The organism is Streptomyces sp. NPDC030222, from assembly GCF_055573115.1.
Map to the genome: position 1 here is coordinate 87,668 of NZ_JBVICA010000006.1, position 221,742 is coordinate 309,409.

Genomic DNA, 221,742 nt, shown 5'->3' on the forward strand with positions numbered 1-221,742 from the left:
CGTCGCGGACACCCCCTACACCGTCCTCTACTGCTTCCCGAGCGCCTTCGCGCGCCGTGACGCCTACCCGCCCGGCTGGGCCGGCATCCCCGGCGCCCAGGGCTGCACCCTGGAGTCCTGCACCTACCGCGACCAGCTGGCGGAGTTCACCGCCGCCGGGGCCACCGTGCACGGCGTGTCCACCCAGCGCCCCGACGAACAGCGGGCGTTCGCCGACAAGGAGCGGCTGCGCTTCCCCCTGCTGTCCGACGCGGACCTGGAGCTGGCCGCGGCCCTGCGGCTGCCGACGTTCCGCGCCGCGGGCGTGAGCCGGCTGAAGCGGCTGACCCTGGTCGTCGACCGCGACCGGACGGTCCGCGAGGTCCTCTACCCGGTCACCGACATCGCGGCGAGCGTCGAGGCCGCGCTGGCCGTGGTCAGTGGGCGGCCCCGCCGAGGTTGAGGAGCACCACGCCGCCGATGACGAGGGCGATGCCGGCGAGCTTCACCGCGCTCGCGGTCTCCCCCAGGAACACCATGCCGATCGCGGCCACGACCGCCGTGCCCACACCGGACCAGATGGCGTACGCGGTGCCGACGGACATGGACTTCAGGGTCAGGGAGAGGAAGTAGAAGGCCACGGCGTACCCGGAGACCGTGATCAGCGAGGGCAAGAGCCTGGTGAAGCCCTCGCTGTACTTCATCGCCGTCGTCGCGGCTATCTCGGAGCCGATCGCGCAGGCGAGGAGGAGGTATGGCATGTGTACGAGCGTACACATCGCCCTGTCATCCCTTCACACCGGATGCCCGCGGCGTCCACAGGGAGCCGACGGCGTGAGCGCACGGAACGCCCGCCGCCTGCCCGCGGGATCCTCCGCCGTCACGGGACCAGCCGGGCCAGCATCTCCCGTGCGTACTCCTCGTCGTACGTCCCGCCGGTCAGCAGCGCCTGGAGGCAGATGCCGTCCATCAGCGCGACGAGGGCCCGCGCGGTCACCGGATCGGTGCGCCGGGCCAGGTGCTCCGCCACCCCGTCGGTCCACTCGGCGGCGACCGGCCGTAGTGCCGGGCGCCGGAGCGCGGCGAGATACAGCTCGTACTCCAGCTCCACGCCGACGCGGTCCGCGGTCAGCCACTCCCCCATCAGCCGGGCGAGTTCCGTCGGCAGATCGGCGTCCGGACCGGCAAGGGCGCCGCTCTCCCGGATCATCGCCGCGAAGCCCTCGTTGGCCTGGCGCAGCGCGGCGACCATCAGGTCGTCCAGCGTCCTGAAGTGGTAGGTGGTCGAGCCCAGCGGCACGTCCGCCTCGGCGGCGACGCTGCGGTGGCTCAGCCCCGCGATGCCGCTGCGCCCCACCACCCGGAGAGCGGCGTCGATGATGCGCTGACGGCGGTCGGGATCGTAGCGGCGGACCATGCCGACGAACGTACACGCCGCACCCGCTACCGTGTGCGCACCGGAAAGGGGCCCGGGAGGGTCGGGCAAGAGATACACGGGGAGCACAGGTGTCACAGGACATGGGGTGGGGCGGGGGGCCGCAGGGCGGCCAGGATCCGCTGGGCCAGGGCCCGTACGGCGGGGGCCCCTACGGCGGCACGCCCTACGGACCGCCGCCCGGAGCGGTCGGCTGGATGCCGCCGCCGGTACCCAAGCCGGGTGTGATACCCCTGAAGCCGCTGGGTCTCGGCGATCTCCTCGGCGGCGCCTTCGCCACCCTGGGCCGTTACCGGGCGGCGCTGTTCGGCATCACGGCCCTGGCCTACGGCGCGGTGGCCGTGATCGTGACGGCCTTCGGCGTCGGCGGCTTCCTCGCGGTCCAGGAGGACTTCGACGCCCTTTTCAGACACGACGAGGACCACGGGCCGGCCCCGTCTCCCGTTGCAATGCTGCTCGTGCTGATCACGCTGCTCGTGGTGAGCCTGCTCGCCGTCCTGGTGGCGACCGCGCTCATCCAGTCGGCCACGGCCGTGGTGATACAGGAGGCCGTGACCGGCCAGCCCGCGCCCTTCGGCGTCGTATGGCGGCGCGCCTGGTCACGGGTCCCCACACTGATGGGAACCCTGGTGCTGTCCACCCTGGTCACAGCCGTCCCCGTGGTCCTGGTCCTCGGGTTGGTCGTCTGGATCATCGCCACCGCCGCGTCGTCCGGCTCGTCCGACGCCAGACTGAGCCTGTGGCTCCTGCTGGTCCTGGCCGCCTGGCCGGTGTCGCTCTGGCTGTACGTGCGCTTCTCCCTGGCCGCCCCCGCCGCCGTCCTCGAAGGCATCGGCACGATCGCGGCGCTGCGCCGCTCGGCCCAGCTGGTGCGAGGGGCCTGGTGGCGCACCTTCGGCATCCTGGCGCTGGTCCTGATCATGGCCGGGGTGATCGGCTACTTCATCCAGATGCCCTTCACCATGGTCGGCATGTTCGTCAGCCTGCCCGGCATGACCGCGGCCGGCGCCGACCCCACGCCCTCCGAGATCTTCGGGAGCATAGCCCCGTACCTCGTGATGTACGTGGTGGGCGCGCTGATCAGCCAGATCGTGACCGCACTGCTCCCCCAGGCGGCCACGACGCTGCTCTACGTCGACCGCCGCATCCGGACGGAGGACCTGGCGACCGGCCTGGCCCGGGCGGCGGGCATCCCGGCGGGGGCTCCCTACGGGCCCTGAGAGCGCCCCTCCGCGCGGCGCGTCCGGAAGGAATCCCGCGGAGGCCTCCTCCGGAAACGGACAAGCCGATGCCCGCCGGTCGTGGACCGGCGGGCATCGGCCGTACGGCGTGTGCGCGGAGGATCAGACGTTGAAGCCGAGCGCGCGCAACTGCTCACGCCCGTCGTCGGTGATCTTGTCCGGGCCCCACGGCGGCATCCAGACCCAGTTGATCTTCAGCTCGCTGACGATGCCGTCGGTCGCGGACTTGGCCTGGTCCTCGATGACGTCGGTCAGCGGGCAGGCCGCGGACGTCAGCGTCATGTCGAGGGTCGCGACGTTGGAGTCGTCGATGTGGATGCCGTAGATCAGACCGAGGTTGACCACGTCGATGCCCAGCTCGGGGTCGACGACGTCGTACAGCGCCTCGCGGATCTCCTCCTCGGTCGCCGGCGTGGTGGTCGCCGGCGCCGTGGCCTCGGACGAGAAGGTGCTCTCGTCCGGCCACTCCTGCTCCGCCGTGGTCTCGGTGTTCTCGCTCATGCCGTCTCCTTCTCCGCGCTCTCGCCCAGTGCCTGGGCCGTCGCGTCCTTCCACGCCATCCAGCTCAGCAGCGCGCACTTCACACGGGCCGGGTACTTGGAGACGCCGGCGAACGCCACCGCGTCCTCCAGCACCTCCTCCATGGCGTCGTCGGGCTCGATCCTGCCCTTGGACTGCATCAGTTCCAGGAACACGCCCTGGATCTTCTGTGCCTCGGCGAGCTCCTTGCCGACCAGCAGCTCGTTCAGCACGGAGGCCGACGCCTGGCTGATGGAACAGCCCTGGCCCTCGTACGACACATCGGCGATGCGCAGTCCGTCGTACTTCACGCGGAGCGTGATCTCGTCACCGCAGGTGGGGTTGACGTGGTGTACCTCGGCGTCGCCGTCCCGCAAGCCCCGCCCGTGCGGGTGCTTGTAGTGGTCCAGGATGACGTCCTGGTACATCGAATCCAGCTTCACGCTTCGTCAGCCCCTCATCCGAAGAAGTTACGGACGTGCTCCAGGCCGTCGATCAGTGCGTCGACCTCGGCCGGTGTGGAGTACAGATAGAACGACGCTCGCGTGGTGGCAGGAATTCCGTACCGCAGGCAGACCGGCCGAGCGCAGTGGTGACCCACCCGGACCGCTATGCCCTGCTCGTCGAGGACCTGGCCGACGTCGTGCGGGTGGATGTCGCCGAGGGTGAAGGAGATCGCGGCGCCGCGGTCCTCCGCCGTGCTCGGGCCGATGATCCGCAGGTCGGGGACCTCCTGCAGCCGGCGCACGGCGTACTCGGTGAGCGCGTGCTCGTGCTGCGCGATCCGGTCCATGCCGATCGACGTCAGGTAGTCCACCGCCGCACCGAGGCCGACGGCCTGGGCGATCGGGGGCGTACCGGCCTCGAACTTGTGGGGCGCCGGGGCGTACGTCGAGGAGTGCATCGAGACGGTCTCGATCATCTCGCCGCCGCCCAGGAACGGCGGAAGGTCCTCCAGCAGCTCCTGACGGCCCCAGAGCACGCCGATGCCCGTCGGACCGCACATCTTGTGGCCGGTGAAGGCCACGAAGTCGGCGCCCAGCGCCTGCACGTCCAGCGGCATGTGCGGGGCGGCCTGCGAGGCATCGATCAGCACCAGCGCACCGACCTCCTGGGCCCGGCGGACGATCGCGTCGACCGGGTTGAGGGTGCCCAGGATGTTGGACACGAGCACAAAGGAGACGACCTTCGTCTTCTCGGTGATGATCTCGTCGATGTTGGAGAGGTCGAGCCGGCCGTCGTCGGTCAGCCCGAACCACTTCAGCTTCGCTCCGGTGCGCTGCGCGAGCAGCTGCCACGGCACGATGTTGGAGTGGTGCTCCATCTCCGTGATGACGATCTCGGTCTCGTGGTCCACCCGGTAGGGCTCGTCGGCCCAGCCCAGCATGTTCGCGACGAGGTTGAGCGACTCCGAGGCGTTCTTGGTGAAGATCACCTCGTCGCGGCTCGGGGCGTTGATGAAGGCGGCGACCTTGTCACGAGCGCCTTCGTACAGCGCCGTGGCCTCCTCGGCGAGGACGTGCACGCCACGGTGGACGTTGGCGTTGTGCTGCTCGTAGTACTCGTTCAGCACGTCGATGACCTGGCGCGGGGTCTGCGAGGTCGCCGCGTTGTCCAGGTAGACGAGCTTCTTCCCGTCGTGCAGGACGCGGTCCAGGATCGGGAAGTCCTTGCGGAGCGCCTCTGTGTCCAGGAGGCCCGGCAGAATCGTCACGCTGTTGCGCCACCCTTCACGTACGCCTCGTAGCCCTCGGCCTCCAGCTTGTCCGCGAGCTCGGGGCCGCCGGACTCGGCGATCCGGCCGTTCGCGAACACGTGCACGCGGTCGGGCTTGATGTAGCGCAGAATGCGCGTGTAGTGCGTGATCAGCAGGGTGCCGACCTCGCCGGTCTCGCGGACGCGGTTGACGCCCTCGGAGACGATGCGGAGCGCGTCGACGTCGAGGCCCGAGTCGGTCTCGTCGAGGATCGCGACCTTCGGCTTGAGCAGCTCCAGCTGCAGGATCTCGTGCCGCTTCTTCTCACCGCCGGAGAAGCCCTCGTTCACATTGCGCTCGGCGAAGGCGGGGTCCATCTGGAGACGCTCCATGGCCTCCTTGACCTCCTTCACCCAGGTGCGCAGCTTCGGGGCCTCGCCGCGGATGGCGGTGGCGGAGGTGCGCAGGAAGTTGGAGACCGAGACACCCGGGACCTCGACCGGGTACTGCATGGCCAGGAAGACACCGGCGCGGGCGCGCTCGTCGACGGACATCTCCAGGACGTCCTCTCCGTCGAGGAGGACGGTGCCGCCGGTGACCGTGTACTTGGGGTGACCCGCGAGCGAGTACGCGAGCGTCGACTTGCCGGAGCCGTTGGGGCCCATGATGGCGTGGGTCTCGCCCTGCTTCACGGTCAGGTCGACGCCCTTGAGGATCTCCCGGGGGCCGTTCTCGGCCTCGACGGAGACGTGCAGGTCGCGGATTTCAAGCGTTGCCATGGGTGACTCAGGACTCCTGGGTGACGGAGACGAGCACATCGTCCCCTTCGATCTTTACGGGGTACACGGGGACGGGGCGCGTCGCGGGAAGACCGGACGGCTTGCCGGTGCGGAGGTCGAAGCTGGAGCCGTGCAGCCAGCACTCGATGGCGCAGTCCTCCACCTCGCCCTCGGACAGCGAGACGTTCGCGTGCGAGCAGATGTCGTTGATCGCGAACACCTCGCCCTCGGTGCGGACGATCGAGATCGGCGTGCCGTCGAGTTCCACCCGCTTCGGGGTGTCCTCCTCCAGCTCGCTCAACCCGCAGACACGGACAAAGGTCATGCGACCGACGCCTCCAGCTCTTCCTCGATCTTGGCGATGAGGCGTTCCTCGACGTCCTTCAGCCCGATCTGCTGGACCAGCTCGGCGAAGAAGCCGCGGACCACGAGGCGGCGGGCCTCGTACTCGGGGATGCCACGGGCCATCAGGTAGAAGAGCTGCTCGTCGTCGAACCGGCCGGTCGCGGAGGCGTGGCCGGCGCCGACGATCTCACCCGTCTCGATCTCCAGGTTCGGCACCGAGTCGACCCGGGCGCCGTCCGTGAGGACGAGGTTCCGGTTGAGCTCGTAGGTGTCGGTGCCCTCGGCGGCCGCCTCGATCAGGACGTCGCCGATCCACACGGCGTGCGCGTCCTGGCCCTGGAGTGCGCCCTTGTAGGCAACGTTGGAGCGGCAGTGCGGGGTGTTGTGGTCGACCAGCAGGCGGTGCTCCTGGTGCTGGCCCTCGTCGGTGAAGTAGAGGCCGAACAGCTCGGCCTCGCCGCCGGTGCCCGCGTAGCTCACCCGCGGGTGCAGCCGGACCAGGTCGCCGCCGAAGGTGACCACGATCGACTTGAAAGAGGCGTCCCGGCCGACCAGCGCGTTGTGCTGGGCGACGTGGACGGCCTTCTCGTCCCAGTCCTGGACCGAGACGACGGTCAGCTTGGCGCCGTCACCGAGGAGGTAGTCGACGTTGGCGGCGAGGACCGCGTCACCGGTGTGGTCGATGACCACGACGGCCTCGGCGAACGCGCCGAGCTCGATCACCTGGTGGCCGAAGGCGGTGCCGCCCTCGCCGTGGACCGAGATCCGGATCGGCTCGGTGAGCACGGTCTCCTTGGCGACGGTGACGACCGAGGCCTTCTCGAAGGAGGAGTACGCCTGGGCGGCGACCCGGTCGACGGGGGTGCCGGCCCTGCCGAGCCGCGCGTCGTCGCGGCCGACGGCCTCGACGGTGACGCCGTCGGGCGCGGTCACCTCGACGCGCACGCCCTCCCCGGACGCAACGGCGGTGCCGTCGTGCAGCCCGCGGAGGCGCTCCAGCGGCGTGAACCGCCACTCCTCCTCACGGCCGTGGGGGACGGGGAAGTCCGCCACGTCGAAGGACGGGGGAGCGCTCATACGGGTGGCGACGGTGGACTCGGCGGCCACCGCGATCGCGCCGGCGGTGGTGGAACCCGCCGGAATCTTCTGAGCCTCGGCCATGGCTGTCGTCTTGCTCTCTTCCTACGTCGGAAATCAGTGGCTGCGTACGGGGGCGGGCGTCAGCCGACCGCGCCTTCCATCTGCAGCTCGATCAGCCGGTTGAGCTCCAGGGCGTACTCCATCGGGAGCTCCTTGGCGATCGGCTCGACGAAACCGCGCACGATCATCGCCATCGCCTCGTCCTCGGACAGACCACGGCTCATCAGGTAGAAGAGCTGGTCCTCGGAGACCTTGGAGACGGTCGCCTCGTGCCCCATGGAGACGTCGTCCTCGCGGACGTCGACGTACGGGTACGTGTCGGAGCGCGAGATGGTGTCGACCAGCAGCGCGTCGCAGAGCACGTTGGACTTCGAACCGGCGGCGCCCTCGCCGATCTCGATCAGGCCGCGGTACGAGGTGCGGCCGCCGCCTCGCGCCACCGACTTGGAGACGATGTTCGAGGAGGTGTTGGGGGCCATGTGGACCATCTTGGCGCCGGCGTCCTGGTGCTGGCCCTCGCCCGCGAAGGCGATGGACAGCGTCTCGCCCTTGGCGTGCTCGCCCATCAGGTAGACGGCCGGGTACTTCATGGTCACCTTGGAGCCGATGTTGCCGTCGACCCACTCCATGGTCGCGCCCTCGTAGGCAACGGCACGCTTGGTGACCAGGTTGTAGACGTTGTTCGACCAGTTCTGGATGGTCGTGTAGCGGCAGCGGGCGCCCTTCTTGACGATGATCTCGACGACGGCGCTGTGCAGCGAGTCCGACTTGTAGATCGGGGCGGTGCAGCCCTCGACGTAGTGGACGTAGGCGTCCTCGTCGACGATGATCAGCGTCCGCTCGAACTGGCCCATGTTCTCCGTGTTGATACGGAAGTAGGCCTGGAGCGGGATCTCGACGTGCACGCCCTTCGGCACGTAGATGAACGATCCGCCGGACCACACGGCGGTGTTCAGCGCGGCGAACTTGTTGTCACCGGCCGGGATCACCGTGCCGAAGTACTCCTGGAAGAGCTCCGGGTGCTCCTTCAGCGCGGTGTCGGTGTCCAGGAAGATGACGCCCTGCTGCTCCAGGTCCTCGCGGATCTGGTGGTAGACGACCTCGGACTCGTACTGGGCGGCGACACCGGCGACGAGGCGCTGCTTCTCCGCCTCGGGGATGCCGAGCTTGTCGTACGTGTTCTTGATGTCCTCCGGCAGGTCCTCCCAGCTCTCGGCCTGCTTCTCGGTGGACCGCACGAAGTACTTGATGTTGTCGAAGTCGATGCCGGAGAGGTCGGAGCCCCAGTTCGGCATGGGCTTCTTGTCGAACAGCTTCAGGCCCTTGAGGCGGAGCTTCAGCATCCAGTCCGGCTCGGACTTCTTCCCGGAGATGTCCCGCACGACCTCATCGGAGAGGCCGCGCCGGGCCGCGGCGCCGGCCGCGTCGGAGTCGGCCCAGCCGTACTCGTACCGACCCAGGCCCTCGAGCTCAGGGTGGGTGATCTCGGTGGTCATGCGGGGTTCCTCCCGGCCGTACTTGCAGATGCTGTGTGGGTGGTCTTTGCTGCGCCAGACGGGTGGTCTGCGCTGCGCGGGATGAACGTCGTGCACACCCCGTCGCCGTGGGCGATGGTGGCCAGACGTTGCACATGCGTGCCGAGCAGGCGGGAGAAGACCTCGGTCTCCGCCTCGCACAGCTGCGGGAACTGCTCGGCGACATGGGCGACCGGGCAGTGGTGCTGGCAGAGCTGCTCGCCCTGCTGCGGATTGGGCGCACTACGGGCCGTAGCAGCGTACCCGTCGACGCTCAGGGCCTTCGCAAGGGCCTCGGTCCGCCGTTCGGGTGACGCGGCGTCCACCGCCTCGCGGTAGGCCGCGGCCTGCGCCTCCAGCCGCTCGCGGGCGAACCGTGCGACGGCCGCCTCTCCCCCGGCGTGCCGCGCGATCCAGCGCAGCGCGTCGGCGGCGAGCATGTCGTACGACTGGTCGAAGGCGTCCCGGCCGCAGTCGGTGAGGGCGAACGCCTTGGCCGGGCGTCCGCGCCCGCGCGAACCGTAGACGCGCTGCTCACGGGGCTCGACGACGTTCTCCTGGACCAGTGCGTCGAGGTGCCGGCGGACCGCGGCCTGGGTCAGGCCGAGTCGCTTGGCGAGATCCGCGACGGTCGACGGCCCGTGATCCAGGATGGACCGCGCGACCCGGTTGCGGGTGGACCGCTCCCCGGTCGCGAGCTCCTCCTGGGGGGCGTCCCCGACAGCCTCGCGGTTTTTCACAACGTCATTGTTGCGTAATTCGTTCGGACGTGACAACCCACGTCCGGACCGGCCACGGTGCCCTTCATCACTTAGGTAAACCTAAGCTGACCTGCGGAAACGATCACGGTGGAGGCCCGGTCCATGGGCCTGCCCACCACCCGGCCGGCGCACCTTCGTAGACTTCCGGCATGCGAGAAGAGCCCGCGGTCGAAGTGCTCGGCCTGGTCAAGCGGTACGGGGACAAAACCGCGGTCAACGGCCTCGACCTCACCGTGCGCGCCGGCACGGTCACCGCCGTCCTCGGCCCCAACGGCGCCGGCAAGACCACCACGGTCGAGACCTGCGAGGGGTACCGCAGCCCGGACGCAGGCACCGTCCGCGTCCTCGGGCTCGACCCCGTCGCCGACGCGGCGCGGCTGCGGCCCCGTATCGGCGTGATGCTCCAGTCGGGCGGTGTGTACGCGGGCGCCCGGGCCGTCGAGATGCTGCGCCACATGGCGAAACTGCACGCCCACCCGCTGGACGTCGACGCCCTGGTCGAACGCCTCGGCCTCGGCGGCTGCGGCCGCACCGCCTACCGCCGGCTCTCCGGGGGCCAGCAACAGCGTCTCGCGCTCGCCATGGCCGTGGTCGGCCGCCCCGAGCTGGTCTTCCTCGACGAGCCGACCGCCGGACTCGACCCGCAGGCCCGCCGCTCCACCTGGGACCTGGTGCGCGAGCTGCGCGGCGACGGGGTGGGCGTGGTGCTCACCACCCACTTCATGGACGAGGCCGAGCAGCTCGCCGACGACGTCGCGATCATCGACGCGGGCCGGGTCGTCGCCCAGGGCAGCCCCGAGGAGCTGTGCCGCGGCGGCGCCGAGAACACCCTGCGCTTCACCGGGCGCCCCGGCCTCGACCTGGCCTCCCTGCTCAAGGCGCTCCCGGACGGCTGCGCCGCCGCGGAGCCGGTCCCCGGCGGCTACCGGATCGCCGCGAGCGTCGTCGACCCCCAGCTGCTGGCCACCGTCACCTCCTGGTGCGCCCAGCACGGCGTGATGCCGAGCAGCATCTCCGTCGAGCGGCACACCCTGGAGGACGTGTTCCTGGAACTGACGGGCAAGGAGCTGCGGTCGTGACCACCACAAGCACGGGCACCGGGACGTACGCGCCGAAGCCGGGCGCCGCGCCGGTCGGGCGGATGATCGCCGCCCAGGCCGCGCTGGAGACCCGGATGCTGCTCCGCAACGGCGAGCAGCTGTTGCTGACGGTCGTCATCCCGACGCTTCTGCTGGTGCTGTTCTCCACCGTCGACATCGTCGACACCGGCGAGGGCAGGGCGGTCGACTTCCTCGCCCCGGGTGTCCTGGCACTGGCCGTGATGTCCACGGCGTTCACCGGACAGGCCATCGCGACCGGCTTCGAGCGGCGGTACGGCGTACTGAAGCGGCTCGGGGCCTCACCGCTCCCCCGCTGGGCGCTGATGACCGCGAAGACCCTGTCGGTGCTGGTCACCGAAGGGTTGCAGATCGTGCTGCTGACGGTCATCGCGTTCGCCCTGGGCTGGTCGCCGCACGGGAACCCGCTCACGGTGCTGCTCCTGCTGGTGCTGGGCACCGCCGCGTTCTCCGGGCTGGGACTGCTGATGGCCGGCACGCTCCGCGCGGAGGCGACGCTGGCCGCCGCCAACCTCGTCTTCCTGCTGCTGCTCGTGGGCGGCGGGGTGATCGTCCCGCTGGACAGGTTCCCCGGGGCCGTGCAGTCGCTGCTGGGCCTGCTGCCGATCTCGGCGCTGTCGGAGGGCCTGCGGGAGGTGCTCCAGCAGGGCGCGTCCGTGCCGTGGACCGAGCTGGGCGTCCTCGCGGTGTGGGCGGTGCTGGGGCTGGGCGCGGCGGCCCGGCTGTTCCGCTGGGAGTAGCGGCGCGGGAAGGCGCGGGGTTCTCAGCACCTCCGGAGGCTCCGGAACCTTGAAGGCCCCGGCAGCTCGTGGGACCGGCAGCTCTTCGGCTCCAGCTGCTCGTCGGCCCTGGCAGCTCGCCGGCCCCGGCAGCTCGTCGGACCCGACATCCGTCCGGACACCCATATCCAGACATAGGACCCGCGTGAATCCTTGCACAAGCGGCCGCCTACCATAGGGCGCGTGTTGACCCCCCTCGCGTATATCGCCCAGCGCTGGACGCCGTCCCCCCGTACGGTCCGGCGGGCCGCGCTCGCCGCGCTCGTGATGAGCGTGGTCATCGTCGTCACCGGCGGCGCGGTGCGGCTGACCGGTTCCGGGCTCGGCTGCGACACCTGGCCCAAGTGCACCGACGACAGTCTGTTCGCAACGCCCGAGCAGGGCGTCCACGGCGCGATCGAGTTCGGCAACCGCATGCTGACGTACGTCCTGTGCGCGGCGGTCGGCTGGGCGATCACCGCGGCGCGGGCGACGAAGCCCTGGCGGCGCGGGCTGACCCGGCTGGGCTGGCTGCAGTTCTGGATCGTGATGGGCAACGCCGTGCTCGGCGGCATCACCGTGTGGGCGGGCCTCAACCCGTGGACGGTGGCCGGTCACTTCCTGCTCGCCACCTCCCTGATCACGGTCACCACGATCACCTGGCACCGCGCGGGCGAGGGCGACGCGGCAGCCCGGCCGAGGGTCCCCCGCCCGGTGCGGAAGCTGTCCTGGGCGCTGATCGCGACCACGCTGGCGGTGATCGTGCTGGGCACGGGCGTCACGGGCTCGGGCCCGCACGCCGGTGACAGCAGCGAGGTGCCCCGGATGGGCTTCGACTGGGAGACCGCGGCGCATGTGCACGCGATCGGCGCGTGGGTCGTCTGCGCGCTCGGGGTGGCGATGTTCCTGGCGCTGCGGATCGTGGACGCGCCGGACGACACCCGGGCGCGGGCCAGGGACCTGCTGCTCGTGCTCCTGGCCCAGGGGGTCGTGGGCTACGTCCAGTACTTCACCAAGCTGCCCGAGATGCTGGTCGCCGCGCACATGCTGGGCTCCTGCCTGCTGTGGATCGCGGTGCTGCGCGTGGCGCTGAGCCTGCGGGAGCGTGCGGACGACACCGCCGCACCCGTGACGGCACGGCCGGACACGGCGCTGACGGCCGCGCAGGCCGCGTAGAAACGGTGCCCACCGGGCACGGGACGCGGCCTGCCCGGCCCGTGCCGGCCCGTAGGTCCATGTCACTCCAGCCCGTAGACCCTGCGGGCGTTCCCCGCGGCGATCATGCCCGCGACCCGTTCCGCGTCAGCCCGGGCCCAGGCGCCCTCCTCGACCCAGCCGCCCAGGACCCGGCCGAGCGCTTCGCCGAACAGCCGGGCGCCGACCACATGGAGCTCCGGTAGTGCGGCGGCACCGCTGGAGAACAGCAGCTTGCCGAACGGCGCCAGTTCCAGGAGCTCGGCGAGGACGGCCGATGCCCGCGCGCCGGTCCGGGCGAGGGCAGGGCCGAGGTCCGTGTACACATGGGGGAAGGCGCCGGCCAGGTGCGCGGCCTGCCGGTGGTACGGATAGCCGTGCAGCAGGACGAGGGTGCCGAGCCCGGCCGTGGCGGCGGCGAAGTCGGTGAGCAGCGCCGGATCGGTGCGGTCGAGGCGCGGATACGCTCCGGTGGCTCCGGCGTGGAGCTGCAGCGGCCGTCCGGTGGCGAGCGCACTCCACAGCAAATGGCGCAGCAGCACCGGGTCGGTCAGCCGGTCCCCGGCGCGGCGGCCCGCCAGCCAGCGCCCGGCGGCGCCGCGCACCTCCCCCGGTCCGGGTGGTTCGGGAGCGAGGGCGAGGCCGTGGCGGGCCGCGGCGACGGAGGTGAAGGCGACCGCGGAGGCCGTTGCGGCGTGCACCGCCCCGGCAAGGTGGGCGAGGAAGGCCTCGACGGTGCCGGAGGTGTCCGCGATCTCCTCGGCGAGCGGTTCGAGACGGACGATCTCATGGGCCTGCGCCCCTCCGGCCACGGCGAGTTCGCCAGGGCCGGTGAGATCGCCGCGCAGCCCGGTGTCGACCAGATAGGTGGCGACGCCGGTGCCCCGCAGCAGTCGCCGGGCGGCTTCGGCGGCCCCGAGCTCCCGCCGGCGGGCGAGGTAGCGGGCGGGAGGGCAGTGGGGTTCCAGACCGAGCAGCGGAGGGCACCAGCGGCGCACGGCGAAGCCGGCCTGGGTGTCGAAGAAGGTGGTCCCGGGGGCGGGCGGTCCCCCGGTCCTGCCCAGCTGCGTCTCGAAGGTGCCCAGGCCCAGTTCGGTGCGGAGCACCCCGTGGCAGTACTGGTCCACCAGGGGCGGGGTCTCGATCATCCGGGGCTCCCAGGAGTGGACGTGCGTCCACCCCTCCTGACGGGGATGGACGTGCTTCCACCCCTCCTAACGGGTGTGCCCCGCGTCAGGTGTTGCTCGGGATGCGCCGGGTGCGGCGGCGTCAGCCGTTGGAGGGCCCGCCGATCTGGATTCCCGCCATGCGGGTCCACTCGTAGCGGCCGGTGCGCACCTTCGCGGCGAACTCGCCGTCGAAGGACTCGTGCACGGTGATACCGGCCTTCTCCACGGCGCTCTGTGCGACGGCGAAGGAGGGGGCCACCAGGTCGCCCCAGCCGCCGTCCTCGCCGACGAGCACGATCCGGGCGCCCAGCTGGCCGATATACGCGACCTGGCCCTCGGCACCGCCGTGCTTCTTGGCGAAGGCGTCGATCCGACGGGCGAGCTTCTCCGCCCGGCGCTCCGCCTTGGCCGCCTGCTTCTGGTCCTGCTCGTCAACCTGCGTGTCTGCCATGAAAAAGATGCTACTCGCGGGTAGCGAGGGTGACCAGCGTGAGCTTCAGCGCAGGAAGGGGTCGACCGCGACGGCCACGAACAGCAGCGAGACATAGGTGATGGACCAGTGGAACAGCCGCATCTCCTTGAGCTTGCCGCCGGTCACCCCGGCCTTCGCGCGGGCCTGAAGGGCGTGCGCCTCCCACAGCCACCATCCGCCGGTCACCAGCGCGACCGCGGTGTAGAACCAGCCGGTGTAGCCGAGCGGCGTCAGCAGCAGCGAGACCGCGACCATGATCCAGCTGTAGACGACGATCTGACGGGCCACGACCCTGTTGGAGGCGATCACCGGGAGCATCGGAACGCCGACCCGCGCGTAGTCCTCCTTGACCTTCATCGACAGCGGCCAGTAGTGCGGCGGCGTCCAGAAGAAGATGACGAGGAAGAGGACGACGGCCGCCCAGGACACCGAGTCGGTGACGGCCGACCAGCCGATCAGCACGGGCATGCAGCCCGCGATGCCGCCCCAGACGATGTTCTGCGCGGTACGGCGCTTGAGGATCATCGTGTAGACGACGACGTAGAAGAGGAGCGCACCTAGCGACAGGGCCGCGGACAGCCAGTTGACGAGGAGCCCGAACCAGAGGGTGGAGACCACGGCCAGGGTGAGGCCGAAGACCAGGCCCTCGCGCGGCGAGACCATACCGGTGACCAGCGGGCGCTGTGCGGTGCGGTCCATCAGGGCGTCGATGTCCCTGTCGATGTACATGTTCAGCGCGTTCGCGCCGCCCGCGGAGAGGTACCCGCCGATACAGGTGGCGAGCACCAGCCAGAGGTCGGGAACACCCTGCTCGGCGAGGAACATGACCGGGATCGTGGTGATCAGCAGCAGTTCGATGATCCGCGGCTTGGTCAGTGCCACGAAAGCCTTGACCCTGGCCCCGAACGGCCGATGGCCCCCCGGGCTCGGAGTCAAGGCGACCCCCGCGGGTCGGGACTCGACGGCCGTCACGCACACCCCTGACAGAGAAATCCCAGCAAGCGCCGGCGGTGGGACCCGGCGAACCTTGCGCGTACCACGCCACTCTAGACGTTGGCCGCACACCGATCTTCGCGGGGGTGGGTCGTGTTGAGCGCTCCGGCCGCGGCATGCGTATTGAGCGACGCGCGGCTCGGATGACGCACGGCGACGGGAGGCGAAGTCGGACGTCTCCCGGCACGCTGGCTGTGTCGGATAGAGAGACGTGCACTCGAAAGGATGCCCGTAGCTGCGAGGGTAGGCTCGACAGCGCCCGGTACACCCTCAGTCACCGGGACCCGAACATGTGGAGAGGAGCCCTGAACAAGGGTGAGCACCAAGCCGACCACCACAGACCTCGAGTGGACCGCATTGGACCAGCGGGCCGTGGACACCGTCCGCGTTCTGGCCGCTGACGCCGTACAGAAGGTCGGCAACGGCCATCCGGGTACGGCGATGAGCCTGGCCCCCGCCGCGTACGTGCTGTTCCAGAAGCTGATGCGGCACGACCCCTCCGACGCGCAGTGGACCGGCCGTGACCGGTTCGTCCTGTCGGCGGGCCACTCCAGCCTGACCCTGTACATCCAGCTGTACCTCGCCGGGTACGGCCTGGAGCTCGACGACCTGAAGTCCTTCCGTACGTGGGGCTCGAAGACGCCGGGTCACCCGGAGTACGGCCACACGGTCGGCGTCGAGACGACGACCGGTCCGCTGGGCCAGGGTGTCGCCAACGCGGTGGGCATGGCGATGGCCGCCCGCTACGAGCGCGGTCTGTACGACCCGGAGGCCGCCCTCGGCACGTCCCCGTTCGACCACACGATCTTCGCGATCGCCGGTGACGGCTGCCTGCAGGAGGGTGTCTCCGCGGAGGCGTCCTCGCTGGCCGGCCACCAGAAGCTCGGCAACCTGGTCCTGCTGTGGGACGACAACCACATCTCGATCGAGGGCGACACCGAGACCGCCATCTCCGAGGACACCATCAAGCGCTACGAGGCGTACGGCTGGCACGTCCAGCGCGTCGAGCAGCTGCCCAACGGCGACCTCGACCCGGCGGGCCTCTACCGCGCCCTGAAGGCGGCCAAGGAGGAGACCGAGCGTCCGTCCTTCATCGCGGCCCGTTCGATCATCGCCTGGCCGGCGCCGCACGCGCAGAACACCGAGGCCGCGCACGGCTCGGCGCTCGGCGACGACGAGGTCGCCGCGACCAAGCGCGTCCTCGGCTTCGACCCGGAGCAGAGCTTCGAGGTCTCCGACGAGGTCATCACGCACACCCGGTCCGCCCTGGAGCGGGGCCGCGAGGCCCGTACCGAGTGGGAGAAGGCGTTCGCCGACTGGCGCACCGCCAACCCGGAGCGCGCCGCACTGTTCGACCGGGTCCGCGCGGGCGAACTGCCCGAGGGCTGGGAGGAGAAGCTCCCCGTCTTCGAGACCGGCAAGGGTGTCGCCACCCGTGCCGCGTCCGGCAAGGTGCTGCAGGCACTGGGCCCGGTCATCCCCGAGCTGTGGGGCGGCTCCGCCGACCTCGCCGGCTCGAACAACACCACCATCGACCCGTCCTCGTCGTTCCTCCCGGCGGACAACCCGCTGCCGGAGGCCCAGCCGTACGGCCGCACGGTGCACTTCGGCATCCGTGAGCACGCGATGGGCTCGACGATGAACGGCATCGCGCTGCACGGCAACACCCGTGTCTACGGCGGCACCTTCCTGGTGTTCTCCGACTACATGCGTCCGGCCGTGCGACTGGCCGCGCTGATGCAGGTGCCGGTGACGTACGTGTGGACGCACGACTCCATCGGTCTGGGCGAGGACGGCCCGACGCACCAGCCGGTCGAACACCTGGCCTCGCTGCGCGCCATCCCCGGACTGAACATCGTCCGGCCGGCCGACGCCAACGAGACCTCCATCGCCTGGCGTGAGATCCTCAAGCGCCACGACAAGAAGGCCCCGCACGGTCTGGCCCTCACCCGCCAGGGCGTTCCCACCTACGAGTGGAACGAGGACGCCGCGCGCGGCGGTTACGTGCTGCGCGAGGCCGAGGGCGGCGAGCCCCAGGTGATCATCATCGGCACCGGCTCCGAGGTGCACCTCGCCGTGGCCGCGCGCGAGGAGCTCCAGGCGGCGGGCGTTCCGACGCGGGTCGTGTCGATGCCGTCGGTCGAGTGGTTCGAGGAGCAGGACCAGGAGTACCGCGACTCGGTGCTGCCGCCGGCCGTGAAGGCGCGGGTGGCGGTCGAGGCCGGCATCGGGCTGACCTGGTACCGGTACGTCGGCGAGGCCGGACGCATCGTGTCGCTGGAGCACTTCGGCGCCTCCGCCGACGGCAAGGTCCTCTTCCGCGAGTTCGGCTTCACCCCCGAAGCGGTGGCCGCCGCCGCCCGGGAATCGATCGCCGCCGCCGCGCGCTGACGCCGGTAACGACTAGTAGGAGATGCAATTCTCATGACAGACGCACTCAAGCGCCTCTCCGACGAAGGCGTCGCGATCTGGCTGGACGACCTCTCGCGCAAGCGGATCACGTCCGGCAACCTGGCCGAGCTGATCGACCAGCAGCACGTGGTCGGTGTCACCACCAACCCGTCGATCTTCCAGAAGGCGATCTCGCACGGTGACGGGTACGAGCCCCAGCTCGCCGACCTCGCCGCCCGCAAGGTGACCGTCGACGAGGCCATTCGCATGATCACGACGGCGGACGTGAGGGACGCCGCCGACATCCTGCGTCCGGTCTTCGACGCCACCGGCGGACAGGACGGCCGGGTCTCGATCGAGGTCGACCCGCGCCTCGCCCACGAGACCCGGGCGACGATCGCCGAGGCCAAGCAGCTCGCCTGGCTGGTCGACCGGCCCAACACGCTGATCAAGATCCCGGCCACCAAGGCGGGTCTTCCGGCGATCACCGAGGTCATCGGCCTCGGCATCAGCGTCAACGTCACGCTGATCTTCTCGCTGGAGCGCTACCGCGAGGTCATGGACGCCTACCTGGCCGGTCTGGAGAAGGCCCAGGAGCGCGGACTGGACCTGTCGAAGATCCATTCGGTGGCGTCGTTCTTCGTGTCCCGCGTGGACACCGAGATCGACAAGCGTCTCGACGCGCTGGGCACGCCCGAGGCCAAGGAGCTGCGCGGCAAGGCCGCACTGGCCAACGCCCGTCTCGCCTACCAGGCGTACGAGGAGGTGTTCGGCAGCGAGCGCTGGGCGGCCCTGGACAAGGACCGGGCCAACAAGCAGCGTCCGCTGTGGGCCTCGACCGGTGTCAAGGACCCGGCGTACAAGGACACCCTGTACGTGGACGACCTGGTGGCCCCGGGCACGGTGAACACCATGCCCGAGGCGACGCTCGAGGCCGTCGCCGACCACGGCGGGATCATCGGCAACACGATCGCGGGCACGTACGAGCAGGCCCGTGCCGAGCTCGACGCGGTCGAGAAGCTGGGCATCTCCTACGACGACGTCGTGCAGCTGCTGGAGGACGAGGGCGTCGAGAAGTTCGAGGCGTCGTGGAACGAGCTGCTGAAGTCGACGGAGGCGGAGCTCGAGCGCCTCGCTCCCTCGGAGGGCTGAACTCTTGTCAAGCAGCAACCCGCTGCGTGACCCCGCAGACCGACGGCTCCCGCGTATCGCGGGGCCGTCGGGCCTGGTCATCTTCGGCGTCACCGGCGACCTGTCGCGCAAGAAGCTGATGCCGGCCGTGTACGACCTGGCCAACCGCGGGCTGCTCCCCCCGGGCTTCTCCCTGGTCGGTTTCGCCCGCCGTGAGTGGCAGGACGAGGACTTCGCCGCGGAGGTGCACCAGGCCGTCAAGCAGCACGCCAGGACGCCGTTCCGCGAGGAGGTCTGGCAGCAGCTCATCCAGGGCATGCGCTTCGTCCAGGGCGACTTCGACGACGACGACGCCTTCGAGATCCTGAAGAAGACGATCTCGGATCTCGACCAGGCACAGGGCACGGGCGGCAACTTCGCCTTCTACCTGTCGGTGCCGCCGAAGTTCTTCCCCGTCGTCGTCCAGCAGCTGAAGAAGCACGGGCTGGCCGAGCAGAAGGGCGGCTCCTGGCGCCGCGCGGTCATCGAGAAGCCCTTCGGCCACGACCTGGCCTCCGCCGAGGAGCTCAACGAGATCGTCCACGAGGTCTTCGCCCCGGACCAGGTCTTCCGGATCGACCACTACCTCGGCAAGGAGACCGTCCAGAACATCCTGGCGCTCCGCTTCGCCAACCAGATGTACGAGCCGCTGTGGAACCGCTCGTACGTCGACCACGTCCAGATCACCATGGCCGAGGACATCGGCATCGGGGGACGGGCCGGGTACTACGACGGCATCGGCGCGGCCCGTGACGTCATCCAGAACCATCTGCTCCAGCTGCTGGCCCTGACCGCGATGGAGGAGCCCGCCTCCTTCAGCGCGGACGCGCTGGCCGCGGAGAAGACCAAGGTGCTCGGCGCGGTACGACTGCCGAAGGACCTCGCCAAGAGCACCGTGCGCGCCCAGTACACGGGCGGCTGGCAGGGCGGCGAGAAGGCCGTCGGGTACCTCCAGGAGGAGGGCATCGACCCCAAGTCGAAGACCGACACCTACGCCGCGATCAAGCTGGAGATCGACAACCGCCGCTGGGCGGGCGTGCCGTTCTACCTGCGGACGGGCAAGCGGCTGGGCCGCCGGGTCACCGAGATCGCGGTGGTCTTCCAGCGCGCCCCGCACTCCCCCTTCGACCAGACCGCGACCCAGGAGCTGGGACAGAACGCCCTGGTCATCCGGGTGCAGCCGGACGAGGGCGTCACGGTCCGGTTCGGCTCGAAGGTGCCCGGCACCTCCATGGAGGTGCGGGACGTCTCGATGGACTTCGCGTACGGCGAGTCCTTCACCGAGTCCAGCCCCGAGGCCTACGAACGGCTGATCCTCGACGTGCTGCTGGGGGACGCCAATCTCTTCCCGCGCGTGGAGGAGGTCGAGCTGTCCTGGAAGATCCTCGACCCGATCGAGGTGTTCTGGGACCGGCACGGCAAGCCCGCGCAGTACCCGGCCGGCACCTGGGGACCGGTCGAGGCGGACGAAATGCTCGCACGAGACGGACGGAGCTGGCGCCGGCCATGAAGATCGACCTGACGGACACCACGGCCAGCAAGATCAACAAGGCGCTGGTGCAGGGCCGCCGGTCCATCGGCACCCCGGCCGTCGGCATGGTGCTGACCCTCGTCGTCGTCACCGACGAGGAGAACGCCTACGACGCCCTGAAGGCCGCCAACGACGCCTCCCGCGAGCACCCCTCGCGGACCCTCGTGGTCATCCGGCGCATCACCCGTTCGGCGCGCTCCCGCACCCGGTCCCGGCTGGACGCCGAGGTGCGGGTGGGCGCCGACGCGGGCACCGGCGAGACCGTGGTGCTGCGGCTCTACGGCGAGGTCGTCGACCACGCCCAGTCCGTGGTGCTGCCGCTGCTGCTGCCGGACGCGCCCGTCGTGGTGTGGTGGCCGATGGCGGGCCCGCTCGACCCGGCCAAGGACCCCCTGGGCGCCCTGGCCCAGCGCAGGGTGACGGACTCGTACGCGGCCGAGCAGCCCGTGGAGGAGCTCACCGCCCGGGCCGCCGCCTACACTCCGGGCGACACCGATCTGGCCTGGACCCGGGTCACCCCGTGGCGTTCGATGCTCGCGGCGGCGCTGGACCAGATGGAGTGCAAGGTCACCGCCGTCGAGGTGGAGGGCGAGGAGTTCAACCCGAGCTGCGAGCTGCTCGCCATGTGGCTCGCCGACCGGCTGGACGTCCCGGTGCGCCGGGCCGTCTCCGGGGGACCCGGCCTCACCGCCGTACGCATGGAGACCGACGGCGGGCCGATCGTGCTGGACCGTGCGGACGGTGCGCTCGCCACGCTCTCCATGCGCGGCCAGCCCGACCGGGCCGTGGCGCTGAAGCGCCGCGACACCGCGGAGCTGATCGCCGAGGAGCTGCGCAGGCTCGACCCGGACGACACCTACGCCTCCGCCCTGCGGTTCGGGGTGGACCGGCTGGGCGACGGCGCCGCTGCCCCCGAGGGCGGGACGGCCGCCGAAGGCGCGGCGGACCGGGCTCCGGCCCGCAAGGCCGGCGGGAAGAAGGCGGCGACGCCATGACGACTCACCAGCTCGTCGTCCACCGCGACAAGGACCTGATGGCGCAAGCCGCCGCGGCACGTCTGATCACCAGGATCGTGGATGCCCAGGCGGCGCGGGGCTCGGCATCGGTGGTGCTGACCGGCGGGCGCAACGGCAACGGTCTGCTGGCCGCGCTGGCCGCGGCCCCGGCCCGTGACGCCATCGACTGGGGCCGGCTCGACCTGTGGTGGGGCGACGAGCGGTTCCTGCCGGACGGTGACCCGGAGCGCAATGTCACCCAGGCCCGTGAGGCCCTGCTGGACGCCGTGCCGCTCGATCCGAAGCGGGTGCACGCGATGCCCGCGTCGGACGGCGCGTACGGCGGTGACGCGGACGCCGCGGCAGCCGGGTACGCGGAGGAACTGGCCGCGGCGGCGGGCCCGGAGGACCGGACCGGCGTTCCGGCGTTCGACGTGCTGATGCTGGGCGTCGGCCCGGACACCCACGTGGCGTCCCTGTTCCCGGAGCTGCCCGCGGTGCGGGAGACCGAGCGCACCGTCGTCGGGGTGCACGGAGCTCCGAAGCCTCCGCCCACCCGGGTCTCGCTCACGCTCCCGGCGATCAGGGCGGCCCGCGAGGTGTGGCTGCTGGCGGCCGGCGAGGACAAGGCCGGGGCGGTTGCGATCGCCCTCTCGGGGGCCGCAGGGGAGGTCCAGGCACCGGTGACCGGTGCCTACGGACGTTCCCGCACCCTCTGGCTGCTGGACTCCGCGGCGGCCGCACGGCTGCCGCGCGGCCTGTACCCACCGGCGTCGCCCTGAGCGGGTCCCGGAGTGTGACGGCCCGGTCCGCCCTGGAGGCGGCCCGGGCCGTTCCGTTCCCGCGGGGCGCCCCGCGGGGACCGGCGTCAGAGGACGACTTGTTCCGGCTTGGCCTCCAGCTTCGCGATGGCCCCGCGTGCGGCGCCGACGAAGCGGTCGAAGGCCTCGGTGGTGTGGCCCGCCCGCCGGGACACGGTGAAGCAGTCCTCTTCGAAGAAGCTCTTGCGCAGCTCGGTGGTCATCTCCAGCTGGGCGCCCTCGCCGAGCAGGGTCCGGTTGCAGATGTTGTTCTCGTCGACGCCGGCGAGCTTGGGAGCCTCCGACCCGTGGATGGGCTGGAAGCCCGCGTCCCGGAGCTCCGCGTACAGAAGATCCCGGAAGTCCTTGTTGCGGCCACCGACGACGACCGCTTCGGGCCGGTCCGCGGGAGCGCCCGCCTCACTCGCCTTGCAGCCGTGCAGACTCAGGACGTTGAGGCTGCCCGCCGCCATGGCGAGGGCCACGCGGTCGTCGTTGTGCGTGGAGGTGACGTGCAGTCTCCCGTTGTCCCCGTCCCCGATGCCCTCGAACATCCAGTAGTCGTGGAGGGCCCCGCCCGGGGTGGAGGGCTGCAGCGTGGCGGGGCGGTATCCGGCTATGGCGAGGCACAGTTCGGAGGTCCCGCCCTCGATGGCGCCGCCGTGCACGGCCATGATGGTGGTGCGGTGGAACGGGTGGCGCTGCCCGTAGCTCGTGTCCGCCCTCTCGTGGCGCTTGTACCGGCGGGCGTAGGTGGTGCCCTCCTGGCCGGCGAGCCGGGTGTAGAGGTCGGTGTTCGAGGAGTACTCGTCGGCGGCGTAGGCGGGGGTGGCGGCGAGGGCGTTCGCGAGGGAGGCGCTCAGCGCGGCACCGGCGAGCCCGGCCAGCATGGTACGGCGGTTGGTGGTCATGGAGTGCATGATCACCCGAACCGGTGCCGAAAGCCACGGAGTTGGAGCCCGAGGCCGTCCGGACCGTGGCCACCGGCCCGCCGGACCGCGACGCCGTCCGCTGCGCCCGTGCCGTACAACGGGGCGCAGCGGACCGGCATCTGTCACTGTGTCAGCGCCCCCGCAGGGAACGGTAGGTGGCGACCAGCGCGGCGGTGGAGCCGTCCAGGTTCTCGCCGCCGGTGCCCTCGGTGAGGACGGGCTCGATCCGCTTGGCGAGGACCTTGCCCAGTTCCACACCCCACTGGTCGAACGAATCGATGTTCCAGACGGCGCCCTGGACGAACACCTTGTGCTCGTAGAGCGCGACGAGCTGGCCGAGCACCGACGGGGTGAGCCCGGCGGCGAGGATCGTGGTGGTCGGGCGGTTGCCGGGGAACGTCTTGTGCGGGACGAGCTCCTCGGGAACGCCCTCGGCCCTCACTTCCTCGGGGGTCTTGCCGAAGGCCAGGGCCTGGGTCTGGGCGAAGAAGTTGGCCATCAGCAGGTCGTGCTGGGCGACGAGGCCGGGAAGCAGGTCGCCGACCGGGCGGGCGAAGCCGACGAAGTCGGCCGGGATGACCTTGGTGCCCTGGTGGATCAGCTGGTAGTAGGCGTGCTGTCCATTGGTGCCGGGCGTACCCCAGACCACCGGTCCGGTCTGCCAGGCGACGCGCCGCCCGTCGCGTTCCACCGCCTTGCCGTTGGACTCCATGTCCAGCTGCTGGAGGTAGGCGGTGAACTTGGACAGGTAGTGGCTGTACGGGAGGACGGCGTGCGACTGGGCGCCGAAGAACTCGCCGTACCAGATGCCCAGCAGGCCGAGCAGCAGCGGCGCGTTGACCTCGGCGGGGGCCGTGCGGAAGTGCTCGTCGACGAGATGGAAGCCGTCGAGCATCTCGCGGAAGTGGTCCGGGCCGATGGCGATCATCAGCGACAGGCCGATGGCGGAGTCGTAGGAGTAGCGGCCGCCGACCCAGTCCCAGAACTCGAACATGTTGGCCGGGTCGATGCCGAACTCCTGGACCTTCTCGGCGTTGGTCGACAGGGCCACGAAGTGCTTGGCGACGGCTTCCTGGCCGGCCTGGAGGCCGGTGAGCAGCCAGCTGCGGGCCGAGGTGGCGTTGGTGATGGTCTCGATGGTGGTGAAGGTCTTGGACGCGACGATGAACAGCGTCTCGGCCGGGTCGAGATCCCGGACGGCCTCGTGCAGGTCGGCGCCGTCGACGTTGGAGACGAAACGGAACGTCAGGTCGCGCGCGGTGTAGGAGCGCAGCGCCTCGTAGGCCATGGCCGGGCCGAGGTCGGAGCCGCCGATGCCGATGTTGACGACGTTCCTGATGGGCCTGCCGGTGTGGCCGGTCCACTGCCCGGAACGGACGCGGTCGGAGAACGCGGACATCTTGTCGAGGACCGCGTGCACGGCCGGCACCACGTTCTCCCCGTCGACCTCGACGACGGCGTCACGGGGCGCGCGCAGCGCGGTGTGCAGCACGGCGCGGTTCTCGGTCGTGTTGATCTTCTCGCCGCGGAACATGGCGTCGCGCAGCTCCGCCACCCCCGCGGCCGCCGCCAGCTCCCGGAGCAGCGTCAGCGTCTCGTCGGTCACGAGCTGCTTGGAGTAGTCGAGGTGGAGGTCGCCCACCTGGAGCGTGTAGCGGGTGCCGCGGTCGGGGTCCCCGGCGAACAGCTCCCGCAGATGCGTGTCACCGAACTGCTCCCGGTGCTTGCCCAGCGCTGTCCACTCGGGCATCTGGTTGAGCCTGGTACGGCCTTCTGCGTTCATCTCGGACATCAGCCCACTTCTTCTTGTACCTGGGTACCTGCCCCGCTGCCCCTCCAACCTAGTTGATCAGGCCTTGGAGGTAGGCATCAACGCCGCTACGGCGGTGACGAACAGTCCGGCGGCCAGGAAGGCGGGCGTGTTGAGCCCCCAGGCGGTGGCGGCGGCTCCGCCCGCGACGGCGCCGAGCGGGGCCCCGGCGACCGCCAGGGTGCGGAAGGCGGCGCTGACCCGGCCGAGGAGCGGCGTGGGGGTGCGCTCCTGCATCAGCGTCACCTGCTGGACGTTCCAGACCATGCCCATCACCCCGAACAGGGTGAGCGTGGCCACGGCGGCCCACAGGTCGCGGAACGTGCCCAGGGCCAGCAGGCAGCCGGTCTGCACGCACCCGGCGAGCAGCACGGAACGCGTCCGTCCGATGCGCTCGCCGATCCGGCGGGCGAGCAGTCCGCCGAGGACGCTGCCGCCGGCGTATCCGGTCAGGGCCATGCCGTAGCCGGTGTGACCGGCGCCGAGCCAGCCGGTGACATGGACGACGAGGGTGGCCATCAGGGCACCCACGCCGACGTTGCACAGGGTGGTGGCCACGCACAGTCCGCGCAGCGCGTGGTCCCGCCGGAGGAGGCGCAGCCCCTCCATGATCTCGGCGCGCAGCGTGCGGCCCGGCTCCCGCGGTGCCCGCTCCGGCGGCGATATGCGCAGCGAGGCGATGAGCAGGGCCGCCACGGCGTAGCTGACGGCGTCGACCGCGTACGGCACGGCGGCGCCGAGGGCCAGCAGGACCGGCACGAGCGGTCCCGCCACGAATCCGCCGGCCACCTGCTGACCGGTCATGAGCCGGGCGTTGGCACTGCCCAGTGCCTGCCCGGGGACGATCGAGGGGAGCAGCGCGGTCGCCGCATTGTCGAAGAGCGTCTGGAGGGCGGTCAGCGTGAACGCCAGCGCGATGAGCAGGGCGATCGAGGTGTGCCCGAGGGCGACGGCGACGGCGAAGCCCCCGACCACGGCGGCGCGGGCCAGGTCGACGGCCCACATGGCGCGACGCCGGTCGACCCGGTCGGCGATCGCGCCGCCTACGAGTCCGAACAGCAGCCAGGGCAGTAAGCCGCTTGCCGTGACGAGGGAGACCAGCAGGGGATCGGCGGTGAGGGACGCGGCGAGGAGCGGCAGCGCGGCGTTTCGCAGGGCGTCGCCCAGGCGGGAGACGACCGCGGCGGTCCACAGCCGTCCGAAGCCGCCGCGCCATGCGGGTGCTCGTGCCTCCGCGCGCCCGGTCGACTCCGCCGTCCCGGTCGAGTCCGCCTCTTCGGTGGTCTCTGCGGCCTTTGTCACGGCCTCCCCCTCGCCGCTCCGGTGATGTTCCGTACCGACGTTAGGGGGTGCCACTGACAACGGGCCGGCGGACGCCGGGGACGAAGCATCGGGGCCGGAGCATGCTGCGGCACCGGGCGCTCCGCGGGCCGAAGCACTCAGGCCGGACACCCTGGGGCGTCCGGCCTGACCGCAATTCTCAGATCTCGCCGCGCAGTTTGGCGAGCGCCTCGGCGAGGATCGCCTCGCCGTCCTCGTCGCTGCGCCGCTCCCTGACGTACGCGAGGTGCGTCTTGTAGGGCTCGGTGCGCGGCGGGGCGGGGGGATTGTCCCGGTCCTGCCCGGCCGGGAACCCGCACCGCGGGCAGTCCCACGTTTCCGGAACCTGCGCGTCGCTCGCGAAGCTGGGCTGCGTCTCGTGCCCGTTCGAGCACCAGAAGGAGATGCGGAGGCGCGGGGCGGACTCGCCACGCTCCGCCTCACCCATCGGCCCCGCTCCGACCCGACTCCCTCGGATCGCGTTGCCACTTGCCACGGTCGTAACTCCCTGAGTGATGCTGCTCGAAGAGGGCCCAGTCTACGTAAGGCCCAACGCGCGTCCAGTGATTGGAGTTACACCCCGCCCCCGGGACGCCGGCGAGGTGTGCTCAGCTGTCCAGCTTGATGAGCAGACCAAGCACGACAATGCTGACGAACCACAGCAGACCGACCACCACGGTGATCCGGTCGAGGTTGCGCTCGGCGACCGAGGAACCACCGACGGAGGACTGCATGCCACCGCCGAACATGTCGGAGAGGCCGCCGCCCTTCCCCTTGTGCATCAGCACCAGAAGCATCAGCAGCACGCTGAAGACGATCAGGGCGATCGAGAACCCCATAACCACGGCTGGACCAACTTCCTCGGACTCAATGGGACTGAGATGAACGACGCGGGGGCCGGTGGCCCGCCACGCGGCGCAGCCGCCTCGTGGCACAGCGAACCTGTCCGGCCCCCGCAAGGGTACGACGGATCGTCCCTACCGCATACTCACTGGTCGCGGAACCGGACGATCCTCACGAACTCCTCGTGGTCCAGCGAGGCACCGCCCACCAGGGCGCCGTCCACGTCGGGCTGCGCCATGATCGCGGCGACGTTGCCCGCCTTCACCGAGCCGCCGTACTGGATACGGACCTTGTCGGCCAGGTCCTGGGAGTACAGCTCGGCGAGACGTCCGCGGATGGCACCGCAGACCTCCTGGGCGTCCTCGGGGGTGGCGACCTCGCCGGTGCCGATGGCCCACACCGGCTCGTAGGCGATCACGACGGTCTCGGCCTGCTCGGCCGGGACGTCCTTCAGGCCGCCGTCGAGCTGCGCGAGGGTGTGCGCGACGTGGTTGCCGGCCTTGCGGACGTCCAGGCCCTCGCCGATGCACAGGATCGGGGTGAGGCCGTGCCGGAAGGCGGCCTTGACCTTGGCGTTGCAGAGCTCGTCGGTCTCGCCGTGGTACTGGCGGCGCTCGCTGTGGCCGACGGCCACGTACGCGCACTTCAGCTTGGCGAGCATGGCGCCGGAGATCTCACCGGTGTACGCGCCGGAGTCGTGGGCCGAGAGGTCCTGGGCGCCGTACTTGATCTTCAGCTTGTCGGCCTCGATCAGGGTCTGCACACCGCGCAGATCGGTGAAGGGCGGCAGGACCGCGACCTCGACGGCGTCGTAGTCCTTGTCGTTCAGGGCGAAGGCGAGCTTCTGGACGTGGGCGATGGCCTCGAGGTGGTTGAGGTTCATCTTCCAGTTGCCCGCCATCAGCGGGGTACGCGAAGTCACTTTGGTTCAGTCCTCCAGTGCGGCGAGGCCGGGCAGCGTCTTGCCCTCGAGGTATTCGAGGCTGGCGCCACCACCGGTCGAGATGTGGCCGAATGCGGTCTCGTCGAAGCCCAGGATGCGGACCGCCGCAGCGGAGTCGCCGCCGCCGACGACCGTGAAGGCCGGGGAGTCGATGAGGCCCTGGGCGACCGCCTTGGTGCCCTCGGCGAAGTCGGGGTGCTCGAACACGCCCATCGGGCCGTTCCAGAACACGGTGGCCGCGTCGACGAGCTTCGCGGCGTACAGCTCGCGGGTCTTCGGGCCGATGTCCATGGCCTCCTGGTCGGCCGGGATGGCGTCCGCGGAGACCGTGGCCGGGTTGGCCGGGGCCTTGGTCTTCAGGTCCGGGAACTCCGGGGCGACCAGGACGTCGACGGGGAGCACGAACTCCACACCGCGCTTCTCGGCACGGGCCAGGTACTCCAGGCACGCCGGGACCTGGTCCTCCTGCAGCAGCGACCTGCCGACCTCGTGGCCCTTGGCCTTGAGGAAGGTGTACGCCATACCCCCGCCGATGAGGATGCGGTCGGCCTTCTCCAGCAGCTGGTCGATCACGGCGAGCTTGTCGGAGACCTTGGCGCCGCCGAGCGCGACGACGTAGGGGCGCGCGACGTCCTCGGTGAGCTTCTTCAGGACGGAGACCTCGGCGGCGATCAGGTAGCCGGCCGCGTGCGGCAGCCGGGCCGGCAGGTCGAAGACCGAGGCGTGCTTGCGGTGCACGGCACCGAAGCCGTCGCCGACGTAGAGGTCGGCGAGCTCGGCGAGCTGATCGGCGAAGGCTCCGCGCTCGGCGTCGTCCTTGCTGGTCTCACCGGGGTTGAAGCGAAGGTTCTCCAGGACCACGACCTGGCCGTCGCCGAGGCCCGCCACGAGGGACTTCGCGGACTCGCCGACGGTGTCGGTGGCGCAGGAGACGTCCTGCTTCAGCAGCTCGCCGAGCCGCACGGAGACCGGGCCGAGCGAGTAGGCCGGGTCCGGCGCACCCTTGGGGCGGCCGAGGTGCGAGGCCACGACGACCCGGGCACCGGCATCGGCGAGGGCCTCCACCGTGGGGAGCACCGCACGGATACGGCCGTCGTCGGTGATCGTGGTGCCGTCGAGCGGCACGTTGAGGTCGGCGCGGACGAATACCCGCTTGCCGGCCACGCCCTCGGCGAGAAGTTCGTCGATCGTCTTCATGTGTTGCTGACTCCTAGGGAGGGTCGCGGACAAGCCACAGGGCCCGGCTAGCGCGGCGTTGCGCTGCCCGAGCCCTGTGCTCACATCGGGATGCCTACGGCCGGGATCAGAGCTGGCTGCCGACGAAGACCGTCAGGTCGACGAGGCGGTTGGAGTAGCCCCACTCGTTGTCGTACCAGCCGACGACCTTGATCTGCTTGCCCTGGACCATCGTCAGGGAGGAGTCGAAGGTGCAGGAGGCCGGCCAGTTCACGATGTCGGAGGAGACGATCGGGTCCTCGGTGTACTCCAGGATGCCCTTCAGCTGGCCCTCGGCGGCCTTCTGGAAGGCAGTGTTGATCTCGTCCCTGGTGACCTCGCGGTCGAGCTCGATGACGAGGTCGGTGACCGAACCGGTCGGGACCGGGACGCGCATGGCGATGCCGTCCAGCTTGCCCTTCAGCTGCGGGAGGACCAGGGCGGTCGCCTTGGCGGCACCCGTCGAGGTCGGGATGATGTTCTCCGCGGCGGCACGGGCCCGGCGCAGGTCCTTGTGCGGGAAGTCCAGGATGCGCTGGTCGTTGGTGTACGCGTGGACCGTGGTCATCAGACCCTTGACGATGCCGAAGTTCTCGTCGAGGACCTTGGCCATCGGCGCCACGCAGTTGGTGGTGCAGGAGGCGTTGGAGATGACGTGGTGGTTGGCCGCGTCGTACTTCTCCTGGTTCACGCCCATCACGATGGTGATGTCCTCGTCGCTGGCCGGAGCCGAGATGAGGACCTTCTTGGCGCCGCCGGCGATGTGCTTCTCGGCGTCCGCCTTCTTCGTGAAGATGCCGGTCGACTCGATGACGATGTCGACGCCCAGCTCGCCCCAGGGGATGTCGGCCGGGTTGCGCTCGGACAGGACCTTGATGGTGTGGCCGTCGACGGTGATGGTGTCTTCGGTGTGGCTCACCTCGGCCTTGAGGCGGCCCAGGATCGTGTCGTACTTCAGGAGGTGCGCGGTGGTCGCGGTGTCACCCAGGTCGTTGACAGCCACGATCTCGATGTCCGCCCCCTGCTCCAGCAGCGCGCGGAAGTAATTACGACCGATGCGGCCAAAGCCGTTGATGCCTACGCGGATCGTCACGAACCGATCTCCTCGTATGTATGCCGGGTTCGACGCCGGCGGGCTATATGAGATGTCCCCGACCGCCTACGACCCTACCTCCCCCGGGGCCCTGCGGGGACATCGAGCGGGCCCGAAACGCAAGGGCGGCCCGTACCCGCGAGTAGGGTGCGGACCGCCCTCGCTTTTGGGTCGGGCGCGGTGGCGCCGGGCCGTCATCCGACGAGACCGTCGGCCATCTCCTCGGTCAGATTCGACTCGGTGCCCGGAATGCCCAGATCGGCGGCCCGCTTGTCGGCCATGGCAAGCAGCCGGCGGATCCGGCCCGCGACGGCGTCCTTGGTCAGCGGCGGCTCGGCGAGCGCGCCCAGCTCCTCCAGGGAGGCCTGCTTGTGCTCCATCCGCAGCCGGCCCGCGGCGGCGAGGTGCTCGGGGACCTCGTCGCCGAGGATCTCCAGGGCCCGCGCCACCCGGGCACCGGCCGCGACCGCGGCCCGCGCCGAACGCCGCAGGTTGGCGTCGTCGAAGTTGGCGAGCCGGTTGGCGGTGGCCCGCACCTCGCGGCGCATCCGCCGCTCCTCCCAGGCGAGCACCGACTCGTGGGCGCCGAGCCGCGTCAGCAGCGCGCCGATCGCATCACCGTCACGGACGACCACGCGGTCGACGCCGCGCACCTCACGGGCCTTGGCGGCGATGGACAGCCGACGTGCCGCTCCGACGAGCGCCAGCGCGGCCTCGGGGCCGGGGCAGGTGACCTCCAGCGAGGAGGAACGGCCCGGTTCGGTGAGCGAGCCGTGCGCGAGGAACGCGCCGCGCCAGGCGGCCTCGGCGTCGCAGGTGGCCCCCGAGACCACCTGCGGCGGCAGCCCTCGGATGGGACGGCCGCGGCCGTCGACCAGTCCGGTCTGGCGGGCCAGTTGGTCGCCGCCGGCGACCACGCGCACGAGGTAGCGGGAACCGCGGCGCAGCCCGCCCGGGGCCATCACCACCAGTTCGGAGGAGTGTCCGAAGATCTCCAGGATGTCCTTCTTGAGCCGGCGCGCCGCGAAGCTGGTGTCCAGCTCCGCCTCGATCACGATGCGCCCGCTCACCAGATGCAGCCCGCCCGCGAACCGCAGGATCGCCGAGACCTCCGCCTTCCTGCAGCAGGTCCGGGTGACGGGAAGCCGGGAGATCTCGTCCTTCACCGCTGCCGTCATCGCCATGGGCCGATCCTTCCATGCATCCGAAAAATACGGTCGTACGCGGCGGCCAGCAGCTCCGGGTCGTGCTTCTGCGAGCTGTGGGGACTCGCCACCGGCGCCAGCTCGACCGCGGCGCCGAAACGCCTGGCGGCGTCGGCGAGGGAGTCCCGGTCGGGCACGGCGGCCGAGTCGGCCAGCACCACGTCGAGGGCGAGTTTAGGGGCGTGTCGGGCCAAAACCTCCAAATGACGCTGCGGGGAGAAGCCGTCGGTTTCTCCCGGCTGCGGGGCGAGGTTGAGGGACAGCACCCGGCGCGCCTTGGTCTCCACGAGCGCGTCCAGCAGCTCGGGCACGAGGAGGTGCGGTATCACCGAGGAGAACCACGAACCGGGGCCGAGCACCACCCAGTCGGCGTCCAGGACCGCGGCGACGGCCTCGGGCACCGCCGGCGGGTCGTTGGGCACCAGGTGGACCGACTGCACCTCCCCGGGGGTGAGGGCGACGGTCGCCTGCCCGCGGACGGTCCCCACCTCGTCCGGCCGCGCCGGGTCGTGGCCGCGGACGAGCGCCTGAAGTTCGAGCGGGACGGCCGACATCGGCAGGACCCGGCCCTGCGCTCCGAGGAGCCTGCCGACCAGGTCCAGTGCCTGGACGGGGTCGCCCAGCTGCTCCCACAGGGCCACGATGAGGAGGTTCCCGACGGCGTGGCCGTGCATCTCGCCCTGGGACTGGAAGCGGTGCTGGATGACCCTGGCCCAGGTCTGCCCCCAGTCGTCGTCGCCGCACAGCGCGGCGAGCGCCTTGCGCAGGTCCCCGGGCGGGAGCACGCCGAGTTCCTGGCGCAGGCGTCCGCTGGAGCCGCCGTCGTCGGCGACGGTGACCACGGCGGTGAGGTCGCCGGTGATCCGGCGGAGGGCGGCCAGCGAGGCGGACAGGCCCATGCCGCCGCCGAGCGCGACGACCTTCGGCTGGGCACCGCGCTTGCGGACCGGTCGTGCGCCGGCTGCGCTGCGCTCCGGCGCGGTGCGCCGGAGCCTGCGGAGCCGGAGGTTGCGTCCGGTCACTCGCGCCCCATGTCACGGTGCACGACGACGGTTTCGATGCCTTCGGAGGCCAGGCGGGCGGCGAGCTTCTCGGACATGGCGACACTGCGGTGCTTGCCGCCGGTGCAGCCGACGGCGATGGTCACGTAGCGCTTGCCCTCACGGCGGTAGCCGGTGGCGATGAGCTGGAGCAGCTCGGTGTACCGGTCGAGGAACTCCTTCGCGCCGGGCTGGTTGAAGACGTAGCCCGAGACCTCCTCGTTCAGACCGGTGAAGGGCCGCAGCTCGGGCACCCAGTGCGGGTTCGGGAGGAAGCGGCAGTCGACGACGAGGTCGGCGTCGACCGGCAGGCCGTACTTGTAGCCGAAGGACATCACGGTCGCCCGCAGCTCGGGCTCCTCGTCGCCGGCGAACTGGGCGTCCATCTTGGCGCGCAGTTCGTGGACGTTGAGGCTGGAGGTGTCGATCACCAGGTCGGCGTCGCCGCGCAGTTCGCGCAGCAGATCGCGCTCCGCCGCGATGCCGTCGACGATCCGGCCGTCGCCCTGGAGCGGGTGCGGCCTGCGGACCGACTCGAAGCGGCGGACCAGTGCCTCGTCGGAGGACTCCAGGAACACGATCCTCCGGGTGACCTGCTGGGAGTCCAGGTCGGCGAGGGATTCGCGGAGGGCGTCGAAGAACTGGCGGCCGCGGACGTCGACGACCACGGCGATCCGGGCGACGTTGCCTTGGGAGCGGGCGCCGAGCTCCACCATGGTGGGGATCAGTGCGGGCGGCAGGTTGTCGACGACGAACCAGCCGAGGTCCTCGAGACACTTGGCGGCCGTGCTGCGGCCCGCCCCCGACATTCCGGAGATGATGACCAGCTCGGGGATGGCCGCCTCGGCGGCCTCTCCGGGCTCCGTGGTCGTGCCGGTACTCACGTGTGCTCCGTCTCGGTCGTACTCGTTCTCAGTCATGCGTGCCCCCGTCGTCTTCAATGATCTCTCCTGTCGCCGTGTTCACGGCGGGTGCGGCCGGAGCCGCGGCCGCGAGGGCCGCTGCCACGGTCTCGGCCGTCCTGCGGCCTATCCCGGGCACCTCGCAGATCTGCTCGATTGTCGCCGACCGGAGTTTCTTCACCGAGCCGAAATGCTTGATCAGGGCCTGCCTGCGGGACTCCCCGAGGCCGGGGACGGTGTCGAGCGGACCGGCTTTGAGACGTTTGGTGCGCTTGCTGCGCTGATAGGTGATCGCGAAGCGGTGAGCCTCGTCACGTACCCGCTGGAGCAGATAGAGGCCCTCGCTGGTGCGGGGCAGCACCACGGGGTCGTCCTCGTCGGGCAGCCAGACCTCCTCCAGGCGCTTGGCGAGCCCGCAGACCGCGACGTCGTCCACGCCCAGCTCGTCGAGGGCCCGCTTCGCCGCCATGACCTGGGGCCTGCCGCCGTCGACCACGACGAGCTGCGGCGGGTACGCGAACCGCTTCGGCTTGCCGTCGTCCTCGGGGGGCGGCTCCTCCTCGGTCCACTCCCCCGTCTTCAGCTTCTCCTGGAGGTATCGCCGGAAGCGCCGGCCGATCACCTCGTGCATCGACCGGACGTCGTCCTGGCCCTCGCCGTGCCAGACCTGGGTGTCCCCGACCCGGCCCTTGATCTGGAAGCGGCGGTACTCGCTCTTACGGGGCAGTCCGTCCTCGAACACGACCATGGAGGCCACGACGTCCTCGCCCTGGAGGTGCGAGACGTCGAAGCACTCGATGCGCAGCGGGGCACTGTCGAGGTCCAGCGCCCGGGCGATCTCCTCGAGGGCCCGGGAGCGGGTGCTCAGGTCGCTGGCCCGCTTGGTCTTGTGCAGGGCGAGGGCCTGCTGCGCATTGCGCTGGACCGTGGCCATCAGGTCCCGCTTGTCGCCGCGCTGCGGTATGCGCAGGGACACCTGGGAGCCGCGCCGGCCGCCGAGCCACCGGGTGACCGCGTCGGCGTCCTCCGGGAGCGCCGGGACCAGGACCTCCTTGGGCACGGCCTCGCCCGACTCATCGCCGTACAGCTGCTGGAGGGCGTGCTCGACGAGACCGGCCGTGTCGACGGCCTCGACCTTGTCGGTGACCCAGCCGCGCTGTCCCCGGACCCGTCCGCCGCGGACGTGGAAGATCTGCACGGCCGCTTCCAGCTCGTCCTCGGCGAGGGCGATCAGGTCGGCGTCGGTGGCGTCGGCGAGCACCACGGCGTTCTTCTCCATCGCGCGCCGCAGCGCCTCGATGTCGTCGCGGAGCCGGGCCGCCCTCTCGTACTCCATCTCCTCGGCCGCGGCCATCATGTCCTGCTCCAGGCGGCGCAGGTACGTGCCGGTGCGGCCGGCCACGAAGTCGCAGAAGTCCTCGGCCAGTTCTCGGTGCTCCTGCTCGGTCACCCGCCCGACGCAGGGTGCGGAGCACTTCCCGATGTAGCCGAGGAGACAGGGGCGGCCGATCTGGGCGGAACGTTTGAAGACACCGGCGGAGCAGGTGCGCACCGGGAAGACCCGGAGCATCAGGTCGACGGTCTCGCGGATCGCCCACGCGTGCGCGTACGGGCCGAAGTAGCGCACGCCCTTGCGCTTGGCGCCGCGCATCACCTGCACGCGGGGGTACGTCTCGTTCATCGTCACCGCGAGGTAGGGGTAGCTCTTGTCGTCGCGGTACTTGACGTTGAAGCGCGGGTCGAACTCCTTGATCCAGGAGTACTCCAGCTGGAGCGCCTCCACCTCCGTGGAGACCACCGTCCACTCCACGGACGCCGCCGTGGTGACCATGGTCCGGGTGCGCGGATGCAGGTTCGCCACGTCCTGGAAGTAGTTGGCGAGGCGCTGGCGCAGGCTCTTGGCCTTCCCGACGTAGATCACGCGGCGGTGCCCGTCGCGGAACCGGTAGACCCCCGGCGAGTCGGGGATCTCTCCCGGCTTGGGGCGGTAGCTGGAGGGGTCTGCCATGAGTCACACCCTACTGTCGCGGTGTGACAGCGGGAGGTCTCATCCGCCATGATCACCGGCGCGGCGCCCGGTCCCCCGGCCCGTGCCTATGATCGGGCCGTGACCGCTGCCCATGACGTCGAACGCCTGGTGACGGCCGCCCGGGACGCCTGCCGGGAGGCGGCCGCCCTGCTGCGCCGACGCGCGGCCGAGCCGCTGGATGTGCGGTCCAAGAGCGCGCACGAACAGGTCACGGACGCCGATGTGACCGCGGAGCGGGCGCTGCGCTCCCTGCTGGCGGAGGCGGTGCCCGGTTCGGCCGTCGTCGGCGAGGAGCTGGCGCCGCGTCCGGGCTCCGGGGTCACCTGGTACGTCGACCCGCTCGACGGCACCCACAACTACCTGCGCGGGCTGCCGCTGGCGTGCGTGGCCGTCGCCGCCGCCGTGGACGGCCGGCTGGTCGCGGGCTGTGTGCACGACGTCTTCCGCGACGAGTCGTTCAGCGGTGGCGAAGGGGTGCCGCTGCGCGTCGACGGCGCCGCGCCGCCGCCCCCCACGGAGTCCCCCGGACGTCCGCTGGCCGTTACGGACGTACCGCTGCGCCCGGACGACCTGACGGGCGCGCGGTTCCTGACGGACCTGATGGCGAGGGCGGACGTCCGGAGGATCTATTCGACGGCGCTGTCGCTGGCGTGGACGGCAGCGGGGCGGACGGACCTCGCCTGCAACTCGGGCATCCGCCCGTGGGACGTCGCCGCGGGCGCGGTACTGGTACGGACGGCGGGCGGCCGCTACACCCCGGTGGGCGGCCCGGACCCGGTGACGGCCCGCGGCTTCGTCGCCGTACGCCCGGGCTGGGAGGGAGCAGGTCCCTTGGAGCGGTGGGCCGTCGAACGGCTCTCGCCTGTGGTGGCGGCGGTACGGGAGTGAGGGTGGCCGGGGCGTGTGACGGGTGCACGCATCGGGACCGGTGCGGGCGACGGGACGCCCCGGCCGCGGGCCACGGTGATGACCGTGGTGCGCGTGGCGGCGACGACCGCGGCGCGCATGACGGCGACGGTCCAGGTGCGGGCGATGGGCCGCGCCACACCCTTCGGCGACACACCTGGTCGAGCACTCCGGCCTGTGTGGTCGGGCGGCGGGCCCGGTCCGGGGTCCTCACGGCCGTCCGTGACCGGGGCCCTCGGGAACGAGGCCCTCGGGGACGGGGCCTTCACGACCGCGCGGGGTCCTCACGGCCGTCCGCGGCCGGGGCCCTGGGGACCAGGGCCCTCGGGAACGGGGCCTTCACGACCGCCCGGGCCCGGCATGCTCAGGACCGGCTCGGACCGGCGTCCTCAGGGTCGGGATCCCGGGGCGGACCGGACCCCGCTGAGCCGGCCCGAAGTGCGACCGGCCGGTGGGCGCGGCTTCAGGCGTCCGGGCCCGCGACGAGGTTGCCGCCCTTGGCCACGACCGGCACCTCCGGCAGCGGCACGGTCGCCGGGCCCTGGAGCACCTTGCCGGTGTTCACGTCGAAACGGCTGCCGTGGCAGGGGCAGTTGCCCTCCATGTTCTCGATCTTGTCGAGAACACAGCCCGCGTGGGTGCACTGCGCACTGAACGCCTTGTACTCGTTCTCGGCGGGACGGACCACGAGCAGGCGCTGCTCGCGGTAGAGCTTCGCGCCGCCGACCGGTACGGCGGCCGTCGGGCCGAGCGGCACCGGTGCCGTGGGCGTGGGGGTCCGGGCGTGCCCGAGCTTGGACTCCGTCGAGCAGGCGGCTGCGCACACCCCGGCCGCGCCGGCGAGGGCGGCGCCTTTGAGCACGGTTCGGCGGGCGGCGGACGGGCCGGGCATACGGACTCCCTGGTCAAGGCGTGCATCATGGGCGTTGTCGGGGTGTTTTCGACGAGTTCGACGATACCTGTGGCCTTCTCGGCCCCCGGACGATGGGCTACGTTCAGGAGCCGTGATCGTCGTCGCAGGTGAGTCCTTGATCGACCTGGTGCCGGCCGGGACCGCCGCCACGGGCGTCGGATCCCTGCCGGCGCTGCACCCGAGGCCGGGCGGCGGTCCGTACAACACGGCCGTCGCACTGGGTCGGCTCGGTGCCCGTACGGCCTTCTGCTCGCGGATCTCCACGGACGGCTTCGGCGAGGCGCTGCTCGCCGGTCTCCGCTCGGCCGGGGTGGACGTGTCCCTGGTGCAGCGGGGCCCGGAACCGACGACCCTCGCGGTGGCGACGGTCCGTACGGACGGATCCGCGGGGTACGGCTTCTACGCGGAGGGCACTGCGGACCGGCTCTTCGAGCTGCCGCCCGCGCTGCCCGAGGAGGTGCGGGCGCTGGCGGTGGGCACGTGCTCGCTGGCACTGGAGCCGGGCGCGAGCGCGTACGAGGCGCTGCTGCGGCGCGAGGCGCGACGCGGGTCGTTCACCCTCCTCGATCCGAACGTCCGGCCCGCTCTGATCCCGGACGCGGACGCCTACCGGGCTCGGTTCAGGGGCTGGCTGCCCCACGTGACCCTGCTGAAGCTCTCCGAGGACGACGCCGCCTGGCTCGGCGGCACACCGCGGGACTGGACGGCCCTGGGCCCGGCCGCCGTGGTGCTCACCCGGGGCGGGGACGGGCTCATGGTCCGGACCAGGAGCGGGCTGGAGGTCTCGGTCGCCGCGGCGCCGGTGGAGGTCGTGGACACCATCGGCGCGGGCGACACGGTGAACGCGGCGCTGCTCCACCTGCTGGCCGGCCGGCGGCTGGACGGCCTCGGTCCGCGCGACTGGACGGAGGTACTGGGCTTCGCGGCCCGCGCGGCAGCCCTGACCTGCTCCCGCGCGGGAGCACACCCTCCGACGGCCACGGAACTGGCGTAGCCGAGGCGGGCGGCGGCGGACGCCCTTCCCGGAACGAACGGGAAGGACGGCCCGGAAGTCGTCGGCCGCGGCAGGTGAGCGGACCGGCGGTACGGGACCAGACCGACAGCCGGCCCCGTACCGCCGGATGCCCGGCCGAGGCGCTGCGCGACGCCATGACGATGCGACGCCATGACGATGCGACGATGCGACGCCCAACCCGGCCCGCCTGGCCGGTGGCCCCGAGAGCCACCGCCCGGCAACCACAGCGCCCCCCGGACCACGCGGAGAAGCCCCCCGGTCTTGCGGCCCTCACGGACCCGAGCCGCGGTCCACGGCCGGTTCCGGAGTCCGCCCCTGGGCCCGGGCGCGGCAGGTCGGCCGGACCGAGCCGCCCCCTGGCCCCGAACCGTCACGCCATCACGGGCGCCGAGCCGTGGAGTCCGGGCGCCGGCTTGTCAGCCCTTGTCGGCAACACGGGCCCTGGCGGTCGCCGTCTTCCTGGCGGGGGCCGCCTTCGCGGCCACCGAGTTCGCCGCGGTCGTCTTCTTCGCCGAGGTGCGCTTCCGCGCGGCCGGCACCGTCGCGTCACTGATCCTCTCGGCGCCGAGGATCTCCCTCAGGAACTTGCCGGTGTGGCTGGCGGGGACGGCCGCGACGTCCTCGGGTGTGCCCTCGGCGATGACCAGTCCACCGCCGCTGCCGCCCTCCGGGCCCATGTCGATGACCCAGTCCGCGGTCTTGATGACGTCCAGGTTGTGCTCGATGACGATCACCGTGTTGCCCTTGTCGACGAGTCCGGACAACACCTTGATCAGCTTGCTGATGTCCTCGAAGTGCAGACCGGTGGTCGGCTCGTCCAGGACGTAGACCGTGCGGCCGGTGGAGCGCTTCTGGAGCTCCGAGGCCAGCTTGACGCGCTGGGCCTCGCCGCCGGAGAGCGTCGGCGCGGACTGTCCGAGCCGGACGTAGCCGAGTCCGACCTCGTTGAGGGTCCTGAGGTGCCGGGAGATCGTCGGGACGGCCTCGAAGAAGTGCAGGGCCTCCTCGATCGGCATGTCCAGGACCTCGGCGATGGACTTGCCCTTGTAGTGGACCTCCAGGGTCTCCCGGTTGTAGCGGGCGCCGTGGCAGACCTCGCACGGCACGTACACGTCCGGGAGGAAGTTCATCTCGATCTTGATGGTGCCGTCGCCCGCGCAGTTCTCGCAGCGTCCGCCCTTGACGTTGAAGGAGAAGCGGCCGGGCAGGTAGCCCCGCACCTTCGCCTCCATGGTCTCCGCGAACAGCTTGCGGACGTGGTCGAAGACGCCGGTGTACGTCGCCGGGTTCGACCGGGGCGTACGGCCGATGGGCGACTGGTCGACGTGCACGACCTTGTCGACGAGGTCGTCGCCCTCGACCCGGGTGTGCCGGCCGGGCACCGTGCGCGCGTTGTTCAGCTCGCGGGCCAGGTGCGTGTACAGGATGTCGTTGACCAGGGTCGACTTCCCGGATCCGGAGACGCCGGTGACCGCGGTCAGCACCCCGAGCGGGAACGGCACGTCGATGTCGCGGAGGTTGTTCTCCCGGGCGCCGTGCACGACGAGCCGGCGCGCCGGGTCCACCGGACGCCGGACGTCGGGCATCGAGATGGCCTTCTTGCCGGCGAGGTAACGGCCGGTCATGGACTCCTCGTTGACGAGGAGCTCCTTCAGCGGTCCGCTGTGCACGACCTTGCCGCCGTGCTCACCGGCGCCCGGGCCGATGTCGACGACCCAGTCCGCGACCTTGATGGTGTCCTCGTCGTGCTCGACGACGATCAGGGTGTTGCCCATGTCGCGCAGACGGACCAGCGTCTCGATGAGCCGGTGGTTGTCGCGCTGGTGCAGGCCGATGGACGGCTCGTCCAGGACGTAGAGCACTCCGACGAGGCCGGAGCCGATCTGCGTGGCGAGACGGATGCGCTGGGCCTCGCCGCCGGAGAGCGTGCCGGCCGCGCGGTTCAGCGAGAGGTAGTCCAGGCCCACGTCGACGAGGAAGCGCAGTCGCTCGTTGACCTCCTTGAGGACGCGCTCGGCGATCTTCTTGTCGCGGGCGCTGAGCTTCAGCTGTCCCAGGAACTCGGCGCACTCGCTGATCGACATCGCCGAGACCTGGGCGATGGACTTGTCCATGACCGTGACCGCGAGGACGATCGGCTTGAGGCGGCTGCCCTCACAGGTCGGGCAGGGCACCTCGCGCATGTAGCCCTCGAAGCGCTCCCGGCTGGAGTCGCTCTCGGCCTCGGAGTGGCGGCGCTTCACGAACGGCACCGCGCCCTCGAAGCCGGTGGTGTACGCCCGCTCGCGGCCGTAGCGGTTGCGGTAGCGCACCTCGATCTGCGTCTTGTGCCCGTACAGCAGGGCCTTCCTGGCCCGCTGCGGCAGCCCGGCCCACGGGATGTCGGTGCGGAAGCCCAGCGCGTCGGCGAGCGCGCCCACGAGCCGCCCGAAGTACTCCTTGGTGTGGCCGCCGGACCAGGGGTGGATCGCGCCCTCGTCGAGACTGCGCTCCTCGTCGGGGACGATCAGCTCGGGATCGACCTCCATGCGGGTCCCGATGCCCGTGCACTCGGGGCAGGCACCGAACGGCGAGTTGAAGGAGAAGGAACGCGGCTCCAGCTCCTCGAACGACAGATCGTCGTAGGGGCAGTACAGGTGCTCGGAGTACATCCGCTCGCGCTCGGGGTCGTCCTCGGGGAGATCGACGAAGTCGAGCACGACCATGCCGCCCGACAGGCCGAGGGCGGTCTCCACCGAGTCGGTGAGCCGCCGCTTGGCGCTCTCCTTGACGGTGAGGCGGTCCACGACCACCTCGATGGTGTGCTTCTCCTGCTTCTTCAGCTTGGGCGGGTCGGTCAGCTGGATGGTCTGCCCGTCCACCCGGGCCCGGCTGTACCCCTTGGTCTGGAGGTCGGAGAAGAGGTCGACGAACTCTCCCTTGCGCTCCCGGACCAGCGGCGAGAGGACCTGGAATCGGCTGCCCTCGGGGAGCTCCAGGACCTTGTCGACGATGGCCTGCGGCGACTGCCGGGAGATGGGCCGGCCGCACTCGGGACAGTGCGGCTTGCCGATCCTGGCGAAGAGCAGCCGGAGGTAGTCGTAGACCTCGGTGATCGTGCCGACCGTCGAGCGCGGGTTGCGGGAGGTCGACTTCTGGTCGATGGAGACCGCCGGGGACAGCCCCTCGATGAAGTCGACGTCCGGCTTGTCCATCTGCCCGAGGAACTGCCGGGCATAGGAGGACAATGACTCGACGTACCGGCGCTGACCCTCGGCGAAGATCGTGTCGAAGGCGAGCGAGGACTTGCCCGACCCCGAGAGGCCCGTGAACACGATGAGGGAGTCACGGGGGAGGTCGAGCGAGACGTTCTTGAGATTGTGCTCGCGAGCGCCACGGACGATGAGACGGTCGGCCACGCCGGTCCGCACCTTTCTTGAGAGAAGCGGGGGCTCGGCCCCGGTCCCAGACTAGGGGGCCTCCACAGCGATGGGTTCTGACTTCCAAGGTTGCCTCACCCGAGCGTATAGCACGCGCATTCGATTTTTGGACTCACCGGAGGAGCTTCACCCGATCGAGTGCCGGGACTATCGTCAGCCTCATGATCGATCACGCGCATGACCTGGTATCCCTACGCGAAGCGACCGACCGGCTCCTCGCCGCCGTCGGCAAACTGGACAACGCGGCCGTGGGAGAGCCGTCACGGCTGCCCGGCTGGACGCGGGGCCACCTGCTGGCACACCTCGCCCGCAACGCCGACGCCCTGGTCAACGTCTTCGAGGGCCGTCCCATGTACGAGAGCGCCGAGGCCCGCGAGGCCGACATCGAGCGCGACGCACCCCGGCCGGTCGACGTCCAGCTCGCCGACGTCCGGGACGGCGCGGCCCGCTTCCAGGACGTGGCCGCCGCGCCCGCCGACTGGTCGCGCACGGTGGAGCTGCGCAACGGCGTCACCGACGTCGCCGCCCGGGTGCCGTTCCGGCGCCTGGTGGAGGTCGAGCTGCACCACGTCGACCTGGGCGTGGGGTACGAGCTGGAGGACCTTCCCGAGGAGTTCACGGCACGGGAGATCGAGTTCCTCACCGAGCGGTTCGCCGGACATGCGGCCGTCCCCCCGGTCACGGTCGTCGACGACGCCGGCCGCACCTGGAGCACCGGCGGCGGCGCCGAGGGCGGCCCCGTCTCCGTACAGGGATCCGCCCCCGAACTGCTCGGATGGCTTTCCGGCCGGCGCGACGGCTCGGCCCTGCGGGTCACGGGCGGCGCGCTTCCCGCGCTGCCGCCCCTGTGAGCGGCTGAGTACGCTGATCCCATGACCTACAGCGGAGCGGTGAAGGTCGGCGGCCCCGCCGATGTGCACGAGCTGACGGACCTGATGATCTCCAAGGTCGCCGTCGGACCGATGGACAACAACGCGTACCTCCTGCGCTGCCGGACCACCGGCGAGCAGCTGCTGATCGATGCGGCCGCCGAGCCCGCGACCCTGCTCCGGCTCATCGGTGACGACGGCATCACCGCCGTCGTCACCACCCACCGGCACGGCGACCACTGGCAGGCGCTGGCCGACGTCGTCGCCGCGACCGGCGCCCGCACCCACGCCGGCCGGTACGACGCCGAGGGCATCCCGGTGCCCACGGACGTCCTGCTGGACGACGGGGACACGGTCCGGGTCGGGCGGGTCGAGCTGACCGCCCGGCACCTGGTGGGCCACACACCGGGGTCGATCGCCCTGGTCTACGACGACCCGCACGGACACCCCCATGTGTTCACCGGCGACTGTCTGTTCCCCGGCGGTGTGGGCAATACCTGGAAGGACCCCGAGGCCTTCGCGAGCCTGATCCACGACGTGGAGACCAAGCTCTTCGACGAACTGGCCGACGAGACCTGGGTGTACCCGGGCCACGGCAACGACACCACCCTGGGCGCCGAGCGTCCGAAGCTGCCCGAGTGGCACGCCCGCGGGTGGTGACCCCGCACGCCGCCGGCACCTCAGGGCGGTCGCGGACCGGGCGGCGGGGAAATGCGCTGCCCGGGCCGGCGGTGGCCGACTGGCGTTCCCGAATGATCCCGTTCATCCAGCCCCGCAAGCCGGTCCCGGAGACCGCATCGCCGTCATATCGCCGTCATCTCCCCCTCGTCGGGGACCGCCCGGCCTGCGCCCCCTGCCGTACGAACTGGGCCTCTCCGGACTGGAGAAGGACTTCGGACTGACGCCCGTATCCGGCGACCCGGAAGATGGGGTCCACGCCCCGGGAGCGTGCCGGCGACGTCCACGCCGCGTTCGCCGACGACTCGGTCCGGGCCGTGCTGACGAGCATCGGCGGGGACGACCGGATCACCGTACCTCCCCCTGCTGGACAGCGAATTGATCCGCGCCGACCCGAAGCCCTGAGATCCTGTCGTGGATGCTCGCGGCGGACCGCGAGATCCGGTCGGATCCGTCCGCGTACGACGGCTGTGTGCTGTTCCTGGAGACCTCCGAAGAACTGCCGGGCGCCGTCGAGGTCTTCCGGATGCTCCGGAACATGGGTGAGCGCGGACTGCTGCGGCGCTTCCCCGCCCTGCTGATGGGCCGCCCCAAGACCTGGTCGCTCAGCTGCCGCAACACCCCCGCGCGGGCCGCCGGGTACGCGCGGGAGCAGCGGGAGGCGGTCCTGCGTGCCCTCGGCACCTACGCGCCGGACGCCGTCGATCTGGGGCACACCGACCCGCAACTGGTCATTCCCTACGGTGGCCGGATCCGGGTGGACGCGTCCGCCAGGCGCATTACCGTGACGTACTGAACGTCCGTCGCGTGCCGGTAGTGCGCCGAGAGCGCCCCGGTACGCCTGCGTAACCACAGGCTGTCACGGGAAGTTGGCGCGGCATGGACAACAGTCACGCTCCGTCGATGCCGCGGCTGGCCGCGGCGTCCCTCGCCGGTACCGCCGTCGAGTTCTACGACTTCTTCGTCTACGGGACGGCTGCCGCGCTCGTCCTGGGCCCGTTGTTCTTCCCTACGTTCTCGCCCGTCGCGGGGACGCTGGCGGCCTTCGGGACGTTCGCGGTCGGATTCGTCGCGCGGCCGCTGGGGTCGGCGCTCTTCGGGCACATCGGCGACCGGTACGGCCGTCGTCCGGTGATGTTCGCCTCGCTGTTGCTCACCGGACTCGCCACGGTCGCGGTCGGGTTCGTGCCGTCGTACGCCTCGATCGGGGTGACCGCGCCGGTGCTGCTGCTGGTGCTGCGCTTCCTCCAGGGGCTGGGGCTCGGCGGCGAGTGGGGCGGGGCGGTGCTGCTCACGGCCGAGCACGCGCCGGCTGCGAAGCGCGGACTGTGGGCGAGTTTCCCGCAGGTCGGACCGGCCGTCGGGTTCCTCCTGGCGAACGGGGTGATGCTGGCGCTCGCGGCAGGGCTGACGGACGCCCAGTTCCAGGAGTGGGGCTGGCGGGTGCCGTTCTGGGGCGCGGGGCTGCTGGCACTGGGCGGACTGCTGCTGCGGTCGAGCCTGGAGGAGACCCCGCAGTTCCGGGAGATGGCGGAGTCCGGGCGGCGGGCGGAGGCGCCGCTCACCGAGGTGCTGCGCGGTCACTGGCGTCTGGTGCTGCTGACGGCGGGCGCGCTCGCGGTCGGGTACGCGATCTTCTACACGGTGTCGACCTGGGCGCTGGCGTACGGCACGGAACGCCTGGGCGTGAGCCGCACGGTGATGCTGACCTGCATCATGGCGGCCGTGGCGGTCAAGGGCGCGGTGACGCCACTGGCGGCGATGCTCGGCGACCGGTACGGCCGGCGACCGCTGTGCCTGGTCGGGTGTGCGGCCTCCGCGGTGTGGATGTTCCCGATGGTGATGCTGTTGCAGACGGCGAAGCCGCTGCTGATGTTCCTCGGGTTCCTGGGGGCACTGCTGTCGTTCATCACGATGTTCGCGGTGATCGCCGCCTATCTGCCGGAGCTGTACGAACCGCGGGTCCGGTGCACGGGTGCGGCGGTCGGCTACAACCTGGCCGGGGTGCTCGGCGGGGCCCTCACGCCCATCGTGGCGACGGCGGTGTCGGGTGGTGACGGGCCGCCGTGGGGTGTCGCCGCGTATCTGACCGGGGTGGCGCTGGTGAGCCTGGGCTGTTTCGCGCTGCTTCCGGAGACCCGGCCCCTGCCGGAGCCGGCCGAGCCCGCCGGGGAGGCGACGGCCCGGGAAGTGGCCACGTAGCCCCACCACTCGCCGCCCATCGGACGTCGGTCCCCGGGGCGGGGCGAGTACCCGGGTCCCTGCGCCGGGGCATCGATGGCCCGTTCGGCCGGTTCGTCACGATATGCACGTGGGCCGGGTCGCCTCGGCGACCCGGCCCACATACGTCTCCTCGGTGTCACGCCTCCACGGACGCGCGGTCCTTGTCGCCGGACTCCAGGTCCTTCGCCTCCGCCTGCGCCTGCTTCTTCGAGGCGATCAGGCTGGTGACGGTGGTGACGATCAGCACGCCGCAGATGACGGTCAGCGAGAACGGGATGGAGATCTCGGGGACGTGCACCCCGGACTCGTGCAGGGCGTGCAGCACCAGCTTGACGCCGATGAAGCCCAGGATGACGGAGAGGCCGTAGCTGAGGTGGACGAGCTTCTTGAGCAGTCCGCCGATGAGGAAGTACAGCTGGCGCAGACCCATCAGGGCGAAGGCGTTGGCGGTGAAGACGATGTACGGGTCCTGGGTCAGACCGAAGATCGCGGGGATCGAGTCCAGGGCGAACAGCACGTCCGTGGTGCCGATGGCGAGCATGACGACCATCAGCGGGGTGAGGACGCGCTTGCCGTTCTTCTGGATGAACAGCCTGGTGCCGTGGTACTTGTCCGCGACACCGAAGCGGTTCTCGATCGACATGAGGAGCCGGTTCTCCTCGAACTCCTCTTCCTCCTCGCCCGAGCGGGCCTCCTTGATCAGCTTCCAGGCGGTCCAGATCAGGAACGCGCCGAAGAGGTAGAAGACCCAGGAGAAGCTCGCGATGATCGCTGCGCCGGCGGCGATGAATATCGCGCGCAGCACGAGGGCGATCAGCACGCCCACGAGCAGCACCCGCTGCTGGAGGTGGGAGGGCACCGAGAACTTCGCCATGATCAGGACGAAGACGAAGAGGTTGTCGACGCTGAGCGACTTCTCGGTGATGAAGCCGGCGAAGAACTCGCCGGAGGCCTGGCTGCTGCCGAACACCAGCAGGCCGAGGCCGAAGAGCGCGGCCAGGACGATCCAGACGACGGTCCAGATCCCGGCTTCCTTGACCGACACGTCATGGGGCTTGCGCCCGATGAAGAAGTCGACAGCGATCAGGGCGGAGAGACCGAGGATGGTCACCGCCCACAGGGTCCACGAAACGTCCATTGCGCCTCCGGCGTCGTACGGCAACTGATCAGCGTCGTCGCTGCCGGAGGTCTCTTCCGTCCGGGCACGGTGGCCGTGCCGCGGACCGGTGCCCCGGGACACCGGATAGGCCGGGTCCGTACTGACGGGAACACCGCAGGGCGGGAGTACTCCCCTCCGCGTCAAGAAGAGTACAGGGAATCCCAAAGAAAGGTAAAGGCCGAGGTAAAGAGATGATCAAAGGGCCAGGTCAGCGACCCCAGGACCGACGGGCGTCCGCCACCTGTCCGAGGACCTGCCGCAGGATCCCACTGCCCTGCGGAGGCAGCGGAGGCTCGTACGTCCAGGCGTGCCCCACCCAGGGGTCCGCGAGATGGTCGTCCGGGACCGGGGTGAGCCTGAGCAGCGAACGCCACAGCGGGTCGAGCACCGGGCCGTAGGCGGCGGCCTCGGCACGGTCGGCCACCATGAGCAGATGCACGCCGACCGAGGCGCCCTCGTCGGCGAGGTAGCGGAGCCGGGTGACCGCCCGGTCGTCGAAACCGTGCGGGAAGTCGTTGACGATCAGCAGCTGCTGCGCCGTGTCCAGGCCGGGCGGGAGCGCGTCGGAGGCACCGGCGCGGACCGCCATCTGCACCAGGTCCACGCGTTCGGTGAGCTGCGCGAGCGCGGCCGTCACGCCCTGGGCCCCGCTCGCGGGAGGTCCGGCGAGCACCCCGCTTTCGACGAGCGGCGCAAACGCCGCGGCGCCCGCACCGGCCGGGTCGACGACGTGCACGGACAGGTCGCCCGGCGGGTGGACCGCGAGCATCCTGGCGGCCAGCGCGGCGGCCGTGTCGAGGGCGAGCCGCTGGACCTGCGCGGGGTCCAGGATCTCCGCGGCGTCCGACCCGGAACGGCCCGAGTCGATCCACAGGCCCCGCTCCAGTGGCAGCCGGACGAGCATCGGAATGCGCAGCTGGGGACTCTCGGGCAGGTGCAGATCGCCGATGCGGAGCGCCATGGGGCTCTCCATCGGCACCCGGTAGCCGTGCCAGACCGGGTTGTCCCAGCGGGCGTACGCGGGAGGCAGGGCCGGTTCGACGACCTCGGACTCGGCGGTGAGCTGGGCGAGATCCCGGTCGAGGGCCTCGCGTGCCTGACCGACGAGCCGGTCGTGCTTGCCGCGTGCCTCCTCGCGGGCGAGGTCGCCGCTCGATCCGATCCGGCTGCGGGGGTCGGAGAGCACCCGGTCGAGCTCCTGCTCCATCCGGGAGTCGGCGAAGTCGACGGCGCTGCGATAGGCCGCGGTGGTACGGGCCAGGTCCTCGAACATGCCCCAGACCTGGTTGTAGAGCCGCTCGTCCATCGACCAGCCGGTGGCGTCGCCGGCGACGGGCTGGGCGGGCCGCCCCGGTTCGGCGGCGGGAGCGGCGGGCGGCGGGGGCGGCGGCGCGGAGCGGGCCCGGCGGGGGTGGGAGTAGTCGATGCGGCCGTCGCCGGTATCCGTGGCGCCGGTTCCGGGAGCGTGACCGTCGACAGCCGGGGCGCCCGTGCTGTTCGAGGAGCCCGCGACGCTCGGAGAGGGTCCAGTGACGCCCGAAGGGCCCGGGGTGCCGCTGTGCGGGGTGTCGTGGGCGGAGGGACCGGGTGCGGTCTGCCGACCCGGGCCCGCCGAGGTCTCCGTGGTGTCGGGCCGCGCCGCGGCGTGGACACGGGAGTCGCCGCCGCGCGCGGGCGGCTGGGCCACCGACCTGGCCAGTCCGTCCGCGACGGCCTCGTGCACCGTGGAGGCGATCTCCTGGGCCCCGGTGAGCCCCTGGTCGGCGAACATCGCGGCGAGGCCGCCCGCGTAGCCCTGGCCGATCGCGCGGACCTTCCAGGCGTCCTGGCGGCGGTACAGCTCCACGGCGAAGACGGCGGACTCGGTGTCCAGGCCCGTGACGGTGTAGGTGGCGATCTCCGAGCCGTCGAGCCCGGTGACGGCGACGAACGGCGCGGCCAAGGCCCCGAACCGGACGGGTCCGCCGCCGAGGGGCAGGGCGAGCAGTATGCCGACGCGGTGGACATGGGCGGGCAGCGCCTCCAGGTCCACGGCGAGCCGGTGGTCGGCGGCGGCCTGCCGGGAGACCTCGACACCGGGCAGCTGGGGCGCACCGGGGTGCACGACCCATTCGGGGCCGCTCACGGTGCCGTTGTCGTCGGCGAGCGTCGCCGCGGCGACGACCGGCTTGCCGGCCGACACCCGGATCTCCAGTCGGGTCCGGGGCAGCAGGTGGTTCTGCCCCCGGACCAGTTCGGCCGTCATTGCCAGTTGTCCCCTTTGTCGCGTCGATGCGGTGCAGCTCCCGGCGGACGTCCCTCCGGGAGCTGCGGGCAGGTCGTGGTCGCGCGGAATGGTGCCGCCCGGCGGACGGACCGCTCGGCGGACGCGGCCTACAGGTGCGGCAGGATGGCGGGCATCAGTTCCGGGAACGTACGGCCGTTGGCCGGGTTGCCCAGGGCGGTCATCTTCCAGCCGTCGCCCACGCGGTGGACCTTGGCCATGATCTGGGCGGTGTACTGGCCGCCGCCGTCCAGGGTGTAGCGGGCCAGTTCCTGGCCGGTGGTCTCGTCGACGATCCGGCAGAAGGCGTTCTGCACCTCCTGGAACGTCTGGCCGGTGAAGGAGTTCACCGTGAAGACGATCTGGTCGATGTGGACCGGTACACGTGCCAGGTCCACGAGGATCGCCTCGTCGTCCCCGCCCTGGCCGGCACCGCCGACGAGGTTGTCGCCGGTGTGCCGGACCGAGCCGTCGTCGCTGACGAGGTGGCGGAAGAAGACCGCGTCGACCGGCTGCTTGTCGGCGAACAGCACCGCCGAGGCGTCGAGGTCGATCTCGCGGGTGCGGGAACCGAACAGGCCGCGTCGGGGCGCTGCCTTCCAGCCGAGGCCCATGCGCACCGCGGTCAGAGTCCCGCCGTCCTTCTTCTCGAGGCTGATGGCCTGTCCCTTGGTCATGTTGACCGTCACGCGCTGTCCCCTCTCAATCCCCACAGCAAGGTGTGTGTGCGGTTGGCCAAACCCTACGCAGTGCCACCGACAGCGCGGCGGGCCCGGTTCTTTTTGTGTCGGTCTTGCAACACACCTGGCCGCGGACCGCCGTCAGGCCAGCCCCGCCTCCCTCATCTGGCGCAGTTCCTTCTTGAGTTCACCGACCTCGTCGCGCAGCCGTGCGGCCATCTCGAACTGGAGCTCCGCCGCGGCGGCCCGCATCCGCTCGGTCATCTCCTCGATGGTCTCGGCGAGTTGGGCGGCAGGACGGTCCGTGAGCACCGCTCCCCCGTCGGTGGCCCTCCTGCCCTTGGCACTCCCCTTCGCGGCCTTGCCGGCGAGCGCGGGGACGGGGGCCTTCGCCGTCTTCCCGCCCTTCTCCGCCTTCGTCTGCCGGTATCCGGTGCCGAGCAGCTCCTCGGTGTCCACCTCCTCGCGGGCGATGGTGGCGACGATGTCGTTGATCTTCTTCCGGAGGGGCTGCGGGTCGATGCCGTGCTCGGTGTTGTAGGCGACCTGCTTCTCCCGGCGCCGGTTGGTCTCCTCGATGGCCTTCTCCATCGCCGGGGTGATCTTGTCGGCGTACATATGGACCTGCCCGGAGACGTTCCGGGCGGCCCGGCCGATGGTCTGGATCAGCGAGGTGCCGGAGCGCAGGAAGCCCTCCTTGTCGGCGTCGAGGATCGCGACGAGGGACACCTCGGGCAGGTCGAGGCCCTCGCGCAGCAGGTTGATGCCGACGAGGACGTCGAACTCGCCGGCGCGCAGTTCGCGCAGCAGCTCGACGCGGCGCAGGGTGTCGACGTCGCTGTGCAGGTAGCGCACCTGGATGCCCAGTTCCAGGAAGTAGTCGGTGAGGTCCTCGGCCATCTTCTTGGTGAGGGTGGTGACCAGGACGCGTTCGTCCCGCTCCGTGCGGAGGCGGATCTCGTGCACCAGGTCGTCGATCTGGCCCTCGGTGGGTTTGACCACCACTTCGGGGTCGACGAGGCCGGTGGGACGGATGATCTGCTCCACCTGGCCGTTGCCGCGGGAGAGTTCGTAGGGACCGGGAGTGGCGGAGAGGTAGACGGTCTGGCCGACGCGCTCCAGGAACTCCTCCCACTTCAGGGGGCGGTTGTCGAGTGCGGAGGGCAGCCGGAAGCCGTGCTCGACGAGGGTGCGCTTCCGGGAGGCGTCGCCCTCGTACATGGCGCCGATCTGCGGCACGGTGACGTGCGACTCGTCGATGACGAGGAGGAAGTCCTCGGGGAAGTAGTCCAGCAGGGTGTTGGGCGCGGTGCCGGGGCTGCGGTCGTCCAGGTGCATCGAGTAGTTCTCGATGCCGGAGCAGGTGCCGATCTGCCGCATCATCTCGATGTCGTAGGTGGTGCGCATGCGCAGCCGCTGGGCCTCCAGCAGCTTGCCCTGCTTCTCCAGCTCGGCGAGGCGTTCCTCCAGCTCCCGCTCGATGCCGTTGACCGCCTTCTCCAGCCGCTCGGGGCCGGCGATGTAGTGACTGGCGGGGAAGACGTACAGCGATTCGTCCTCGCTGATCACCTCGCCGGTGAGCGGGTGGAGCGTCGACAGCGCCTCGATCTCGTCGCCGAACATCTCGATGCGGACGGCCAGCTCCTCGTAGACCGGGAAGATCTCGATGGTGTCGCCGCGCACCCGGAAGGTGCCCCGGGTGAACGCGAGGTCGTTGCGCGTGTACTGGATGTCGACGAAGCGGCGCAGCAACTGGTCGCGGTCGATCTCCTGGCCGACCTCCAGCGGCACCATCCGGTCGACGTACTCCTGGGGCGTACCGAGGCCGTAGATGCAGGAGACCGAGGCGACCACGATGACGTCACGCCGGGTGAGGAGGGAGTTGGTCGCGGAATGGCGCAGCCGCTCGACCTCCTCGTTGATCGAGGAGTCCTTCTCGATGTACGTGTCCGACTGCGGGACGTACGCCTCGGGCTGGTAGTAGTCGTAGTACGAGACGAAGTACTCGACGGCGTTGTTCGGGAGCAGCTCCCGGAACTCGTTCGCCAGCTGGGCGGCGAGGGTCTTGTTGGGCGCCATCACAAGGGTCGGGCGCTGGAGCTTCTCGATCATCCAGGCCGTGGTCGCCGACTTGCCGGTGCCTGTCGCACCGAGCAGCACGACATCCTTCTCACCTGCGCGGATGCGCCTTTCCAGGTCGGCGATGGCCGAGGGCTGGTCGCCGCTGGGACGGTACTGGCTGACGACCTCGAAGGGCGCCACCGTGCGTTCGATCTGGGATACGGGCCGCATGTCACCACCGTACGACCCGCCACTGACAGTCCGGGGTGGTCCGCCGATCCCGTGGTCTCAGGAGTCCCGTTGTCTGCCGCACGCGCCGGTGCCGTGGTCTCAGCGGTCCCGTGGTCTCACCAGTCCCGTGGTCTCACCAGTCCCAGGGGGAGACGGTGCTCTGCGGCCGGACCGGAGCGGCGGCGGGTGCGGGCTCCCCGGTATCCGGAGCGGCGCCCTGTCCTGAGGCGGCGTCGAGGGTCTCCCCGGGTTCGGGGGACGTCACGCGCTGCCGGGGCACGGTACGGAGCCGGAGCCGTTCCCGCTCGGTGCCGCCCATGACGGCGAGCGGGTCGAACAGCACAACCACGCCGGCCAGCAGCAGGAAGACGACCGGGCCGGTCAGCATCGGCGCCAGGACGGCGACGGAAGCGGTATCGCCGGCCGTCGGCGCGACGGGATCGTGCAGGTGCACGCGGACCGCGGCCATCCCGGTGTAGTGCATACCGCTGACGGCGAGCCCCATCACCAGTGCGGCTCCCAGACTCGGCAGGAAGCCGCGGACGAACACCGCCGCCCACAGGGCGAGGGTGGCGGCGACCACGGCGATGGTCACGGAGGCGGCGACGGTGAGGGTGTCGTACTCCAGCCGTCCGGACAACCGCATCCCGGCCATGCCGAGGTAGTGCATCGAGGCGATGCCCAGACCGGTGATGGTCCCACCGGTCACCAGTGACATGGGGGTGCACCGCCGGTGGCCGACGATGAGGATGCCGATGCCGACCATGACGACGGCGACGCCGAGACTGGCGAACGTGGTCAGGGGGTCGTAGGCCACCGGCAGTTCGTGGACGGAGAAGCCCATCATCGCGATGAAGTGCATGGACCAGATCCCGGACCCTATGGACATCGCGCCGAGCGCGAGCCATCCGCGCTTGCGGACCCGTCCACCGGTCCCGGCGGTCAGGGAGCGGGCCGTGCAGCGCAGCCCGAGAGCACCGCCGAGGCAGGCCATGACGTACGCGGCCACGGGCGTGATCAGGCCATAGGTGAATCCGTCGACCGTGCCGTGCATACGCGTACCCTTCGACCGTTCCAGCGGGACACATCTTGCAGGCAAATACGCGGTGTGAAAACCGGCCATCCGACACCCGGCGGCCTCGGCAGCCCCGCGCCGCCCGCACGACCGGGGACCCGGCCTGCCCCATGGGTCCGTGAGGGATCCCGGCACTCGTTGTCGGTGCCCGGCCGTACCGTGGTCCGTGTGAACTCCGACCAGCGATCCGACCGGCACCACGGGCAGCTGTCCGGTGGCCCTGCCACCGGCCCCGACGGCACCCCGCGTCACGACGGCGCGGCCGGTCACTGCGAGTGGGCGGTCGTCCCCAGCGACATCGGACCCCTGTTCCTGGCCGCGACCGACGAGGGCCTGGTGAACGTGGTGTTCCACGCGGACGACCGGGTGCGGGACCGCGCTCGGGCCGCCCTGGCGTCCCGGCTCGGCACGGAGCCGGTTCCCGCGGCCGGGCGGCTCTCCGAGCCGATACGCCAACTGGAGGCGTACTTCGCGGGACGGCTGCGCGAGTTCACCCTCCCGCTGGACTGGACCCTGATATCCGGGTTCAACCGGACGGTGCTGCGGGAGCTGGCGGCGGGCGTGCCGTACGGCACGGTCGTGGGCTACGGGGACCTGGCGGACCGGGTGGGCCGGCCCGGCGCGGCCCAGGCCGTCGGCGCGGCGATGGGCGCCAATCCGCTGCCGATCGTGGTGCCCTGCCACCGGGTGGTGGAGAGCGGCGGCGGCCTGGGCGGCTTCGGCGGGGGTCTGGAGACCAAGCGGCAACTGCTGGCCCTGGAGGGTGTGCTGCCTGCGCCGCTGTTCTGAGGGGCTGCGGGACGGAGGGCAGTGCGTCGCGGTGCCGGCGTGTCGGGTGCCGACCATGACGACGCCGACGCCAAGTGGTGACGGCGACGAACGGCGGCACGAGTCGCCCCGGCAGGTCGGCGGCGGCCAGGGCGAGGCGCTGTCGACGCTCTACGCTGTGCGGGCGCCGCAGCGTTCGCGCCGCTCGACGCGGTGTCGGCCACGGACACGGTCGGGCCACGCGTGGGCGACGGCTGGGGGTGCCGACGGACCGGTGGCCGTTGGCCGGGTGCCGTCGTGCCGATGGACGGAGGTGGCAGACGGGCGGGGTGCCGTCGAGCCGGGCACCGAGGCCGGGGGCCGGAGCCCCGGGCGGGTGAAGCAGTGGACCACAAGCCTGTGACCCGGAGCGAACGGCGGCCCCTGTTCTGCTGCCGAAAGCCCAGTGGCCCGGTGACCGAGATGCCGGTGGACTGAGGGACGGCGTACTGGTGGACTGTGACCGAGACGACGGTGAGCAGGCGCCCGATGAGCCGATATACGGGTTTCACCTCGTTGTAAGGGGTGTCACACTGCCCCGGTGACTACAAGTGTGAGTGGTTCCGCTTCATGCCGGCTCCTGGCGGCGCTCCTCGGTGCCCACCTCTCGAACGACACGGCCGACGGCATATCCGACAAGGCGTTCTCCCGGTGACGGCCGTCGACAAGGCCGCCGACGCCGGCCCTCTCGATGCCGCCGGGCTGAAGGCACTGCGTCGGCGCACCCAGTTCGTGCTCATCATCAGCCAGATCCTGGGCGGCCTCGGCGTGCCCATCGCCATCACGCTCGCCCCGGTGCTCGCCACCGTCGTCAGCGGCACGGAGGCGCTGTCCGGTCTCGGCCCGACCGCGTCCGTGGCCGGCACCGCTTTGCTGTCGATGCCCCTGGCCGCACTGATGACCTCACGGGGGCGACGACCCGGACTGGTCCTGGCGTACCTGATCGGAGCGGCCGGCGGCGGTGTGGTGGTCCTCGCCGCCGCCATCGGCAGCTTCCCACTGCTGCTTCTGGGCATGGCCGCCTTCGGCGCCGCCTCCTCCGCCAACCTCCAGGCGCGGTTCGCCGCGGCCGACCTCGCCGAGCCCGACCACCGCGCCCGCGCGATCTCCACCGTCGTGTGGGCCACCACGATCGGTGCCGTACTCGGCCCGAACCTCGCGGCGCCCGCAAGCCGCTCCTTCCACGGAACATCGATCCCCGAGACGGCCGGGCCCTTCCTCTGGGCTGCCGGGATCTTCCTGCTCGCCGCCGCGGTCGTCGCGCTGCTGCTGCGTCCCGATCCACTGCTCACGGCGCGGGCGCTCACACCACGGGACGGCCACTCCCCCGAGGGCCGCTCGTTGCGTGCCGGGGTGGCGGCGGTCGCGGCGTCCCCACGCGCTCGGCTCGCCCTCCTCACGGTGGCCGTCACCCACACCGTCATGGTCTCGATCATGGTGATGACCCCGGTCGACCTCGGCCACCACGGCGCCGGTCTCGAACTGATCGGTCTGGTCATCAGCGGCCATATCGCCGGCATGTACGCGTTCTCGCCGGTCATGGGCTGGCTGTCCGACCGGGTCGGACGGCTCGCCGTGATCGGTCTGGCCGCCGGACTGCTGGCGACCGCCGCTCTCCTCGCCGGAACCGCGGGCGACAACCACGGCCAGACCGCAGCCGGCCTGTTCCTGCTCGGCCTCGGCTGGTCGGCCGGACTGGTGTCGGGTTCGGCGCTGCTGACCGATTCGGTGCCGCAACCCGTCCGTGCCGCCGTGCAGGGGCTCTCGGACCTGACCATGAACGCCTCGGCCGGCATCGGCGGCGCGGTGGCCGGACTGATCGTGGCGCAGGCGAGCTACGGTTGGCTGACCCTCGTGGGCGCGAGCCTGCTGCTGCCCATGGCCGGACTGACCCTGTTCACAGGACTCGCCCGGGCCGAGGGCCGGCCCGAGCTGGAGTCCGAGCGGTCCGGACGGCCTGAACCGTCCGACGGGCGGCAGAGCGCGGAGCCGTCGGAATCCGGCGCGTAGGACGGAGGGATCGTCAGAGGCTGATGTGGTACGCCTTGCGCAGCGTCTCGTGCACGGTCCACGTCGTACGGTCCCCCTGACGGAGGACGCAGGCGTCCCCTGGCCCGACCTCGAACGTTGCGCCGCCCGCCACCTCGACGGTGGCCCGGCCGCTCACGACCACGAACAGCTCGTCGGCCTCGGTGTCGGTCACGACGCCGGGCGTGATCTGCCAGATGCCCCGTACCTGTCGGCCGTCCGGCGACTCCCAGAGCACCTTCCCGGTGACCACGGGGGTTCCCGAGACGATCTGGTCCGGGTCGAGCGGCTCCGGCTCCAGCTCGGCGTCGGGGACGTGCACGGCGAAGGATGCGGGCGGGTGATCGTTCGAAGTCATACCCCGACCGTAACGACCGGATCCGGCTCCCGCCCCCGACGGGAAGCCGAGCCCGCGCCGCGGATCCTCGACAGGGTGCCGCGCACGGCACCGGCGGACTCGCGGAAGACGTCTGGGCGCGGGGCGCCGGGGGCCGGTGGCCGAGCCCGGGAGCCGTGGTCGGCCAGGGCCGAGCCGAGCCGAGGATTCACGAGCCGAGGGCTCGAGCTGATGACCAGGACTCGCGGGCCGGTGCCTGACGAGCCGCCCCGGACCACGTACCGAGGACCTGACAGAACCGGCCAGGACCCACGAACCGCCACGACCCGGGACTGACGAGCCGCCGGACATGGGACTCACGGGCCCGGGGGCACACAAGACCGCCCAGGACTCACGAGCCGGGGCGTCACGCCACACACTCCCCGGCTCACGGGCCGCCATGCCTTCAGAGTCCACTGGGACTCACGAGCCGCCGGGGACTCAGGAGCTGCCGGGGACTCAGCAGCCGACCGAGGACGATGCGCCACCAGGGACCCGAGGAAACGCCCGGGTCCCACGAGCCGACGGGCTGCGGGACGTTTGCGCGGATGCGGCGCGTGCCAGGGATGTGGACATGCCCGACGACACCACTTTGCACCTGTCCGAGGAAGTCCGGGACGCGCTGGCCGGCCACCGGCCCGTCGTCGCCCTGGAATCGACGATCATCGCGCACGGTCTGCCGCGCCCTCGCAACCTGCACGTCGCCGAGGAGCTGGAGGGCATGGTCCGGACCGCGGGCGCCGTGCCCGCCACCATCGCCGTCCTCGACGGCCGGCCCCACGTGGGGCTGGACAAGGAGCAGTTGGAGCGGATCGCCGGGGACGACTCCGTGCGCAAGCTGGGGCACCGCGACCTCGCGCCCGCCATGGCCTCCGGGACGACGGGCGCGACCACGGTGTCCGCGACCGCGTTCCTGGCGGCCCGGGCCGGCATCCGGGTCTTCGCCACGGGCGGACTCGGCGGCGTGCACCGCGAGTGGTCCCAGAGCCAGGACGAGTCCGCGGACCTGCGGCTGCTCGCCCGCACCAGGATCGCCGTCGTGTGCGCCGGCGTGAAGTCGATCCTCGACGTCCCGGCGACCCTCCAGCGGCTGGAGACGCTCGGAGTGGGCGTCGTCGGCTACGGCACCGACCGGTTCCCCGGCTTCTACCTGTCGAGCTCGGGCCAGCCGGTCGACTGGACGCTCCGTACGCCCGGGGAAGTGGCCGCCGTGCTGCGCGCGCAGGACGTGCTCGGCGGCCCCGACGCGGCGCTGGTCGTCGCGAACCCCGTACCGGAGGCGGAACAGCTCGATCCGGAGACGCACGACCGGGTGCTCGCCGCGGCACTCGACGAGTGCCATGAGCGGGGCATCGTCGGGCAGGCCGTGACACCGTTCCTGCTGGACTACCTGGTCCGCTTCACCGACGGCGCGTCCCTGGAGGCCAATGTGGCGGCCGTACGCGGAAACGTCCGGCTGGCCGCGGAGATCGCGGTGGCGTGGGCGACGACCGCGTGACGACGACGGGGCGCACGGACGGCGGCGGCTCCCCTGCTCTGCTCGTCGTCGGTGACGTGGTCACCGACGTGGTGGCTCGGCACCGGACGCCCCTCGCCGTGGGCACGGACACCGCGGCCCGGATCAGGACCCTCCCCGGGGGCGCGGGCGCCAACGTGGCGTGCTGGGCGGCCGCTTCGGGCTGTGCCGACGTACGGCTGCTGGCCAGGGTCGGCGACGAGTGGTCGGGGTGGCACGAGCGGCACCTGCGGCACGCCGGCGTACGCCCGTACCTCGTCGTCGACGAGGAGGCGCCGACCGCGACCGTGGTCGCGCTGGTCGACGCGACCAGCGCGGAGCGGACGTTCCTGACCGACAGCGGCGCCGCGCTGCGGCTGTCCCCCGACGACTGGATGCCCGAACTCCTCGACGGGGCCGGGCAGGTGCACCTCTCCGGTTATCTCTTCTTCGCCGCCCCGAGCCGGGCACTGGTCCTCCGGGTGATGCAGTCCGCCCGCGCGGCCGGGTTGCCGGTGAGCATCGATCCGGCCTCGGCCGGATTCGTCCGCGATCTCGGTGTGGCGGCCTTCCTCGCAGCCGCCGACGGCGCGGCCGTGCTCCTGCCCAACGCCGAGGAGGCCTGCCTGCTCACGGGCCTTGCGGAACCCGTTGCGGCGGCGGGCGTGCTGAGCCGCCGTTTCCCCCTGGTCGCCGTGACGCTGGGCGCCTCCGGGGCGGTGGTCGCCGAGGGCGGTGCCGTGACGGCGAGGGTGCCCGGACAGGCGGCGCACGCCCTGGACTCCACGGGGGCCGGAGACGCGTTCACCGGGGCCTTCCTCGCCGCCCGGCTCGCGGGCGCCGATCCCGCCACTGCGGCGGAGGCGGGGTGCCGGGCCGGCGCGCGGGCGGTGGCCGTTCCGGGTGCACGCCCTCCGGACGCCGACGGACCGAGCCCTCCGGGTGACGACGGGCCGAACTTCCCGGGTGACGACGGAGCGAACCCTCAGGACGGTGACGGCCACCGGGTGGTCCGCGACGGCCGCCGCCCGGGAGCCCGTCAGGGCGTGCCGCCGCCGGGCCGGGGCTGACGGCCCGGCCCGGCGGCGGCAGCGGCGACGGCGCCCGGCCAGGACGGGCGGCGCGCCTGGACCCCGTGTCCCGGGGTGCCTCCCCCTAGCGCTTAGGCCAGTACCAGAGCGGTTCGTCGAGGGTGCCCTGACCCTCCACTACGGTGGCTCCGAAATCCTTGACCAGTTCGATGGTGCGCAGGTCGGTGCGGGTGCGGTCGGCGCCCTTCGCGAGGGCGCCCGCCAGGGGCCGGGCGTGGGTGACGACCACGATCTGGGTCTCGGCGCTCGCGGTGAGGATCAGTTCGGCGAGAGGATCCAGCAGGTCGGGGTGCAGGCTGGTCTCCGGCTCGTTGAGGACGAGAAGCCCGGGAGGGCGGGGCGTGAGCAGCGCCGCCGTCCACAGCAGGTAGCGGAGGGTGCCGTCGGACAGTTCGGCTGCCCCGAGCGGCCGCAGCAGTCCGTGCTGCCGGAGCGTGAGCTCGAACCGGCCGCCACGGTCGGCGATCTCCACCCGGCTGCCGGGGAAGGCGGCATCCACCGCGTGGTCGAGGGCCTCGTGGTCGCCGGTCTCCCGGATCGTCTGGAGGGCCGCGGCGAGATCCGCGCCGTCGGAGGCGAGGACCGGGGTGCGGGTGCCGATCTGCGCCGAACGTGCCGGGGCCTGTGCGTCGGTGCGCACATGGTCGTAGAACCGCCAGGACCTGATGTGCTCGCGGACGGCCAGGAGGTCGGGTGCGTGCCGGGGGTCGGCCATCTCTCCGAGCATGCTGTCGTACGGGCGGATGGCGCCGTGGGTCCGGTGCCAGGTGCCGGAGGCGTCGCGGACGCGGACGGCGGGGCCGGAACGTTCCGACAGCACGGCGGCGGGGCGCAGGACAGGCCCGCTCCAGACGCTCTCGCGTTTGATCTCCGGGTCGAGGTTGAACTTCGAGCCGGTGGGCGTGGGATGCCCGAAGTCCACGGCGTAGCCGAACTCGTCCCCCGCGAAACCGAGTCGGAGTCCGACCGGAGCCGAGCGAACGGTCCCCTGCACGGGGTGGATGCCCTCACGGACGGCGCGGCCGGTGATCTCGGGGCCGGCCCAGAGGGTGGAGGGCAGACCGCCCTCGCGGGCGAGCGCGGCGACGGCGCCGCCGCGCGCGGCGTCCGCGAGCAGGCGCAGCGCGCGGTAGAGGCTGGACTTCCCGGTGCCGTTGGCGCCGGTCACGACGTTCAGCCGGCCGAGGGGGACCACGAGCCGCCGCAGGGACCGGTAGTTCTCGACGGCCAGGGTGGTGATCATGTCCCCAGGCTACGTGGCGCTGCCCGCGCGCCGCCGGACGGGCCACGGACGGGGACGGGCCCGTCTGCGCCCCCAGGGGGAGTCCGGTGGATCACGGCCGGGCCCGGCCCGCCCGGTACCGCGGCTTGCGGCACGTTGTCGCCGGCCGCCAGTCGCCGGCCGCCGATGCTCCGCATGGACCTCGCCCCCCTGCCTTCGGCGGGGACCCCCGTCCTCCGCCGTGCCATCCACGGCACCGGACGGCCGGGGCTTGTCCGACCCCGGTCCACCGGACCCCTTCTAGCGGATTCCGCTCCATGCCGGGCGGTGCGGGTCGTCGGCGTGCACCAGGGCGTCGGCGGTGCCACCGGGATCCACTTCGTACTCGTACCGTTCGAAGGCGGGCAGCGTCCACTGGTCCCGGTGCGGGGTGCGGCGCCGCAGGGCCGCGGGCGAGAGACGCAGGTGCACCGCGAGGTCGAACGGGAACCAGTGGCCTAGGAGCAGCGGGCCGTGGAGGACCAGGACGCCGCCCTCGGCCAGGGCGACGGGGGCGCTACGGGTGGCCCGGTCGGTGACGGGGTCCCAGAGGTCGGGCAGGACGCGCCCGGTGCCGCCCTCGGCGAGGGGTTCGAAGACCTCCCGCCACAGCGCGCCGGTGTCGAACCAGCCGCTGAAGTACGTCTCGGGGTCCTCCCGCCCGTATTCGAAGCGCAGCGATGCGGGCCGGAGGAATCCGGCCGTGCCGACCACGAGGACCGCGCGTCCGCGCACCCGCAGGGCCTCCGCGAGCGCTTCGGCGTGCATCCCGGTACGGGCGGCGGGCGCGCCGTCGATGCCGACGCGCAGCCAGGGTCCGCCGCCCTGCGGGGTGAGGGCGGCGGTGTGCTCGGCCAGGGCGCCGGTCAGCCGCTCCCAGGTGATCGGTTCGAGGCGGGTGCCGTCCGTCATCGCCGTCCGTCCCGTCGACGTGGCATGTCCTGGCGGCGTACGGGGGGCTCGGGGGCGGGCCTGGCAGCGCTCGTACGGGTCACCGCGCTCCCGACGGAAGCCCTTCCGGCGGCTGCGGTCCCGGCGGACGTCTGCACGGAGAAGGCCGTCCCCACAGGCATCGGCCCACGGCCCCTTTCGGGAGCGATCGGCGGCAGGGGTGCAGGTCCCCGATCCGCGAGGGCGATCGTGCGTACGCCGAGAGGCCCTGGACAGTCTCCGCGCCACGCCCGGGGTTCCGGGCCCGCCGCCAGGGGTACGCGGACCGCGCCGAGCAGCCCGCGGCGCTCGACCGCGGTGTCGAAGCGGTGCAGGTGCCTCACGGGCTCGGGCCGGGCGTCCGACAGGTCCATGGGTCGACCTTGCCATCGACGACCGGTACCGGGCATCCCGATTCGTGTGGCGCGCAGCGGCGGGGGCACCCGTACCGTCGGCACGACGCCTTCTTCACCACTCCGCCCCGCGCGAACACGCTACGGCCCCGGACCGGAGCACACGCAGGTACGGCGGACCCGATCCGGCGCGTGGCACGATGGGTGCGGAGGTGGGGTGTGCGTCGCATCGGGAAACACCCGGGGAAGCCGGCTCCGGCAACACCGGGGAAGGAGCGTGGTGTTGCCCATGAGCCGGAGGACGCCGGGTTCATGGCGGCACCCGTACCGGCCGGACGACTGCCGACGGCACGGGATGCGGACGGCAGGACTGGTACGGCGCAGCGCACAACCCCTCACCGCGCGACCGGCGTCGGCGGACGAACCGGCCGCGCCCTGCTCCGCACGGCGTTGGTCGTCGTGTGTGCGGGCTTCGCCGCGGCGGCGTTGCTCTTCGCGCTGTTCGCCGGCTGGATGCTCCCGGCCGAGACGGACCCGGTCCAGCGTTTCGCCGGTCTCCACCACGCCCAACACCCCGGCACGGCCCGGTTCTACGTACCCTCCCGGGTGCACGTCGACCGTTCCCCGGAGGGGGAGATCGTGGGCGCCCGGCTGAGCTACACGGTCACCGGCAGCCGGGACAGCAGTGTCGAGGACTTCCTGCGGACCTACGACATCAAGGCTCCGGCGCGGACGGACGTGCCGCTCCCGGTCGGCCCGGGCGAGCTGCTCCCGGAGGGCATACGGCCCGCCCGCGCCGACGAGGCGTTCACCGAGCCCATCGGGGACGGACGCACCCGCACCGTGTACGTCGTCCGTCCGTCGGACGGCGCGGACCGGTCCGGGAGCCCTGCGATCGTCCTGGTGTCGGTGGAGGGCTGACCGAGGCGCGCTCCTACTCGTCCCCGCAGTCGGGGGCCTCGACGTCCACGGAGAGCGGGCTGCCCGCGGGCAGCAGATACGTCGCGTAGAGGACCAGGGGCTCGGTGCCCAGGTTGCGTCCGATGTGGCTGTGCCGCCGCCCCGCGGACTCGGTGAACGACGTGCCCGCGGGCGTCACTTCGACGGAGCAGTCGCCGAGGGTGCGGGTCAGCGTGCCCTGCTGCACGACGGCGATGACCTGCCCGGGGTGGTGGTGCCAGCCGGTGGAACCGCCGGGCTGGATGGTGATGGTGCGGACGACGACGTCGGTGCGGCCTTTCGCCTTCACGGCGAGCGTTCCGTCGGAGGTCCCCGTGGCGAGGACCGTTCCCGAGACACCGCTGCCGGGCGTGGCGAGGGCCGCGGAGGGCACCAGGCCCAGTGCCGCGACACAGCCCGCCACGACCATGCCCTTGCGTATCCACTCCGGTCCCGACCGCCCGGCCGGTCCGTGGAACCCCATGCGAAACCCCTTCCTGAGTTGTGAACGTCCGGGCTGTTCCAGCCCGTTGGGACGAACACGCCCACGCTAACCGCGCGCCTGGGTGCCTCCCGCAGGGAGGCCGACTGTCCTACTGTGACGGTGGGAAGGGAGGGACGGATGCCGACGAATCCTCCGCATGCCGAAGCCGTACGGGAATCCGGCGCCGGAGCCCTCCTGGTGATCGAGCCGCGCAGACGGCACCGCTGCGCCGCATGCCACCGCGGGCCGCTGCGGCGTCTGGTGATCACCGACGACGCCCCGCACTGTCTTGACTGCGCCGACCTCGGTCATCTGGTGTTCCTGCCGCGCGGCGACCACGCCCTCACCCGCCGGGCGCGCGAGGGAAGTTCGCTCGCGGCCGTCGTCATCCGGTTCAACCGTCGTCACGGGCGCTACGAACGGCAGGGCATCTACGTCGAGGCGCCCGCGCTCGCCCACGCCGAGCGGCTGTGCCTGGCCGACGCCGAGGCCCGGGCACTGCGCCGGACCCGGGACGCCGCCCGGCGCCGCGCCCAGGACACCCGGTTCACCGCGGCACTCACGGCGGAGATCCTGCGGCTGTTCCCCGACTGTCCCGAGGAACGGGCACGGGAGGTCGCCGCGCACGCGTCGCTGCGCGGCAGCGGCCGCGTGGGCCGCACCGCGGCGGGCCGCGCCCTCGACGAGACCGCGGTGACGGCCGCGGTCATCGCGTCCGTACGCCATGTGGACACCCCCTACGACACACTGCTGATGGCGGGCGTCTCCCGGCGTCAGGCCCGTACCCAGGTGAGGCCCGCGATCGAGGCCGTAGTGGCACGGTGGCGCGGCCCCGGATGGTCGGACGGGGCACCGAACGGGTAGTGACCGTCCATGACGGACCTTCCGCTGCTGCTGCTCGACGTCGACGGACCGCTCAATCCCTTCTCCCTGCGGTTCGCACGTCTGCGCGGCTACCGGGCGCACCGCCTGCACCCCTCCTATTGGTCGTCCCGTCAGACGCCGGGCTCCCGACGGCAGCGGCGGGGGCTGCGCGTGGTGCTGAATCCGGCTCACGGGCCACGGCTGACCGGGCTGCCGTTCCGGCTCGCGTGGGCCACCACCTGGATGCACGAGGCGAACGAGATGATCGGTCCGGCCATCGGTCTGCCGTCCGGCCTGCCGGTGGTCGAGTGGCCGGAGCTCTTCGCGAAGGACCCGGACGGCCTGTACTGGAAGACGCGGACGGTGGTGCGGTGGGCGGCCGGACGTCCCTTCGCCTGGGTCGACGACATGATCACCGATCTGGACAGCGGGCATGTGGCCGTCCATCACGACGGCCCGGCGCTGCTGATGCGGATCAGTCCACGACACGGCCTCCGGGAGGAGGACTTCGACACGCTCATCCGGTGGGCGGAGGGGCTCTGAGCAGCCGCCCACGGTGACCCGCCGCCGCCCGGACACACCCCTCGGTGACACGCGCCCGTGCACGCGGACGCACGCCGTCGGTCCCCCCGCGGCCCGCTCGTCGCCCTTCCGGCCGTACCGGAGGTGCCGAACCCCTGCCGGCGGTGCAGATTGATCACTGACGGCCGGACGTGCGCAGCACACGGCCGTTGTCAGCCGCTGCCCACAGACGGGGACCGCCATGACCGTGCCTGCCAACCGGCGCCTCGGCATCGCCGCCGGAGCCGTCCTCCTGACCCTCGGCGCCTCGGGGTGTTCCTCCCTCGGCCGGACCGCGGTGGGGACGGTGACCTATCACACCAGAGGCGACCGTACCGTCACGGTGAGCAATCCGCTGGTGACCGGTTGCCACCGCCTCTCCCCGACGGGCGCCAACGTCGTCGTGAACAACACGCTGGTGGACATGTGGCTGTACCGGACCCGTAATTGCCAGGGCGAGAACCCGATCTACATCGCCACCACGCTGCAGAACAACGCCGCACCGGGGGCGGGCCCCTGGCGGAGCTACAGCTTCGTGCACTGAGGCCGCCTTCGCATACTGCGCGCTCCCGCCCGGCTGCAGCGGCAGCGCGGTCGGCCCCCGGCCGCAGCCGACCCCGGGCATGCCTCACCCGGGGTGTTCGCCGCCCCATGTGCGCGTCTCCCGGAACACGTCGCTCACGCGGAGTCTCCATCCCGACGGCCGAGTCGTCGGGGTCGCACACGGGTACAAGCCGGGTGGGACGTGAGAGGCGATGGCAATGCGCAGCGGCAATGAGCCCGTCACCGCGCGCAGCCCCCTGCGCATGCGGCTGGGGCTGAGCATCTGGGGTCTGGTCTGGACAGTGGGCGGGACCGTCGTCTTCACCCTGGCAGGGCGGCCCGGGTGGGCCGCGGCGTGCGGTGTCCTGGCGGTGATCGTCGCCGTCGACCTCATCATGATCGTCCGGCACATCCGACAGGGTCCGCACTACCAACCGGGCCGGGACATCCCTCCGTACGAGCCGGACCGGGGAGGCAGCGGGCGGCGGTAGGGCTTGTGGCCGTCAGGAGCCGTCGAGCAGCCGTCGGCCCCGGTCGGTCTGCCGTGCCCGTTCTGCGGCGGGGAGCCGCCGCCACGCCTCGGCCGCGTCCCGTACCCGCTCTCCCAGCGCCTCCACGTAGCGCGGTTCGCGGAGCGCGTCACGCAGACCCAGCCGCCCGGCGAGCACCTCGCGGGCCATTTCCTGCAGGGCGCCGCCCGCTCCGCCGCCGGCGAGGACGCGCAGCGACTCGTGCATCAGCCGGGCCCGGACGGGGTCGCGGTGCGGGGTCTCGAACTCTTCGGGTCCGACTTCGGGCACGGTGCGCCTCCGGTTCTCAGACGACGGGGTTGTCATAGCCCTCGCGGGGCAGCGGGAAGGAGTCGAGGTGTGCGGCGACCATGGCGGCGGCGCGGCTGAGCTCGCCGTAGGCGAGGTTGACGACGGTCTGCAGGCCCGCGATGAGCTGGGTCGCGTCACGCCACAGGTCGACGATCCGGAGGACCTCGATGGCCGCGATCCCGTATCCGACGACGGCGACCGGAGCCCCGGAGGCCGAGAGGGCCCACGAGGCCACCATGGCGATCCCCGCGAACACGGCGGCGTCACCGATGGCCGTCAGCAGCTGGCCCACGCCCTCGGCTGTGGTCCAGGCGCCGTGGGCGGCGATCCGGTACTCCCTGTCCATGGTCTCCAGGGATTCACGGATGCCGTCGAGCCTGCCGCGGAGCGTCTCGAAGTACAGGCGGGCGGCGTCGGCGGCGTTCCCGTCCCATGTGCCGTCGACGGTGCGGTTGCCGGCGGCCACGTTCTCGGCGATCCCGTCGCACAGCCGCGCGAGATTGCCCCACACCTGTGCGCAGGCGGCGACGCCCTTCCAGTCCCCGGCGAAGTCCTGGACGGCCCGCTCGAGGGGATTGAAGCCGAGAGCGCTGTCGAGGGCGACGACCGTCCAGGCACTCGGGCTGATCAGGTCCCCGGCCTCGTTCAGGATGTCCAGGGGCGAGGTGAACTCTTCGGGAGGGGCGGGGGTCTTGAGGTGTTCCGTGGTGCGGGCGACGTCGGCGAACCGCGCGTGGGCGGTCACCGGCCGACCGGCGGGCAGACCGCGTCGACGCGGGCGGCCACCTCGTGATCGGTCTGCCGGTAGTAGTTCGCCGAGAGACCCATTTCCCTCTGCGACTCGGCGAGGATCTCGTTGAGCCTGCGCAGGGTGCCGCCGACTCCTTCGAGCAGCTGCGGATGGACGTCGAGGAGCCCGGCGATCAAGCCCTGGCCCCCGGCCCCGACGACGGCGTGCGCGGCCACGTAACCCCGCGCCGTCTGCGCGTCCTCCGCGGCTCTGGCCAGCAGCCGCGCGTAGCCGTCGAGATCGGCCCAGGTGACACGGAGACTCATACCGGCACGCTCCCTTGCGGTGCGACGATGACGAGGACGCGCGCATGCTAGCAACGCAGGGTCATGGACCTGGAACGCTGGGTGATGCACCGACTCGTGACCCCTTTGCGGGGATCATCCGATCCGGTGACTCGCCGATGATCAGAAGACCACCGTCATACACAGCGAGAGCACCGTCGCCGGCACACCGGCGAGGACGAGCATCCCGCCCAGGAGAACCACCCGCACGGTGGCGGGAGCAGGCTCTCCGACCCGTCGGAAGGGCGGCCGCGGGCCGGCGACCAGCATGATCGTTCCGATGCCCGCGGGAATCCAGCCCAGGGAGAACAGCGTGTGCCAGCGCCAGACCTCGCCGAAGCCCGTGGCGAGAAACCGGTGACCGCTGCGCCGCGCCGGGACGCTCGCGCCCTTGTCCGCCCAGGTCCTCAGGGACGCCCCGGCGTCCCGTGATCCGTCGGCGCCGCGGAACACCCCGGTGCAGAGGGGCCGGCCGCGGCCGAGCAGACCCCGTTCGCCCGTCGGCCGGCAGTGACGCACGACGAACGAACCCCCCGTCCCCGCGTAGCCGGCCGCGTGGGCGGCCTGATGGACCGACACGACGGAGCAGGCCAGCGCGAGGAGCAGCATGACGATGCCGATGGCGCGGCAGAGCCAGGCGGGGGTGGGCGACGGTTGCGGTGGCAGCGGGTGGAGCAGGGTCGACGCGAGGAGGGTCCCCGGTTCCGGTCGTGGCATGGCCGGAAGGTAAGGGCATCGTCGGGGCGGCCCACACCGGTGTCACCCGGGCGGGGGCGGTCGTCGACGGATCACCCGTTGGGGGCGAAACCTGCGGGGATCACTCGCAGGAGTGAGGTTCCGGGCCGGGTCGGATGAGGTCTGGCCTCGGTGCGGGTGCCCGGGCGAGGTCCGGCACCAGGGGGCATGAGGTGCGGCCCCGCGTCGGGCGAGGTCCGGCACCGAGTCGCCTGCCCCTTAACCCCGAGTCGGATGAGGACAGGCCCCGCGTCGGGCGAAGTCCGGCCCCTCTGTATCCGCCCCTCCGTGTCCACCCCTCCGTAGGGATGAGGCCCAGTCCCGGCGTAGTCAGCCCTCCGCGTCGAACTGCGCGGCGCGGATGTACTCCGGCTGCGGGTCGAGGGCCGCCGCGAGCCGGAAATGGCGCTTCGCCTGGGCGGGCCGGTTGGCCCGCTCGTAAGTGCGGGCCAGTGCGAAGTGTGCGAAGGCATTGTCCGGCTCGCGTTCCAGGACGAGCTGGAACTCCAGTTCCGCCGAGCGGAGCTGGGCGGCTGCGAAGAAGGCGCGGGCCCGGAGCAGCCGGGCGGCGGTGTTCTCGGGGTGCGCGGCGATGACCGAGTCGAGCAGCTTGACCGCACCGCGCGGGTCACGGGCCGCCAGCAGGTGCTCGGCCGCGCGGTAGTCGATGACGTGGTTCTCGGGGGTGCTCTCGGCCACGGTCTTCGTTCCCCTCTCCGCTTCGCTCCCCATCCGGCAGTCCGCGATCGCGTACGGCTCGCACCGGGCGCACACCACGCCTACAACTCTGCCCGGATCAGCGCTATTCCTGGTCCGCTCCGGGGTGGTGGGCCCGGCCGGCTTCCGCCCGCTCCTTGAGGTCTGCCCAGACTTCGCGGACTTGAGCCTCGAGTGTCCCGAGGGGTCCGTCGTTGTGGATGACGACGTCGGCGACGGCGAGCCGCTGTTCCCTTGTCGCCTGGGCGGCCATCCGGGAGCGGGCCTCCTCCTCGTTCATCCCACGGAGCCGGACGAGCCGGTCGAGCTGGGTGGCGGGTGCGGCGTCGACGACGACGACCAGGTCGTAGAGGGGCGCGAGGCCATTCTCGGTGAGCAGCGGAACGTCGTGGACGACGACCGCGTCGGGTGCCGCGGCCCGCTGCAGTTCGGCGGAGCGGGCGCCGACGAGCGGGTGGACGATCGCGTTGAGCGTGGCCAGCCGCTCCGGGTCGGCGAAGACGATGGATCCCAGCCGGGGCCGGTCCAGTGTGCCCTCGGCGGTGAGGATGTCGGGACCGAAGGCCTCCACGACGGCGGCGAGGCCGGGCGTTCCGGGTTCCACGACTTCCCGGGCGATCCGGTCGGCGTCCACGATCACCGCGCCGTACGAGGCGAGGAGCCGGGAGACTTCGCTCTTGCCGGCTCCGATTCCACCGGTCAGGCCCACAGACAGCATGCGCCGCAGCCTACGCCTGCGGCGCCCCGGACTATCCGTCGCCCTCCCGTTCGGCGAGGAACCGCTCGAACTGGCGGCCGATCTCCTCGGCCGAGGGCAGGTCGATCGGTTCGGCGACCAGGTTCCCGCGGGTCTCGGCGCCGGCGATCGCGTCGTACTGGTGCTCAAGGCCCTGGACGAGCGCGACGAGCTCCTCGTCGCCCTGACGGACCTGGCGCTCGATCTCGGTCTGGGTGCGCTGCGCGTCGGTGCGCAGCGCGTGGGCGATTCCGGGGAGGACGAGACCGGTGGCAGCCGTGATCGCCTCCACCACGGTGAGCGCCGCGTCGGGGTAGGCGGAGCGGGCTACATAGTGCGGGACGTGCGCCGCGACTCCGAGGACGTCATGGCCCCACTCCTGGAGCCGGTACTCGAGGAGCGACTCGGCGCTCCCGGGAACCTGTGCCTCGTCGAACGGACTGCGGTGGCCCGGCATCAGGTCGGTGCGGTTGCCGTGCGGTGTGAGACCGACGGGCCGGGTGTGCGGTACGCCCATGGGGATGCCGTGGAAGTTGACCGAGAGCCTCACCCCGAGCCGCTCGACGATCCGGCGGACGGCGGCGGCGAAGCGTTCCCACTCGACGTCCGGCTCGGGGCCGGAGAGCAGCAGGAACGGGGCGCCTGTGGCGTCCTGCACCAGGTGGAGCTCGATGGCCGGCGTCTCGTAGCCCGACCAGCGGTCGCGGCGGAACGTGAGCAGCGGGCGGCGGGCCCGGTAGTCGACCAGCCGGTCGTGGTCGAAGCCGGCCACGACCTGGTGGGGAAGGGTGTCGAGCAGTTTGTCGACGATCTGCTCGCCCGTCTCGCCCGCGTCGATGTATCCGTCGAAGTGGTAGAGCATGACCAGCCCGGCCGATTCCTGCGCGAGCGCCATGTCGACGACGGCGAGACCCTTCGGGTCCCATTCGTACAAATCCTGCGGATCAACCACGGCTTCTGCCCCTCCTCTGTCCCCCATGGCAACGCGGCACGGAGCGTGGTCATTCCCTGCGGCGGGACATTGCTGCGAGCCTTGTACACGCGCCGCGTCGGCTCCGCATGGCCGGGGAGGGCCGCCCCTGCCTGCACGGGGCGTCCGTACGGCGGGGATACGGGCCCGGAACATGCGGGAGGCCCGCTCCCCCGAAGGGGAGCGGGCCTCACTCGGCTGCAGTCAGCCGTGCGGGGAGTCGGAGCCTCAGCTCTGGCCGCCCGCCAGCTTCTCGCGCAGGGCAGCCAGGGCCTCGTCCGACGCCAGGGCGCCGGAGTTGTCCGCGGACTCCGAGGAGTACGAACCGCCGGTCGCGGCCGGAGCGGCGGCCTCGCCACCCTCGGCAGCGGCCTGGGCGTCCGCCTCGCGGGACTTGATGACCTGCGCCTGGTGCTGCTCGAAGCGCTGCTGCGCCTCGGCGTACTGGCGCTCCCACTCCTCGCGCTGCTTCTCGAAGCCCGGCAGCCAGTCGTTGGTCTCCGGGTCGAAGCCCTCGGGGTAGATGTAGTTGCCCTGGTCGTCGTAGGACGCGGCCATGCCGTACAGGGTCGGGTCGAACTCGACGGAGGCCGGGTCGGCACCGAAGGACTCGTTGGCCTGCTTCAGCGAGAGGCTGATGCGACGACGCTCGAGGTCGATGTCGATGACCTTGACGAAGATCTCGTCGTTGACCTGGACGACCTGCTCCGGGATCTCGACGTGGCGCTCGGCCAGCTCGGAGATGTGGACCAGACCCTCGATGCCCTCGTCCACGCGGACGAACGCACCGAACGGAACCAGCTTGGTGACCTTGCCGGGGACGACCTGGCCGATCTGGTGCGTCCGGGCGAACTGCTGCCACGGGTCCTCCTGCGTCGCCTTCAGCGACAGGGAGACACGCTCGCGGTCCATGTCGACGTCGAGAACCTCGACGGTGACCTCCTGGCCGACCTCGACGACCTCGGACGGGTGGTCGATGTGCTTCCAGGACAGCTCGGAGACGTGGACCAGACCGTCGACGCCACCCAGGTCCACGAAGGCACCGAAGTTGACGATCGAGGACACGACGCCGGAGCGGACCTGACCCTTCTGCAGGGTGGTGAGGAACGTCTGGCGGACCTCGGACTGGGTCTGCTCGAGCCAGGCGCGGCGGGACAGGACCACGTTGTTGCGGTTCTTGTCCAGCTCGATGATCTTCGCCTCGAGCTCCTTGCCCACGTAGGGCTGGAGGTCGCGGACACGGCGCATCTCGACCAGGGAGGCCGGGAGGAAGCCGCGGAGGCCGATGTCGAGGATGAGACCACCCTTGACGACCTCGATGACGGTACCGGTGACGATGCCGTCCTCTTCCTTGATCTTCTCGATGGTGCCCCACGCACGCTCGTACTGGGCGCGCTTCTTCGAGAGGATCAGGCGGCCTTCCTTGTCCTCCTTCTGGAGGACAAGGGCCTCGATCTCGTCGCCGACGGCCACGACCTCGTTCGGGTCGACGTCGTGCTTGATCGAGAGCTCGCGGCTCGGGATGACACCTTCGGTCTTGTAACCGATGTCGAGCAGGACCTCGTCCCGGTCGACCTTCACGATGACGCCGTCGACGATGTCGCCGTCGTTGAAGTACTTGATCGTCTCGTCGATCGCGGCGAGGAAGGCTTCCTCGTTACCGATGTCGTTGACCGCAACCTGCGGGGTGGTGGCGGTGGTCTCGGTGCTGCTCGTCATGTGGGAAAGGGCTCCGGTACGGACATTGAAGTCGTAAGCACTGCTACGCCGAGAGCCCGTATCGCAGCTGCAGAAGCCGGACAGCCAAGGAAGCACCCGACCCGGAAGGGAAAGGCGCCTCGAGAACCGAGGGGACATACAACAGATGCGAGCGCAGCCTGCTCCGTCTGAGGCGCGCAGGCCCGCAGCGCAACTTGTAGCATACGGGGGCAGCCGGACAGGGTCAATGCGCGAAGGCGCACACCTTGGGCACAAGCCATCAATCCGGCCCAACACGGCGCCGTGCAGCGCCACTCGGAAGCGACGAGTATTGACACGCGCAGACTACGACGACGGGCACGATGAACCAAGAGCTTGAACCGGAAGCCACACGCCGTGACGCGGACGACGCGGAGAGCAGCCGGGCGAGTCGCGGCTGGTGGGACCGCAACGCCGACGAGTACCAGCAGGACCACGGGGGGTTCCTGGGCGACGACCGCTTCGTCTGGGGGCCCGAGGGGCTGGACGAGGCGGAGGCCAGGCTCCTCGGGCCCGCCGGGTCCCTGAAGGGACTGGACGTCCTGGAGATCGGCGCGGGAGCAGCGCAGTGCAGCCGCTGGCTGGCCTCCGAGGGAGCCCGCCCCGTCGCCCTGGACCTGTCGCACCGGCAGCTGCAGCACGCCCTGCGGATCGGCGGTGAGGGGCTGGCGCTGATCGAGGCGGACGCCGGGGCGCTGCCGTTCCGCGACGGCTCCTTCGACCTGGCCTGCTCGGCGTACGGCGCGATCCCCTTCGTCGCCGACCCCGTGAAGGTGTACCGCGAGGTGTGGCGGGTGCTGCGGCCCGGCGGCCGCTGGGTCTTCTCCGTCACCCACCCGATCCGCTGGGCCTTCCCCGACGAGCCCGGCCCCGAGGGCCTCTCGGTCTCGGCCTCCTACTTCGACCGGACCCCGTACGTCGAGCAGGACGAGCGGGGGCGCGCGGTGTACGTGGAGCACCACCGGACCGTCGGTGACCGGGTCCGCGAGGTGGTGGCCGGCGGGTTCCGGCTGATCGATCTGGTCGAGCCGGAGTGGCCCGCCTGGAACGGCTCGGAGTGGGGCGGATGGTCGCCGCTGCGGGGCAGCCTGATCCCGGGAACGGCGATCTTCGTGTGCGAGCGGGACCGGGCGGTACCGGACGGGTCACGCGGGCCGTCCGCCGTCTGACCCTCCGGCGAGCCCGGCTCGAAGCCGTCGAGCGGCTCTCGGCCGCGATGTCCTGCACACCGGCCGGGTGCCGGTGGAGGCCCGCGCCGCTCCACGCGCCGCCTCCACTGGCACCCGCCCCGGTGACGGACTGCCGACGGCCTGCCGATGGCGACGCTCCCTGACCGCCGGGGCGAGCCTCGCACGACGCCCCGGCTGTCCGGCGGCGCCGCCCCTCCCGGTCACGACAGCGCGCCGCCCGTACCCGCCGCCACGGCACCGCCCGTACCCGTTGCCCGCAGCACCCGGCACCCGGCACCCGGCACCCTGATCATCCGATGAGCACACCCTCCCTGTGGACAACACGACGCGTCCCCGCGCACGGACGTACGACACTGTGAGCGTGATCCGCACCGACGCTCTCCAGCGACTTCCCGTACGCCATGCCGTTCCCGAGCTGCTCGCCGCGCTCGAGGACCGCGGCGCGGCGGTGCTCTGCGCTCCGCCGGGCACGGGCAAGACCACCCTCGTACCGCTCGTCCTCGCCGAGCGGGGTGCCCGGGTGCTCGTCGCCGAGCCGCGGCGGATGGCGGCACGTGCCGCGGCCCGGCGGATGGCATGGCTGCTCGGCGAGAAGCCCGGCGGAAGAGTCGGCTTCACGGTGCGCGGGGAGCGGACCGTCGGCCCGGGTACCACGGTGGAGGTCGTCACCACCGGTGTGCTGCTGCAACGTCTCCAGCGCGATCCGGAGCTGCCGCGCGTCGACGTGGTCGTGCTCGACGAGTGCCACGAACGGCATCTGGACGCGGACACGGCTGCCGCGTTCCTCGTCGACGTACGCGCCGCGCTCCGCCCCGAGCTGCGGCTCGTCGCCGCGTCGGCCACCACGGACGCGGCCGGCTGGGTGCGGCTCCTCGGCGGGGCGCCGGTCGTCGAGGCGGAGGCGGTGACGCATCCGGTGTCGGTGGTGTGGGCGCCTCCCGGGCGGCAGGTGCGGCCGCCGCACGGGATACGGGTGGATCCGGTGCTGCTCGCCCATGTCGCGGCGACCGTGCGGCGGGCCCTGGCGGAGCACGAGGGCGACGTGCTGTGCTTCCTGCCCGGCGTCGGCGAGATCTCCCGGGTCGCGGGCCTGCTCGCGAACGTGGACGCCGAGGTGCTCCAGGTGCACGGACGGGCTCCGGCCGCCGTTCAGGACGCGGTTCTGGCCGGTTCGTCCGGGGGCCGTCGCGTGGTGCTGGCCACCTCCGTGGCCGAGTCCAGCCTGACCGTGCCGGGTGTGCGGATCGTCGTCGACTGCGGCCTCGCCCGGGAGCCGCGTACCGACCACGCCCGGGGGCTGGGCTCCCTCACCACGGTCCGCGCCTCGCGGGCCGCGGCCCGGCAGCGTGCGGGCCGCGCGGGCCGTGAGGCACCAGGGGTGGTGTACCGCTGCTGGGACGAGGCCGAGGACGGGCGGCTGCCCCGCTTCCCCTCCCCCGAGATCAAGGTCGCCGACCTCACGGCCTTCGCCCTCCAGGCGGCCTGCTGGGGCGACCCGACGGCTTCCGGTCTGGCGCTGCTGGACTCGCCGCCGGCCGGCGCGATGGCAGCGGCGCGCGGTGTGCTCACGTCCATCGGCGCAGTGGAGCCGTCCGGCCGCGTCACCGGGCGCGGCAGCCGGATGGCCCGGCTCGGGCTCCACCCCCGCCTGTCCCGTGCCCTCCTCGACGGCACCGAACTGGTCGGTGCCCGCCGCGCCGCCGAGGTCGTCGCGCTGCTGTCCGAGGAGCCGCCGCGGGAGTACGGCGACGACCTGGCCGTGGCGTGGCGTGCGGCGCGCCGCGGCGGTGACGGGTACGCGGCCCGCTGGCGCCAGGAGGTCCGGCGCCTGCTCACGGCTGCGGACCGCCCGCCGGCCGAGGGGGCCGCGGACGGGGACGCCCCGGACCGGGCCGCAGCGCGTCCGGCCGGCCCCGCGGATGACGGGAGTCCCGGGGGCGACGTACGGGCCCGGGTCGAGGGCAGGGCGGGCAAGCGAGCCGACCGGCTGACGGACGACCTTGCCGCCGGGCTGGTCGTCGCCCTCGCGTTCCCCGAGCGGGTGGCACGGAGCCGGGGCGAGGGGGTGTTCCTGCTGGCGTCGGGGACGCGCGGCGAGACCAGGGAAGGATCGGCGCTGCGGGCGGCGTCGTGGCTGGCGGTGGCGGTCGCCGACCGTCCTGCGAACGCGGCCTCGGCCCGGGTGCGGCTCGCGGCGGTCGTCGACGAGGGCGTGGCGCGTCTTGCGGCCGGACATCTGCTGTCGGCCGGCGAGGAGGTGCACTGGGAGGACGGCGACGTCGTTGCCCGGAGCGTGGAGCGGCTGGGCGCGGTGGAGCTCACGATTCGCCCGCTCAAGGATCCGGACGCCGGCCCGGTCCTCGACGCGCTGCTGGAGGGGCTGCGCCGGGAGGGGCTGGGGCTGCTGCGTTGGACGCCGGACGCGGAGTCGCTGCGGCAGCGGCTCGGCTTCCTCCACCGCGCCGTGGGAGCACCCTGGCCGGAGGTGTCCGATGCTGCTCTGCTGGAGCGTGCGGGCGAGTGGCTGGAGCCGGAGCTGTCCCGGGCCCGTCGGCGGGCTGACCTGGCACGGATCGACGCGGGGCAGGCGCTGGAGCGGCTGCTGCCGTGGGCGACGGGCGAGGCTGCCCGGCTGGCGGAGCTGGCTCCGGAGCGGGTCGAGGTGCCGAGCGGCTCACGGATACGGGTCGACTACAGCGGTGAGCAGCCGGTACTGGCGGTGAAGCTGCAGGAGATGTTCGGCCTGGCCGAGACCCCGCGGCTGGCGGGTGTGCCCGTACTGGTGCATCTGCTGTCGCCCGCCGGCCGGCCCGCCGCGGTGACGGCGGACCTGGCGTCCTTCTGGAAGGACGGCTACCGGTCCGTACGGGCGGAGTTGCGCGGCCGCTATCCGAAGCACCCGTGGCCCGAGGACCCTGCGGTGGCGGAGCCGACCCGGCACACGAACGCGCGGCTCAGGCAGGGGTAGCGGCGGGGCCGGGGCGGCGGCCCCGGGCCTCCAGGGCGAGGGAGAGGGCCAGGAGCGCCGCGCCCGCGGTGAGGAGTGCCAGGGGTGCGTAGGTGTGCAGGATCAGGACCTTCGTACGGTTCGCGGAGACCAGGCCGACGGTGAAGTCGACGTAGTCGGCGCGCATCCTGACGTGGCCGGAGAAGACGGTGACCCGGTCGCTGCCGTCGAACTGACCGGGTGCGCCGCGCAGTTCCTCGCGATGGATCTCCTCGCCGTTGACCGGCGCCCCGGTGACCGGTTCGACCCAGAACATCCGCTTGGTGGTGTACCAGCGGGCCATGCCCATCTTCTCGATCTGTTCGGGCGTGATGCCGTCGACGGGCATCTTCTTGGGCATTCTCACCTTGGTCCAGGGGATGGTCTGCTCGAAGTAGTAGACCTCCAGGCCCCGGAAGGTGCGGGTGCCCTTGTAGTGGATGGGCGCGGACGTGCGGGTCTGGGCGTCGAAGTACGTGTAGTCGCGCTTCTCGGTGAAGAAGGGCCACTTGAACTCGATACCCTCGCGCCGGACCGGGTCGCCGTCGACCATTTCGCCGGTGGCGTGCACGGGGGCCTGGGTGTGGGCGTCGAAGATGTAGCGCTCCGGGATCTCGGAGACCATCTTGCCGTCGGGGCCGACGACATGGGAGAGGGAGTCCCAGACGACGACGTCCCGGCCGGCGTCGCGTTCGATGCGGCGGGATTCCTCGACGTTGCCCTTGAGGGTCTGGACGATGGTGATCCGGGGGACCTCGCGGGACTTCATGGTGCCGTAGTCGAGAAAGGTGGCCGGCTTGGCCTCCATGACCATCTCCTGGTACTGGCCGGCCGGGATCTTGGCGAGGCGGGGGAAGGCGTACCAGTGCAGCAGCGGCCCGAGCGCGGCGAGGAAGGCCGCGAAGGCGAGGAGTAAGAGGCTCGTGGTGCGACGCATGGACCGTTTCCTCCTCCTGTGCGTTCCCTCCTCCTGTCCGTCTCCGCCTCCCCGTCCGCGCCCTACTGTCCGGGGGCGGGCGGCACGGTGGTGAGCAACGGTCTGGGCGAGGTGCTGCCTTCAGGTGCGCCGATCGCGGTGACGGTGAGGACGAGCACCAGAGCCAGGGTCAGTCCGACGACGGCGGCGAAGAGTGCGCGCATACGGACCTCCCGGCGTGTCTGATGGTTCGTCAGGCGGGTGGGCACCGTAGCAACGCCGTCGTGAGATGGGAACACGTGGCACCGCCCCCCGGCCGGTGTACGGCGAGGGGGCGGTGACCGGAAGGACGGGCCGTCAGGCGACCTTCAGCTCGAGGGTGAGGGTCACGCCGTCGGCGGTGGTGAGGCGGAGCAGGAAGGTGCCGGTCACCCCGTCGGTGAAGACCTTGGGGAGCCGCAGGACACCGTCGGCGTCGGTCTTCAGCCCGGTGAGGGTGCGGACCGAATTGCCCTCGGCATCCTTGAAGTAGGGGCCCTTGTCGTTCACGGCCGGGTTCTCGGCGGCGGTGACCATCGTGGCGGTCACGGGGACACCGCCGACGGCCGTACCCTTGTACGTCGCCTTGGCCTCGATGGACTCCGCGAACTCGGACTCCGGCGCGGCGACGAGTTCCTTGTCGCCGACGCGGACCAGCTCGTCGGCCTGACGGGCCGTGACGGTGGCGGTGTAGTCGAGGGCGGGCAGCTTGTGGCCGACGACGGTGGCGCGCACCGTGAACGTGCCGGGCTTGTCGCCCGCCTGGAGGACGGGTGCGGTCGCCTTGCCGTCCGCGCCGGTGGCCACGATGAAGCTGGAGTATCCGCCGGTGAACCGGGCGCCGGTGTCGCCCACGATCTCGAACTTCACGGAGACCTCGGCGACCGGCTTGCCCGTGGTGCTCTCCGCGCGCACGGACACTCGCTGGGCGAACGCGTCGCCGGCCGCGGCCGTCAGCGTTCCGGTGCCAGCGTTCGTGATCCGGCTGACGCCCGCGGCCGGGGTGGGCTTGGGGGCCGGATTCGTCGGCTTCGGAGGCGTCGGGGTGCCCGGCTTCGGCGTCGTGGGCTTCGGAACCGGGGTCGGCTTGGGGTTCGGGGTGGGCGTGCCCGGCACGACCGGGGTGGGCGTGGGGGTGCTCGGCGTGGGCGTGGCGGGGGTCGTCGGCGTGGTGGTCCCCGGGCCGGGGTTGACCGGGAGCGAGCCGGTGCCGTCCGGCACCTGGTGGGTGCCCTGCTTGTAGAAGGTGAACCAGGAGAGCACCGTCTGCAGGTACTCGCGGGACTGGTTGTAGCTCAGGATCGCCTTGTCCAGGTCTCCCTGCACGGCCAGGTCGCGGCTGCCCGCGCACAGGTAGCGGCCGGCGGCGAGCGCGGCGTCGTAGATGTTGTTGGGGTCCCTGCGGCCGTCGTAGTTGCCGTCCTGGCCCCATGTCGCCCAGGTGGACGGGATGAACTGCATCGGGCCGACCGCGCGGTCGTGAGTGGTGTCGCCGTCGAACGCGCCCTTGTCGGTGTCGGAAATGTTCGCGAAGCCGACGCCGTTGAGGACGGGGCCGAGGATCGGGGAGATCGTGGTGCCGTTGGCGTCGACCTTGCCGCCGCGGGCCTGGCCGGACTCGACCTTGCCGATACCGGCCAGCAGTTGCCAGGGAAGGTGGCAGGCGGGATCGCTGCCGGCCACGGTGCTCTCGGCACGCTGGTACGCGGCGAGCACGGTGGCGGGGATGCCCGCCTGAGCGCCTCCCGCGCCGACGGGGAGCCCGACGGAGCTCCCGGGCTTGCCCGAAGTGACGAGCGGCGGAAGGTCCGTGTGGTAGGGCGAGTTGCCCGTGGCGGCGGTTCCGGGCGTCGGTGCGGCGTCCGAGCCCTGCGGGTCGCCGGCGGCCGCGGTCGTGCCCGGCCCCTGCGACGCGGCGAGCGCCGCGACAGCCGCGGCCGCCACAGCCGTGTTCGTTGCCCCCTTACGCAGCCGACGCCCGAATTGCGCGGTCATACGTGTGGTCCCTCCCCCTGTTTCCGACTGCTCGCGCTCCCCGCGCGGTCCCCTTCGCGAACCCTACGGCACCTCGATGGGCCACGACACCGGACCCTGTCCCCTCTTCACCTCTTCCGCACCTCGATTACGTCACAGGGGCGGCCCCGGGGTGGACTCAGCCGCTCACGCATACTGATCATCATCGGTCGCCGACGGCCCGAGGGGGATCATGCCGTTCACACTCAGTCATGCCGCAGCCGTGCTTCCGGGCATCCGCAGGGACGGGACGGCCCGCGGGCCGCTGATCGCCTCGGCGCTCGTTGCCGGTTCCTTCGCACCCGACATGACCTATTTCGTCGCGTCGCTGGTGCCGGCTGCGATGCCCTTCGGCGATGTCACGCACTCTCCCGTAGGGATCGTGACGGTCGATGTGCTCGTCACGGCGGCGCTGGCCGCGCTGTGGCTGCTGCTGCGCGAACCGCTGGTGGCGCTGCTGCCGCGGCGTCACCAGGGTCGCGTGCATGCTCTGCTGCGCGGGCGGCCGTGGCACGGCATCGGGGTGGCGTCGCTGGCCTGGCGGTTCGTCGTATCGGCCGTCATCGGTTCCACGACGCATGTGGTGTGGGACGCCTTCACGCACTTCGACCGATGGGGCATGCGCATGTTCCCCGTACTGGGGGAGATGGTCGCGGGCTTCCCCCTCTATCTGTACGCGCAGTACATCGGTTCGGCGGTCGCACTCGCGGTGATCGTCTGGTTCGCCGTCTCCGCGCTGCGGCGGACTCCGCCGGGGACGGCCGCCCCGGTGTCCGTACCCGAACTGGAGGCCCGGGGCCGGCTGTGGGCGGGCGCGCTGCTGACGGTGTGCGTGACGGTGGGCGCGGTGCACCGATGCCTCCGCTATTACGCGCTCTTCGGGGACGACACCGTGCTCGGCCTGATCCCGTCGGCCTGCTTCGGCGGCGGCGCGGGACTCGCGCTCGGACTGGTGATCCACTCGACGGTCATCCGGCTGCGCCGACCGCGGCGCCCGGGCACCCCGGATACGACCCCACGGCGTCCCGGCGCCGCCGTGCACTGACGCCCGCTCCCCGGCCTCCATGCCGGGGTGTGAAAGGGCTCCCGTCCGTAGGGACGGGAGCCCTCACCGTCGGTGCGCGGCCGCCGCCGCATCACGGGTCAGTGCGCGGCGGACTCCCAGTCGGGGCCGACGCCCACCGAGACGTCGAGCGGGGCACGGAGTTCGACCGCGGCACCCATCTCCCGGCGGACGAGCGCCTCGACCTGCTCCCGCTCGCCCGGGGCGATCTCCAGCACGATCTCGTCGTGGACCTGGAGCAGCATCCGGGAGGCGAGCCCCGCCTCGGCCAGCGCACGGTCGACCTTGAGCATGGCCACCTTGACGATGTCCGCCGCGGTGCCCTGGATCGGGGCGTTGAGCGCCATCCGCTCGGCCATCTCGCGCCGTTGCCGGTTGTCGCTGCTGAGGTCGGGCAGATAACGGCGCCGGCCGAACATCGTCTCGGTGTATCCGGTGGCACGCGCCTCGTCGACCACCCGGCGCAGATAGTCGCGTACGCCGCCGAACCGCTCGAAGTACGTGTCCATCAGCCCGCGCGCCTCGGCCGGTTCGATGTTCAGCTGCTGGGACAGACCGAAAGCCGACAGGCCGTACGCCAGTCCGTACGACATCGCCTTGATCTTGCGCCGCATCTCCGCGTCGACATGGGCCTTGTCCACGGCGAACACCTGTGAGGCGACCGTGGTGTGCAGGTCCTCTCCGGACGCGAACGCCTCGATGAGCCCTTCGTCCTCGGACAGATGGGCCATGACGCGCAGCTCGATCTGGCTGTAGTCGGCCGTCATCAGCGATTCGAAGCCCTCACCGACGACGAACCCGCGGCGGATCGCACGACCTTCGTCGGTGCGGACGGGGATGTTCTGGAGGTTCGGGTCGGTGGACGACAGCCGACCGGTGGCCGCCACGGTCTGGTTGAAGGTGGTGTGGATCCGGTCGTCGGCCGCGACCGTCTTGATCAGGCCCTCCACGGTGACCCGCAGCTTGGCCTGCTCGCGGTGGCGCAGCATGATGACCGGCAGCTCGTGCTCGGTCTGGGCCGCCAGCCAGGCCAGGGCGTCCGCGTCCGTGGTGTAGCCGGTCTTGGTCTTCTTCGTCTTCGGCAGGGCCAGCTCACCGAAGAGCACCTCCTGGAGCTGCTTGGGCGACCCGAGGTTGAACTCGTGGCCGACGGAGGCGTGCGCCTCCTTCACGGCCTGCTGCACGGCACCCGCGAACTGCTGCTCCATGGCCTCCAGGTGGGCCCGGTCGGCGGCGATGCCGCTGCGCTCCATCCGGGCGAGCAGGACGGAGGTGGGCAGTTCCATGTCGAGGAGCAGTTCCACGGCGCCGACCTCGGCCAGCTTCCCCGTGAAGGCGTCGCCGAGGTCGAGGACCGCGCGGGCCTGTGCCATCAGGGCGTCGGCCTCGGCCTGCTCGTCCGCACCGAAGGCGAGCTGTCCGTCGGCGGCGGCCGGGGCGAGCTCCCTCCCGAGGTACTCGAGGGACAGGGCGTCGAGCGCGAAGGACCGGCGGCCGGGCTTGACCAGATACGCGGCGAGCGCGGTGTCCATGGTGACGCCGTCGATGGTCCAGCCGTGCTCGGGGAGGACCCGCATGATCCCCTTGGCGTTGTGGACGACCTTCGGCCGGGCGGGGTCGGCGAGCCAGCGGGCGAAGGCCTCCTCGTCCGCCTCGTCCAGCTCGGACGGGTCGAACCAGGCGGCGGCACCCCCCGCCGCGGCGAGCGCGATCTCGGTGACACTGCCGGCGCCCAGCGCCCAGGCGTCGACGGTCGCGAGGCCGAGCGGCTGGTCGCCGTGCTCGGCCAGCCAGCCGGCGACCTCTCCGGTCCCGAGGACCGTGCCGTCCAGCTCGACGCCCGCGGCGGGGGCCGGTGCCTCCTCCTCGGCCGTGCCGGGGTCGACGGCGATCAGCCGCTCGCGCAGGCTGGGGTTCCTGATCTCCAGGGTGTCCAGGAAGAACATGAGCGCCTTGCGGTCGTACGGGGCGCGCTCCAGGTCCTGCACGGTCCTGGGCAGCTCGACGTTCCGCTCCAGCTCGGTGAGACGGCGGTTGGTCTTCACCGACTCCAGGTGGTCGCGGAGGTTCTGCCCGGCCTTGCCCTTGATCTCGTCGACCCGCTCCACCAGTTCCGCGAACGACCCGAACTGGTTGATCCACTTCGCCGCGGTCTTCTCACCGACTCCGGGAATGCCCGGCAGGTTGTCGGACGGGTCGCCGCGCAGGGCCGCGAAGTCGGGGTACTGCGACGGGGACAGTCCGTACTTCTCCTGGACCTTCTCGGGGGTGAAGCGGGTCAGCTCCGAGACGCCCTTGGTCGGGTAGAGCACCGTGACGTGGTCGCTGATCAGCTGGAAGGAGTCCCGGTCGCCGGTGACGATCAGCACCTCGAAGCCGGCCGCCTCGGCCTGCGTCGCGAGCGTCGCGATCACGTCGTCGGCCTCGAAGCCGTCGATCGCGAACCGCTCGGCGTTCATCGTGTCGAGCATCTCGCCGATGAGCTCGACCTGGCCCTTGAACTCGTCCGGGGTCTTGGAGCGGTTCGCCTTGTACTCCGGGAACTCCTCCGAGCGCCACGTCTTGCGGGACACGTCGAACGCCACGGCGAAATGCGTGGGCGCCTCGTCGCGCAGCGTGTTCGCCAGCATCGACGCGAAGCCGTAGACGGCGTTGGTCGGCTGGCCGCCGGAGGTCGTGAAGTTCTCCGCGGGCAGCGCGAAGAACGCCCGGTACGCCAGGGAGTGCCCGTCCATGAGGAGCAGGCGCGGACGGTTCTCGTCGGTCTTCTTCGATGCTGTCTCAGCCACGTCCCCGATCCTGCCACGCCGCACCGACATTCCTGTCCCGGTCCGCCACCCCCACGGCCCGTTCCGGCCGCCCGCCGCCGGGCCCGGGGAACGGCCCAGGCCCCCCGCGGGCGGTCGGATGGCGCGAGGCAGGACCGGACCGCCCGGCGGGCGGCCCGGTCCAGTCGTCTCGTCCACGAAGCGTCGTCCACAAGCCGTCGTCAGCCGTCGGCAGCCGGCGCCGGCCGTCGTCCACAGCCCGTCGTCCACAGGCCGGGCACCTTTCCGGCATGCCGTGAAAGGATCCGCTCCGTACGCCACGCCAGGTTCATCCCGCTCGAAGGAGAGCGCCATGGTCAGCAAGCCACCCACGGGCGACCCGGTGCAGGACGCGCCGCAGGTCTCGGCGCCCCAGCACGCTGCCGCCGGCCTGCCCGCCATCGCGCACACCCTGCGGATCTCCCGGGAGCAGATGGGACTGCGGCGCACCGCGCAGACCCTCCTCAAGGTCAACCAGAAGGACGGCTTCGACTGCCCCGGCTGCGCCTGGCCCGAGGGCGACAGACGGCACACGGCGGAGTTCTGCGAGAACGGCGCGAAGGCGGTCGCCGAGGAGGCGACGCTACGCCGGGTCACCCCCGGCTTCTTCGCCGCGAACTCGGTGGCGGACCTGGCCACCCGCAGCGGCTACTGGCTGGGGCAGCAGGGCCGTATCACGGAACCGATGTACCTGCCCGCGGGCGCCGAGCACTACGAGGCGGTGAGCTGGGAGCGGGCGTTCGCGATCATCGCGGAGGAACTGAGGGCGCTCGCCTCCCCCGACGAGGCCCTCTTCTACACCTCCGGGCGGACCAGCAACGAGGCCGCTTTCCTGCTCCAGCTCTTCGCCCGCGAGTTCGGCACGAACAATCTGCCGGACTGCTCCAACATGTGCCACGAGTCCTCCGGCTCGGCCCTGACCGAGACGATCGGCATCGGCAAGGGCAGTGTGTCCCTGGAGGACCTCCACCGGGCCGACCTGATCATCGTCGCGGGGCAGAACCCGGGCACCAACCATCCGCGGATGCTGGCCGCGCTGGAGCGGGCCAAGGCCTCCGGAGCAAAGATCATCTCGGTGAATCCGCTGCCCGAGGCGGGACTGGAGCGCTTCAAGAACCCGCAGACACCCCGGGGCATGATCAAGGGCGCCTCCCTCACCGATCTGTTCCTCCAGATCCGCATCGGCGGCGACCAGGCCCTGTTCCGGCTCCTCAACAAGCTGGTCCTGGAGACGGACGGTGCGACGGACACCGCGTTCATCGAGGAACACACCCACGGCTTCGAGGAGTTCGCGAAGGCCGCCCGTGAAGCGGACTGGGCCGAGACCCTCACCGCGACCGGCCTCCAGCGGTCCGAGATCGAACGGGCACTGCGCATGGTGCTCGACTCGAAGCGGACCATCGTGTGCTGGGCGATGGGCCTGACCCAGCACAAGCACTCCGTGGCCACCATCCGCGAGGTCGTGAACCTCCTGCTGCTGCGCGGCGACATCGGCCGGCCCGGTGCGGGGGTCTGCCCGGTGCGCGGTCACTCCAACGTGCAGGGCGACCGGACCATGGGCATCTTCGAACGGCCCGCCCCCGCGTTCCTGGACGCCCTGGAGAAGGAATTCGGCTTCGCGCCGCCGCGCCACCACGGCTACGACGTCGTCCGTTCCATCGAGGCACTGCGCGACGGCAGGGCGAAGGTGTTCTTCGCGATGGGCGGCAACTTCGTCGGAGCGACCCCCGACACCGAGGTCACCGAGGCGGCGGTACGCCGCGCCGAACTGACCGTGCACGTCTCGACCAAGCTCAACCGGTCGCACGCGGTGACCGGCAGGCGGGCGCTGATCCTGCCGACGCTCGGACGCACCGACCGGGACGAGCAGGCGAGCGGCCGGCAGTTCGTCACCGTCGAGGACTCGATGGGCATGGTGCACGCCTCCCGCGGCAACCTCCCGCCGGCGAGCCCCCATCTGCTGTCCGAGCCCGCCATCGTGGCGAGGCTGGCCCGGGCGGTGCTGGGCGCCGGATCGGCCACGCCGTGGGAGGAGTTCGAGAAGGACTACGCAACGATCCGCGACCGGATCGCGCGCGTGGTCCCCGGCTTCGAGGACTTCAACACGCGCGTGGCCCGGCCCGGCGGCTTCACGCTGCCGCACGCCCCGCGCGACGAACGCCGCTTCCCGACCGCCACGGGCAAGGCCAACTTCACGGCGGCCCCGGTGGAGTACCCGAAGGTCCCGGAGGGCCGGCTGCTGCTCCAGACCATGCGGTCCCACGACCAGTACAACACCACGATCTACGGTCTCGACGACCGCTACCGCGGGATCAGGGGCGGCCGCCGCGTGGTGCTGGTCCATCCCGACGACGCCCGCGAGCTCGGCCTGGCCGACGGCTCGTACGCGGACCTGGTCGGCGAGTGGCACGACGGGGTGGAGCGCAGGGCGCCCCGGTTCCGGGTGGTCCACTACCCCACCGCACGGGGCTGTGCGGCCGCCTACTACCCGGAGACGAACGTCCTGGTGCCGCTCGACTCGACCGCCGACACCAGCAACACCCCCGCCAGCAAGTCCGTCATCGTGCGTCTGGAACAATCGCGACCCGCCTAAGCGTTTGCTCAGGCAGGTGCAAGCACACACGAAGTCCGTACGACGACGAACGGAGCCGGGCCCGATGGGCGAGCAGACCACTACGAAGTTCCCGCAAGAGGTCATCGACGAGTACGCCGCCCTCGGCGTGGACCTGCCCGCGCTGTTCTCCGCGGGAAACCTCGGCAAGCGCATGGGCGTGCAGATCCTGGAGGCCTCCGCCGAGCGGGTCGTCGGCACCATGCCGGTCGAGGGCAACACCCAGCCCTACGGCCTGCTCCACGGCGGCGCGTCGGCCGTGCTCGCGGAGACGCTCGGCTCGGTCGGCTCGATGCTGCACGGCGGCTCGTCGAAGATCGCCGTGGGCGTCGACCTGAACTGCACCCACCACCGGGGCGTCCGGTCGGGTCTGGTCACCGGTGTGGCCACACCGGTGCACCGCGGCCGCTCCACCGCGACGTACGAGATCGTCGTCACCGACGAGCAGGACAAGCGGCTCTGCACGGCCCGGCTGACCTGCATGCTCCGTGAGGTGAACCCCGGCGACGGCGGCCCGGCCGCCTGACACCGCGCGGCCCGGGCGGAGCCCTTCGCGGGCGCGGACGGGGCGCGGAGGGGGCGCCCGCCCGGGGCGGATCGCGTCTGGGCCGCCCGCCCGGGACGGAGCATCTCCGGCCCGCCCACCCGGGGCGGATCGCGTCCGGGCCCGCCCGCCTCCATTCCGCCCGGTCCGGGCCCGCGCCACGTCCTGGAATTCGCCGTCCGGCCGGGGCTCCTTCACCCTGTACGGACGGCAACAGTTGAACTGGTCGACGAATCAAGGGCGTTCACCCTAAGCTCTGGGCCGGTTACGGATCCGTGCACATCTCCGAGTTGCGAACACGAGGAGCGAACATGCGCAGGATGACCCGATTCGCCGCCGCAACCCTCATGGTCGTGGGAGGAATGCTCGCCACCGCCGAGCCGGCCGGTGCGGCGACCATCAGTACCAAGTGCACGACGACGGTCAAGGTCCGGCTCTCGCCCAGCACCACGTCCACGGTCAAGGGCTACTGCTACACGTACAGCACCGTCACCGGCTACTGCTACCGGACCGGGGCGAGCGTCTTCGGCAACCACTACTGGGACGCGGTGCACGTCTCCACGCCCAAGCAGTGCCGGGACTGCCTGCCCAGTTCGGCCGACGGCTACATCTCCGAGCACTACCTGACGGCCCGCTCCGGCACCCGCTGCTGACATGACCGCGGCATCACGCGCCGCGGCGGGTGCGGCCGCGGGCCTCTGCCTCCTCCTCTCCGGCTGCGTAGGCGGCGCGGCCGGAGAGGGCGGGCGGGAGCCACGTCCCCCCGCGGCCGCCGGGCCCTCCGTACTGTCCGACCCCGAGCGGCTCACCCGGGGGCTGACCCGGCTCCCCGGCGATCTGCGGATCGCCTATGACGCGTACTGGGACGCCTGGGCGCGCGCCGGCGCCGCCTCGGACCCCGAGCACCCCGGACTCGACCGGGTCGCCGAGGGGCCGCTGCGCGAGATGCTGCGGTCGAACCTGCGCACCGCCCGCGAGAAGGGCGAGATCACCAAGGGAACGGTCCGGCACAGGGTCCTCGGCGCACGTCCCCGCGACGGAGGCACCGCCGTCGTCGACTGCGTCGATCTGGACGGTCTGCTCATCCATGACGCCGGCACCGGCGAACGGGTCGACCAGCTCGTCGACAGACCCCGGGAACTGGCCGTCGTCACCTTCCGGCGGAACGGCTCCGGCTGGATCGCCGTCCGCGGCGAACTCGCCGGCCCCTGCTGATACCCGCCCAACGGGACGTCATCACCAACTCTCCGTAAGGAAAACGGAGTTGATCTGACATGCATCATCTCTTGCGGCATGCCGCGGCCGGGCATAGCGTGCCGTCGTGGGCGCTCACCGCAGGCGGGGACCCGGGGCCCGGGTGCTGGGCGCGGCCGTTCTCGTGGCCGCGACGCTCGTGTGCGGCTGCGGCGCAGCACGGCCGTCCGGCGGCCACACCGACGCCAACTCGCCCTCCCCACGACCCTCGTCACCCGCGCAGGTGTGCACCACCCTGGTCTCCTATTGGGCCGAAGAAGCCCTGAAGGGCGGCAAGTTCGCAGGTCTTGACTGGGAACAGAAGGGCCTGTCCAACGAGCAACTCGCCATCCACGACGAGGTGGTGGCGGCAGCTCGCGCCGAGGAGAAGCGGCACGGACGGGAGGCCGCCCTACGGCTGGTCCGGGCCCGATCCGAGGCCCGCTGTGCCGCCGCGAACGGCGCGACGGGGAGCTCCGAGAATTGGCGGCCGCCAGACTGACCTCCCCCGGATTTCACTCAGAGTGACCCCTCAAGGGAAGGGCGAAACCGGGATATGTCCCAGTCCCGCCCAAAGAGTTGATCTTGCATTCCCCTTTACATCGTAAGGGGCCGGTCAGGACCAAATGAAGCCCAAGCTCCTTAGCGCAACTGCAGGTTCTCACAATGTGGTCATCGGGCAGGTGGACACAAACGCCCTATGTGCCCACAGTGCGCCCACCGGACTCCTGGCCACGGCATAACAAGAAAGTCACATCCTGACTCCCGTTCTCCCGCACTCCGGCACCGACGCCTAGAGTCACCGCCAGTTACCGCGCTGCAAGGCGCAATACGGCACGGCCCCCGGTAACCAACCCAGTGGCCCGGCGAAAGAAAACGGCTACCTCTACAGAGGAGGCCGCGCCAGGGAAAGGATTCAGCGTGCGACACCGTTCTTTGCTCATTCTCACCACCGTGATCACCACGGGAGCACTCACCCTCACCGCTTGCGGGTCGCGCGACAGCGGCAAGGGCGGTGACAGCAGTGGCGGTGGCAAGACCACCGTCGTGATCGGCGTCGACGCGCCGCTCACCGGTTCGCTGTCCGCGCTCGGCCAGGGCATCAAGAACTCCGTGGACCTCGCGGCCAAGACCGCCAACAAGAACAACGAGGTCCCGGGCGTCGAGTTCAAGATCGAGGCCCTCGACGACCAGGCCGTCCCGGCCTCCGGCCAGGCCAACGCCACCAAGCTCGTCGGCAACAAGGACGTCCTCGGCGTCGTCGGCCCGCTGAACTCCGGCGTCGCCCAGTCGATGCAGGGCGTCTTCAACAGCGCCGGCCTCACCCAGGTCTCCCCCGCCAACACCAACCCGTCGCTCAGCCAGGGCGACAACTGGGGCAAGGGCGAGTTCAAGCGTCCGTTCAAGACCTACTTCCGCACCGCCGCGACGGACGTCGTCCAGGGCAAGTTCGCCGCCCAGTACCTCTTCAACGACGCCAAGAAGACCAAGGTCTTCGTCGTCGACGACAAGCAGACCTACGGCGCCGGCCTCGCGGCGATCTTCTCCGCGGAGTTCACCCGCCTCGGCGGCAAGGTCGTCGGCACCGACCACGTCACGGTGAAGGAGACCGACTTCTCCAGCACCGCCGACAAGGTCAAGGCCTCCGGCGCCGACTCCGTCTACTTCGGCGGCCAGTACCCCGAGGGCGGCCTGCTCTCCGACCAGATCAAGAAGACCGGCGCCAAGATCCCGACCATGGGTGGCGACGGCATCTACGACCCCGCCTTCATCAAGGCCTCCGGTGAGGCCAACGACGGCGACCTCGCGACCTCCATCGGCTACCCCGTCGAGAAGCTCCCGACCGCCAAGCAGTTCATCGCGGACTACAAGGCGGCCGGCTACGCCGACCCGTACGCGGCCTACGGCGGCTACTCCTACGACGCCGCCTGGGCGATCATCCAGGCCGTCAAGGCCGTCGTCGCCGAGAACGGCGGCAAGGTCCCGACCGACGCCCGCGCCAAGGTCACCGAGGCCATGGCCAAGGTCTCCTTCGACGGTGTGACCGGCAAGGTCGCCTTCGACGAGTACGGCGACACCACGAACAAGCAGCTCACCGTCTACGCCGTCAAGGGCGGCAACTGGGCGGACGTCAAGAGCGCCACGTTCGAGGACTGATCACCGCACCGCCCCACCCCAAAAAGAACCACGCCGCGCGAGGGCGCAAACAGCGCCCTCGCGCGGAGTCTTATCCGACACGCTCATCGGAGGCTCTGCGGTGTACGAACTGCCGCAACAGCTGGCCAACGGCCTTGCCCTCGGTGCCCTTTATGGTCTGATCGCCATCGGGTACACCATGGTCTACGGCATTGTCCAGCTCATCAACTTCGCTCACGGCGAGATCTTCATGATCGGGGGCTTCGGCGCCCTCACCACCTACATCTGGCTCCCCAGCGGAACCTCACTCCTGGTGGCAATACCCCTCATGATCATCGGCGGCGCAATCGCCTCCGTTGCCGTCGCCACCGCCGCGGAACGCTTCGCCTACCGGCCGCTGCGCTCCGCCCCACGGCTCGCCCCCCTCATCACCGCGATCGGTCTGTCCATCGCGCTCCAGCAGCTCGTCTGGGGCTTCTACCCGGACGCCAAGAAGGCCCGCAGCTTCCCGGAGATCACCGGCGAGTCCATCAAGATCTTCGACAACCTCGCCATCCAGCGCGCCGACATGTTCGTGCTGATCCTCGCCCCCCTGTGCATGCTCGCCCTCGGCCTCTTCGTCTCCAAGAGCCGCAGCGGCCGCGCCATGCAGGCCACCGCGCAGGACCCCGACACCGCCAAGCTGATGGGCATCAACACCGACCGCATCATCGTGATGGCCTTCGCCATCGGCGCCGCCTTCGCCGCGGTCGCAGCGGTCGCGTACGGCCTCGACAAGGGCCAGATCAACTTCGAGATGGGCTTCATCCTCGGCCTCAAGGCCTTCACCGCCGCGGTCCTCGGCGGCATCGGCAACATCTACGGAGCCATGGTCGGCGGCGTCGTCCTCGGTCTCGCCGAGTCCCTCTCGATCGCCTACATCGAAGAGATCCCCGGCATGCAGCAGCTCGGCGGTGGCGCCTGGTCCAACGTCTGGGCATTCGTACTTCTCATCGTCGTGCTCCTCGTCCGGCCCCAGGGCCTGCTCGGCGAGCGCGTCGCGGATCGGGCGTGAGAACGATGACCGAGACCACCAACACGACCGAGCTCGCAGCCACGGAGAACGCCTCCCGCGTCACCACCATGCGCTGGGCCACCGCCGGCGGCGGCCTTGCCACCGTCGCCAGCACCTTCATGGCCTGGACGTGGACCGCCGACTTCCCCGGCGACCTCACCGTCACCGGCTACCCCGGCGGCCTCCAGGTCCTCACCCTCGTCAGCGGGCTGCTCGTCACCCTCTACGCCCTCGCCTCCCTCGGCATCAAGGGCCTCGGCTGGCTCGCCCCCACCGGCACCACCAAGGCCCTCAAGCTCCTCGCCCTCGGCGGCCTCGGCACCACCTGGTTCACCATCGCCGCCATCTCCATCGAGCTCGGCGGCATCGTCAACCTCGAACCGGGCGGCGTCATCGCCCTCGTGGCCTCCGCCCTCCCCGTCGCCACGGCCTTCTCCCTGCCGGACGACACCCGCAAGGCCGCCAAGCCCAAGGAACTCCCCTCCTGGGCCGAGGTCCTGGTCATCGTCGCCACCTTCGGCGTCGGTCTCTACGTCATCACCTACGGCATCGACACCGAGTACGCCGAGCTGTTCACCGGCTACCTCATCACCGTCGGCCTCTCCGCCGCCGCCCTGATGAAGGCCGGCCTCATCGCCCGCGTCTCAGCGATCACCGCCAAGCACCGCCAGCTCACGGTCATCGCGGCCTTCGTCGCCGCCGCGGCCTTCCCCTTCACCCAGAGCACCGACCAGTACACCCTGGTCGCGGTCAACATCCTCATCTTCGCGACCGTCGCCCTGGGCCTGAACGTCGTCGTCGGCCTCGCCGGCCTCCTCGACCTCGGATACGTCGCCTTCCTCGGCGTCGGCGCCTACACCGCCGCCCTGGTCTCCGGCACCACGGCCTCCGCCTTCGACGTGCACTTCCCCTTCTGGGCCGCCGTCCTCACCGGCGCCGTCGTCTCGCTGATCTTCGGTGTCGTCATCGGCGCCCCGACCCTGCGACTGCGCGGCGACTACCTCGCCATCGTCACCCTCGGCTTCGGAGAGATCTTCCGCATCGCCATGGGCAACCTCGACGGTGTCTCCGGCCCCCAGATCACCAACGGCCCCAATGGCATCCCGAACATCCCGGACCTCGAGTTCTTCGGATTCAACTTCGGCCAGTCCCACACCGTCCTCGGCTTCGAACTCGGCGCCTACGCCAACTACTACCTGCTGATGCTCCTCGCGACGATCCTCGTCGTCCTGGTCTTCAGCCGCGCGGGCAGCTCCCGCATCGGCCGCGCCTGGGTCGCCATCCGCGAGGACGAGACCGCCGCCACCGCCATGGGCATCAACGGCTTCCGCGTGAAGCTCATCGCCTTCGCACTCGGCGCCACCCTCGCCGGACTCGCCGGCACCGTGCAGGCACACGTCCAGCACACCGTCGTCCCGGAGATGTACCAGTTCGCCGGTCCCGTCCCGCCCAACTCGGCCTTCCTCCTGGCGGCCGTCATCCTCGGCGGCATGGGCACCATCAGCGGCCCGCTCCTCGGCGCCACCCTCCTCTACATGATCCCGGCCAAGCTGCAGTTCCTCCAGGACTACCAGCTCCTCGGCTTCGGCATCGCCCTCATCGTGCTCATGCGCTTCCGCCCCGAAGGCCTCATCGCCAACCGCCGCGCACAGCTCGAGTTCCACGAGACCGACCAGAACGACGAACCGGAAAAGGGCCTGGACTCCGGCGTCGGCATCGCCAAGGCGGGGGCGTGAAAGACATGACGACCACCACCACGAACACCACCACCCAGACCGTCCTCGAAGCCAGCGGCGTCACCATGCGCTTCGGCGGCCTCACCGCCGTCCGCAACGTCGACCTCACCGTCAACAGCGGAGAGATCGTCGGCCTCATCGGCCCCAACGGCGCCGGCAAGACGACGTTCTTCAACTGCCTCACCGGCCTCTACGTGCCGACCGAGGGCACCGTGTCCTACAAGGGCACCGTCCTGCCCCCCAAGCCGCACCTGGTCACCAAGGCAGGCATCGCCCGCACCTTCCAGAACATCCGGCTCTTCGCCAACATGACCGTCCTGGAGAACGTCCTCGTCGGACGCCACACCAGGACCAAGGAAGGCCTCTGGTCCGCCCTGCTGCGCGGCCCCGGCTTCAAGAAGGCCGAAGCCGCCTCGCACGCACGGGCCATGGAACTCCTGGAGTTCATCGGCCTCGAGCACAAGGCCGACCACCTCGCCCGCAACCTCCCCTACGGCGAACAGCGCAAGCTCGAGATCGCCCGGGCCATGGCGAGCGAACCCGGCCTGCTGCTCCTCGACGAGCCCACCGCCGGTATGAACCCGCAGGAGACCCGCGCGGCCGAAGAACTCATCTTCGCCATCCGGGACAAGGGCATCGCCGTCCTCGTCATCGAGCACGACATGCGCTTCATCTTCAACCTCTGCGACCGCGTCGCCTGCCTCGTCCAGGGCGAGAAGCTCATCGAGGGCAGCGCCGGCGAGGTCCAGAGCGACGAGCGCGTCGTCGCCGCCTACCTGGGCACGCCCTTCGAGGGCGAGCCGGGCGAGGCGGAGGCCGCCGCGGTCGAGGTGGCGGAGGCCAAGGCGGACAACGCCACGGCCGCCGCTGAGGCGCCGGCGGACGCCGAGCCGGAGGCCGGCGCGGCCTCCGAGGAGACCGCCGCGGAGGAGACCACCTCCGACGACGCCCCGTCCGACGAGGCAGCCTCTGACGACGCCGCTTCGGACGAGGCGCAGAGCACCACCAGCACCGAAGGAGAGACCAAGTGACCGCGCTCCTCGAGGTCGAAGACCTCCGGGTCTCCTACGGCAAGATCGAAGCCGTCAAGGGCATCTCCTTCAGCGTCGAAGCCGGCCAGGTGGTCACCCTCATCGGCACCAACGGTGCCGGCAAGACCACCACCCTGCGCACGCTCTCCGGGCTCCTCAAGCCCACGAGCGGACGCGTCCTCTTCGACGGCAAGCCCCTCAACGGCACCCCCGCCCACAAGATCGTCTCCCTGGGCCTCGCCCACTCCCCCGAGGGACGCCACATCTTCCCCCGGCTGACGATCGCCGAGAACCTCCAGCTCGGTGCGTTCCTGCGCAGCGACAAGGAAGGCATCGAGAAGGACATCCAGCGCGCCTACGAGCTCTTCCCCATCCTGGGCGAGCGCCGCAAGCAGGCCGCGGGAACCCTCTCCGGCGGTGAGCAGCAGATGCTCGCCATGGGCCGCGCCCTCATGTCGCAGCCCAAGCTGCTCATGCTGGACGAGCCCTCCATGGGTCTCTCGCCCCTCATGATGCAGAAGATCATGGCGACCATCGCCGAGCTCAAGGCCACCGGCACCACCATTCTGCTCGTCGAGCAGAACGCCCAGGCCGCGCTCTCCCTGGCGGACCAGGCCCACGTCATGGAGGTCGGCAACATCGTCCTCTCCGGCACCGGCCAGGACCTGCTCCACGACGAGTCGGTCCGCAAGGCCTACCTCGGCGAGGACTGATCCACCGCAGCACACAGAAGGAGGAGGCCCGCACCCCGGTTCCGGGGGCGGGCCTCCTCCTTCTTCTGCTGCTGCTTCTGCTGCTGCTTCTCGGACTTCGTGCCCACCGGTCGTCCGCCCCGGACAGGTCACCGGCGGCCCGGGCAGGTCACTGGCCCTTCGCGGCCTTCTTCTCCTCGGCGTCCTCGATGACCGCCTCCGCGACCTGCTGCATCGACAAGCGACGGTCCATCGACGTCTTCTGGATCCACCGGAACGCCGCCGGCTCCGTCAGCCCGTACTGGGTCTGCAGGATCGACTTCGCCCTGTCCACCAGCTTCCGCGTCTCCAGTCGCGCCGAGAGGTCCGCGACCTCCTTCTCCAGCGCCCGCAGCTCCGCGAACCGCGACACCGCCATCTCGATGGCCGGCACCACGTCGCTCTTGCTGAACGGCTTCACCAGATACGCCATCGCACCGGCGTCCCGGGCCCGCTCCACCAGATCACGCTGCGAGAACGCGGTCAGCATCAGCACCGGCGCGATCGACTCCTGGGCGATCCGCTCCGCCGCGGAAATCCCGTCGAGCTTGGGCATCTTCACGTCGAGGATCACCAGATCGGGCCGGTGCTCGCGCGCCAGCTCGACCGCCCGCTCACCGTCGCCGGCCTCACCGACGACCGTGTAGCCCTCCTCTTCCAGCATCTCTTTCAGGTCGAGGCGGATGAGGGCCTCGTCCTCGGCGATGACGACACGGGTCGTCAGCGGCGGAACGTGCGACTTGTCGTCGTCTGCGACGGGCTGTGGCGACTCGGGGGCGGTCACGGTACTCCTCATTCCGGGCAGGTACTGCTCCCCATGAGCCTACCTAGCTGCGGTATGGTGGACGCGCAGCGGGTCGAGGAAAACCTTCGAATCTGCGAGCCCCGGTAGCCCAATTGGCAGCAGGCAATGGATTCAAAACCCATACAGTGTCGGTTCGAGTCCGACCCGGGGCACTTTTCCTTCATTTCCAAGGTCGCAAGGTAAATGGCGGAACTCACCCGACCTTGTGAAATTCAGCGCCGCTTCATGCAGATCCTCACACATTGAGCCAATCTCGCTCATATGTACGACATGGGCACCCGCAGACGAGTACTCGCACTCCTCACCGATGGCCGCAGCCTCAACTCCGTGAGCAGAGAGACCGGAATATCACGTGCCGCCATCCGAGCATGGCGGACGCGCATCGAGCCACTGCCACGGCTCCTCGGTCAGGCGACGCCCTGCGTCAGGTGTCGCGAAGCGCCGGGCCTCCCGCAGAACGAGGCGGCTTACTCGTACCTGCTCGGGCTCTACCTCGGCGACGGATGCATCAGCCCGCAGCCGCGGGGTGGCTTCCAGTTGCGCATCGCCTGCGGCAACGCCTGGCCAGGGCTCATCGACGCCTGCCGGTCGGCCATCGCCGCCGTGCGTCCCGAGGGTCGCGTCCATTCGGTCGCCCAACCTGGCTACACCATAGTGACCAGTTACGGACGGCACTGGCCCTGCCTCTTCCCCCAGCACGGTCCCGGCAAGAAGCACGAGCGGAGGATCGCACTGCAGCCGTGGCAACAGGACCTCGTCGACGAGCACCCATGGGAGTTCGTCCGGGGGCTCGTCCACTCGGACGGCTGCAGGATCACCAACTGGGCAACGCGGACGGTCGACGGCGAGCGGAAGCGCTATGAGTACCCCCGGTATTTCTTCACCAATCTGTCCACCGACATCCGGCGGCTGTTCACCGACACCCTTGACGCCCTCGGCGTCGAGTGGGCGCAGGCCAACAAGCAGAACATCTCCGTCGCCCGCCGGGCGTCCGTCGCGCTCATGGACGCCCATGTAGGCCCGAAGTACTGAGCCGGACCGGACTGGGCCGTCCCGGATCCGCCGGGCTCAGACCTCGCCGATGTGGTGGACGTGCACGAGGTTGGTGGTGCCGGGGACGCCGGGCGGGGAGCCGGCCGTGATGACCACGGTGTCGCCCTGGCGGCAACGGCCGATACGGAGGAGTTCCTCCTCGACCTGGGCGACCATCGCGTCCGTGGAGTCGACGCACGGACCGAGGAAGGTCTCGACGCCCCAGGTCAGGCTGAGCTGGGAGCGGGTGGCCGGGTCGGGGGTGAAGGCGAGGAGGGGGATGGGCGAGCGGTAGCGGGAGAGGCGCCGGACGGTGTCGCCGCTCCGGGTGAAGGCCACGAGGAACGACGCTTCGAGGAAGTCGCCGATCTCGGCGGCGGCCCGGGCGACGGCGCCACCCTGGGTGCGGGGTTTGTTCCGTTCGGTGAGTGGCGGCAGGCCCTTGGCGAGGAGGTCCTCTTCCGCGGCTTCGACGATGCGGCTCATGGTGCGGACGGTTTCCACGGGGTACTTCCCGACGCTGGTCTCGCCGGAGAGCATGACGGCGTCGGTGCCGTCGATGACGGCGTTGGCCACGTCCGAGGCCTCGGCGCGGGTGGGGCGGGGGCTGTCGATCATCGAGTCGAGCATCTGTGTGGCGACGATGACCGGTTTGGCGTTGCGCTTGGCGAGTTTGATGGCGCGCTTCTGGACGACCGGGACCTGTTCGAGGGGCATTTCGACGCCGAGGTCGCCGCGGGCCACCATGATCCCGTCGAAGGCGGCGACGATGTCGTCGATGTGTTCGACGGCCTGGGGCTTCTCGATCTTGGCGATGACGGGGATGCGGCGGCCTTCCTCGTCCATGACGCGGTGGACGTCCTCGATGTCGCGGCCGGTGCGGACGAAGGAGAGGGCGATCACGTCGAAGCCGGTGCGGAGGGCCCAGCGGAGGTCTTCGACGTCCTTGCCGGAGAGGGCGGGGACGGAGACGGGGACGCCGGGGAGGTTCAGTCCCTTGTGGTCGGAGATCAGCCCGCCTTCGATGACGCGGGTGTGGACGCGGGGGCCTTCGACGGAGGTGACGTCGAGGGCGACACGGCCGTCGTCGATGAGGATGCGTTCGCCGGGGGCGACGTCGGTGGCGAGGCCGGGGTGGGTGGTGCCGCAGATGCCGCGGTCGCCTTCGATGTGCTCGACGGTGATGGTGAAATGATCTCCGCGTTCAAGGAGTACGGGACCTTCACGGAAGCGGCCGAGGCGGATCTTCGGTCCTTGAAGGTCGGCGAGGACGCCGACGCTGCGGCCGGTCTCGTCGGCGGCCTTGCGTACATGCCGGTAGCGCTCTTCGTGGTCGGCGTGGGTGCCGTGGCTGAGGTTGAAGCGGGCCACGTCCATTCCCGCTTCGACCAGGCCTTTGATCCGGTCGTATGTATGGGTGGCAGGGCCCAGTGTGCAGACGATCTTCGCTCGGCGCATGACTCGAGCCTAGGCCTTACCGACGGGTAGAGATTTGGTGCGGCGTGACCACTCAACAACCATTGCGTGAAGGGTTGTTGACAAGGCTTGAAGTGTGCGGGCAGCCGCTCTTCCGAGCGCCTGAGCGGCCGGCCGCAAGAGTCCCCGCCGGCCGCGGAAGAGACACCGCCGACTGCTTCAGAGCCGGGGCGCGGTCATGGTGAAGCGCGCATTGATGTGGGCATGGACGGTCTGGCGCTGGGGTTCGAGGTTGAGGGCGGGGGCGGGTTCGGGGGCGGCACCGGTCGGCCATGTGGCCGAGCGCATGGCGGCGAACGGGGGCGGCTGGTAGGGGCTGGGGGGTTCCGCGCCGATGTCGGCGAGTTCGACGAGTGCAGCGAGCCGGGCGCCGAGGGCGTCCGCGTATTCGCGGGCCCGCTGGACGGCTTCCTTGACCGCTTGGCGGCGGGCTTCGCCGTGGGCGGGTGAGTCGGGGCGCAGGGACCACCAGGGTCCGTCGACGCGGGTCATGTCGAGGTCGGCGAGACGGGTGGTGAGTTCACCGAGTGCGGTGAAGTCGGAGAGGACCGCCCCGATGTGGACGCGGCCGTGGTAGGAGCGGATTTTCTCGCCCCTGCCGAACTTGGTGAGTTCGGGGGAGATGGAGAAGGCGCCGGTCTCGATGGTGTCGACGGCTTCGCCGTAGCCCCTGATGAGTTCGAGGACCTGGGTGTTGCGGCGGGTGAGGTCTTCGAGGGCAGTGCGTCGGTCGCTGCCGCGGGCGCTGATGGTAATGCCGATGCGAGCGATCTCCGGGTCGACCTCGAGCGTGGCCTCGCCGCGGACGGAGACACGGGGGGCTTCCGCGGTGCCGAAGGGGACGTACGGCTGCGGCGGGAGGCTGCCTGGGCGATCGGCAGATGTGGATGATTCGGGTGATTCGGGTGTGGTCACGGCGTCCACTCTCGCACTGTGCGGGGCAACGAGGCCGGGAGGACGAGCGGTTCATCAGGTGGCCACCCCGGGAGGGTGTCGCTCGGCGTGAGGTCTGGGCCAGAATCTACGCGCGTTGTGCCCACGTTGTGCGATCCGAGGAGGAAGAAGTATGCCGTTGAACCGCAGGAAGTTCCTGGGTACGTCCGCTGCAGCAGGGGCCGGTGCGGCCGTGGCGGGCGCCGCGGCGGGACCGGCTTCGGCTGCTTCCGTGACGGGGACCACGGGCCGGGGACGTCCGCCGAAGCGGTACTCCTTCACCGTGATGGGCACCACCGACCTGCACGGCAATGTGTTCAACTGGGACTACTTCACGGACAAGGAGTTCGACGACAAGGCGCACAACGACGTCGGCCTGGCGAAGATCTCGACGCTCGTGGAGCAGGTCCGTGCACAGAAGGGCCGTCGCAACACGCTGCTGATCGACGCCGGTGACACGATCCAGGGCACCCAGCTGTCGTACTACTACGCCAAGGTCGACCCGATCACGGCGAAGCACGGTCCGGTGCATCCCATGGCCCAGGCGATGAACGCCATCGGCTATGACGCGGCGGCGCTCGGCAACCACGAGTTCAACTACGGCATCCCGGTGCTCCGGAAGTTCGAGGACCAGTGCGACTTCCCGCTGCTGGGCGCGAACGCGCTGGACGCGCGGACGCAGCGGCCCGCCTTCCCGCCGTACGCGATCAAGCGGCTGCGGACGCCGTGCGGGCGGGACGTCCGGGTGGCGGTGCTGGGTCTGACGAACCCGGGCATCGCGATCTGGGACAAGGCCCACGTCCAGGGCAGGATGACGTTCCCGGGCCTGGAGGAGCAGGCGGCGAAGTGGGTTCCGAGGCTGCGCTCGATGGGTGCGGACGTGGTGATCGTCTCCGCGCACTCCGGATCGAGCGGTACGTCCTCGTACGGTGACCAGCTGCCGTACATCGAGAACGCGGCGGCGCTGGTGGCCGAGCAGGTGCCGGGGATCGACGCGATCCTCGTCGGTCATGCACACACCGAGATCCCGGAGTACAAGGTCCGGAACAAGGAGACCGGCAAGGAGGTCGTGCTCTCCGAGCCCCTGAAGTGGGGGCAGCGGCTCACCCTGTTCGACTTCGACCTGGTGTGGTCGCAGGGCCGCTGGACGGTGGAGAAGGTGGCCGCGCAGGTGCTGAACTCCAACACGGTGGCGGAGGACCCGAAGATCACGAGGTTGCTGGCGGACGAGCACACCAAGGTGGTGGCGTACGTTAACCAGGTGATCGGCACGTCGGCCGTGGCGATGTCCTCCGCCGAGGCGCCGTGGAAGGACGAGCCGGTCATCGACCTGATCAACGCGGTGCAGGCGGAGACCGTGAAGGCGGCGCTGGCCGACGGCGCGCACGCGGGGCTCCCGGTGCTGTCGCAGGCGTCGTGCTTCTCGCGCACGGCGCGGATCCCGTCGGGCGAGGTGACGCTGAAGGACGCCGCCGGGCTGTACCCGTTCGAGAACACCCTGGAGGCGCGGGTGCTGACGGGGGCGCAGCTCAAGGACTATCTGGAGTACTCGGCGCGGTACTTCGTGCGCACCACGGCGGGTGCGCCGGTGGACACGTCGAAGCTGACGAACGCGGACGGCATCCCCGACTACAACTACGACGCGGTGTACGGCCTGACGTACGACATCGACATCGCGGCGCCGGTCGGCTCGCGGATCGTCGGGCTGTCGTTCGAGGGCAGGGCGGTGGCCCCGGCGGCGCAGTTCGTGCTCGCGGTCAACAACTACCGGGCGAGCGGTGGCGGGGCGTTCCCGCATGTCGCCAAAGCGCAGCAGGTGTGGGCGAACTCGGATGAGATCCGGAACACGATCATCAGCTGGGTGAAGGCGAAGGGGACGATCGATCCGGCGCAGTTCGCCTCGGCCGGCTGGCGGCTGACCCGGGACGGCGTTCCCGTGTTCTGACCGTGTCCGTCGGCGTGACCCCGTTCTGACCGTGTCCGTCTGCGCGGCCGCGCGGGATCCGTGCGGCCGCGCGACGTCCGTGCGGTGGTGTGGGTGCGTCCGTGCGGTGGTGTGTGCGGCGGACGGCGGTTCGGCTGTTCAGTTGCGTTCGGCCAGTGGGGCCGGTCCTGTGGTGCGGGGCCGGTCCCCTGCCCGTTCCAGACCGAAGCTGGTGAAGGCTGTGCGCGGTGGCAGGGGGTAGGCCTCCTTGCCGGTGAGGGTGTTGAGGATGGTGGCGCTGCGCCAGGCGGCGAGTCCGAGGTCGGGGGCGCCGACGCCGTGGGTGTGGCCTTCGGAATTCTGGACGAAGACGGATCCGGTGACGCAGGGGTCGAGGAGCAGCCGGTAGGTCTCGTCGATGCGCGGGCGGTTGGCGGCGTCGCGGCGCATGTAGGGGTCGAGGCCGGCGAGCAGCAGGTCGAGGGAGCGTTCGCGGTAGCCGGTGGCGAGGACGACGGCGTCGGTGGTGAGGCGGGTGCGGGTGCTCTGCTGGTGGTGTTCCAGGTGGAGTTCGACCTTGGTGGTGGCGAGCCGGCCCGCGGTGCGCACGGTCACGCCGGGGATGAGGACGGCGTCGGGCCATGCGCCGTGGATGGCGCGGCGGTAGAGCTCGTCGTGGATGGCGGCGATGGTTCCGGCGTCGATGCCCTTGTGGAGCTGCCACTGGGCGGGGACGAGCCGGTCGCGTACCTGTTCCGGGAGGGCGTGGAAGTAGCGGGTGTAGTCGGGGGTGAAGTGTTCCAGGCCGAGCTTGGAGTACTCCATGGGGGCGAAGGCCTCGGTGCGGGCGATCCAGTGGAGGCGTTCGGCGCCGACCGGGCGGTGGCGGAGGAGGTCGAGGAAGACCTCGGCACCGGACTGGCCGGAGCCGATGACCGTGATGTGCTCGGCGGCGAGGATGCGTTCGCGGTGGTCGAGGTAGTCGGCGGAGTGGAACACGGGGACCGTGGGGGCGTCGACGAGTGGTCTGAGCGTGTCCGGGACGTGGGGTTCGGTGCCGATGCCGAGGACGAGGTTGTGGGCGTGGGTGCGGCCGAGGGCGACGGCTTCGCCGTGGGTGTCGAGCTGGGTGTAGTCGACTTCGAAGAGTTCGCGTTCGGGGTTCCAGCGGACGGCGTCGACCTGGTGGCCGAAGTGCAGTCCGGGGAGGTTTTCGCTGACCCAGCGGCAGTAGGCGTCGTATTCGGTGCGCCGGAGGTGGAAGTGCTCGGAGAAGTAGAAGGGGAAGAGGCGTTCGCGGGTCCTGAGGTGGTTGAGGAAGGTCCAGCGGCTGGTGGGGTCGGCCAGGGTGACGAGGTCGGCGAGGAAGGGCACTTGGAGGGTGGCGTCGTCGAGGAGGAGTCCTCGGTGCCAGTGGAAACCGTGGCGCTGTTCGTAGAAGGCGGTGGCGAGGCGTCCGGGGAGCCCGTCGGCGAGTGCGGCGAGGGAGAGGTTGCACGGGCCGATGCCGATGCCGATGAGGTCCGAGGGCTGGTCCGGGGTGCTGCTCTGGTGGGGCGCGGTCATCGGGTGGGGCTGCCTTCCAGGAGTGCGAGGAGCGCGGTGAGGTCGCCGGGGGTGGTGTGCGGGTTGAGGAGGGTGGCCTTCAGCCAGAGCCGCCCGTCGGCGCGGGCGCGGCCGAGTACGGCCGTGCCGTGGGTGAGGTGGGTGCGGCGGAGTGCGGCGACCGTGTCGTCGTCGGTGCCGGTCGGGCGGAAGAGGACGGTGGTGATGGTGGGCCGTTGGTGGAGCTCGAAGCGCGGGTGCTGTTCGACGAGGTCGGCGAACTGTTCGGCGGTGCGGCAGGTGGTGTCGACGAGCGACGCGAGGCCGGTGCGGCCGAGGGCGCGCAGGGTGACCGCGATCTTGAGGATGTCGGGGCGCCGGGTGGTGCGCAGGGAGCGGCCGAGGAGGTCGGGGATTCCGGCCGCGGTGTCGTCGTCGGGGTTGAGGTAGTCGGCGCGGTGTCCGAGCGGGCGCAGGAGGCCGGCGCGGGGTACGGCGAGGAGCCCTGCGGCGACCGGCTGCCAGCCGAGTTTGTGCAGGTCGAGGGTGACGCTCTGGGCGCGGTGGAGTCCCTCGGCGCGGTGGCGGTGGGTGTCGCTGAAGAGGAGGCCGCCGCCGTAGGCCGCGTCGATGTGGAGCTCCGCTCCGTGGGTCTCGCAAAGGTCGGCGATGGCGGGGAGCGGGTCGATGAGCCCGGCGTCGGTCGTCCCGGCGGTTGCGGTGACGAGCAGCGGGCCGTGGGCGGCGTGGGTGGTGAGTGCCTTGTCGAGGTACGCGGGGTCGATGATGCCGCGGGGGGTGGGGAGGGTGAGCGGCTGGGGCATGCCGAGGAGCCAGGCGGCGCGGTGGACGGAGTGGTGGGCGTTGGCCCCGCAGATCACCGTGACGTTGCGTCCGGTGTGGCGTTCCCTGGCGAGGAGGAGGGCGAGCTGGTTGGCCTCGGTGCCGCCGGTGGTGACGAGGGCGTCCGGGTTGGCGGCACCGGGGTAGACCTGGCCGGCGAGGGCGCGGGTGACGAGCGTTTCGAGGGCGGATGCGGCGGGGGCCTGGTCCCAGGAGTCCATGGAGGGGTTGAGGGCCCCGGCGGCCAGGTCGGCGGCGACGGCGACGGCCAGTGGTGGGCAGTGGAGGTGTGCGGCGCAGTGGGGGTGTGCCGGATCGGCGGCGCCTTCGGCGATTGAATGGACGAGGGTGCGCAGGGCTTCGTGGGGGCCGGTGCCGTGCGTGGGGAGGACGGGTTCGGCGGCGTGCCGGACGTGTGCGGTGACGCTCTGGGGTCCCCCGGCCGGCAGGGGGCCGCCGCGGGCGGCGGCCCCGTCGTGCAGCGCGTCGAGGACGGTGTCGAGGAGGGGCCGGAGCGCTTCCGGTCCCGCTGTGCCTCCGGCGAGCGCGGGCGGTTCGGGCGGGGTGTGCATGCGGGCGTGTCCCTCGGGTGAAGTGCGCCGGTGTGCGCGTGTGGTGTGGACACATCACACTGGTCGGGGGCCGGGCGACATGCCCGGTGAGCACAACGATGAAGACCCGAAAGGGGTATTGCCCCAGGGAGAAGCGAAGTCGGGCGCAGAAAGGCGCTATGGGGTGGCACAGGCCCCTGCCGGGCCGTGCGGGTGCGCCGGTCCCTGCTTCCGTGCGCCGGGCCTGGGCCGGTGGCGCCCGGGGCTCGGACAGGCGGACTGGGCCCGGGGGCGCCGGCCGACCGGCCCGGCCCGGCAGACTCCGGCCGACCGGCCCGGCCCAGCAAACCCCGGCCGACCGGCCATGCCCGCCTCGGTGCCCTGAGTCGCACGGCACTCGGCCCGTGCGTGCCTCGGGCCCGGACACCGGCCCGGCTCACGCCTTGGCCTTGGCTCACGGCCCCGGCGGAACCCGGAACCCTGCGAACCCGGGTGCTCAGCGGCCCCGAGGCGCCCCCGACACCCCGGCCGGACCGGAGACCGGTCCGGCCGGGGTGGGGCGTCCTCGGGGCCGCCGGGGTGTCAGTCGCCGCGGACGCGAAGGGCGCGCCGGAGGTCGTCGAGCTGGTCGACGAGCTTGCGGCGCAGGGCGGGAATGGGGTCGGCGTCCTGGAGGCAGGCCTTGCCGAGCCGGAGGGTGGCCGGGTCGACAGCCGTGGTGGGGAAGGCGTGGCGGCCGGCCGCTTCGCCGATCGCGGAACCGCGGCGGGCGGCGAGGGCGACGGCGTCCTGGAAGTACCGCTCGACGTAGGGGGCGACGAGTTCGGCCTGTTCGGGCTGCCAGAAGCCGCGGGCGGTGGCGGTGAACAGGTAGTTGGACAGGTCGTCCGAGTGGAACATGCGCTCCCATGCGGTCTGCTTGGCCGCCCCGTCGGGCAGTGCCGCGCGGCAGGCGGCTGCGCCTTCCTGGCCGGTGGCGCTGGGATCGTTCTCCAGTTCCGCGGCGATGACGGCCTCGTCGGCGGCGCCGAGCACCGCGAGCCGGCCGAGGATGCGCCAGCGGAGCTCCGGGTCGAGTTCGGGGCCTCCGGGGGCGCTGCCGTTGTCGAGCCAGTCCTGGATGGTCTGCGGCTGGGTGGCGCAGTCGATGAAGTGGCGTACGGCGATGAGGCGGAGACCGGGGTCGTTGCCGTCCTCGGTGCGGCGGATCACGTCGCGGCAGAGATCGGTGAGGAGCGCCAGGGCGACGGGGCGCTCGGCGTCGGGGAGGTAGTGGTCGGTGATCTGGGCGCGGGCGAAGGAGAGGACGCCCTGGACGACGGCGAGGTCCTTCTCGTGCGGGATGTGGGTGCGGGCCGCCTGCAGGTAGGCGGCGGGGGGCAGCTCTCCGTCGCGGACCTTGTCGCGGGCGGCGTTCCAGACGACCGCGCGGGTCAGCGGGTCGGGCAGGCCCGAGAGGGCGCGGAGCGCGGTGTCCCAGGAGTCCGCGTCGAGGCGGATCTTGGCGTAGGTGAGGTCGCCGTCGTTGAGCAGGACCAGGTCGGGGCGGCGGCCGGGCAGGGTGGTGGGGCCGCTCTGCGGGATGTCGATCTCGAAGCGCCGACGGGACACGAGCCGCCCCGGTTCGACGGGATCGAGGTCGTAGGCACCGACGGTGATGCGGTGGGGCCGGGTGCCCTCGTGCTCGACGGCGAGCTGCCAGTGGCCGTCCTGGGCGGTCGTGACGGGCCGGAGGGTGTCGACGCCGGTGGTGCGGAGCCACTTATCGGCCCAGGTGTGGACGTCGCGGTCGGTCACCGAGGCCAGGTTGTCGATGAAGTCGGCGAGGGTGGCGTTGCCGAACTTGTGGCGTGCGAAGTGGTTGTTTATACCGGCGAGGAAGTCCTTCTCGCCGAGCCAGGCGACGAGTTGGCGGAGGGCCGAGGCACCCTTGGCGTAGGAGATCCCGTCGAAGTTGAGCAGGGCCGAGGCGGTGTCGGGCACGGCGTCGGGGTCGGGTGCGACGGGGTGCGTGGAGGGCCGCTGGTCGGCGTCGTACCCCCAGCCCTTGCGGACGATGCCGAAGTCGGTCCAGGTGTTGGTGTAGCGGGTGGCCTCGGTGAGCGTTTGGTAGCCCATGTACTCGGCGAAGGACTCGTTCAGCCAGATGTCGTCCCACCAGGTGAGGGTGACGAGGTCGCCGAACCACATGTGGGCCATCTCGTGGGCGATGACCATGGCGCGGGTCTGGCGCTCGGTGTCGGTGACGGCGGAGCGGTAGACGAACTCGTCGCGGAAGGTGACGAGGCCGGGGTTCTCCATGGCGCCGGCGTTGAATTCGGGGACGAACGCCTGGTCGTAGGAGTCGAAGGGGTACGGCTCCTCGAACTTCTCGTGGTAGCGGTCGTAGCAGGCGCGGGTGATGTCGAGGATCTCGTCGGCGTCCGCGTCGAGGTGCGGGGCGAGGGAGCGGCGGCAGTGGATGCCGAAGGGCAGGCCGCGGTGCTCGGTCCGTACGGAGTGCCAGGGGCCCGCGGCGACGGCGACGAGGTAGGTGGAGATGCGCTGGGTCGGGGCGATGGTCCACCGGCCGTCTCCGGTGTGTTCCGCGACGCCGTTGCCGAGCACCGTCCAGCCGTCGGGTGCGGTGACGGTGAGGGCGAAGACGGCCTTCAGGTCCGGCTGGTCGAAGGCGGCGAAGACCCGCTGGACGTCTTCCATGAACATCTGGGTGTAGACGTACGTCTCGCCGTCCGTCGGATCGGTGAACCGGTGCATGCCCTCACCGGTGCGCGAGTACCGCATGCCGGCGTGGACGTGCAGTTCGTGTTCACCGGTGGTGAGGCCGGTGAGCGGCAGTCGGTTGCCGTCGAGCAGCTCGGGGTCGAGCGGACGGCCGTCCAGGGTCGCGGTGTGCAGCGCGGCGGGCTTGAGCTCGACGAAGGTGTCCCCGGCGGTACGGGCGGTGAACCGGATGGTGGTGCGGGATTCGAAGGTGTCCTCGCCGCCGGTGGTCAGGTCGAGTTCGACGCTGTAGTGGTGGACGTCGAGGAGCCGGGCTCGGGTCTGCGCTTCGTCGCGCGTCAGTACGGACATGCGGCCCATGCTGCCGGATGCGCCGAACACGGCACAGTGGCCCGCGTTGCGCTGTCAGCGCACATCTCCCGCGTACGGCGCCGCGCGCGCCCGTCCCCGCCCGTGCCCGCGCCGCACGCACCGGCGCCCGCGGGGCGTACGGCGGCCGGGGCTGTGGCCGACGTCACCGCCCCGGCCCGGCGGGGCGCTGCCGACGGCTCACGCGCACGAGTGACCGCGGGTGTGGCGGCCGTCCCCTCGCGGGCGTGCGTCCGGCGCCGGATCCGCGGCGGGGCACAGCCGGCGCTGTGGGCGGTGCGGGGAACACAGCGTCGTGCGTGAGGACGGCTATGTGTGCGTCCTCTGCGACAGCGAGCTTCCCCGCTGCTGGAGCGTCTCGCTGGTGACCGGGGAGGAGTCCTCGTGGTCCGGGGGGGTGGAGGCCGTGGTCTCGGTCTGCCGGGAGGCGAGCCACGCGGCGTGGGCGCGGTCGATGCGGTCCCAGAGGGCGGACCGGTCTGCGGGACGGAGGTCGTCGCAGGTGCGGTGGAAGAGGTCGGTGACCGTCCGGAACCACTCCGTGGCGGTGGTCAGCTCCCGGTCGGTGCGTCCCGCGGCGTCGATGCGGGTCAGCACGCGGCCGCGCAGGACGTCCGCGCCCTCGGCGTCGCGGCGCTGCAGGGTGACGGTCTTGACGAAGCCCGAGTCCGGGTCCGTGGAGAGCTCCCGGTGGCGGTCCGCGAAGTCCGCGGTCGTGGCGGGCTCCGTCCGGAAATCCATGTGGTGGAACGCCCCGTCCGGATCGTGGATGAACGTCCAGAAGCCCGGTTCGGCGGCGGACCGTTCCATGCGGTAGGTGAAGGGGCCCTGCCGGTAGGTGCCGGGGCGCAGCGGCAGCGGCTCGTGGGGGCCGTCGCCGAGGCCGGCGTCGACGAGCCAGACCTCGTCTCCGTGGCGGACGGTCAGCGCGAGGTGGTCGCCGTTGGTGCCGTGGAGGCCCTCCTCGTCGTGCACCTGGCCGATGTGACGGGTCACGTCGTGGCCCAGCGCTTCGAGGAGCGCGGCGAAGGCACCGTTGAGGTGGAAGCAGTAGCCGCCGCGCCCTGCGGCGAGGCGGTCCACGTTGACTCGGGGGTCGATGGCGGGCGGGCGGCCGAGCTGGATCTCGATGTTCTCGTACGGCACGCGTTCGACGTGGGCGCGTTGCAGGGCGAAGAGCTGCTCCGTCGAGGGCGGTCCCGGGCGGGTGAGGCCGAGGCGGTCGAGGTATCCGGTCAGCCCGTTCGGTGTCATGTACACCGAGCGTACTCAGGTCCCGGAGGTGCGTGGCGGGCAGGGCCGGTCAGTTCCGGCAGTTGCCGCCGGCGATGGTCTCGTGGTGGCGGATGACTTCCGCGATGATGAAGTTGAGGAGCTTCTCGGCGAACGCGGGGTCGAGTTTCGCGTTCTCGGCGAGGTTGCGCAGGCGGGCGATCTGCTCGGCCTCGCGGGACGGGTCGGCGGGCGGCAGGTGGTGCCGGGCCTTGAGGTGGCCGACCTGCTGGGTGCACTTGAAGCGTTCGGCGAGCATGTGGACGACGGCGGCGTCGATGTTGTCGATGCTGTCGCGGAGGCGGTGCAGCTCGGCCTGGACGGCGGGGTCGATCTCGGTCATGGGCAGGGAGCTTACGTGTCCGTGGGGAACTCGGCGGCCGGTGTTCGGGGTGTGGGACGCTCTGGCCCGGAGGCCGCGACGCGGTGCCGGCCGGCCGACCCCCTGCCGCCCCCACCGGGGGACCCACCGGCAGCTCCACCGGCAGTCACACCGGCAGTCACACCGGCAGACGCACCGGCAGGCGCACCGGCACTTCCCTCGCCGTTGACGCATCCAGGGGAGAACTGTGTCTGTCCCCTTCCGGTCCGTCCCTTCTGCGTCGATCTTTGTCCATGGACCGGGGCGCCGCCGGGGCCCACGGTGGGAACGGACGACAGGATTGGGGTCGGACATCATGAGCCGGTTCACCGCGGGGGTCGAGGGATTCGCGCTGGACGGGCGGCCGGTGCGGCTGCTGTCGGGAGCGCTCCACTACTTCCGGGTGCACGAGGGGCATTGGCGCCACAGGCTGGCGATGCTGCGGGCCATGGGGCTGAACTGCATCGACACGTACGTCCCGTGGAACCTCCACGAACCGGGCCCGGGCCGCTACCGGGACGTGGAGGCACTGGGCCGGTTCCTGGACGCGGCGCGCGAGGAGGGACTGTGGGCGATCGTGCGCCCCGGCCCGTACATCTGCGCGGACTGGGACAACGGCGGTCTGCCGCACTGGGTGACGGGCCCGCTCGGGATCCGGGTACGGACCAGCGATCCGGGGTTCACCCGGCCGGTGGGCCGCTGGTTCCGGAGGCTGCTGCGCGAGGTGACGCCGCGCCAGATCGATCACGGCGGCCCGGTGGTGATGGTGCAGGTCGAGAACGAGTACGGCTCCTACGGCACGGACCGGCGGTACCTGATGCAGCTGACGGAGCTGTTGCGCGAGTGCGGTGTGACGGTGCCGCTGTGCACCGCGGACGGGCCCGAGGAGCACCTGCTGACGGGCGGCTCGCTGCCCGGGGTGCTCGCGGCGGTCACCTTCGGCGCGGAACCCCGCGCCGCCTTCGACGTACTGCGCCGCTACCGGCCGGACGGGCCGCTGCTGTGCATGGAGTTCCGGTGCGGCCGGTACGACGAGTGGGGGGCGGAGCACTCCGTGCGGGACGCGGAGGACGTGGCGGGGACGCTGCGGGAGATCCTCGCCGAGGGCGCCTCCGTGAACCTCTCCATGGCACACGGCGGAACGAACTTCGGAGGCTGGTCGGGCGCGCACCGGACCGGCGCGCTGCACGACGGGGAGCTGCGGCCCGTCGCGACGTCCTACGACTACGACGCGCCCGTCGACGAGGCTGGGCGGCCGACCCCCGAGTTCGGGCTGCTGCGGGACGTGTTGTCGGAGCATGCAGACGGGCCGCTGCCGGAGCCGCCCGCCGTGCCCGCCCGGCTGGCGGCCCCGGTGGACGCGGACCTGACGGGCTGGGCGCCGCTCGGGCACGTCCTGGGCGTCCTCGGCGGCGAGGAGACGGCCGGGCCGGTGCCGCCGACGCTCGAGGAGCTGGACGTCGACCGCGGTGTGGTGCGCCATGTGCTGCACGTGCCGGGGCCGCGCGGTCCGTTGCCGCTGAGGCTTCCGGGGCTGCGGGACCGCGCGGTGGTGTACGTCGACGGAGTGCGGGCCGGCGTGCTCGACGGTGACGACCCGACGCTGCCCGTGCCGGTGGCGGGTCCGGCGGAAGTCGAGGTGTGGGTGGAGTCGCTGGGCCGGGTCTGCCGCGGGCCGCGCCTCGGCGAACCCAAGGGCCTCACCGGCGGGGTCCTGCACGAGCAGCAGTATCTGCACGGGGTGCGGTCCCAGGGGCTGCGGCTCGACGCGTTCGACGAGGCCGACGCCGTGCGCAAGGTGACGTTCGGCGTTCCGGTCGAACCTGGGGCGCCGGGGCTGTACGTGGGCGAGTTCACCGTCCGGGGCGCGGGCGACGGCGACCTCGGACTCCCCGGCTGGGTACGGGGGTTCGTATGGCTGAACGGTTTCTGTCTGGGCCGCTACTGGGCGGCCGGCCCCCGGACCGCGCTGTTCGTACCTGGCCCCGTGCTCCGGGAGGGCACGAATGTGATCTGGGTGCTCGAACTGGAGGGTGCGGGGGCGCTGCGGGCGCATCTGTCCTGATCCGGCCGGTGCGGACCGGCGGCGGAGGTACATCGTGCGGCGGCGGGCACCGTACAGCGGTGAACGCCGTGAACGGGGCACGCCCGTGGACGGAAGACGCCGGTGAACGGGAGTACGCGCCCCCTGGACGGGAGCGGCGCTGTGCACTTGCACGACAGGGCGGCGCGTAGCGGTGCGGCCGGGCGCCCCGGGGGAAGCGAGGGCGCCCGGCCGGTGAGTCGGGTCAGGTCGTGCCGCTGTGATGCAGGGGTGTCAGAGCGTCGCGGCGGCTGCTGCTATTTGCGAGGCGAAGGTGGAGACCTCGGTGTAGACGCCGGGGTAGTTGGGGCGGGCGCAGCCGATGCCCCAGCTCACGATGCCGACCTGGATCCAGGCTCCGGCGTTGTCGCGGCGGAACATCGGGCCGCCGGAGTCACCCTGGCAGGTGTCCACGCCGCCCTGCGGGAGGCCGGCGCAGATCTCCTCGCCCGGGACCAGGTCGGGGTAGGACGACTGGCAGGAGGCGTCGGAGACGAACGGCACCTGGGCCTTGAGCAGGTAGCGCTGCTGGCTGCCGCCCTCGCGGGCTGCGCCCCAGCCGGCCACGGTGAAGGTGCCGCTGTTGTACTCCGAGGTGGTGGCGATCTTCAGGGTCGGCAGGTTGACCGGCTTGGCGAGCTTGATCAGCGCCCAGTCCTTGCCGGTGCCGTTGTAGCCCGGGGCACGGAGGACCTTGGTCGACTTGACCTTGATGGCGCGGGTGCTCTGGAGGTCCACGACTCCGGCGGTGGCGGTGATGCCGGTGTTGTTGCCGGAGGCACCCACGCAGTGGGCGGCGGTCAGAACGATCTGCTGGGTGTAGAGGGCGCCGCCGCAGCCCATGGAGAGGCGGACCATGAACGGGAACTCGCCCTGGGCGGCGCGGGTTCCGCCGACGACGGGCTGGGGCGCGGCGGACGCGCTGGCGGGCTGGAGGCTGACGGCTGCGAGGACGACCGCACCGGCCGCGGCGCATCTTTTCAGGGCGCTCAGAATCTTCCTCAACGTTCAACCTTTCGTGGGGGGTTGACGGTTCACGCGTTGACGGTCCCTCGTTGGGGTGACATGGGCCCGTCAATACGTGCCACGGATTATCCGGACGCCCCGACCACCCCGGCAAGGCTCACTTTCCGGCCAGACGTGTTCGCTGAGCGGTACCACGGCGAGGCCGACCTACAGTGGAAGGACCGGTTGAAGACCGGTTCGGGCTCGGTCGCAGGGGGTGCGGGTGTGGCACACGGAAACGACGGCGGCACCGGTGCCGTGCACGGCTTCCCACACCTGGACACCGTGCGGCGGTCGGTCACCGCGCTGTACCGGAAGCTCTCCTACGAGGGCGTCCACGCCTACCCGGTGAGCGTGCTCCCCGCCGACGTGGCCTTCTCCGACCTCGACGACCTCCACCTCGGCGCGCAGCGCGTCGCCCGCGCGCTGGTCCGCCACCTCCGGCTCCCGGACGCCCGGGTGGTCGTCGCGTTCCGCGGGATGGAGCAGGCGGCTGCCGTCGAACTCGGCCCCGGGCCGGAGTACTTCATCGAACTCAACGACCGGTTCCGGACCCATCGCAGGGACATCGGAGCGGCCCTGGCCCACGAGATCACCCATGTGCTGCTGCACCGGATCGGGCTGGGCTTCGGCGACGTCCACGACAACGAGATCCTCACCGACACCGTGACGGCCTACCTCGGCGCCGGCTGGCTGCTCCTCGACGCGTACCGCGAGGACGCGCTCACCAGCCAGCGGCTCGGCTACCTCACGCCCGAGGAGTTCGGGTACGTGCTCGGCAAGCGTGCCCTGGCGTTCGGGGAGGATCCTTCCCCCTGGTTCACCAGCCCGCAGGCCTATCCGGCGTACGTACGCGGCCTGGCGCGGGCCCGGCAGGACGGCGAGGTGCAGCCGCTGACGGCGGCAGGCCGCACGGGGCGGCGCCGCTACGTCAGGGACCGCCGACAGGCCGGTGAGCACATGGCAGGACGCCCGGAGCCGGGGGCTGCCCACCGGTTCGAGCCCGGGGCCGCCTACGGGTTCGAGCCGGGACCGGACGGGCACCTGCGGGTCCATTTCCCCTGCCCCGTCTGCCACCAGCGGCTCCGTATGCCCGTCCGGGGGCGGCTGCGGGCGCGGTGCGGGCTCTGCCGCACGGTCCTGGACTGCGACACCTGAGGCCGATGCGCGGCCGGTGATGACGGAGACGGGGGCGACACGGGCGCAAACCGGTTGGCGGAGCCCCGCCCGACGCGACAGGGTCGGACCATGGAAGAACTGTTCGCGTCCCTCTACGAGGGCGACACCGATGCCGTGGTCCGACTGTTGCGCGCCGGTGTGTCCGCGGAGAGTGCGGACGAGGAGGGCGCGACCGCCCTCTACACGGCCTCCGTCCAAGGCCATGCGGACATCGTCCGGCTGCTGCTCGCTGCGGGCGCCGACCCCGATCGGGCCAGTGGCGCCGATGTGGTGGACCTCCCGCTGTGCGGCGCCGCGGCCGGCGGTCACGCCGAGGTCGTGCACGCGCTGCTCGCCGCCGGCGCGCGGCCCGATCTGCGGGAGGAGTTCGGCTTCACCGCCCTGGCCTGGGCCGTGCGGCAGGGACACGCACCGGTCGTGGACACCCTGCTGGAGTACGACGCCGACCCGGACCTCCCTGGCCCGGGCGACGAACCCCCACTGGTCCTGGCCGCCCGGCGCGGCTCCCCGTCGTGCGTACGGGTGCTGTTGGAGCTCGGGGCGAGAGCCGGCCGGGAGGAGGCGTTGGCCGAGGCGCTGCGCTGGACGGCGGTCGACGTGGAGCAGGAACTGCGGCGCGGTCTGGAGCTGGGCCTCGCGGACCGCGGGCACGAGATGGTTACCAGGCACGTGGAGGAGGACGGCGGGGTGACCGTCGTCGTGGAGGCGTTCGCGGACGACCGTACGGTCTCGGGGAACGAGCAGCAGACCGGCCACGCCGCCATCGCCACCCTGTTGGAGGCGGAGCTGGACATCGTCACCCCGTTCGAGGAACTCACCGAGCGGGCGCTGGCCTGCGGCGACCCGACGTACGACGACTGGATCGAGGCGGTGGGCGTCCTCACGCGACGCGGCGACGAGGAAACGTTCCGGAAGGCGGCGGCGCTGTGCGGCAGCGGCGACCCGCTGCGGCAGGCGTTCGCCGCGGACGTACTGGCCCAGCTGGGCTTCCACGGCGACGAACGCCCCTTTGCGGCGAAGGCGTTGCCACTGCTGCGGGAACTGGCGCGGGAGGCGGAGGACCCGGAGCTGATCCAGTCCGCCGTTCTGGGGCTCGGGCACCAGGGGGACCCCGCGGTGCTCCCGGAGATCCTGCGGCACGCCGGCCACCCCGACCCGGAGGTGCGCTACCGGATCGCACTCTCCCTGGCCGGTCTGGTGCCGGGCGACCACCCGGAGGGCGTCGCCGCGCTCGTCGCGCTCAGCAGGGACCCGGACGAACGCACCAGGGACTGGGCGACGACGGGGCTCGCGGGCGTCGACGCGGACACCCCGGAGATCCGCGAGGCCCTCGCGGCCCGCCTCGGCGACACCGACGCGGACACAGCGGCGGAGGCCGCGCGCGGACTGGCGATGCGCCGGGACCCGCGCGCCGTGGAGGCACTGGCGGAGCTCCTGTCCGCGACGGATCCGGAGGGCTACGCATACAGCACGGCCGTCGAGGCGGTGGAGCACGTCGAGGACGAACGCGTCCGGCGCCGCCTGCGGTCCACCCTGCCGCGGCGGCGGCGCGGCTGAGGCCGCCGGGGCGGCACCGCCCCGACGACACCGGAGGCGCCCGGGGCGGCACGCCGTGGGAGCCCGGGGCGGCGTGCCGACCTCGGCTCCCCCGAACCGCCCAGCCGCCCAGCCGCCCGGCCACCCAGCCACGCGGTCGCGCGGTCGCGCGGTCGCGCGGTCGCGCCAGGGCAGGCCGAACGCGCATCCACCACGCGCCCAGCCCGCCCCACCCGGGCTCGACACGCCCCAACACACCCACAGCCGGCGGAAGTCGACGACCACCCGGACCATGAAGCGGCAGCACTCCCCACCAGTCCCCGCCGCACGCCACGCCATGTGTCTGAAAATCGCCCTCCATTCGCTCCATAGGGGTCGGCCGACGTTCACCCGCGGGACACCAGTGCGGTTCGTAATGCAGGAGTTGTACAGACAACCCGGCCTCGACCGCATTCCCACGCTGGAGCTCTCGTGACCATCCCCCGCCCCCGCACGGCCACCGCAATCGCCGCCGCTCTCGCCCTCGGCGCCCTCGCGCTCACGGCCTGCGGCGCCGCCCCCGACAAGGCGGCGACCGGCGTCGACGGCAAGAACCTCGCCACCGCCGGCTCCGCCCAGGAGGCAGGCGGCATGGACGCCCTCGTCGCCGCGGCGAAGAAGGAAGGCGTGCTGAACGCCATCGCCATCCCCCGCGACTGGGCCAACTACGGCGCCATCATCGACGGTTTCACCAAGAAGTACGGCATCCAGGTCAAGGTCGAGAACCCGGACGGTTCCAGCCAGGACGAGATCAACGCCGTGAAGACCCGCAAGGGCCAGGACCGGGCCCCCGACGTCCTGGACCTCGGCGCGGCGTTCGCGCAGGCCGCCGCGGCCGAGGGCCTCACCGCCCCGTACAAGGTCGCCGCGTTCGACAGGATCCCGGCCACCCAGCGGGACGCGCAGGCGCGCTGGTTCAACGACTACGGCGGCTACGTCTCCATCGGCTGCGACGCCAAGCGCGTCAAGGTGTGCCCGCAGACCTTCGCCGACCTGCTCAAGCCCGAGTACAAGGGCATGGTCGCCCTCAACGGCAACCCCACCAAGTCCGGCTCCGCGTTCGCCGGCGTCTACGCGGCGGCCCTCGCCAACGGCGGCTCGTTCGACGACATCAAGCCGGGCATCGACTTCTTCGGCAAGCTGAAGAAGAGCGGCAACTTCAACCCGGTCGAGTCCACCCCGGCGACCGTCGAGAAGGGCGAGACCCCGATCAGCCTCGACTGGGACTACCTCAACGCCGGCTACGGCGAGCAGTTCAAGGCCAAGGGCCTGGACTGGAAGGTCGCGGTGCCCGGCGACGGCGTCTACGCCCAGTACTACTCGCAGGCCATCAACAAGGACGCCCCGCACCCGGCCGCCGCGCGGCTGTGGCAGGAGTACCTGTACAGCGCCGAGGGCCAGAACCTGTGGCTGAAGGGCCACGCCCGCCCGGTGCTGATGTCCGCGATGGAGGCCGACGGCACCCTCGACAAGGCGGCGGCCGCCGCGCTGCCCGCCGTCTCCGGCACCCCGAAGTTCCCGGACGAGCAGCAGACCGCGAAGGCCAAGGAGACCCTGGCGCAGGGCTGGTCCGCAGCCGTCGCCGGGTGACCGGCCGATGACCCTGCTCTCCTCCCCCGCCCCGGCGGCGGACACCGCACCGAGGGCCGCTCCCGGCGCCGGTGCGGCCCGCCGCCGCGGCCGGCCGCGCGGCGGTGCCGCGTGGCTCGCGGCGCTCCCGCTGCTGCTGGTCGTGGCGCTCGCCTTCGGGCTTCCGGCGCTCGCCATGACCGACGGTGCGCTCACCGTCAAGGACCCGGCGACGGGCGCCGCCGCCGGCTACGGCCTGGACAACCTCCGGCAGTCCGTCGACGGCGCCTACCGCACCGCACTGCTCGGCAGTGTCGAACTGTCCGCGCTCACCGCCGCCGCCGGCTCCCTGCTCGGGCTGCTGCTCGCGCACGCCGTCGTCACCTCCCGCAGCCGCGCGCTGCGGGAGGCGGTGCTCACCGCGTCCGGTGTGCTCGCCAACTTCGGCGGAGTGCCGCTCGCGTTCGCGTTCGTCGCGACGCTCGGCAACGCGGGCGTGCTCACCACCCGGCTCGGGCTCGACGAGCACGGCTGGACGCTGTACGGCTTCTGGGGCCTGGCCCTGACCTATCTGTACTTCCTGGTGCCGCTGATGGTGCTGACCGTCGCCCCCGCGCTGGAGGGCCTGCGGCCCCAGTGGCGGGAGGCCGCCCTGGACTGCGGCGCGACCGGACGGCAGTACTGGCGGCATGTGGGCATCCCCGTCCTGCTGCCCACCCTGCTCGGCGGGTTCGTGCTGCTGTTCGGCAGTGCGTTCGCGGCGTACGCCACGGCGGCGGCCATGGTCGGCAGCTCGGTCCCGCTGGTCACCCTCCAGATCGCCGACGCCCTGTCGGGCAACGTCCTGATCGGCCAGGAGAACGTGGCGCTCGCCCTCAGCCTCGACATGGTGCTGGTCGCGGCACTGGTGATGGCCGTCCACCTGCCGCTGCAGCGAAGGAGCACCCGATGGCTCGCATAAGTGCCCTGCGGCCCGGACGCGCCGCGGTCATCCTGGTCGCCGGGATCTACTTCCTGGTGCCGCTGCTGGCGTCCGCCGTGTTCACCCTGGACATCCCCGGGGAAGGCCTGACCCTCTCCGCGTACACCCGCATCCTGGGTGCACCGGGCTTCACGTCCTCGCTGCTGCTGTCCCTCGCCCTGGGCGCCGCGACGGTCGCGCTGGTGCTGCTGCTGACCGTTCCGGCGGCCGTGGCGGTACGGCTGTCCGCGCGACGGCTGCGGCCGGTTCTGGAAGTGGTGTGCACGCTGCCGCTGGTGGTGCCGCCGGTCGCCCTCACCGCGGGTATCGGCACCGTCCTGCGGTGGGGCCCCGAGAAGCTGTCGACGACACCGCTGTACCAGACGTTCGTGGCCGTGCAGAACCCGGACTTCCCGTTCGTGCTGGTCCTCGCGTACACCGTGATGGCGCTGCCGTTCGTGTATCGGGCGCTGGACGCCGGGCTGCGTTCCGTCGACGTGCGGACGCTGGTGGAGGCCGCCCGCGACCTGGGCGCGTCATGGCCGCGCGCACTGGTGTCGGCGGTGCTGCCCGATCTGCGGGGCGCGCTGATGAGCGCGTCCTTCCTCACCCTCGCCCTGGTCCTGGGCGAGTTCACCGTCGCCTCGCTGCTGGGCTTCCAGCCGTTCCCGGTGTGGATCGTGCAGGCGTCGGGGTCGGACGCCCGGCTCTCGGTGGCCGTGTCGCTGCTGAGCCTGCTGCTGACCTGGCTGCTGCTCCTGGCCCTGACCACGCTGGGCGGACGCCGGCGGTCCACACGTACGTACGGAGGAACGACTCGATGAACACCACGAAGGAGGCGCCGGCCCGCGCCGGCGCGGCGCTCCGGATCCGCGGCCTGCGCCGGGAGTTCGGCTCCACGGTCGCCCTGGACGGGCTGGACCTGGAGGTCGCACCGGGCGAACTCCTCGCGCTGCTCGGCCCGTCCGGCTGCGGCAAGACGACCGCGCTGAGGGTCCTCGCGGGCTTCGAACAGCCCGACGAGGGGCAGGTGCTGCTGGACGACGAGGACATCGTTCCGGTGCCCGCCAACCGCCGTGACACCGCGATGGTGTTCCAGTCGTACAGCCTGTTCCCGCACCTCACGGCCGCCGACAACGTGGCGTTCGGGCTGCGGATGCGCAAGGTGGGCGCGGCCGAGCGGCGGGCCCGGGCGGCGGAGCTGCTGGAGCTCGTCGGACTGCCCGAGCACGGCGGCCGGTTCCCTCACCAGCTGTCCGGCGGACAGCAGCAGCGCGTCGCGCTGGCCCGGGCGCTCGCCCTGCGGCCCCGGCTGCTGCTGCTCGACGAGCCGCTGTCGGCGCTCGACGCCCAGGTGCGGGTGACGCTGCGGGAGGAGATCCGGCGGCTCCAGCTGGAGCTGGGCATCACGACGGTGTTCGTGACGCACGACCAGGAGGAGGCGCTGTCCATGGCCGACCGGGTCGCCGTGATGAACGGCGGCCGGCTCGAACAGTGCGCCTCCCCCACCGAGCTGTACGCCCGGCCCGCGACGCCGTTCGTCGCGTCGTTCATCGGCACCATGAACCGGCTGCCCGGCCGGGCCGTCGGCGGCGGCACGGTCGAGGTGCTCGGCCGGCGGCTGACGGCCGACGGGGACGCCCCGGAGTCCGGGGACGTCGAGGTGCTGGTCCGGCCCGAGGCTCTGGAGGTCGTCGCCGACCCGGACGGACCGGCCGTGATCACCGGGAGCGCCTTCCACGGGCCGGTCACCCGGCTGCGGGTGCGGCTCCGGGACGGCACCGCCGTCAAGGCCGACGTGCCCACGCACGCGGGCGTTCCGCTCTCCCCCGGCGACCGGGTGTCCGTGCGGCCCGCCGAGCGGCCGGTCCTGGTGGCCGGAGGCCCGGCCGCATGAGGGACAGGACACTGCAGGCCGTGCTGTTCGACATGGACGGCACTCTGGTCGACACCGAGGACGTGTGGCTGGAGGTCGTGGGGGAGGAGGCGGCCCGGCACGGCCGGGTGCTGGACGCCGAGCGGCGTGCGGCGGTCACCGGCCGGTCCGTGGAGGACACCGCCGCGCTGCTGTGCGGGTTCCTGGGCGTTCCGGAGGCCGGGCTCGCCGCGGCGCTGGGCGGGGACTTCGCCGCCCGGCTCTCGGCGGGCGCCGCGCCCCGGCCCGGCGCCCTGGAGCTGCTCGCCGTGCTGCGCGGGCGCGGAGTGCCCACGGCGCTGGTCTCGGCGTCGCCCCGGGCCGTCGTGGACCGGGTCGCCCGGACCCTGGACGGGCACCGCTTCGACGCCGTGTTCGGTGCGGAGGACACGGTCCGCACCAAACCGGCACCCGATCCGTACCGGGCCGCGGCGGCCGCGCTGGGCGTCGATCCGGCCCGCTGCGTGGCCGTGGAGGACAGTCCGACCGGCGTGTCGTCGGCGGTCGCGGCGGGCTGCCGGGTGCTGGCGGTCCCGTCGACGCAGCCCCTGGAGGCGACGGACGGGGTGACCGTGCTGGACTCCCTGGCCGAGGCCGACCTCACGCTGCTCCGCTCCCTGGTCGCATGACAGTCTGGGTCACGTGAACGAGGCAGGAAGCAAGGCGCCGTTGTACGCCGGGGTCGCGGCGGATCTCCGCACGGCCATCACGGCGGGCGAGTACGGCTCGGGGGCACGGCTGCCCACGGAGGGCGAACTGGCACGCCGTTACGGAGTGTCGAGAGGCACGGTGCGCCAGGCGCTCGCCGTGCTCCGCGCGGACGGCCTGATCACCTCGCGGCGCGGCACCCGGCGTGTCGTCCTGGAGTCGTCCCCGCGGCTGCACAGCATCGGCGAACTGCGCAGCTTCACGCGGTGGGCGCGGTCGCTGGGCGAGGAGCCGGGCGGCCGGGTCGTGGACCTGGAGACCGTGCGGGCGACCTCCGAGGAGGCGGACCAGCTCCGTCTCGCGGAGGGGGCGCCGGTGGTGCGGGTGCTGCGGCTGCGCACGCTGTCGGGGGCTCCTGTGATGGTGGAGCGGACGACGTATCCGGAGCGGATCGGCGCGCTGGTGGCGGAGCTGCCCCCGGACACGGTGTCGCACTCGGAGCATCTGGAGCGGCACGGCGTGCTGTTCGTCGACGCCCGGCACACCATCGACCTGGTCCGGGCCGACCGGGCGGACGCACAGCTGCTGGACTGCCGCGCGGGGGACGCGCTGCTGCGGGAGCGACGGCGGTCCACGGATCCGTCGGGGTGCCCGGTGGAGTGGTCGCAGGACCGCTATCTGCCGGGGACGGTGGCGTTCACGATGCACAACTCGACGGCGACGAGCGCGCTGGGACGCCGGCTCAAGTCGTGACGCGGGGGCCGGCGCGAGTCGTGACGCGGACGTCGGCTCACGTGTGACGCGCGGGCCGGCGCGACGGGTCCTCGGGCGGCGGCGCCGCGCTCACCGCTGCCCGTACACCGGTTGCGGCTTCTCCGCCGCGGCGAGCAGGTCCCGGGCCGTCCGGCCCGCCTCGGCCGGGGTCCGGCGCGCCCCGCTGTCGGCAGTGGGGCCGGGGCGCCACCCCTCCATGACGGTGATCCTGCCGCCCTCGGCCTCGAAGACCCTCCCGGTCACGCCCTCCGAACCGGCCGAACCGAGCCAGACGACGAGCGGTGAGACGTTCTCCGGGGCCATCGCGTCGAACCCGCCGTCCTCCGGCGCCGCCATCGCCGCGGCGAAGGTCTGCTCGGTCATCCGGGTCCGGGCGGCGGGGGCGATGGCGTTGACCAGGATCCCGTAACGGGCGAGTTCCGCGGCGGCGACGAGCGTCAGCCCCACGATCCCGGCCTTGGCGGCACTGTAGTTGCCCTGCCCCACCGACCCGAGCAGCCCGGCTCCCGAGCTGGTGTTGACGATGCGTGCCCGCGGCGTCCGGCCCGCCCGGGCCTCGGCCCGCCAGTGCGCCGCGGCGTACTTGAGCGGCAGGAAGTGGCCTTTCAGGTGGACGCGCATGACGACGTCCCAGTCGTCGTCGTCGAGATTGACGAGCATCCGGTCGCGAAGGAACCCCGCGTTGTTGACCAGGGTGTCGAGACGGCCGAAGGCGTCGAGAGCGGTGCCGATCAGCGAGGCGGCTCCCTCGGTGGTCGCGATGTCGCCCCCGTGGGCGACCGCCCGGCCGCCCACCGCCCTGATCTCGTCGACGACGCCCCGGGCGGGCCCCGTCGACGGGTCCGAGCCGTCGGCGCCCACGCCGAGATCGTTCACGACGACGCTCGCCCCCTCCGCGGCGAAGGCCAGGGCATGGGCGCGCCCCAGCCCCCGCCCGGCGCCGGTGACGACGACCACCCGGCCCTCGCAGATTCCCCGTGCCGCCCCGGCGCGGGGCGCCGACGCCCCGGCCTCCGGCCGGCGGGACGCGGGTGCGTCGACCGCGTGCGCCCCCGGCGCGGACGTGCTCGGCGCGGACGTGTTCCGCAGTGGTGCGTCAGGTATCGGCATGTCGGGTCTCCCTGCTGTCCTGGTCGACGGCCGTGTCCCGGTTCGCGTCCCGGTTCGCGTCCCGGTCGACGGTCGTACCCCGGTTCGCGTCCCGGTCGCCGTTCGCGTTCCCGTTCGTGCCCCGGTCGACGTTCGCGGCGTCGAGGAAGGCGGGGCGTTCCCCGCCTCCGTGTACGAGCAGCGAGGCGCCGGTGATGTACGCCGCTGCCGGTGAGGCGAGGAACACGGCGGCCGACCCGATGTCGTCCGGGTCGGCGAGCCGGCCCAGCGGTACGGTGCGGCCGACCGCCTCGACGCCGGCCTCGTCGCCGTAGTGCAGATGCGCGCTCTCGGTGCGGACCATGCCGGGGACGAGGGTGTTGACCCGGATGTGCGGGGCCCATTCCACGGCCATGGTGCGGGCGAGGTTGTCCAGGCCGGCCTTGGCCGCGCCGTAGGCGGCGGTGCCCGGGGAGGGCCGGGTGCCGCTCACGCTGCCGATCATCACGACGCAGCCGCGGGACGCCCTGAGGTGTTCGTGTGCGGCGAGACTCGCGGTGAGCGGGGCCAGCAGATTGAGCTCCACGACCCGGGCGTGGCGTTCGGCGCCGGCGTCGCCGAGCAGCCGGTAGGGGGTGCCGCCCGCGTTGTTGACGAGGACGTCGAGCCGCCCGTACGCCGCAGTCACCTCCGCGAAGAGGGTGTGGACGGCGGTGGCGTCACACAGGTCGACTGCCGCGAACTCCGCGGTGCGGCCCGCCGCCCGGACCGGTTCGCCGGGCGGCTTGCGGGCACAGACGACGACGTCGGCGCCGGCCCGCAGGAACGCCCGGGCGATGCCCGCGCCGACCCCGCGCGTGCCGCCGGTGACGACCACGGCTCTCCCGTCGAGTTCCATTCGCTGCTACCTTCCTGGCAACGCACCTAACAAACGTTTGGTGGAAAGGTAGCTGATCCGCTGATGGGTGTCTCCACCGCGAACCCGGCCGAGGGCGTACATCTCGTCACCGTCGACTACCCGCCGGTCAACGCGCTGCCCGTGCACGGCTGGTACGAACTCGCCGACGCGGTCCGCGCGGCGGGCCGTGACCCGGACGTCCGCTGCGTGGTGCTGGCCGCCGAGGGCCGCGGGTTCAACGCCGGGGTCGACATCAAGGAGATCCGGCGCGACCCGGGCCACGACGCCCTGCTCGGCGCCAACCGGGGCTGCTACGAGGCGTTCGGGGCGGTGTACGAATGCCAGGTCCCGGTCGTCGCCGCCGTGCACGGGTTCTGCCTGGGCGGCGGCATCGGTCTCGTCGGCAACGCGGACGCGATCGTGGCGAGCGAGGACGCCGCCTTCGGCCTGCCCGAGCTGGACCGGGGCGCGCTCGGGGCGGCCACCCATCTGGCCAGGCTGGTGCCCGCGCATCTGATGCGGGCGCTGTACTACACCTCGCGCACGGCGAGTGCGCGGGAGCTGCATGCGCACGGCTCGGTCTGGCGGGTCGTCCCCCGCTCCGGGCTCCGCGCCGCCGCCCTGGAACTGGCCGGGGAGATCGCCGCGAAGGACGGCGGTCTGCTGCGGCTGGCCAAGGCCGCCATCAACGGGATCGACCCGGTGGACGTCCACCGCAGCTACCGCTTCGAGCAGGGATTCACCTTCGAGGCGAACCTCAGCGGGGTCGCCGACCGCGTCCGCGGAACCTTCGGGAAGGAGTGACGTCCGTGGCCGACAAGTCCATGACGGCCGACGAGGTCGTGGCCCGGCTGCACAGCGGGATGACGCTGGGCATCGGCGGCTGGGGCTCCCGGCGAAAACCGATGGCCCTGGTCAGAGCACTGCTCCGGTCGGAGATCACCGATCTCACCGTGGTTTCCTGCGGCGGCCCCGACGTCGGGATGCTCGCCGCGGCCGGCCGTGTCCGCAGGCTCGTCGCCCCCTTCGTCACCCTCGACTCGGTCCCGCTCGAACCGCACTACCGGGCCGCCCGGGAGTCCGGCACCCTCGAACTCACCGAACTCGACGAGGCGATGTTCCTGTGGGGCCTGACCGCCGCGGCCCACCGCCTGCCGTTCCTCCCGCTCAGAGCCGGACTCGGCTCGGACGTCCTGCGGGACCCCGGGCTGCGCACGGTCACCTCCCCCTACGAGGACGGCGAGGAACTGGTCGCCGTGCCCGCCCTGCGGATGGACGCCGCCTTGGTGCACATGAACCGCGCCGACCGGCTCGGCAACGGCCAGTACCTGGGGCCCGACCCGTACTTCGACGACCTGTTCTGCGCGGCCGCCGACACCGCGTACCTGTCGTGCGAACGGATCGTGGACACCGCCGACCTCACCAAGGACACCGCACCGCAGACCCTGCTGATCGGACGGCACCTGGTCGGCGGGGTCGTCGAGGCCCCGAACGGGGCGCACTTCACCTCCTGCGCCCCCGACGACGACCGTGACGAGGCCTTCCAGCGCCATTACGCGACCACGCCCTGGCCTGAGTTCGCCGCACGCTTCCTGACGGGCGACGAGCACGCCTACCGCTCCGCGGTCCGCGCCTGGCACCAGGAGCAGCGGTGACCGGCGGCGGCGGGCCGGTGACCCGCGCCGAGTACTGCGTGATCGCCTGCGCCGAGGCATGGCGGGGTGACGGCGAGATCCTGGCGAGCCCCATGGGGATCGTGCCGGGCATCGGCGCCCGGCTGGCCCGCCGTACCTTCGCCCCCGATCTGCTGCTCACCGACGGCGAGGCGCTGCTGGTGGGCGCCGACGGCACGGTCGAGGGCTGGCTGCCGTACCGGCAGCACCTGTCCCTGGTCTCCGGCGGCAGACGGCACGTGATGATGGGGGCGAGCCAGCTCGACCGGTACGGCAATCAGAACATCTCCCGTATCGGCGGCTCCGGCCGGCCGTCGCGGCAGCTTCTCGGGGTGCGCGGCGCCCCCGTCAACACCCTGAATAATCCGACGAGTTACTGGGTGCCCCGGCACTCTCCCCGGGTGTTCGTGGAGAAGGTGGACGCGGTGTGCGGGGTCGGCTACGACAACGCGGCGGCCGCCGGGCCGAGCGCCACCCGTTTCCACCGGATCCGGCGGGTCGTCAGTGATCTCGGGGTGTTCGACTTCGACACCCCCGACCGCACGATGCGGATGGTGTCGCTGCACCCGGGGGTCACGGCCGACCGGGTCCGGGAGGCCACCGGGTTCCCGCTCGGCGGCGAAGCGGAGGACGTGCCCCGCACCCGGGAGCCCGCCGCCGCGGAACTGCAGCTGATCCGGGAGGTACTGGATCCCGGGGGGCTGCGCGACCGGGAGGTGGCTCGCCGGTGAGGACGGCGCTCACCGAACTCGTCGGGGTGCGCCATCCGGTCGTGCAGACCGGCATGGGGTGGGTGGCCGGGCCGCGGCTGGTGGCCGCCACCGCCGAGGCGGGCGGTCTCGGCGTCCTGGGGTCCGCGACCATGACCGCCGGCGAACTGCGGTCCGCCGTCCGCGAGGTGCGGTCCCGGACGGACGCGCCGTTCGGCGTCAATCTGCGCGCCGACGCGGGGGACGCCCGCGAGCGGGTGCGGATCATCGTGGAGGAGGGGGTGCGGGTGGCGTCGTTCGCCCTCGCCCCGTCACGGGGGCTGATCGCCGAACTGAAGGACGCCGGAGTCGTCGTCATCCCCTCGGTCGGAGCCCGCCGGCACGCCGAGAAGGTCGCCGCCTGGGGCGCGGACGCGGTGGTGGTGCAGGGCGGCGAGGGCGGCGGGCACACCGGAGAGGTGGCCACGACCGTACTGCTGCCACAGGTCGTGGACGCCGTGGACATCCCGGTGATCGCGGCCGGGGGCTTCCACGACGGACGCGGGCTGGTCGCGGCGCTCGCCTACGGCGCGACGGGCATCGCGATGGGCACCCGGTTCCTGCTGACGTCGGACTCGACCGTTCCGGACCCGGTGAAGGCGCGCTATCTGGCCGCCGGGGTCAAGGACGTGACGGTGACGACGGCCGTGGACGGACTGCCGCACCGAATGCTGCGCACGGAGTTCGTCGGCGCGCTGGAACGGTCCGGGCGGGCCGTCGCCCTGGCGCGTGCCCTGCGGCACGCCGCCGCGTTCCGGCGCGTCTCGGGGATGTCCTGGCGGCGGATGGTCCGTGACGGGCTCGCGATGAGGCACGGCAAGGAGCTGTCCTGGAGCCAGGTGCTGCTCGCCGCGAACACCCCGATGCTGCTGAAGGCGTCCATGGTGGACGGCCGCACCGACCTCGGCGTGATGGCCGCCGGGCAGGTCGCCGGGGTGATCGACGACCTGCCGAGCTGCAAGGAGCTGATCGGCCGGGTGATGGCCGAGGCGGAGGAAGTGCTGGCCGGGCTGGGCGCGCCGGAGGGGCTGGAAGGGCCGGACGGACGGGAGGGGCCGGACGGACGGGAGGGGCCGGGCGGACCGGGCGGGCTCCCGGCCACGGACTGAGCGGTCCGCACGCGTACGAGGGAGCCGCGGCGTCCCCGCCGCGGCTCGCAGCCGCAAGAGAGCGCTCAGAGCCTTTCGATGATGGTGACGTTCGCCTGGCCGCCGCCCTCGCACATCGTCTGGAGCCCGAACCGGCCGCCGGTCCGCTCCAGTTCGTGCAGCAGGGTGGTCATCAGCCGGACGCCGGTCGCGCCCAGCGGGTGGCCGAGCGCGATGGCCCCGCCGTTGACGTTGACCCGGGCGGGATCGGCCCCGGTCTCCTTCAGCCAGGCGAGCACCACCGGCGCGAAGGCCTCGTTGATCTCGACCAGATCGAGGTCGTCGATCGACATGCCGGTCTTCTCCAGCGCGTGCGCGGTGGCCGGGATGGGTGCCGACAGCATGCGGATCGGGTCCTCGCCCCGTACGGAGAGGTGGTGGATCCGGGCGCGCGGGGTGAGCCCGTGGTCCCGGACGGCCCGTTCGGAGGCGACGAGCAGGGCGGCTGCGCCGTCCGAGACCTGGGAGGAGCAGGCCGCGGTGATGGTTCCGCCCGGCATGACGGGCCGTAGGGCGGCCATCTTCCCGGCGCTGGTGTCCCGGCGCGGGCCCTCGTCTGCGGTGACGTCGCCGTAGGGGACCAGTTCGCGGTCGAAGCGGCCCTCGTCGGCGGCGCGGACGGCCCGCCGGTGGGATTCGAGGGCGAACTCCTCCATGTCGGTCCGGGTGATGCCCCATTTCCGCGCGATGAGTTCGGCGCCGTGGAACTGGTTGACGGGGGCGTCGCCGTAGCGGGCGCGCCAGCCCTCGCTGCCCGCGAAGGGGCCGTCGGTCAGGCCGAGCGGTTCGGCGGCCTGCCGGGAGGCGAAGGCGATGGGTATCTGGGTCATGCTCTGGGTGCCGCCGGCGACGACCAGGTCCTGGGTGCCGGAGAGCACACCCTGCGCGGCGAAGTGGACGGCCTGCTGGGAGGAGCCGCACTGGCGGTCCACGGTGACGCCCGGCACCTCCTCGGGGAGTCCGGCCGCCAGCCAGGCGGTGCGGGCGACGTCCCCGGCCTGCGGGCCGACGGCGTCCAGGCAGCCCATGACGACATCGTCCACGGCGGCCGGGTCGATGCCGGAGCGGGAGACCAGGGCCGTAAGGACATGGGCGGCGAGGTCGGCGGGATGGACCGCGCCGAGGCCTCCGCCGCGGCGTCCGACGGGGCTGCGGACGGCTTCCACGATGTAGGCCTCGGCCATGGCTTCTCCTCGGATCGGGTCGTCAGGTGCGTACGGCGATGCCGTCCAGGACCATCGACAGGTACTGGCGGGCGATCTCCTCGGGGCTGTGCTGTCCGCCCGGCCGGTACCAGGAGGCGGCGACCCAGACGGTGTCGCGGACGAAGCGGTAGGTGAGCCGGACGTCCAGGTCGGCACGGAACGTCCCGTCGGCGACGCCGCGTTCCAGGGTGCCGAGCCAGGCCTTCTCGAACTTCTGCTGCGAGTCGGCGAGGTAGTGGAACCGCGGCTGGACGGACAGGTGCCTGGCCTCCTTCTGGTAGATGGCGACGGCGGCCAGGTGCCGGTCGATCTCCCGGAAGGACTCGGTGACCAGCGCCTCGATGGTCTCCCTCGGTCCCAGCCCCGCGCCCAGCACGGCGTCGTACCCCGCCCACAGTTCGTCGAGGAACGTGGCGAGGATCTCGTCGAGCATCGACTCCTTGGAGTCGAAGTGGTAGTAGAGGCTTCCGGCGAGCATGCCGGCCTCGTCGGCGATCCTGCGGACGGTGGTGGCGTTGTAGCCGTGGGCGGCGAACACCTCGGCCGCGGTGGCGAGGAGTTCTCGGCGCCGTTCGGGGGTGGCGGTCACCTGGGGCTTCTTCCTGTCGGTCACGTGACCATTGTCCGCTCAGGGGTGCCGGCTGCTGACGGAGACGGTCTCGCCGGTCATGTACGAGGAGTAGTCGCCGACGAGGAAGACGATGACGTTGGCGACCTCCCACGGTTCGGCGGGGCGGCCGAACGCCTCCTGCGCGGCGAGCCGGTCGAGCACCTCGGGCGAGGTGACCCTCACCAGATGGGGGTGCAGGGCGAGGCTGGGGGCGACGGTGTTGACGCGGACGCCGTAGGCGGCGGCCTCCACCGCCGCGCAGCGGCCGAGCGCCATGACGCCGGCCTTGGCGGCGGCGTAGTGGGCCTGGCCCGCCTGGGCCCGCCAGCCGAGGACCGAGGCGTTGTTGACGACGACGCCGCCGCGGCCCGCATCCCGGAAGACCCGCAGGGCGGCGCGGGTGCAGCGGAAGGTGCCGTTCAGCGTGACGTCGAGGACGCGGGTCCACTGCTCGTCGGTCATGTCGGCGAGTTCGGCGGTGCCGCCCAGGCCGGCGTTGTTGACGACGATGTCGAGCCGGTCGTCGAAGTGCCGTACGGCCGTGCGGAAGAGGTCCTGCACCTGGCTCTCGTCGGTGACGTCGCAGGGCACGGAGGCGACGCGGCCGGCACCGAACTCCGCCGCGAGCGCGGCCTCGGTCTCCTCCAGACGGCGGGCGTGCGCGTCGCCGATGAGGACGCGGGCACCCTCCTCCAGGAACCTGCGGGCGGTGGCCCCGCCGATCCCGGCGCCCGCCGCCGCGGTGATGACGGCGGTGCGGTCCGCGAGCAGTCCGTGCCCGGGAACGTACTGAGGCTTGTTGTCCGTCACGGCCTCACGTTAACCTACCAAACACTTGTTAGGGAAGGGATGGGTACCGCCGTGGACCTGGACCACACCCCCGAAGTCGATGCCCTGCGCGCCGAGGCACGCGGCTGGCTGGCCGCGCACGTACCGGCGGAGCGCCTGCCCTCCCTGGAGACGGCGGGAGGGTTCGCCGCGCACCGGGAGTGGGAGGCGCTGCTGCACTCCGGCGGCTGGTCGGTGGTCTCCTGGCCCGAGCGCTACGGCGGCCGGGACGCCGGTGTCCTCGGGTGGCTGGCCGTCGAGGAGGAGTACTACGCGGCGGGCGCCCCCGCCCGGGTCTCCCAGAACGGCATCCACCTCCTCGCCCCCACCCTCTTCGACCACGGCAGCGAGGAGCAGCGCTCCCGGGTCCTGCCCGCCATGGCCGGCGGCGACACGGTGTGGGCGCAGGCGTGGTCCGAGCCGGAGGCCGGTTCCGATCTCGCCTCACTGACCTCCCGCGCGGTGCGGACCGAGGGCGGCTGGCGGCTCCACGGGCAGAAGACCTGGTCGTCGCGGGCCGCGTTCGCCGACCGCGCGTTCGGCCTGTTCCGTACGGACCCGGACGCCGGGAAGCCCCACCAGGGCCTCACGTACCTGATGTTCGACCTGCGGGCACCCGGCGTGACCGTACGGCCCGTCGGACGCCTGGACGGGAAGCCGGCGTTCGCCGAGCTGTTCCTCGACGGGGTGTTCGTGCCGGACGAGGACGTGATCGGGGAGCCGGGGCAGGGCTGGCGGATCGCGATGTCCACGACCGGCGACGAACGCGGTCTGACGCTGCGCTCCCCCGGCCGGTTCCTCGCCGCCGCCGAGCGCCTCGTACGGCTGTGGCGTGAACGCGGCGGCCCGCCCGGTGCCCGGGACCGGGTCGCGGACGCGGTCATCGGCGCCCGCGCCTACCAGTTGTACGCCTACGCCGCGGTGTCCCGCGCCGCGGCCGGGGAGACGCTGGGAGCCGAGTCCAGTCTCAACAAGCTGTTCTGGTCGGAGTACGACATCGCGCTGCACGAGACGGCACTCGACCTGCTCGGCCCGGACGCCGAACTCGCCGACGGCGCATGGGCCGAGCCGTACCTCTTCTCCCTCGCGGGCCCCGTCTACGCGGGCACGAACGAGATCCAGCGCGACATCGTCGCCGAGCGGCTGCTCGGCCTCCCGAAAGGCCGCCGCTGATGCGTTTCCTGCTGTCCGCGGAACAGCGCGACTTCGCCCGTTCCCTGGACGCGATGCTGTCGGCCGCGGACACCCCGTCGGCTGTCCGCGCCTGGGCGAGCGGCGACACCGCCCCCGGACGCGCCCTCTGGTCCCGGCTCGCGGCAGCCGGAGTCTTCGCGCTCGCGGCACCCGAGGAGTACGACGGTGTGGGCCCCCTCGCCGTCGAACTCGCCGCCGCCTTCGTGGAACTGGGACGCCACTGCGTCCCCGGCCCCCTCGTCGAGACGACGGCCTCCGCCGCCCTGCTCACCCGCCTCGCCGCCCTGGGCGACACCGCCCCCGCGAAACGCCTGCTCCCCGGCCTGGCCTCGGGCGCGTCCACGGCCACCCTCGCCCTGTCGCCCGGAGGAGCTTCCACGGCCACCCTCGCCCCGCTCCCCGGAGACGCCCCCTGCGGCCCGCCGCCGCCGGCCCTGGACGCGGACGCGGTGACATACGTCCTCGCCGTCGACGGCGACACGCTGTACCTCTCACCCGGTCACGGCCCCCTGCGCGCCTCGACCGACCCTGCCCGTCGCCTGGCCGTGCCCGCCCCCGGCGGCGAAGTCCTGGCCTCGGGCCCGCAGGTGGCCGCAGCCGCCGCGCACGCCCTCCAGTGGGCCCGCCTCGCCACCGCCGGGCAGTCGCTCGGCGTCGGCCTCGCCCTGCTCTCCCGTACCGTCGACCACACGCGCGCCCGCACCCAGTTCGGCGCCCCCATCGGCTCCTTCCAGGCGGTCAAGCACCGCCTCGCCGACACCCTCCTCGCCCTCGACTTCGCCCGCCCGCTGCTCTTCGGCGCCGCCGTCACCCAGGCCCCCTCCGACATCGCCGCTGCCAAGACCGTCTGCGGCGAGGCCGCGTACCGCTCCGCCCGCACCGCCCTCCAGCTCCACGGCGCCATCGGCTACACCGAGGAACTCCCCCTCTCCCTCTGGCTCCGCAAGGCCCGCCCCCTCCGCGACGCCTGGGGCACACCGGCACAGTGCCGCGCCGAGCTCATCGGACCGTGATCCCCGCCTCCCGGGCCGCCGACAGCCAGGCCGGGAACTCCGCAACGAGACGGTCGTAGAGGTCGGCGTCCGGGACGCGGCGGGGGTCGGTGCCGGCGTGGAAGAAGCCCGCGTTGTCGACGGGGCGCTTCGCGGGGACGGCGAGGTCGTCGAGCCTGCTGAGGAAGTCGAACTGCTTGCTCGCGGGGTCGCCGAAGCCGATGAACTGCCAGAAGAGCGGGAGCTTCGCGGCCTTGCAGAGGTAGCGTTCGGCGGCGAGCTTGCTGATGGGGCCGCCGTCGGTCTGGAAGACGACGAGCGCGGGGGCGGTGGCCCCGCTGTCGAGGTAGTGGTCGATGACCGCGTCCATGGCGAGGTGGTAGCTGGTCTTCCCCATGTGCCCGAGGCCCGCCACGATTCGGTCGACACGCCCGCGGTGGTCGTCGAGGGAGATGTCGGTGACGGCGTCGACGTCCGTGGAGAAGAAGACCACCGGCACCGTGCCGTCGTCGTCGAAGTGCGCGGCCAGCCCCAGCACCCGCTCGGCGAGCGCCTGGACGCTGCCGTCCTTGTAGTAGGGCCGCATCGAGCCGGAGTAGTCGACGACGAGATAGACGGCGGCGCGCTGCCCGTCCAGTCCGCGCTTCCGGAGCGAGACACCGGCGCTCTTGTAGAGGGGGACGAGACCGGGGGCCGTCTCCTCCATCTTGCGGAGCGATATCGCGGCCATTCGGGTCTCCGTTCGGGGCTGTTGCTGCTGCGCGGCTGCCGAGACTACGCCACGGCGGACCCCGTACGGGCACGTTCGGGAGGGAGGTGCGGCACCGGTGGGGGACGCCCGAGAGCGGTTCGGCGCGCCACCGGCCGCACACCCCCGACAAGGCAGCACGACAACCGTTCTCCTGCCCCACAACGCACCGCGGCGCCCGTTCACCTGCCCCACAACGCACCGCGGCGCCCGTTCTCCTGAAGTCCGGTCGGGGACGGGAGGAGAACAGGCGCCGCGTTCGCGGACATCCGTGGGCCGGGTAGCCGGGGAGCCCCGGTCGGACGGACCGCCCGCCCGTACGACGCTGTACGGGACGTTTCGATGATCCGGAGTGGACCGTGGGCTCAGACGGTGAGCGCGCGGTCCGTCGGACGGATCGGGGCCGGCAGGGAGCTGGCGCCCGTGAGGTAGCGGTCCACCCCGCGGGCCGCCGAGCGGCCCTCGGCGATGGCCCAGACGATCAGGGACTGGCCGCGGCCCGCGTCACCGGCGACGAAGACACCGTCGACGTTGGTCGCGAAGTCGGCGTCGCGGGCGACGTTGCCGCGCTCGTCCAGTGCCAGGCCGAACTGCGCGACCAGGCCGTTCTGGACGTCGGTGCCGGTGAAGCCCATCGCCAGGGTGACCAGCTGCGCGGGGATGCTGCGCTCGGTGCCCGGCTTCTGGGTGATCCTACCGTCGACGAACTCGACCTCGACCAGGTGCAGGGACTGGACGTTGCCGTCCTCGTCGCCCTCGAAGTGGGTGGTGGAGACGGAGTAGACCCGCTCGCCGCCCTCCTCGTGGGCCGAGGTGACCTTGTACAGCATCGGGAACGTCGGCCACGGCTGGTTCGTGTTCCGCTCCTCGCCCGGCCGCGGCATGATCTCCAGCTGGGTGACGGACGCCGCGCCCTGGCGGTGGGCCGTACCGACGCAGTCCGCGCCGGTGTCGCCGCCGCCGATGACGACGACGTGCTTGCCCTCGGCGGTGATCGGCGGGGCGACGAAGTCGCCCTCGACGACCTTGTTGGCGAGCGGCAGGTACTCCATCGCCTGGTGGACGCCCTTGAGGGCACGGCCGGGCACCGGCAGGTCGCGCGCGGTGGTGGCACCGGCGGCGACCACGACCGCGTCGAACCGCTTACGCAGGTCCGTCGCCGTGAGGTCCTGGCCGATCTCGATGCCGGTGCGGAACTTGGTGCCCTCCGCGCGCATCTGCTCGATGCGGCGGTTGATGTGCCGCTTCTCCATCTTGAACTCGGGGATGCCGTAGCGCAGCAGACCGCCGATGCGGTCGGCGCGCTCGTACACCACCACGGTGTGGCCGGCCCGGGTCAGCTGCTGGGCGGCGGCGAGGCCCGCCGGACCGGAGCCGATGACGGCGACGGTCTTGCCGGACAGGCGCTCGGGGGCCTGGGGGACGACGTCGCCGTCGTCCCAGGCCTTGTCGATGATGGAGACCTCGACGTTCTTGATGGTGACGGCCGGCTGGTTGATGCCGAGGACGCAGGCCGCCTCGCACGGGGCCGGGCAGAGCCGTCCCGTGAACTCCGGGAAGTTGTTGGTGGCGTGCAGGCGCTCGCTCGCCGCCGACCAGTCCTCGCGGTAGGCGTAGTCGTTCCACTCGGGGATGAGGTTCCCCAGCGGACAGCCGTTGTGGCAGAACGGGATGCCGCAGTCCATGCACCGGCCGGCCTGCTTGCCGATGATCGGCAGCAGGGAGCCGGGGACGTAGACCTCGTTCCAGTCCTTGACGCGCTCGGCCACGGGACGGGTCTCGGCGACCTCGCGCCCGGTGGTCAGGAAGCCCTTGGGGTCAGCCATTGGTCGCCGCCTCCATCATCTTCTCGGTGGTCTCGGACTCGGAGAGTCCGGCCCGCTCGGCGGCTTCCTTGGCGGCGAGCACTGCCTTGTACGTGGTCGGGATGATCTTGCTGAAGCGGTTCACGGCGGTGTCCCACTCGGCCAGCAGCTTCTCGGCGACCGTGGACCCGGTCTCCTCCTGGTGGCGGCGCACGACGTCGTGCAGCCACTGCCGGTCGGCGTTGTCGAGGGTCCCGACGGCCTCCAGGTTGCCGATGTTGACGTGGTCGCGGTCGAGGTCGACGACGTAGGCGACACCGCCCGACATGCCCGCCGCGAAGTTGCGGCCGGTCTCGCCGAGGACGACCGCCTGACCGCCGGTCATGTACTCGCAGCCGTGGTCGCCCACGCCCTCGGACACGACGAGCGCGCCGGAGTTGCGGACGCAGAACCGCTCGCCGGTGCGGCCGCGGAGGAACATCTCACCGCTGGTCGCGCCGTAGCCGATGGTGTTGCCGGCGATGACGCTGTACTCGGCGAGGTGGTCGGCGCCGCGGTCGGGGCGGACGACGACCCGGCCGCCGGACAGGCCCTTGCCGACGTAGTCGTTGGCGTCGCCCTCCAGGCGGAGCGTGACGCCGCGCGGCACGAACGCGCCGAAGGACTGGCCGGCGGAGCCGGTGAAGGTGATGTCGATGGTGTCGTCGGGCAGTCCCGCGCCGCCGAACCGCTTGGTCACCTCGTGGCCGAGCATGGTGCCGACCGTGCGGTTGATGTTGCGGATGGCGACCTGGGCGCGGACCGGCTGGGCCTCCTCGGCGGAGGCGGCGTTCAGCGCGTCCGCGGCGAGCCTGACCAGCTCGTTGTCGAGCGCCTTCTCCAGGCCGTGGTCCTGCTCGACCAGCTGGTGGCGCACCGCGCCCTCGGGCAGGTCGGGCACGTGGAACAGCGGGGCGAGGTCCAGGCCCTGGGCCTTCCAGTGGCGGACGGCCTGGGCGGTGTCCAGCAGCTCGGCGTGGCCGACGGCCTCCTGCAGGGTGCGGAAGCCCAGCTCGGCGAGCAGCTCGCGGACCTCCTCGGCGATGAACTCGAAGAAGTTCACGACGAACTCGGCCTTGCCGGAGAAGCGCTCGCGCAGCACCGGGTTCTGGGTGGCGATGCCGACCGGGCAGGTGTCCAGGTGGCAGACGCGCATCATGACGCAGCCGGAGACGACGAGCGGAGCGGTCGCGAAACCGAACTCCTCGGCGCCGAGCAGCGCGGCGATGACCACGTCGCGGCCGGTCTTCAGCTGGCCGTCGGTCTGCACGACGATGCGGTCGCGCAGGCCGTTGAGCAGCAGCGTCTGCTGGGTCTCGGCGAGGCCGAGCTCCCAGGGGCCGCCCGCGTGCTTCAGCGAGGTCAGCGGGGAGGCGCCGGTGCCGCCGTCGTGGCCGGAGATGAGGACGACGTCCGCGTGGGCCTTGGAGACGCCCGCGGCGACCGTGCCGACACCGACCTCGGAGACCAGCTTCACGTGGACGCGGGCCGCCGGGTTGGCGTTCTTGAGGTCGTGGATCAGCTGAGCCAGGTCCTCGATGGAGTAGATGTCGTGGTGCGGCGGCGGGCTGATCAGGCCGACGCCCGGGGTGGAGTGACGGGTCTTGGCGACCCACGGGTAGACCTTGTGGCCGGGCAGCTGGCCGCCCTCGCCGGGCTTGGCGCCCTGAGCCATCTTGATCTGGATGTCGTCGGCGTTGACCAGGTACTCCGAGGTGACGCCGAAGCGGCCGGAGGCGACCTGCTTGATCGACGAGCGGCGTGCCGGGTCGTACAGGCGCTCCGGGTCCTCGCCGCCCTCACCGGTGTTGGACTTGCCGCCCAGCTGGTTCATGGCGATGGCGAGCGTCTCGTGCGCCTCCCGGGAGATGGAGCCGTACGACATGGCGCCGGTGGAGAAGCGCTTGACGATCTCGGAGACCGGCTCGACGTCGTCGAGGGGGATCGACGGGCGGTCCGACGTGAAGGAGAACAGGCCGCGGAGCGTCATGAGGCGCTCGGACTGCTCGTTCACCCGCTCGGTGTACTTCTTGAAGATGTCGTAGCGGCGTGCCCGGGTCGAGTGCTGGAGCCGGAAGACGGTCTCCGGGTCGAACAGGTGCGGCTCGCCCTCGCGGCGCCACTGGTACTCGCCGCCGATCTCCAGCGCGCGGTGCGCCGGAGCGATGCCGGAGGCCGGGTAGGCCTTGGCGTGGCGGGCGGCGACCTCCTTGGCGACGACGTCGAGGCCGGCGCCACCGATCTTGGTCGCGGTGCCGTCGAAGTACTTCTCGACGAAGCCATCGTCGAGGCCGACGGCCTCGAAGACCTGGGCGCCGCGGTAGGAGGCGACGGTGGAGATGCCCATCTTGGACATGACCTTGAGGACGCCCTTGCCCAGGGCGTGGATCAGGTTGCGGATGGCCTTCTCGGGGGCGATGCCCTCGATGAAGGTACCGGCGCGCAGCAGGTCCTCGACGGACTCCATGGCCAGGTACGGGTTGACGGCGGCAGCGCCGTAGCCGATGAGCAGGGCGACGTGGTGGACCTCGCGGACGTCGCCTGCCTCGACGAGCAGACCGACCTTGGTGCGCTGCTTGGTGCGGATCAGGTGGTGGTGCACGGCCGCGGTGAGCAGCAGCGACGGGATCGGGGCGTGCTCGGCGTCGGAGTGCCGGTCGGAGAGCACGACGAGCCGGGCTCCGCCGTCGATGGCGGCGTCGGCCTCGGCGCAGATCGCGTCGAGGCGGTCGGCGAGCGCGGCGGCGCCGCCGGCGACCCGGTACAGGCCGGACAGGGTGACGGCCTTCATGCCCGGCATGTCGCCGTCGGCGTTGATGTGGATGAGCTTGGCCAGCTCGTCGTTGTCGATCACCGGGAACGGCAGGGTGACGCTGCGGCAGGACGCGGCGGTCGGGTCCAGCAGGTTGGAGCCAGGGCCGAGCGAGGAGTGCAGCGAGGTGACGAGCTCTTCACGGATGGCGTCCAGCGGCGGGTTGGTGACCTGCGCGAACAGCTGGGTGAAGTAGTCGAACAGCAGCCGGGGGCGCTCGGAGATGGCCGCGATCGGCGAGTCCGTGCCCATGGAGCCGATCGGCTCGGCACCGGTGCGCGCCATCGGGGCGAGCAGGACGCGAAGCTCCTCCTCGGTGTAGCCGAAGGTCTGCTGGCGGCGGGTGACGGAGGCGTGCGTGTGCACGATGTGCTCGCGCTCGGGCAGGTCGCCGAGCTCGATGATGCCGGTGTCGAGCCACTCCTGGTACGGGTGCTCGGCGGCCAGGGCGGCCTTGATCTCGTCGTCCTCGACGATGCGGTGCTCGGCGGTGTCGACGAGGAACATCCGGCCGGGCTGCAGACGGCCCTTGCGGACGACCCGGGCGGGGTCGATGTCGAGGACGCCGACCTCGGAGGACAGTACGACCAGGCCCTCGTCGGTGACCCAGTAGCGGCCGGGGCGCAGACCGTTGCGGTCGAGGACCGCGCCGACCTGGGTGCCGTCGGTGAACGTGACGCAGGCCGGGCCGTCCCAGGGCTCCATCAGGGTGGAGTGGTACTGGTAGAAGGCGCGCCGGGCCGGGTCCATGGAGTCGTGGTTCTCCCACGCCTCGGGGACCATCATCAGCACCGCGTGCGGCAGGGAGCGGCCGCCGAGGTGGAGCAGCTCCAGCACCTCGTCGAAGGAGGCGGAGTCGGAGGCGTCCGGGGTGCAGACGGGGAACATCCGGTCGAGGGCGCCCTCGCCGAAGAGTCCGGTGGCGAGCTGCGACTCGCGTGCGCGCATCCAGTTGCGGTTGCCCTTGACCGTGTTGATCTCGCCGTTGTGGGCGACGAAACGGTACGGGTGGGCGAGCGGCCAGCTCGGGAAGGTGTTGGTGGAGAACCGGGAGTGGACGAGCGCCACGGCGGAGGCCAGGCGGCGGTCCGACAGGTCCGGGAAGAACGGCTCCAGCTGCCCGGTGGTGAGCATGCCCTTGTAGACGAGGGTGCGGGCGGACAGCGACGGGAAGTACACGCCGGCCTCGCGCTCGGCGCGCTTGCGCAGCACGAACGCCTTGCGGTCGAGGGCGATCCCGGTGCTGCTGCCGTCGGCGACGAACAGCTGGCCGAAGGCCGGCATGGTGGCGCGGGCGCCGTTGCCGAGCAGGTCGGGCGCGACGGGGACCTCGCGCCAGCCGAGGACGTCCAGGCCTTCCTCGGCGGCGATGGCCTCGATGCGGGCGACGGCCTCGGTGGCGTCGTCGGCGGGCAGGAAGGCTGTGCCGACGGCGTAGGCGCCCGCCTCGGGCAGGTCGAAGGCGGTGACCTCGGTGAGGAAGGCGTGCGGCACCTGGAGGAGGATGCCCGCGCCGTCGCCGGAGTCGGGCTCGGAGCCGGTGGCGCCGCGGTGCTCGAGATTGCGCAGTACGGTCAGCGCCTGTTCGACCAGCTCATGGCTTGCGATGCCGGTGAGGGTGGCCACAAAGCCGACGCCGCAGGCGTCGTGCTCGTTGCGAGGGTCGTACATCCCCTGCCGTGCGGGGCGACCGTCCATGGGCGACCAGGCGTCGGAACGCATCGGCTCTCCCGTCGTCGTCGTGGCATGTCGAGTGCCGAGGGACGACGTTGGCCCTCTGCGAAATTTCGTGCAGGTTACATGATGCGGTGGTTCTCGGGAACTGGATAGACCATTCCAGCATGCGGACGCCGCGGTCACGGTGCGGGGGATTTCCGATACGGAGTGGCCCGGTGGGCATATCTGGGCATATACGGACAGAGCGGGCGACCTTGCCCGCGACGCCCCCCAGTGATGCCCTGCTGCGAGAGTTCCGAAACCGAGCAGAAACGTATTGTTTATACCGGGCCCTGCATAGGCACCGGCCACTCAGCCTACGGCCCCACCGATCAGACTGCCCAGGACGTACGTCACACCAGCCGCGGCTCCACCGAGCGCGAGCTGGCGCAGCCCGCTGAACCACCACGACCGCGCGGTCACCCGCGCCACCAGCGCACCGCAGGCGAAGAGACCGAGCAGCGCGAGGACCACCGCCGGCCAGAGCTCGGTCATCCCCAGCAGGTACGGAAGGACCGGCAGCAACGCGCCCAGGGCGAAGGAACCGAACGACGAGGCGGCGGCGACCAGCGGCGACGGGAGGTCGTCCGGGTCGATGCCCAGCTCCTCGCGGGCATGGATCTCCAGCGCCTGCTCCGGATCCCTGGACAGCTGCATCGCGACCTCGCGGGCCAGCGCGGGTTCGACGCCCCGCGAGACGTAGAGCGCGGCCAGCTCCTCCATCTCGTCGACCGGATGCTTGCGCAACTGCGTCCGCTCGACGGCGAGTTCCGCCTCGACCAGCTCGCGCTGCGAGGCGACGGAGGTGTATTCGCCGGCCGCCATGGAGAACGCGCCCGCCGCCAGCCCGGCGAGGCCCGCGATGACGATGGTCTGCGGGGAGACGTCGCCGCCCGCGACACCGGTCATCAGGGCCAGATTGGAGACGAGCCCGTCCATCGCACCGAACACCGCCGGGCGCAGCCAGCCGCCGTTCACATCGCGGTGCGTGTGGTTGTCCCGGTGGGCCTCGTGAAGTACGGCCTCGGTCTCGATGATGGACATGGCTCTCCCCTCTCCAGGGGCACCCCCGTTCGGCCCGCCCCCTTCCCAACACCTCGAAAATACGCACGACGTAAGGGGCGCGCCAGCAAGGCAGGCCGTACTTACTAAGGCGTGCCTTGGTTGTTGGCCTTCCATTCCAAGCCATCACCATGCCCTCCACGTGCGCGGCAGCGGCCCCTGACGGGTGCTCATCCGTTCGGCGATGTGCACAGGTGTCACCCACCTGACGGGTGGGGCAGCGGCACCGCGCGTGGCACAGATGCAGGAACGGGCCGACGACACGACGGCGGGAGGCAGGCGATGGAGCCCCTTGTATGCGATCCCGCGGCCTGGCGCGAACGAGGCCGCGGCGCACTCCTCGGACTCGCCGTCGGGGACGCCCTCGGCGCCCCTGCCGAGAACATGAAACCCTCCGAGATCCGCCGCCGCTGGGGCCGTATCGAGGGCTTCGTCAGCGATGACCCCGCCGGCACCGACGACACCGAGTACGCGATCTTCTCCGGACTGCTGCTCGCCCGGCACGGCTCCGCGCTGACCGTCCAGCAGGTCGAGCGGGCCTGGCACCGCTGGATCGCCGACCTTGACGAAGGGCCCTTCCGCGGCGCCGGGTTCAGCGAGCGCGGCACCCTGGAGAACCTGCGCCGCGGACTCGCCGCCCCGATCACCGCCCAGCACCGGCACGCCTGGAGCGACGGGCTCGCCATGCGCGCCGCCCCCTTCGGAGTGTTCGCGGCGGGCCGGCCCGCCGAGGCCGCCCGGCTCGTCGCCGTGGACGGCAGCGTCAGCCACGACGGCGAGGGCATCTACGGCGGCCAGGCCGTCGCCGCCGGGGTCGCCGCCGCGATGGCGGGCTCCGATCCGCGCACGGCCGCCGCGGCGGCGCTCTCCGTGATCCCCGCGGACTCCTGGACCGCCCGCTCGCTGCGCCGCGCGGTGACCGCCGCACGGCGGGGCGAGCGGGCGGTGCGCTCCTCCGTCGTCATCGGCGGCTACCCGTGGACCGACCTCGCCCCCGAGGCCGTCGGCCTGGCCTTCGGGGCGTTCACCGCGGCCGACGGCGACTTCACGGGTTCGGTCCTCACGGCCGTCAACATGGGCCGCGACGCCGACACGACGGCCGCGGTGGCCGGCGCGCTCGCCGGCGCCCTGCACGGCGTCTCCGCCATCCCCGCGCCCTGGGCCGCCGCGATCGGACCGGTACGCGGCAGCTGCCTGCCGTCGATGCGCGGCCACCACGTCCTCGACATCGCCGACCTGCTCACGCCCGACGACCCCCAGGCAGTCACATGACCTCGACCACGCGTCCCTCCCCGGACCCCGCCCCCGAGGCCGCCGACGCCGACCTCGCCCCCGAGGCCCTGGTGGACCCGCCACGCCCTCCCGGCGACACCGGCGTCCGCGCCGCGGCCCCACCGCGCGAAACGTCCACGGACGGTGCTGTCCCACCACGCGAAACCTCCACGGACGGTGCTGTCCCACCCGCGACGGGCCCGCCACTCGCCGCCACGGCCCTCGCGCCGTCGACGCACCCGTCGCCCCTTCCACGGGAAGCCGACCCACCGCCACCCGGCCCCGGGATCTCCCGCGAGGGTCCCCCTCCGTCCGGGTCCCCCCTCCCGCGCACCGTCGCCCCGGGAATCACCCCCGCCCCGTCCGCCGCCCCCACGGCACCGCCCGACCTCCGCGCACCGGCTGCGGGGCCGCCGCACGACGCCAGGCCCGGACCCCGGGCCGGGATCCCCGTGGAGGCCAAGGCCAGGAGTCGGTCCGAGGCCGGAACGGCGGGCGCCTCCCGTCCCGGGACGGCAACCCGGCCCGCAACCGACACGACGACCCCCAAGAGACCCCCGACCCGGACCACAGGGCCCCTGACCGAGGCCGGGGCCGGGGCCGGGGCCGGGGCCGGGGCCGGGGCCGAGGCCGGAACCGGACCCGCCGACACCACCACGCTCAGCAGCGCAGCACCCGACGTCACAAGCAGCGTGAACGCGGCAAAGGCCGGGACCGGAGCCGCCACCGACGCCGCCACCCGGACCGCCGACACGGACGACACGCTCGCCACGCGCGCGGCGGCGGCCGGCGCCGGGGCCGCCGGTCCGGTGCGCGTTCCGCGGAGGGGCCGGGCGGAAGAACGTCCCGTCACCCCGACCGCCCCCGCCCGCACCGGCGCGCGCCGTGTCGAAGGGCTCCTCCTCGGGCTCGCCGCGGGTGACGCCGCCGGATGGCCCGCGGCGCGGCACCGTGCGGCGCGTATGCCGGAGTGGACACGGCGGCTCACCCGGGAGCTGGACACCTTCGCCGAGCAGAACGCCACCACCACGCTGCCCGTACCGATCGCCCTGAACCAGCCCCCCGAGCCGCTCCGGCTCGGCCCGTCCGACGACGCCGAGTGGGCCGCGTTCGCCGCCGAGACGGTGCTGACCGCGTCGGGCGGGCTGCTCGGCGGGCTCCCTCCCGGCCGCCGTGTCCGCGCCGCCGTCGATCTGGCGTGGAACAACCTCGCCGCCGAGGTCGCGGCGGCCGCCGAGCTCGCCCCCGAGGTGGAGTCCGCGGTCCTGCCGCTGCGCGCCCGCATCTCCGTGCGGGCCGGGCTCGGCAACCTCGCCGCCGGTCTCCGCCCGCCCGCCACCGGACACGACAACCCGCACTTCTTCGACGACGCGGCCTGCGTCCGGGCCGCGGTCCTCGCGGTTGTCCACCCGGGCGACCCCGGAGCGGCCGCCGAGCTCGCCGAGTTCGACGCCCGCTACACCCAGGACGGCGACGGAGTGCACGGCGCCCGCGCGATGGCCGCCGCGATCGCGGCCGCGCTGGGCGGTGCCGATGTCGGCGAGGCCGTCGCGACCGCCCTCGACCAGCTCCCGGAGGGGACGGAAATCGGCCGCAACGCCCTCCACGCGGTGGGGCTCGCGCACCGCGCCGACAGCGCCTTCGCGCTCGTGCCCGTCCTGGAGCACGAAATCGTCGACCACGTCTACAGCTACGGCATCGCGGCGGCGGAGACCGTACCGGTCGCCCTCGCGCTGGCCGTCGCCGCGCGCGGCGACGTCACCCGCGCCGTGCCCGCCGCGGCCTGTCTGTCGCGGGTCGCCGACTCCGCCCCCGCGCTGGCCGGTGCGCTCACCGGCACGCTCGGCGGCGGGTCGTCACTGCCCGCCGCCTGGCGGAACGCATGCCGCGTGCTGTCGGGCTGCGCGCTGCCGCGACTGGCCGGAACCGATCTGATCGAACTCGCCGATTTGCTGACACACACAGAACTGACGTCCGTTGATGGACAATTCAGGCATGACGCTCACACTCGAAGACCGGATCTCAGGCAGTCTGATCGGAGCGGCGGTAGGTGATGCGCTCGGCGGCCCCGTGGAGGGCTACACGCCGGACGAGATCGTGGCACGGCACGGCGGCCGGGTACGCGGAATCGTCGGGCCGTACCACGAGAACTGGCGTACGGCACGACCCGTCGCGCCGTACCACAAGGGTGACGGGCACGTCACCGACGACACCCTGATGACCCACGCGCTCGTCCGGGTCTACGCGGCCGTCCGCGACCACCTCGACGCGTACGCGGTCGCCGAGCACCTCGTCCCCCAGCTGATGGGGGACCCGGTGTGGATCCCCGAACTGGAGGCCGAGGTACCGCCCGTCCAGCGGCTGTTCCACGCGGAGAAGTGGCTGGTGGCACGGCTGGCCTACGCCCATGTGGACCCCCGCGAGGCGGGCACCGGAAACATCGTCAACTGCGGCGCCGCGATGTACATGGCGCCCGTCGGGCTGGTCAACGCGGCCAATCCGGCCGCGGCCTACGCCGAGGCGATCGACCTCGCGGGTGCCCACCAGTCGTCGTACGGACGCGAGGCCGCGGGAGTGATGGCGGCGGCCGTCGCGGCGGCCTGTCTGCCGGGGGCGACCCCCGCCTCGGTCGTCGAGGAGTGCCTGGCCCTCGCCAAGGACGGCACCCGCGCCGCGATCGAGGCGGTCTGCGAAGTGGCCGCGGGACAGAGCGACTTCGAGTCCGCGCTCATTCCGCTTCGGGAGGCGGTCGCTCCGTTCGACACGGTCGGCCCCGACTACCGCGCCCCGTCCCTGGCGGGCCGCCGTCCCTCCCGGCTGCACGCGATCGAGGAGCTGCCGATCGCGCTCGGCATGCTGCTCATCGGCGCGGGCAACTACCGTGAGACGGTACTCGGCGCCGTCAACTACGGCCGTGACTGCGACTCCATCGCCACGATGGCCGGCGCCGTCGTGGGTGCGCTGCGCGGCGAGTCGGCGGTCCCGGCCGAGTGGGCGAAGGCCGTCGCGGACGCCAGCCGGCTCGACCTGCACGCCCCGGCCCGTACGCTCGCCGAGGTCACCCGCGAGGTGTACGCACGGGACGCCGAGCGCCGGCGTGCCCAGGCGGCCGCGTTCGCCGAGCTCACCGCGCCGCGGTGACCATGCTCCGCCTGACCTGGGTACAACCCGAGGACCTGATCGGCCACGAACTGCGCCAGGCCGCGGAGGACGGCCGCGACGCGGCGGACGTACGCCGCCGGTGGCTGGCCGCGGGCGGCGTGGTCGCCCCCGACCGGGCGGGGGCCTCCGCGGCTCCCGCCACCCGGCGGCTGCGCGCCCTGGCCGAGGCCCTCCTCGACGAACTCGCGATGCTCCCCTCCCCCCTCGCCCCGCACGAACCGACCAGCCTCACCGGCATCCGCGCCGCCTGCCCGGAATGGCCCGGCCCGCCCTCCGGGCCCCCTCACCCGGCGGAGCACCCCGGTTCCGCCGGCATCCCCCCGATCCCGCCGTCCGGCGGCCGGGATGCCACGGCCTGGACGCACCCCGTCGGCCTCGTCCCCGCCGCCCGCCCGGCCACCGCCCGGGCACCGGACGACGTCCTGGCCGGGTCGGGCCGGGCCGGCGGCACCCCGGACGGCCACCCGACGGGCACGGCCCCACCACGGGAGGACGGCGCGAAGCACCCCCGGGCCCATGACCGCACCGCCGGCGCCGGGTGCCCGAAGGGCGTGGACCCCGGGCTGCCGGCGCGGCTGCACGCCGCGTGGCTGGGGCGGGCCGTGGGCTGTCTGCTCGGCAAACCCGTGGAGAAACTCCCCCTGCACGGCATCCGGGCACTCGCCCGCGCCACCGGCAACTGGCCGCTCACCACCTGGTTCACCGCGAAGGGCGTGCCGCCGGAACTGCTCACCGCGCACCCGTGGAACCGCCGGTCGGCGGGTACCTCGCTCGCCGAGAACATCGACGGGATGCCGGAGGACGACGACCTGGACTATCCGCTGCTCAATCTGCTGCTGATCCAGCGGCACGGGCCCGACTTCGACACCCTCGACGTCGCCCGGCTGTGGCTGGACGAACTGCCGGCGGGGCGGACGTTCACTGCGGAACGGGTGGCGTACCGGAACCTGCTGCTGGGCGTGGAGCCGCCGCGGACCGCGAGGTTCCGCAATCCCTTCCGCGAGTGGATCGGCGCGACGATCCGGGCCGACGTGCACGGCTGGACCCGGCCCGGCGCACCGGGTGCGGCCGCCGCGCAGGCCCACCGGGACGCGGTGCTGACCCACACGGCGAACGGTGTGTACGGGGCGATGTTCACGGCCGCCGTCATCGCGGAGGCGGCCGGCGGTACGCGGGACGTGCACGCCTGCCTGGCGGCGGGGCTGACCGTCGTACCCCCGCGGTCGCGGCTGGCCGGCGCGGTCCGGCACGCCATCGTGCTGGCCCGCCGGACGGCCGACTTCGACACCGTCGTGGACACCCTGCACCGCGTCCACGGCATGTACCACTGGGTGCACTCCGTGCCGAACGCGGCACTGCTCGCCGCCGCGCTGACCCACGCCGGCGGCGACTTCACGGGCTCGGTGTGCCGTGCGGTGTCGGGCGGCTGGGACACCGACTCGAACGGCGCCACGGCCGGCTGTGTCGCGGGGCTCCTCGCCGGGCACCCGGACGCGATCCCGGCCCGCTGGACGGACCCGTTGAAGAACCGGCTGGCCTCGACCGTCGCCGACTTCGATGGCATCGGCTTCGACACGCTCGCAGAATTGACCCACCGGGAGGTACGGACTCCATGACCCGCATCGTGGTGCTGGGCAGCACCAACATGGATCTCGTCGCCTACGTGGCGCGCGCCCCGGCCCGCGGCGAGACGGTGACCGGACGCGAGTTCCGTACCGTCCCGGGCGGCAAGGGCGCCAACCAGGCGATCGCCGCGGCACGGGCGGGCGGTGATGTGCTCATGATCGGTGCGGTCGGCAACGACGACTTCGGCACCCGGCTGCGGTCCGCGCTGGAGCACTCAGGCGTCGACGTCGACCTGCTGCGCACGGTCGAGGGACCGAGCGGCACCGCACACATCGTGGTCGACGACGAGGGCGGCAATGCGATCGTCGTCGTCCCGGGTGCCAACAGCACCCTGACGTCGGTCCACCACGACGACCAGGCGGCCATCGCGGGGGCCGACGCCCTGCTGCTGCAACTGGAGGTGCCGCTGAGCGGGGTGCTGGCCGGTGCCACGGCCGCCCGCCGCAACGGCGTACGGACCGTCCTGACACCGGCCCCGGCCCAGCCGCTGCCGGCCGAACTGATCGCCGCCACCGACCTGTTGGTGCCCAACCAGCACGAGGCGGCCGCGCTCACCGGGGTCGCCGACCCGCACGGCGCCGGCGAGGCGCTGCTCCGCTGGGTGCCGGAGGTCGTGATCACGCTGGGCGCGGCGGGCAGCCTGCACCTGGCCAGGGACCGCGAACCGGTCGCGGTGCCCGCACCCCACGTGCGGGCCGTCGACACCACGGCCGCGGGCGACGTCTACGTGGGCGCGCTGGCGGTGGCCCTCGGCGAGGGCAGACCGGTCGACAAGGCGATGGCCTGGGCGTCCGCCGCCGCCGCCTTGTCCGTGCAGCGGCACGGCGCGTCCTCGTCCATGCCCTACCGTCCGGAGATCGATGCGTCATGACCGGCCCCCTGCACGATCTACGTGTCGTCGACGCGGCCACCCTGTTCGCGGGGCCGCTCGCCGCCACGATGCTGGGCGACTTCGGCGCCGAGGTGATCAAGGTCGAGCATCCCTCGAAGCCCGACCCGTCGCGGGGCCACGGGCCCGCCAAGGACGGTGTCGGGCTGTGGTGGAAGTTGCTCGGCCGCAACAAGCGGACCATCACCGCCGATCTGTCCCGCCCCGGCGGGCGGGAGGTGCTGCTGCGGCTGGCCGCCGAATCGGACGTGCTCATCGAGAACTTCCGCCCGGGCACACTGGAGCGCTGGCGGCTGGGCTGGGACCAGCTGAGCGCCGTCAATCCGGGGCTGGTGCTGGCCCGGGTGACCGGCTTCGGCCAGTTCGGCCCGTACTCCCACCGGCCGGGGTTCGGGACCCTGGCGGAGGCCATGAGCGGCTTCGCGGCGGTCACGGGCGAGCCGGACGGCCCGCCGACGCTCCCGCCGTTCGGGCTGGCCGACTCGATCGCCGCGCTGGCCACGGCGTACGCCGTGATGGCGGCGCTGCGGGCCCGGGACGACACCGGCCGGGGCCAGGTGGTGGACATGGCGATCATCGAACCGATCCTGACGGTGATCGGTCCGCAGCCGCTCTGGTACGACCAGCTCGGCTACGTACAGCCGCGCACCGGGAACCGCTCCCGGAACAACGCCCCGCGCAACGTCTACCGCGCCGCCGACGGCCGGTGGCTGGCCGTGTCGACCTCGGCCCAGTCGGTCGCCGAGCGGGTGGTGCGGCTGGTCGGCCGGCCCGAGCTCGCGGAGGAGCCGTGGTTCGCGACCGGCAGCGGCCGCGCGGAGCACACGGAGGAGCTCGACGAGGCGGTCGGCCGATGGATCGCCCGGCACGACAGCGACGAAGTGGTGGCCGTGTTCGAGAAGGCGGAGGCGGCGGTCGCCCCGGTGTACGACGTCCGGGACGTGATGGCCGACCCCCAGTACCGCGCCCTGGGCAGCGTCACCGAGGTACCCGACCCGGAACTGGGCCCGCTGCACATGCAGAACGTGCTGTTCCGGCTGTCCGAGACGCCCGGTGCGATCCGCTGGGCGGGCCGCCCGCATGGCGCGGACACCGACGCCGTGCTCGCCGAACTGGGCTACGCACCGGCCGACATCGCCGCGCTGCGTTCGGAGGGTTCACTGTGACCGTCGCACTGACCTGGCTGTACGCCCCCGGAGACCGGCCGCACGTGGTCGCCAAGGCCGTGGCCGCGGGGGCCGACGTGGTGATCGTCGACCTGGAGGACGCGGTCGCCCCCGACCGCAAGCGGTACGCCCGCGAGGCCACCGCCGAGCTGCTGTCCGAGCCTCAGCCCCTCCCGGTGCACGTGCGGATCAACGCACTGGACACCCCGCCCGCGGAGCAGGACGTCGAGGCCCTGGCGGGACTCCCGGGTCTCGCGGGGCTGCGGCTGCCGAAGGTGTCGCATCCGCAGGACGTGGTGCGGGTCGCCTCCCAGGCCCCGGGCGTGGACCTCTACGCGCTGCTGGAGTCGGCGCTGGGCGTGGAGAAGGCGTTCGAGATCGCGTCGGCGCACCTGGCGCTCCAGGGGATCGGCGTCGGCGAGGCGGACCTCCGCGCCGATCTGGGGATACAGGACGACGGAGGGCTCGACTGGGTGCGCAGCCGCATCGTGGTGGCCGCGCGGGCGGCGGGTCTGCCGCCTCCGGTGCAGTCCGTGTACCCGGACATCCGGGACCTCGACGGACTGGCGGCGTCCTGCGCCCGGGGCCGGGCCCTGGGCTTCCTGGGCCGGGCGGCGATCCATCCTCGCCAGCTCCCGGTGATCCGGCAGTCCTACTTCCCGACGCGGAAGGAGATCGCGGACGCCGAGGAGATCGTGAAGGCGGCGGCCACGGAGGCCGGCGCGATGGCGCTGCCGGACGGCCGCTTCGTGGACGCGGCGGTGGTCGCAGCGGCCCGACGCACCCTGACACTGGCCCACCGCCCGGCATGACACCGACGGGGCAGGAGCCCGTCCACCCGAACTCGACGCACCCAGCGGCCGCCCCCGCGCGCTTCCGCCGACAACCCACCGCCGGCCTCAAACCGACGAGGCCGCGCCCCGGCCGCCCGGGAGAGCACCACCCGCAAGGGCCCGCCCTCCCGGCCGACACACCCCCGCGCGCTCCCTCCGGCGACCCACAGTCCCGGCCCAGACCGGCACTGACACGCGCTCCCGCCGATGCCCCGTAAACTCCCCCACCGCCCCGGACGACACCGACGAGAACCCGCCCCGGCCACCGAAGTCGACACCCCCATCGACCGCCGGCCGCAGGCAGCCCGCACGGCCCGCCCTCCCGGCCGACACGGGCAGCCGCGCTTCGGCCCGTGCCGCGTCGGCTCGACGAAGCGGTGGAACGTCAAGGGGGCCGCGCGGTCCTGTCGGTCCGCGCGACCCCTGGCCTTCGGCCTCACGGCCTCCCGGTGGTCACTTCGTGTCGGCCCCGCCGTTGACGGCCTCGGCCTTCGGAGCGTCGTCGTCGGCGGCGTCCGTGTCCTTGGTGTCCGCGTCGGTGTCAGCCTTCACGGGCTCGGCCTGCGCGGCCTCCGCCTTGGCAGTCTCGACCTTCGCGGACTCGACCTTCGCGGACTCGCCCTGCGCAGCCTCAGCCTGCACGGACTCCGCCTGCGCGGCCTCCGCCTTCACGGTCTCGACCCTCGCGGACTCGACCTTCGCGGACCCGCCCTGCGCAGCCTCAGCCTGCACGGACTCCGCCTGCGCGGCCTCCGCCTTCACGGTCTCGACCCTCGCGGACCCGCCCTGCGCAGCCTCAGCCTGCACGGACTCCGCCTTCACGGACTCCGCCTTTGCGGCGTCGGTCTTCGCGGTGCCTCCGGTCTTGGAGGTATCGGCCTTCGCAGGCGCAGTCCTCGCGCTCTCGCCCTCCGCGGGCGGCGCGACCGCGGGCTCGCCGTCGGCGGAGTCGGACGCCCTCTTCGCGGCCGCGGCCCTCGGCTCCACGACCTTCTCGCGGCCGGGCCGCACCCGGGCGGAGATGATGATGTAGGCGACGGCGAGCAGGAAGACGACGATCGCCGTCCACACGTTCAGGCGGATGCCGAGGATGTGGTGCGCCTCGTCGACCCGCATGTACTCGATCCAGCCGCGGCCCGCGCAGTACGCGGCGACGTACAGGGCGAACGCCCGGCCGTGGCCGAGGGTGAAGCGGCGGTCGGCCCAGATCACCAGCAGGGCGACCCCGATGCACCACAGCGACTCGTAGAGGAACGTCGGGTGGTAGGTGCCCGCCACCCGGTTGGCGCCCTCGTGGATCTCCAGGGCCCACGGCAGATCGGTCGGCCGGCCGTACAGCTCCTGGTTGAACCAGTTGCCCCAGCGTCCGATGGCCTGGGCGAAGGCGATGCCCGGGGCGATCGCGTCGGCGTAGGCCGGGAGCGGGATGCCGCGGCGGCGGCAGCCGATCCAGGCACCGACCGCGCCGAGGGCGACGGCGCCCCAGATGCCGAGGCCGCCCTCCCAGATCTTGAACGCGTCGACCCAGTTCTGGCCCTCGCTGAAGTACAGCTGGTAGTCGGTGATGACGTGGTAGAGCCGGCCGCCGACCAGGCCGAACGGCACCGCCCACACGGCGATGTCGGCCACGGTGCCGGCGGTGCCGCCTCGGGCGATCCAGCGCTTGTTGCCGTACCAGACGGCTACGAAGACGCCGATGATGATGCAGAACGCATAGCCGCGCAGCGGGATCGGTCCGAGGTTGATCACGCCGGTCGACGGGCTGGGGATGTAGGCAATGTCCATGGCAGCTCCGACGCTACCCTGCCGGGCCTTGCGCGCGGCAACCCCTCGGGCAACGGCTGCATAACGAGCCCCCGTACGGCAGCCCCTGAGGGCCTCCGTACGAGGGCTCGGCGCAGCGGGGGCTCAGGAGGCCGCGGGGCTGGGCGCCGCCGGGCTGGACACGGTCGTGCCCGGCTTCTTGCCCTTGTTGGCCTCGGCGACCCACTTCTTCAGGTTCTCCGCGCTGATCTCCTCTTCGCCCTTCTTCGGGAAGACCGGCTCCCCGTTCAGCAGGACCGTGGGCGTGCCGGTGAAGTCGCCCTTCCGGAACGCGTCGTCGGACTTGGTGACCCAGCTGTTGTGCGTGCCCTCCTCGACGCACGAGCGGAACGCGGGCGTGTCCAGGCCCTTGACCTTGCCGGCGAGCTCGATCAGCCGCTTGTTGTCGCCGAAGGCGTCGTCGGTCTCGGGGGGCTGGTTCTGGTAGAGCACGTCGTGGTAGTCGGTGAAGTGGCCGGCGTCCTGGGCGCAGGCCGCGGCGTTGGCCGCGCGGAGCGAGCCGCTGCCGCCCAGGTTGCGGTCGATGAGGGTGACGAGGTGGTACTCGGACCGGAGCTGCCCGGACCTCTCCAGCTCGTGGACGGTGCCGCTCAGGGCGTTCTCGAACGCTGCGCAGGCCGGGCACCGGAAGTCCTCCCACACGACCAGCGTCGAGGGAGCGTCGGCCGCGCCGGTCGGGATGGCGAGGCTGCCCTCCCCCTGTGCGCCGCTGGGCGCCACGACGGGGCCCGCGGACTCTTCGCCGTCCTTGCCCGCGTTGGCCGCGATCACGCCCACGACCGCGGCCAGGCCGAGGATGCACACGACGGCCGCGGAGACGATCAGCGTCCGTCGGCGCTTCTCGCGCGCCTTCTCCCGCTCGCGCTCCACGATGAGCCGCTCGCGGGCGGCTCGCTTTCCGTCACGGTTCTTCTCGCTCACACCCGCTGCAACGAACCGGGGAGGCACTCGCGTGCCTCCCCGGCCCAGGTCCACCCGTACGAGCGACCAGGTCAACCCCGGCGTACGCCCTCGGCCAGCTCACTCGCCAGTTCCCGCACGGCCGCCAGGCCGGCGGCGGTGTCCGGGGCGTCCAGCAGACGCTTCACGAAGGCCGAGCCGACGATCACACCGTCGGCGAAGGAGGCGACCTCCCGCGCCTGCGCGGCGTTCGACACGCCCAGGCCCACGCACACGGGCAGCTCGGTCGTCGCCCGCGTACGCCGGACCAGGTCGGCAGCCGACGCGCCCACCGACTCCCGGGTGCCGGTGACGCCCATCAGCGAGGCCGCGTAGACGAACCCGGACCCGGCCTCGGTGATCTTCGCGAGGCGTTCGTCCCTGCTGCTGGGCGCCACGACGAACACGGTGGCGAGGCCCTGCTCGTCGGCGTGCTTGCGCCACACCTCGGACTCCTGGACCGGCAGGTCGGGCAGGATGCACCCGGCTCCGCCGGCCGCCGCCAGCTCGGTGGTGAACCGCTCGACGCCGTAGCGGTCGATCGGGTTCCAGTACGTCATGACCAGGACCGGCTTGCCGGTGGCCGCGTGCGCCTCGCGGACCGTGCGCATCACGTCGGTGATCTTCACGCCGCCCCGCAGGGCGATGTCGTCCGCGGTCTGGATCACCGGTCCGTCGAGCACCGGGTCGCTGTGCGGCAGTCCCACCTCGACGATGTCGGCCCCCGCGTCCAGCACGGCCTTGACCGCCTCGATGCCGCCGTCCACGGTGGGGAAACCGGCCGGCAGATACGCGATGACGGCGGCCCGGTCCTCGGACCTGGCCTTCGCCAGCGTGGCGCTCAGCAGTTCGATGTTGCCCGCCATCACTTCGCCCCCTCGTCGTACAGCCCGAAGTAGCGGGCGGCCGTGTCCATGTCCTTGTCGCCGCGTCCGGACAGGTTGACGACCATCAGCCCGTCCTCGCCCAGCTCCCTGCCCAGGTCCAGCGCGCCGGCCAGGGCGTGCGCGGACTCGATGGCCGGGATGATGCCCTCGGTGCGCGACAGCAGCCGCAGCGCCTCCATGGCGGCCTCGTCGGTCACCGCGCGGTACTCGCCGCGCCCGCTGTCCTTGAGGTAGGCGTGCTCGGGGCCGATGCCCGGGTAGTCGAGTCCGGCGGAGATCGAGTACGGCTCGGTGATCTGGCCCTCCTCGTCCTGGAGGACGTACGACCGCGAGCCGTGCAGGATGCCGGGCTCGCCCGCGGTCAGCGTGGCCGCGTGCTCACCCGTCTCGACACCGTGCCCGCCGGGCTCGCACCCGACGAGGCGCACGCCCTCGTCGGGGATGAAGGCGTGGAACAGCCCGATGGCGTTGGACCCGCCGCCGACGCAGGCGACCGCGGCGTCGGGCAGCCGCCCGGCGCGCTCCAGGATCTGGCGTCGTGCCTCGACGCCGATGACCCGGTGGAAGTCGCGCACCATCGCCGGGAACGGATGCGGTCCCGCGACGGTCCCGAACAGGTAGTGGGTGCTGTCCACATTGGCCACCCAGTCCCGGAACGCCTCGTTGATGGCGTCCTTCAGGGTGCGGCTGCCGGAGGTCACCGGGACGACCTCGGCGCCCAGCATCCGCATGCGGGCCACGTTCAGCGCCTGCCGCTTGGTGTCGACCTCGCCCATGTAGACGGTGCAGTCGAGCCCGAACAGCGCGCAGGCGGTGGCGGTGGCGACACCGTGCTGCCCCGCACCGGTCTCCGCGATGACCCGGGTCTTGCCCATGCGCTTGGTCAGCAGCGCCTGGCCCAGCACATTGTTGATCTTGTGTGAGCCGGTGTGGTTCAGGTCCTCGCGCTTGAGGAACACCCGGGCGCCGCCGGCGTGCTCGGCGAACCGCGGCACCTCCGTCAGCGCGCTCGGCCGGCCCGTGTAGTTGACGAGCAGGTCGTCGAGCTCCGCGGCGAAGGCCGGGTCGGCCTTCGCCTTGTCGTACTCGACGGCGACCTCGTCGACGGCGGCGACCAGGGCCTCCGGGATGAACTTGCCGCCGAAAGCACCGAAGTAGCCCTCGGCACTCGGAATCCGGCCCTCGGGGTCCGGAACGAAGAAGTCAGAAGACATCTGACGTATCTCCTCAGCATCGCAACGGTTGGTTTCACCGTATTGCGCTGCGGGCGACGCCGCCCCCGTCCCACCGCAATCGGGCCGCGCAGGAGACGCGCCGCCCCACCACGCGGCGGAGCCGCACGGTGCCGGGGGTTGGGATCCGGGGAACGGGCGTCCGCGGGGGCGGCCCGCACGGTCGTGTGCAGGGGCCGGACCCGGCTACAGCGCCGCTCCATGACGCCATCGCATGCCGTTGACCTGACCCGGCTCGTCCCCGATCACGTACCGCACACGCCGCCCGTGCACCCGCCGCGCGGGCGCGCGGCAGCCCCGGGGACGGCACCCCGGTGCGAGACGGGCGGAGATCGGCACGGTGGAGGTCAGCCCCTTCCCTGGCGCAGCGCCGGGTGGGCGCCGGCGGCGACGAGGTCGGCCACCGCGGCCTTGGGATCCTTGCCGGTCACGAGGGACTCGCCGACGAGCACGGCGTCGGCGCCGGCGTTGGCGTAGGCGATCAGGTCGTGCGGACCGCGGATGCCCGACTCGGCGATCTTGACGATGTGGTCGGGGATCTCCGGGGCGACCCGCTCGAACGTGGAGCGGTCGACCTCGAGGGTCTTCAGGTCGCGCGCATTGACGCCGATGATCCGGGCGCCGGCGTCGACGGCCCGCTCGACCTCCTCCTCGTCGTGCACCTCCACGAGCGGGGTGAGGCCGATCGACTCGGCCCGCTCGATCAGCGATTCCAGCGCGGGCTGCTCGAGGGCGGCGACGATCAGCAGGGCGAGGTCGGCGCCGTAGGCACGGGCCTCCCACAGCTGGTAGGCGGTGACGATGAAGTCCTTGCGGAGCACCGGGATGTCCACCCGGGCGCGGACGGCCTCCAGGTCGGCGAGAGATCCGCCGAAACGGCGCTGCTCGGTCAGGACGGAGATGACGGCCGCGCCGCCCGCCTCGTAGTCGGCGGCGAGACCCGCGGGGTCGGCGATGGCCGCGAGCGCGCCCTTGGAGGGGCTGGAGCGCTTGACCTCGCAGATGACCTTGACGCCCTCGCCGCGCAGCGCGGCGGCCCCGTCCTTCGCCTGGGGAGCCTTTGCGGCACGCTCCTTGAGCTCGTCGAGGCTTACCCGCTCCTGTCGCTCTGCGAGGTCGGCGCGGACGCCTTCGATGATCTCATCGAGCACACTCACGCGAGCGGCCCCCTTCCGAGACGGTGAAAAATCGGGATCAGCCAAGTCGATGGTATCCGGCTGGGGGCGGACGTCCCGCATCCGGACCGGATCCGTCCCACGAGCTGGGACGTTCCAGGACGCGTCACGGCGCCAGAGTGGCACCGAAGGGCAGGTTGCGCACCACCGAGAAGGAGACGGCGGCGGTGCCGATCACCCACCAGTGGAGCGGTTTCAAGCCGATCCGCAGCGGGCGCCCCTGCACGGACCGGACCAGCCATAGTACCCAGACGACCGCGAAGGCGACATAACCGGCGACGGCCAGGGCGTTGGAGCCGAGGGCGGCGGCCAGGTCTCCGTGGGCGAAGGCGTGGGCGCTGCGCAGGCCGCCGCAGCCCGGACAGTAGATGCCGGTGAGTCTCAGCAGCGGGCAGGCGGGGTAGTGGCCCGGCTCGTTCGGGTCGACGGCCCCGACGTACGCGAAGGCGGCGACGACCGCCGCCAGCGTGCCGACGGGCGGCAGTACCCGCCGTACGAGCTCCCTCGGGGTCCCGGGCCGGGCCGTCGGCGTCCCTTCGGCCGCCGCCCCGGTGGCTCCCGGCTCATGGTTCGCGTCCGGCACGGCACCCGGCTGTCGTCCGGCACCCGCACCCGGTGCACCGCCGGGCATCCCGGCCTCGTCCCCGCTCCGGCGTCCGGCCCCGGCCGGCACGTCGTCCGCGCCCGGCATGCCCGGCGCCGGCTCGGTGGCCCGCGCCGGGCCCGGGGGCGCGGTCGCGGTCGGTGCGGGGGCGTCACGCATGGCATCCACGCGGTGATTCTCTCCGTTCATGCGGAGAGGCGCAGCCCGGACGGGGCTGCGCCCTCAAAAAGGCCCGGAGGGCCTGTGCCGGCCGTGTACCGGTCGTCAGCCGCCCGTGACGGCCCGTCTCAGGACGCCTGGGTCGTGGCGGGCTCGGCCGGCGTGGAGAGCTCGTACGGCTCGCGCTTCGGCTGGCCGAGACCGGCGGCGCGCATGGCCGCACCGACCACACCGCCGAGGACGACGACGGCCATGCCGAGCCAGAAGCCCACCGGGTTGGCCAGGACCATGAAGGCACCGGCGACGCAGAAGCCGATGAACGAGATGGTGACACCGGTCCAGGCGGCCGGGGTGTGTCCGTGGCTGCTGCCCGCCATGAGTTTGCTCCTCGTAGGTGTATCGCTGTTCGCTGAGCCCAGTCGCTCATGACCATTGTCCCGCACGGGGGACCCGGGCCGGGTGCGGGGGTGCGGTGCTTCACTCCCAGGCGCCGGACCGGTCGCCGAACAGATCAGCGCGGTGGCCGGACGGGTGTCACCGGACGGGTCAGCCCCGCGTCGGGTCCTCACCCCGGTCGAGCGCCTTCCACAGGTCCTCGGGCCGGTCCGGGTCCACCGTCTCCCGCGTCGCGGGGGCGGTGCGCCGGGCGCCGCGCTCGTAGCGGCCCGACATGGCGGGCCACAGCCGGCCGAACCGCAGGGCGAGCAGCCCGGCGGCGAGGATCAGCACCCCGCCGGCCGTGGCCGCGTACGGCCAGCCGGTGTGTGTGAGCGCGTCGATGGTGGCGGCGGCGTCCCCGCTGCTGGTCGCGGCCTTCTCGTCGAGCGCGGCGCTGTCGGACGCGCCGAGGAACGCGGCGAGCGCGGCTCCGGCGCCGCTCAGGGCGAGCAGCAGCGAGACGAGCAGGCGTCCGGTGCGGCGGACGGCGAAGACGGCGACGAGTGCGGCGAGACCGACGATCGCCAGCGCCGCGGGGGCGCCGGTGACATCGCGGCCGTCCGCGTCGAGCGGGAGGACGCCGCCCCCGACGGCGGCCGAGCCCTCGACCCAGGTCTGGCCGGAGGCGAGGAGCACGACCGTGGCGCCGAGGGCGCCCAGCAGCAGGGCGGCCGCGAGGCTGCGCCGGCTGTGGACGACGGCGGTCTGCGCGGCGTCACCGTGGGGGCGGGGTGCGGGTACGGCAGTCACGTACCCCACTATCCCCTACGGCCTCAGTCGCGTCCGAGGCGGTTCGCGGTGTGGACGGCGCGCAGCACGGCGGCGGCCTTGTTACGGCATTCGTTGTCCTCGGCGACCGGGTCGGAGTCGGCCACGACACCGGCGCCGGCCTGGACGTACGCGGTGCCGTCGCGCAGCAGGGCGGTGCGGATGGCGATGGCCGTGTCGGAGTCCCCGGCGAAGTCGAGGTAGCCGACGCAGCCGCCGTAGAGTCCGCGCCGGGTGGGCTCGACCTCTTCGATGAGCTGCATGGCGCGGGGCTTGGGGGCGCCGCTCAGGGTGCCGGCCGGGAAGCACGCGGTGAGGACGTCGAAGGCGGTGCGGCCTTCCGCGACGCGTCCGGTGACGGTCGACACGATGTGCATCACATGGCTGTAGCGCTCGATGGACATGAAGTCGACGACCTCGACGCTGCCCGGGGCGCAGACCCGTCCGAGGTCGTTGCGGCCGAGGTCGACGAGCATCAGGTGCTCGGCGCGCTCCTTGGGGTCGGCGAGGAGTTCCTCGGCGAGGGCCTGGTCCTCCTGCGGGGTGGCGCCGCGGTGCCGGGTGCCGGCGATGGGGTGGACCATGGCCCGGCCGTCCTCGACCTTTACCAGGGCCTCGGGGCTGGAGCCGACGACGTCGAACCCGTCGAAGCGGAAGAGGTACATGTACGGCGACGGGTTGGTGGCGCGCAGGACGCGGTAGACGTCGAGGGCGCCGGCCGTGCACGGTGTCTCGAAGCGCTGGGAGGGGACGACCTGGAAGGCGTCGCCGGCCCTGATGTGCTCCTTGAGGTCCTCGACGACGTCCTGGTAGTCCTTGCCGCCCCAGCGCGCGGTGTACTCCGGCAGTTCGGAGGCGGGGAGGGCGACGGGCCGGTAGTCGGAGGGCCGGGAGAGGTCGGCCTCCATGGCGTCGAGGCGGGCGACGGCGTCGGCGTAGGCCTCCTCGACGCCGGTGTCGAGGTCGTTGTGGTTGATCGCGTTGGCGATCAGCAGGACGGTGCCGTCCCAGTGGTCGAGGACGGCGAGGTCCGAGGTGAGGAGCATGGTCAGCTCGGGCAGCCGCAGCTCGTCGCGGCTGTGCTCGCCGATGCGCTCCAGGCGGCGGACGACGTCGTAGCCGAGGTAGCCGACCATGCCGCCGGTGAAGGGCGGCAGTCCCCCGGCGAGGTCGCGGGGGGTGTGGAGGGTCTGCACGGTGGCGCCCAGGGCCTGGAGCGGGTCGCCGTCGACGGGCACGCCGACGGGCGGGGTGCCCAGCCAGTGGGCCTGTCCGTCGCGTTCGGTGAGGGTGGCGGCGGAGCGTACGCCGATGAAGGAGTAACGGGACCAGGAACGGCCGTTCTCCGCGGATTCGAGGAGGAACGTGCCGGGGCGTTCGGCGGCGAGCTTGCGGTAGAGCCCCACGGGGGTGTCGCCGTCCGTGAGCAGCCTGCGGCTGACGGGGATGACACGGCGGTCCACGGCCAGTTTGCGGAACGTCTCGAGGTCCATGTCCGGTGACCTTACTGGGCGGTGAGCGGCAGGGCACCGGAATCGAAGCAGGTGCGGGTGCCGGTGTGACAGGCCGGGCCGACCTGGTCGACCTGGACGAGCACGGTGTCGGCGTCGCAGTCCAGCGCGACCGACTTCACGTACTGGACGTGGCCGGAGGTGTCGCCCTTGACCCAGTACTCCTGGCGGCTGCGGCTCCAGTAGGTGCAGCGGCCGGTGGTGAGGGTGCGGTGCAGTGCCTCGTCGTCCATCCAGCCGAGCATCAGGACCTCGCCGGTGTCGTACTGCTGGGCGATGGCCGGGAGCAGCCCGTCGGCGCTGCGCTTGAGACGGGCGGCGATGGCGGGGTCGAGTCCGCCGGGCGGGGTGGTGCTGGTCATGCGGCCATTGTGCCGTGCGGGATCGGGCGCCCGGCCCGTGCGTCCACTGGGCGGACGCGCTACCCGTGAGTAGGCTGGCGGCCATGTCGACCCATGCCAAGCGTGAACGGCTCCTGCTCGCCGATCTGCTGGATGCGGCGGGCCCGGACGCGCCGACCCTCTGCGACGACTGGACGACCCGGGACCTGGCCGCCCATGTGGTGGTGCGGGAGCGCCGCCCGGACGCGGCCGGCGGAATACTGCTCGGAGTGCTCAGGGCCCGACTGGAGCAGGTGCAGGCGGAGTACGCGGCGAAGCCGTACGACGAGCTGATCCGGCTGATCCGGACGGGCCCGCCGCGGATGTCGCCGTACGCACTGAAGCAGGTGGACGAGGCGGCGAACACGGTCGAGTTCTACGTCCACGCGGAGGACGTGCGCCGTGCGCAGCCTGCCTGGACGCCGCGGGAGCTGGATCCCGTGTTCGCGAACGCTCTGTGGTCCCGCCTGGAGAAGTCGGCCCGGCTGCTGGGGCGGAAGTGCCCGGTGGGGCTGGTGCTGCGCCGCCCGGACGGGCAGACCGCGGTGGCCCACCGCGGCACCCCGGTGGTGACGGTCACCGGGGACCCGGGCGAACTGGTCCTGTTCGCGTTCGGCCGCCAGTCGGCGGCCCGGGTGGACGCGGACGGTGACAAGGACGCGGTCGCGAAGGTGTACGAGGCGAAGCTCGGCATCTGAGCGGGCGGACGCGCTCCGGGGGCGGGATGCCTCGGCATCGGTCCCGGGTGCCGCCCGCGACGGAAGGGCGCTCTTACGGCTCCTGCCAGCGGCCGACGACAGCCCCGTTGGGGAGATCCGCCGCAGACGGCTGCCCGCGGCCGTGCTCGCACGCAGGGCCGGGGACGGCCGCCGGCCCCGGAAGGGCAGTCGGAAGGGCACCATCGGTGGCGAAGAGCCACCCCGAGGAAGTGGGGCGTTGCCGTGATCAGGGTCGCCATGACCAGTGTGTTCGTCGACGACGTACGGAAGGCCCAGACCTTCTACACCGAGGTGCTCGGCTTCGAGACCCGCGTGGACGTCCCGGTGGGCGACACCGCCTTCGTCACCGTGGGTGCGCCCGGCGGTACCCAGGACGTGGAGCTCCTGCTGGAGCCCGGCGACAGCCCCATCGCGGAGACCTACCGCAGGGGGCTGCACGCCGCCGGGCTCCCGTGCATCGTCTTCGGCGTCGACGACCTCCGGGCCGAGTACGCGCGCCTGACCGCGCTGGGCGTCACGTTCACGCAGCCGCCCGTGCAGCACGGGCCCCTGCTCGCGGCGATCCTCGACGACACCGTCGGCAACCTGGTCCAGCTGACGCAGCCGCTGGAGAAGTGAGGCGCCGCCCGGCGCGGCGGGGCGTCCGGTACCGGGTCCGGCTCAGCGCACCGGGTGACCGGCCGCCCGCAGGGCGTCCTTGACCTCGGAGATGCGCAGGTCGCCGAAGTGGAAGACGGAGGCCGCGAGGACCGCGTCCGCGCCCGCCTCGATCGCCGGGGGGAAGTCGGCGAGCCGGCCGGCGCCGCCGCTGGCGATGACGGGGACGATGACGTGCTTGCGCACGGCCGCGATCATCTCGGTGTCGTAGCCGTCCTTGGTGCCGTCGGCGTCCATCGAGTTCAGCAGGATCTCGCCGGCGCCCAGTTCGGCCGCCCGGTGGGCCCACTCGACGGCGTCCATACCGGTGCCGCGGCGCCCGCCGTGAGTGGTCACCTCGAAGGAGCCGGCGGGGGTACGGCGGGCGTCCACGGAGAGGACCAGCACCTGGCTGCCGAAGCGTTCGGCGATCTCCTTGATCAGCTCGGGGCGGGCGATCGCAGCCGTGTTGACGCCGACCTTGTCGGCGCCGGCACGGAGCAGCTTGTCGACGTCCTCGGCGGACCGCACGCCTCCGCCCACGGTGAGCGGGATGAAGACCTGTTCGGCGGTGCGGCGCACCACGTCGTAGGTGGTCTCGCGGTTCCCGGAGGACGCGGTGATGTCGAGGAAGGTCAGCTCGTCGGCGCCCTCGGCGTCGTACAGCTTGGCCATCTCGACGGGGTCGCCCGCGTCGCGGAGGTTCTGGAAGTTGACGCCCTTGACGACCCGGCCGTTGTCCACGTCCAGGCAGGGGATGACTCGGACGGCGAGGGTCATGGTGCTTGTCCTTCGGAGGTGGGGCGCGGGGAACGGGTGCCGTCGGCGGCGGTCCCCTCCTGGGGCGCGCTGCCACGGTACGCCTCGACCTCGACCTCGACGACCAGTCGCGGGTCGACGAAACCGGAGACGATGATCATCGAAGTGGCCGGGCGGACGGTGCCGAAGAGTTTCTTGTGGGCGCGGCCGACCTCGTCGACGTCCCGGGCGTGGGTGATGTACATCCGGGTGCGCACCACGTGCTCGCTGCCGAGGCCGAGCTCCTTCAGCGCGTCGAGGGCGGCGTTGAAGGCGTTGACGGCCTGCTCGTACGGGCCGCCGTCGATGATCACGCCGTCGATCACCGACGTGCAGCCGGAGACCAGCACCATGCCGTTCGGCAGTTCGACCGCGCGGGAGTAGCCGAAGGCCTCCTCCCACGGGCCGGCCGATACGACGCGGCGGACGGCGTCGCTCACTTCGACACCGCCTCGAGTGCCTCTTCGAGGGTGAACGCCTCGGCGTAGAGCGCCTTGCCGACGATGGCGCCCTCGACGCCCAGCGGGACCAGTTCGGCGATCGCCCGGAGGTCGTCCAGCGAGGACACCCCGCCGGACGCGACGACCGGCTTGTCGGTGGCGGCGCAGACGTTCCTGAGCAGTTCCAGGTTGGGGCCCTGGAGGGTGCCGTCCTTGGCGATGTCGGTGACGACGTAGCGGGCGCAGCCCTCGGAGTCCAGGCGGGCCAGCGTCTCGTAGAGGTCGCCGCCGTCGCGGGTCCAGCCGCGGCCGCGCAGGGTGGTGCCGCGGACGTCGAGGCCGACCGCGATCCGGCCGCCGTGCTCGGCGATGACCTTGGCGACCCACTCCGGGGTCTCCAGCGCGGCGGTGCCGAGGTTGACGCGGGTGCAGCCGGTGGCGAGGGCGGCGGCGAGGGTGTCGTCGTCGCGGATGCCGCCGGACAGTTCCACCTTGATGTCCATGGTCCGGGTGACCTCGGCGATCAGCTGCCGGTTGTCGCCGGTGCCGAACGCGGCGTCCAGGTCGACCAGGTGCAGCCACTCGGCTCCGGCACGCTGCCACGCCAGGGCGGCGTCCAGCGGGGAGCCGTAGGAGGTCTCGGTACCGGACTCGCCGTGCACGAGGCGGACGGCCTGGCCGTCGCGGACGTCGACGGCGGGGAGGAGTTCGAGCTTGTTGGCAGCCATCTACAGAGTCTCGATCCAGTTGGTGAGGAGCTGTGCTCCGGCGTCGCCGGACTTCTCGGGGTGGAACTGGGTCGCCCACAGGGCGCCGTTCTCGACGGCCGCCACGAAGGGCTCGCCGTGTGTGGCCCAGGTGACCTTGGGGGCGCGGATGGCCGGGTTGGTGACCTCCAGGTCCCAGGTGTGCACGGCGTAGGAGTGCACGAAGTAGAAGCGGGCGTCGGGGTCGAGGCCGGCGAACAGCTCGGAGTCCCCGGGGGCCCGGACGGTGTTCCAGCCCATGTGCGGGACGACCGGGGCCTTGAGGGGGGAGACGACGCCGGGCCACTCGTCGAGGCCGTCGGATTCGACGCCGTGCTCGATGCCCCGCTCGAAGAGGATCTGCATGCCGACGCAGATGCCCATGACCGGCCGGCCGCCGGAGAGCCGGCGGTCGACGATCCAGTGGCCGCGGGCCTGCTTGAGGCCGGTCATACAGGCGGAGAACGCACCGACGCCGGGCACCAGGAGCCCGTCGGCGTTCATCGCCCGGTCGAAGTCACGGGTGATCTCGACGTCCGCGCCGACCCGGGCGAGGGCGCGCTCGGCGGAGCGGACGTTGCCGAAGCCGTAGTCGAAGACGACGACCTTCTTGGTCATGACCACACATCCAGCCGGAGGACGCCGGCGCCGATGAACATGGCGGCGCCGATGGACACCAGGACGATGAGGCCGGTGGGCTTCTTCTGCTGCACGAACGAGTAGATCCCGCCGACGAGCATCAGCCCGATGAAGATCAGGACGGTGGAGAGACCGTTCACAGCGCGCCCTTCGTGGAGGGGATGATGCCGGCCGCGCGCGGGTCGCGCTCGGAGGCGTACCGCAGGGCCCGGGCGAGCGCCTTGAACTGGCATTCGACGATGTGGTGGGCGTTGCGGCCGTACGGGACGTGGACGTGCAGCGCGATCTGCGCCTGGGCGACGAAGGACTCCAGGATGTGCCGGGTCATCGTGGTGTCGTAGGTGCCGATCATCGGCGCCATGTTCTCCGGCTCGGAGTGCACCAGGTAGGGGCGGCCGGAGAGGTCGACGGTGACCTGGGCGAGCGACTCGTCCAGGGGGACGGTGCAGTTGCCGAAGCGGTAGATGCCGACCTTGTCGCCGAGGGCCTGCTTGAACGCCGCGCCGAGCGCGAGGGCGGTGTCCTCTATGGTGTGGTGGGTGTCGATGTGCAGGTCGCCGTCGGTCTTGACGGTGAGGTCGAACAGCCCGTGCCGGCCGAGCTGGTCGAGCATGTGGTCGTAGAAACCGACACCGGTCGACACATCGACCTTCCCGGTGCCGTCGAGGTCTATCTCGACGACGACGGACGTCTCCTTGGTGGTGCGCTCGACCCGTCCTACGCGGCTCATGAGCTCTGCTCCTTCTTCATCGCGCGAACCGCATCGAGGAACGCGTCGTTCTCTTCGGGCGTGCCGGCGGTCACCCGCAGCCGGCCCGGCACCCCGTTGTCCCTGACCAGGACGCCCCGGTCCAGGATCTGCCGCCATGCCTCGTGGGCGTCCGGGAACCGCCCGAACTGCACGAAGTTGGCGTCGGATTCGGTCACCTCGTAGCCCGCGGCCCGCAGTTCGGCGACCAGCCGGTCCCGCTCCCCCTTGAGCTGCTCGACGTATCCGAGCAGCGTGTCGGTGTGCTCCAGGGCGGCCAGCGCGGTCGCCTGGGTGATCGCGGAGAGGTGGTAGGGCAGCCGCACCAGCTGGACGGCGTCCACGACGGCCCGGTGGGCGGCGAGATAGCCGAGGCGCAGGCCGGCGGCGCCGAAGGCCTTGGACATGGTCCGCGACACCACGAGATGGGGCCGTCCCCCGAGCAGCGGCAGCAGCGAGGGGCGGTGGCTGAACTCGACGTACGCCTCGTCGACCACCACCAGCGAGGGCTTGGCCTCCTGGGCGGCCTCGTACAGCGCGACGACCGTGTCGGCGTCGACGGCGGTGCCCGTCGGATTGTTGGGCGAGGTGATGAAGACGACGTCCGGGCGGTGCTCGGCGACGGCCTTCCGTGCGGCCGCCACGTCGATGGTGAAGTCGTCGTTGCGGGGGCCGGAGATCCAGCCGGTGCCGGTGCCCCGGGAGATCAGCCCGTGCATCGAGTACGAGGGCTCGAAGCCGATGGCGGTGCGGCCGGGGCCGCCGAAGGTCTGCAGCAGCTGCTGGATGACCTCGTTGGAGCCGTTGGCCGCCCACACGTTCTCCGCGGAGACGGGGTGACCGCCGGTGCGGGTCAGGTACTTCGCGAGTTCCGTGCGGAGCTCGACGGCGTCCCGGTCCGGGTAGCGGTTCAGTCCCCGCGCGGCCTCCCGCACCCGCTCGGCGATCCGCTCGACGAGCGGCTCGGGCAGCGGGTACGGGTTCTCGTTGGTGTTCAGTTGTACGGGTACGTCGAGCTGGGGCGCGCCGTAGGGGGACTTGCCGCGCAGCTCGTCGCGGATTGGCAGGTCGTCGATACCGATGTCGCCGGTGGTCACTTGCCCGGCACCTTCCAGCCGAAGCGGGCCTTGAGCGCGGCGCTGTGCGCCGGCAGGTCCTCCGCCTCCGCCAGCGTCACCACGTGGTGGGTGACCTCGGCGAGGGCGTCGCGGGTGTAGTCCACGACGTGGATGCCGCGCAGGAAGGACTGGACGGACAGCCCGGAGGAGTGGCAGGCGCAGCCGCCGGTGGGCAGCACGTGGTTGGAGCCGGCGCAGTAGTCGCCCAGGGAGACCGGCGCCCACGGGCCGACGAAGACCGCGCCCGCGTTGCGGACCCGGTCCGCGACGGCTGCCGCGTCCGCGGTCTGGATCTCCAGGTGCTCCGCGCCGTAGGCGTCGACGACGCGCAGGCCCTCGTCGATGCCGTCGACCAGCACGACGGCGGACTGCTTGCCGGACAGCGCCGGCAGGATCCGGTCCTCGACGTGCTTGGTGGCGGCAATCTGCGGCCCCAGCTCCCGCTCGACGGCGTCGGCGAGCTCCTCGGAATCGGTGACCAGGACGGCGGCCGCGAGCGGATCGTGCTCGGCCTGGCTGATCAGGTCGGCGGCGACGTGCGCCGGGTCGGCGGTGGCATCGGCGAGGATCGCGATCTCGGTCGGGCCGGCCTCGGTGTCGATGCCGATGCGGCCGGTGAAGTAGCGCTTGGCGGCGGCGACCCAGACGTTGCCCGGGCCGGTGACCATGTTGGCGGGCGCGCACTCCTCGGTGCCGTACGCGAACATCGCGACGGCCTGGGCTCCGCCGGCCGCGTACACCTCCTCGACGCCCAGCAGGGCGCACGCGGCGAGGATCGTCGGGTGCGGCAGGCCGCCGTGCTCCCGCTGGGGCGGGGAGGCGAGCGCGATGGAGCCGACGCCGGCTTCCTGGGCGGGGACGACGTTCATGACGACGGACGACGGGTAGACGGACCGGCCGCCCGGCGCGTACAGGCCGACGCGTTCGACGGGCACCCACTTCTCGGTGACCGTGCCGCCGGGCACCACCTGGGTGGTGTGGCCGGTGCGGCGCTGCTCCCGGTGGACGATCCGGGCCCGCCTGATCGACTCCTCCAGGGCGGCCCCGACCTCCGGGTCGAGCTGCTCCAGGGCGTCGGCGAGGGCCTGCGCGGGCACCCGCACCCGGTCCAGCCGCACCCCGTCGAACCTCTCCGCGTACTCGATCAGTGCCGCGGTGCCGCGATGGCGGACGTCCTCGCAGATGGGCCGCACCTTCTCCAGGGCGGCTTCCACGTCGAACTCTGCGCGGGGCAGGAGGTCACGGAGCGCGCCGCCCTCGGGAAGGGCGCCGCGCAGATCGATTCGGGCCAGAGAGAGTGATCGCAGCACGGATCAATTCTCGCAGACCCGGCCGGAACGCCGGTCTCTCGTATCACTGACTGATACGTGCCCCAGCAGTTCTGCGTCACCACTGGCGTTCACACCGTCACTCAGCGGGAAGAACGGCCGTACGCGGCACAGCACGGCTGTGCGACGCAGGGGAACTCGGGGAAAGGGGCGGCAGTGACCGAGCCGCTGGACGGGGACGCACCCGCATGGCTCAGCGAGACCGAGCGTGCCATGTGGCAGGCGTTCCGGAACGGAAGCACCTATGACCTGTCGACCGGCGACCGGATGCTCGACGACCCGTCGTCGGGACGCACCTGGGGACCGCAGCGGACGGTGAGCGCCCGTGCGGTCGCGCTGCTGCTGCTCAACGGCCCGTCCGCGATGCCGGGCCGGGTCGCCGCCCTGAAGCTGCGCGGGGTGCGCATCTCGGGCGACCTGGATCTGGCGGGCGGCCGGGTCGGCCCGTACGTGGAGCTGTCCGGCTGCCGTTTCGACCGGGAGGTGACGCTCCCGGAGTGCCATTTCACGACGCTGCGGATGGTGCGCTGCGCCATTCCGCGGCTGGAGGCGGCGCGGCTGCGCACGGAGGGCGATCTGCATCTGCCGCGCTGCCGGGTCGCCCGCGGCATACGGCTGACCGACGCGCAGATAGGCACCGATCTGCTGATCAACCAGCTGGAGGCGCGCCCGGACCGCCGCGGCCGGGCGATCGCGGCGGACGGGCTGACCGTCGCACAGGACTTCCAGGCCGAGCTGGTCGAGACGTACGGGGAGGTGAGCCTCCGGGGCGCCAAGGTGGGCGGGTCGATGAGCCTGCGCGGGAGCAGGCTGCGGGCGGCCGGGGGGCGGCGGGCGTTCAACGCCCCGCAGCTCACCGTGGAGCGGACGCTGTACATGACCGGCGGCTGGACCAGCGCCGGGACCGGGCAGATGGCGAACACTCCCCCGTACGGCACCAGCAGCTTCGGATACGGCACCGGCGTGTCGGCGACGCCCGCGGAGGGCACCAGGCTACGGCCGTTCGAGTGCCACGGCGGCGCGCGGCTGGACGACGGGAGGTTCGGGGACGCGGTGGACTTCCACCGGGCGCGGTTCGTGATGGCCGAGGGCGAGGAGCTGTCGCTGCGCCGGATCGTCACCCCGGAGCTGCGGTTCGTCGGGGAACGCCCGGACGAGGGGCGGGTGGTGCTCAACGGCGCGAAGATCGTCACGCTGATCGACCTGTCGACCAGCTGGCCCGGGCCCGGCGGGCTGGCCCTGAACGGCTTCGTCTACGAGAACCTGGTGCCGCACGGGCACTTCCCGCTGGCCCGCCGGCTGGACTGGGTGGCGTCCGCGACTCCGGAGTACGGCCCGGAGCCGTACGAGCGGCTGGCGACCGTGCTGCGCAACAGCGGGGAGGACGCCGACGCCCGTGAGGTGCTGCTCGCCAAGCAGCGCAGGCGCCGGGAGACGCTGCCGCTGGCGGCGAAGCTCTGGGGGCACGTCCAGGACTGGACGGTGGCGTACGGCTACCGGCCGGGCCGGGCCGCGGTGTGGATGGCGGTGCTGTGGGCGGCGGGCGCGGTGGCCTTCTCGCGGTACCGGCCGGAGGCGATCAAACCGGACGAGCACCCGGCGTGGAACGCCTCGTTGTACGCCCTGGACCTGCTGCTGCCGGTGATCAACCTCGGGCAGGACGGCTACTGGCGCCTGGAGGGGCTGTGGCAGTGGGTGTCGGCGGTGCTGGTGCTGCTGGGCTGGATCCTCGCCACGACCGTGGCGGCCGGGGCGACACGGCTGCTGCGGCGAGGCTGAGGCGGCCGGCGCCACAGTGGCCGGCGGGCCTCCGGGGCCCGCCGGCCAGGGTGTTCTTTACCTCGCCTTGACCGCGGTCCGTACAACCTTTACGTCGCTACCAAAGCTTCACAGTGCGCCTCTGGCGCACCCCCGACCTGCGGCTTTCAATGGTCTGCGCCATGTCCTTCCTCCGCGCCCTGATGGGCTCCCCGCGCAGGCTCGCCACCGGAGCCTGCTCGGCGTGCGCGCAGGACCTCACGGTCGGTCCCCCGGAGGACGACGACGTGCTGCTGGACGCTCCCGACGAGCGGCTGGCACCCGCCCTGGTGGGGGCGGCGCGCGGCGACCACGGTCCGGCCTCGGCGCTGCTCGCCGCCACGCGCGAGGCGGCCGAGTGGGAGGACCGCGACCGCTACACGGCCCGGCTCGCCACGTTCGCGCGGAGCCGTCCCGAGTGGCTGTCCGACTGGCTCGTGGCGGCTCCCGACGACCCGGACGCGCTGCTGCTCTCGGCGGAACTCGCCGTCCGCCGGGCGTGGGAGTCGCCGGCGCGCGCCGAGCGGCTGGCCGAGGTCACCCCGCTGATCGACGCGGCGGCCGCGGGCGCGCCCCTCGATCCCGTGCCGTGGCGGCTCGCCCTGGACCACGCCCGCGGTACGCGCGCGGCGCACGGCGTGTTCGAGCGGCTGTGGGCGGAGGCGACGCGGCGTTCCCCGCACCATTTCGGCTGCCATGTGTCCGCGCTGAAGTTCCTGGGCGCGGTCGGCGGCTCGTACGCCGAGTGCTTCGACTTCGCCGAACGGGCCGCGGACGACGCGCTGCCCGGGTCGCTGGTGCAGGCGCTGCCGGTGCGGGCGGCGTTCGCGTGTCTCGTCGGCGACGGCGGGTCCGTGCCGGCCGCCCGGCTCGATCTGGCGGCGGACCGGGGCATCGCGCTGTCGGCCGGTTACCCGGCGGGCGACGCATGGCCGGCCGAGGTCCGCAATCTGCTGGCGTACGTGCTGGTCGGCCGGGGACGCGCGGCGGACGCACGGGAGCAGTTCCGCCTGATCGGCCGTTATGCGACGTCCGTTCCCTGGGTGTGTCTGGGCGGTGATCCGCTGTCCCGCTTCCTGGAGCAGCGCGCCTCCGTCAGGGTGCCGGCGCCGACCCGGAGAAAGGCCGGACACGGCCGCTTCCGCGCCCATTACGCTTGACCGCTGTGACCACCGCGCGCCTCCCCCTCTTCCCGCTGAACTCGGTGCTGTTCCCGGGTCTCGTCCTGCCCTTGAACGTCTTCGAAGAGCGCTACCGGGCCATGATGCGGGACCTCGCGAAGACGGACGAGGACGAGCCGCGCCGCTTCGCCGTCGTCGCCATCCGGGACGGCCGCGAGGTCGCCCCCACCGCACCCGGTCTCCCCGACCCCACCTCGCTGCCCGAGCGCGGTCCGGCCGCGGGCTTCGGACCGGACCCGATCCAGGCGTTCCACCGGGTCGGCTGCATCGCGGACGCGGCGACCATCCGTGAGCGCGCGGACGGCAGCTTCGAGGTCATGGCCACCGGGACGACGAGGATCCGGATCCTTTCGGTGGACGCGTCGGGCGCCTATCTGACGGCCGAGTACGAGGAGATCCCCGAGCAGACCGGGGAGGGTGCCGGCGCCCTCGCCGAAGGGGTGCTGCGCGCGTTCCGCGCGTACCAGAAGCGGCTCGCCGGGGCCCGGGAGCGGTCGCTGTCGGGTGCCACCGACCTCCCGGACGAGCCGTCCGTGGTGTCGTACCTGGTGGCGGCGGCCGCCGTGCTCGACGTCCCGGCGAGGCAGCGGCTGCTCCAGGCGCCGGACACGGCGACCCGGCTGCGCGAGGAGCTGTCGCTGCTGCGCGCCGAGACGGCCGTCATCCGGCACCTGCCCTCGCTGCCCGCCGTCGACCTGACGCGGGCGCCGACCAGTCCCAACTGAACCGAGGAAGACACACGGTGGCGAAGAAGTCCAGGAAGCAGACGGGCGGCGCAGCACCGGGCGGCACACCGGCGACGGTGGCCCTGACCGCCGCGGGCACGGCGTTCACGGTGCACGCGTACGAGCACGACCCCGCGTCCCCCTCGTACGGCGAGGAGGCGGCCCAGGCCCTGGGGGTCTCCCCCGACCGGGTGTTCAAGACGCTCGTCGCCGACGTGGACGGACAGCTGACCGTGGCCGTGGTCCCGGTCGCGGGTTCGCTTGACCTCAAGGCCCTCGCCGCCTCGGTCGGCGGCAAGCGCGCGGCCATGGCCGACCCGGCCGCGGCGGAGCGCACGACGGGCTACGTGCGGGGCGGGATCTCCCCGCTGGGGCAGCGCAGGAAGCTCCGCACGGTGCTGGACGCGTCCGCCGGGCAGCACGCCACGATCTGTGTCTCGGCGGGCCGCCGGGGACTGGAGGTGGAGCTGGCCCCGGCGGACCTGGCGGCCCTGACGGACGCGGTCATCGCCCCGGTCGCCCGCGGCTGACCCCGCTCCGGGCGGTCACGGACGGTCGGTGGGCGGGGCGTCCTTCACGAAGGGCCTCGGGTGCCCGCCCGGGAGCCATTCCGGCTCCGGGTCGCGCGGGGCGAAGGCGGCCGTCAGGCCGAGGTGGGTGAGCATCGCCGCGAAGGGCCAGACCAGCAGGGCGCCCAGCGCGCCGAGTTCCAGCGGGGCGTCGAAGACGACGTTCGCACCGGCCTCCCTGGCCCGGACGACGAGATCGTCGGACGGCCCGAACCCGACGCCGACCCGCCAGGCGACGAACGAGCCGATCAGGCTGCCCAGCGCCAGCCCGAGCACCTGCAGGACGCCCACGTGCCTCCGCACCGCGAAGACGACCCCGGCGGAGACCACCCCGAACCCGAACGCCAGCAGGGCGAACGTGCCGTCCGCCCCGGCGGCCTGCTCGCCCTCGCTGCTCTTCAGGAAGACGGCCTTGCCGTCGGACACCAGGGGCACCCGCGGCGCCAGCCACAGCCACAGCAGCCCCAGCAGCACGCCCGCGGCCGTCAGCACCACCGTCACCACACCGGCTTCGATCAGCCGGGCACCCACCGTCGGCCCGTCGTCGGCGGACGACGCGCCCTGGGGCGAACCGTCGGCCGACGGCCAGGGGGCGTCCTGGGGCTGGTCCTGCGGGGGAGGAGGCGGTGTCAGAGGTGCGGTCACTCTGCCATCGTGCCAGGCCCGCGGGACAGAACCGGAAGCGGGACGGCCGATCGGGTTCCGGGCGGGGGCTCGGCGGACGGGGTCGGAGGGCGGGATCTGCGGGCGGGGGCTCGGCGGGCCGGGATCGGCGCGGAGGCTCGGCAGGCCGGGATCAGCGGACGGCCGCGCGGCGGTAGGCCCAGGTGGCCACCGCGAGCGAGATCACGCCGACCACGGCGCACACCGAGAGGTCGAGGGCGACCGCGGTCCAGTCGGGGTGCGCGGTGTAGGTGCGGGCGAACGCCTCCACTCCGTAGGTGGAGGGGAGCAGGTCCCGGGCGTAGCCGACGGGCTGCGGGAGTCGGTCCGGGGGCAGCACGCCGAGCAGCAGAGCCGCGGACATGCCGAGCTGGCCGAGGAGCGTGGCCAGTTCCTGGCGGGGCGCGAGCAGCCCGAGGGCCGCGCCGAGCCCGGAGAGCGCGGCGCCCGCCAGGGGGATCACCGCGAACAGCACCCACAGATGGGTCATGGGCAGCTGGAACAGCGCGGAGCCGATGATCGCGGTGACGAAGGTGCCGGGCACCGTGAACGAGGCGTACGCGGCGGCCGCGCCGAGCACCACGGCGGCCGGGGGCACCGGCAGGGTGGCGTAGTGGTCGAGGCCGCCGCCCGCGCGGAGCTGGCCGAAGTACTGGGCGAGCAGGTTGAGCGCCACGAACGCGACGACGAGGACGCTGGACCCGGCGACGACGGCACGGGCCTCGTCCCCCCCGTCGACGACCCCGCGCATCAGGACCATGATCCCGACGGACTGGAAGGTCGCCACGAAGAGCAGCGGGATCCGGGCCACCCGGGCGCGGGACAGCTGCGCCCGGTAGACGGCGGCGAGCGCGGGGAGCAGGCGGGCGCGCGGCGCCAGCGGTGCCGCTTCGCGGGGCTCCGCGGTGTCCCGGGTCCTGGCCGGTTCCGTTCCGGTCACCGCTTGGGCGGGGACAACACTCACGCCGCCGTGCTCCTGTCCGTGGGGTTCACGCCTTCACCAGTCCCTGGGTGCGTCCGCCGAGGGCGAGGTACACGTCCTCCAGGCTGGGTGTGGCGAGGGTGAAGTCGTCGAGGGCCGCGAAGGCCGCACCGCCGGTGACGGCGGCGACGGCGGCGCGGGCCTCGTCGGGGGCGAGCCGCAGCAGCCAGCGGCGGCCCGACTCCTGTGCCGAGTCGCGCAGCGCGGCGACCTCGGGGACGTCGAGGGGCGCGCGGTCGCGCCACACGAGTTCGACGCGCACCTCGTTCGCGACCCGCGCCTTGAGTCCGGCCGGGGAGTCACAGGCGATGACCCGGCCCCGCTCCAGTACGGCGACGCGGTCGAGTACGGTCTCCGCCTCGATGACGTTGTGGGTGACGAGGACGACGGTGGTGCCGCGCTCGGCGCGGCGCCGGTCGACGGCCGCCCAGACGGCGCGCCGGGCGACGGGGTCCATCCCCGTGGTGGGCTCGTCGAGGACGAGCACGGGGCGCTCGCCGACGAGGGCCGCGGCGAAGCAGGCGAGGCGGCGCTGCCCGCCGGAGAGCTTCTTCAGAGGGCGGGCGGCGAGTTCGGTGAGGCCCAGCTCGGCGAGGACGTCGTCGCATTCGGTACGGGCGTCGCGGGCGGACAGGCCGCGGAGCCGGCCGGTGGTCTCGGCGGCTAGGGCCACGGTCAGCTCGTCGAGGGCCGTGGACTGCTGGCCGAGGTAGCCGACCAGCCGTGCGGCCCGCTCGGGGTGTCTGACCAGGTCGTGGCCGAGGACGTCGACGCTGCCGGCGTCGGGCCGCATGAGTCCGGTGAGCTGGCGGACCAGGGTGGACTTGCCGGCGCCGTTGGGGCCGAGCAGGCCGAAGATCTCGCCGCGGTGCACGTCGAGGGTCACCCCGTCGGTGGCCCGTACGGCGGGCGTGCCGGGCGCGCCCCGGCGGCCGCGGGCGGCGGGGTAGGTCTTCACCAGGTCGCGCACCGCGCAGACGACGCCGGTGCGCAGGGACCCGGCCGTGCTGCCGTGTCCCGCCTGTGCTGTGCCCGTACTCACGAGGAACGAGCCTACGGGGTCGAAGCGGGCGTTCCGCCCCCGGGGGCGTGCTGGGCGGCTGCCCGGACATCGATCTCGCGCCAGAATCCCGCCCGGATCGCGTACCGGTCGTGCTCGTCGATCTGGTCGTCCTTGTGGGCCAGGAGACCGAAGCGGGCCGCGTAGCGCAGCAGTTCGCCGTCGATGCGGTGTGGGATCCGCGGGTACATCACGGAGAGCTTCTGCACATGGGCGGGATCGGGCAGGCGTTCCATCCAGCGGCGGGCGAAGACCTGCCCGACCTCGTAGGGGTCGCCACCGACGGTGGTGATGTCCTCCTCGCGGTCGGCCCAGCGCTGCTCGGCGCTGGTGAGCTGGGCGAGGGTGGGGAGGGACGCGGACTCGGGGGGTTCGCCGAGGGCACTGCTGCCAGGACGTTCGATCCAGCCCTTGTCGGAGGACCAGCGGAGGGTGGCTCCGGCGGAGTGGACGGGCGGCTGGGGGCCGGGGCCGCGCAGTCCGGCCAGGTCCTTGGGGGTGGGGACGCCCTTGGGACCGGGCGGGGTGCGGTCGGGGCTCTCCGCTCCGGTGACGGCCGGCACGGGCGAGGAGCCGTTCCGGACGGCGGTGGGTTCGGCCGTCGCGGCGGCGCGTTCCGCTGAGGCGGCCAGCGCGGCCTCGGGGAGGGGAGCGGAGAGGATGGCGGCGATCTCGGGGCGGGGGGCGGGCGGGGGCGCGCAGATTCCGGTGAGTTCCTTGGCGCGTACGGCGCGGGTGATCCAGGCACGGTCGAGCACACGGCGTTCGTCGGCTTCGGCGACCAGGTCCTCGGACTGGTTGTAGTCGCCGTCGGCGGCCTGGACGGCCCACAGGTGGACGGCGACCCCGTGTTCCTTGGCGGACATCAGTCCCGGCAGGAGGTCGCCGTCGCCGGTGACGAGGACGATGTCGGAACAGGCCCGGTTCCTGGCCAGTTCGGTGAGCTCGGCGTGCATGGCGGCGTCGACGCCCTTCTGGGCCCAGCGTCCGTCGCTGCGGGTGAGGGCGCCGAGCCGTACGGTGACGCGGGACATGACCCGCAGCCGGCGGTGTTCGGGCTGGGGCACCCGGTCGGGGGCGCCGTCGAACCAGTAGATGCGCAGCAGGGGGCGCTCGGTGTCGGCCTCGGCCCGTTCCCTCAGCCCCTGGATGAGGGCGGCATGGTCGACGGTGATGCGCGAACGGGCCGGTTCCCCGGCGAGGAGACTCGCGGCGGCGCCCAGCAGATAGCCGGCGTCCACCAGGACGACGCAGCGGTCCACGCGTTCCACCCCTCTTCCTGGGATGTGCTTCGGGTTTCCTTCGAGTCTGCCCGACCACGCGGAGGTTAACGGCCGGGACTCGATCATCGGCGTGGCGGATTCCGCTGTCGATCCCCGGTGCGCGCCGAATGACTTCGGTTCACGCCCGGTCACCGGGGGTGATGATCCGAAATGCGAGTGATTGTCCGGTGTGTGAGTCTGGCAGCGGCCCTGGCCCCTAGATCCCCACAGGAGGCGTCACCATGGCCAAGAACAAGAACCGCAAGCAGCCCGCCCAGCAGAACCGTGCACAGGAGCACGGCCCGGAGCAGGCGAAGTCCACTGCCTACGAGGCTCAGTCGATGCCTCAGACACAGGCGCAGGGCAGTCCGTCGGACGTGGCCCGTAAACATCAGCGGCGCTTCGGTCACAACTGACCTGCCGCTGCCCCAGGCACATACGTGAAGGGCGCACCCCCCAGGGGGTGCGCCCTTCGCGCGCGGGAGGCGCCGGGCCGGTGCTCAGCCGGCCAGGCAGGACGGGCCGAGCAGCACCTTCAGATCGCCGAAGAGGGCGGGGTCGGGCTGGACCCGGTGCCGGTCGAGCCGCAGCACGGTCGTGGAGCGCGGGCCCTGGAGCTTGATCCGCACCTCGGTGTTGCCCTTGTGGTGGCTGAGGATCTCGCCGAGCCGGCTCACCATGGGCGGGGTGACCTTGACGGTCGGGATGGTGAGGACGACGGGGGCGTTGCTCCCGGCCGCGGACAGGTCGGGGACCATCAGTTCCATGGCGACCAGCCGGGGCACGTCCTCGCGCTTGTCGAGGCGGCCCTTGACGAAGACGACGGCGTCCTCGACCAGCTGAGTGGACACCAGCTGGTAGGTGGCGGGGAAGAACATGCACTCGATGGAGCCGGCCAGGTCCTCGACGGTGGCGATCGCCCAGGCGTTGCCCTGCTTGGTCATCTTCCGCTGGAGGCCGGAGATGATGCCGCCGATGGTGACGACCGCTCCGTCCGCGTGCTCACCGCCGGTGAGCTGGGAGATCGCGGCGTCCGTCTTGTCACTGAGCACGTGCTCGATACCGAAGAGCGGATGGTCGGAGACGTAGAGACCGAGCATCTCCCGCTCCTGGGCCAGCAGGTACGTCTTGTCCCATTCGACGTCGGAGAACTCCACGTCGAGGCCGAAGCCGGGCTCGCTGCTGTCCTCGTCGCCCATGCCGCCGAAGAGGTCGAACTGTCCTTCGGCCTCCTTGCGCTTCACCGCGACCACGTTGTCGATCATCGGCTCGTACTGCGCGGTGAGCCCCTTGCGGGTGTGGCCCATCTCGTCGAAGGCACCGGCCTTGATCAGCGATTCGATGGTGCGCTTGTTGCAGACCACGGCCTCGACCTTGTCGAGGAAGTCCGGGAAGGAGGTGTACTTCCCCTTGGCCTTGCGGCATTTGATGACCGAGTCCACCACGTTCTGTCCGACGTTCCGCACGGCGGTCAGGCCGAAGAGGATGACGTCGTCGCCCTGGGCGGCGAAGTTGGACTCGGACTCGTTGACGTTGGGCGGCAGGACGCGGATGCCCATGCGGCGGCACTCGTTCAGATAGACCGCGGACTTGTCCTTGTCGTCCTTGACCGAGGTGAGGAGCGCGGCCATGTACTCGGCGGGGTGGTTCGCCTTGAGGTAGGCGGTCCAGTAGGACACCAGTCCGTAGGCCGCCGAGTGCGCCTTGTTGAAGGCGTATCCGGCGAACGGGACCAGGACGTCCCACAGGGCCTGGATGGCCTCGTCGCTGTATTCGTTCTTGCGGGCGCCCGCCTGGAAGATCGTGAAGTTCTTCGCCAGTTCCTCGGGCTTCTTCTTGCCCATCACCCGGCGGAGGATGTCGGCCTCGCCGAGCGAGTAGCCGGCGATGATCTGGGCGGCCTTCTGCACCTGCTCCTGGTAGACGATCAGGCCGTAGGTGACGTCCAGGACCTCCTTGAGCGGCTCCTCCAGCTCCGGGTGGATCGGGGTGATCTCCTGCTGCTTGTTCTTGCGCAGGGCGTAGTTGGTGTGCGAGTTCATGCCCATCGGGCCCGGCCGGTAGAGGGCCGACACGGCGGAGATGTCCTCGAAGTTGTCGGGCTTCATCAGCCGCAGCAGCGACCGCATGGGGCCGCCGTCGAACTGGAAGACGCCGAGGGTGTCGCCGCGCTGGAGCAGCTCGAAGGTCTTGGGGTCGTCGAGCGGGAGGGCCAGGAGATCGATGTCGATGCCCTTGCCGGCCTTCACCATCTTGACGGCGTCGTCCATGATCGTGAGGTTGCGCAGGCCGAGGAAGTCCATCTTCAGCAGGCCGAGCGACTCACAGCTCGGGTAGTCCCACTGGGTGATGGTGACGCCGTCGGTGTGCCGCACCCAGACGGGGACGTGCTCGGTGATGGTCTCGCTGGACATGATCACGCCGGCGGCGTGCACGCCCATCTGCCGGACCAGGCCCTCGACGCCGCGCGCGGTGTCGATGACCTTCTTCACGTCCGGCTCGTTCTCGTACATCCCGCGGATCTCACCGGCCTCGCCGTAGCGCGGGTGGCCGGGGTCGAGGATGCCGGAGAGCGGGATGCCCTTGCCGAGGACGTCGGCGGGCATCGCCTTGGTGAGCCGGTCGCCCATCGCGTACGGGTAGCCGAGCACCCGCGCCGAGTCCTTGATCGCGTTCTTGGCCTTGATGGTGCCGTAGGTACCGATCATGGCGACCTTGTCGGCGCCGTACTTCTCGGTCACGTACCTGATCACCTCGACGCGCCGACGCTCGTCGAAGTCGATGTCGACATCGGGCATCGAGATGCGCTCGGGGTTGAGGAAGCGCTCGAAGATCAGACCGTGCGGGATGGGGTCGAGGTCGGTGATGCCCAGGGCGTACGCGACGATCGAGCCGGCCGCGGAGCCACGGCCGGGGCCGACCGCGATGCCCTGCTTCTTGGCCCACATGATGAAGTCGGCGACCACGAGGAAGTAGCCGGGGAAGCCCATCGAGATGATCGTGTCCATCTCGTACTCGACCTGCTTGAGACGGTCCTCGGGGATGCCGCCGGGGAAGCGGCGGGCCATGCCCCGCATGGTCTCCTCGCGGAACCAGCTGACCTCGGTGTAGCCCTCCGGGATGTCGAACTTCGGCATCAGGTCGCGCTTCTGGAACATGCCCGAGGTGTCGACCTGCTCGGCGACCAGCAGGGTGTTGCGGCAGCCCTCCTGCCAGGCGTCCGAGGAGTCGATGGCGTACATCTCGTCCGTCGACTTCAGGTAGTAGCCGGTGCCGTCGAACTTGAACCGGTCCGGGTCCGAGAGGTTCTTGCCGGTCTGGATGCACAGCAGCGCGTCGTGGGCGCCGGCCTCGTGCGCATAGGTGTAGTGCGAGTCGTTGGTGACCAGCGGGGGGATGCCGAGTTCCTTGCCGATCTTCAGCAGGTCGTCGCGGACCCGGCGCTCGATGTCGATGCCGTGGTCCATCAGCTCCAGGAAGTACCGGTCCTTGCCGAAGATGTCCTGGTACTCCCCTGCCGCCTTGCGGGCCTCCTCGTACTGGCCGAGGCGCAGCCGGGTCTGGAGTTCGCCGGAGGGGCAGCCGGTGGAGGCGATGAGCCCCTCGGACCACTGGGCGATGGTCTCCTTGTCCATCCGCGGCCACTTCTGCAGCCAGCCCTCGGCGTACGCGTCGGAGGACAGGCGGAAGAGGTTGTGCAGACCGGTCGCGTTCGCCGCCCAGATCGTCTTGTGGGTGTAACCACCGGAACCGGAGACGTCGTCCCGCTTCTGGTGCGGCTGGCCCCAGACGATCTTGCGCTTGTTCCGCCGCGACTCGGGCGCGACGTACGCCTCGATGCCGATGATCGGCGTGACCCCGGCCTTCTGGGCCTGGTGGAAGAAGTCGTACGCCCCGTGGAGGTTGCCGTGGTCGCTCATGGCGATGTGGGTCATGCCCATCTCGTTGCAGGCGTTGAACATGTCCTTGAGCCGCGCCGCACCGTCCAGCAGCGAGTACTGGGTGTGGACGTGAAGGTGCGTGAAGGGCGGCTTGGTCACGGCTGCAGGCCTCCGGGCGAACGCGGGACGAAAGTCTGGGGGGTCAGCGTCGAAGTCTATGCCTCTCCACTGACACCGACCGGGCACTCGCGGGTACGGTCGCTCGTTGGTTCCGTCGTGCCGCCGTCCGTACCCCGGGCAGCGGCGGAACGGGACACCTGTCCGATTCTTCTCGTACCAGGAGGCACCACGCGATGCCGGTCCAGACGGCCACGGCCGAACAGCGCGGCGAGCAGATCCTCGCCGTCTTCGACACCGCCTTCGGCGAGCTGCTCGCCGCCGACCCGGCCGCCTTCCGCGTCAAGTTCCGGAAGATGGCGGCCTCCGCGTTCGCCTTCTACCGCGGCACGGCGTGCCTGTTCTACACGGACCTGGACGACGGCACGCCGGCCGGCCCGTATGTCGACGACCGGACCGGCCGGGTGTGGATCCACGGCGATCTGCACGCCGAGAACTTCGGTACGTACATGGACTCGAACGGCCGGCTGATCTTCAACGTCAACGACTTCGACGAGGCCTATGTCGGCCCCTTCACCTGGGACCTCAAGCGCTTCGCCGCCTCCGTCGCGCTGATCGGTCACGCCAAGGCGCTCTCCGACGGGCAGATCGGCGACCTGGTGCGGATCTACGCCGCCGCCTACCGGGAGCGCATACACGCGCTGGCGACGGGCGCCAAGGACGACGACGTTCCCCCCTTCACCCTGGACACCGCCGAGGGCCCGCTGCTGGAGGCGCTGCGCACGGCCCGCTCGCTCACCCGCTTCGGGCTGCTGGACTCGATGACCGAGATCCGGGAGTACGAGCGGCGCTTCGCGCCCGGCGGCGGTTCGATCGACCTGGACGCGGCCACGCGCTACAAGGTCCTCGCGGCATTCGACGGCTATCTGGAGACCCTGCCCGAGTCCAGCCTGGTGCGGCCCGACTCGTACCGGGTCAAGGACGTGGTGGGGCGGCGCGGCATCGGCATCGGCTCCGCCGGGCTGCCCTCTTACAACATCCTGCTGGAGGGGCACAGCGACGCCCTGGAGAACGACGTCGTCATCTACATGAAGCAGGCGCAGACCCCCGCGGTGTCCCGGCACGTCACCGACCAGCGGGTGCGCGACTACTTCCGGCACGAGGGGCACCGCACGGTGATCTCGCAGCGGGCGCTCCAGGACCACGCCGACCCGTGGCTGGGCTGGACCGAACTGGACGGCACCGGTCAGCTGGTCGCGGAGGTCTCCCCGTACGTGGTGGACCTGGACTGGTCGGACCTCGACGACCCGGCGGAGATCGCTGCGGTGGTCGCGGACCTGGGCCGGGCCACGGCGACGATGCACGCGGCGGCCGACGACGAGAGTGGGCACTCGCTGGTGCCGTTCTCCACGGAGCGGGCCATCGACGCCGCCATCGCCGCCGACGAGGACGGGTTCGCCGTGATGCTCACGGACTTCGCCCACGCCTACGGGGCGCGGGCCCGGGCCGACCACCAGATCTTCGTGGACCTCTTCCGCAACGGCCGCATCCCGGGGCTCGGCCACTGACGCGACGGACACCGGGCCGGATCCGGGCGCTCCGGGGTCCGGGCCACCGGATCCCGGGCGCACTTTAGACCTCGCTTACCCACCGGCATGACACACTGCCCTGCGATGGACATATCGGGGACGCGGCTCAGGGCGCTGCGGGCGGCACTTTTCACGGCACTGGTCGTGACGCTGTCCGCCGGCGCCCACGTGCTGCTGTCCGGGGTGCCGCTGCCGTTCTCCACGGTCACGGCGATCGCCGCCGTGGTCTTCGCCGTCGCGTACGCCCTCGCCGGACGCGAGCGGGGCTTCGGGCCCATCGCCGGGGTGCTGATACCGACGGAGCTGGCCGCGGACACCGTCTTCACCACCGGGCAGCACGTCTGCTACGGCCCGGCGGGCGGACCGGTGGCCGGTTCGCTGCGCTCGGTCGGGGTGGACGTGTTCTGCGGCGGCGAGGCGGGCGCCGCGCTGCCGGGCGTCACGGCTCCGGCACACGGCGCGGCGGGCCTGCTCGGCTCGCCGGACCCCGCGCTGCCGTGGCTGCTGCTCGCCGTCCATGTGTCGGTCGGGCTGCTCGCCGCCCTGTGGCTGCGCAGGGGAGAGGCCGCGCTGGCCGGTCTGCTGCGTGCGACGGCCTCGTTCGCCTTCCGGCCGCTGCTGGTCGCGGTCCGCGCGGCGACCGCTCCGCGCCCCCTCCTCCGGCCCGGCACCCGCATCGCGGACCGGCCGCTCACCCCGGTCCGCTCACCTCTGCTCGCGCACTCCGTCGGACGCCGGGGACCGCCCCGCTCGGCACTCGTCACCGCCTGAGCGAACACCGCAGTCCCCATTACCACGTCTTCCCACGGAGTGAATGATCATGAGTGCACGCAACAGCCAGGCCAACAAGGCGGCAGCCCGCGAGCGTCTGCGCGCCGAGCGCGAACGCCAGGCCAAGAAGGACAAGGTGAGGCGCCAGCTCGTCGTCGCCTCCGCCATCGTCGGTGTCCTCGCCGCGGCCGGCGGTGTCGGCTTCGCGGTGGTGCAGGCCAACAAGCCGACGGCGTGGGAAGCGGCCAAGACGAAGGAGCTGGCCATTCCCGCGAACGCCTCCGGCAAGGACGGCACCGAGATCGTCGTCGGCAAGCCCGAGGCCAAGAAGACCCTGGAGATGTACGAGGACGCGCGCTGCCCGATCTGCGCGACCTTCGAGCAGCAGGTCGGCGAGACGATCAAGAAGGACGTCGAGGCCGGCAAGTACAAGGTCCAGTTCGTCGGCGCCACGTTCATCGACAACGGCACCAACGGCGAGGGCTCGAAGAACGCGCTCAGCGCGCTCGGTGCCGCGCTGAACGTGAGCACCCAGGCCTTCCTGGACTACAAGGCCGCGCTCTACTCCGCGAAGTTCCACCCGGAGGAGAGCCAGGACAAGTTCGCCAAGGACGACTACCTGCTCGAGGCGGCCGGCACCGTGCCGGCGCTGAAGGACAACAAGCAGTTCCAGGCGGACGTGAAGAACGGCACCTACGACCGCTGGGCGCTCGAGATGTCGAAGAAGTTCGACAAGAGCGGCGTCACCGGCACGCCGACCCTCAAGATGAACGGCAAGAAGGTCACCTCGGAGGGTTCGGACAACACCCCGATGACCGCGCCTGAGTTCACCGCGGCCGTCGACAAGGCCCTGAAGGGCTGACGGCTCTCCACCTGGCCGCAACGCGCTGACAACGGGCAGACGAACATTACGTTCAACGTCTGCCCGTTTCGCGTACCCGTCAGTAGGGTATGCGGCCGTGACCAGTCTCCCCACTCCAACTCACAGTCGCCGCACGGTCGTCAAGGCCGCTGCCGCCACTGCCGTCGCGGGTCCGGCCGTAGCCGCCGCGACCATTCGCCCCGCTGCCGCCGCCACCCCCGCATCCGCCTCGCAGGCCCCCGCCTTCCTGCACGGCGTCGCCTCCGGCGACCCGCTGCCCGACGGGGTGCTGCTGTGGACCCGGGTCACCCCGGTCCCCGAGGCCCGGCCCGGGTCCGGGATCGGGCCGGACACCGTCGTGACCTGGGAGGTCGCCCAGGAGAGGAGCTTCTCCCGGGTCATTGCCCAGGGTTCGGCGACCGCGACGGCCGCGTCGGACCACACGGTGAAGATCGATGTACGCGGGCTCGCCCCGGCGACCTCCTACTGGTTCCGGTTCACCGCGGGCGGCATCCAGTCGCCGGCCGGACGGACCCGGACCGCTCCCGGCATGGACTCGGCCGCGCCCGGCGTGCGCTTCGGCGTGGTCTCCTGCTCCAACTGGGAGGCGGGGTACTTCTCCGCCTACCGGCACCTCGCGGCGCGCACCGACCTCGACGCCGTCCTGCACCTCGGCGACTACATCTACGAGTACGGCTCGGGCAGCTACCCGGAGCCGAAGTACGTGGTGCGGCAGCACGAACCGCTGCACGAGATCGTCTCGCTGGCCGACTACCGGACCCGGCACGGCAAGTACAAGACGGACCCCGATCTCCAGGCGATGCACGCCGCGCACCCGGTGGTGGCGATCTGGGACGACCACGAGTTCGCCAACGACGCCTGGTCGGGCGGGGCGGAGAACCACACCCCGGGCGCCGAGGGCGAGTGGGCGCGGCGGGTGGCCGCGGCCAAGCAGGCCTACTTCGAGTGGATGCCGGTGCGGACGTCCACCGAGGGGACCGTGTTCCGGCGGCTGCGCTTCGGCCGGCTGGCCGATCTGCATCTGCTCGACCTGCGCTCGTTCCGCTCTCAGCAGGTGAAGGCGGGCAACGGCGGTGTGGACGACCCGGAGCGCAGCATCACCGGCCGGGCGCAGCTGGACTGGCTGAAGGCCGGACTCGCCTCCTCCGACGCGGCCTGGAAGCTCGTCGGTACCTCGGTGATGATCTCGCCCGTGGCGTTCGGCGCGCTGCCGGCCCATCTCCTGGAGCCCCTGGCGAAGTTGCTCGGCCTGCCCAGCGGCGGTCTGACGATCAACACCGACCAGTGGGACGGCTACACCGACGACCGCAGGGAGCTGCTGGCCCACCTGCGGGAGCGCGGGGTCGCCAACACGGTGTTCCTGACCGGCGACATCCATATGGCCTGGGCCAACGACGTGCCGGTGAAGGCCGCCACGTACCCGCTGTCGGCCTCCGCGGCGACGGAGTTCGTGGTCACCTCGGTGACCTCCGACAACATCGACGACCTGCTGCACGTGGCACCGCACACGCTGTCGCTGGTCGCCGCCGGCGCCATCAAGGCGGCCAACCGGCACGTGAAGTGGGTCGACATGGACTACCACGGCTACGGCGTGCTCGACGTCACGGCCGAGCGCACCCAGATGGACTACTACACCGTCTCGGACCGTACGGACCGTGACGCCACGAGCGCATGGCAGCGGTCGTATCTGACGCGCAGTGGAACGCAGAAGATCGAGCGGGTGTACCAGCCGGTCCGATGACCGGTTCCCTGGCGTCGATTTTCAGCCATCTCCGGCGTGTTAACTGAAGATCACATTCACTCGACGGGTGGTGTTTCCCGCGGTAACGAACCGGGACACACCGCCCGTCGTCGCAGCACCGGACGTTACGTCCGCGTCCCGAACTCCGGGACCGGCCCGAGATTTTCTCCCGGATGTCCCCAATCGCCTGATGATCGATTGGGCTTGTTCAATTCTCATCAAGATCTGGCATGGGCACGTAATCTCCCGGCGGCGGTGAGAAAAACCGTCCCCCACCACCCCCCGCAAGGAGTCACCATGCGTGCTCTTGTCCGCATATCGCCGCGTCTGCGTCACCGTGCGCTCGGAACAGCAATCATGGCCGGAACCCTGGCCCTTTCCCCGCTGTCCGCGCCCACCACCGTCGCAGCCGCCAAGGCGCCGTCCGCCGCCGAGGACTGCGTCGAGACGGGCAGCGCAACGGCCCGTGAGGCCCGCCCCGGCGCCTCCGGCCACACCAACGAGCCCAACGAGATCTCCGCCGCCCAGGCCAAGGCCATGGACGCTGCGCTGAAGCAGAAGCTGGAGTCCCGGCGCGGCAAGGCCAGAGCCTTCGCGGCGACCGCGGTCACCAGCATCCCGGTCTACTTCCACGTCATCCACGACGGCACGGCCGGCAAGCTGACCTCCACGGACATCAACCGGCAGATGGCCGTGCTCAACTCCGCGTACGGCGGCCAGGGCACCGGCAACGCGAACTCGGGCTTCCAGTTCACCCTGGCCGGCACCGACTACACGAACAACGCCGCCTGGTACAACGGCGTCACCCCCGACTCCTCCGCCGAGAGGTCGATGAAGAGCACGCTGCGCAAGGGCGGCCCCGAGGCACTGAACTTCTACACCGCCAAGATCGGCGGCGGCCTGCTCGGCTGGGCGACCTTCCCCAGCGACTACGCGTCCAACCCCACGGACGACGGCGTCGTCGTCCTCGACGCCTCGCTGCCCGGCGGCTCCTCCGCCAACTACAACGAGGGTGACACCGCCACCCACGAGGTCGGCCACTGGATGGGGCTCTACCACACCTTCCAGGGCGGCTGCGGCGGCAGCGGCGACTACGTCTCGGACACCCCGGCCGAGAAGTCCCCCGCGTACGAGTGCCCGACCGGTCGTGACACCTGCACCAACAAGACCGGCAAGGACCCGATCCACAACTTCATGGACTACACGTACGACTCCTGCATGTACCAGTTCAGCGCGGGTCAGGTCGCACGGATGAAGAACCACTGGACCGCCTACCGCGCGGGCTGATTTCCCCCTGCCCCGTCCCCCGGCCCTGTCCCCCTGAGCAGTACAGGGACAGGGGCCGGTGGCTACGCCCTGCTGCGGCCGGACGGGACCCGGCAGGGCGGCGTCGCGGGTGGCCCCGGCCGCTGCACCGGGGACCACTGGAGGGCCGGCATCCGGGCCGTCAGCGGCTGGTGGCGAAGACCTGGGTCCACCAGGGCCCGCCCGCGCCCTCCCGCACGCCCATGCCGATCTCCTTCACGCGGCAGTTGAGGATGTTGGTGCGGTGGCCCGTGCTGTTCATCCAGGACCTCATGACATCGGCGGGTGTGCGCTGGCCTCGTGCGATGTTCTCGCCGAAGGTCGACCACCGGTATCCGGCGGCGGTGATGCGTTCGCCGGGCCCCCTGCCGTCCGGGTTGGTGTGGTCGAAGAAGTCGCGACGGGCCATGTCGTCGGAGTGGCCCAGCGCTGCCCTGTTCAGCAGGGCGTTCTCCCGGACGGTCGGACAGCCCGCCTTCGCGCGCTCCGTGTTGACCAGCGCGATGACCTGGCGCCCGAGGCTCTCCCCCGGGTTCGAGGGCGGCTTGGGGCTGGTCGGAGTGGCTGTGGGCCTGGGAGGCGCCGGCTTGGTGGCCGTGGGCGTGGGCCTGGGAGGCGCCGGCCTGGTGGCCGTCGGGGAGGGCTTCGGGGCCGTGGGCTGCGGCCGTGGCGTGCCGGACCCGCCGTCCGGTCCGCGATAGGCGGCGAAGATCTTGCTGAATGCGAAGGGCTGCTGTGCGACGCCACTGCACGCGGACCCTGCGGACTCCGCCGTGCCCTTGCAGGCCTTGTCCCGGTTGGCGGTCGACATGGACAGCCAGGCGATCTTCTTCGTCCGGGCGAAGTCGACGACTTCCTTCGCGTCCTGCAGGCCGAACACCGGGCCCTTGGTTCCGCCGGGGCCGTTGACGCCGATGGTCGGGGTGATCGCGAGCCTGCGCCAGGCAGCCGCTTCCGAGAGTCCCAGCGCGGTCTTGATCTGGCGCTGGGCGGCAGTGGCCGCACCGGTCGCGAGCCTGCCCATGTCACCGGGCCGGGCCGTTCCGAAGTCGTCGGGGGTGATGTTGACGGCGGAGATACGTACGCCCTGTTTCCGCGCATCGGCGAGCACGCCGACGCCGTCGGACGTCAGGCCGTTGGGCAGCGCCGGCAGGGTGAACACCACGTCCAGTGAGGGGTTGCGCTTCTGAAGCGTGGCGAGTGCCTTCGAACGCAGGGAGTTGACCTGCGGCATGTGCAGGCCGTAGCCATCGATGTCGAAGTTCACCTTGGTGAGCGCGAACCGGGATATGACCTTGCCGTAGGCCGCGGCCAGCTTCGCGGGATCGGAACAGACCGTCGCCAGCTCCGCGCCGTGGTCACCGCCGAACACCACCCGCACGTCACCTCCCGCCTTGCGGAAGGCGTCGATCCGGGCGGCCACGGGGTTGCGGCCCAGCGGACTGGAGCCGGAGATCCCGCCCCACTCCGGGACGCAGCCGCTGCCGCGGTTGACGAAGCCGAGATTGACCTCCTTCACCCCAGCCCCCTTGGCCCAGGCCGGCAGATCGAGCGACGGCTTGACCGAGGCGTCCGCATAGGGCGCGAAGGCGGGTGCCGGCCGGGGGCGGGGTTTCTGCGCGGACTGCTGATCCCCGCCGGGAAGGCGTGCCTGCGCCGCGCCCGGCAGCAGTGCGGCGACTCCTGCGGTGAGGGCACCTCCCAGGACCAGGCCGGTGGCGACCTGCACCTTGCGATTGACGGTACGGCGGTGGTTCATCAGAGAGAACTCCGTTCTCCGTAGCGGAAATGACGGGGCATCGAAAGCTCCGTCGTTTCCCTCGCACGCTAGAACACAAAACCGCGCACGCCGCCCGACCTTAAGGATATTTAAGGAAGCGATCAGGGTCGGATAAGGCACCGACAGTCTCTCCGTACAGGTTTTCCGGCTCGTCGGCACATCAACCATGGGTTGTACCGTGACCTGCGCATATGTATCTCAGGCGGCCAGCTCGCACCCATGCCGGGAACGGTGACGCGAAGTCCCTTCGAAGGCATACCGAAAGAATTACCACCCGATACCGAAACGGCAGACGGAAACAGCCGCAGGAAAGACCGAAACACCAGCTCGGCCACCAGTGGATTTCCCGGACGCCGAGGCCACGGCCCGAATTGGCCGTGGCCTCGTCACCATGTCCGCGAATGCCGCCTCGCCGCCCTGTACTAGGAGTCCGCGAGCGTCTCCAGGAAGCCCAGCGCGGTCCTCCAGGTCTGCTCGGCCGCGTCCTCGTCGTAGTCGGCCAGGCCCGGATCCGTGTAGAGGTGCCCCGCTCCGGAGTAGCGGTGGATCTCTACGTCGGCGCCGGCCTTCTGCATCTGCAGGTACCAGGTGTTCAGCCAGTCGTGCGGCTCGAACGGGTCGGGATCCGCGACGTGGAGCTGCACGGGCAGGTCGTCCACCGAGGTGTTCGCGGCGATGTCCGACGTCCCGTGCAGGAGCAGCAAGCCGCGTGCGTTGCCGTCGCCCAGGGCCAGGTTCTGCGCGATGGCACCGCCGAGGGAGAACCCCGCGTACACCATGCCCCGTTCGGAGTACGGCGCCGCCGCCAGCACCGCGCGGCGGAGCAGTTCGTCCCTGCCGGCCTCCTCGCGGAAGGCCTGGCTCTCCTCGGCCGATTCGAAGGTCCGTCCCTCGAACAGGTCGGGCACCCATACCTCGTGGCCCGCTGCGCGCAGCCGGTCGGCCGCGTCCCGCACCGCCGGCCGCAGCCCGTACATCGAGTGGAAAAGCATGATGTTCATCCGGCCATCGTGCCAGGTGGGAGCCCCGGTCCGATGCCTTCCCCAGCCACCGGGCCCCGCCCCGGCTCAGGGCAGGCTGCGCACGTCGAGATGCCGCAGCACTCGGTCGACGACCTCCGGGTTCGCGCCCGGCTCGCTGCGCGCGGACAGCACCTCGCGGCGGGCGGCGGAGAGCATCTCCCGCTGGATTCGCTGCACCGTCCTGAGCCGTTCGACCCGGCGCGCGTAGGCCTCGCGGCGCTCCTCGTCGACCATGTCGGGGCTGATCCTGGCGCCCACATCGTAGGCGCGGCGCAGCAGTTGCTCCACCACGTCCTCGGGCAGGTCCTCCTCCGCCTCGATCTCCTTGAGCCGGCGTTTGGCCGCCTTCGCGGCCCGGAGTGCCAGGGCACGCTCGTCCTCGCGGTCGGCGTCCGGCTCGGCGCGGACGCCGAGCACCCGGACCAGCCGGGGCAGGGTCAGCCCCTGGAAGACGAGCGTGCTCAGGACCACGGCGAAGGCGATGTAGACGATCTCGTCGCGGGCGGGGAAGGGCGAGCCGTCGGCCGTCCGCAGCGGGATCGCGAGGGCGAGCGCGACGGACGCCACACCGCGCATGCCGGCCCACCACATGACGACGGTCTCGCGCCAGCCGATGGGGAGGTCCTCGTCGTAGTCGCGCCGGGAGTGGAGTCTCGCGGCGAGCCAGGCGGCGGGCAGCAGCCACAGCAACCGGACGCCGACGACCACCGCGACGATGACGGCGGCCCAGCCGAGGGTCTGCCCGACCCGGCCCGTGACGGTGTCGAGGACGTTGTGCAGCTCCAGACCGATCAGCCCGAAGGCGACGCCGGTGACCAGCGTGTCCACGATCTGCCAGAAGGTGTGCCCGGCGAGCCGCCCGAGGACGTCGTCGGCGTCCATGGCGTGTTCGGCGAGGAACAGCGCGGTGGTGAGGACGGCGAGCACCCCCGAGCCGTGGAGTTCCTCCGCGAGGACGTAGCTCACGAACGGTACGAGGAGAGTGAGGCCGATCTGGAGCGTGGCGTCGTCCAGCAGGCCGAGGAGCCTGTTGGAGAGCCAGCCGAGGACCAGGCCCACGACCACGGCGACGACGGCGGAGAGCACCAGTTGCCCGATGGCCTCGGGCCAGGAGAAGGATCCGGTGACGACCGCGGCGATCGCCACGTGGTAGAGCACGATCGCGGTGACGTCGTTGAAGAGGCCCTCGCCCTCCAGGATCGACACCAGCCGCCGCGGCAGTCCGAGCGATCCGGCGACCGCGGTGGCCGCGACCGGGTCGGGCGGTGCCACGAGCGCGCCCAGCGCCACTGCCGCGGCGAGCGGCAGGCCCGGCACGACCGAGTGCGCGACCACCGCCACGGCGGCCGTGGTGACGAACACCAGCGCCACCGCCAGCAGGAAGATCGGCCGTTTGTTCACCGCGAACTGCCGCCATGTGGTGCGCTGCGCGGACGCGTAGAGCAGCGGGGGCAGCACCAGCGGCAGGATGAGCTCGGGCGGGATCTCCACGCCGGGCGCGAACGGCGTCAGCGCGATCACGATGCCCATGAGCGTCATCAGCACCGGCGCCGGCAGTCTCAGCCGGTCGCCGAGCGGCACCGTGACGATCGCCCCAAGCAACAGGATGAACAGCAGCGCCAGCTGGTCCACGGGCACCCTCCGCCTTGACGATCATCAAGACGTCCAGCGTGCCACGGAGGCCTCGGGCGCGCCGGGACCCGGGACCGCTCGGCCACAGCGGTGCGGCACATCGCCGGCCGGAACGTGCCGCGCAACGCCGGGCCGAGCATGCCGCGCAACGCCGGCCGGAGCGTGCCGCGCAATGCCGGCCGGAGCGTGCCGCGCAATGCCGGGCAGGGCATGCGGCCCCTCGTCGGCTACGGCCTTCGGCGAACTGCCGCTACAGCGTGCGGCGCATCGCCCGGTGCAGGATTTGCGCACCCCGAAGCAGGCCTCGCGGTCGGCGGGGTCTCGGCGACCGCACCCGGAAGGTGCTCACGCGCTCTCGGCGCGGACCCGGTCCAGTGCGGCCTGCAGATCGGCCGGGTAGTCGCTGGTGAACTCCACCCATTGGCCGTCCGAGGGGTGCTCGAAGCCCAGGCGCACCGCGTGCAGCCACTGCCGGGTCACACCGAGCCGGCGAGCCATCGTCGGGTCGGCGCCGTAGGTCAGGTCGCCCACGCACGGATGCCGGTGGGCGGCCATGTGGACACGGATCTGGTGGGTACGGCCGGTCTCCAGCTTGATGTCCAGCAGCGACGCGGCGCGGAACGCCTCGATGAGGTCGTAGTGCGTGACCGACGGCTTGCCCTCGGCGGTCACGGCCCACTTGTAGTCGTGGTTCGGGTGCCGGCCGATGGGTGCGTCGATGGTGCCGCTCAGCGGGTCGGGGTGGCCCTGCACGAGGGCGTGGTAGCGCTTGTCGACCGTGCGCTCCCGGAACTGCTGCTTGAGCAGCGTGTAGGCGCGCTCCGACTTGGCGACGACCATCAGCCCGGAGGTGCCGACGTCCAGACGGTGCACGATGCCCTGGCGCTCGGCCGCACCCGACGTCGAGATGCGGTAGCCGGCCGCGGCGAGCCCGCCGATGACGGTGGTGCCGGTCCAGCCCGGGCTCGGGTGCGCGGCGACCCCGATCGGCTTGACGATCACGACGATGTCGTCGTCGTCGTGCACGATCTCCATGCCCTCGACCGGCTCGGCGACGATCTGCACCGGCGCGGCCGGCGCCGGCATCTCGACCTCGAGCCAGGCCCCGCCCTGCACCCGCTCGGACTTCCCGACGGCGCTGCCGTCGACGAGGACCTTGCCGGCGGCAGCCAGCTCGGCCGCCTTCGTCCGGGAGAACCCGAACATGCGGGCGATGGCGGCGTCGACGCGCTCGCCCTCCAGGCCATCGGGAACGGGCAGCGTACGGATCTCGGGAATCGTGCTCACCCGTCGAGTATGCCCTGTCGGACCTCGTGGACCGTCCCGTCAGTCCTTGTGAACGGTCCCGTCCGGGTCCAGCCCCCGGAACGACAGCAGCACGATCAGGATGCCTCCGCAGACGATCGCGGAGTCGGCGAGATTGAACACGGCGAAGTGCGCCGGCGCGATGAAGTCGACCACGGCGCCCCGGAAGACCCCAGGTGAGCGGAAGATCCGGTCGGTGAGATTGCCCAGCGCGCCTCCGAGCAGCAGGCCGAGGGCGATGGCCCACGGCAGGCTGTAGAGCTTCCGCGCGATACGGGCGATCACCACGATCACCACGGCCGCGATGATGGTGAAGATCACGGTGAACGCCTCGCCGAAGCTGAAGGCGGCGCCGGGATTGCGCACCGCCTCGAACTTCAGCCAGTCACCGATGACCTCGATCGGCTCGTGGTGCTCCAGCTTCGCCACGACGATCATCTTGCTGACGAGGTCCAGCGCGTAGGCGACGGCCGCGACGACGAACAGGGCGAGAAGACGCCGCTTCCCACGGGATACGGGCTGCTCCTCCGGGGTCGTCTCCCCCTCAACATCTGGCGTACCGATGATGCGCTCCGCCTCTGCCACGTGAGTCCCTCAACCTAGGTGCCTGACTGTGCACGAGAGTACGGCACGCAGATGGCAAGAGGTCAGCCGCGTCGCTCCTGCTTCTGCTTGCATTCCACACAGAGGGTGGCGCGGGGGAACGCCTGCATACGAGCCTTCCCGATGGGGTTGCCGCAGTTCTCGCACAGCCCGTACGTCCCCGTGTCCAGCCGCCCGATCGCACGTTCGACCTGGGTGAGCGTCTCGCGGGCGTTGGCGGCCAGCGCCATTTCATGCTCCCGCGTGATGTTCTTGGTTCCGGTGTCGGCCTGGTCGTCACCCGCACCGTCACCGGAGTCCCGCATCAGCCCCGACAGGGCGTCCTCGGAGTGCCTGAGCTCGGTACGGATCCGCTCCGCCTCACCGGTCAGCTCGGTCCGGGCCTCGTCGACCTCCTCCACCGTCCAGGGGTCCTCACCCGGCCGTACGGCCAGCTCCCCCGGTTCGACCGCCCCGACGATCCGGGCCGTGGACAGCTGTGAAGCCGCCGCAGCGCCCTCCGTGACCGCCGTCGCCCCACCCACGGTCTTCTTCGCAACCACAGTCCTGGCTCCCGTCTGCTTCGCGGCCGCGGCCGCACCCGTCTTCCCGGTCACCCCGGCCTTGCTCCTGACGGCCCGGGCCTTCCCGTCGGCCTTCACTCCCGGCTCCGCAGTGCCCTCGACGGCTCCCGACGCCTTCGCGCCGACCGCCGCGGCCCTCCGTGCCAGACCGGCCTTCCTCCCAGTCGTGCGCGGGCCCGTCCTGCGCGCGGTCGCCGTCCCTCCGTCCCGCGGCTCCGCGGCGGCGGTCCCGCCGACACCCGTGTCGTCGGCGACCGTGCCGACGGCCGTCTCCACCGCCCCCTGCGCCGTACGTGCCGTGCCCGAAGCAGGCTTCCCAGCGGCGGCCCGCTCTGCACCTGTCTTCTTCCGGGCAGGGGGCCTTGCGGATGACTCGGGGGAGGTCTTTGCGGACGTCTTGACAGGTGCCTTTGCGGTCGTTCTTACGGACGTCTTGGCGGGCGTCCCTCCGGAAGTCCTGGTGGATGCCTGCGTAGTCGCCTTTTCGGGGGTCTTGGCGGGTTCCTCCACGGAAACCTTCGCGGACGTCTTCGCGCGTTCCTCCGTGACCGCCTTCGCGGACGCCTTGGCAGGCGCCTCCGTGGCCGTCTTCGCGGACGCCTTGGCAGGCGCCTCCGTGGCCGTCTTCGCGGACGCCTTCGCAGGCGCCTCCGTGGCCGTCTTCGCGGACGCCTTCGCAGGTACCTCCGTGGCCGTCTTCGCGGACGCCCTCGCAGGCACCTCCCTGACCGCCTTCACGGACGTCCTCGCGGACGCTTTCGCAGGCGCCTCGGCTGCCGTCTTCGCACGTGCCTCGGCGGACGTAGCGGCGGCTTCCTTCTCAGGCGCCTTCACCGACGTCTTCCCGCGCGTCTTCCCGCCCGGCCCGGCCGGTTCCGCCCCGGGCCCCGGCTCCTCCGTGGCCGCAGCGGAGGGCTTGCGGACAGCCTTTCCGCCCGCCGCCTTCTTCGCGGAAGCCTTGCCGGAGGCTGCCTTCTTCTCAGACGCCCCCTGCTTGAGGGCCTTCTTCTTCTCCGGCTTCTCCGGCTTCTCCGGCTTCTCCTCCGAGGCCTGCTTCCCCCCGGCGTCCTGCTTCCTCTCGGCGCCCCGCCTCTTCTCCGCGCCCCGCCTCTTCTCCGCGGTCTTCCCGGCCTCGGGAGCCTCCACGGCGGCTGCACCGACTGCCTCCCCGGCCGATGCCTTCCCTGTGGCCTTCTTCCTCGTGGGCGCCTTCTTGGGTGGCGCCTTCCCGGGAGGTTCCTTGTTCGCGGCCGGTTCGCCCTGGGACGCCTTCCTCGCAGCCGTCCTCCCGGACGGCTCCTTCGAGGCTCCCGGGGCCTCCTTGGCAGCCGCCTTCCCTGCGGTCATCCTCCCCGCGCTCTTCTTCACCGCGGGCTTCCCGGAGGCCTCCTTCCCGGCACCCACCCTGCCCCGGGACTCCTTCGGCTCCTCGGACTCGTTCGGCTCCCGCGCCGAGACCTCGCCCACGGCCTGCTTCCTCGCCTGCGGCTTCTTCCGGACGGGCTCGTCGGCGGATGCGCCCGCCGTCACCGTCCTCCTCCGTCCCGCCGGCCGCCCTCCGGATCGGGCCGTATCCCCGGCACCATCCCCGGCAACGGGCACCGCCTCCTCCGCCGCCATCCTCCGTGTCGCCTTGCGCTCCACGGCCGTGCCGTCCCGCGCGGCCTTCGCGAGGGACCCCGTGCCCGCCGATGCCTCCCGCAGGGTGGTCCCGCCGCCCGCGAGCCGTCGGGCCGGCGCGACGGCGTCGGCGCCCCGGGACAGGGCCGCCGGTGCCCCCTTCACGCGTGTGGATACGGCCGCCTCGTCCGTGGCGGTGGATCTCATGGACGCAGACTTCGTTGCGGCGGTCTTCTTCGCCACCATGCCGCGGCCCCTTCACATATTGTGATCTTGCACGCGAACCGTGCTGGGACGATAAATCGACCCCAGCCCTGCGGCAACGGGGCACGCCGCCCAGCGGCGTGACCTCGTGCGCGACGCGTCGAGCCTGCCTCGGTTGTGCCCAGCTCGACGCCCGGTAATCCGGACCGGATACCCCACGGTGACCCACCCGCCCCGGCTGTGCCATTCGAGTCAGCGGGGGCGGGCTCCCGAAATACGGTCGGCCGCCCCGCCGGGCGGCCCGTACACTGGGCGAAGCGAAAGGCGTGGATGGGGACGAGTAGCGTCGTACGCAGCCAAGAGCGACCCGGGGACGGTGCGAGCCCGGGGGCGAGCGCGATGTGAAGCATCACCCCGGAGCTGCCGGAAGAAAGCCGCGGGCGTGGCCCACGGGGAGTAGAACCGGTGTCGCGACCCCAATGAGCGGGCGGTGTGGCATGTACGCCGCCAAGGAGGGTGGTACCGCGGGAGCGCACAACGGCTCTCGTCCCTCCGACGGAAGTGACACAGTCCGTTGGAGGAGCTCGTCGATGACCCCGCCGCAGTACCGTCAGGTGCCCGCCCAGGTCGACCTCCCCGCGCTCGAGCACGCCGTGCTCGACTTCTGGCGCGAGGCGAAGGTCTTCCAGAAGTCCCTTGAGCAGTCCGAGGGCCGCCCCGAGTGGGTGTTCTACGAGGGCCCGCCGACCGCGAACGGCATGCCCGGAGCCCACCACATCGAGGCCCGCGTCTTCAAGGACGTCTTCCCGCGGTTCCGCACCATGCGCGGCTACCACGTGGCCCGCAAGGCCGGCTGGGACTGCCACGGCCTGCCGGTGGAGCTGGCGGTCGAGAAGGAGCTCGGCTTCAACGGCAAGCAGGACATCGAGGCGTACGGCATCGCCGAGTTCAACGCGAAGTGCCGCGAGTCGGTGACCCGCCACACGGACGCGTTCGCCGAGCTGACCACCCGGATGGGCTACTGGGTCGACCTGGACGACGCCTACCGGACCATGGACCCGGAGTACGTCGAGTCCGTGTGGTGGTCGCTGAAGGAGATCTTCGACAAGGGCCTGCTGGTCCAGGACCACCGTGTCGCCCCCTGGTGCCCCCGCTGCGGCACCGGACTGTCCGACCACGAGCTGGCGCAGGGGTACGAGACAGTCGTCGACCCGTCGGTCTTCGTGCGGTTCCCGCTGACCTCCGGCCCGCTCGCCGGCGAGGCCGCGCTGCTGGTCTGGACGACCACCCCGTGGACCCTGGTGTCCAACACCGCCGTCGCCGCGCACCCCGCCGTCCGCTACGTCGTGGCGACGAACGGTGAGGAGAAGCTGGTCGTCGCCGAGCCCCTGCTGGCGAAGGCCCTGGGCGAGGGCTGGGAGGCCACCGGCGAGTCCTTCACCGGCGCCGAGATGGAGCGCTGGACCTACCGGCGGCCGTTCGAACTGGTCCCCTTCGACGCGCCCGCCCACTTCGTCGTCAACGCCGACTACGTGACCACCGACGACGGTACGGGTCTGGTCCACCAGGCCCCGGCGTTCGGTGAAGACGACCTCCGGGTCTGCCGGGCGTACGGCCTGCCGGTGGTGAACCCGGTCCGCCCGGACGGCACCTTCGGGGAGGACGTGCCCCTGGTCGGCGGGGTCTTCTTCAAGAAGGCCGACGAGGCGCTGACCAAGGACCTCGACACCCGCGGCCTGCTGTTCCGGCACGTGCCGTACGAGCACAGCTACCCGCACTGCTGGCGCTGCCACACCGCGCTGCTCTACTACGCCCAGCCGTCCTGGTACATCCGCACCACCGCGATCAAGGACCGGCTGCTCGCCGAGAACGAGAAGACCAACTGGTTCCCGGACTCGGTCAAGCACGGCCGCTTCGGCGACTGGCTGAACAACAACATCGACTGGGCGCTGTCCCGCAACCGCTACTGGGGCACCCCGCTGCCCGTCTGGCGCTGCGAGGACGACCACCTCACCTGCGTGGGCTCGCTCGCCGAGCTGAGCCAGCTGACCGGCACCGACCAGTCGGGCCTGGACCCGCACCGGCCGTACATCGACGCCGTGACCTTCGACTGCACGCACGAGGGCTGCTCCCTCGAAGCGGTGCGCGTGCCCGAGGTCATCGACGCCTGGTACGACTCGGGCTCGATGCCGTTCGCGCAGTGGGGCTACCCGTACCGCAACAAGGAGATCTTCGAGAGGCGCTACCCGGCGCAGTTCATCTCCGAGGCCATCGACCAGACCCGCGGCTGGTTCTACACGCTCATGGCGGTCGGCACCCTCGTCTTCGACAGGTCGTCGTACGAGAACGTGGTCTGCCTCGGCCACATCCTCGCCGAGGACGGCCGCAAGATGTCCAAGCACCTCGGCAACATCCTCCAGCCGATCCCGCTCATGGACCAGCACGGCGCCGACGCGGTCCGCTGGTTCATGGCCGCCGGCGGCTCCCCCTGGGCGGCGCGCCGCGTGGGCCACGGCACCATCCAGGAAGTCGTCCGCAAGACGCTCCTCACCTACTGGAACACCGTGGCCTTCCAGGCCCTGTACGCCCGTACGTCCGGCTGGGCGCCGTCCGCGTCCGACCCGGCCCCGGCCGACCGACCGCTGCTGGACCGCTGGCTGCTCGGTGAGCTGAACGCGCTGGTCGACCAGGTCACGCAGGCGATGGAGGCGTACGACACGCAGCGGGCCGGCAAGCTGCTGTCGGCGTTCGTCGACGATCTGTCGAACTGGTACGTACGGCGTTCGCGCCGGCGCTTCTGGCAGGGCGACGCGGCCGCGCTGCGCACCCTGCACGAGGTCGTGGAGACGGTCACCCGGCTCATGGCCCCGCTCACCCCGTTCATCACCGAGCGGGTGTGGCAGGACCTCGTCGTCCCGGTCACCCCGGACGCGCCGGAGTCGGTGCACCTGACGTCGTGGCCCGAGCCGGACCTGGCCATGGTCGACCCGGAACTGTCCCGGCAGATGGCCCTCGTCAGGCGTCTCGTCGAGCTGGGGCGTGCGACGCGTGCCGAGTCCGGTGTGAAGACCCGGCAGCCGCTGTCCCGCGCGCTGGTCGCCGCGGCCGGCTTCGAGGCGCTGTCCCCCGAGCTGCGGGCCCAGATCACCGAGGAGCTGAACGTCTCCTCGCTGGCCTCGCTGTCCGAGGTCGGCGGCTCGCTCGTCGACACGACGGCGAAGGCCAACTTCCGTGCGCTCGGCAAGCGCTTCGGCAAGGGCGTCCAGGCGGTCGCCAGGGCGGTCGCCGAGGCCGACGCGGCTGCGCTGTCGCTGGCACTGCGCGAGGGGAACGCCTCCGTGGTCGTCGACGGGGAGACCGTGTCGCTGGCCCCCGACGAGGTGATCATCACGGAGACGCCCCGCGAGGGCTGGTCGGTGGCGTCCGACTCGGGTGCCACGGTCGCGCTGGACCTGGAGATCACTCCGGAGCTGCGTCTCGCGGGTCTGGCCCGCGACGCCATCCGGCTGATCCAGGAGTCCCGCAAGAACAGCGGCCTCGACGTCTCGGACCGGATCGTCGTCCGCTGGTCGTCCGCCGACGCGGACACCACGGCGGCCCTCCTCGAGCACTCCGCGCTCATCGCGGACGAGGTGCTCGCCGTGGACTTCGCCCAGGGCAACGCCGACGACTCCTTCGGCGCCCCCTTCTCGGACGAGGGTCTCGCACTGACGTTCCGCATCCGTAAGGCGTAATCCACCGGTGAGGGGCCCGGCCGTTCCGCCGGGCCCTTCGCCGTACCCGGCCCCGCCCAGGCACCCGGGCCCCTGCAGGCACCCGGTCATCCCGCCACCCACCGACAGACGCCCGACCTCCGACGCCCGACGCCGAGCATGGGCAGGGCCCGAGGTCTCCGTCTCCCATTGCCCCGCACCTGCCGCCGACGTCCCCGGAGCGTTCCCGGGCGCCGTACCGTCCGCGGGCGACCGGAGCGAGCCAGTCCGCCGCCCGAGCCCGGAAACTGTTCGTCCGTACCCCCCGGCTGTCGGAACTCGCCGCCGAGAACGCGGGCCGCTCCCCGTTCCCCGGTCCGCCGCGGTGGCACGGCGCCGACGGACCGGGACACGCCGAAAAGGGCCGGGCCCGGGACTGTGTCCCGGGCCCGGCCCTATGGAGCTGCCGACAGTTACGAGGGCGTCAGTTGTCGTCCTCGTCGATCAGAAAACCACGCATGGGCGACGGCGCCTGCGGCATCGGCTGGGGCGCCTGCGGACGCACCGGTGCCATCGGCTGGGTCATCGCCGGCGACATCTGCTGCTGGCCGCCGTAGGACGGGCCGCCCGGAGGCTGGTTGTGACCGCCCATGGCCGGGTTGCCGCCCATGGTGTGGCCCATGCCACCCGCACCGGCCGGCGCCATGGAGCCGCTCATCTGCGGAGCAGGCGGCAGCGACGGGGCGGCGGGACTGCGCGGCGGGGCCAGCGACTCGTCGCCCTGGCTCTCCAGCTGGCGCAGCTGGCTCTCCAGGTACGACTTCAGACGCGTGCGGTACTCGCGCTCGAAACCGCGCAGGTCATCGACCTTGCGCTCCAGCGTGGCACGGGCGGACTCCAGGGAGCCCATCGCGACGCGGTGCTTCTCCTGCGCGTCCCGCTCCAGCGCGTCGGCCTTGGCGCGGGCGTCCCGCTCCAGGCCCTCGGCGCGGCTGCGCGCCTCGCCGACGATCTTGTTGGCCTCGGAACGGGCCTCCGCGATCGCCTGGTCGGCGGTCTGCTGGGCGAGGGACAGGACGCGTGCGGCGCTGTCGCCGCCGGGACCCTGCTGAGGCATCTGCGGGCCACCCATGGGGCCACCCATCGGACCGCCCATGGGGCCACCCATCGGACCCTGGCCCATCGGACCCTGACCCATCGGACCCTGACCCATCGGACCGGGACCCTGCGGACCCTGACCCATCGGACCGGCCGGCAGCTGAGGAGCTCCACCCGGCAGCTGGGGGGGACCCATCTGCGGGGGCTGCTGCTGGACCGGCGGACCCGATATGGCGGCGGGCACGGGCGCGCCGGGCCTGTCCTGCGGCTCCGGCTTGCGCATGGCCTGCTGCTGCTGGTTCTGCGCGGCGGCACGGGTCGCTGCGGCCAGCTTGGCCCGCAGGTCCTCGTTCTCGCGGAGCAGGCGGGTCAGTTCGGCTTCGACCTCGTCGAGGAAGGCATCGACCTCGTCCTCGTCATAGCCTTCTCGGAGGCGGACGGTCGTGAACTGCTTGTTCCGCACGTCCTCGGGGGTCAGCGGCATCTTTCCTTCACCTCTACGTAGTCGTCGGCAGTCGGCAGGACCGTATCGCTCATACGCTGCTCGCAGCTGATCGCACGATGTTCAGCAGCAGGAAGGCGATGATCATCAGAACGAAGAAGGACAGGTCGAGTGCCACGCCCCCGAGACGCAGCGGCGGGATGAACCGCCGCAGAAGCTTGAGCGGTGGATCGGTGACAGTGTAGGTGGCCTCCAGAACGACCACCATCGCCTTCCCGGGTTGCCATGAACGGGCGAACTGAAAGACGTAGTCCATGACGAGCCTGAAGAACAGCACGACGATGAAGCAGAGCAGCACGTAGTAGACCACTAGCAGCGCGACGCCCATCTCCGTGCTTCCCTCTCCCCTGGCTCTTGCCTCCGGCCTGGTGACCGGTTCGTTCCTGGTGTCGTGTCTCAGCTTTGGTTGAAGAAACCGCCCTCTGCGATGCGGGCCTTGTCCTCCGCCGTGACATCGACGTTAGCAGGCGACAACAGGAACACCTTCTGCGTAACCCGCTCAATGCTGCCATGGAGACCGAAGACGAGTCCCGCGGCAAAGTCGACAAGTCGCTTTGCGTCCGTGTCGTCCATCTCCGTGAGGTTCATGATCACCGGGGTCCCCTCACGGAAGTGTTCCCCGATGGTACGGGCCTCGTTGTAGGTCCGGGGGTGCAGCGTGGTGATGCGGTAGGGCTCCCGCTCGGACACGACCTTGGGCATGATCACCGGTGCGTTCTTCTCCATGCTGGGGCGTTCGGGTGTGATGGATGCCACGGGAGCGATACGGGCCGGACGTCCGCTTTCCACCGGAAGGGAAAGAGGCTCCCGTGGCGCGGGGGGCTGGGCAATCCGTACCGGTTCGTCCCGCTCCGCGTGATGTGCGGGCTGGTGCCGCCGCCGGTCGCGCTCGGGCTCCGGCTCGGGTTCGAACTCGTCGTCGGGGTCGAACCCCGGGCCGTCGTACCCATCGTCCTCCACGAGGCCGAGGTAGACCGCCATCTTGCGCATCGCGCCGGCCATGCTCCGATTCCTCCGCTCTGTGGTGGATCGCCCCGTCGACGATGTCACCGCGGCACCAGGTGCCCGCGATCCACTCGGTCTGCCCGCTCATATACGGGAATGACCATATTTTCTACTGTGGTGCGACTTGCTTCGCGACGTTACCCGAGCCGGGGTCGGACTCCGAGTACCGCCGTACCGACGCGTACATGTGTCGCTCCGGCCGCCACGGCCACCTCGAGGTCCCCGCTCATCCCCGCCGAGACCATGGTTGCAGCCGGATGGGCGGCGCGCAGGCCGGACGCCAATTCCACGAGCCTGTCGAACGCGGCGCGTTCACGCCCCGCGTACGGGCCGGCGAGCGGCGCGACGGTCATCAGACCGTCCAGTCGCAAACCGGGCGCGTCCGCCACAAGCCGGGCCAACTCCTCGATTCCCTCGGGTGACACGCCGCCGCGCGCGCCGCGTTCACCCGATTCGGCGTCCAGCGCGACCTGGAGCAGACAGCCGATCTCGCGCTCCGCACGCTCCGCCGCCGCCGAGAGTGCGGTGACGAGCCGGGGACGGTCGATCGACTGCACGACATCGGCATAACCGGCCACGGAACGGACCTTGTTGGTCTGCAACTGACCGACGAAGTGCCAGGAAAGAGACAGATCGGCGCAGGCGGCGGCCTTGGGCGCGGCCTCCTGGTCGCGGTTCTCCGCGACGTGCCGGACCCCGAGGCCGTGCAGCAGGCGGACGTCCTCGGCGGGGTAGGTCTTGGTGACCACGATCAGGGTCACCTCTTCCCGCTTGCGGCCGGCCGCGGCGCAGGCGGCGGCGATCCGCTCCTCCACCCGCGCCAGGTTCCCGGCGAGTTGTGCCCTGCGGTCGGTCATGTCGTATCAGTCCAGCCAGACATATCCGGCGAGCCGCCCGGTGGTGCGGTCGCGGCGGTACGAGAAGTGGTCCCGGGACTCCAGGGTGCACACCGGCGACCGGTCCAGGTCCCGGATGCCGAGCGCGGCGAGCTGGGCGTGCACCCCACCGGTGACGTCCACGGCCGGGGTCCCCCAGCTGGTCTCCGACCAGGCCTCGGGAACCACCGCGGCGACGTCGGCGCGCATCCGGTCGGGCACCTCGTAGCAGCGTCCGCAGACCGCGGGCCCGGTGCGGGCCACGATCCGGGCCGGGTCGGCGCCCAGCTCGCGCATGGCTTCGACGGTCGCGGGCACGATCCCGGCGACCAGGCCGGGACGCCCGGCGTGCGCGGCGGCCGCGACCCCGGCGATCGGATCGGCCAGCAGGACGGGGGTGCAGTCGGCGGTCAGGACGGCGAGGGCCAGGCCCGGGCGCGTGGTCACCACCCCGTCGACCGGGGGGACCTCTCCGTCGGCCCAGGGCCCGGCGACCTCGGCGACGTCGTTGCCGTGCACCTGGTTCATCCACACCACGGCGTCCGCGCCGAGGCCGAGGGCCTGGGCGGCACGGACGCGGTTGGCGCGCACCGCGGCGGGGTCGTCGCCGACGGCGCCGCCGAGGTTGAGCTCCTCGTACGGAGCGGCGCTCACCCCGCCCCACCGGTCGGTGAAGGCGAAGTGGGCGCCGCTCTCGGTCGTGTGCGTGGCTATCACTTCAGGAAGTCCGGTACGTCCAGCTCTTCGGCCTGGCTGTCCTGATAGGGCCGGGCCACCGGGACCTGCGGCTGGGGCGCCGGGGCGGCCGGGGCCTCGCTCACCGGCAGCGGCTCCACCGGAGCGGCGAGGTCCTCCCGGGGGCCGACCGTGCCGAGTCCGCCGAGCGGACGGGACGCGGAGTCGGCCGAGCGGACCGGGGCGGGCTCCTCGCGCTTGGTGGACGCGGCGCCGATCACGTTGTCGCGCCGGGCCGGCGGCTGGCCGCCGTCGAAGCCGGCGGCGATCACGGTGACCCGCACCTCGTCGCCGAGGGCGTCGTCGATCACGGCGCCGAAGATGATGTTCGCCTCGGGGTGCGCCGCCTCGCTGACCAGCTGGGCGGCCTCGTTGATCTCGAAGAGTCCGAGGTCGGAGCCGCCGGAGATGGAGAGCAGCACACCGCGGGCACCGTCGATGGACGCCTCCAGCAGCGGCGAGGAGATCGCCATCTCGGCTGCCGCGACCGCGCGGTCGTCGCCGCGCGCCGAGCCGATGCCCATGAGGGCCGAGCCGGCCTCGGACATCACCGACTTCACGTCGGCGAAGTCGAGGTTGATGAGACCCGGGGTGGTGATGAGGTCGGTGATGCCCTGGACACCGGACAGCAGGACCTGGTCCGCCGACTTGAACGCGTCGAGAACGCTGACCTGGCGGTCCGAGATGGACAGCAGCCGGTCGTTGGGGATCACGATGAGGGTGTCGACCTCTTCACGGAGGGCCGCGATGCCGTCCTCGGCCTGGTTGGCCCGCCGGCGGCCCTCGAAGGTGAAGGGCCGGGTGACCACGCCGATGGTCAGCGCGCCGAGCGAGCGCGCGATGTTGGCCACGACGGGGGCGCCGCCGGTGCCGGTGCCGCCACCTTCGCCGGCGGTGACGAAGACCATGTCGGCCCCCTTGAGGACCTCCTCGATCTCCTCACGGTGGTCCTCTGCCGCCTTGCGACCGACGTCCGGGTTGGCTCCGGCCCCGAGGCCGCGGGTGAGTTCGCGGCCGACGTCGAGCTTGACGTCGGCATCGCTCATCAACAGGGCTTGCGCGTCAGTGTTGATCGCGATGAACTCGACGCCCTTGAGACCGACCTCGATCATTCGGTTGATGGCATTGACACCACCGCCGCCGACACCGATGACCTTGATGACTGCGAGGTAGTTCTGCGGTGCTGCCACGTCGAAGGCCTCTCGCCTCGAGTTACGGGTCGCCGCTTCACGTGTGCCGTTCCGCGACGACGGATGCCGATAGGGACGGTCCGAAACGCCGACCCGAACCCTAACGTTGAAGTTTAGGGTTACCAGTGTGTCCGTTCGCTGGACTCTTCCGAACGAGACACTAAGTCGACAAGTGGCGCGCGTACAACGAACACGCCGAACCTCCCGTTTTTCTTTTCACCCTATGTGATCACCCGTAGCGCTGGCCAACCAGGGTGCTGGCCTGGGGATATGTCCGTCAACTTCCCGATACGGCCGGGGCGGTGGGAGCACTCACATCGAAGTACCGTGCGCCGGGTACCGCTTTGGTCAGGGCGAGGAGGGAACGCGCTTTCGCCGGGCCGTTCTCACTGCTCCCCCAGCGGACCGTACGCCCCTTCGTCAACTCCAGGGAGATGGAGTCGAAGGAGCGGACCCGGACGGCACGGGTGTCCGCGGCGACCGGGCCGGGCAGGTCCCGGGTGACCTGCACCGCCTCGCGCACCAGCCCGTCGACGCCGAAGCGGCGGAGCCCCGGCGAACGGACCGGATCGAGTTCGAGCAGCGGCACGCCCCGGGGCGCCCGGCCCGTCGTCGCATACGGGACGCCCTCGATGTCGACTTCGGTGAACTTCTCGCCCTTTTCGATGACCAGGACCGGTTTGCGCTCGGTCACTTCCAGAGCGATTCCGTGCGGCCATGAACGACTGACGTCCACCGAGGCGATACGCGGGAGTTCGCGCAGCAGCCGCTCCTGCACCGCGTCGACGTCGACGGACACCAGGGGCGAACCGGCCGGGACGGCTGCGACGGTCTCTACCTCGCGGGGCGTCAGGACGTCGGTGCCGTCGACCGACACCCGCTGGACGCGGAACCAGGAGGAACCGTAGAGCACCCACACGACGCCGGACGCGAGGGCCACCGCACCGATGCCCAGCAGCAGGGTGCGGGCGGCGGGGAGCCGGAACCGGCGGCCGTCGCCACCGCCGGTTCCGGGCGCCCGGGAACGACCGGAGTCCGGCTCCGCCGCTCTGCCCGATCCGCGCCGTGCGGTCGTCGGTCCGGCCACTCCCATCGCCTCCTGCCGTCTCGGTTCCTCCCCGGCCGCTCGCGGCCCGGGGAGCGGGCCGGTCAGCCGGCCCGGTACGCGCCGATCGCCTCGTGGACCATGCCGACGAGCAGGTCGTCGGCATCCCGGCGGCCGAACTCGGCGGCGGCGCGGGACATCTCGTACAGCCGGTGCGGGTCGGCCAGCACCGGGAGCACATTGCCCTGCACCCACTCGGGGGTGAGCTCGGCGTCGTCGACCAGCAGACCGCCGCCCGCCTTCACCACCGGCTGGGCGTTGAGCCGCTGTTCGCCGTTGCCGATCGGCAGCGGGACGTACGCGGCGGGAAGCCCGACGGCGGAGAGCTCGGCGACGGTCATCGCGCCCGCGCGGCAGAGCATCATGTCGGCCGCGGCGTACGCGAGATCCATCCGGTCCACGTACGGTACCGGGACATAGGGCGGCATTCCGGGCATGTTGTCGGCGTGCGGCAGTTCGTTCTTCGGACCGACCGCGTGCAGGACCTGGATACCGGCGCGCTGCAGCATGGGCGCAACCGTCTGCACCACCTCGTTGAGCCGGCGTGCGCCCTGCGAGCCGCCGGACACCAGCAGGGTCGGCAGGTGCGGGTCGAGCCCGAAGGCGGCACGCGCCTCGGGGCGGACCTGGGCCCGGTCGAGGGTGGCGATGCTGCGGCGCAGCGGAATGCCGATGTAGCGGGCGTTGCGCAGCTTGCTGTCGGGGGTGGAGACCGCGACGCCGGCCGCGTAGCGCGAGCCGATCTTGTTGGCGAGGCCGGGACGGGCATTGGCCTCGTGGACCACGATGGGCACGCCGAGCCGCTTGGCCGCGAGATAGCCGGGCAGTGCGACGTAGCCGCCGAAGCCGACCACGCAGTCGGCCTTGGTGCGCTCCAGGATCTGCTCGGCGGCCTTGATCGTGCCGCGCAGCCGGCCCGGGACGGTGATCAGCTCGGGGGTGGGCTTGCGGGGCAGCGGCACGGCCGGGATCAGCGCCAGCTCGTAGCCCCGCTCGGGGACGAGCCTGGTCTCGAGTCCGCGCTCCGTGCCGAGTGCCGTGATGCCCACGGTCGGGTCCTGCCTGCGCAGGGCGTCCGCGAGGGCGAGCGCGGGCTCGATGTGGCCGGCTGTTCCACCACCGGCGAGTACGACATGCACCGAAATTCACCGCTCTCCGGACGGACGCCTCTTGACGCGCCGCCTCATCGATTTCCAACTCACCCGAGGTTGCCGCATGGCCAGAGCCGCCCGTGCAGCGGGGTCCTGTCGCGCGAAGGCGATCAGCAGCCCGACGGCGAACATGGTCGGCAGCAGGGCGGACCCTCCGTAGGAGAACAGCGGGAGGGGCACTCCGGCGATCGGCAGCAGACCGAGCACCGCACCGATGTTGACCACGGCCTGGGCCGTGATCCAGGTGGTCACCCCACCCGCGGCGAACCTGACGAAGGAGTCCTCCGTGCGTCCGGCCACGCGGATACCCGCATAGCCTAGAGCCGCGAAGAGGGCCAGCACCGACAGCGTCCCTGCCAGCCCCAGTTCCTCCCCGGTGATGGCGAAGATGAAGTCGGTGTGCGCTTCGGGGAGTTGGCCCCATTTTTCCACACTCGCGCCGAGGCCCGAACCGAAGAATCCGCCGGAGGCGAGCGCGAAGATCCCGTGCACCGCCTGCCAGCACTCCCCCTTGGGCCCGAGGTCGGTGGCACCGATGCAGGCGAGGCGCCCCATCCGGTTGGCATTGCTGCTGATCAGCAGGGTGCCGATGAGCCCGGCGACCCCGAGCACACCGGCGAACAGCCGGGTCGGGGCGCCCGCCAGCCACAGCAGGCCGAAGAGGACGGCCGAGAGGATCATGGCGGTGCCCATGTCACCGCCGAGCATGATGAGGCCGAGCAGTATGAAGGCGACGGGCACGAGCGGCACCAGCAGGTGTTTCCACTGGGTCAGCAACCGCTTGTCGTGCTTGCGGGCGAGCAGGTCGGCGCCCCAGAGCACCAGGGCGAGCTTGCCGAACTCGCTGGGCTGGAGCTGGAACGGGCCGCCGAGGTGGATCCAGTTCTGGTTGCCGTTGACCTCACGCCCTATCCCGGGCACCTGGACGAGCACCATCAGGATCACCGCGCCCACGAGCAGCGGGTAGGCCAGCGCGCGGTGCAGCTTCACGGGCATGCGGGAGGCGGCCAGCAGCAGCAGGCCGCCGAGGAGCGCGGCGAGGAACTGCTTGCGGAAGAAGTACGAGGCGGGCAGCTCCAGGGCCAGCGCCCTGATCATCGACGCCGAGTACACCATCACCAGACCCAGCACGGTGATCAGCAGACTGCTGCCGAGGATCAGGTAGTACGCGGTGAGGGGCCGGTCCCAGGCCCGGCGCAGCTGTTCGTAGCCGCCCCGGATGCCGCCGCCGCGCGGCGGGCGGGACGCCGGGGACCGGCGGCCGGCCGCGCCGCCCCGGGGGCGCGAACCGGCCGGCCGCCGGTCCGCGCCGGCCGTGGTCCTGCCCCGGAACACGACGCCGTGCGCCGGTGGCACAGGGACGGGCGTCCCGGGGGCCGCCGCGGGCGCCGGGACCAACCCGCCGAGGAGCCCCGCAGCACCGAAGTACGCCCCTTCCAGGGCCCGTTCGGCACAGTCCACCGCCCCGCGCCACCAGCGCGGCGCCATCCGCCTCCCAAGGACGGGCCGCATCCGGCTCCCGGCGGCGGAGCGGCCTGCGGGCCGGTCGCCGGGGGCGGCCCCGGGCGGACCGGCGGTGGGATCGTTCGAGGACGGGGCCGCGGACCGAAGCGTGGGTCGGGATGCCACGGGGGCCCCCAGGGGACGGGGGGCGGCGGGTCCGTGGGGCGAGGGCGGGTCGGTGGGAGAGACCCCTGGCACGGTGGGATCGTCGGCCGGCATGCGCTGTCCCCTCGAGTCGTGCCCGGCGCGGCCGGTCCGCTGCGGGACCGGCCTGCTAGGCGCTCTCGGCGGCGAGCGCGCGGACCGCCTCCGCGAACGCCTCGCCGCGCTTGTTGTAGTTGGTGAACATGTCCATCGAGGCGCAGGCCGGGGCCATCAGCACGGTGTCCCCCGGGTGGGCGAGCCGTGCCGCTTCCCGTACCGCCTCGGACATCGCCCCAGTGTCAGTCCGGTCGAGGTCCACCACCGGGACCTCGGGGGCGTGTCGCGCCAGGGCTTCGCGGATCAGCGCGCGGTCCGCGCCGAGGAGGACGACGCCGCGCAGCCGCTTCGCGGCCCGCCGGACGAGTTCGTCGAAGGTGGCGCCCTTGGCGAGGCCCCCGGCGATCCAGACGATCGGTTGGTACGCCGCGAGGGACGCCTCGGCCGCGTGGGTGTTGGTGGCCTTGGAGTCGTCGACGTAGGCGACGCCGTCCACCTCGGCGACGAACTCGATGCGGTGCGCGTCGGGACGGAAGTTGCGCAGGCCGTCGCGGACCGCGGCGGGCTCGACGCCGAAGGCGCGGGCGAGCGCGGCGGCGGCGAGCGCGTTGGCGATGTTGTGCGGGGCCGGCGGGTCGACGTCCGAGACCTGGGCGAGCTCCTGGGCGTTCTTGTGCCGGTCGGGCACGAACGCCCGGTCGACGAGGATGCCGTCGACGACTCCGAGCTGGGAGAGGCCGGGGGTGCCGAGGGTGAAGCCGATCGCCCGGCAGCCCTCCTCGACGTCGGCCTCGCGGACCAGGTCCTCGGTGGCGGGGTCGGCCGCGTTGTAGACGCAGGCGACGGTGTTGCCCTCGTAGATCCGGCCCTTGTCGGCCGCGTACGCCTCCATGGAGCCGTGCCAGTCGAGGTGGTCGGGCGCGAGGTTCAGCACCACGGCGGAGTGGGCGCGCAGCGAGGGCGCCCAGTGCAGCTGGTAGCTGGACAGTTCGACGGCGAGGACGTCGTACTTCTCGTCGCCGAGGACGGCGTCGAGGAGCGAGACGCCGATGTTGCCGACGGCGGCGGTCCGCAGCCCGGCCGCCTCCAAGATGGAGGCGAGCATCCGCACGGTCGTGGTCTTGCCGTTGGTGCCGGTGACCGCGAGCCAGGGGGCGGCGTCGGGACCGCGGAGCCGCCAGGCCAGTTCGACGTCGCCCCAGACCTCGACGCCGGCCTCGGCGGCGGCGGCGAAGAGCGGCTTGCCGGGCTGCCAGCCCGGGGCGGTGACGACGAGCTCGGTGCCCTCGGGGAGGGTCGCGCCGTCGCCGAGGCGGACGGTGATGCCGTCCGCTTCGAGTTCCGCGGCCTGGGCACGGGCGCGCTCGTCGTCGCCGTCGTTGACGACGGTGACCACCGCACCGAGGCCGTGCAGGACGCGGGCGGCGGGAATGCCGCTCACGCCCAGCCCGGCGACGGTGACGTGCTTGCCCTGCCAGTCCAGCGTGCTCACTTGTCGGCCGCCCAGCCCGCGTAGAAGAGACCCAGTCCCACGATGACGCACATGCCCTGGATGATCCAGAACCGGACCACGACGAGGACTTCGGACCAGCCCTTGAGCTCGAAGTGGTGCTGGAGCGGCGCCATCCGGAAGACGCGCTTGCCGGTGAGGCGGAAGGATCCGACCTGGATGACCACGGACAGCGTGATCAGGACGAAGAGGCCGCCGAGGAGGGCGAGCAGCAGCTCCGTGCGGGAGCAGATCGCCAGACCGGCGAGCGCGCCGCCGAGGGCCAGCGAGCCGGTGTCGCCCATGAAGATCTTCGCCGGCGAGGTGTTCCACCACAGGAAGCCGAAGCAGGCGCCCATGAGCGCGGAGGCGACGACCGCGAGGTCGAGCGGGTCGCGGACCTCGAAGCAGGCGCTGGGGTTGGTCAGCGTGAGGGCGTTGGCGCAGGACTCCTGGAACTGCCAGACGCCGATGAAGGTGTACGCGCCGAAGACCATCACCGAGGCGCCGGTGGCCAGGCCGTCCAGACCGTCGGTGAGGTTCACGCCGTTGGACATGGCGAGGATCATGAACAGCGCCCAGACCACGAAGATCACGGGGCCGACGGACCAGCCGAAGTCGGTGACGAACGACAGCTTGGTGGAGGCGGGCGTGTTGCCGCGGGCGTCGGCGAACTGGAGCGCCAGCACGGCGAAGGCGATGCCGACGATCAGCTGGCCCGCCATCTTCGCCTTGGCCCGCAGACCCAGCGACCGCCGCTTGATGATCTTGATGTAGTCGTCGAGGAAGCCGACGAGACCCATACCGGCGGTGAGGAACAGCACCAGCACGCCCGAGAAGGTCGGGGGCGCGCCGGTGATCACCTTGGTCAGGGCGTAGGCGATGAGCGTCGCCAGGATGAAGGCGATACCACCCATGGTGGGCGTACCGCGCTTGCTGGCGTGCTCGCGCGGACCGTCGTCACGGATGTACTGGCCGTAGCCCTTGCGGGCCAGGAGTTTGATCAGCAACGGGGTGCCGATCAGAGTCAGGAAGAGTCCGATGACTCCCGAGAACAGGATCTGCCTCATCGGCCGGCACCCTCGCCCTCGGACGTGCCGTCGAGCAGGGCCAGCGCGACCCGCTCGAGACCCACCGACCTGGATGCCTTCACCAGCACGACGTCTCCCGGGCGCAGTTCACTGCGCAACAGGTCGACCGCCGCCTGCGCGTCGGACACGAGCACCGACTCCTCACCCCACGAACCCTCGTTATATGCGCCCATTTGCAGCCAGGCTGCTTCCCTGCCCCCGACAGCAACGAGCTTGCTGACGTTGAGCCGGACGGCGAGCCGTCCGACCGCGTCGTGCTCGGCGAGCGAATCGTCGCCGAGCTCGGCCATCCGGCCGAGCACCGCCCACGTGCGTCCCCCCTGCGCCCGTGACGCCTCGCCCATGGCGGTGAGCGCGCGGAGTGCGGCCCTCATGGACTCGGGATTGGCGTTGTAGGCGTCATTGACGACCGTCACGCCGTCCGGACGCTCGGTGACCTCCATCCGCCAACGTGAAAGGGTGCCCGCCTCGGAGAGCGCGGTGGCGATCTCGTCCACGGACATTCCCAGCTCATGGGCGACGGCGGCCGCGGCGAGCGCGTTCGACACGTGGTGCTCACCGTACAGGCGCATGGTCACATCGCTGCACCCGGAGGGTGTGTGAAGCGTGAAGGACGGCTGTCCGGATGCCGTGAGCTTCACGTTCTCGGCGCGTACGTCCGCATCGCCGGCCTCGCCGTAGAGCACCACGCGGGCCTCGGTGCGGGCGGCCATGGCCCGGACGAGCGGGTCGTCGGCGTTGAGGACGGCCACACCGCCGCGTTCCGCCGGGGGCAGGGCCTCCACCAGCTCGCCCTTGGCCTGCGCGATCTGCTCGCGGCCGCCGAACTCGCCGATGTGGGCGGTGCCGACGTTCAGGACCAGGCCGATCCGGGGCGGGGTCAGTTCCGTGAGGTAGCGGATGTGGCCGATGCCACGGGCGCCCATCTCGAGGACCAGGTGCCGGGTGTCCCCGGTGGCGCGCAGCGCGGTGAGCGGCAGTCCGATCTCGTTGTTGAGGGATCCGGGCGTCCAGACCGTCGGTGCGTTGCGCTGGAGCAGCTGGGCGACGAGGTCCTTGGTGCTGGTCTTGCCGGCCGAGCCGGTGAGGGCGACGACGGTGGTGCCGAGGCGTTCCACGACGGCACGGGCGAGGGCGCCGAGTGCCCGCTCGACGTCGTCGACGACGACGGCGGGGACACCGACCGGCCGGGCGGCCAGGACGGCCGCGGCGCCCGCCTCGACGGCGCGCTGCGCGTAGTCGTGGCCGTCGACGTGCTCGCCGACGAACGCGGCGAAGAGGCTTCCGGCCTCGACCTGGCGGGAGTCGATCACGACGGGGCCGGTGATCCGGACGTCCGGATCCGGTATGTCGTGCGTCTGCCCGCCGACGATTGCGGCGATCTCGGCGAGGGAGAGGGCGATCACAACTTATCCCTGACTGTTCTCGTTTCGATGGGCCCGTTCCGCCGGGCTCCCGGAGCCGCCGGAGCGGGCTTCGACTGCCTGGCGGAGGACCTCGCGGTCGTCGAAGGGGCGGACCGCTCCGGCGACGTCCTGGCCCTGCTCGTGTCCCTTGCCGGCGACCAGCACGGTGTCGCCCGGCTCGGCGCGGGCGACGGCGGCGGCGATCGCGGAGGCCCGGTCGGCGTCGACCAGGACGTGCCCGCGCTGCTCCGCGGGCACCGAGGCGGCGCCTTCGAGCATGGCGGAGAGGATCGCGAGGGGGTCCTCGGAACGCGGGTTGTCCGAGGTGAGCACGGCGGTGTCGGCGAGCCGGGCCGCGGCGGCGCCCATCGGGCCGCGCTTGGTCCGGTCGCGGTCGCCGCCGCAGCCGAGGACGATGTGCAGCCGGCCGGGGGTGACCTTGCGCAGGGCGCGCAGCACCGATTCGACGGCGTCCGTCTTGTGCGCGTAGTCCACGACGGCGAGGTACGGCTGGCCCGCGTCGACCCGTTCGAGCCTGCCGGGGACACCGGGCACGGCGGCGACGCCGTCCGCGGCGCGCTGCGGGTCGATGCCGGCGGAGGCGAGGGTGACGATCGCGGCGAGGGTGTTGGCCACGTTGAACGGGCCGGCGAGCGGCGAGCGCGCGGTGATGCGCTGGTCCTTGGGGCCGATCACGGTGAACGTGCTGTCGAACAGCCCGGATTCGACGTCCTCGGCACGCCAGTCGGCCTCCGGGCGGCCGCTCGCGGAGAAGGTGACGACCGGGACGGTCGCCTCCTCGGCGAGCCTGCGGCCGTACTCGTCGTCGATGTTGACGACGCCGAGCCGGCTGCGGCGCGGGGTGAACAGCTGCGCCTTGGCCGCGTAGTAGTCCTCCATGCCGGAGTGGAACTCCATGTGCTCCGGGCTGAGGTTGTTGAAGACGGCGACGTCGAAGACGCAGCCGTCGACCCGGCCGAGGACCAGGGCGTGGCTGGAGACCTCCATGGCGACCGCCTCGACCCCGCGCTCGCGCATGACGGCGAACAGGGCCTGGAGGTCGGTGGCTTCCGGGGTGGTGCGCTCGGACTTGATGCGTTCGTCGCCGATCCGCATCTCGACGGTGCCGATGAGTCCGGTCGGGCCGTCGACGGCCCGCAGGCCGCCCTCGACGAGGTACGCCGTGGTGGTCTTGCCCGAGGTGCCGGTGATGCCGATCTGGAGCAGATCGCGGCCCGGCTGCCCGTAGATCTCGGCGGCCAGTTCGCCCATGCGGCCGCGCGGGTCCTCGACGGCCAGCACCGGAAGGCCGGTGGCGGCGGCCCGCTCCGCGCCCGCCGGGTCGGTGAGGACGGCTACGGCGCCGAGGCCCGCGGCCTGCGCGGCGTAGTCGGCTCCGTGCTGCCGGGCTCCCGGGAGGGCGGCGTACAGGTCGCCCGGGCGCACCGCGCGGGAGTCGTGGGTGATGCCCGTGACTCCCTGCCCGGACGGGGCCGGCTGCGGGGGCTCGATGCCCAGCCGGTGCGCCAGGTCCGCGAGCGGGGTGGGGCGGACCTGGCCGGGGCGGGGCGCTCCGGCGGCTTTCGCCGGGGCGTCCGGTCGGCTGCTTGGGGACTGATCAGCGTGTGGCACGGCGGTGAGCGTACCCGCCGCACCCGGCTCGGAGCCAAAAGAGGGAGCGGCGGCCCGGTGGTTCCCGGGTTCCGGGGTGATGGTCGTCACCGGCGGTCCGTGCGGGCGCCGGGTTCGAAGGTGACGGGCAGCCGTGGGGGCTTGCTGCCGGTCGGGGGGACCTGGAGGGTCTTCAGGGCGAACTCCATGACCTTCTTGTAGACGGGTCCGCAGATCTGGCCGCCGAAGTAGCTTCCCTTGGTGGGGTTCTGGATGGCGCAGTAGACGGTGATGCGCGGTTTGTCCGCGGGGGCGAAGCCGGCGAAGGACGCGGTGTAGCCGCGGTAGCGGCCGGTGCGGGGGTCGACGCGGTTGGCGGTACCGGTCTTGCCGGCGACGCGGTAGCCGGAAATGGCGGCCTTGGTGCCGGTGCCCTCCTCGTCCCCGACGACGGATTCGAGCATGGCGGCGACGGTCCTGGCGGTCTTCTCGCTGACCACGCGGGTGCGCTCGGGCTCGGGGGCCGGGGTGAACCGGCCGTCGGGGCCCCGGTGCCCCCGGACCAGTGTCGGTTCGATGCGGACGCCGCCGTTGGCGATGGTGGAGTAGACGGAGGCGGCCTGCATGGCGTTGAGCGAGAGGCCCTGGCCGAAGCGGATGGTGAACTGCTGCGAGGTGGACCACTTCTGTGGCGGGGCGAGGATGCCGGCGGTCTCGCCGGGGTAGCCGAGACCGGTCGGCTGGCCGATGCCGAACTTGCGCAGATAGGAGTGGAGCACCTGGTTGGCGGCGGCGTCGGTCCTGCCGAGCTGTTCGACGGCGAGGATGGTGCCGATGTTGCTGGACTTGGCGAGGACGCCGTTGAGCGTCAGGTACCAGGTGGGGTGGTCGATGTCGTCCTTGAACAGCCGGTCGCCGCGGTGCAGCCGGTTGGGCACGGTGACGCGGGTGCCGGGGACGGCGGCGTTCTCCTCCAGCACGGCGGCCATGGACATGACCTTGCTGGTGGAGCCGGGCTCGTAGGCGTCCTGGAGGGCGGCATTGCCCATCGCGGTGGCCTTGGCCCGGGTCAGGTCGTTCGGGTCGAAGCCGGGCGCGTTGGCCATGGCGAGGACCTCACCGGTGGCCGTGTCCTGGACGATCACATAGCCGCGGTCGGCGCGTGACTTCCGCACCTGGTCGCTGATGGCCTTCTGGGCGGCCCACTGGATGTCCCGGTCGATGGTCAGCTCGATGTCGGAGCCGGGGACCGCGGGGGTCTCCCGGGCGCCCGCGGTGGGGACGCGACGGCCGCCGGACTGGGCGTAGGTGACCTTCCCGTCCTGGCCGGCGAGCTGCTCGTCCAGCAGGGACTCCAGGCCGCCCGCGCCCTCGCCGTCGGCGTTGACCCAGCCCAGTATCCCGGCGGCGAGATCACCGTTGGGGTAGACGCGCTTGCTGCTGGTCTCCTGGAAGACGCCGGCCATGACGTCGGCGCCGGGGCCGCCCGCGGCCTTGTCGGCTCGTGCCTTGTCGGCGAAGACGTTCTTCAGGTCCTTGATCTGCTTCCAGACCTGCGGGGTCTGGCGGCGGGCCAGGACGACGTAGCGGGTCTTGGGGGTCCTGAGCTTCCCCGCGATGTCCCGGGCCTCGGCGTCAAGGATCGGGGCGAGCAGGGCGGCGGCCTGTTCCGGGGCGTCGGGGGCCTTGCTCTGCTCCGGGGTGAACATCGTCGGGTCGGCGGTGATGTCGTACGCGTCGACGCTGGTGGCCAGCGCGATGCCGGAGCGGTCGGTGATCTCGCCGCGTACGGCGGGCAGGGCGACGCTGGAGTAGCGGTTCCGCTCCGCCTTGGCCGCATAGGCACTGGCGTCGACGGCCTGCACCTGGAGCAGCCGGGCCACGAAGACCAGCATGACGAGGGTGAGGCCGACGCTGACCAGCCTCAGCCGCGGACGAGGGCTGCCGAGTCTCAGTGGACGCGGTCCTCTGGCGGTCGGCCCGGTCCGGCGAGGGGCCGGGCGGGCGGGGCGCGAGGGCCCCGGGACCCGTCGCCGCGGCGGTTCCTTGGGGCTCACTGCGTCACCTGCCGTGGGGTCGGGGTGGGCTTCGTGGCGGTGCCCGGCGGGGTGCCGGCGTGCCCGGCGGGGGTTCCGGCCGGGGCGGGGGTTCCGGCGGGGGCGGGGGTTCCGGCGGGGGATCCAGCGGGGCGTCCCGCGGGGGTTCCGGCCGGGGACGGGGCCCGGCCGGCGGCCGCGGTCGGCGCCGGGGGCACGGTCGGGCCGGCGCCAGGGGTGCCGGTCGCGGGCGGCGGTGACGCGGTCTTCTTCGGGGGCGGCGCGGGGGCGCGCCGCGGGACCCCCCGGACGGTGCCGTCGGAGCCGAGGAAGACGGGGCTGCCGCCGGGGACCATGCCCAGTTCGCGTGCCCGGCGTTCCAGCGCGTCGGGGGCGGAGTAGTCGTCGATGTCCCGCTGGAGCTGCTGCTCCTCGTCGGTGAGCTCGGTGGTGCGCTTCCTCAGCTCGCTCAGCCGGAACGAGCCCTCGTTGAGGGAGGAGTTGAGCATCAGCAGGGTGATGAGTCCGCCGCCGAGGAGCGCCACGACCAGCAGCACGAAGGGAGTGCGGGCTGCCGTGTTCGGCCCGGACGGCATCAGCCGCGCCAGCCGCGCGGCCCGCCCCTTCGCCTGCTCGGCCGGTCTGCTCACTGCGCCTCCTGGTTCGCTCCTGCTTCCCGGGCCGCCCCTGCCTCCGCGGCCGGCTCCCCGGCCGGTGCCGTGGCGGCGGCCGCCGCCACGGGCCGCGGCGCCGTCACTCGGCGACGTCCGCCCTGATCCGCTCCGCTCCGCGCAGCCGCGCGGGCGCGGCCCTGCGGTTCTCGGCGACCTCCTGCTCGGTGGGAAGTTCGGCGCCGCGGGTGAGGAGCTTGAGCCGGGGCTGGTAGCGCTCGGGCACGACCGGCAGGCCGGGGGGCGCGGTGGTGGCGGCGCCCGCCGCGAAGACCTGCTTCACCAGGCGGTCCTCCAGCGAGTGGTACGAGAGCACGGCGATCCGGCCGCCGACGTCAAGGGCCTTCACGGCGGCCGGGACGGCCCGCTCCAGGACGGACAGTTCGCCATTGACCTCGATGCGCAGGGCCTGGAACGTGCGCTTGGCGGGGTTGCCGCCGGTGCGCTTGGCGGCCTGCGGCAGGGCTTCCCGGATCAGTTCGACGAGCCGGGCGCTGTTGCTGAAGGGTTCCTTCTGGCGTTCGCGGACGATCGCGTCGACGATCTTCTTGGCGAACTTCTCCTCGCCGTACTGGCGCAGGATCCGCACCAGCTCCCCCGGCGCGTACGTGTTGAGGACCTCGGCGGCGCTGATGCCGGTCGTCTGGTCCATGCGCATGTCGAGCGGGGCGTCCTGGGCATACGCGAAGCCGCGCTCGGCCTCGTCGAGCTGCATGGAGGAGACGCCGAGGTCGAACAGCACGCCCTGGACATGGGGCATGCCGAGGCGGTCCAGCACGACGGGGAGCTCGTCGTAGACGGCGTGGACGAGGGTGGCGCGTTCCCCGAACGGCGCGAGCCGCTCCGCGGAGAGCCGCAGGGCCTCCTTGTCCCGGTCGAGGGCGACGAGCCGGCTCTCCGGGAACCGGGTGAGGAGCGCCTCGCTGTGTCCGCCGAGGCCGAGGGTGCAGTCGACGACGACCGCGCCGGGCTCTTCCAGGGCCGGGGCCAACAGGTCCAGGCACCGCTGGAGCATCACCGGGACGTGTCGGGTCTGGCTCAATGCGCCCTCTCAGGTCACTTCCCCCGGTGCCGGCATCGTCAGCCGACCGGCGAGCGGATGGAGACCGAGCCGAGCGTGCGCCGCGCACGCGGGACGAACGTCGAATTGTGCGTGTGGGAGGGGATGCGTCACGCCTCCCGCTTCGCGTCACTTTAGTCGACTGCTCACGGCGGTCAATCAACCGGCCAGCGCGTCGCGTGACAGGTGGGCGCCAGGGCGGAGGGGTCCGGAATTGACCCGTTCGGGCGCGCGCCCGCCACGCCTGTGGGTTACCTCACAACAAGCCGCGTTGACGTTCTTTGTCCCACCTCACAGCGCGACGGACCAGCAGGTGACCATTACCGTCGATGCCATGTCGACGTCCGCGCACCTCCCCGCCGAGTCCTCCGAGTCCCCGAGGCCGACCGCCGCCACGGATCCGGCCACCGCCACGGGGTCGGTCACCGACCGCCTCGTCGAAGCCAACGACCGCTACGCCTCGGGGTTCCACGACCCGGGCATGGATGCGAGCCCCGTCCTCCGGGTCGCCGTGGTGGCCTGCATGGACGCCCGGCTCGACCTGCACGCGGCACTCGGCCTCCAGCTGGGCGACTGCCACACCATCCGCAATGCCGGCGGCGTGGTGACCGACGACGTGATCCGGTCGCTCACCATCAGCCAGCGGGCGCTCGGCACCCGCAGCGTGATGCTGGTCCACCACACGAACTGCGGTCTGGAGAGCCTGACCGAGGATTTCCGGCACGATCTGGAGGACGAGGTGGGCCAGCGGCCGCCGTGGGCCGTCGAGGCGTTCCGCGACGTCGACCAGGACGTGCGCCAGTCCATGCAGCGGGTGCGCACCTCGCCGTTCCTGCTGCACACCGACGATGTGCGGGGCTTCGTCTTCGACGTGACCACGGGCCTGCTGCGGGAGATCGACCCGGCCGGCTGAGCCGGTCGGATCCTACGAATCACCACCCTGGAAGCACAGGGAAAACAGGGCGAACCCTGACAAAAGCCGTCCGGTTGTCCACAGCCGAGTGACACGACCCTGTAACGGCAACAAGAATGCGGGGGTGGCACCCGCCCCGAACGAACGGGGCGCGGTGTGCGTACTTCTGGGGTGGGCCGGTCCGTCATCACACGCGTCGGCCTGTTGGAAAGGGCCGAGGAGGGCCGGGTGACGACCTATGACGATCGAGCGAGCCATGGGGGTACCCCCGCTCGAGCGGAGCCGAGAGTGGGGAATGATCTGACGACCACGGCGGACCGGGTGCGCCGGTCCGTGGAGAGCGTGATCGAGGGCAAACCCGAGGTCGTTCGGCTCGCACTGACCGTTCTGCTCGCCGAGGGGCACCTCCTCATCGAGGACGTGCCGGGCGTGGGCAAGACCATGCTGGCCAAGACGCTGGCCCGGTCCGTCGACTGCTCGGTGCGCCGCATCCAGTTCACCCCCGACCTGCTGCCGTCCGACATCACCGGTGTGTCGGTCTACGACCAGCAGCAGCGCGACTTCGAGTTCAAGCCGGGCGCGATCTTCGCGCAGATCGTGATCGGCGACGAGATCAACCGCGCGTCGCCCAAGACCCAGTCGGCGCTGCTGGAGTCCATGGAGGAGCGCCAGGTCACGATCGACGGCCACAGCTACGAACTGCCCGACCCGTTCATGGTCGTCGCCACGCAGAACCCGGTCGAGATGGAGGGCACCTATCCGCTGCCCGAGGCGCAGCGCGACCGGTTCATGGCCCGGGTGTCGATCGGGTACCCCAGCGCCGAGGCCGAGCTCCGGATGCTCGACGTGCACGGCGCGGTCTCCCCGCTCGAGGACCTGCAGCCGGTGGCGCACGCCCACGAGATCGTGAAGCTGATCGAGGCGGTGCGCACCGTGCACGTCGCCGAGTCGGTGCGGCGCTACGCCGTGGACCTGGTCGCCTCGACCCGCAGCCACCCCGATCTCAGGCTCGGCGCGTCTCCGCGCGCCACCCTGCATCTGCTGCGCGCCGCGAAGGCGTCGGCCGCGCTGAACGGCCGGGAGTACGTCCTGCCGGACGACGTGCAGGGGCTGGCGGTGGCGGTACTGGCGCACCGGCTGCTGCCGACGGCCCAGGCGCAGCTGAACCGCCTCACCGCGGAGCAGGTCGTGCTGGAGATCATCCAGCGCACGCCGGTGCCCACGTCGGGCACGCGGAACGGCTCCGCCCCGGCCGGCTCCCCGATGTACGGGCGTCCGCAACGTCCCGGCGTACGGCGGCTCTGATGGCGACGGCCTCCGGCCCGCAAGGCCCGGCCGAGGAGGACCGGGGCGGGCTGCGGTCGGCGCTCGGCGGTCTGACCACTCGCGGACGTTCCTTCCTGGCCGCCGGCGCGGCGGCCGCGATCTGCGCCTACGTGCTGGGCCAGGGCGAACTGCTGCGCGTGGGGATCCTGCTGATGGTGCTGCCACCGGTCTGCGTCCTGGTGCTGTACCGCACCCGCTACCAGGTGGCGGGGGGCCGTCGGCTGACGCCCGCCCGGGTTCCCGCCGGCAGTGAGGCCCGGGTGCATCTGCGGGTGGAGAACGTGTCCCGGCTGCCCACCGGCCTGTTGATGCTCCAGGACCGGGTGCCGTACGTGCTCGGACCGCGTCCCCGGTTCGTACTGGACCGGGTGGAGGCGGGAGGCCGGCGCGAGGTGTCCTACCGGGTGCGGTCCGACCTGCGCGGCCGCTACCCGCTGGGCCCGCTCCAGCTGCGGCTCGCCGACCCCTTCGGCATGTGCGAACTGACCCGTTCGTTCCGTACGCACGACATGCTGACCGTCGTACCCCGCACCGAGCCGCTGCCCCCGGTCCGGCTGTCCGGCGAGGCCACCGGATACGGCGACGGACTGCAGCGCTCGCTCGCGCTGGCCGGCGAGGACGACGTGATCCCCCGCGGCTACCGGTACGGCGACGACCTGCGGCGCGTGCACTGGCGGTCCACCGCGCGGTACGGCGAGCTGATGGTGCGCCGCGAGGAGCAGCCGCAGCGGGCCCGCTGCACCGTGCTCCTGGACACCCGGGGGACCGCCTACGCGGGCGCGGGCCCGGACAGCGCCTTCGAATGGGCCGTCTCCGGAGCGGCCTCGACGCTCGTCCACATGCTGGAGCGGGGCTACACGGTGCGGCTGCTGACCGACACCGGGACCACGGTCCCCGGCGAGGGCGCGGACGGCTTCGCGGGTTCCGCGCAGAATTCGGCGGACTCGGCGGGTCTGATGATGGACACCCTCGCGGTGATCGACCACTCCGACGGTGCCGGGCTGTCCCGGGCGTACGACGTGCTGCGCGGTGGGCAGGACGGCCTGCTCGTCGCGTTCGTCGGCGACCTCGACGAGGAACAGGCCGCGATGGCGGCCCGGATGCGGCAGCGGACCGGCGGGGCGGTGGCGTTCGTCCTGGACAGCGCCCAGTGGGCGGCCGGGTCCACGGCCGGTGGCGGCGGGCCCGCGGCGCCTTCCGCGAACGCCGAGGAGCGGCTGCGGCGGCTCCGGGAGGCCGGGTGGACGGCGATCGCGGTGCCGCCCGGCGGGTCGCTGCCCGAGCTGTGGCGGCAGGCCGGACGGGAGGGCACGGCGGTCACCGGCGCCGGGACGGCACACCCGGGGGATCGGTCATGAGCGGCCGCGGAAGGCTGTCGGTCTTCGCCTACGCCGCCACCATGGCGGCGGCCTGCGCGCTGCTGCCGCTGGTCGATCCGTCGTTCTGGCTGGTGCAGGCCGCGCTGCTGCTCGCGGTGCAGAGCGGGGTGGGCGCGCTGGCCCGCCGGGTGCCGCTCGCCCGCACGCTGACCGCGGCGGCGCAGGTGCTCGTCTCACTGCTGCTGGTCACCCTGAGTTTCGCGGGCGACCAGGCGTTCGCCGGGATCCTGCCGGGTCCGCAGGCCTTCGAGGAGTTCGGCGGGCTGCTCGCCCAGGGGGCCGACGACGTCGCCCGCTACGCTCCGCCGGCACCTGCCACGGACGGGATCCGGCTGATGCTGGTCCTCGGTGTCCTGCTGATCGGTCTCGCGGTGGACACCCTCGCGGTCACGCTCCGGAGCGCGGCCCCGGCGGGTCTGCCGCTGCTGGCGCTGTACTCGGTCGCCGCGGGGCTGTCCCGCGGCGGCGGCCGGACCTGGCTCTACTTCCTCCTCGCCGCCTGCGGCTATCTGCTGCTCCTGCTGGCCGAGAGCCGGGACCGGTTCTCGCAGTGGGGCCGGGTCTTCGGCGGGCCGCCGACGGGCGGCGGGCGCGGCCCGGCGGGCCTCGACACGGGCAGGCCGGTGGCACCGGCCCGTACCGGGCGGCGCATCGGCGCCGTGGTGCTGGGTGTGGCCGTGGCGGTCCCGGCGGTGCTTCCCGCCCTGGACGGCGGACTGCTCGGCGGTGGCGGCAACGGCACCGGCCCGGGACGCGGTGGCGGCACGATCTCCGCGGTCAGCCCGCTGGTGTCGCTCCAGGAGAGCCTGAACCAGCCCGAGGACCGGGAGGTCCTGCGCTACCGCACCAATGCCGAGCAGACCCAGAACCTCTATCTGCGGATCGTGGCGCTGGACCAGTTCGACGGCAGCGCATGGCGGTCGTCCGAGCGGCGGATCCAGGAGGTGCCGGAAAAACTGCCCAGGCCGGAAGGCCTCGACACGGCCGTCCGTACCACCGAGATCAGGACGAACGTGTCGGCGTCCGGCACGTACGTCCAGAACTGGCTGCCGCTCCCCTATCCCGCGACCCAGGTGGAGATCGCCGGGCGCTGGCGCTACGAGCCGGCCGGACGGACCCTCGTCGGCGACCGCGGGCAGACGACCCGCGGGGTGCAGTACGGGGTGAGCAGCCTGCTCGTGCAGCCGACCGCCGCGCAGCTGGCCGCGTCGCCCGCTCCCCCGGAGAACCTGCGGCGCGAGTACACCGAGGTGCCCGAGACCCTGCCCGCGGTGGTGCGGACGACGGCCCTGAAGGTGACGGACGGCGCGGCGAACGACTACCAGCGTGCGGTGAAGCTGCAGAACTGGTTCGCCGTGGAAGGCGGCTTCCGCTACGACACGGAGGTGCAGTCGGGCACCGGCGTGGCAGCCATCGAGCGTTTCCTGCGGCAGCGCGAGGGCTTCTGCGTCCACTTCTCGTTCTCGATGGCGGCGATGGCCCGGACCCTCGGCATCCCGGCCCGGGTCGCGGTCGGCTTCACACCCGGCACCCGCCGGTCCGACGGGACGATGTCGGTGGGGCTGCGCGACGCCCACGCCTGGCCCGAGCTGTACTTCGAGGGAGTGGGCTGGACCCGTTTCGAGCCCACCCCGGCACGGGGCAACACGCCCGAGTACACCCGGCCCGAGACTCCCGCCGACCGTCCCAGCGCGCCTGCCCGGCCGCAGCCCACGGCGTCGCAGCAGGCCTCGGCGGCTCCTTCGGCGTCGGCGAGCTGCTCGCCTCGGGAGCAGCGCCTCGGCGACTGCGGGGCGCCCGGCGCGCAGTTCGGCACCACGCGTCCGGACGAGGGCGTTCCGGTCGGTGCGATCGCAGGCGTGGTGCTGGGCATGGCGGCCGCGGCACTCCTCCTGCTGCTGCCGTTCCTGTGGCGGGTCCGGACCCGGCGCAGACGGCTCGGTTCACCGGGCCGCACCGCGGAGGACGTGGCCGCGCGGACGTCGGCCGTGTGGGAGGAGATCACGGACACGGCGTGGGACCACGGCATCCCGCCCGACGACTCCCGGACGCCGCGGAAGGCGGCGGAGCGCATCGTCCGGCTGGGCGGCCTGGAGGGCGACCCGGCCGAGGCGGTCCACCGGGTGGCGGGCGCCCTCGAACAGGTGCTGTACGCGCCGGAGCCGCGTGCGGTCGCCGGCCTGGCGGAGGACGCGGCCAGGATCCGGGCGGGCCTGCACGCCGGCGCGAGCCGGGCTGGCCGCCTGCGCGCGCTCTTCCTGCCACGTTCGTCCGTCCGGGCGGCCTGGGCGATCTCCGCACGCTGCGCCGACCTCACGGCCCGCGCCCGTGACCTACGACTGCGCGCCCTGACCCACCTCCCCGGCCGCCGCCGGAGCGGGACGACCGCGTGAGCCGTATGCCCGCCGGGAGAACCTCCCCGGCGGGCATGCGGGTTCGTGGCGCGGGAGCGGGTCGGGCTGACGGTCGCGATCGGCAGGGGTGCGGGTCTGGGCACGTCTGAGGGCCGCGATCGGGACGGGTGCGGGCGCGGGCCGAGGGCCGCGACCGACACGGCAACAGGCACCCGCCGAAGGCCCCGACCGACACGCGAGCGGGCACCCGCCGAAGGCCCCGACCGACACGGCAACAGGCACGGGCGCGGACCGGCAGTCGCCATCCGCACCGGGCACGGGAGCGGGGCGGGCACCGGCCGATGGCGACGGACACGGGTCACCGAGCCCCGAAGGGGTACCGCCCATGGACCCGCTGCCGCGGGCACGGCCGTCGGCCGCAGTGAGCCGGCCTCCGCGCAGCCACGGGCCCACGGTTCGCAGCGGCGGGCAGCGGGCGTGAGCGGGCCGGAGGAGAGTCGGCGCAAACAGCCATCGGCACCTGCGCGTCATGCCGGTGAGGGCACGTGCACCCGACGGGAGGCGGGCCTGCCGCGCCACGGGTCGGCCAGGGTCCTGGAATGAGCCGACGGGCGTGCGGCTGCGCAGCCGACCGGGCGACGACGGGGCCGGCGAACCCACAAGCCGGAGAACGTACAAGGGGTGACCGCCCGGTGGGCGGTCACCCCTTGTCGGAAGAGCTCAGTGTCCTTGTTCGTCGCGGCGACGCTGCCACCGCTGCTCGATCCGGTCCATCATCGACCGGCGCTGCCTACGTTGCTGGTGCGCGCCGGGGCCGCCGTGGCCCTGTCGCTCACCCGGCCGGGGCGCCTTGCGCCATCCGGTGACCGCGAGCACCGCGCAACCGAGCATGACGAGGAATCCCACCACGCTGATCCAGATCCCCTGCGCGATACCAAACATGAGGAGCGCGATACCCACCAGGAAGCCTGCGACCGCCTGGTACACCCGGCGACGGGTGTACGTGCGCAGCCCACTTCCCTCAAGCGCTGTCGCGAACTTGGGATCTTCGGCGTACAGCGCTCGCTCCATCTGCTCGAGCATTCGCTGCTCGTGCTCCGAGAGCGGCACGGAGTCCTCCTACTCGTCGGTCGCGGGGGGCGACCGTTTGCGGCGCTTCCAGGATAGGCAGGGAATCGCCCCCGTGAAACCCGCCCTCTGCTCCAAACTCGCCGTTCCGGGCCGCCATGGCGGTTCCGCCACGTCGAGGCGTTGATTCCCCGGGGGCCGATCCGTCATGCCGGACGGTGTCCCCCCGATCATACGGGGCGAAGCGTCCGCACGGGATGTCGACGACGTACTCCGTCTGCCACAGCACCGCTGATCAGGCCCGCTGTACAGACAGGGGTCAGGCGTGCTTCTCGCCGAGGATGTGCAACTGGGTCGCCACCGAGTGGAAGGCGGGCAGCTCGGCAGCCGCGGCCTCCAGCCGGAGGAGCGCCTCGACGGCGCCCGGCTCGGTGTCCACGAGGACGCCCGGGACCAGGTCGGCGAAGACGCGGACACCATGGACCGCGCCGATGCGCAACCCGGCGGCCTCGACCAGCTCGGTCAGCTGCTCGGCGGTGAAGCGGCGCGGCACCGGGTCCCCTTCGCCCCAGCGGCCCGCCGGGTCGGTGAGCGCGTGCCGGGCCTCGTTGAAGTGGCCGGCCAGGGCCCGGGCGAACACCGCGCCGCCCAGTCCGGCTGCCAGCAGGCTGAGCGAACCGGCCGGGCGCAGGGCGTCCACGGCGTTCCGCACGCCCTCGGCCGGGTCCTCGACGTACTCGAGCACGCCGTGGAACAGGACGGTGTCGTAGCCGCCCCGCTCCACGACGTCGAAGAGGCCGTGGGCATCGCCCTGGACCCCGCGCACCCGGTCGGCGACACCGGCCTCGGCGGCCCGCCGCTCCAGCGCGAAAAGCGCGTTGGGGCTGGGGTCGACCACGGTGACGCGATGGCCGAGACGGGCGAGGGGGACGGCGAACCTGCCGGAGCCACCGCCGGTGTCGAGGAGGTCCAGCGCCTCCCTGCCGGTCGCCTTGACGCGGCGGTCGAGGGCGTCCTGCAGGACGTCCCAGACCACGGCGGTGCGCAGGGCGGCACGGCTCGGGGTACCGGCACCCCTGCCGCCACCCTCGTGGCGAAGCCCTCCGGGAAGCATCGGTTCCGACACGGCAGTTGACTCCTCGGCGCGGTGCGCCCCGGGTGCGGGGCGGAAACAGTGCAGGCTGCGTCCACCCTATTGCCTTCTCCGGGAAGCGGTGGACCGGTGCCGCGCCACCCCGTGCACGGTGCCGCGCCATCCCGCGTCCGGTGCCGGTGCCGGCCCGCGTCCGTGCCGCGTCAGCTCCCGTCCGGTGCCGCGCCACCCCGTGCCCGGTGCCGGTGTCAGCCCGCGTCCGGTGCCGGTGCCGGCCCGCGTCCGTGCCGCGTCAGCTCCCGTCCGGTGCCGCGCCACCCCGTGCCCGGTGCCGGTGTCAGCCCGCGT

The 221,742-nt window shown here is 71.9% G+C and carries 191 protein-coding genes, 1 tRNA gene and 2 pseudogenes (1 of these 194 running past the window's edge); 80 read left to right on the forward strand and 114 right to left on the reverse strand.

Going from position 1 to position 221,742, the window contains the following annotated elements; genetic code table 11:
• A protein-coding gene (locus tag ACZ4Z5_RS11015; RefSeq protein WP_468259859.1) for a winged helix-turn-helix transcriptional regulator crosses the window boundary here: on the forward strand, positions 1–442 show its final stretch. Its footprint begins 443 nt before the window's first position; only the last 442 of its 885 coding nucleotides appear in the window; the start codon falls outside the window, past its left edge; its stop codon occupies positions 440–442.
• Here ACZ4Z5_RS11015 and ACZ4Z5_RS11020 read toward each other — a convergent pair.
• Together ACZ4Z5_RS11020 and ACZ4Z5_RS11025 are read right to left on the reverse strand one after the other, a co-directional pair.
• A complete protein-coding gene (locus tag ACZ4Z5_RS11020; RefSeq protein WP_468259862.1) occupies positions 417–740 on the reverse strand; it encodes a DMT family transporter in 324 nt (107 codons plus the stop codon). The two genes, ACZ4Z5_RS11015 and ACZ4Z5_RS11020, sit on opposite strands and share 26 nt — an antisense overlap.
• 119 nt (positions 741–859) lie before the next feature.
• Positions 860–1,396 (reverse strand): TetR/AcrR family transcriptional regulator, encoded by a 537-nt coding sequence (locus tag ACZ4Z5_RS11025; RefSeq protein ID WP_468259865.1) that lies wholly within the window; start codon positions 1,394–1,396, stop codon positions 860–862.
• A gap of 101 nt (positions 1,397–1,497) precedes the next feature.
• Between ACZ4Z5_RS11025 and ACZ4Z5_RS11030 the strand changes: the two genes are divergently transcribed.
• Positions 1,498–2,634 carry a DUF7847 domain-containing protein gene (locus tag ACZ4Z5_RS11030; protein ID WP_468259867.1) on the forward strand — a complete coding sequence of 379 codons (1,137 nt, stop codon included), beginning with the start codon at positions 1,498–1,500 and terminating at the stop codon, positions 2,632–2,634.
• Between the two features lie 123 nt (positions 2,635–2,757).
• On the opposite strand, the gene ACZ4Z5_RS11035 is transcribed toward ACZ4Z5_RS11030, so the two are convergent.
• The 8 genes from ACZ4Z5_RS11035 to ACZ4Z5_RS11070 are packed head-to-tail and all read right to left on the reverse strand — an operon-like array spanning position 2,758 to position 9,388.
• Positions 2,758–3,156 (reverse strand): metal-sulfur cluster assembly factor, encoded by a 399-nt coding sequence (locus tag ACZ4Z5_RS11035; RefSeq protein ID WP_468259870.1) that lies wholly within the window; start codon positions 3,154–3,156, stop codon positions 2,758–2,760.
• Entirely contained in the window at positions 3,153–3,617 is a 465-nt protein-coding gene (gene sufU / locus ACZ4Z5_RS11040) for a Fe-S cluster assembly sulfur transfer protein SufU (protein WP_468259872.1), read from the reverse strand. Before sufU ends, ACZ4Z5_RS11035 begins: the two co-directional genes overlap by 4 nt.
• 14 nt (positions 3,618–3,631) lie before the next feature.
• Positions 3,632–4,888, reverse strand: a complete 1,257-nt coding sequence (locus tag ACZ4Z5_RS11045; protein WP_468259875.1) for a cysteine desulfurase — start codon at positions 4,886–4,888, stop codon at positions 3,632–3,634.
• Entirely contained in the window at positions 4,885–5,649 is a 765-nt protein-coding gene (sufC, locus tag ACZ4Z5_RS11050) for a Fe-S cluster assembly ATPase SufC (protein WP_468259878.1), read from the reverse strand. Before sufC ends, ACZ4Z5_RS11045 begins: the two co-directional genes overlap by 4 nt.
• Before the next feature lie 7 nt (positions 5,650–5,656).
• Positions 5,657–5,974: a bifunctional 3-phenylpropionate/cinnamic acid dioxygenase ferredoxin subunit gene (locus ACZ4Z5_RS11055; RefSeq protein ID WP_468259881.1), complete on the reverse strand. Its 318-nt coding sequence runs from the start codon at positions 5,972–5,974 to the stop codon at positions 5,657–5,659.
• Positions 5,971–7,155 (reverse strand): Fe-S cluster assembly protein SufD, encoded by a 1,185-nt coding sequence (sufD, locus tag ACZ4Z5_RS11060; protein ID WP_468259884.1) that lies wholly within the window; start codon positions 7,153–7,155, stop codon positions 5,971–5,973. The genes ACZ4Z5_RS11055 and sufD overlap by 4 nt, the downstream gene beginning before the upstream one ends.
• A 59-nt stretch (positions 7,156–7,214) precedes the next feature.
• Positions 7,215–8,630, reverse strand: coding sequence for a Fe-S cluster assembly protein SufB (gene sufB, locus ACZ4Z5_RS11065; RefSeq protein WP_468259886.1), 1,416 nt, complete (start codon positions 8,628–8,630; stop codon positions 7,215–7,217).
• Entirely contained in the window at positions 8,627–9,388 is a 762-nt protein-coding gene (locus ACZ4Z5_RS11070) for a helix-turn-helix transcriptional regulator (protein WP_468259889.1), read from the reverse strand. The genes sufB and ACZ4Z5_RS11070 overlap by 4 nt, the downstream gene beginning before the upstream one ends.
• Before the next feature lie 170 nt (positions 9,389–9,558).
• Between ACZ4Z5_RS11070 and ACZ4Z5_RS11075 the strand changes: the two genes are divergently transcribed.
• The 3 genes from ACZ4Z5_RS11075 to ACZ4Z5_RS11085 all read left to right on the forward strand — a co-directional run bounded on the left by ACZ4Z5_RS11075 (position 9,559) and on the right by ACZ4Z5_RS11085 (position 12,461).
• On the forward strand, positions 9,559–10,488 hold the full coding sequence (locus tag ACZ4Z5_RS11075) for an ABC transporter ATP-binding protein (RefSeq protein WP_468259891.1): 930 nt from the start codon (positions 9,559–9,561) through the stop codon (positions 10,486–10,488).
• Positions 10,489–10,550: 62 nt separating this feature from the next.
• Positions 10,551–11,267 (forward strand): ABC transporter permease, encoded by a 717-nt coding sequence (locus ACZ4Z5_RS11080; RefSeq protein ID WP_468260490.1) that lies wholly within the window; start codon positions 10,551–10,553, stop codon positions 11,265–11,267.
• A gap of 192 nt (positions 11,268–11,459) precedes the next feature.
• Positions 11,460–12,461, forward strand: coding sequence for a COX15/CtaA family protein (locus ACZ4Z5_RS11085; RefSeq protein ID WP_468259894.1), 1,002 nt, complete (start codon positions 11,460–11,462; stop codon positions 12,459–12,461).
• 62 nt (positions 12,462–12,523) lie between these two features.
• Here ACZ4Z5_RS11085 and ACZ4Z5_RS11090 read toward each other — a convergent pair whose 3' ends face one another.
• From ACZ4Z5_RS11090 to ACZ4Z5_RS11100, 3 genes are all read right to left on the reverse strand, one after another.
• Positions 12,524–13,627, reverse strand: a complete 1,104-nt coding sequence (locus ACZ4Z5_RS11090) for an amidohydrolase family protein (protein WP_468259897.1) — start codon at positions 13,625–13,627, stop codon at positions 12,524–12,526.
• Positions 13,628–13,748: 121 nt separating this feature from the next.
• Positions 13,749–14,099: a hypothetical protein gene (locus ACZ4Z5_RS11095; RefSeq protein ID WP_468259900.1), complete on the reverse strand. Its 351-nt coding sequence runs from the start codon at positions 14,097–14,099 to the stop codon at positions 13,749–13,751.
• 45 nt (positions 14,100–14,144) lie between these two features.
• Positions 14,145–15,092 carry a heme o synthase gene (locus tag ACZ4Z5_RS11100; protein WP_468259903.1) on the reverse strand — a complete coding sequence of 316 codons (948 nt, stop codon included), beginning with the start codon at positions 15,090–15,092 and terminating at the stop codon, positions 14,145–14,147.
• A 336-nt stretch (positions 15,093–15,428) separates the two neighbouring features.
• Between ACZ4Z5_RS11100 and tkt the strand changes: the two genes are divergently transcribed.
• From tkt to pgl, 5 genes are read left to right on the forward strand one after another with little or no spacing between them, the layout of a single operon-like run.
• Positions 15,429–17,504 (forward strand): transketolase, encoded by a 2,076-nt coding sequence (gene tkt, locus ACZ4Z5_RS11105; RefSeq protein WP_468259905.1) that lies wholly within the window; start codon positions 15,429–15,431, stop codon positions 17,502–17,504.
• A 33-nt stretch (positions 17,505–17,537) separates the two neighbouring features.
• Complete coding sequence (gene tal / locus ACZ4Z5_RS11110; RefSeq protein ID WP_468259907.1) at positions 17,538–18,656, forward strand: transaldolase; 1,119 nt, start codon at positions 17,538–17,540, stop codon at positions 18,654–18,656.
• 4 nt (positions 18,657–18,660) lie between these two features.
• Positions 18,661–20,184, forward strand: coding sequence for a glucose-6-phosphate dehydrogenase (gene zwf / locus ACZ4Z5_RS11115; RefSeq protein ID WP_468259909.1), 1,524 nt, complete (start codon positions 18,661–18,663; stop codon positions 20,182–20,184).
• Complete coding sequence (opcA, locus tag ACZ4Z5_RS11120) at positions 20,181–21,200, forward strand: glucose-6-phosphate dehydrogenase assembly protein OpcA (RefSeq protein WP_468259912.1); 1,020 nt, start codon at positions 20,181–20,183, stop codon at positions 21,198–21,200. Before zwf ends, opcA begins: the two co-directional genes overlap by 4 nt.
• Positions 21,197–21,982: a 6-phosphogluconolactonase gene (pgl, locus tag ACZ4Z5_RS11125; protein ID WP_468259915.1), complete on the forward strand. Its 786-nt coding sequence runs from the start codon at positions 21,197–21,199 to the stop codon at positions 21,980–21,982. Before opcA ends, pgl begins: the two co-directional genes overlap by 4 nt.
• An 86-nt stretch (positions 21,983–22,068) precedes the next feature.
• On the opposite strand, the gene ACZ4Z5_RS11130 is transcribed toward pgl, so the two are convergent.
• The 12 genes from ACZ4Z5_RS11130 to uvrC all read right to left on the reverse strand — a co-directional run bounded on the left by ACZ4Z5_RS11130 (position 22,069) and on the right by uvrC (position 35,311).
• On the reverse strand, positions 22,069–22,911 hold the full coding sequence (locus ACZ4Z5_RS11130) for a poly-gamma-glutamate hydrolase family protein (RefSeq protein ID WP_468259917.1): 843 nt from the start codon (positions 22,909–22,911) through the stop codon (positions 22,069–22,071).
• Positions 22,912–23,062: 151 nt separating this feature from the next.
• Positions 23,063–24,715 carry a glucose-6-phosphate isomerase gene (gene pgi, locus ACZ4Z5_RS11135; RefSeq protein ID WP_468260493.1) on the reverse strand — a complete coding sequence of 551 codons (1,653 nt, stop codon included), beginning with the start codon at positions 24,713–24,715 and terminating at the stop codon, positions 23,063–23,065.
• Between the two features lie 66 nt (positions 24,716–24,781).
• Positions 24,782–26,044 (reverse strand): MFS transporter, encoded by a 1,263-nt coding sequence (locus ACZ4Z5_RS11140; protein WP_468259920.1) that lies wholly within the window; start codon positions 26,042–26,044, stop codon positions 24,782–24,784.
• 178 nt (positions 26,045–26,222) lie between these two features.
• Entirely contained in the window at positions 26,223–26,558 is a 336-nt protein-coding gene (locus ACZ4Z5_RS11145) for an RNA polymerase-binding protein RbpA (protein ID WP_468259923.1), read from the reverse strand.
• A 112-nt stretch (positions 26,559–26,670) separates the two neighbouring features.
• Positions 26,671–26,901, reverse strand: a complete 231-nt coding sequence (secG, locus tag ACZ4Z5_RS11150; RefSeq protein WP_468259925.1) for a preprotein translocase subunit SecG — start codon at positions 26,899–26,901, stop codon at positions 26,671–26,673.
• A 149-nt stretch (positions 26,902–27,050) separates the two neighbouring features.
• Positions 27,051–27,827 (reverse strand): triose-phosphate isomerase, encoded by a 777-nt coding sequence (gene tpiA, locus ACZ4Z5_RS11155; protein WP_468259928.1) that lies wholly within the window; start codon positions 27,825–27,827, stop codon positions 27,051–27,053.
• 6 nt (positions 27,828–27,833) lie between these two features.
• A complete protein-coding gene (locus ACZ4Z5_RS11160) occupies positions 27,834–29,045 on the reverse strand; it encodes a phosphoglycerate kinase (RefSeq protein WP_468259931.1) in 1,212 nt (403 codons plus the stop codon).
• Positions 29,046–29,151: 106 nt separating this feature from the next.
• Positions 29,152–30,156, reverse strand: coding sequence for a type I glyceraldehyde-3-phosphate dehydrogenase (gene gap, locus ACZ4Z5_RS11165; protein ID WP_468259934.1), 1,005 nt, complete (start codon positions 30,154–30,156; stop codon positions 29,152–29,154).
• Positions 30,157–30,350: 194 nt separating this feature from the next.
• A complete protein-coding gene (gene whiA / locus ACZ4Z5_RS11170) occupies positions 30,351–31,340 on the reverse strand; it encodes a DNA-binding protein WhiA (protein WP_468259937.1) in 990 nt (329 codons plus the stop codon).
• Positions 31,331–32,383, reverse strand: a complete 1,053-nt coding sequence (locus ACZ4Z5_RS11175) for a gluconeogenesis factor YvcK family protein (protein WP_468259939.1) — start codon at positions 32,381–32,383, stop codon at positions 31,331–31,333. Before ACZ4Z5_RS11175 ends, whiA begins: the two co-directional genes overlap by 10 nt.
• Complete coding sequence (rapZ, locus tag ACZ4Z5_RS11180) at positions 32,380–33,321, reverse strand: RNase adapter RapZ (RefSeq protein WP_468259942.1); 942 nt, start codon at positions 33,319–33,321, stop codon at positions 32,380–32,382. The genes ACZ4Z5_RS11175 and rapZ overlap by 4 nt, the downstream gene beginning before the upstream one ends.
• Positions 33,314–35,311: an excinuclease ABC subunit UvrC gene (gene uvrC, locus ACZ4Z5_RS11185; RefSeq protein WP_468259945.1), complete on the reverse strand. Its 1,998-nt coding sequence runs from the start codon at positions 35,309–35,311 to the stop codon at positions 33,314–33,316. Before uvrC ends, rapZ begins: the two co-directional genes overlap by 8 nt.
• Before the next feature lie 99 nt (positions 35,312–35,410).
• Here uvrC and ACZ4Z5_RS11190 point away from each other — a divergent pair, with 99 nt between their 5' ends.
• A complete protein-coding gene (locus tag ACZ4Z5_RS11190) occupies positions 35,411–36,220 on the forward strand; it encodes an inositol monophosphatase family protein (RefSeq protein WP_468259948.1) in 810 nt (269 codons plus the stop codon).
• A gap of 481 nt (positions 36,221–36,701) precedes the next feature.
• On the opposite strand, the gene ACZ4Z5_RS11195 is transcribed toward ACZ4Z5_RS11190, so the two are convergent.
• Positions 36,702–37,130: a Rieske (2Fe-2S) protein gene (locus tag ACZ4Z5_RS11195; RefSeq protein ID WP_468259950.1), complete on the reverse strand. Its 429-nt coding sequence runs from the start codon at positions 37,128–37,130 to the stop codon at positions 36,702–36,704.
• Positions 37,131–37,242: 112 nt separating this feature from the next.
• Between ACZ4Z5_RS11195 and ACZ4Z5_RS11200 the strand changes: the two genes are divergently transcribed.
• Positions 37,243–38,145: a carbohydrate kinase family protein gene (locus ACZ4Z5_RS11200; protein ID WP_468259953.1), complete on the forward strand. Its 903-nt coding sequence runs from the start codon at positions 37,243–37,245 to the stop codon at positions 38,143–38,145.
• 437 nt (positions 38,146–38,582) lie between these two features.
• Here the strand turns inward: ACZ4Z5_RS11200 and uvrA are convergent, their stop codons facing one another.
• Positions 38,583–41,564 (reverse strand): excinuclease ABC subunit UvrA, encoded by a 2,982-nt coding sequence (gene uvrA, locus ACZ4Z5_RS11205; RefSeq protein WP_468259956.1) that lies wholly within the window; start codon positions 41,562–41,564, stop codon positions 38,583–38,585.
• A gap of 182 nt (positions 41,565–41,746) precedes the next feature.
• Between uvrA and ACZ4Z5_RS11210 the strand changes: the two genes are divergently transcribed.
• From ACZ4Z5_RS11210 to ACZ4Z5_RS11225, 4 genes and pseudogenes are all read left to right on the forward strand, one after another.
• Positions 41,747–42,436 carry a maleylpyruvate isomerase family mycothiol-dependent enzyme gene (locus tag ACZ4Z5_RS11210; RefSeq protein WP_468259959.1) on the forward strand — a complete coding sequence of 230 codons (690 nt, stop codon included), beginning with the start codon at positions 41,747–41,749 and terminating at the stop codon, positions 42,434–42,436.
• A gap of 21 nt (positions 42,437–42,457) precedes the next feature.
• Entirely contained in the window at positions 42,458–43,114 is a 657-nt protein-coding gene (locus ACZ4Z5_RS11215) for an MBL fold metallo-hydrolase (protein ID WP_468259961.1), read from the forward strand.
• Between the two features lie 79 nt (positions 43,115–43,193).
• A pseudogene (locus ACZ4Z5_RS11220) lies at positions 43,194–43,928 on the forward strand (LD-carboxypeptidase).
• A 107-nt stretch (positions 43,929–44,035) separates the two neighbouring features.
• On the forward strand, positions 44,036–45,334 hold the full coding sequence (locus tag ACZ4Z5_RS11225) for an MFS transporter (protein ID WP_468260496.1): 1,299 nt from the start codon (positions 44,036–44,038) through the stop codon (positions 45,332–45,334).
• 157 nt (positions 45,335–45,491) lie between these two features.
• Here the strand turns inward: ACZ4Z5_RS11225 and ACZ4Z5_RS11230 are convergent, their stop codons facing one another.
• The 5 genes from ACZ4Z5_RS11230 to ACZ4Z5_RS11250 all read right to left on the reverse strand — a co-directional run bounded on the left by ACZ4Z5_RS11230 (position 45,492) and on the right by ACZ4Z5_RS11250 (position 52,803).
• On the reverse strand, positions 45,492–46,493 hold the full coding sequence (locus ACZ4Z5_RS11230) for a TerC/Alx family metal homeostasis membrane protein (protein ID WP_468259964.1): 1,002 nt from the start codon (positions 46,491–46,493) through the stop codon (positions 45,492–45,494).
• A 229-nt stretch (positions 46,494–46,722) separates the two neighbouring features.
• The gene (locus ACZ4Z5_RS11235; RefSeq protein ID WP_468259966.1) at positions 46,723–48,759 is read right to left on the reverse strand and encodes a TerD family protein; all 2,037 of its coding nucleotides are present in this window, start codon (positions 48,757–48,759) and stop codon (positions 46,723–46,725) included.
• A gap of 128 nt (positions 48,760–48,887) precedes the next feature.
• On the reverse strand, positions 48,888–49,466 hold the full coding sequence (locus ACZ4Z5_RS11240) for a TerD family protein (protein WP_468259969.1): 579 nt from the start codon (positions 49,464–49,466) through the stop codon (positions 48,888–48,890).
• Between the two features lie 132 nt (positions 49,467–49,598).
• On the reverse strand, positions 49,599–51,749 hold the full coding sequence (uvrB, locus tag ACZ4Z5_RS11245; protein ID WP_468259972.1) for an excinuclease ABC subunit UvrB: 2,151 nt from the start codon (positions 51,747–51,749) through the stop codon (positions 49,599–49,601).
• Between the two features lie 133 nt (positions 51,750–51,882).
• Positions 51,883–52,803, reverse strand: coding sequence for an MHYT domain-containing protein (locus ACZ4Z5_RS11250; RefSeq protein WP_468259975.1), 921 nt, complete (start codon positions 52,801–52,803; stop codon positions 51,883–51,885).
• Between the two features lie 189 nt (positions 52,804–52,992).
• Here ACZ4Z5_RS11250 and ACZ4Z5_RS11255 point away from each other — a divergent pair, with 189 nt between their 5' ends.
• Together ACZ4Z5_RS11255 and ACZ4Z5_RS11260 are read left to right on the forward strand one after the other, a co-directional pair.
• Complete coding sequence (locus ACZ4Z5_RS11255; RefSeq protein ID WP_468259977.1) at positions 52,993–53,613, forward strand: methylated-DNA--[protein]-cysteine S-methyltransferase; 621 nt, start codon at positions 52,993–52,995, stop codon at positions 53,611–53,613.
• A gap of 669 nt (positions 53,614–54,282) precedes the next feature.
• A complete protein-coding gene (locus tag ACZ4Z5_RS11260) occupies positions 54,283–55,641 on the forward strand; it encodes an MFS transporter (RefSeq protein ID WP_468259979.1) in 1,359 nt (452 codons plus the stop codon).
• Between the two features lie 13 nt (positions 55,642–55,654).
• Here the strand turns inward: ACZ4Z5_RS11260 and ACZ4Z5_RS11265 are convergent, their stop codons facing one another.
• Complete coding sequence (locus ACZ4Z5_RS11265) at positions 55,655–56,017, reverse strand: cupin domain-containing protein (protein ID WP_468259982.1); 363 nt, start codon at positions 56,015–56,017, stop codon at positions 55,655–55,657.
• A 592-nt stretch (positions 56,018–56,609) separates the two neighbouring features.
• On the opposite strand from ACZ4Z5_RS11265, the gene ACZ4Z5_RS11270 reads away from it, so the two are divergent.
• Both ACZ4Z5_RS11270 and ACZ4Z5_RS11275 read left to right on the forward strand, forming a co-directional pair.
• On the forward strand, positions 56,610–57,533 hold the full coding sequence (locus ACZ4Z5_RS11270; RefSeq protein WP_468259984.1) for a pseudouridine-5'-phosphate glycosidase: 924 nt from the start codon (positions 56,610–56,612) through the stop codon (positions 57,531–57,533).
• On the forward strand, positions 57,515–58,600 hold the full coding sequence (locus tag ACZ4Z5_RS11275; RefSeq protein WP_468259987.1) for a carbohydrate kinase family protein: 1,086 nt from the start codon (positions 57,515–57,517) through the stop codon (positions 58,598–58,600). Before ACZ4Z5_RS11270 ends, ACZ4Z5_RS11275 begins: the two co-directional genes overlap by 19 nt.
• Positions 58,601–58,685: 85 nt before the next feature.
• Here the strand turns inward: ACZ4Z5_RS11275 and ACZ4Z5_RS11280 are convergent, their stop codons facing one another.
• Complete coding sequence (locus ACZ4Z5_RS11280; protein ID WP_468259990.1) at positions 58,686–59,864, reverse strand: AAA family ATPase; 1,179 nt, start codon at positions 59,862–59,864, stop codon at positions 58,686–58,688.
• Positions 59,865–60,143: 279 nt separating this feature from the next.
• Positions 60,144–60,794: a nucleoside/nucleotide kinase family protein gene (locus ACZ4Z5_RS11285; protein WP_468259993.1), complete on the reverse strand. Its 651-nt coding sequence runs from the start codon at positions 60,792–60,794 to the stop codon at positions 60,144–60,146.
• A gap of 683 nt (positions 60,795–61,477) precedes the next feature.
• On the opposite strand from ACZ4Z5_RS11285, the gene ACZ4Z5_RS11290 reads away from it, so the two are divergent.
• Positions 61,478–62,086 (forward strand): hypothetical protein, encoded by a 609-nt coding sequence (locus tag ACZ4Z5_RS11290; protein ID WP_468259996.1) that lies wholly within the window; start codon positions 61,478–61,480, stop codon positions 62,084–62,086.
• Positions 62,087–62,099: 13 nt separating this feature from the next.
• Here the strand turns inward: ACZ4Z5_RS11290 and ACZ4Z5_RS11295 are convergent, their stop codons facing one another.
• Positions 62,100–62,588: a cupin domain-containing protein gene (locus ACZ4Z5_RS11295; RefSeq protein WP_468259999.1), complete on the reverse strand. Its 489-nt coding sequence runs from the start codon at positions 62,586–62,588 to the stop codon at positions 62,100–62,102.
• A 138-nt stretch (positions 62,589–62,726) separates the two neighbouring features.
• Between ACZ4Z5_RS11295 and ACZ4Z5_RS11300 the strand changes: the two genes are divergently transcribed.
• The 4 genes from ACZ4Z5_RS11300 to ACZ4Z5_RS11315 all read left to right on the forward strand — a co-directional run bounded on the left by ACZ4Z5_RS11300 (position 62,727) and on the right by ACZ4Z5_RS11315 (position 65,047).
• Positions 62,727–63,452: a DUF2293 domain-containing protein gene (locus ACZ4Z5_RS11300; RefSeq protein ID WP_468260002.1), complete on the forward strand. Its 726-nt coding sequence runs from the start codon at positions 62,727–62,729 to the stop codon at positions 63,450–63,452.
• A 9-nt stretch (positions 63,453–63,461) separates the two neighbouring features.
• Positions 63,462–63,995, forward strand: coding sequence for a hypothetical protein (locus ACZ4Z5_RS11305; RefSeq protein WP_468260005.1), 534 nt, complete (start codon positions 63,462–63,464; stop codon positions 63,993–63,995).
• 220 nt (positions 63,996–64,215) lie between these two features.
• Complete coding sequence (locus ACZ4Z5_RS11310; protein ID WP_468260008.1) at positions 64,216–64,557, forward strand: hypothetical protein; 342 nt, start codon at positions 64,216–64,218, stop codon at positions 64,555–64,557.
• A 217-nt stretch (positions 64,558–64,774) separates the two neighbouring features.
• The gene (locus tag ACZ4Z5_RS11315; RefSeq protein ID WP_468260011.1) at positions 64,775–65,047 is read left to right on the forward strand and encodes a DUF6343 family protein; all 273 of its coding nucleotides are present in this window, start codon (positions 64,775–64,777) and stop codon (positions 65,045–65,047) included.
• A 12-nt stretch (positions 65,048–65,059) separates the two neighbouring features.
• Here ACZ4Z5_RS11315 and ACZ4Z5_RS11320 read toward each other — a convergent pair whose 3' ends face one another.
• The 8 genes from ACZ4Z5_RS11320 to rpsA form a co-directional block, all read right to left on the reverse strand.
• The gene (locus ACZ4Z5_RS11320; protein WP_468260013.1) at positions 65,060–65,356 is read right to left on the reverse strand and encodes a hypothetical protein; all 297 of its coding nucleotides are present in this window, start codon (positions 65,354–65,356) and stop codon (positions 65,060–65,062) included.
• Between the two features lie 16 nt (positions 65,357–65,372).
• Complete coding sequence (locus tag ACZ4Z5_RS11325) at positions 65,373–66,122, reverse strand: hypothetical protein (RefSeq protein WP_468260016.1); 750 nt, start codon at positions 66,120–66,122, stop codon at positions 65,373–65,375.
• Positions 66,119–66,433 (reverse strand): hypothetical protein, encoded by a 315-nt coding sequence (locus ACZ4Z5_RS11330; protein ID WP_468260018.1) that lies wholly within the window; start codon positions 66,431–66,433, stop codon positions 66,119–66,121. The genes ACZ4Z5_RS11325 and ACZ4Z5_RS11330 overlap by 4 nt, the downstream gene beginning before the upstream one ends.
• A 141-nt stretch (positions 66,434–66,574) precedes the next feature.
• On the reverse strand, positions 66,575–67,168 hold the full coding sequence (locus tag ACZ4Z5_RS11335; RefSeq protein ID WP_468260020.1) for a hypothetical protein: 594 nt from the start codon (positions 67,166–67,168) through the stop codon (positions 66,575–66,577).
• 348 nt (positions 67,169–67,516) lie between these two features.
• The gene (locus tag ACZ4Z5_RS11340; RefSeq protein WP_468260023.1) at positions 67,517–67,885 is read right to left on the reverse strand and encodes a tetratricopeptide repeat protein; all 369 of its coding nucleotides are present in this window, start codon (positions 67,883–67,885) and stop codon (positions 67,517–67,519) included.
• 103 nt (positions 67,886–67,988) lie between these two features.
• Entirely contained in the window at positions 67,989–68,621 is a 633-nt protein-coding gene (gene coaE, locus ACZ4Z5_RS11345) for a dephospho-CoA kinase (protein WP_468260026.1), read from the reverse strand.
• 31 nt (positions 68,622–68,652) lie between these two features.
• Positions 68,653–69,591, reverse strand: coding sequence for a PAC2 family protein (locus tag ACZ4Z5_RS11350; RefSeq protein ID WP_468260028.1), 939 nt, complete (start codon positions 69,589–69,591; stop codon positions 68,653–68,655).
• A 246-nt stretch (positions 69,592–69,837) separates the two neighbouring features.
• Positions 69,838–71,328, reverse strand: a complete 1,491-nt coding sequence (gene rpsA / locus ACZ4Z5_RS11355; protein ID WP_468260030.1) for a 30S ribosomal protein S1 — start codon at positions 71,326–71,328, stop codon at positions 69,838–69,840.
• Between the two features lie 341 nt (positions 71,329–71,669).
• Between rpsA and ACZ4Z5_RS11360 the strand changes: the two genes are divergently transcribed.
• Positions 71,670–72,515 carry a class I SAM-dependent methyltransferase gene (locus ACZ4Z5_RS11360; protein ID WP_468260033.1) on the forward strand — a complete coding sequence of 282 codons (846 nt, stop codon included), beginning with the start codon at positions 71,670–71,672 and terminating at the stop codon, positions 72,513–72,515.
• A 382-nt stretch (positions 72,516–72,897) separates the two neighbouring features.
• The gene (locus ACZ4Z5_RS11365; RefSeq protein WP_468260036.1) at positions 72,898–75,504 is read left to right on the forward strand and encodes an ATP-dependent RNA helicase; all 2,607 of its coding nucleotides are present in this window, start codon (positions 72,898–72,900) and stop codon (positions 75,502–75,504) included.
• Here ACZ4Z5_RS11365 and pgfA read toward each other — a convergent pair.
• From pgfA to ACZ4Z5_RS11380, 3 genes are all read right to left on the reverse strand, one after another.
• On the reverse strand, positions 75,491–76,459 hold the full coding sequence (gene pgfA, locus ACZ4Z5_RS11370) for a cell envelope lipid trafficking protein PgfA (protein ID WP_468260039.1): 969 nt from the start codon (positions 76,457–76,459) through the stop codon (positions 75,491–75,493). The genes ACZ4Z5_RS11365 and pgfA overlap by 14 nt on opposite strands.
• Before the next feature lie 62 nt (positions 76,460–76,521).
• Positions 76,522–76,662 (reverse strand): SPW_0924 family protein, encoded by a 141-nt coding sequence (locus ACZ4Z5_RS11375; protein ID WP_468260042.1) that lies wholly within the window; start codon positions 76,660–76,662, stop codon positions 76,522–76,524.
• Between the two features lie 133 nt (positions 76,663–76,795).
• The gene (locus tag ACZ4Z5_RS11380) at positions 76,796–78,472 is read right to left on the reverse strand and encodes a lytic transglycosylase domain-containing protein (RefSeq protein ID WP_468260045.1); all 1,677 of its coding nucleotides are present in this window, start codon (positions 78,470–78,472) and stop codon (positions 76,796–76,798) included.
• A 211-nt stretch (positions 78,473–78,683) separates the two neighbouring features.
• Between ACZ4Z5_RS11380 and ACZ4Z5_RS11385 the strand changes: the two genes are divergently transcribed.
• Positions 78,684–79,535 carry a DUF4184 family protein gene (locus tag ACZ4Z5_RS11385; RefSeq protein ID WP_468260047.1) on the forward strand — a complete coding sequence of 284 codons (852 nt, stop codon included), beginning with the start codon at positions 78,684–78,686 and terminating at the stop codon, positions 79,533–79,535.
• A 98-nt stretch (positions 79,536–79,633) separates the two neighbouring features.
• On the opposite strand, the gene polA is transcribed toward ACZ4Z5_RS11385, so the two are convergent.
• Positions 79,634–82,342: a DNA polymerase I gene (polA, locus tag ACZ4Z5_RS11390; protein ID WP_468260049.1), complete on the reverse strand. Its 2,709-nt coding sequence runs from the start codon at positions 82,340–82,342 to the stop codon at positions 79,634–79,636.
• 331 nt (positions 82,343–82,673) lie between these two features.
• On the opposite strand from polA, the gene ACZ4Z5_RS11395 reads away from it, so the two are divergent.
• From ACZ4Z5_RS11395 to ACZ4Z5_RS11440, 10 genes are all read left to right on the forward strand, one after another.
• Positions 82,674–84,953, forward strand: a complete 2,280-nt coding sequence (locus tag ACZ4Z5_RS11395; RefSeq protein ID WP_468260052.1) for an FdhF/YdeP family oxidoreductase — start codon at positions 82,674–82,676, stop codon at positions 84,951–84,953.
• A 64-nt stretch (positions 84,954–85,017) separates the two neighbouring features.
• Complete coding sequence (locus ACZ4Z5_RS11400) at positions 85,018–85,497, forward strand: PaaI family thioesterase (protein WP_468260054.1); 480 nt, start codon at positions 85,018–85,020, stop codon at positions 85,495–85,497.
• A 329-nt stretch (positions 85,498–85,826) separates the two neighbouring features.
• Complete coding sequence (locus ACZ4Z5_RS11405) at positions 85,827–86,168, forward strand: hypothetical protein (protein WP_468260057.1); 342 nt, start codon at positions 85,827–85,829, stop codon at positions 86,166–86,168.
• Between the two features lies 1 nt (position 86,169).
• Positions 86,170–86,730, forward strand: coding sequence for a hypothetical protein (locus ACZ4Z5_RS11410; protein WP_468260060.1), 561 nt, complete (start codon positions 86,170–86,172; stop codon positions 86,728–86,730).
• Between the two features lie 106 nt (positions 86,731–86,836).
• Positions 86,837–87,250: a hypothetical protein gene (locus tag ACZ4Z5_RS11415; protein ID WP_468260063.1), complete on the forward strand. Its 414-nt coding sequence runs from the start codon at positions 86,837–86,839 to the stop codon at positions 87,248–87,250.
• Between the two features lie 419 nt (positions 87,251–87,669).
• Complete coding sequence (locus tag ACZ4Z5_RS11420) at positions 87,670–88,905, forward strand: branched-chain amino acid ABC transporter substrate-binding protein (RefSeq protein ID WP_468260066.1); 1,236 nt, start codon at positions 87,670–87,672, stop codon at positions 88,903–88,905.
• A 100-nt stretch (positions 88,906–89,005) separates the two neighbouring features.
• On the forward strand, positions 89,006–89,938 hold the full coding sequence (locus ACZ4Z5_RS11425) for a branched-chain amino acid ABC transporter permease (RefSeq protein WP_468260069.1): 933 nt from the start codon (positions 89,006–89,008) through the stop codon (positions 89,936–89,938).
• A 5-nt stretch (positions 89,939–89,943) separates the two neighbouring features.
• On the forward strand, positions 89,944–91,674 hold the full coding sequence (locus tag ACZ4Z5_RS11430; RefSeq protein WP_468260499.1) for a branched-chain amino acid ABC transporter permease: 1,731 nt from the start codon (positions 89,944–89,946) through the stop codon (positions 91,672–91,674).
• Positions 91,675–91,679: 5 nt separating this feature from the next.
• Complete coding sequence (locus ACZ4Z5_RS11435; protein ID WP_468260501.1) at positions 91,680–92,705, forward strand: ABC transporter ATP-binding protein; 1,026 nt, start codon at positions 91,680–91,682, stop codon at positions 92,703–92,705.
• A complete protein-coding gene (locus ACZ4Z5_RS11440) occupies positions 92,702–93,418 on the forward strand; it encodes an ABC transporter ATP-binding protein (protein ID WP_468260072.1) in 717 nt (238 codons plus the stop codon). Before ACZ4Z5_RS11435 ends, ACZ4Z5_RS11440 begins: the two co-directional genes overlap by 4 nt.
• A 148-nt stretch (positions 93,419–93,566) precedes the next feature.
• Here ACZ4Z5_RS11440 and ACZ4Z5_RS11445 read toward each other — a convergent pair whose 3' ends face one another.
• A complete protein-coding gene (locus ACZ4Z5_RS11445; protein ID WP_468260074.1) occupies positions 93,567–94,220 on the reverse strand; it encodes an ANTAR domain-containing response regulator in 654 nt (217 codons plus the stop codon).
• 98 nt (positions 94,221–94,318) lie between these two features.
• Between ACZ4Z5_RS11445 and ACZ4Z5_RS11450 the strand changes: the two genes are divergently transcribed.
• Positions 94,319–94,393: transfer RNA gene (locus ACZ4Z5_RS11450), tRNA-Leu, on the forward strand.
• A gap of 109 nt (positions 94,394–94,502) precedes the next feature.
• Entirely contained in the window at positions 94,503–95,273 is a 771-nt protein-coding gene (locus tag ACZ4Z5_RS11455; RefSeq protein WP_468260076.1) for a transcriptional regulator, read from the forward strand.
• Positions 95,274–95,309: 36 nt separating this feature from the next.
• Here the strand turns inward: ACZ4Z5_RS11455 and pyk are convergent, their stop codons facing one another.
• On the reverse strand, positions 95,310–96,731 hold the full coding sequence (pyk, locus tag ACZ4Z5_RS11460) for a pyruvate kinase (RefSeq protein ID WP_468260079.1): 1,422 nt from the start codon (positions 96,729–96,731) through the stop codon (positions 95,310–95,312).
• Positions 96,732–96,908: 177 nt separating this feature from the next.
• Entirely contained in the window at positions 96,909–97,664 is a 756-nt protein-coding gene (locus ACZ4Z5_RS11465) for an SIMPL domain-containing protein (protein ID WP_468260081.1), read from the reverse strand.
• A 151-nt stretch (positions 97,665–97,815) separates the two neighbouring features.
• Between ACZ4Z5_RS11465 and ACZ4Z5_RS11470 the strand changes: the two genes are divergently transcribed.
• A complete protein-coding gene (locus ACZ4Z5_RS11470; RefSeq protein ID WP_468260084.1) occupies positions 97,816–99,627 on the forward strand; it encodes a bifunctional metallophosphatase/5'-nucleotidase in 1,812 nt (603 codons plus the stop codon).
• Between the two features lie 138 nt (positions 99,628–99,765).
• Here ACZ4Z5_RS11470 and ACZ4Z5_RS11475 read toward each other — a convergent pair whose 3' ends face one another.
• The 5 genes from ACZ4Z5_RS11475 to ACZ4Z5_RS11495 form a co-directional block, all read right to left on the reverse strand.
• A complete protein-coding gene (locus ACZ4Z5_RS11475) occupies positions 99,766–101,172 on the reverse strand; it encodes a lysine N(6)-hydroxylase/L-ornithine N(5)-oxygenase family protein (protein ID WP_468260087.1) in 1,407 nt (468 codons plus the stop codon).
• Positions 101,169–102,566 (reverse strand): pyridoxal phosphate-dependent decarboxylase family protein, encoded by a 1,398-nt coding sequence (locus tag ACZ4Z5_RS11480; RefSeq protein ID WP_468260090.1) that lies wholly within the window; start codon positions 102,564–102,566, stop codon positions 101,169–101,171. The genes ACZ4Z5_RS11475 and ACZ4Z5_RS11480 overlap by 4 nt, the downstream gene beginning before the upstream one ends.
• A gap of 561 nt (positions 102,567–103,127) precedes the next feature.
• Entirely contained in the window at positions 103,128–105,620 is a 2,493-nt protein-coding gene (gene pepN / locus ACZ4Z5_RS11485) for an aminopeptidase N (RefSeq protein ID WP_468260093.1), read from the reverse strand.
• A 327-nt stretch (positions 105,621–105,947) separates the two neighbouring features.
• Positions 105,948–106,892 carry an arylamine N-acetyltransferase family protein gene (locus ACZ4Z5_RS11490; RefSeq protein ID WP_468260096.1) on the reverse strand — a complete coding sequence of 315 codons (945 nt, stop codon included), beginning with the start codon at positions 106,890–106,892 and terminating at the stop codon, positions 105,948–105,950.
• A gap of 49 nt (positions 106,893–106,941) precedes the next feature.
• Positions 106,942–107,253: a chorismate mutase gene (locus tag ACZ4Z5_RS11495; RefSeq protein WP_468260098.1), complete on the reverse strand. Its 312-nt coding sequence runs from the start codon at positions 107,251–107,253 to the stop codon at positions 106,942–106,944.
• Positions 107,254–107,587: 334 nt separating this feature from the next.
• On the opposite strand from ACZ4Z5_RS11495, the gene ACZ4Z5_RS11500 reads away from it, so the two are divergent.
• Positions 107,588–109,336, forward strand: a complete 1,749-nt coding sequence (locus ACZ4Z5_RS11500; RefSeq protein ID WP_468260101.1) for a glycoside hydrolase family 35 protein — start codon at positions 107,588–107,590, stop codon at positions 109,334–109,336.
• Positions 109,337–109,588: 252 nt separating this feature from the next.
• Here ACZ4Z5_RS11500 and ACZ4Z5_RS11505 read toward each other — a convergent pair whose 3' ends face one another.
• Entirely contained in the window at positions 109,589–110,359 is a 771-nt protein-coding gene (locus ACZ4Z5_RS11505; protein ID WP_468260104.1) for a S1 family peptidase, read from the reverse strand.
• Positions 110,360–110,584: 225 nt separating this feature from the next.
• Between ACZ4Z5_RS11505 and ACZ4Z5_RS11510 the strand changes: the two genes are divergently transcribed.
• From ACZ4Z5_RS11510 to ACZ4Z5_RS11545, 8 genes are all read left to right on the forward strand, one after another.
• On the forward strand, positions 110,585–111,517 hold the full coding sequence (locus ACZ4Z5_RS11510; protein WP_468260106.1) for a hypothetical protein: 933 nt from the start codon (positions 110,585–110,587) through the stop codon (positions 111,515–111,517).
• A 90-nt stretch (positions 111,518–111,607) separates the two neighbouring features.
• On the forward strand, positions 111,608–113,095 hold the full coding sequence (locus ACZ4Z5_RS11515) for a HEAT repeat domain-containing protein (protein ID WP_468260109.1): 1,488 nt from the start codon (positions 111,608–111,610) through the stop codon (positions 113,093–113,095).
• Positions 113,096–113,545: 450 nt separating this feature from the next.
• Positions 113,546–114,703 carry an ABC transporter substrate-binding protein gene (locus ACZ4Z5_RS11520; protein ID WP_468260112.1) on the forward strand — a complete coding sequence of 386 codons (1,158 nt, stop codon included), beginning with the start codon at positions 113,546–113,548 and terminating at the stop codon, positions 114,701–114,703.
• Positions 114,704–114,710: 7 nt separating this feature from the next.
• Positions 114,711–115,643 carry an ABC transporter permease gene (locus ACZ4Z5_RS11525; RefSeq protein ID WP_468260114.1) on the forward strand — a complete coding sequence of 311 codons (933 nt, stop codon included), beginning with the start codon at positions 114,711–114,713 and terminating at the stop codon, positions 115,641–115,643.
• Positions 115,631–116,467, forward strand: a complete 837-nt coding sequence (locus tag ACZ4Z5_RS11530) for an ABC transporter permease (RefSeq protein ID WP_468260117.1) — start codon at positions 115,631–115,633, stop codon at positions 116,465–116,467. Before ACZ4Z5_RS11525 ends, ACZ4Z5_RS11530 begins: the two co-directional genes overlap by 13 nt.
• Positions 116,464–117,540 carry an ABC transporter ATP-binding protein gene (locus tag ACZ4Z5_RS11535; RefSeq protein ID WP_468260120.1) on the forward strand — a complete coding sequence of 359 codons (1,077 nt, stop codon included), beginning with the start codon at positions 116,464–116,466 and terminating at the stop codon, positions 117,538–117,540. Before ACZ4Z5_RS11530 ends, ACZ4Z5_RS11535 begins: the two co-directional genes overlap by 4 nt.
• A complete protein-coding gene (locus ACZ4Z5_RS11540; RefSeq protein WP_468260123.1) occupies positions 117,537–118,187 on the forward strand; it encodes an HAD family hydrolase in 651 nt (216 codons plus the stop codon). The genes ACZ4Z5_RS11535 and ACZ4Z5_RS11540 overlap by 4 nt, the downstream gene beginning before the upstream one ends.
• Positions 118,188–118,200: 13 nt before the next feature.
• A complete protein-coding gene (locus tag ACZ4Z5_RS11545) occupies positions 118,201–118,959 on the forward strand; it encodes a GntR family transcriptional regulator (RefSeq protein ID WP_468260125.1) in 759 nt (252 codons plus the stop codon).
• Between the two features lie 90 nt (positions 118,960–119,049).
• On the opposite strand, the gene ACZ4Z5_RS11550 is transcribed toward ACZ4Z5_RS11545, so the two are convergent.
• Both ACZ4Z5_RS11550 and ACZ4Z5_RS11555 read right to left on the reverse strand, forming a co-directional pair.
• A complete protein-coding gene (locus ACZ4Z5_RS11550) occupies positions 119,050–120,090 on the reverse strand; it encodes an SDR family oxidoreductase (RefSeq protein ID WP_468260128.1) in 1,041 nt (346 codons plus the stop codon).
• Positions 120,077–120,967, reverse strand: coding sequence for an SDR family oxidoreductase (locus ACZ4Z5_RS11555; RefSeq protein ID WP_468260131.1), 891 nt, complete (start codon positions 120,965–120,967; stop codon positions 120,077–120,079). The genes ACZ4Z5_RS11550 and ACZ4Z5_RS11555 overlap by 14 nt, the downstream gene beginning before the upstream one ends.
• Before the next feature lie 63 nt (positions 120,968–121,030).
• Here ACZ4Z5_RS11555 and ACZ4Z5_RS11560 point away from each other — a divergent pair, with 63 nt between their 5' ends.
• The 4 genes from ACZ4Z5_RS11560 to ACZ4Z5_RS11575 are packed head-to-tail and all read left to right on the forward strand — an operon-like array spanning position 121,031 to position 124,498.
• Positions 121,031–121,771, forward strand: coding sequence for an enoyl-CoA hydratase family protein (locus ACZ4Z5_RS11560; RefSeq protein WP_468260134.1), 741 nt, complete (start codon positions 121,031–121,033; stop codon positions 121,769–121,771).
• 5 nt (positions 121,772–121,776) lie between these two features.
• Positions 121,777–122,622, forward strand: a complete 846-nt coding sequence (locus tag ACZ4Z5_RS11565; protein WP_468260136.1) for a CoA transferase subunit A — start codon at positions 121,777–121,779, stop codon at positions 122,620–122,622.
• On the forward strand, positions 122,619–123,371 hold the full coding sequence (locus tag ACZ4Z5_RS11570) for a CoA-transferase subunit beta (RefSeq protein WP_468260139.1): 753 nt from the start codon (positions 122,619–122,621) through the stop codon (positions 123,369–123,371). Before ACZ4Z5_RS11565 ends, ACZ4Z5_RS11570 begins: the two co-directional genes overlap by 4 nt.
• The gene (locus ACZ4Z5_RS11575) at positions 123,368–124,498 is read left to right on the forward strand and encodes an NAD(P)H-dependent flavin oxidoreductase (RefSeq protein WP_468260142.1); all 1,131 of its coding nucleotides are present in this window, start codon (positions 123,368–123,370) and stop codon (positions 124,496–124,498) included. The genes ACZ4Z5_RS11570 and ACZ4Z5_RS11575 overlap by 4 nt, the downstream gene beginning before the upstream one ends.
• Positions 124,499–124,563: 65 nt before the next feature.
• Here the strand turns inward: ACZ4Z5_RS11575 and ACZ4Z5_RS11580 are convergent, their stop codons facing one another.
• The 3 genes from ACZ4Z5_RS11580 to ACZ4Z5_RS11590 are packed head-to-tail and all read right to left on the reverse strand — an operon-like array spanning position 124,564 to position 127,162.
• Positions 124,564–125,721, reverse strand: a complete 1,158-nt coding sequence (locus tag ACZ4Z5_RS11580; protein ID WP_468260145.1) for an acetyl-CoA C-acetyltransferase — start codon at positions 125,719–125,721, stop codon at positions 124,564–124,566.
• Positions 125,722–125,743: 22 nt separating this feature from the next.
• Positions 125,744–126,355: a TetR/AcrR family transcriptional regulator gene (locus ACZ4Z5_RS11585; protein ID WP_468260148.1), complete on the reverse strand. Its 612-nt coding sequence runs from the start codon at positions 126,353–126,355 to the stop codon at positions 125,744–125,746.
• Between the two features lie 15 nt (positions 126,356–126,370).
• Positions 126,371–127,162, reverse strand: a complete 792-nt coding sequence (locus ACZ4Z5_RS11590) for an SDR family oxidoreductase (protein ID WP_468260151.1) — start codon at positions 127,160–127,162, stop codon at positions 126,371–126,373.
• Between the two features lie 51 nt (positions 127,163–127,213).
• Here ACZ4Z5_RS11590 and ACZ4Z5_RS11595 point away from each other — a divergent pair, with 51 nt between their 5' ends.
• Both ACZ4Z5_RS11595 and ACZ4Z5_RS11600 read left to right on the forward strand, forming a co-directional pair.
• Entirely contained in the window at positions 127,214–128,353 is a 1,140-nt protein-coding gene (locus ACZ4Z5_RS11595; protein ID WP_468260504.1) for an acyl-CoA dehydrogenase family protein, read from the forward strand.
• A complete protein-coding gene (locus ACZ4Z5_RS11600) occupies positions 128,353–129,387 on the forward strand; it encodes an acyl-CoA dehydrogenase family protein (RefSeq protein WP_468260153.1) in 1,035 nt (344 codons plus the stop codon). Before ACZ4Z5_RS11595 ends, ACZ4Z5_RS11600 begins: the two co-directional genes overlap by 1 nt.
• Here ACZ4Z5_RS11600 and ACZ4Z5_RS11605 read toward each other — a convergent pair.
• The 4 genes from ACZ4Z5_RS11605 to ACZ4Z5_RS11620 form a co-directional block, all read right to left on the reverse strand.
• Positions 129,374–130,096: a vWA domain-containing protein gene (locus tag ACZ4Z5_RS11605; protein ID WP_468260156.1), complete on the reverse strand. Its 723-nt coding sequence runs from the start codon at positions 130,094–130,096 to the stop codon at positions 129,374–129,376. The genes ACZ4Z5_RS11600 and ACZ4Z5_RS11605 overlap by 14 nt on opposite strands.
• 383 nt (positions 130,097–130,479) lie before the next feature.
• On the reverse strand, positions 130,480–131,940 hold the full coding sequence (locus tag ACZ4Z5_RS11610; protein ID WP_468260159.1) for a glutamate synthase subunit beta: 1,461 nt from the start codon (positions 131,938–131,940) through the stop codon (positions 130,480–130,482).
• Complete coding sequence (gene gltB, locus ACZ4Z5_RS11615) at positions 131,933–136,492, reverse strand: glutamate synthase large subunit (protein WP_468260161.1); 4,560 nt, start codon at positions 136,490–136,492, stop codon at positions 131,933–131,935. The genes ACZ4Z5_RS11610 and gltB overlap by 8 nt, the downstream gene beginning before the upstream one ends.
• A 306-nt stretch (positions 136,493–136,798) precedes the next feature.
• Positions 136,799–137,530, reverse strand: coding sequence for a VIT1/CCC1 transporter family protein (locus ACZ4Z5_RS11620; RefSeq protein ID WP_468260163.1), 732 nt, complete (start codon positions 137,528–137,530; stop codon positions 136,799–136,801).
• A 300-nt stretch (positions 137,531–137,830) separates the two neighbouring features.
• Here ACZ4Z5_RS11620 and ACZ4Z5_RS11625 point away from each other — a divergent pair, with 300 nt between their 5' ends.
• The 7 genes from ACZ4Z5_RS11625 (at position 137,831) to ACZ4Z5_RS11655 (ending at position 146,475) form a co-directional block, all read left to right on the forward strand.
• Positions 137,831–138,820 carry an ADP-ribosylglycohydrolase family protein gene (locus tag ACZ4Z5_RS11625; protein WP_468260166.1) on the forward strand — a complete coding sequence of 330 codons (990 nt, stop codon included), beginning with the start codon at positions 137,831–137,833 and terminating at the stop codon, positions 138,818–138,820.
• Positions 138,821–139,512: 692 nt separating this feature from the next.
• Positions 139,513–140,874, forward strand: a complete 1,362-nt coding sequence (locus tag ACZ4Z5_RS11630) for an ADP-ribosylglycohydrolase family protein (protein WP_468260169.1) — start codon at positions 139,513–139,515, stop codon at positions 140,872–140,874.
• Positions 140,816–141,961, forward strand: a complete 1,146-nt coding sequence (locus ACZ4Z5_RS11635; RefSeq protein WP_468260172.1) for an ADP-ribosylglycohydrolase family protein — start codon at positions 140,816–140,818, stop codon at positions 141,959–141,961. Before ACZ4Z5_RS11630 ends, ACZ4Z5_RS11635 begins: the two co-directional genes overlap by 59 nt.
• 2 nt (positions 141,962–141,963) lie before the next feature.
• A complete protein-coding gene (locus ACZ4Z5_RS11640; protein WP_468260507.1) occupies positions 141,964–143,598 on the forward strand; it encodes an ADP-ribosylglycohydrolase family protein in 1,635 nt (544 codons plus the stop codon).
• Positions 143,595–144,479, forward strand: a complete 885-nt coding sequence (gene rbsK, locus ACZ4Z5_RS11645) for a ribokinase (protein WP_468260174.1) — start codon at positions 143,595–143,597, stop codon at positions 144,477–144,479. The genes ACZ4Z5_RS11640 and rbsK overlap by 4 nt, the downstream gene beginning before the upstream one ends.
• Positions 144,476–145,663: a CaiB/BaiF CoA transferase family protein gene (locus ACZ4Z5_RS11650; protein ID WP_468260176.1), complete on the forward strand. Its 1,188-nt coding sequence runs from the start codon at positions 144,476–144,478 to the stop codon at positions 145,661–145,663. Before rbsK ends, ACZ4Z5_RS11650 begins: the two co-directional genes overlap by 4 nt.
• Positions 145,660–146,475, forward strand: a complete 816-nt coding sequence (locus ACZ4Z5_RS11655; protein WP_468260179.1) for an HpcH/HpaI aldolase/citrate lyase family protein — start codon at positions 145,660–145,662, stop codon at positions 146,473–146,475. The genes ACZ4Z5_RS11650 and ACZ4Z5_RS11655 overlap by 4 nt, the downstream gene beginning before the upstream one ends.
• A gap of 989 nt (positions 146,476–147,464) precedes the next feature.
• On the opposite strand, the pseudogene lgt reads toward ACZ4Z5_RS11655, so the two are convergent.
• The 11 genes and pseudogenes from lgt to hisI form a co-directional block, all read right to left on the reverse strand.
• A pseudogene (gene lgt, locus ACZ4Z5_RS11660) lies at positions 147,465–148,281 on the reverse strand (prolipoprotein diacylglyceryl transferase); the annotation flags it as partial.
• 123 nt (positions 148,282–148,404) lie between these two features.
• Entirely contained in the window at positions 148,405–149,241 is an 837-nt protein-coding gene (locus ACZ4Z5_RS11665) for a DsbA family protein (RefSeq protein ID WP_468260183.1), read from the reverse strand.
• Positions 149,242–149,312: 71 nt separating this feature from the next.
• Positions 149,313–150,125 (reverse strand): tryptophan synthase subunit alpha, encoded by an 813-nt coding sequence (gene trpA / locus ACZ4Z5_RS11670; RefSeq protein ID WP_468260186.1) that lies wholly within the window; start codon positions 150,123–150,125, stop codon positions 149,313–149,315.
• Positions 150,125–151,360: a tryptophan synthase subunit beta gene (gene trpB, locus ACZ4Z5_RS11675; RefSeq protein WP_468260189.1), complete on the reverse strand. Its 1,236-nt coding sequence runs from the start codon at positions 151,358–151,360 to the stop codon at positions 150,125–150,127. The genes trpA and trpB overlap by 1 nt, the downstream gene beginning before the upstream one ends.
• Positions 151,361–151,564: 204 nt before the next feature.
• Entirely contained in the window at positions 151,565–151,729 is a 165-nt protein-coding gene (trpM, locus tag ACZ4Z5_RS11680; RefSeq protein WP_468260509.1) for a tryptophan biosynthesis modulator TrpM, read from the reverse strand.
• The gene (gene trpC / locus ACZ4Z5_RS11685) at positions 151,726–152,535 is read right to left on the reverse strand and encodes an indole-3-glycerol phosphate synthase TrpC (RefSeq protein WP_468260192.1); all 810 of its coding nucleotides are present in this window, start codon (positions 152,533–152,535) and stop codon (positions 151,726–151,728) included. The genes trpM and trpC overlap by 4 nt, the downstream gene beginning before the upstream one ends.
• A gap of 124 nt (positions 152,536–152,659) precedes the next feature.
• Positions 152,660–153,184: a DUF2752 domain-containing protein gene (locus ACZ4Z5_RS11690; protein WP_468260512.1), complete on the reverse strand. Its 525-nt coding sequence runs from the start codon at positions 153,182–153,184 to the stop codon at positions 152,660–152,662.
• A gap of 260 nt (positions 153,185–153,444) precedes the next feature.
• Positions 153,445–153,693, reverse strand: a complete 249-nt coding sequence (locus ACZ4Z5_RS11695; protein WP_468260195.1) for an HGxxPAAW family protein — start codon at positions 153,691–153,693, stop codon at positions 153,445–153,447.
• A gap of 169 nt (positions 153,694–153,862) precedes the next feature.
• A complete protein-coding gene (locus ACZ4Z5_RS11700; protein ID WP_468260197.1) occupies positions 153,863–154,513 on the reverse strand; it encodes a TIGR02234 family membrane protein in 651 nt (216 codons plus the stop codon).
• Between the two features lie 14 nt (positions 154,514–154,527).
• Positions 154,528–156,015, reverse strand: coding sequence for an anthranilate synthase component I (locus ACZ4Z5_RS11705; RefSeq protein ID WP_468260199.1), 1,488 nt, complete (start codon positions 156,013–156,015; stop codon positions 154,528–154,530).
• Positions 156,016–156,026: 11 nt separating this feature from the next.
• On the reverse strand, positions 156,027–156,395 hold the full coding sequence (gene hisI, locus ACZ4Z5_RS11710; protein ID WP_468260201.1) for a phosphoribosyl-AMP cyclohydrolase: 369 nt from the start codon (positions 156,393–156,395) through the stop codon (positions 156,027–156,029).
• Between the two features lie 83 nt (positions 156,396–156,478).
• On the opposite strand from hisI, the gene ACZ4Z5_RS11715 reads away from it, so the two are divergent.
• The gene (locus ACZ4Z5_RS11715; RefSeq protein ID WP_468260203.1) at positions 156,479–157,111 is read left to right on the forward strand and encodes a TIGR03085 family metal-binding protein; all 633 of its coding nucleotides are present in this window, start codon (positions 156,479–156,481) and stop codon (positions 157,109–157,111) included.
• A 243-nt stretch (positions 157,112–157,354) separates the two neighbouring features.
• A complete protein-coding gene (locus ACZ4Z5_RS11720) occupies positions 157,355–157,750 on the forward strand; it encodes a VOC family protein (protein ID WP_468260206.1) in 396 nt (131 codons plus the stop codon).
• Between the two features lie 42 nt (positions 157,751–157,792).
• On the opposite strand, the gene hisF is transcribed toward ACZ4Z5_RS11720, so the two are convergent.
• Genes hisF through hisD form a run of 8 tightly spaced genes read right to left on the reverse strand, consistent with a single transcriptional unit; the run spans position 157,793 to position 163,564 of the window.
• Entirely contained in the window at positions 157,793–158,548 is a 756-nt protein-coding gene (gene hisF, locus ACZ4Z5_RS11725; RefSeq protein WP_468260209.1) for an imidazole glycerol phosphate synthase subunit HisF, read from the reverse strand.
• Entirely contained in the window at positions 158,545–159,006 is a 462-nt protein-coding gene (locus ACZ4Z5_RS11730; RefSeq protein ID WP_468260211.1) for a RidA family protein, read from the reverse strand. The genes hisF and ACZ4Z5_RS11730 overlap by 4 nt, the downstream gene beginning before the upstream one ends.
• Positions 159,003–159,734 carry a bifunctional 1-(5-phosphoribosyl)-5-((5-phosphoribosylamino)methylideneamino)imidazole-4-carboxamide isomerase/phosphoribosylanthranilate isomerase PriA gene (priA, locus tag ACZ4Z5_RS11735; protein WP_468260214.1) on the reverse strand — a complete coding sequence of 244 codons (732 nt, stop codon included), beginning with the start codon at positions 159,732–159,734 and terminating at the stop codon, positions 159,003–159,005. Before priA ends, ACZ4Z5_RS11730 begins: the two co-directional genes overlap by 4 nt.
• Positions 159,735–160,370, reverse strand: coding sequence for an imidazole glycerol phosphate synthase subunit HisH (hisH, locus tag ACZ4Z5_RS11740; RefSeq protein ID WP_468260216.1), 636 nt, complete (start codon positions 160,368–160,370; stop codon positions 159,735–159,737).
• On the reverse strand, positions 160,367–160,531 hold the full coding sequence (locus ACZ4Z5_RS11745; protein WP_468260218.1) for a hypothetical protein: 165 nt from the start codon (positions 160,529–160,531) through the stop codon (positions 160,367–160,369). The genes hisH and ACZ4Z5_RS11745 overlap by 4 nt, the downstream gene beginning before the upstream one ends.
• Positions 160,528–161,121 carry an imidazoleglycerol-phosphate dehydratase HisB gene (hisB, locus tag ACZ4Z5_RS11750; protein ID WP_468260221.1) on the reverse strand — a complete coding sequence of 198 codons (594 nt, stop codon included), beginning with the start codon at positions 161,119–161,121 and terminating at the stop codon, positions 160,528–160,530. Before hisB ends, ACZ4Z5_RS11745 begins: the two co-directional genes overlap by 4 nt.
• Positions 161,118–162,236, reverse strand: a complete 1,119-nt coding sequence (locus ACZ4Z5_RS11755; protein ID WP_468260224.1) for a histidinol-phosphate transaminase — start codon at positions 162,234–162,236, stop codon at positions 161,118–161,120. The genes hisB and ACZ4Z5_RS11755 overlap by 4 nt, the downstream gene beginning before the upstream one ends.
• Positions 162,233–163,564 (reverse strand): histidinol dehydrogenase, encoded by a 1,332-nt coding sequence (hisD, locus tag ACZ4Z5_RS11760; RefSeq protein ID WP_468260515.1) that lies wholly within the window; start codon positions 163,562–163,564, stop codon positions 162,233–162,235. The genes ACZ4Z5_RS11755 and hisD overlap by 4 nt, the downstream gene beginning before the upstream one ends.
• 177 nt (positions 163,565–163,741) lie before the next feature.
• Between hisD and ACZ4Z5_RS11765 the strand changes: the two genes are divergently transcribed.
• From ACZ4Z5_RS11765 to ybaK, 4 genes are all read left to right on the forward strand, one after another.
• Positions 163,742–165,364, forward strand: a complete 1,623-nt coding sequence (locus ACZ4Z5_RS11765; RefSeq protein WP_468260226.1) for an oxidoreductase — start codon at positions 163,742–163,744, stop codon at positions 165,362–165,364.
• A gap of 149 nt (positions 165,365–165,513) precedes the next feature.
• A complete protein-coding gene (locus tag ACZ4Z5_RS11770) occupies positions 165,514–166,542 on the forward strand; it encodes a hypothetical protein (RefSeq protein ID WP_468260518.1) in 1,029 nt (342 codons plus the stop codon).
• A 5-nt stretch (positions 166,543–166,547) separates the two neighbouring features.
• Positions 166,548–167,288 carry an LON peptidase substrate-binding domain-containing protein gene (locus ACZ4Z5_RS11775; RefSeq protein ID WP_468260229.1) on the forward strand — a complete coding sequence of 247 codons (741 nt, stop codon included), beginning with the start codon at positions 166,548–166,550 and terminating at the stop codon, positions 167,286–167,288.
• 17 nt (positions 167,289–167,305) lie between these two features.
• A complete protein-coding gene (gene ybaK / locus ACZ4Z5_RS11780; RefSeq protein WP_468260232.1) occupies positions 167,306–167,818 on the forward strand; it encodes a Cys-tRNA(Pro) deacylase in 513 nt (170 codons plus the stop codon).
• A 15-nt stretch (positions 167,819–167,833) separates the two neighbouring features.
• On the opposite strand, the gene ACZ4Z5_RS11785 is transcribed toward ybaK, so the two are convergent.
• The 4 genes from ACZ4Z5_RS11785 to ACZ4Z5_RS11800 form a co-directional block, all read right to left on the reverse strand.
• Positions 167,834–168,502 carry an ABC transporter permease gene (locus ACZ4Z5_RS11785; protein WP_468260235.1) on the reverse strand — a complete coding sequence of 223 codons (669 nt, stop codon included), beginning with the start codon at positions 168,500–168,502 and terminating at the stop codon, positions 167,834–167,836.
• A 151-nt stretch (positions 168,503–168,653) separates the two neighbouring features.
• Positions 168,654–169,484 (reverse strand): ABC transporter permease, encoded by an 831-nt coding sequence (locus tag ACZ4Z5_RS11790; RefSeq protein ID WP_468260238.1) that lies wholly within the window; start codon positions 169,482–169,484, stop codon positions 168,654–168,656.
• 25 nt (positions 169,485–169,509) lie between these two features.
• Entirely contained in the window at positions 169,510–170,544 is a 1,035-nt protein-coding gene (locus ACZ4Z5_RS11795; RefSeq protein ID WP_468260241.1) for an ABC transporter ATP-binding protein, read from the reverse strand.
• 11 nt (positions 170,545–170,555) lie between these two features.
• On the reverse strand, positions 170,556–171,833 hold the full coding sequence (locus tag ACZ4Z5_RS11800) for an NYN domain-containing protein (protein ID WP_468260244.1): 1,278 nt from the start codon (positions 171,831–171,833) through the stop codon (positions 170,556–170,558).
• A gap of 233 nt (positions 171,834–172,066) precedes the next feature.
• Here ACZ4Z5_RS11800 and ACZ4Z5_RS11805 point away from each other — a divergent pair, with 233 nt between their 5' ends.
• Complete coding sequence (locus ACZ4Z5_RS11805; RefSeq protein WP_468260246.1) at positions 172,067–172,240, forward strand: hypothetical protein; 174 nt, start codon at positions 172,067–172,069, stop codon at positions 172,238–172,240.
• An 84-nt stretch (positions 172,241–172,324) separates the two neighbouring features.
• On the opposite strand, the gene dnaE is transcribed toward ACZ4Z5_RS11805, so the two are convergent.
• A complete protein-coding gene (dnaE, locus tag ACZ4Z5_RS11810; RefSeq protein ID WP_468260249.1) occupies positions 172,325–175,864 on the reverse strand; it encodes a DNA polymerase III subunit alpha in 3,540 nt (1,179 codons plus the stop codon).
• 194 nt (positions 175,865–176,058) lie between these two features.
• Here dnaE and ACZ4Z5_RS11815 point away from each other — a divergent pair, with 194 nt between their 5' ends.
• The 5 genes from ACZ4Z5_RS11815 to ACZ4Z5_RS11835 all read left to right on the forward strand — a co-directional run bounded on the left by ACZ4Z5_RS11815 (position 176,059) and on the right by ACZ4Z5_RS11835 (position 182,093).
• Positions 176,059–177,390 carry a DUF2252 domain-containing protein gene (locus ACZ4Z5_RS11815; protein ID WP_468260252.1) on the forward strand — a complete coding sequence of 444 codons (1,332 nt, stop codon included), beginning with the start codon at positions 176,059–176,061 and terminating at the stop codon, positions 177,388–177,390.
• A gap of 105 nt (positions 177,391–177,495) precedes the next feature.
• Positions 177,496–178,182: a hypothetical protein gene (locus tag ACZ4Z5_RS11820; protein ID WP_468260255.1), complete on the forward strand. Its 687-nt coding sequence runs from the start codon at positions 177,496–177,498 to the stop codon at positions 178,180–178,182.
• Between the two features lie 49 nt (positions 178,183–178,231).
• The gene (locus ACZ4Z5_RS11825) at positions 178,232–179,044 is read left to right on the forward strand and encodes a DsbA family protein (protein WP_468260258.1); all 813 of its coding nucleotides are present in this window, start codon (positions 178,232–178,234) and stop codon (positions 179,042–179,044) included.
• A gap of 97 nt (positions 179,045–179,141) precedes the next feature.
• Positions 179,142–180,806 (forward strand): alkaline phosphatase D family protein, encoded by a 1,665-nt coding sequence (locus tag ACZ4Z5_RS11830; protein ID WP_468260261.1) that lies wholly within the window; start codon positions 179,142–179,144, stop codon positions 180,804–180,806.
• 297 nt (positions 180,807–181,103) lie between these two features.
• On the forward strand, positions 181,104–182,093 hold the full coding sequence (locus tag ACZ4Z5_RS11835) for a zinc metalloprotease (protein WP_468260264.1): 990 nt from the start codon (positions 181,104–181,106) through the stop codon (positions 182,091–182,093).
• A 160-nt stretch (positions 182,094–182,253) separates the two neighbouring features.
• Here the strand turns inward: ACZ4Z5_RS11835 and ACZ4Z5_RS11840 are convergent, their stop codons facing one another.
• From ACZ4Z5_RS11840 to ACZ4Z5_RS11865, 6 genes are all read right to left on the reverse strand, one after another.
• Positions 182,254–183,870, reverse strand: coding sequence for a CAP domain-containing protein (locus ACZ4Z5_RS11840; RefSeq protein ID WP_468260266.1), 1,617 nt, complete (start codon positions 183,868–183,870; stop codon positions 182,254–182,256).
• A 443-nt stretch (positions 183,871–184,313) separates the two neighbouring features.
• Positions 184,314–184,892, reverse strand: coding sequence for a dienelactone hydrolase family protein (locus ACZ4Z5_RS11845; RefSeq protein WP_468260268.1), 579 nt, complete (start codon positions 184,890–184,892; stop codon positions 184,314–184,316).
• Positions 184,893–184,958: 66 nt separating this feature from the next.
• On the reverse strand, positions 184,959–186,545 hold the full coding sequence (locus ACZ4Z5_RS11850) for a Na+/H+ antiporter (protein ID WP_468260271.1): 1,587 nt from the start codon (positions 186,543–186,545) through the stop codon (positions 184,959–184,961).
• Between the two features lie 345 nt (positions 186,546–186,890).
• Positions 186,891–187,832 (reverse strand): RluA family pseudouridine synthase, encoded by a 942-nt coding sequence (locus ACZ4Z5_RS11855; RefSeq protein ID WP_468260274.1) that lies wholly within the window; start codon positions 187,830–187,832, stop codon positions 186,891–186,893.
• Between the two features lie 39 nt (positions 187,833–187,871).
• Positions 187,872–188,435: a signal peptidase II gene (lspA, locus tag ACZ4Z5_RS11860; protein ID WP_468260276.1), complete on the reverse strand. Its 564-nt coding sequence runs from the start codon at positions 188,433–188,435 to the stop codon at positions 187,872–187,874.
• Between the two features lie 62 nt (positions 188,436–188,497).
• On the reverse strand, positions 188,498–190,882 hold the full coding sequence (locus ACZ4Z5_RS11865; RefSeq protein ID WP_468260279.1) for a TraR/DksA family transcriptional regulator: 2,385 nt from the start codon (positions 190,880–190,882) through the stop codon (positions 188,498–188,500).
• Positions 190,883–191,430: 548 nt separating this feature from the next.
• On the opposite strand from ACZ4Z5_RS11865, the gene ileS reads away from it, so the two are divergent.
• A complete protein-coding gene (gene ileS, locus ACZ4Z5_RS11870; RefSeq protein ID WP_468260282.1) occupies positions 191,431–194,574 on the forward strand; it encodes an isoleucine--tRNA ligase in 3,144 nt (1,047 codons plus the stop codon).
• A gap of 442 nt (positions 194,575–195,016) precedes the next feature.
• On the opposite strand, the gene ACZ4Z5_RS11875 is transcribed toward ileS, so the two are convergent.
• The 16 genes from ACZ4Z5_RS11875 to rsmH all read right to left on the reverse strand — a co-directional run bounded on the left by ACZ4Z5_RS11875 (position 195,017) and on the right by rsmH (position 213,243).
• Positions 195,017–196,114, reverse strand: a complete 1,098-nt coding sequence (locus ACZ4Z5_RS11875) for a DivIVA domain-containing protein (RefSeq protein WP_468260284.1) — start codon at positions 196,112–196,114, stop codon at positions 195,017–195,019.
• A gap of 49 nt (positions 196,115–196,163) precedes the next feature.
• A complete protein-coding gene (locus ACZ4Z5_RS11880) occupies positions 196,164–196,460 on the reverse strand; it encodes a YggT family protein (protein ID WP_468260287.1) in 297 nt (98 codons plus the stop codon).
• A gap of 68 nt (positions 196,461–196,528) precedes the next feature.
• On the reverse strand, positions 196,529–197,134 hold the full coding sequence (locus ACZ4Z5_RS11885; RefSeq protein ID WP_468260290.1) for a cell division protein SepF: 606 nt from the start codon (positions 197,132–197,134) through the stop codon (positions 196,529–196,531).
• A gap of 140 nt (positions 197,135–197,274) precedes the next feature.
• On the reverse strand, positions 197,275–197,994 hold the full coding sequence (locus ACZ4Z5_RS11890; RefSeq protein ID WP_468260293.1) for a YggS family pyridoxal phosphate-dependent enzyme: 720 nt from the start codon (positions 197,992–197,994) through the stop codon (positions 197,275–197,277).
• 6 nt (positions 197,995–198,000) lie between these two features.
• Complete coding sequence (gene pgeF / locus ACZ4Z5_RS11895) at positions 198,001–198,729, reverse strand: peptidoglycan editing factor PgeF (protein ID WP_468260295.1); 729 nt, start codon at positions 198,727–198,729, stop codon at positions 198,001–198,003.
• The gene (gene ftsZ / locus ACZ4Z5_RS11900) at positions 198,726–199,937 is read right to left on the reverse strand and encodes a cell division protein FtsZ (protein WP_468260298.1); all 1,212 of its coding nucleotides are present in this window, start codon (positions 199,935–199,937) and stop codon (positions 198,726–198,728) included. Before ftsZ ends, pgeF begins: the two co-directional genes overlap by 4 nt.
• A gap of 277 nt (positions 199,938–200,214) precedes the next feature.
• Positions 200,215–201,024 (reverse strand): cell division protein FtsQ/DivIB, encoded by an 810-nt coding sequence (locus ACZ4Z5_RS11905; RefSeq protein ID WP_468260301.1) that lies wholly within the window; start codon positions 201,022–201,024, stop codon positions 200,215–200,217.
• Between the two features lie 62 nt (positions 201,025–201,086).
• Positions 201,087–202,181, reverse strand: a complete 1,095-nt coding sequence (murG, locus tag ACZ4Z5_RS11910; protein WP_468260303.1) for an undecaprenyldiphospho-muramoylpentapeptide beta-N-acetylglucosaminyltransferase — start codon at positions 202,179–202,181, stop codon at positions 201,087–201,089.
• A 6-nt stretch (positions 202,182–202,187) separates the two neighbouring features.
• A complete protein-coding gene (ftsW, locus tag ACZ4Z5_RS11915) occupies positions 202,188–203,591 on the reverse strand; it encodes a putative lipid II flippase FtsW (protein WP_468260521.1) in 1,404 nt (467 codons plus the stop codon).
• A 379-nt stretch (positions 203,592–203,970) separates the two neighbouring features.
• A complete protein-coding gene (gene murD / locus ACZ4Z5_RS11920; protein ID WP_468260306.1) occupies positions 203,971–205,389 on the reverse strand; it encodes a UDP-N-acetylmuramoyl-L-alanine--D-glutamate ligase in 1,419 nt (472 codons plus the stop codon).
• A complete protein-coding gene (gene mraY / locus ACZ4Z5_RS11925) occupies positions 205,386–206,456 on the reverse strand; it encodes a phospho-N-acetylmuramoyl-pentapeptide-transferase (RefSeq protein WP_468260309.1) in 1,071 nt (356 codons plus the stop codon). Before mraY ends, murD begins: the two co-directional genes overlap by 4 nt.
• Positions 206,453–207,883 carry a UDP-N-acetylmuramoyl-tripeptide--D-alanyl-D-alanine ligase gene (locus ACZ4Z5_RS11930; protein WP_468260312.1) on the reverse strand — a complete coding sequence of 477 codons (1,431 nt, stop codon included), beginning with the start codon at positions 207,881–207,883 and terminating at the stop codon, positions 206,453–206,455. The genes mraY and ACZ4Z5_RS11930 overlap by 4 nt, the downstream gene beginning before the upstream one ends.
• Before the next feature lie 3 nt (positions 207,884–207,886).
• On the reverse strand, positions 207,887–209,605 hold the full coding sequence (locus ACZ4Z5_RS11935) for a UDP-N-acetylmuramoyl-L-alanyl-D-glutamate--2,6-diaminopimelate ligase (RefSeq protein ID WP_468260315.1): 1,719 nt from the start codon (positions 209,603–209,605) through the stop codon (positions 207,887–207,889).
• Entirely contained in the window at positions 209,602–211,551 is a 1,950-nt protein-coding gene (locus ACZ4Z5_RS11940; protein WP_468260318.1) for a peptidoglycan D,D-transpeptidase FtsI family protein, read from the reverse strand. Before ACZ4Z5_RS11940 ends, ACZ4Z5_RS11935 begins: the two co-directional genes overlap by 4 nt.
• Positions 211,548–212,180 (reverse strand): cell division protein FtsL, encoded by a 633-nt coding sequence (ftsL, locus tag ACZ4Z5_RS11945; RefSeq protein ID WP_468260320.1) that lies wholly within the window; start codon positions 212,178–212,180, stop codon positions 211,548–211,550. The genes ACZ4Z5_RS11940 and ftsL overlap by 4 nt, the downstream gene beginning before the upstream one ends.
• A 103-nt stretch (positions 212,181–212,283) precedes the next feature.
• Positions 212,284–213,243 carry a 16S rRNA (cytosine(1402)-N(4))-methyltransferase RsmH gene (gene rsmH, locus ACZ4Z5_RS11950; protein WP_468260323.1) on the reverse strand — a complete coding sequence of 320 codons (960 nt, stop codon included), beginning with the start codon at positions 213,241–213,243 and terminating at the stop codon, positions 212,284–212,286.
• 352 nt (positions 213,244–213,595) lie between these two features.
• Here rsmH and ACZ4Z5_RS11955 point away from each other — a divergent pair, with 352 nt between their 5' ends.
• The 4 genes from ACZ4Z5_RS11955 (at position 213,596) to ACZ4Z5_RS11970 (ending at position 219,272) form a co-directional block, all read left to right on the forward strand.
• Positions 213,596–214,174 carry a beta-class carbonic anhydrase gene (locus ACZ4Z5_RS11955; protein ID WP_468260325.1) on the forward strand — a complete coding sequence of 193 codons (579 nt, stop codon included), beginning with the start codon at positions 213,596–213,598 and terminating at the stop codon, positions 214,172–214,174.
• Positions 214,175–214,402: 228 nt separating this feature from the next.
• On the forward strand, positions 214,403–215,479 hold the full coding sequence (locus tag ACZ4Z5_RS11960; RefSeq protein WP_468260328.1) for an AAA family ATPase: 1,077 nt from the start codon (positions 214,403–214,405) through the stop codon (positions 215,477–215,479).
• Positions 215,479–216,858: a DUF58 domain-containing protein gene (locus tag ACZ4Z5_RS11965; protein WP_468260331.1), complete on the forward strand. Its 1,380-nt coding sequence runs from the start codon at positions 215,479–215,481 to the stop codon at positions 216,856–216,858. The genes ACZ4Z5_RS11960 and ACZ4Z5_RS11965 overlap by 1 nt, the downstream gene beginning before the upstream one ends.
• A complete protein-coding gene (locus ACZ4Z5_RS11970) occupies positions 216,855–219,272 on the forward strand; it encodes a transglutaminase TgpA family protein (protein WP_468260333.1) in 2,418 nt (805 codons plus the stop codon). Before ACZ4Z5_RS11965 ends, ACZ4Z5_RS11970 begins: the two co-directional genes overlap by 4 nt.
• Before the next feature lie 681 nt (positions 219,273–219,953).
• Here ACZ4Z5_RS11970 and ACZ4Z5_RS11975 read toward each other — a convergent pair.
• Both ACZ4Z5_RS11975 and ACZ4Z5_RS11980 read right to left on the reverse strand, forming a co-directional pair.
• Positions 219,954–220,343 carry a DUF3040 domain-containing protein gene (locus tag ACZ4Z5_RS11975; RefSeq protein ID WP_468260336.1) on the reverse strand — a complete coding sequence of 130 codons (390 nt, stop codon included), beginning with the start codon at positions 220,341–220,343 and terminating at the stop codon, positions 219,954–219,956.
• A 277-nt stretch (positions 220,344–220,620) separates the two neighbouring features.
• The gene (locus ACZ4Z5_RS11980) at positions 220,621–221,415 is read right to left on the reverse strand and encodes a methyltransferase (RefSeq protein WP_468260524.1); all 795 of its coding nucleotides are present in this window, start codon (positions 221,413–221,415) and stop codon (positions 220,621–220,623) included.
• Positions 221,416–221,742: the final 327 nt, after the last annotated feature.

Coding starts and splice junctions, on each gene's coding strand:
- ACZ4Z5_RS11160 (WP_468259931.1), bottom strand. CDS start 29,045: ATGAAGACGATCGACGAACTTCTCGCCGAGGGCGTGGCCGGCAAGCGG.
- ACZ4Z5_RS11470 (WP_468260084.1), top strand. CDS start 97,816: ATGCCGTTGAACCGCAGGAAGTTCCTGGGTACGTCCGCTGCAGCAGGG.
- ACZ4Z5_RS11875 (WP_468260284.1), bottom strand. CDS start 196,114: ATGCCGCTGACCCCCGAGGACGTGCGGAACAAGCAGTTCACGACCGTC.
- ACZ4Z5_RS11090 (WP_468259897.1), bottom strand. CDS start 13,627: ATGATCGAGACCCCGCCCCTGGTGGACCAGTACTGCCACGGGGTGCTC.
- hisF (WP_468260209.1), bottom strand. CDS start 158,548: ATGACCCTCGCCGTCCGAGTCATCCCCTGCCTGGACGTGGACAACGGC.
- ACZ4Z5_RS11455 (WP_468260076.1), top strand. CDS start 94,503: ATGTACGACATGGGCACCCGCAGACGAGTACTCGCACTCCTCACCGAT.
- ACZ4Z5_RS11400 (WP_468260054.1), top strand. CDS start 85,018: ATGGGCGAGCAGACCACTACGAAGTTCCCGCAAGAGGTCATCGACGAG.
- pgl (WP_468259915.1), top strand. CDS start 21,197: ATGACGACTCACCAGCTCGTCGTCCACCGCGACAAGGACCTGATGGCG.
- ACZ4Z5_RS11820 (WP_468260255.1), top strand. CDS start 177,496: ATGGACATATCGGGGACGCGGCTCAGGGCGCTGCGGGCGGCACTTTTC.
- trpB (WP_468260189.1), bottom strand. CDS start 151,360: ATGTCTTCTGACTTCTTCGTTCCGGACCCCGAGGGCCGGATTCCGAGT.
- rapZ (WP_468259942.1), bottom strand. CDS start 33,321: ATGACTGAGAACGAGTACGACCGAGACGGAGCACACGTGAGTACCGGC.
- ACZ4Z5_RS11495 (WP_468260098.1), bottom strand. CDS start 107,253: ATGACCGAGATCGACCCCGCCGTCCAGGCCGAGCTGCACCGCCTCCGC.
- ACZ4Z5_RS11970 (WP_468260333.1), top strand. CDS start 216,855: ATGAGCGGCCGCGGAAGGCTGTCGGTCTTCGCCTACGCCGCCACCATG.
- ACZ4Z5_RS11965 (WP_468260331.1), top strand. CDS start 215,479: ATGGCGACGGCCTCCGGCCCGCAAGGCCCGGCCGAGGAGGACCGGGGC.
- ACZ4Z5_RS11815 (WP_468260252.1), top strand. CDS start 176,059: ATGCCGGTCCAGACGGCCACGGCCGAACAGCGCGGCGAGCAGATCCTC.
- hisI (WP_468260201.1), bottom strand. CDS start 156,395: ATGACCAGCACCACCCCGCCCGGCGGACTCGACCCCGCCATCGCCGCC.
- ACZ4Z5_RS11885 (WP_468260290.1), bottom strand. CDS start 197,134: ATGGCCGGCGCGATGCGCAAGATGGCGGTCTACCTCGGCCTCGTGGAG.
- pgfA (WP_468260039.1), bottom strand. CDS start 76,459: ATGCGTCGCACCACGAGCCTCTTACTCCTCGCCTTCGCGGCCTTCCTC.
- ACZ4Z5_RS11030 (WP_468259867.1), top strand. CDS start 1,498: ATGGGGTGGGGCGGGGGGCCGCAGGGCGGCCAGGATCCGCTGGGCCAG.
- rpsA (WP_468260030.1), bottom strand. CDS start 71,328: ATGACGAGCAGCACCGAGACCACCGCCACCACCCCGCAGGTTGCGGTC.
- whiA (WP_468259937.1), bottom strand. CDS start 31,340: ATGGCGATGACGGCAGCGGTGAAGGACGAGATCTCCCGGCTTCCCGTC.
- hisB (WP_468260221.1), bottom strand. CDS start 161,121: ATGAGCCGCGTAGGACGGGTCGAGCGCACCACCAAGGAGACGTCCGTC.
- gltB (WP_468260161.1), bottom strand. CDS start 136,492: ATGCGTTCCGACGCCTGGTCGCCCATGGACGGTCGCCCCGCACGGCAG.
- ACZ4Z5_RS11330 (WP_468260018.1), bottom strand. CDS start 66,433: ATGAGTCTCCGTGTCACCTGGGCCGATCTCGACGGCTACGCGCGGCTG.
- ACZ4Z5_RS11430 (WP_468260499.1), top strand. CDS start 89,944: ATGACCGAGACCACCAACACGACCGAGCTCGCAGCCACGGAGAACGCC.
- ACZ4Z5_RS11605 (WP_468260156.1), bottom strand. CDS start 130,096: ATGGCCGCGATATCGCTCCGCAAGATGGAGGAGACGGCCCCCGGTCTC.
- ACZ4Z5_RS11315 (WP_468260011.1), top strand. CDS start 64,775: ATGCGCAGCGGCAATGAGCCCGTCACCGCGCGCAGCCCCCTGCGCATG.
- ACZ4Z5_RS11230 (WP_468259964.1), bottom strand. CDS start 46,493: ATGGACGTTTCGTGGACCCTGTGGGCGGTGACCATCCTCGGTCTCTCC.
- ACZ4Z5_RS11055 (WP_468259881.1), bottom strand. CDS start 5,974: ATGACCTTTGTCCGTGTCTGCGGGTTGAGCGAGCTGGAGGAGGACACC.
- ACZ4Z5_RS11235 (WP_468259966.1), bottom strand. CDS start 48,759: ATGACGGCCGAACTGGTCCGGGGGCAGAACCACCTGCTGCCCCGGACC.
- ACZ4Z5_RS11300 (WP_468260002.1), top strand. CDS start 62,727: ATGCCGACGAATCCTCCGCATGCCGAAGCCGTACGGGAATCCGGCGCC.
- ACZ4Z5_RS11385 (WP_468260047.1), top strand. CDS start 78,684: ATGCCGTTCACACTCAGTCATGCCGCAGCCGTGCTTCCGGGCATCCGC.
- ACZ4Z5_RS11865 (WP_468260279.1), bottom strand. CDS start 190,882: ATGGTGGCGAAGAAGACCGCCGCAACGAAGTCTGCGTCCATGAGATCC.
- ACZ4Z5_RS11075 (WP_468259891.1), top strand. CDS start 9,559: ATGCGAGAAGAGCCCGCGGTCGAAGTGCTCGGCCTGGTCAAGCGGTAC.
- ileS (WP_468260282.1), top strand. CDS start 191,431: ATGACCCCGCCGCAGTACCGTCAGGTGCCCGCCCAGGTCGACCTCCCC.
- ACZ4Z5_RS11805 (WP_468260246.1), top strand. CDS start 172,067: ATGGCCAAGAACAAGAACCGCAAGCAGCCCGCCCAGCAGAACCGTGCA.
- uvrB (WP_468259972.1), bottom strand. CDS start 51,749: ATGCGGCCCGTATCCCAGATCGAACGCACGGTGGCGCCCTTCGAGGTC.
- opcA (WP_468259912.1), top strand. CDS start 20,181: ATGAAGATCGACCTGACGGACACCACGGCCAGCAAGATCAACAAGGCG.
- ACZ4Z5_RS11715 (WP_468260203.1), top strand. CDS start 156,479: ATGTCGACCCATGCCAAGCGTGAACGGCTCCTGCTCGCCGATCTGCTG.
- ACZ4Z5_RS11540 (WP_468260123.1), top strand. CDS start 117,537: ATGAGGGACAGGACACTGCAGGCCGTGCTGTTCGACATGGACGGCACT.
- ACZ4Z5_RS11535 (WP_468260120.1), top strand. CDS start 116,464: ATGAACACCACGAAGGAGGCGCCGGCCCGCGCCGGCGCGGCGCTCCGG.
- ACZ4Z5_RS11475 (WP_468260087.1), bottom strand. CDS start 101,172: ATGACCGCGCCCCACCAGAGCAGCACCCCGGACCAGCCCTCGGACCTC.
- ACZ4Z5_RS11250 (WP_468259975.1), bottom strand. CDS start 52,803: ATGCACGGCACGGTCGACGGATTCACCTATGGCCTGATCACGCCCGTG.
- ACZ4Z5_RS11215 (WP_468259961.1), top strand. CDS start 42,458: ATGACCTACAGCGGAGCGGTGAAGGTCGGCGGCCCCGCCGATGTGCAC.
- ACZ4Z5_RS11640 (WP_468260507.1), top strand. CDS start 141,964: ATGCTCCGCCTGACCTGGGTACAACCCGAGGACCTGATCGGCCACGAA.
- priA (WP_468260214.1), bottom strand. CDS start 159,734: ATGGCTGCCAACAAGCTCGAACTCCTCCCCGCCGTCGACGTCCGCGAC.
- ACZ4Z5_RS11600 (WP_468260153.1), top strand. CDS start 128,353: ATGCGTTTCCTGCTGTCCGCGGAACAGCGCGACTTCGCCCGTTCCCTG.
- ACZ4Z5_RS11025 (WP_468259865.1), bottom strand. CDS start 1,396: ATGGTCCGCCGCTACGATCCCGACCGCCGTCAGCGCATCATCGACGCC.
- ACZ4Z5_RS11880 (WP_468260287.1), bottom strand. CDS start 196,460: ATGGGCGTCGCGCTGCTAGTGGTCTACTACGTGCTGCTCTGCTTCATC.
- ACZ4Z5_RS11130 (WP_468259917.1), bottom strand. CDS start 22,911: ATGACCACCAACCGCCGTACCATGCTGGCCGGGCTCGCCGGTGCCGCG.
- ACZ4Z5_RS11490 (WP_468260096.1), bottom strand. CDS start 106,892: ATGACACCGAACGGGCTGACCGGATACCTCGACCGCCTCGGCCTCACC.
- ACZ4Z5_RS11525 (WP_468260114.1), top strand. CDS start 114,711: ATGACCCTGCTCTCCTCCCCCGCCCCGGCGGCGGACACCGCACCGAGG.
- ACZ4Z5_RS11515 (WP_468260109.1), top strand. CDS start 111,608: ATGGAAGAACTGTTCGCGTCCCTCTACGAGGGCGACACCGATGCCGTG.
- ACZ4Z5_RS11825 (WP_468260258.1), top strand. CDS start 178,232: ATGAGTGCACGCAACAGCCAGGCCAACAAGGCGGCAGCCCGCGAGCGT.
- ACZ4Z5_RS11840 (WP_468260266.1), bottom strand. CDS start 183,870: ATGAACCACCGCCGTACCGTCAATCGCAAGGTGCAGGTCGCCACCGGC.
- ACZ4Z5_RS11305 (WP_468260005.1), top strand. CDS start 63,462: ATGACGGACCTTCCGCTGCTGCTGCTCGACGTCGACGGACCGCTCAAT.
- ACZ4Z5_RS11690 (WP_468260512.1), bottom strand. CDS start 153,184: ATGCCCGGCGGTGCACCGGGTGCGGGTGCCGGACGACAGCCGGGTGCC.
- ACZ4Z5_RS11195 (WP_468259950.1), bottom strand. CDS start 37,130: ATGCCCGGCCCGTCCGCCGCCCGCCGAACCGTGCTCAAAGGCGCCGCC.
- sufB (WP_468259886.1), bottom strand. CDS start 8,630: ATGACCACCGAGATCACCCACCCTGAGCTCGAGGGCCTGGGTCGGTAC.
- ACZ4Z5_RS11265 (WP_468259982.1), bottom strand. CDS start 56,017: ATGACTTCGAACGATCACCCGCCCGCATCCTTCGCCGTGCACGTCCCC.
- rbsK (WP_468260174.1), top strand. CDS start 143,595: ATGACCCGCATCGTGGTGCTGGGCAGCACCAACATGGATCTCGTCGCC.
- ACZ4Z5_RS11270 (WP_468259984.1), top strand. CDS start 56,610: ATGCCCGACGACACCACTTTGCACCTGTCCGAGGAAGTCCGGGACGCG.
- ACZ4Z5_RS11375 (WP_468260042.1), bottom strand. CDS start 76,662: ATGCGCGCACTCTTCGCCGCCGTCGTCGGACTGACCCTGGCTCTGGTG.
- ACZ4Z5_RS11580 (WP_468260145.1), bottom strand. CDS start 125,721: ATGGCCGAGGCCTACATCGTGGAAGCCGTCCGCAGCCCCGTCGGACGC.
- ACZ4Z5_RS11770 (WP_468260518.1), top strand. CDS start 165,514: ATGGTCTGCGCCATGTCCTTCCTCCGCGCCCTGATGGGCTCCCCGCGC.
- ACZ4Z5_RS11280 (WP_468259990.1), bottom strand. CDS start 59,864: ATGATCACCACCCTGGCCGTCGAGAACTACCGGTCCCTGCGGCGGCTC.
- ACZ4Z5_RS11210 (WP_468259959.1), top strand. CDS start 41,747: ATGATCGATCACGCGCATGACCTGGTATCCCTACGCGAAGCGACCGAC.
- hisH (WP_468260216.1), bottom strand. CDS start 160,370: ATGACCAAGAAGGTCGTCGTCTTCGACTACGGCTTCGGCAACGTCCGC.
- ACZ4Z5_RS11550 (WP_468260128.1), bottom strand. CDS start 120,090: ATGCCGATACCTGACGCACCACTGCGGAACACGTCCGCGCCGAGCACG.
- ACZ4Z5_RS11835 (WP_468260264.1), top strand. CDS start 181,104: ATGCGTGCTCTTGTCCGCATATCGCCGCGTCTGCGTCACCGTGCGCTC.
- secG (WP_468259925.1), bottom strand. CDS start 26,901: ATGGGGTTCTCGATCGCCCTGATCGTCTTCAGCGTGCTGCTGATGCTT.
- ACZ4Z5_RS11335 (WP_468260020.1), bottom strand. CDS start 67,168: ATGCCACGACCGGAACCGGGGACCCTCCTCGCGTCGACCCTGCTCCAC.
- ACZ4Z5_RS11705 (WP_468260199.1), bottom strand. CDS start 156,015: ATGGACCTCGAGACGTTCCGCAAACTGGCCGTGGACCGCCGTGTCATC.
- ACZ4Z5_RS11890 (WP_468260293.1), bottom strand. CDS start 197,994: ATGACCGACCGCAGGGCACAACTCGCCGGGAACCTGGCGCGGGTGGAG.
- ACZ4Z5_RS11620 (WP_468260163.1), bottom strand. CDS start 137,530: ATGTCCATCATCGAGACCGAGGCCGTACTTCACGAGGCCCACCGGGAC.
- ACZ4Z5_RS11020 (WP_468259862.1), bottom strand. CDS start 740: ATGCCATACCTCCTCCTCGCCTGCGCGATCGGCTCCGAGATAGCCGCG.
- ACZ4Z5_RS11845 (WP_468260268.1), bottom strand. CDS start 184,892: ATGAACATCATGCTTTTCCACTCGATGTACGGGCTGCGGCCGGCGGTG.
- ACZ4Z5_RS11695 (WP_468260195.1), bottom strand. CDS start 153,693: ATGGCGGGCAGCAGCCACGGACACACCCCGGCCGCCTGGACCGGTGTC.
- ACZ4Z5_RS11285 (WP_468259993.1), bottom strand. CDS start 60,794: ATGACGGACGGCACCCGCCTCGAACCGATCACCTGGGAGCGGCTGACC.
- ACZ4Z5_RS11410 (WP_468260060.1), top strand. CDS start 86,170: ATGACCGCGGCATCACGCGCCGCGGCGGGTGCGGCCGCGGGCCTCTGC.
- tal (WP_468259907.1), top strand. CDS start 17,538: ATGACAGACGCACTCAAGCGCCTCTCCGACGAAGGCGTCGCGATCTGG.
- trpA (WP_468260186.1), bottom strand. CDS start 150,125: ATGGCGGGCAACATCGAACTGCTGAGCGCCACGCTGGCGAAGGCCAGG.
- ACZ4Z5_RS11530 (WP_468260117.1), top strand. CDS start 115,631: ATGGCTCGCATAAGTGCCCTGCGGCCCGGACGCGCCGCGGTCATCCTG.
- pepN (WP_468260093.1), bottom strand. CDS start 105,620: ATGTCCGTACTGACGCGCGACGAAGCGCAGACCCGAGCCCGGCTCCTC.
- ACZ4Z5_RS11500 (WP_468260101.1), top strand. CDS start 107,588: ATGAGCCGGTTCACCGCGGGGGTCGAGGGATTCGCGCTGGACGGGCGG.
- sufC (WP_468259878.1), bottom strand. CDS start 5,649: ATGGCAACGCTTGAAATCCGCGACCTGCACGTCTCCGTCGAGGCCGAG.
- ACZ4Z5_RS11310 (WP_468260008.1), top strand. CDS start 64,216: ATGACCGTGCCTGCCAACCGGCGCCTCGGCATCGCCGCCGGAGCCGTC.
- ACZ4Z5_RS11435 (WP_468260501.1), top strand. CDS start 91,680: ATGACGACCACCACCACGAACACCACCACCCAGACCGTCCTCGAAGCC.
- ACZ4Z5_RS11290 (WP_468259996.1), top strand. CDS start 61,478: ATGGCGGCACCCGTACCGGCCGGACGACTGCCGACGGCACGGGATGCG.
- ACZ4Z5_RS11980 (WP_468260524.1), bottom strand. CDS start 221,415: ATGCTTCCCGGAGGGCTTCGCCACGAGGGTGGCGGCAGGGGTGCCGGT.
- ACZ4Z5_RS11560 (WP_468260134.1), top strand. CDS start 121,031: ATGGGTGTCTCCACCGCGAACCCGGCCGAGGGCGTACATCTCGTCACC.
- ACZ4Z5_RS11625 (WP_468260166.1), top strand. CDS start 137,831: ATGGAGCCCCTTGTATGCGATCCCGCGGCCTGGCGCGAACGAGGCCGC.
- mraY (WP_468260309.1), bottom strand. CDS start 206,456: ATGAGGCAGATCCTGTTCTCGGGAGTCATCGGACTCTTCCTGACTCTG.
- pgi (WP_468260493.1), bottom strand. CDS start 24,715: ATGAACGCAGAAGGCCGTACCAGGCTCAACCAGATGCCCGAGTGGACA.
- sufD (WP_468259884.1), bottom strand. CDS start 7,155: ATGGCCGAGGCTCAGAAGATTCCGGCGGGTTCCACCACCGCCGGCGCG.
- ACZ4Z5_RS11650 (WP_468260176.1), top strand. CDS start 144,476: ATGACCGGCCCCCTGCACGATCTACGTGTCGTCGACGCGGCCACCCTG.
- ACZ4Z5_RS11360 (WP_468260033.1), top strand. CDS start 71,670: ATGAACCAAGAGCTTGAACCGGAAGCCACACGCCGTGACGCGGACGAC.
- ACZ4Z5_RS11555 (WP_468260131.1), bottom strand. CDS start 120,967: ATGGAACTCGACGGGAGAGCCGTGGTCGTCACCGGCGGCACGCGCGGG.
- ACZ4Z5_RS11405 (WP_468260057.1), top strand. CDS start 85,827: ATGCGCAGGATGACCCGATTCGCCGCCGCAACCCTCATGGTCGTGGGA.
- ACZ4Z5_RS11480 (WP_468260090.1), bottom strand. CDS start 102,566: ATGCACACCCCGCCCGAACCGCCCGCGCTCGCCGGAGGCACAGCGGGA.
- ACZ4Z5_RS11380 (WP_468260045.1), bottom strand. CDS start 78,472: ATGACCGCGCAATTCGGGCGTCGGCTGCGTAAGGGGGCAACGAACACG.
- coaE (WP_468260026.1), bottom strand. CDS start 68,621: ATGCTGTCTGTGGGCCTGACCGGTGGAATCGGAGCCGGCAAGAGCGAA.
- ACZ4Z5_RS11395 (WP_468260052.1), top strand. CDS start 82,674: ATGGTCAGCAAGCCACCCACGGGCGACCCGGTGCAGGACGCGCCGCAG.
- ACZ4Z5_RS11955 (WP_468260325.1), top strand. CDS start 213,596: ATGTCGACGTCCGCGCACCTCCCCGCCGAGTCCTCCGAGTCCCCGAGG.
- ACZ4Z5_RS11635 (WP_468260172.1), top strand. CDS start 140,816: ATGACGCTCACACTCGAAGACCGGATCTCAGGCAGTCTGATCGGAGCG.
- ACZ4Z5_RS11080 (WP_468260490.1), top strand. CDS start 10,551: ATGATCGCCGCCCAGGCCGCGCTGGAGACCCGGATGCTGCTCCGCAAC.
- ACZ4Z5_RS11095 (WP_468259900.1), bottom strand. CDS start 14,099: ATGGCAGACACGCAGGTTGACGAGCAGGACCAGAAGCAGGCGGCCAAG.
- pyk (WP_468260079.1), bottom strand. CDS start 96,731: ATGCGCCGAGCGAAGATCGTCTGCACACTGGGCCCTGCCACCCATACA.
- ACZ4Z5_RS11295 (WP_468259999.1), bottom strand. CDS start 62,588: ATGGGGTTCCACGGACCGGCCGGGCGGTCGGGACCGGAGTGGATACGC.
- ACZ4Z5_RS11610 (WP_468260159.1), bottom strand. CDS start 131,940: ATGGCTGACCCCAAGGGCTTCCTGACCACCGGGCGCGAGGTCGCCGAG.
- ACZ4Z5_RS11035 (WP_468259870.1), bottom strand. CDS start 3,156: ATGAGCGAGAACACCGAGACCACGGCGGAGCAGGAGTGGCCGGACGAG.
- uvrC (WP_468259945.1), bottom strand. CDS start 35,311: ATGGCAGACCCCTCCAGCTACCGCCCCAAGCCGGGAGAGATCCCCGAC.
- ACZ4Z5_RS11225 (WP_468260496.1), top strand. CDS start 44,036: ATGCCGCGGCTGGCCGCGGCGTCCCTCGCCGGTACCGCCGTCGAGTTC.